Annotated in this window: 240 protein-coding genes and 6 tRNA genes (1 of these 246 running past the window's edge); 147 read left to right on the top strand and 99 right to left on the bottom strand. The window is 60.7% G+C overall.

Annotated elements, in window-relative coordinates; all coding sequences use genetic code 11:
- Positions 1-213: 213 nt before the first annotated feature.
- The 10 genes from glyA (at position 214) to GQF03_RS04115 (ending at position 8,732) form a co-directional block, all read left to right on the top strand.
- The gene (gene glyA / locus GQF03_RS04160) at positions 214-1,509 is read left to right on the top strand and encodes a serine hydroxymethyltransferase (protein WP_161337904.1); all 1,296 of its coding nucleotides are present in this window, start codon (positions 214-216) and stop codon (positions 1,507-1,509) included.
- 55 nt (positions 1,510-1,564) lie between these two features.
- Positions 1,565-2,026, top strand: coding sequence for a transcriptional regulator NrdR (nrdR, locus tag GQF03_RS04155; RefSeq protein ID WP_161337903.1), 462 nt, complete (start codon positions 1,565-1,567; stop codon positions 2,024-2,026).
- Between the two features lie 30 nt (positions 2,027-2,056).
- Positions 2,057-3,172 carry a bifunctional diaminohydroxyphosphoribosylaminopyrimidine deaminase/5-amino-6-(5-phosphoribosylamino)uracil reductase RibD gene (gene ribD, locus GQF03_RS04150; RefSeq protein ID WP_206376226.1) on the top strand — a complete coding sequence of 372 codons (1,116 nt, stop codon included), beginning with the start codon at positions 2,057-2,059 and terminating at the stop codon, positions 3,170-3,172.
- A 5-nt stretch (positions 3,173-3,177) separates the two neighbouring features.
- The gene (locus GQF03_RS04145; protein WP_161337902.1) at positions 3,178-3,774 is read left to right on the top strand and encodes a riboflavin synthase; all 597 of its coding nucleotides are present in this window, start codon (positions 3,178-3,180) and stop codon (positions 3,772-3,774) included.
- Entirely contained in the window at positions 3,771-4,883 is a 1,113-nt protein-coding gene (gene ribB, locus GQF03_RS04140) for a 3,4-dihydroxy-2-butanone-4-phosphate synthase (protein ID WP_161337901.1), read from the top strand. The genes GQF03_RS04145 and ribB overlap by 4 nt, the downstream gene beginning before the upstream one ends.
- A gap of 3 nt (positions 4,884-4,886) precedes the next feature.
- On the top strand, positions 4,887-5,351 hold the full coding sequence (locus GQF03_RS04135; protein ID WP_161337900.1) for a 6,7-dimethyl-8-ribityllumazine synthase: 465 nt from the start codon (positions 4,887-4,889) through the stop codon (positions 5,349-5,351).
- Entirely contained in the window at positions 5,348-5,827 is a 480-nt protein-coding gene (gene nusB, locus GQF03_RS04130) for a transcription antitermination factor NusB (protein WP_161337899.1), read from the top strand. The genes GQF03_RS04135 and nusB overlap by 4 nt, the downstream gene beginning before the upstream one ends.
- Before the next feature lies 1 nt (position 5,828).
- Positions 5,829-6,827 (top strand): thiamine-phosphate kinase, encoded by a 999-nt coding sequence (gene thiL / locus GQF03_RS04125; protein WP_161337898.1) that lies wholly within the window; start codon positions 5,829-5,831, stop codon positions 6,825-6,827.
- 107 nt (positions 6,828-6,934) lie between these two features.
- On the top strand, positions 6,935-7,495 hold the full coding sequence (locus GQF03_RS04120; RefSeq protein ID WP_161337897.1) for a DUF4865 family protein: 561 nt from the start codon (positions 6,935-6,937) through the stop codon (positions 7,493-7,495).
- 43 nt (positions 7,496-7,538) lie between these two features.
- Positions 7,539-8,732, top strand: coding sequence for an MFS transporter (locus GQF03_RS04115; protein ID WP_161337896.1), 1,194 nt, complete (start codon positions 7,539-7,541; stop codon positions 8,730-8,732).
- A 46-nt stretch (positions 8,733-8,778) separates the two neighbouring features.
- Here GQF03_RS04115 and ppa read toward each other — a convergent pair whose 3' ends face one another.
- A complete protein-coding gene (gene ppa, locus GQF03_RS04110) occupies positions 8,779-9,297 on the bottom strand; it encodes an inorganic diphosphatase (RefSeq protein ID WP_161337895.1) in 519 nt (172 codons plus the stop codon).
- Between the two features lie 298 nt (positions 9,298-9,595).
- On the opposite strand from ppa, the gene GQF03_RS04105 reads away from it, so the two are divergent.
- Positions 9,596-11,701, top strand: coding sequence for a sodium-translocating pyrophosphatase (locus GQF03_RS04105; RefSeq protein ID WP_161337894.1), 2,106 nt, complete (start codon positions 9,596-9,598; stop codon positions 11,699-11,701).
- A gap of 77 nt (positions 11,702-11,778) precedes the next feature.
- On the opposite strand, the gene GQF03_RS04100 is transcribed toward GQF03_RS04105, so the two are convergent.
- Positions 11,779-12,225: an outer membrane protein assembly factor BamE gene (locus GQF03_RS04100; protein WP_161337893.1), complete on the bottom strand. Its 447-nt coding sequence runs from the start codon at positions 12,223-12,225 to the stop codon at positions 11,779-11,781.
- Between the two features lie 163 nt (positions 12,226-12,388).
- Here GQF03_RS04100 and GQF03_RS04095 point away from each other — a divergent pair, with 163 nt between their 5' ends.
- The 9 genes from GQF03_RS04095 (at position 12,389) to GQF03_RS04055 (ending at position 18,638) form a co-directional block, all read left to right on the top strand.
- Complete coding sequence (locus tag GQF03_RS04095) at positions 12,389-12,946, top strand: ubiquinol-cytochrome C chaperone family protein (protein WP_206376227.1); 558 nt, start codon at positions 12,389-12,391, stop codon at positions 12,944-12,946.
- Between the two features lie 167 nt (positions 12,947-13,113).
- Positions 13,114-13,668: a YceD family protein gene (locus GQF03_RS04090; RefSeq protein WP_161337891.1), complete on the top strand. Its 555-nt coding sequence runs from the start codon at positions 13,114-13,116 to the stop codon at positions 13,666-13,668.
- Between the two features lie 82 nt (positions 13,669-13,750).
- On the top strand, positions 13,751-13,936 hold the full coding sequence (gene rpmF, locus GQF03_RS04085; RefSeq protein ID WP_161337890.1) for a 50S ribosomal protein L32: 186 nt from the start codon (positions 13,751-13,753) through the stop codon (positions 13,934-13,936).
- Between the two features lie 42 nt (positions 13,937-13,978).
- On the top strand, positions 13,979-15,127 hold the full coding sequence (gene plsX / locus GQF03_RS04080) for a phosphate acyltransferase PlsX (RefSeq protein ID WP_161337889.1): 1,149 nt from the start codon (positions 13,979-13,981) through the stop codon (positions 15,125-15,127).
- A gap of 12 nt (positions 15,128-15,139) precedes the next feature.
- Positions 15,140-16,111, top strand: a complete 972-nt coding sequence (locus GQF03_RS04075) for a beta-ketoacyl-ACP synthase III (RefSeq protein WP_161337888.1) — start codon at positions 15,140-15,142, stop codon at positions 16,109-16,111.
- 184 nt (positions 16,112-16,295) lie between these two features.
- Complete coding sequence (locus GQF03_RS04070; RefSeq protein WP_161337887.1) at positions 16,296-16,601, top strand: integration host factor subunit alpha; 306 nt, start codon at positions 16,296-16,298, stop codon at positions 16,599-16,601.
- A 22-nt stretch (positions 16,602-16,623) separates the two neighbouring features.
- The gene (locus tag GQF03_RS04065) at positions 16,624-17,043 is read left to right on the top strand and encodes a MerR family transcriptional regulator (RefSeq protein ID WP_161338110.1); all 420 of its coding nucleotides are present in this window, start codon (positions 16,624-16,626) and stop codon (positions 17,041-17,043) included.
- A gap of 133 nt (positions 17,044-17,176) precedes the next feature.
- Positions 17,177-17,253 (top strand) — tRNA-Pro (locus GQF03_RS04060).
- A gap of 212 nt (positions 17,254-17,465) precedes the next feature.
- Positions 17,466-18,638 carry a WD40 repeat domain-containing protein gene (locus tag GQF03_RS04055; RefSeq protein ID WP_161337886.1) on the top strand — a complete coding sequence of 391 codons (1,173 nt, stop codon included), beginning with the start codon at positions 17,466-17,468 and terminating at the stop codon, positions 18,636-18,638.
- A gap of 32 nt (positions 18,639-18,670) precedes the next feature.
- Here GQF03_RS04055 and GQF03_RS04050 read toward each other — a convergent pair whose 3' ends face one another.
- The gene (locus GQF03_RS04050) at positions 18,671-18,961 is read right to left on the bottom strand and encodes a hypothetical protein (RefSeq protein WP_161337885.1); all 291 of its coding nucleotides are present in this window, start codon (positions 18,959-18,961) and stop codon (positions 18,671-18,673) included.
- A gap of 155 nt (positions 18,962-19,116) precedes the next feature.
- Between GQF03_RS04050 and GQF03_RS04045 the strand changes: the two genes are divergently transcribed.
- Positions 19,117-20,196 carry a COX15/CtaA family protein gene (locus GQF03_RS04045; RefSeq protein WP_206376230.1) on the top strand — a complete coding sequence of 360 codons (1,080 nt, stop codon included), beginning with the start codon at positions 19,117-19,119 and terminating at the stop codon, positions 20,194-20,196.
- 24 nt (positions 20,197-20,220) lie between these two features.
- On the opposite strand, the gene GQF03_RS04040 is transcribed toward GQF03_RS04045, so the two are convergent.
- The 3 genes from GQF03_RS04040 to GQF03_RS04030 all read right to left on the bottom strand — a co-directional run bounded on the left by GQF03_RS04040 (position 20,221) and on the right by GQF03_RS04030 (position 21,871).
- Positions 20,221-20,622, bottom strand: coding sequence for a hypothetical protein (locus GQF03_RS04040; RefSeq protein ID WP_161337884.1), 402 nt, complete (start codon positions 20,620-20,622; stop codon positions 20,221-20,223).
- A 63-nt stretch (positions 20,623-20,685) separates the two neighbouring features.
- Positions 20,686-21,474, bottom strand: a complete 789-nt coding sequence (locus GQF03_RS04035) for a CsgG/HfaB family protein (protein WP_161337883.1) — start codon at positions 21,472-21,474, stop codon at positions 20,686-20,688.
- Positions 21,458-21,871, bottom strand: a complete 414-nt coding sequence (locus GQF03_RS04030; RefSeq protein ID WP_161337882.1) for a hypothetical protein — start codon at positions 21,869-21,871, stop codon at positions 21,458-21,460. The genes GQF03_RS04035 and GQF03_RS04030 overlap by 17 nt, the downstream gene beginning before the upstream one ends.
- Positions 21,872-21,959: 88 nt before the next feature.
- Here GQF03_RS04030 and GQF03_RS04025 point away from each other — a divergent pair, with 88 nt between their 5' ends.
- On the top strand, positions 21,960-22,343 hold the full coding sequence (locus GQF03_RS04025; RefSeq protein WP_174238720.1) for a VOC family protein: 384 nt from the start codon (positions 21,960-21,962) through the stop codon (positions 22,341-22,343).
- A gap of 6 nt (positions 22,344-22,349) precedes the next feature.
- Here the strand turns inward: GQF03_RS04025 and GQF03_RS04020 are convergent, their stop codons facing one another.
- Genes GQF03_RS04020 through GQF03_RS04010 form a run of 3 tightly spaced genes read right to left on the bottom strand, consistent with a single transcriptional unit; the run spans position 22,350 to position 24,933 of the window.
- Positions 22,350-23,627, bottom strand: a complete 1,278-nt coding sequence (locus GQF03_RS04020; protein WP_161337880.1) for an O-acetylhomoserine aminocarboxypropyltransferase — start codon at positions 23,625-23,627, stop codon at positions 22,350-22,352.
- On the bottom strand, positions 23,624-24,121 hold the full coding sequence (locus tag GQF03_RS04015; RefSeq protein WP_161337879.1) for a CoA-binding protein: 498 nt from the start codon (positions 24,119-24,121) through the stop codon (positions 23,624-23,626). Before GQF03_RS04015 ends, GQF03_RS04020 begins: the two co-directional genes overlap by 4 nt.
- 5 nt (positions 24,122-24,126) lie before the next feature.
- Positions 24,127-24,933 carry an enoyl-CoA hydratase gene (locus tag GQF03_RS04010; RefSeq protein ID WP_161337878.1) on the bottom strand — a complete coding sequence of 269 codons (807 nt, stop codon included), beginning with the start codon at positions 24,931-24,933 and terminating at the stop codon, positions 24,127-24,129.
- A gap of 119 nt (positions 24,934-25,052) precedes the next feature.
- On the opposite strand from GQF03_RS04010, the gene GQF03_RS04005 reads away from it, so the two are divergent.
- The 3 genes from GQF03_RS04005 (at position 25,053) to rpsI (ending at position 26,641) form a co-directional block, all read left to right on the top strand.
- Positions 25,053-25,463, top strand: coding sequence for a PaaI family thioesterase (locus tag GQF03_RS04005; RefSeq protein WP_161338108.1), 411 nt, complete (start codon positions 25,053-25,055; stop codon positions 25,461-25,463).
- Positions 25,464-25,640: 177 nt separating this feature from the next.
- On the top strand, positions 25,641-26,105 hold the full coding sequence (gene rplM, locus GQF03_RS04000) for a 50S ribosomal protein L13 (RefSeq protein WP_161337877.1): 465 nt from the start codon (positions 25,641-25,643) through the stop codon (positions 26,103-26,105).
- Between the two features lie 2 nt (positions 26,106-26,107).
- The gene (gene rpsI, locus GQF03_RS03995) at positions 26,108-26,641 is read left to right on the top strand and encodes a 30S ribosomal protein S9 (RefSeq protein ID WP_161337876.1); all 534 of its coding nucleotides are present in this window, start codon (positions 26,108-26,110) and stop codon (positions 26,639-26,641) included.
- An 87-nt stretch (positions 26,642-26,728) separates the two neighbouring features.
- On the opposite strand, the gene GQF03_RS03990 is transcribed toward rpsI, so the two are convergent.
- On the bottom strand, positions 26,729-27,283 hold the full coding sequence (locus tag GQF03_RS03990; RefSeq protein WP_194237075.1) for a hypothetical protein: 555 nt from the start codon (positions 27,281-27,283) through the stop codon (positions 26,729-26,731).
- Positions 27,284-27,750: 467 nt separating this feature from the next.
- Here GQF03_RS03990 and GQF03_RS03985 point away from each other — a divergent pair, with 467 nt between their 5' ends.
- Entirely contained in the window at positions 27,751-28,644 is an 894-nt protein-coding gene (locus tag GQF03_RS03985; protein ID WP_161337875.1) for a fatty acid desaturase, read from the top strand.
- Positions 28,645-28,787: 143 nt separating this feature from the next.
- Complete coding sequence (locus GQF03_RS03980; RefSeq protein WP_161337874.1) at positions 28,788-29,312, top strand: hypothetical protein; 525 nt, start codon at positions 28,788-28,790, stop codon at positions 29,310-29,312.
- A gap of 18 nt (positions 29,313-29,330) precedes the next feature.
- Here the strand turns inward: GQF03_RS03980 and GQF03_RS03975 are convergent, their stop codons facing one another.
- The gene (locus tag GQF03_RS03975) at positions 29,331-30,311 is read right to left on the bottom strand and encodes an MBL fold metallo-hydrolase (RefSeq protein ID WP_161337873.1); all 981 of its coding nucleotides are present in this window, start codon (positions 30,309-30,311) and stop codon (positions 29,331-29,333) included.
- 79 nt (positions 30,312-30,390) lie between these two features.
- Entirely contained in the window at positions 30,391-31,749 is a 1,359-nt protein-coding gene (locus tag GQF03_RS03970) for an MFS transporter (RefSeq protein WP_161337872.1), read from the bottom strand.
- Positions 31,750-31,910: 161 nt separating this feature from the next.
- Between GQF03_RS03970 and GQF03_RS03965 the strand changes: the two genes are divergently transcribed.
- Both GQF03_RS03965 and GQF03_RS03960 read left to right on the top strand, forming a co-directional pair.
- Complete coding sequence (locus tag GQF03_RS03965; RefSeq protein WP_161337871.1) at positions 31,911-32,687, top strand: DUF169 domain-containing protein; 777 nt, start codon at positions 31,911-31,913, stop codon at positions 32,685-32,687.
- Between the two features lie 192 nt (positions 32,688-32,879).
- On the top strand, positions 32,880-33,413 hold the full coding sequence (locus tag GQF03_RS03960; protein ID WP_161337870.1) for a PAS domain-containing protein: 534 nt from the start codon (positions 32,880-32,882) through the stop codon (positions 33,411-33,413).
- Here the strand turns inward: GQF03_RS03960 and GQF03_RS03955 are convergent.
- The 4 genes from GQF03_RS03955 to GQF03_RS03940 form a co-directional block, all read right to left on the bottom strand.
- On the bottom strand, positions 33,410-34,039 hold the full coding sequence (locus tag GQF03_RS03955) for a CatA-like O-acetyltransferase (RefSeq protein WP_161337869.1): 630 nt from the start codon (positions 34,037-34,039) through the stop codon (positions 33,410-33,412). The two genes, GQF03_RS03960 and GQF03_RS03955, sit on opposite strands and share 4 nt — an antisense overlap.
- 3 nt (positions 34,040-34,042) lie before the next feature.
- On the bottom strand, positions 34,043-34,579 hold the full coding sequence (locus GQF03_RS03950) for a SixA phosphatase family protein (protein WP_161337868.1): 537 nt from the start codon (positions 34,577-34,579) through the stop codon (positions 34,043-34,045).
- A gap of 87 nt (positions 34,580-34,666) precedes the next feature.
- Entirely contained in the window at positions 34,667-35,140 is a 474-nt protein-coding gene (locus GQF03_RS03945) for a GFA family protein (protein ID WP_161337867.1), read from the bottom strand.
- A 34-nt stretch (positions 35,141-35,174) separates the two neighbouring features.
- On the bottom strand, positions 35,175-35,594 hold the full coding sequence (locus tag GQF03_RS03940; RefSeq protein WP_161337866.1) for a GFA family protein: 420 nt from the start codon (positions 35,592-35,594) through the stop codon (positions 35,175-35,177).
- A 399-nt stretch (positions 35,595-35,993) separates the two neighbouring features.
- Here GQF03_RS03940 and GQF03_RS03935 point away from each other — a divergent pair, with 399 nt between their 5' ends.
- The 4 genes from GQF03_RS03935 (at position 35,994) to GQF03_RS03920 (ending at position 38,340) form a co-directional block, all read left to right on the top strand.
- Positions 35,994-36,203: a cold-shock protein gene (locus tag GQF03_RS03935; protein WP_161337865.1), complete on the top strand. Its 210-nt coding sequence runs from the start codon at positions 35,994-35,996 to the stop codon at positions 36,201-36,203.
- A gap of 154 nt (positions 36,204-36,357) precedes the next feature.
- Positions 36,358-36,690: a hypothetical protein gene (locus GQF03_RS03930; RefSeq protein ID WP_161337864.1), complete on the top strand. Its 333-nt coding sequence runs from the start codon at positions 36,358-36,360 to the stop codon at positions 36,688-36,690.
- Between the two features lie 39 nt (positions 36,691-36,729).
- Positions 36,730-37,791, top strand: a complete 1,062-nt coding sequence (argC, locus tag GQF03_RS03925; protein ID WP_161337863.1) for an N-acetyl-gamma-glutamyl-phosphate reductase — start codon at positions 36,730-36,732, stop codon at positions 37,789-37,791.
- Between the two features lie 24 nt (positions 37,792-37,815).
- On the top strand, positions 37,816-38,340 hold the full coding sequence (locus GQF03_RS03920; RefSeq protein ID WP_161337862.1) for a gamma carbonic anhydrase family protein: 525 nt from the start codon (positions 37,816-37,818) through the stop codon (positions 38,338-38,340).
- Positions 38,341-38,445: 105 nt separating this feature from the next.
- Here GQF03_RS03920 and GQF03_RS18825 read toward each other — a convergent pair whose 3' ends face one another.
- Positions 38,446-38,928, bottom strand: coding sequence for a hypothetical protein (locus GQF03_RS18825; RefSeq protein WP_240958715.1), 483 nt, complete (start codon positions 38,926-38,928; stop codon positions 38,446-38,448).
- A gap of 46 nt (positions 38,929-38,974) precedes the next feature.
- Between GQF03_RS18825 and GQF03_RS18820 the strand changes: the two genes are divergently transcribed.
- The gene (locus tag GQF03_RS18820) at positions 38,975-39,469 is read left to right on the top strand and encodes a cytochrome P460 family protein (protein ID WP_240958702.1); all 495 of its coding nucleotides are present in this window, start codon (positions 38,975-38,977) and stop codon (positions 39,467-39,469) included.
- 30 nt (positions 39,470-39,499) lie between these two features.
- On the opposite strand, the gene phaC is transcribed toward GQF03_RS18820, so the two are convergent.
- Positions 39,500-41,341, bottom strand: a complete 1,842-nt coding sequence (phaC, locus tag GQF03_RS03910) for a class I poly(R)-hydroxyalkanoic acid synthase (RefSeq protein WP_161337860.1) — start codon at positions 41,339-41,341, stop codon at positions 39,500-39,502.
- Between the two features lie 221 nt (positions 41,342-41,562).
- Here phaC and GQF03_RS03905 point away from each other — a divergent pair, with 221 nt between their 5' ends.
- The 8 genes from GQF03_RS03905 (at position 41,563) to GQF03_RS03870 (ending at position 48,794) form a co-directional block, all read left to right on the top strand.
- Positions 41,563-42,708 carry an OmpA family protein gene (locus GQF03_RS03905; RefSeq protein ID WP_161337859.1) on the top strand — a complete coding sequence of 382 codons (1,146 nt, stop codon included), beginning with the start codon at positions 41,563-41,565 and terminating at the stop codon, positions 42,706-42,708.
- A 101-nt stretch (positions 42,709-42,809) separates the two neighbouring features.
- Positions 42,810-44,018, top strand: coding sequence for an LL-diaminopimelate aminotransferase (locus GQF03_RS03900; RefSeq protein WP_161337858.1), 1,209 nt, complete (start codon positions 42,810-42,812; stop codon positions 44,016-44,018).
- Positions 44,019-44,020: 2 nt separating this feature from the next.
- The gene (locus GQF03_RS03895; RefSeq protein ID WP_161337857.1) at positions 44,021-45,313 is read left to right on the top strand and encodes a homoserine dehydrogenase; all 1,293 of its coding nucleotides are present in this window, start codon (positions 44,021-44,023) and stop codon (positions 45,311-45,313) included.
- A 39-nt stretch (positions 45,314-45,352) separates the two neighbouring features.
- A complete protein-coding gene (glpX, locus tag GQF03_RS03890) occupies positions 45,353-46,312 on the top strand; it encodes a class II fructose-bisphosphatase (RefSeq protein WP_174238715.1) in 960 nt (319 codons plus the stop codon).
- A 24-nt stretch (positions 46,313-46,336) separates the two neighbouring features.
- Positions 46,337-48,115, top strand: coding sequence for a single-stranded-DNA-specific exonuclease RecJ (gene recJ / locus GQF03_RS03885; protein ID WP_161337856.1), 1,779 nt, complete (start codon positions 46,337-46,339; stop codon positions 48,113-48,115).
- A 94-nt stretch (positions 48,116-48,209) separates the two neighbouring features.
- A tRNA-Glu gene (locus tag GQF03_RS03880) sits at positions 48,210-48,284 on the top strand.
- A gap of 28 nt (positions 48,285-48,312) precedes the next feature.
- Positions 48,313-48,387: transfer RNA gene (locus GQF03_RS03875), tRNA-Glu, on the top strand.
- A gap of 104 nt (positions 48,388-48,491) precedes the next feature.
- The gene (locus tag GQF03_RS03870; protein WP_161337855.1) at positions 48,492-48,794 is read left to right on the top strand and encodes a hypothetical protein; all 303 of its coding nucleotides are present in this window, start codon (positions 48,492-48,494) and stop codon (positions 48,792-48,794) included.
- Between the two features lie 15 nt (positions 48,795-48,809).
- Here the strand turns inward: GQF03_RS03870 and GQF03_RS03865 are convergent, their stop codons facing one another.
- On the bottom strand, positions 48,810-50,090 hold the full coding sequence (locus GQF03_RS03865) for a pentapeptide repeat-containing protein (RefSeq protein ID WP_161337854.1): 1,281 nt from the start codon (positions 50,088-50,090) through the stop codon (positions 48,810-48,812).
- 176 nt (positions 50,091-50,266) lie between these two features.
- On the opposite strand from GQF03_RS03865, the gene GQF03_RS03860 reads away from it, so the two are divergent.
- Positions 50,267-50,524 carry a hypothetical protein gene (locus GQF03_RS03860; protein WP_161337853.1) on the top strand — a complete coding sequence of 86 codons (258 nt, stop codon included), beginning with the start codon at positions 50,267-50,269 and terminating at the stop codon, positions 50,522-50,524.
- Between the two features lie 15 nt (positions 50,525-50,539).
- Here the strand turns inward: GQF03_RS03860 and GQF03_RS03855 are convergent, their stop codons facing one another.
- Entirely contained in the window at positions 50,540-50,878 is a 339-nt protein-coding gene (locus tag GQF03_RS03855; RefSeq protein WP_161337852.1) for a PilZ domain-containing protein, read from the bottom strand.
- A 200-nt stretch (positions 50,879-51,078) separates the two neighbouring features.
- On the opposite strand from GQF03_RS03855, the gene GQF03_RS03850 reads away from it, so the two are divergent.
- Together GQF03_RS03850 and GQF03_RS03845 are read left to right on the top strand one after the other, a co-directional pair.
- Positions 51,079-51,330, top strand: a complete 252-nt coding sequence (locus tag GQF03_RS03850; RefSeq protein WP_161337851.1) for a hypothetical protein — start codon at positions 51,079-51,081, stop codon at positions 51,328-51,330.
- A 159-nt stretch (positions 51,331-51,489) separates the two neighbouring features.
- Positions 51,490-52,089, top strand: a complete 600-nt coding sequence (locus GQF03_RS03845) for a hypothetical protein (protein WP_161337850.1) — start codon at positions 51,490-51,492, stop codon at positions 52,087-52,089.
- Positions 52,090-52,093: 4 nt separating this feature from the next.
- Here the strand turns inward: GQF03_RS03845 and GQF03_RS03840 are convergent, their stop codons facing one another.
- Positions 52,094-52,912, bottom strand: a complete 819-nt coding sequence (locus tag GQF03_RS03840) for a methyltransferase domain-containing protein (RefSeq protein ID WP_161337849.1) — start codon at positions 52,910-52,912, stop codon at positions 52,094-52,096.
- A gap of 124 nt (positions 52,913-53,036) precedes the next feature.
- Between GQF03_RS03840 and GQF03_RS03835 the strand changes: the two genes are divergently transcribed.
- Positions 53,037-53,747, top strand: a complete 711-nt coding sequence (locus tag GQF03_RS03835; RefSeq protein WP_161337848.1) for a winged helix-turn-helix transcriptional regulator — start codon at positions 53,037-53,039, stop codon at positions 53,745-53,747.
- 206 nt (positions 53,748-53,953) lie between these two features.
- Entirely contained in the window at positions 53,954-54,454 is a 501-nt protein-coding gene (locus GQF03_RS03830) for a hypothetical protein (RefSeq protein WP_161337847.1), read from the top strand.
- Positions 54,455-54,475: 21 nt separating this feature from the next.
- Here GQF03_RS03830 and GQF03_RS03825 read toward each other — a convergent pair whose 3' ends face one another.
- On the bottom strand, positions 54,476-54,886 hold the full coding sequence (locus GQF03_RS03825; RefSeq protein WP_161337846.1) for a PaaI family thioesterase: 411 nt from the start codon (positions 54,884-54,886) through the stop codon (positions 54,476-54,478).
- A gap of 85 nt (positions 54,887-54,971) precedes the next feature.
- On the opposite strand from GQF03_RS03825, the gene GQF03_RS03820 reads away from it, so the two are divergent.
- Positions 54,972-55,406: a MarR family winged helix-turn-helix transcriptional regulator gene (locus tag GQF03_RS03820; RefSeq protein WP_161337845.1), complete on the top strand. Its 435-nt coding sequence runs from the start codon at positions 54,972-54,974 to the stop codon at positions 55,404-55,406.
- Positions 55,407-55,516: 110 nt separating this feature from the next.
- A complete protein-coding gene (locus tag GQF03_RS03815; protein WP_161337844.1) occupies positions 55,517-56,248 on the top strand; it encodes a hypothetical protein in 732 nt (243 codons plus the stop codon).
- A 10-nt stretch (positions 56,249-56,258) separates the two neighbouring features.
- On the opposite strand, the gene GQF03_RS03810 is transcribed toward GQF03_RS03815, so the two are convergent.
- A tRNA-Gln gene (locus tag GQF03_RS03810) sits at positions 56,259-56,332 on the bottom strand.
- A gap of 196 nt (positions 56,333-56,528) precedes the next feature.
- On the opposite strand from GQF03_RS03810, the gene GQF03_RS03805 reads away from it, so the two are divergent.
- The 8 genes from GQF03_RS03805 to GQF03_RS03770 all read left to right on the top strand — a co-directional run bounded on the left by GQF03_RS03805 (position 56,529) and on the right by GQF03_RS03770 (position 66,298).
- Positions 56,529-57,638, top strand: coding sequence for a Ppx/GppA phosphatase family protein (locus tag GQF03_RS03805; RefSeq protein ID WP_161337843.1), 1,110 nt, complete (start codon positions 56,529-56,531; stop codon positions 57,636-57,638).
- On the top strand, positions 57,635-58,369 hold the full coding sequence (locus tag GQF03_RS03800; protein WP_161337842.1) for an RlmE family RNA methyltransferase: 735 nt from the start codon (positions 57,635-57,637) through the stop codon (positions 58,367-58,369). Before GQF03_RS03805 ends, GQF03_RS03800 begins: the two co-directional genes overlap by 4 nt.
- Positions 58,370-58,558: 189 nt before the next feature.
- A complete protein-coding gene (gene guaB / locus GQF03_RS03795) occupies positions 58,559-60,022 on the top strand; it encodes an IMP dehydrogenase (RefSeq protein ID WP_161337841.1) in 1,464 nt (487 codons plus the stop codon).
- Positions 60,019-61,329: an RsmB/NOP family class I SAM-dependent RNA methyltransferase gene (locus tag GQF03_RS03790; protein WP_161337840.1), complete on the top strand. Its 1,311-nt coding sequence runs from the start codon at positions 60,019-60,021 to the stop codon at positions 61,327-61,329. The genes guaB and GQF03_RS03790 overlap by 4 nt, the downstream gene beginning before the upstream one ends.
- A gap of 129 nt (positions 61,330-61,458) precedes the next feature.
- Positions 61,459-61,941 carry a tetratricopeptide repeat protein gene (locus tag GQF03_RS03785; RefSeq protein WP_206376233.1) on the top strand — a complete coding sequence of 161 codons (483 nt, stop codon included), beginning with the start codon at positions 61,459-61,461 and terminating at the stop codon, positions 61,939-61,941.
- A gap of 62 nt (positions 61,942-62,003) precedes the next feature.
- The gene (guaA, locus tag GQF03_RS03780; protein ID WP_161337839.1) at positions 62,004-63,551 is read left to right on the top strand and encodes a glutamine-hydrolyzing GMP synthase; all 1,548 of its coding nucleotides are present in this window, start codon (positions 62,004-62,006) and stop codon (positions 63,549-63,551) included.
- 99 nt (positions 63,552-63,650) lie between these two features.
- A complete protein-coding gene (locus tag GQF03_RS03775; RefSeq protein ID WP_161337838.1) occupies positions 63,651-65,807 on the top strand; it encodes a vWA domain-containing protein in 2,157 nt (718 codons plus the stop codon).
- Positions 65,804-66,298, top strand: coding sequence for a GNAT family N-acetyltransferase (locus GQF03_RS03770; protein WP_161337837.1), 495 nt, complete (start codon positions 65,804-65,806; stop codon positions 66,296-66,298). Before GQF03_RS03775 ends, GQF03_RS03770 begins: the two co-directional genes overlap by 4 nt.
- A 53-nt stretch (positions 66,299-66,351) precedes the next feature.
- Here GQF03_RS03770 and GQF03_RS03765 read toward each other — a convergent pair whose 3' ends face one another.
- On the bottom strand, positions 66,352-66,846 hold the full coding sequence (locus GQF03_RS03765; protein WP_161337836.1) for a winged helix-turn-helix transcriptional regulator: 495 nt from the start codon (positions 66,844-66,846) through the stop codon (positions 66,352-66,354).
- A 118-nt stretch (positions 66,847-66,964) separates the two neighbouring features.
- Between GQF03_RS03765 and GQF03_RS03760 the strand changes: the two genes are divergently transcribed.
- From GQF03_RS03760 to GQF03_RS03750, 4 genes are all read left to right on the top strand, one after another.
- Positions 66,965-67,621, top strand: a complete 657-nt coding sequence (locus tag GQF03_RS03760) for a glutathione S-transferase family protein (protein WP_161338105.1) — start codon at positions 66,965-66,967, stop codon at positions 67,619-67,621.
- A gap of 117 nt (positions 67,622-67,738) precedes the next feature.
- Positions 67,739-68,128 (top strand): MAPEG family protein, encoded by a 390-nt coding sequence (locus GQF03_RS03755; protein ID WP_161337835.1) that lies wholly within the window; start codon positions 67,739-67,741, stop codon positions 68,126-68,128.
- An 18-nt stretch (positions 68,129-68,146) separates the two neighbouring features.
- Positions 68,147-68,302 carry a DUF5993 family protein gene (locus GQF03_RS18650; RefSeq protein WP_162858409.1) on the top strand — a complete coding sequence of 52 codons (156 nt, stop codon included), beginning with the start codon at positions 68,147-68,149 and terminating at the stop codon, positions 68,300-68,302.
- Between the two features lie 13 nt (positions 68,303-68,315).
- Positions 68,316-68,903, top strand: a complete 588-nt coding sequence (locus GQF03_RS03750) for a disulfide bond formation protein B (protein ID WP_206376237.1) — start codon at positions 68,316-68,318, stop codon at positions 68,901-68,903.
- A gap of 9 nt (positions 68,904-68,912) precedes the next feature.
- On the opposite strand, the gene GQF03_RS03745 is transcribed toward GQF03_RS03750, so the two are convergent.
- From GQF03_RS03745 to GQF03_RS03730, 4 genes are all read right to left on the bottom strand, one after another.
- Positions 68,913-69,539 (bottom strand): glutathione S-transferase family protein, encoded by a 627-nt coding sequence (locus tag GQF03_RS03745; protein ID WP_161337834.1) that lies wholly within the window; start codon positions 69,537-69,539, stop codon positions 68,913-68,915.
- 106 nt (positions 69,540-69,645) lie between these two features.
- Entirely contained in the window at positions 69,646-69,837 is a 192-nt protein-coding gene (locus GQF03_RS03740; RefSeq protein WP_161337833.1) for a hypothetical protein, read from the bottom strand.
- Positions 69,838-69,962: 125 nt separating this feature from the next.
- Positions 69,963-71,696 (bottom strand): peptidoglycan-binding domain-containing protein, encoded by a 1,734-nt coding sequence (locus GQF03_RS03735; protein WP_161337832.1) that lies wholly within the window; start codon positions 71,694-71,696, stop codon positions 69,963-69,965.
- A 787-nt stretch (positions 71,697-72,483) separates the two neighbouring features.
- Positions 72,484-72,705 carry a hypothetical protein gene (locus GQF03_RS03730; RefSeq protein ID WP_161337831.1) on the bottom strand — a complete coding sequence of 74 codons (222 nt, stop codon included), beginning with the start codon at positions 72,703-72,705 and terminating at the stop codon, positions 72,484-72,486.
- A gap of 119 nt (positions 72,706-72,824) precedes the next feature.
- Here GQF03_RS03730 and GQF03_RS03725 point away from each other — a divergent pair, with 119 nt between their 5' ends.
- From GQF03_RS03725 to GQF03_RS03705, 5 genes are all read left to right on the top strand, one after another.
- Entirely contained in the window at positions 72,825-73,472 is a 648-nt protein-coding gene (locus GQF03_RS03725; protein WP_161337830.1) for a tetratricopeptide repeat protein, read from the top strand.
- 4 nt (positions 73,473-73,476) lie between these two features.
- On the top strand, positions 73,477-74,823 hold the full coding sequence (locus GQF03_RS03720) for an outer membrane protein assembly factor BamB family protein (RefSeq protein ID WP_161337829.1): 1,347 nt from the start codon (positions 73,477-73,479) through the stop codon (positions 74,821-74,823).
- A gap of 10 nt (positions 74,824-74,833) precedes the next feature.
- Positions 74,834-76,171, top strand: a complete 1,338-nt coding sequence (der, locus tag GQF03_RS03715) for a ribosome biogenesis GTPase Der (RefSeq protein WP_161337828.1) — start codon at positions 74,834-74,836, stop codon at positions 76,169-76,171.
- Between the two features lie 187 nt (positions 76,172-76,358).
- Complete coding sequence (locus GQF03_RS03710) at positions 76,359-77,330, top strand: DNA cytosine methyltransferase (RefSeq protein WP_161337827.1); 972 nt, start codon at positions 76,359-76,361, stop codon at positions 77,328-77,330.
- A 65-nt stretch (positions 77,331-77,395) separates the two neighbouring features.
- A complete protein-coding gene (locus GQF03_RS03705) occupies positions 77,396-78,283 on the top strand; it encodes a NaeI family type II restriction endonuclease (protein ID WP_161337826.1) in 888 nt (295 codons plus the stop codon).
- 184 nt (positions 78,284-78,467) lie between these two features.
- Here GQF03_RS03705 and GQF03_RS03700 read toward each other — a convergent pair whose 3' ends face one another.
- The 14 genes from GQF03_RS03700 to GQF03_RS03635 all read right to left on the bottom strand — a co-directional run bounded on the left by GQF03_RS03700 (position 78,468) and on the right by GQF03_RS03635 (position 91,002).
- A complete protein-coding gene (locus GQF03_RS03700; RefSeq protein WP_161337825.1) occupies positions 78,468-78,854 on the bottom strand; it encodes a hypothetical protein in 387 nt (128 codons plus the stop codon).
- Positions 78,855-78,990: 136 nt separating this feature from the next.
- Positions 78,991-79,689: an SDR family NAD(P)-dependent oxidoreductase gene (locus tag GQF03_RS03695; protein WP_161337824.1), complete on the bottom strand. Its 699-nt coding sequence runs from the start codon at positions 79,687-79,689 to the stop codon at positions 78,991-78,993.
- Positions 79,690-79,713: 24 nt separating this feature from the next.
- Positions 79,714-81,186, bottom strand: coding sequence for an amidophosphoribosyltransferase (gene purF / locus GQF03_RS03690; RefSeq protein ID WP_161337823.1), 1,473 nt, complete (start codon positions 81,184-81,186; stop codon positions 79,714-79,716).
- Positions 81,186-81,881 (bottom strand): CvpA family protein, encoded by a 696-nt coding sequence (locus tag GQF03_RS03685; RefSeq protein WP_161337822.1) that lies wholly within the window; start codon positions 81,879-81,881, stop codon positions 81,186-81,188. Before GQF03_RS03685 ends, purF begins: the two co-directional genes overlap by 1 nt.
- A gap of 8 nt (positions 81,882-81,889) precedes the next feature.
- Complete coding sequence (gene radA / locus GQF03_RS03680; protein ID WP_161337821.1) at positions 81,890-83,272, bottom strand: DNA repair protein RadA; 1,383 nt, start codon at positions 83,270-83,272, stop codon at positions 81,890-81,892.
- Between the two features lie 70 nt (positions 83,273-83,342).
- Positions 83,343-84,119, bottom strand: a complete 777-nt coding sequence (locus tag GQF03_RS03675; RefSeq protein WP_161337820.1) for an ABC transporter ATP-binding protein — start codon at positions 84,117-84,119, stop codon at positions 83,343-83,345.
- 5 nt (positions 84,120-84,124) lie between these two features.
- Positions 84,125-84,901, bottom strand: a complete 777-nt coding sequence (locus GQF03_RS03670) for an MlaE family ABC transporter permease (RefSeq protein ID WP_161337819.1) — start codon at positions 84,899-84,901, stop codon at positions 84,125-84,127.
- 4 nt (positions 84,902-84,905) lie between these two features.
- Positions 84,906-86,018, bottom strand: a complete 1,113-nt coding sequence (alr, locus tag GQF03_RS03665; protein ID WP_161337818.1) for an alanine racemase — start codon at positions 86,016-86,018, stop codon at positions 84,906-84,908.
- 14 nt (positions 86,019-86,032) lie between these two features.
- Positions 86,033-87,514: a replicative DNA helicase gene (locus GQF03_RS03660; protein WP_162858408.1), complete on the bottom strand. Its 1,482-nt coding sequence runs from the start codon at positions 87,512-87,514 to the stop codon at positions 86,033-86,035.
- 153 nt (positions 87,515-87,667) lie between these two features.
- On the bottom strand, positions 87,668-88,276 hold the full coding sequence (gene rplI / locus GQF03_RS03655; protein WP_161337817.1) for a 50S ribosomal protein L9: 609 nt from the start codon (positions 88,274-88,276) through the stop codon (positions 87,668-87,670).
- Positions 88,276-89,229 (bottom strand): DUF2232 domain-containing protein, encoded by a 954-nt coding sequence (locus GQF03_RS03650; protein ID WP_161337816.1) that lies wholly within the window; start codon positions 89,227-89,229, stop codon positions 88,276-88,278. Before GQF03_RS03650 ends, rplI begins: the two co-directional genes overlap by 1 nt.
- A gap of 40 nt (positions 89,230-89,269) precedes the next feature.
- On the bottom strand, positions 89,270-89,506 hold the full coding sequence (gene rpsR / locus GQF03_RS03645) for a 30S ribosomal protein S18 (RefSeq protein WP_161337815.1): 237 nt from the start codon (positions 89,504-89,506) through the stop codon (positions 89,270-89,272).
- Positions 89,506-89,931 (bottom strand): 30S ribosomal protein S6, encoded by a 426-nt coding sequence (gene rpsF, locus GQF03_RS03640; RefSeq protein WP_161337814.1) that lies wholly within the window; start codon positions 89,929-89,931, stop codon positions 89,506-89,508. The genes rpsR and rpsF overlap by 1 nt, the downstream gene beginning before the upstream one ends.
- A 189-nt stretch (positions 89,932-90,120) precedes the next feature.
- Positions 90,121-91,002 (bottom strand): LysR family transcriptional regulator, encoded by an 882-nt coding sequence (locus GQF03_RS03635; RefSeq protein ID WP_161337813.1) that lies wholly within the window; start codon positions 91,000-91,002, stop codon positions 90,121-90,123.
- Between the two features lie 109 nt (positions 91,003-91,111).
- Here GQF03_RS03635 and GQF03_RS03630 point away from each other — a divergent pair, with 109 nt between their 5' ends.
- The 10 genes from GQF03_RS03630 (at position 91,112) to gmk (ending at position 99,683) form a co-directional block, all read left to right on the top strand.
- Positions 91,112-91,600, top strand: coding sequence for a globin family protein (locus tag GQF03_RS03630; protein ID WP_161337812.1), 489 nt, complete (start codon positions 91,112-91,114; stop codon positions 91,598-91,600).
- A gap of 175 nt (positions 91,601-91,775) precedes the next feature.
- The gene (fabD, locus tag GQF03_RS03625; RefSeq protein WP_161337811.1) at positions 91,776-92,729 is read left to right on the top strand and encodes an ACP S-malonyltransferase; all 954 of its coding nucleotides are present in this window, start codon (positions 91,776-91,778) and stop codon (positions 92,727-92,729) included.
- A gap of 20 nt (positions 92,730-92,749) precedes the next feature.
- A complete protein-coding gene (gene fabG, locus GQF03_RS03620) occupies positions 92,750-93,487 on the top strand; it encodes a 3-oxoacyl-[acyl-carrier-protein] reductase (protein WP_161337810.1) in 738 nt (245 codons plus the stop codon).
- A gap of 187 nt (positions 93,488-93,674) precedes the next feature.
- Positions 93,675-93,905 carry an acyl carrier protein gene (locus GQF03_RS03615; RefSeq protein ID WP_161337809.1) on the top strand — a complete coding sequence of 77 codons (231 nt, stop codon included), beginning with the start codon at positions 93,675-93,677 and terminating at the stop codon, positions 93,903-93,905.
- A 57-nt stretch (positions 93,906-93,962) separates the two neighbouring features.
- The gene (fabF, locus tag GQF03_RS03610) at positions 93,963-95,219 is read left to right on the top strand and encodes a beta-ketoacyl-ACP synthase II (protein ID WP_161337808.1); all 1,257 of its coding nucleotides are present in this window, start codon (positions 93,963-93,965) and stop codon (positions 95,217-95,219) included.
- 22 nt (positions 95,220-95,241) lie between these two features.
- Positions 95,242-96,222, top strand: a complete 981-nt coding sequence (mltG, locus tag GQF03_RS03605) for an endolytic transglycosylase MltG (protein WP_161337807.1) — start codon at positions 95,242-95,244, stop codon at positions 96,220-96,222.
- Between the two features lie 58 nt (positions 96,223-96,280).
- Complete coding sequence (locus GQF03_RS03600; RefSeq protein ID WP_161337806.1) at positions 96,281-96,484, top strand: hypothetical protein; 204 nt, start codon at positions 96,281-96,283, stop codon at positions 96,482-96,484.
- An 89-nt stretch (positions 96,485-96,573) separates the two neighbouring features.
- Positions 96,574-98,052, top strand: coding sequence for a hypothetical protein (locus tag GQF03_RS03595; protein ID WP_161337805.1), 1,479 nt, complete (start codon positions 96,574-96,576; stop codon positions 98,050-98,052).
- A gap of 26 nt (positions 98,053-98,078) precedes the next feature.
- Positions 98,079-99,020 carry a YicC/YloC family endoribonuclease gene (locus GQF03_RS03590; RefSeq protein ID WP_206376238.1) on the top strand — a complete coding sequence of 314 codons (942 nt, stop codon included), beginning with the start codon at positions 98,079-98,081 and terminating at the stop codon, positions 99,018-99,020.
- 12 nt (positions 99,021-99,032) lie between these two features.
- Positions 99,033-99,683, top strand: coding sequence for a guanylate kinase (gene gmk, locus GQF03_RS03585; RefSeq protein WP_161337804.1), 651 nt, complete (start codon positions 99,033-99,035; stop codon positions 99,681-99,683).
- Positions 99,684-99,928: 245 nt separating this feature from the next.
- Here gmk and GQF03_RS03580 read toward each other — a convergent pair whose 3' ends face one another.
- The 7 genes from GQF03_RS03580 to lptF form a co-directional block, all read right to left on the bottom strand.
- Positions 99,929-100,576, bottom strand: coding sequence for a tetratricopeptide repeat protein (locus GQF03_RS03580; RefSeq protein ID WP_161337803.1), 648 nt, complete (start codon positions 100,574-100,576; stop codon positions 99,929-99,931).
- A gap of 296 nt (positions 100,577-100,872) precedes the next feature.
- Positions 100,873-101,700, bottom strand: coding sequence for a 16S rRNA (adenine(1518)-N(6)/adenine(1519)-N(6))-dimethyltransferase RsmA (gene rsmA / locus GQF03_RS03575; RefSeq protein WP_161337802.1), 828 nt, complete (start codon positions 101,698-101,700; stop codon positions 100,873-100,875).
- Between the two features lies 1 nt (position 101,701).
- Positions 101,702-102,670 carry a 4-hydroxythreonine-4-phosphate dehydrogenase PdxA gene (gene pdxA, locus GQF03_RS03570; RefSeq protein WP_161337801.1) on the bottom strand — a complete coding sequence of 323 codons (969 nt, stop codon included), beginning with the start codon at positions 102,668-102,670 and terminating at the stop codon, positions 101,702-101,704.
- Between the two features lie 21 nt (positions 102,671-102,691).
- The gene (locus GQF03_RS03565; RefSeq protein WP_161337800.1) at positions 102,692-103,945 is read right to left on the bottom strand and encodes a peptidylprolyl isomerase; all 1,254 of its coding nucleotides are present in this window, start codon (positions 103,943-103,945) and stop codon (positions 102,692-102,694) included.
- A gap of 91 nt (positions 103,946-104,036) precedes the next feature.
- Positions 104,037-106,205, bottom strand: coding sequence for an LPS-assembly protein LptD (locus GQF03_RS03560; protein WP_161337799.1), 2,169 nt, complete (start codon positions 106,203-106,205; stop codon positions 104,037-104,039).
- Positions 106,206-106,208: 3 nt separating this feature from the next.
- Positions 106,209-107,303, bottom strand: a complete 1,095-nt coding sequence (lptG, locus tag GQF03_RS03555) for an LPS export ABC transporter permease LptG (protein ID WP_161337798.1) — start codon at positions 107,301-107,303, stop codon at positions 106,209-106,211.
- Positions 107,303-108,433: an LPS export ABC transporter permease LptF gene (gene lptF, locus GQF03_RS03550; protein ID WP_277346468.1), complete on the bottom strand. Its 1,131-nt coding sequence runs from the start codon at positions 108,431-108,433 to the stop codon at positions 107,303-107,305. The genes lptG and lptF overlap by 1 nt, the downstream gene beginning before the upstream one ends.
- A gap of 129 nt (positions 108,434-108,562) precedes the next feature.
- Between lptF and GQF03_RS03545 the strand changes: the two genes are divergently transcribed.
- The 3 genes from GQF03_RS03545 to GQF03_RS03535 are packed head-to-tail and all read left to right on the top strand — an operon-like array spanning position 108,563 to position 111,150.
- On the top strand, positions 108,563-110,071 hold the full coding sequence (locus GQF03_RS03545) for a leucyl aminopeptidase (RefSeq protein WP_161337796.1): 1,509 nt from the start codon (positions 108,563-108,565) through the stop codon (positions 110,069-110,071).
- Between the two features lie 6 nt (positions 110,072-110,077).
- The gene (locus GQF03_RS03540) at positions 110,078-110,530 is read left to right on the top strand and encodes a DNA polymerase III subunit chi (protein ID WP_161337795.1); all 453 of its coding nucleotides are present in this window, start codon (positions 110,078-110,080) and stop codon (positions 110,528-110,530) included.
- Positions 110,531-110,541: 11 nt separating this feature from the next.
- A complete protein-coding gene (locus GQF03_RS03535) occupies positions 110,542-111,150 on the top strand; it encodes a hypothetical protein (protein ID WP_161337794.1) in 609 nt (202 codons plus the stop codon).
- 299 nt (positions 111,151-111,449) lie between these two features.
- On the opposite strand, the gene GQF03_RS03530 is transcribed toward GQF03_RS03535, so the two are convergent.
- On the bottom strand, positions 111,450-111,746 hold the full coding sequence (locus GQF03_RS03530; RefSeq protein WP_161337793.1) for a hypothetical protein: 297 nt from the start codon (positions 111,744-111,746) through the stop codon (positions 111,450-111,452).
- Between the two features lie 86 nt (positions 111,747-111,832).
- Here GQF03_RS03530 and GQF03_RS03525 point away from each other — a divergent pair, with 86 nt between their 5' ends.
- Both GQF03_RS03525 and GQF03_RS03520 read left to right on the top strand, forming a co-directional pair.
- Positions 111,833-112,156, top strand: a complete 324-nt coding sequence (locus GQF03_RS03525; protein WP_161338101.1) for a DNA polymerase III subunit chi — start codon at positions 111,833-111,835, stop codon at positions 112,154-112,156.
- A gap of 79 nt (positions 112,157-112,235) precedes the next feature.
- Positions 112,236-112,580: a hypothetical protein gene (locus GQF03_RS03520; RefSeq protein WP_161337792.1), complete on the top strand. Its 345-nt coding sequence runs from the start codon at positions 112,236-112,238 to the stop codon at positions 112,578-112,580.
- A gap of 125 nt (positions 112,581-112,705) precedes the next feature.
- Here the strand turns inward: GQF03_RS03520 and GQF03_RS03515 are convergent, their stop codons facing one another.
- The 4 genes from GQF03_RS03515 to GQF03_RS03500 form a co-directional block, all read right to left on the bottom strand.
- Complete coding sequence (locus tag GQF03_RS03515) at positions 112,706-113,518, bottom strand: hypothetical protein (RefSeq protein ID WP_161337791.1); 813 nt, start codon at positions 113,516-113,518, stop codon at positions 112,706-112,708.
- 212 nt (positions 113,519-113,730) lie between these two features.
- Positions 113,731-114,471 carry an OprD family porin gene (locus tag GQF03_RS03510; protein WP_161337790.1) on the bottom strand — a complete coding sequence of 247 codons (741 nt, stop codon included), beginning with the start codon at positions 114,469-114,471 and terminating at the stop codon, positions 113,731-113,733.
- Between the two features lie 112 nt (positions 114,472-114,583).
- Complete coding sequence (locus tag GQF03_RS03505) at positions 114,584-116,473, bottom strand: ABC-F family ATP-binding cassette domain-containing protein (protein ID WP_161337789.1); 1,890 nt, start codon at positions 116,471-116,473, stop codon at positions 114,584-114,586.
- A gap of 89 nt (positions 116,474-116,562) precedes the next feature.
- Positions 116,563-116,778 carry a DUF6552 family protein gene (locus GQF03_RS03500; protein WP_161337788.1) on the bottom strand — a complete coding sequence of 72 codons (216 nt, stop codon included), beginning with the start codon at positions 116,776-116,778 and terminating at the stop codon, positions 116,563-116,565.
- 157 nt (positions 116,779-116,935) lie between these two features.
- On the opposite strand from GQF03_RS03500, the gene GQF03_RS03495 reads away from it, so the two are divergent.
- The 3 genes from GQF03_RS03495 to GQF03_RS03485 are packed head-to-tail and all read left to right on the top strand — an operon-like array spanning position 116,936 to position 118,174.
- Positions 116,936-117,259, top strand: a complete 324-nt coding sequence (locus GQF03_RS03495; protein WP_161337787.1) for an ArsR/SmtB family transcription factor — start codon at positions 116,936-116,938, stop codon at positions 117,257-117,259.
- Positions 117,252-117,728 (top strand): SRPBCC family protein, encoded by a 477-nt coding sequence (locus GQF03_RS03490; protein ID WP_161337786.1) that lies wholly within the window; start codon positions 117,252-117,254, stop codon positions 117,726-117,728. The genes GQF03_RS03495 and GQF03_RS03490 overlap by 8 nt, the downstream gene beginning before the upstream one ends.
- Before the next feature lie 26 nt (positions 117,729-117,754).
- Positions 117,755-118,174 (top strand): GFA family protein, encoded by a 420-nt coding sequence (locus GQF03_RS03485; protein ID WP_161337785.1) that lies wholly within the window; start codon positions 117,755-117,757, stop codon positions 118,172-118,174.
- 6 nt (positions 118,175-118,180) lie between these two features.
- Here the strand turns inward: GQF03_RS03485 and GQF03_RS03480 are convergent, their stop codons facing one another.
- On the bottom strand, positions 118,181-118,825 hold the full coding sequence (locus GQF03_RS03480; protein ID WP_161337784.1) for a TetR/AcrR family transcriptional regulator: 645 nt from the start codon (positions 118,823-118,825) through the stop codon (positions 118,181-118,183).
- Between the two features lie 106 nt (positions 118,826-118,931).
- On the opposite strand from GQF03_RS03480, the gene GQF03_RS03475 reads away from it, so the two are divergent.
- Positions 118,932-119,774, top strand: a complete 843-nt coding sequence (locus tag GQF03_RS03475; RefSeq protein WP_161337783.1) for a TauD/TfdA dioxygenase family protein — start codon at positions 118,932-118,934, stop codon at positions 119,772-119,774.
- Between the two features lie 30 nt (positions 119,775-119,804).
- Here GQF03_RS03475 and GQF03_RS03470 read toward each other — a convergent pair whose 3' ends face one another.
- Positions 119,805-120,395 carry a YdeI/OmpD-associated family protein gene (locus tag GQF03_RS03470; RefSeq protein ID WP_161337782.1) on the bottom strand — a complete coding sequence of 197 codons (591 nt, stop codon included), beginning with the start codon at positions 120,393-120,395 and terminating at the stop codon, positions 119,805-119,807.
- A 208-nt stretch (positions 120,396-120,603) separates the two neighbouring features.
- Between GQF03_RS03470 and ndk the strand changes: the two genes are divergently transcribed.
- On the top strand, positions 120,604-121,026 hold the full coding sequence (gene ndk / locus GQF03_RS03465) for a nucleoside-diphosphate kinase (RefSeq protein ID WP_161337781.1): 423 nt from the start codon (positions 120,604-120,606) through the stop codon (positions 121,024-121,026).
- Positions 121,027-121,091: 65 nt separating this feature from the next.
- Here the strand turns inward: ndk and GQF03_RS03460 are convergent, their stop codons facing one another.
- The 5 genes from GQF03_RS03460 to GQF03_RS03440 form a co-directional block, all read right to left on the bottom strand.
- Positions 121,092-121,514 (bottom strand): bactofilin family protein, encoded by a 423-nt coding sequence (locus GQF03_RS03460; protein WP_161337780.1) that lies wholly within the window; start codon positions 121,512-121,514, stop codon positions 121,092-121,094.
- Positions 121,515-121,534: 20 nt separating this feature from the next.
- On the bottom strand, positions 121,535-122,974 hold the full coding sequence (locus GQF03_RS03455) for a peptidoglycan DD-metalloendopeptidase family protein (RefSeq protein ID WP_161337779.1): 1,440 nt from the start codon (positions 122,972-122,974) through the stop codon (positions 121,535-121,537).
- A gap of 97 nt (positions 122,975-123,071) precedes the next feature.
- Complete coding sequence (locus GQF03_RS03450; RefSeq protein ID WP_206376239.1) at positions 123,072-123,899, bottom strand: DUF455 family protein; 828 nt, start codon at positions 123,897-123,899, stop codon at positions 123,072-123,074.
- 1 nt (position 123,900) lies between these two features.
- Complete coding sequence (gene bcp, locus GQF03_RS03445; RefSeq protein WP_161337777.1) at positions 123,901-124,362, bottom strand: thioredoxin-dependent thiol peroxidase; 462 nt, start codon at positions 124,360-124,362, stop codon at positions 123,901-123,903.
- Positions 124,363-124,365: 3 nt separating this feature from the next.
- On the bottom strand, positions 124,366-127,359 hold the full coding sequence (locus tag GQF03_RS03440; protein WP_161337776.1) for a bifunctional [glutamine synthetase] adenylyltransferase/[glutamine synthetase]-adenylyl-L-tyrosine phosphorylase: 2,994 nt from the start codon (positions 127,357-127,359) through the stop codon (positions 124,366-124,368).
- Between the two features lie 91 nt (positions 127,360-127,450).
- Here GQF03_RS03440 and GQF03_RS03435 point away from each other — a divergent pair, with 91 nt between their 5' ends.
- On the top strand, positions 127,451-130,636 hold the full coding sequence (locus GQF03_RS03435; protein ID WP_161337775.1) for a YhdP family protein: 3,186 nt from the start codon (positions 127,451-127,453) through the stop codon (positions 130,634-130,636).
- A 9-nt stretch (positions 130,637-130,645) separates the two neighbouring features.
- On the opposite strand, the gene tyrS is transcribed toward GQF03_RS03435, so the two are convergent.
- Complete coding sequence (gene tyrS, locus GQF03_RS03430; protein WP_161337774.1) at positions 130,646-131,899, bottom strand: tyrosine--tRNA ligase; 1,254 nt, start codon at positions 131,897-131,899, stop codon at positions 130,646-130,648.
- Between the two features lie 86 nt (positions 131,900-131,985).
- Between tyrS and GQF03_RS03425 the strand changes: the two genes are divergently transcribed.
- Positions 131,986-133,104, top strand: a complete 1,119-nt coding sequence (locus tag GQF03_RS03425; protein WP_161337773.1) for an anhydro-N-acetylmuramic acid kinase — start codon at positions 131,986-131,988, stop codon at positions 133,102-133,104.
- A gap of 2 nt (positions 133,105-133,106) precedes the next feature.
- Here GQF03_RS03425 and GQF03_RS03420 read toward each other — a convergent pair whose 3' ends face one another.
- Entirely contained in the window at positions 133,107-133,760 is a 654-nt protein-coding gene (locus tag GQF03_RS03420) for an alpha/beta hydrolase (RefSeq protein WP_161337772.1), read from the bottom strand.
- Between the two features lie 216 nt (positions 133,761-133,976).
- On the opposite strand from GQF03_RS03420, the gene cysE reads away from it, so the two are divergent.
- The 4 genes from cysE (at position 133,977) to tenA (ending at position 136,959) form a co-directional block, all read left to right on the top strand.
- On the top strand, positions 133,977-134,738 hold the full coding sequence (cysE, locus tag GQF03_RS03415) for a serine O-acetyltransferase (RefSeq protein WP_161337771.1): 762 nt from the start codon (positions 133,977-133,979) through the stop codon (positions 134,736-134,738).
- A gap of 41 nt (positions 134,739-134,779) precedes the next feature.
- Positions 134,780-135,895 (top strand): cysteine desulfurase family protein, encoded by a 1,116-nt coding sequence (locus GQF03_RS03410; RefSeq protein ID WP_161337770.1) that lies wholly within the window; start codon positions 134,780-134,782, stop codon positions 135,893-135,895.
- 66 nt (positions 135,896-135,961) lie between these two features.
- A complete protein-coding gene (locus GQF03_RS03405; protein WP_161337769.1) occupies positions 135,962-136,291 on the top strand; it encodes a ferredoxin family 2Fe-2S iron-sulfur cluster binding protein in 330 nt (109 codons plus the stop codon).
- The gene (tenA, locus tag GQF03_RS03400; RefSeq protein WP_161337768.1) at positions 136,291-136,959 is read left to right on the top strand and encodes a thiaminase II; all 669 of its coding nucleotides are present in this window, start codon (positions 136,291-136,293) and stop codon (positions 136,957-136,959) included. The genes GQF03_RS03405 and tenA overlap by 1 nt, the downstream gene beginning before the upstream one ends.
- Positions 136,960-136,969: 10 nt before the next feature.
- Here tenA and GQF03_RS03395 read toward each other — a convergent pair whose 3' ends face one another.
- From GQF03_RS03395 to GQF03_RS03380, 4 genes are read right to left on the bottom strand one after another with little or no spacing between them, the layout of a single operon-like run.
- Complete coding sequence (locus tag GQF03_RS03395) at positions 136,970-137,779, bottom strand: phosphodiesterase (protein ID WP_161337767.1); 810 nt, start codon at positions 137,777-137,779, stop codon at positions 136,970-136,972.
- A 2-nt stretch (positions 137,780-137,781) separates the two neighbouring features.
- Complete coding sequence (locus GQF03_RS03390) at positions 137,782-139,095, bottom strand: FAD-dependent oxidoreductase (protein WP_161337766.1); 1,314 nt, start codon at positions 139,093-139,095, stop codon at positions 137,782-137,784.
- 17 nt (positions 139,096-139,112) lie between these two features.
- Positions 139,113-140,045 carry a phenylacetic acid degradation operon negative regulatory protein PaaX gene (gene paaX / locus GQF03_RS03385; protein ID WP_161337765.1) on the bottom strand — a complete coding sequence of 311 codons (933 nt, stop codon included), beginning with the start codon at positions 140,043-140,045 and terminating at the stop codon, positions 139,113-139,115.
- Complete coding sequence (locus tag GQF03_RS03380; protein ID WP_161337764.1) at positions 140,042-141,400, bottom strand: 8-oxoguanine deaminase; 1,359 nt, start codon at positions 141,398-141,400, stop codon at positions 140,042-140,044. Before GQF03_RS03380 ends, paaX begins: the two co-directional genes overlap by 4 nt.
- Positions 141,401-141,493: 93 nt before the next feature.
- Between GQF03_RS03380 and GQF03_RS03375 the strand changes: the two genes are divergently transcribed.
- Complete coding sequence (locus GQF03_RS03375) at positions 141,494-142,195, top strand: Crp/Fnr family transcriptional regulator (protein WP_161337763.1); 702 nt, start codon at positions 141,494-141,496, stop codon at positions 142,193-142,195.
- 7 nt (positions 142,196-142,202) lie between these two features.
- Here GQF03_RS03375 and modC read toward each other — a convergent pair whose 3' ends face one another.
- Genes modC through metC form a run of 4 tightly spaced genes read right to left on the bottom strand, consistent with a single transcriptional unit; the run spans position 142,203 to position 145,593 of the window.
- On the bottom strand, positions 142,203-143,273 hold the full coding sequence (modC, locus tag GQF03_RS03370; protein WP_161337762.1) for a molybdenum ABC transporter ATP-binding protein: 1,071 nt from the start codon (positions 143,271-143,273) through the stop codon (positions 142,203-142,205).
- Complete coding sequence (gene modB, locus GQF03_RS03365; RefSeq protein WP_161337761.1) at positions 143,273-143,965, bottom strand: molybdate ABC transporter permease subunit; 693 nt, start codon at positions 143,963-143,965, stop codon at positions 143,273-143,275. Before modB ends, modC begins: the two co-directional genes overlap by 1 nt.
- A complete protein-coding gene (gene hisI / locus GQF03_RS03360) occupies positions 143,962-144,363 on the bottom strand; it encodes a phosphoribosyl-AMP cyclohydrolase (protein WP_161337760.1) in 402 nt (133 codons plus the stop codon). Before hisI ends, modB begins: the two co-directional genes overlap by 4 nt.
- A gap of 54 nt (positions 144,364-144,417) precedes the next feature.
- A complete protein-coding gene (gene metC, locus GQF03_RS03355; RefSeq protein WP_161337759.1) occupies positions 144,418-145,593 on the bottom strand; it encodes a cystathionine beta-lyase in 1,176 nt (391 codons plus the stop codon).
- Between the two features lie 311 nt (positions 145,594-145,904).
- Between metC and GQF03_RS03350 the strand changes: the two genes are divergently transcribed.
- From GQF03_RS03350 to GQF03_RS03330, 5 genes are all read left to right on the top strand, one after another.
- The gene (locus GQF03_RS03350) at positions 145,905-146,921 is read left to right on the top strand and encodes a transporter substrate-binding domain-containing protein (RefSeq protein ID WP_161337758.1); all 1,017 of its coding nucleotides are present in this window, start codon (positions 145,905-145,907) and stop codon (positions 146,919-146,921) included.
- A gap of 116 nt (positions 146,922-147,037) precedes the next feature.
- Positions 147,038-148,228: an amino acid ABC transporter permease gene (locus GQF03_RS03345; RefSeq protein ID WP_161337757.1), complete on the top strand. Its 1,191-nt coding sequence runs from the start codon at positions 147,038-147,040 to the stop codon at positions 148,226-148,228.
- Position 148,229: 1 nt separating this feature from the next.
- Positions 148,230-149,333, top strand: coding sequence for an amino acid ABC transporter permease (locus GQF03_RS03340; RefSeq protein ID WP_161337756.1), 1,104 nt, complete (start codon positions 148,230-148,232; stop codon positions 149,331-149,333).
- A gap of 12 nt (positions 149,334-149,345) precedes the next feature.
- On the top strand, positions 149,346-150,116 hold the full coding sequence (locus GQF03_RS03335; protein WP_161337755.1) for an amino acid ABC transporter ATP-binding protein: 771 nt from the start codon (positions 149,346-149,348) through the stop codon (positions 150,114-150,116).
- A 425-nt stretch (positions 150,117-150,541) separates the two neighbouring features.
- Positions 150,542-151,066 carry a hypothetical protein gene (locus GQF03_RS03330; protein ID WP_161337754.1) on the top strand — a complete coding sequence of 175 codons (525 nt, stop codon included), beginning with the start codon at positions 150,542-150,544 and terminating at the stop codon, positions 151,064-151,066.
- A 65-nt stretch (positions 151,067-151,131) separates the two neighbouring features.
- Here the strand turns inward: GQF03_RS03330 and GQF03_RS03325 are convergent, their stop codons facing one another.
- The 5 genes from GQF03_RS03325 to GQF03_RS03305 all read right to left on the bottom strand — a co-directional run bounded on the left by GQF03_RS03325 (position 151,132) and on the right by GQF03_RS03305 (position 155,255).
- The gene (locus GQF03_RS03325) at positions 151,132-151,950 is read right to left on the bottom strand and encodes a hypothetical protein (RefSeq protein WP_161337753.1); all 819 of its coding nucleotides are present in this window, start codon (positions 151,948-151,950) and stop codon (positions 151,132-151,134) included.
- A gap of 107 nt (positions 151,951-152,057) precedes the next feature.
- Positions 152,058-152,612 carry a GNAT family N-acetyltransferase gene (locus tag GQF03_RS03320; RefSeq protein WP_161337752.1) on the bottom strand — a complete coding sequence of 185 codons (555 nt, stop codon included), beginning with the start codon at positions 152,610-152,612 and terminating at the stop codon, positions 152,058-152,060.
- A 2-nt stretch (positions 152,613-152,614) separates the two neighbouring features.
- The gene (gene sseA, locus GQF03_RS03315; protein WP_161337751.1) at positions 152,615-153,472 is read right to left on the bottom strand and encodes a 3-mercaptopyruvate sulfurtransferase; all 858 of its coding nucleotides are present in this window, start codon (positions 153,470-153,472) and stop codon (positions 152,615-152,617) included.
- Positions 153,473-153,511: 39 nt separating this feature from the next.
- A complete protein-coding gene (locus GQF03_RS03310) occupies positions 153,512-154,225 on the bottom strand; it encodes an alanyl-tRNA editing protein (protein WP_161337750.1) in 714 nt (237 codons plus the stop codon).
- A 19-nt stretch (positions 154,226-154,244) separates the two neighbouring features.
- Positions 154,245-155,255, bottom strand: coding sequence for a cysteine synthase A (locus tag GQF03_RS03305; protein WP_161337749.1), 1,011 nt, complete (start codon positions 155,253-155,255; stop codon positions 154,245-154,247).
- A 416-nt stretch (positions 155,256-155,671) separates the two neighbouring features.
- Between GQF03_RS03305 and GQF03_RS03300 the strand changes: the two genes are divergently transcribed.
- The 8 genes from GQF03_RS03300 (at position 155,672) to GQF03_RS03265 (ending at position 160,656) form a co-directional block, all read left to right on the top strand.
- Positions 155,672-156,181: a hypothetical protein gene (locus tag GQF03_RS03300; RefSeq protein ID WP_161337748.1), complete on the top strand. Its 510-nt coding sequence runs from the start codon at positions 155,672-155,674 to the stop codon at positions 156,179-156,181.
- Between the two features lie 289 nt (positions 156,182-156,470).
- Positions 156,471-156,878, top strand: coding sequence for a terminase small subunit-like protein (locus GQF03_RS03295; RefSeq protein WP_161337747.1), 408 nt, complete (start codon positions 156,471-156,473; stop codon positions 156,876-156,878).
- The gene (gene terL / locus GQF03_RS03290; protein ID WP_161337746.1) at positions 156,865-158,211 is read left to right on the top strand and encodes a phage terminase large subunit; all 1,347 of its coding nucleotides are present in this window, start codon (positions 156,865-156,867) and stop codon (positions 158,209-158,211) included. The genes GQF03_RS03295 and terL overlap by 14 nt, the downstream gene beginning before the upstream one ends.
- A gap of 46 nt (positions 158,212-158,257) precedes the next feature.
- A complete protein-coding gene (locus GQF03_RS03285; RefSeq protein ID WP_161337745.1) occupies positions 158,258-158,938 on the top strand; it encodes a hypothetical protein in 681 nt (226 codons plus the stop codon).
- Between the two features lie 25 nt (positions 158,939-158,963).
- Positions 158,964-159,104 carry a hypothetical protein gene (locus GQF03_RS03280; protein ID WP_161337744.1) on the top strand — a complete coding sequence of 47 codons (141 nt, stop codon included), beginning with the start codon at positions 158,964-158,966 and terminating at the stop codon, positions 159,102-159,104.
- A 199-nt stretch (positions 159,105-159,303) separates the two neighbouring features.
- A complete protein-coding gene (locus GQF03_RS03275) occupies positions 159,304-159,522 on the top strand; it encodes a hypothetical protein (RefSeq protein ID WP_161337743.1) in 219 nt (72 codons plus the stop codon).
- A gap of 108 nt (positions 159,523-159,630) precedes the next feature.
- Positions 159,631-160,296, top strand: coding sequence for a lipase family protein (locus GQF03_RS03270; RefSeq protein ID WP_161337742.1), 666 nt, complete (start codon positions 159,631-159,633; stop codon positions 160,294-160,296).
- Between the two features lie 18 nt (positions 160,297-160,314).
- Positions 160,315-160,656 (top strand): hypothetical protein, encoded by a 342-nt coding sequence (locus GQF03_RS03265; RefSeq protein WP_161337741.1) that lies wholly within the window; start codon positions 160,315-160,317, stop codon positions 160,654-160,656.
- A gap of 3 nt (positions 160,657-160,659) precedes the next feature.
- On the opposite strand, the gene GQF03_RS03260 is transcribed toward GQF03_RS03265, so the two are convergent.
- Together GQF03_RS03260 and GQF03_RS03255 are read right to left on the bottom strand one after the other, a co-directional pair.
- Positions 160,660-161,268: a LysE family translocator gene (locus GQF03_RS03260; protein WP_161337740.1), complete on the bottom strand. Its 609-nt coding sequence runs from the start codon at positions 161,266-161,268 to the stop codon at positions 160,660-160,662.
- A gap of 52 nt (positions 161,269-161,320) precedes the next feature.
- Positions 161,321-161,524, bottom strand: a complete 204-nt coding sequence (locus GQF03_RS03255) for a hypothetical protein (protein WP_161337739.1) — start codon at positions 161,522-161,524, stop codon at positions 161,321-161,323.
- 57 nt (positions 161,525-161,581) lie between these two features.
- Here GQF03_RS03255 and GQF03_RS03250 point away from each other — a divergent pair, with 57 nt between their 5' ends.
- The 4 genes from GQF03_RS03250 (at position 161,582) to GQF03_RS03235 (ending at position 164,314) form a co-directional block, all read left to right on the top strand.
- Positions 161,582-161,992 (top strand): hypothetical protein, encoded by a 411-nt coding sequence (locus GQF03_RS03250; RefSeq protein ID WP_161337738.1) that lies wholly within the window; start codon positions 161,582-161,584, stop codon positions 161,990-161,992.
- Between the two features lie 106 nt (positions 161,993-162,098).
- Entirely contained in the window at positions 162,099-162,842 is a 744-nt protein-coding gene (locus GQF03_RS03245) for a hypothetical protein (RefSeq protein WP_161337737.1), read from the top strand.
- Positions 162,843-162,905: 63 nt separating this feature from the next.
- Complete coding sequence (locus GQF03_RS03240; protein ID WP_161337736.1) at positions 162,906-163,373, top strand: GFA family protein; 468 nt, start codon at positions 162,906-162,908, stop codon at positions 163,371-163,373.
- A gap of 11 nt (positions 163,374-163,384) precedes the next feature.
- Positions 163,385-164,314, top strand: a complete 930-nt coding sequence (locus tag GQF03_RS03235) for a 2-dehydropantoate 2-reductase (protein ID WP_161337735.1) — start codon at positions 163,385-163,387, stop codon at positions 164,312-164,314.
- Here the strand turns inward: GQF03_RS03235 and GQF03_RS03230 are convergent.
- Positions 164,311-165,465, bottom strand: a complete 1,155-nt coding sequence (locus GQF03_RS03230; RefSeq protein WP_161337734.1) for a hypothetical protein — start codon at positions 165,463-165,465, stop codon at positions 164,311-164,313. The two genes, GQF03_RS03235 and GQF03_RS03230, sit on opposite strands and share 4 nt — an antisense overlap.
- A 61-nt stretch (positions 165,466-165,526) precedes the next feature.
- Here GQF03_RS03230 and GQF03_RS03225 point away from each other — a divergent pair, with 61 nt between their 5' ends.
- The 4 genes from GQF03_RS03225 to GQF03_RS03210 are packed head-to-tail and all read left to right on the top strand — an operon-like array spanning position 165,527 to position 166,708.
- Complete coding sequence (locus tag GQF03_RS03225) at positions 165,527-165,991, top strand: hypothetical protein (RefSeq protein ID WP_161337733.1); 465 nt, start codon at positions 165,527-165,529, stop codon at positions 165,989-165,991.
- Entirely contained in the window at positions 165,988-166,197 is a 210-nt protein-coding gene (locus tag GQF03_RS03220; RefSeq protein WP_161337732.1) for a hypothetical protein, read from the top strand. Before GQF03_RS03225 ends, GQF03_RS03220 begins: the two co-directional genes overlap by 4 nt.
- Positions 166,187-166,519 carry a hypothetical protein gene (locus GQF03_RS03215; RefSeq protein ID WP_161337731.1) on the top strand — a complete coding sequence of 111 codons (333 nt, stop codon included), beginning with the start codon at positions 166,187-166,189 and terminating at the stop codon, positions 166,517-166,519. Before GQF03_RS03220 ends, GQF03_RS03215 begins: the two co-directional genes overlap by 11 nt.
- A gap of 3 nt (positions 166,520-166,522) precedes the next feature.
- Entirely contained in the window at positions 166,523-166,708 is a 186-nt protein-coding gene (locus GQF03_RS03210) for a hypothetical protein (protein WP_161337730.1), read from the top strand.
- Between the two features lie 58 nt (positions 166,709-166,766).
- On the opposite strand, the gene GQF03_RS03205 is transcribed toward GQF03_RS03210, so the two are convergent.
- The 4 genes from GQF03_RS03205 to GQF03_RS03190 are packed head-to-tail and all read right to left on the bottom strand — an operon-like array spanning position 166,767 to position 170,978.
- Positions 166,767-167,057 carry a hypothetical protein gene (locus tag GQF03_RS03205; protein WP_161337729.1) on the bottom strand — a complete coding sequence of 97 codons (291 nt, stop codon included), beginning with the start codon at positions 167,055-167,057 and terminating at the stop codon, positions 166,767-166,769.
- A 60-nt stretch (positions 167,058-167,117) separates the two neighbouring features.
- Positions 167,118-168,611, bottom strand: a complete 1,494-nt coding sequence (tcuA, locus tag GQF03_RS03200) for an FAD-dependent tricarballylate dehydrogenase TcuA (protein ID WP_161337728.1) — start codon at positions 168,609-168,611, stop codon at positions 167,118-167,120.
- Entirely contained in the window at positions 168,611-169,498 is an 888-nt protein-coding gene (locus GQF03_RS03195) for an NAD(P)-dependent oxidoreductase (RefSeq protein ID WP_161337727.1), read from the bottom strand. The genes tcuA and GQF03_RS03195 overlap by 1 nt, the downstream gene beginning before the upstream one ends.
- Before the next feature lie 28 nt (positions 169,499-169,526).
- Positions 169,527-170,978 carry an aldehyde dehydrogenase gene (locus GQF03_RS03190; protein ID WP_161337726.1) on the bottom strand — a complete coding sequence of 484 codons (1,452 nt, stop codon included), beginning with the start codon at positions 170,976-170,978 and terminating at the stop codon, positions 169,527-169,529.
- A 107-nt stretch (positions 170,979-171,085) separates the two neighbouring features.
- Here GQF03_RS03190 and GQF03_RS03185 point away from each other — a divergent pair, with 107 nt between their 5' ends.
- Together GQF03_RS03185 and GQF03_RS03180 are read left to right on the top strand one after the other, a co-directional pair.
- The gene (locus tag GQF03_RS03185) at positions 171,086-171,991 is read left to right on the top strand and encodes a LysR family transcriptional regulator (RefSeq protein WP_170078514.1); all 906 of its coding nucleotides are present in this window, start codon (positions 171,086-171,088) and stop codon (positions 171,989-171,991) included.
- A 120-nt stretch (positions 171,992-172,111) separates the two neighbouring features.
- Positions 172,112-173,197 carry a class I SAM-dependent methyltransferase gene (locus GQF03_RS03180; protein ID WP_161337724.1) on the top strand — a complete coding sequence of 362 codons (1,086 nt, stop codon included), beginning with the start codon at positions 172,112-172,114 and terminating at the stop codon, positions 173,195-173,197.
- On the opposite strand, the gene GQF03_RS03175 is transcribed toward GQF03_RS03180, so the two are convergent.
- The 6 genes from GQF03_RS03175 to GQF03_RS03150 form a co-directional block, all read right to left on the bottom strand.
- On the bottom strand, positions 173,194-174,219 hold the full coding sequence (locus tag GQF03_RS03175; protein ID WP_161337723.1) for a GlxA family transcriptional regulator: 1,026 nt from the start codon (positions 174,217-174,219) through the stop codon (positions 173,194-173,196). The two genes, GQF03_RS03180 and GQF03_RS03175, sit on opposite strands and share 4 nt — an antisense overlap.
- 101 nt (positions 174,220-174,320) lie before the next feature.
- Positions 174,321-174,396: transfer RNA gene (locus tag GQF03_RS03170), tRNA-Asn, on the bottom strand.
- Between the two features lie 121 nt (positions 174,397-174,517).
- Positions 174,518-174,709 carry a YqaE/Pmp3 family membrane protein gene (locus GQF03_RS03165; RefSeq protein ID WP_161337722.1) on the bottom strand — a complete coding sequence of 64 codons (192 nt, stop codon included), beginning with the start codon at positions 174,707-174,709 and terminating at the stop codon, positions 174,518-174,520.
- Positions 174,710-174,747: 38 nt separating this feature from the next.
- Entirely contained in the window at positions 174,748-174,984 is a 237-nt protein-coding gene (locus GQF03_RS03160) for a YqaE/Pmp3 family membrane protein (protein WP_161337721.1), read from the bottom strand.
- Positions 174,985-175,097: 113 nt separating this feature from the next.
- Positions 175,098-175,171 (bottom strand) — tRNA-Cys (locus tag GQF03_RS03155).
- Between the two features lie 102 nt (positions 175,172-175,273).
- Positions 175,274-175,477 carry a DUF1177 domain-containing protein gene (locus GQF03_RS03150; RefSeq protein WP_161337720.1) on the bottom strand — a complete coding sequence of 68 codons (204 nt, stop codon included), beginning with the start codon at positions 175,475-175,477 and terminating at the stop codon, positions 175,274-175,276.
- Between the two features lie 20 nt (positions 175,478-175,497).
- On the opposite strand from GQF03_RS03150, the gene GQF03_RS03145 reads away from it, so the two are divergent.
- The 8 genes from GQF03_RS03145 (at position 175,498) to GQF03_RS03110 (ending at position 185,296) form a co-directional block, all read left to right on the top strand.
- The gene (locus GQF03_RS03145; RefSeq protein WP_161337719.1) at positions 175,498-176,925 is read left to right on the top strand and encodes a circularly permuted type 2 ATP-grasp protein; all 1,428 of its coding nucleotides are present in this window, start codon (positions 175,498-175,500) and stop codon (positions 176,923-176,925) included.
- A gap of 7 nt (positions 176,926-176,932) precedes the next feature.
- Positions 176,933-177,874, top strand: coding sequence for an alpha-E domain-containing protein (locus tag GQF03_RS03140; RefSeq protein WP_161337718.1), 942 nt, complete (start codon positions 176,933-176,935; stop codon positions 177,872-177,874).
- A gap of 4 nt (positions 177,875-177,878) precedes the next feature.
- Positions 177,879-178,682 carry a transglutaminase family protein gene (locus GQF03_RS03135; protein ID WP_161337717.1) on the top strand — a complete coding sequence of 268 codons (804 nt, stop codon included), beginning with the start codon at positions 177,879-177,881 and terminating at the stop codon, positions 178,680-178,682.
- Between the two features lie 29 nt (positions 178,683-178,711).
- Complete coding sequence (locus GQF03_RS03130) at positions 178,712-179,443, top strand: proteasome-type protease (RefSeq protein ID WP_161337716.1); 732 nt, start codon at positions 178,712-178,714, stop codon at positions 179,441-179,443.
- Positions 179,444-179,556: 113 nt separating this feature from the next.
- On the top strand, positions 179,557-180,213 hold the full coding sequence (locus tag GQF03_RS03125) for a protein-L-isoaspartate O-methyltransferase family protein (protein ID WP_161337715.1): 657 nt from the start codon (positions 179,557-179,559) through the stop codon (positions 180,211-180,213).
- Between the two features lie 203 nt (positions 180,214-180,416).
- Complete coding sequence (locus GQF03_RS03120) at positions 180,417-181,772, top strand: TolC family outer membrane protein (RefSeq protein ID WP_161337714.1); 1,356 nt, start codon at positions 180,417-180,419, stop codon at positions 181,770-181,772.
- A gap of 104 nt (positions 181,773-181,876) precedes the next feature.
- The gene (locus tag GQF03_RS03115) at positions 181,877-182,578 is read left to right on the top strand and encodes a DUF2497 domain-containing protein (protein ID WP_161337713.1); all 702 of its coding nucleotides are present in this window, start codon (positions 181,877-181,879) and stop codon (positions 182,576-182,578) included.
- A gap of 78 nt (positions 182,579-182,656) precedes the next feature.
- The gene (locus GQF03_RS03110) at positions 182,657-185,296 is read left to right on the top strand and encodes a valine--tRNA ligase (protein ID WP_161337712.1); all 2,640 of its coding nucleotides are present in this window, start codon (positions 182,657-182,659) and stop codon (positions 185,294-185,296) included.
- A gap of 29 nt (positions 185,297-185,325) precedes the next feature.
- Here the strand turns inward: GQF03_RS03110 and GQF03_RS03105 are convergent, their stop codons facing one another.
- Positions 185,326-186,069, bottom strand: a complete 744-nt coding sequence (locus GQF03_RS03105) for a phosphatase PAP2 family protein (protein ID WP_161337711.1) — start codon at positions 186,067-186,069, stop codon at positions 185,326-185,328.
- Between the two features lie 210 nt (positions 186,070-186,279).
- On the opposite strand from GQF03_RS03105, the gene GQF03_RS03100 reads away from it, so the two are divergent.
- Positions 186,280-187,734: an amidase gene (locus tag GQF03_RS03100; RefSeq protein WP_161337710.1), complete on the top strand. Its 1,455-nt coding sequence runs from the start codon at positions 186,280-186,282 to the stop codon at positions 187,732-187,734.
- 259 nt (positions 187,735-187,993) lie between these two features.
- The gene (locus GQF03_RS18725) at positions 187,994-188,419 is read left to right on the top strand and encodes a hypothetical protein (protein ID WP_194237074.1); all 426 of its coding nucleotides are present in this window, start codon (positions 187,994-187,996) and stop codon (positions 188,417-188,419) included.
- Between the two features lie 6 nt (positions 188,420-188,425).
- Here the strand turns inward: GQF03_RS18725 and GQF03_RS03090 are convergent, their stop codons facing one another.
- A complete protein-coding gene (locus tag GQF03_RS03090; protein ID WP_161337709.1) occupies positions 188,426-188,839 on the bottom strand; it encodes a PaaI family thioesterase in 414 nt (137 codons plus the stop codon).
- 190 nt (positions 188,840-189,029) lie between these two features.
- Between GQF03_RS03090 and GQF03_RS03085 the strand changes: the two genes are divergently transcribed.
- Positions 189,030-190,589, top strand: a complete 1,560-nt coding sequence (locus GQF03_RS03085) for a long-chain-fatty-acid--CoA ligase (protein WP_161337708.1) — start codon at positions 189,030-189,032, stop codon at positions 190,587-190,589.
- Between the two features lie 13 nt (positions 190,590-190,602).
- On the opposite strand, the gene GQF03_RS03080 is transcribed toward GQF03_RS03085, so the two are convergent.
- Complete coding sequence (locus GQF03_RS03080) at positions 190,603-192,267, bottom strand: OmpA family protein (RefSeq protein WP_161337707.1); 1,665 nt, start codon at positions 192,265-192,267, stop codon at positions 190,603-190,605.
- Between the two features lie 187 nt (positions 192,268-192,454).
- Between GQF03_RS03080 and ilvD the strand changes: the two genes are divergently transcribed.
- From ilvD to GQF03_RS03065, 3 genes are all read left to right on the top strand, one after another.
- Positions 192,455-194,308, top strand: a complete 1,854-nt coding sequence (gene ilvD / locus GQF03_RS03075) for a dihydroxy-acid dehydratase (RefSeq protein WP_161337706.1) — start codon at positions 192,455-192,457, stop codon at positions 194,306-194,308.
- Between the two features lie 179 nt (positions 194,309-194,487).
- Entirely contained in the window at positions 194,488-194,922 is a 435-nt protein-coding gene (locus tag GQF03_RS03070; protein WP_161337705.1) for a hypothetical protein, read from the top strand.
- A gap of 31 nt (positions 194,923-194,953) precedes the next feature.
- Positions 194,954-195,316: a hypothetical protein gene (locus tag GQF03_RS03065; RefSeq protein WP_161337704.1), complete on the top strand. Its 363-nt coding sequence runs from the start codon at positions 194,954-194,956 to the stop codon at positions 195,314-195,316.
- Positions 195,317-195,337: 21 nt separating this feature from the next.
- Here GQF03_RS03065 and GQF03_RS03060 read toward each other — a convergent pair whose 3' ends face one another.
- From GQF03_RS03060 to erpA, 3 genes are all read right to left on the bottom strand, one after another.
- The gene (locus GQF03_RS03060; protein WP_161337703.1) at positions 195,338-196,243 is read right to left on the bottom strand and encodes a hypothetical protein; all 906 of its coding nucleotides are present in this window, start codon (positions 196,241-196,243) and stop codon (positions 195,338-195,340) included.
- 60 nt (positions 196,244-196,303) lie between these two features.
- On the bottom strand, positions 196,304-197,077 hold the full coding sequence (xth, locus tag GQF03_RS03055; RefSeq protein ID WP_161337702.1) for an exodeoxyribonuclease III: 774 nt from the start codon (positions 197,075-197,077) through the stop codon (positions 196,304-196,306).
- A gap of 70 nt (positions 197,078-197,147) precedes the next feature.
- Positions 197,148-197,489 (bottom strand): iron-sulfur cluster insertion protein ErpA, encoded by a 342-nt coding sequence (erpA, locus tag GQF03_RS03050; RefSeq protein ID WP_240958694.1) that lies wholly within the window; start codon positions 197,487-197,489, stop codon positions 197,148-197,150.
- A 126-nt stretch (positions 197,490-197,615) separates the two neighbouring features.
- Between erpA and GQF03_RS03045 the strand changes: the two genes are divergently transcribed.
- From GQF03_RS03045 to scpB, 6 genes are read left to right on the top strand one after another with little or no spacing between them, the layout of a single operon-like run.
- Positions 197,616-198,641, top strand: a complete 1,026-nt coding sequence (locus GQF03_RS03045) for a DALR anticodon-binding domain-containing protein (protein ID WP_161337701.1) — start codon at positions 197,616-197,618, stop codon at positions 198,639-198,641.
- Positions 198,642-199,526, top strand: a complete 885-nt coding sequence (locus GQF03_RS19090) for an SPOR domain-containing protein (protein WP_161337700.1) — start codon at positions 198,642-198,644, stop codon at positions 199,524-199,526.
- Entirely contained in the window at positions 199,513-200,553 is a 1,041-nt protein-coding gene (gene nagZ, locus GQF03_RS03035) for a beta-N-acetylhexosaminidase (protein WP_162858407.1), read from the top strand. Before GQF03_RS19090 ends, nagZ begins: the two co-directional genes overlap by 14 nt.
- Entirely contained in the window at positions 200,553-201,239 is a 687-nt protein-coding gene (locus tag GQF03_RS03030; protein ID WP_161337699.1) for a site-2 protease family protein, read from the top strand. Before nagZ ends, GQF03_RS03030 begins: the two co-directional genes overlap by 1 nt.
- A 49-nt stretch (positions 201,240-201,288) precedes the next feature.
- Positions 201,289-202,083, top strand: a complete 795-nt coding sequence (locus GQF03_RS03025; protein WP_161337698.1) for a segregation and condensation protein A — start codon at positions 201,289-201,291, stop codon at positions 202,081-202,083.
- Complete coding sequence (scpB, locus tag GQF03_RS03020) at positions 202,080-202,682, top strand: SMC-Scp complex subunit ScpB (protein ID WP_161337697.1); 603 nt, start codon at positions 202,080-202,082, stop codon at positions 202,680-202,682. Before GQF03_RS03025 ends, scpB begins: the two co-directional genes overlap by 4 nt.
- On the opposite strand, the gene GQF03_RS03015 is transcribed toward scpB, so the two are convergent.
- On the bottom strand, positions 202,679-205,408 hold the full coding sequence (locus GQF03_RS03015; protein ID WP_161337696.1) for a PAS domain-containing hybrid sensor histidine kinase/response regulator: 2,730 nt from the start codon (positions 205,406-205,408) through the stop codon (positions 202,679-202,681). The genes scpB and GQF03_RS03015 overlap by 4 nt on opposite strands.
- A gap of 358 nt (positions 205,409-205,766) precedes the next feature.
- On the opposite strand from GQF03_RS03015, the gene GQF03_RS03010 reads away from it, so the two are divergent.
- The 9 genes from GQF03_RS03010 (at position 205,767) to GQF03_RS02970 (ending at position 214,444) form a co-directional block, all read left to right on the top strand.
- Positions 205,767-207,524 carry an ABC transporter permease gene (locus GQF03_RS03010; protein WP_161337695.1) on the top strand — a complete coding sequence of 586 codons (1,758 nt, stop codon included), beginning with the start codon at positions 205,767-205,769 and terminating at the stop codon, positions 207,522-207,524.
- On the top strand, positions 207,524-208,579 hold the full coding sequence (locus tag GQF03_RS03005) for an ABC transporter ATP-binding protein (RefSeq protein WP_161337694.1): 1,056 nt from the start codon (positions 207,524-207,526) through the stop codon (positions 208,577-208,579). Before GQF03_RS03010 ends, GQF03_RS03005 begins: the two co-directional genes overlap by 1 nt.
- Before the next feature lie 181 nt (positions 208,580-208,760).
- Complete coding sequence (tatA, locus tag GQF03_RS03000; protein ID WP_161337693.1) at positions 208,761-208,994, top strand: twin-arginine translocase TatA/TatE family subunit; 234 nt, start codon at positions 208,761-208,763, stop codon at positions 208,992-208,994.
- 53 nt (positions 208,995-209,047) lie between these two features.
- The gene (gene tatB, locus GQF03_RS02995; protein ID WP_161337692.1) at positions 209,048-209,515 is read left to right on the top strand and encodes a Sec-independent protein translocase protein TatB; all 468 of its coding nucleotides are present in this window, start codon (positions 209,048-209,050) and stop codon (positions 209,513-209,515) included.
- On the top strand, positions 209,512-210,384 hold the full coding sequence (gene tatC, locus GQF03_RS02990) for a twin-arginine translocase subunit TatC (RefSeq protein WP_338401299.1): 873 nt from the start codon (positions 209,512-209,514) through the stop codon (positions 210,382-210,384). Before tatB ends, tatC begins: the two co-directional genes overlap by 4 nt.
- Positions 210,385-210,519: 135 nt before the next feature.
- Positions 210,520-211,794 (top strand): serine--tRNA ligase, encoded by a 1,275-nt coding sequence (serS, locus tag GQF03_RS02985; protein ID WP_161337691.1) that lies wholly within the window; start codon positions 210,520-210,522, stop codon positions 211,792-211,794.
- A gap of 22 nt (positions 211,795-211,816) precedes the next feature.
- On the top strand, positions 211,817-212,575 hold the full coding sequence (gene surE / locus GQF03_RS02980) for a 5'/3'-nucleotidase SurE (RefSeq protein WP_161337690.1): 759 nt from the start codon (positions 211,817-211,819) through the stop codon (positions 212,573-212,575).
- Positions 212,572-213,213, top strand: coding sequence for a protein-L-isoaspartate(D-aspartate) O-methyltransferase (locus GQF03_RS02975; RefSeq protein ID WP_161337689.1), 642 nt, complete (start codon positions 212,572-212,574; stop codon positions 213,211-213,213). Before surE ends, GQF03_RS02975 begins: the two co-directional genes overlap by 4 nt.
- A gap of 79 nt (positions 213,214-213,292) precedes the next feature.
- Entirely contained in the window at positions 213,293-214,444 is a 1,152-nt protein-coding gene (locus GQF03_RS02970) for a LysM peptidoglycan-binding domain-containing M23 family metallopeptidase (protein ID WP_161337688.1), read from the top strand.
- A gap of 5 nt (positions 214,445-214,449) precedes the next feature.
- Here GQF03_RS02970 and GQF03_RS02965 read toward each other — a convergent pair whose 3' ends face one another.
- The 3 genes from GQF03_RS02965 to GQF03_RS02955 all read right to left on the bottom strand — a co-directional run bounded on the left by GQF03_RS02965 (position 214,450) and on the right by GQF03_RS02955 (position 216,503).
- Positions 214,450-214,863: a PaaI family thioesterase gene (locus GQF03_RS02965; protein ID WP_161337687.1), complete on the bottom strand. Its 414-nt coding sequence runs from the start codon at positions 214,861-214,863 to the stop codon at positions 214,450-214,452.
- Positions 214,864-214,957: 94 nt separating this feature from the next.
- Entirely contained in the window at positions 214,958-215,596 is a 639-nt protein-coding gene (tmpT, locus tag GQF03_RS02960) for a thiopurine S-methyltransferase (RefSeq protein WP_161337686.1), read from the bottom strand.
- Between the two features lie 40 nt (positions 215,597-215,636).
- The gene (locus GQF03_RS02955; protein ID WP_162858406.1) at positions 215,637-216,503 is read right to left on the bottom strand and encodes an ATP-binding protein; all 867 of its coding nucleotides are present in this window, start codon (positions 216,501-216,503) and stop codon (positions 215,637-215,639) included.
- Positions 216,504-216,750: 247 nt separating this feature from the next.
- Between GQF03_RS02955 and yajC the strand changes: the two genes are divergently transcribed.
- Positions 216,751-217,110 (top strand): preprotein translocase subunit YajC, encoded by a 360-nt coding sequence (yajC, locus tag GQF03_RS02950; protein WP_161337684.1) that lies wholly within the window; start codon positions 216,751-216,753, stop codon positions 217,108-217,110.
- 12 nt (positions 217,111-217,122) lie between these two features.
- Positions 217,123-218,279 carry the 5' portion of a protein translocase subunit SecD gene (secD, locus tag GQF03_RS18695; RefSeq protein ID WP_170078515.1) on the top strand. The gene runs 427 nt beyond the window's last position, so 1,157 of the gene's 1,584 nt are visible here — the first part of the coding sequence; it begins with the start codon at positions 217,123-217,125; its stop codon lies off the right edge, out of view.

Below are 218,279 nucleotides of genomic sequence, written 5' to 3'. Positions count from 1 at the left end.
ACTTGCGCCGTCCTGTGCTATCCATCCGGCGCGGTTTACACTTGCAGAGAAGATGCCGTATCCGGGAGGCGCTCACGGCCATGCCTTGGCCACGCGGGGTGATCGGATCGAAGGCGCCTGACGTGAGTTTCCGGATGACCCGGACGCGAGATATTATTGGGTGACACCGGTCTGATTTCCGCCGACGGGCCGGCCTGGAAAGGATTTCTACAGATGACGATACAAAGTGCCGAGCTTGTAAATTTCTTCAAAGCGGACCTGGAGCGGAACGATCCGGACGTCTTCCGCGCCATCGGGCTGGAGCTGGGCCGCCAGCGCGACCAGATCGAGCTGATCGCCTCCGAAAATATTGTCAGCCCGGCCGTCATGGCGGCGCAGGGCTCCGTCCTCACCAATAAATATGCCGAAGGCTACCCCGGGCGGCGCTATTATGGCGGTTGCGAGTTCGTGGATATCGTCGAGGAACTGGCAATAGAGCGCGCCAAGGAACTGTTCGGCTGCGGCTTTGCCAATGTCCAGCCCAACTCGGGCTCGCAGGCGAACCAGGGCGCCTTCATGGCGCTGATCAAGCCCGGCGACACAATTCTCGGCCTGTCGCTGGCGGCCGGTGGCCATCTCACCCATGGCGCGGCGCCGAACCAGTCGGGCAAATGGTTCCATGCGGTTCATTACGGCGTCGACCGGGACAGCCACCAGGTCGATTTCGACGAAGTGCGCAAACTGGCGAGGGAACATCAGCCCAAAATGATCATTGCCGGCGGCTCGGCCTATCCGCGGCATCTCGATTTTGCGAAATTCCGCGAGATTGCCGATGAGGTCGGCGCCTATCTGATGGTCGACATGGCGCATTTCGCCGGGCTGGTCGCGGCGGGCGTCCACCCGAGCCCGATCCCCCATGCCCATATCGTCACCACCACCACCCATAAGACGCTCCGCGGTCCGCGCGGCGGCATGATCCTGACCAATGACGAGGCGATCGCCAAGAAGGTGAACAGCGCGATCTTCCCCGGCATGCAGGGCGGCCCGCTGATGCATGTGATCGCGGCGAAGGCCGTGGCCTTTGGCGAGGCGCTCACCCCGGCCTTTAAATCCTACGCCGCGCAGGTCGTCGAGAATGCGAACGTGCTGGCCGATACGCTGGTCGGTCATGGCCTCGATATCGTCTCGGGCGGCACCGACACCCATCTGATGCTGGTCGATCTCCGGCCGAAGAAGCTGACCGGCGATATTGCCGAGCGGGCGCTGGAGAATGCGCATATCACCTGCAACAAGAACGGCATTCCGTTCGATCCGGAGAAGCCGATGGTGACCTCCGGCGTGCGTCTTGGCAGCCCGGCGGCGACAACCCGCGGCTTTGGCGCGGCGGAATTCACGAAAGTCGGCGATCTGATTGCCGAAGTGCTTGACGGACTGGCCGCAAACCCGGAGGATAACGGGGCTGTCGAGGCGAAGGTCCGCGGTGAGGTGAAGGCGCTGTGCGATGCCTTTCCCCTCTATCCGGACATTTGAGCAGGGAATGAGCGCCGGACAGCGGATTTGACAAGAGAAGTAAGGGGAATGCCGGATGCGCTGTCCATTTTGCAGTAGTGAAGAAACGCAGGTCAAGGATAGCCGCCCGACCGAGGACAATACGGCGATACGGCGGCGGCGGGCCTGCGCGACCTGCGGCGCCCGTTTCACCACCTTCGAGCGGGTGCAGCTGCGCGAGCTGACGGTGGTCAAGAAAGACGGGCAGCGGATGCCGTTCGAGCGCGAGAAGCTGGAACGCTCCATCAGCATCGCGACGCGCAAGCGCCCCGTCGATCCCGACCGCATCGACCGCATGATCAATGGCATTGTCCGCCAGCTTGAAAGCAGCGGCGATCAGGAAGTCCCCTCCGAGCGGATCGGCGAGCTGGTGATGGAGGGGCTGGCGGCGCTCGACAGCGTCTCCTACGTCCGCTTCGCCTCCGTCTACAAGGATTTCCGCGAGGCCAAGGATTTCGAGGAATTTATTGGCGAACTCAGCAGCGGCGTCTCCAACTGAACGCCGCGAACCGCCGGGAAAGCCAGAACCATGACGACCCCAGACACCCGCCGGGATGAATTCCATATGCGAAGCGCGCTGCGCCTTGCCGCGCGCGGTCTCGGCCGGGTCGCGCCCAATCCGGCTGTCGGCTGCGTGATCGTCGCGGGCGGCGAGGTGGTCGGGCGCGGCTGGACCCAGGATGGCGGCCGTCCGCATGCGGAGACCATGGCGCTTGCGATGGCGGGCAGCCGCGCGAAGGGCGCCATTGTCTATGTCACGCTGGAGCCCTGCGCCCATCACGGAAAAACACCGCCCTGCGCCGAGGCCCTGGTCAAGGCCGGCGTCGCCCGCGTTTTCATTGCCCTGCGCGATCCCGACGACCGGGTCGACGGCGGCGGCATCCGGATCTTGCAAAAGGCCGGGATCGAGGTGAGGGAAGGCCTGCTCGGCAACGAGGCGGCGGAGCTGAACGGCGGTTTTCTGATGACGCGGCTCAAGGGCCGCCCGCTCGTTACCCTCAAGATGGCGACCAGCCTCGATGGCCGGATTGCGACGGCGACAGGCGATTCCAGATGGATCACCGGCGCGGCGGCGCGGCGCTATAGCCATCTGCTGCGGGTGCAGAATGACGCGATCATGATCGGCGTCGGCACCGCCCTGACCGACGATCCGATGCTGACCTGCCGGATCAGCGGGCTGGAGCGGCATTCGCCCGTCCGCATTGTCGCGGATTCGCGCCTGCGCCTGCCGCTCACCTCGAAGCTGGTGAAGACGGCGCGCGAGGTGCCGCTCTGGGTCCTGACCATCCCCGGCAACGACCGCGACCGGCGCGAGGCGCTGGCCGATCTCGGCGCCGAGGTGATCGAGATGCCGGCGAACGAGTCCGGCCTTCCCGACATGCGGGCCGGGCTGGAGGCATTCGCCGACAGGGGAATAACGCGAATACTTGTCGAGGGAGGTTCCCATCTACTGGCAAGCTTGATAAAAGATGAACTGGCGGATCGGCTGATGTGGTTTCGCGCAGGATCGATTATCGGCGGCGATGGCGTTCCCGCGTTACAATCCATCGGTCTCGAGCGTCTTGCTGATGCGCCGGAGCTTCGCCTGATCGAGGAGCGCCGGCTGGGCGATGATTTGTTGGAAAGTTACTTTCTTCGGAACTGAATATTATGTTTACAGGCATTATCACCGATGTCGGACGGGTTCGCGGCATCGAGAAAACCGGCGACACCCGCTTCGAAATCGAAACCTCCTTCGATACGGACACCATTGATATCGGCGCCTCCATCGCCTGTTCGGGCCCCTGCCTGACGGTGGTCGAGAAGGGGGAGGGATGGTTCGCCGTCGATGCGTCGGACGAGACCCTCTCCTGCACCAATCTCGGTGACTGGCGGGAGGGGACGCAGGTCAATCTGGAACGGGCGCTGAAAATCGGCGACGAACTGGGCGGCCATGTGGTCACCGGCCATGTCGATGCGGTGGTCTCGCTGCTGGCGACGGAGACTGTCGGCGATTCCACCAAACTGATTTTCTCGCTGCCGGCGAAGTTCGCGGGATTCGTCGCGCCCAAGGGCTCCGTTTGCCTTGATGGCATCTCGCTCACCGTCAATGATGTCGGCGATGATCATTTCACCGTCAATATCATCCCGCATACCCAGCAACATACCACCTTCGGCCAGCTTACCGTCGGCCGCCGGGTTAATTTCGAAATCGATGTGCTGGCGCGGTATGTCGCCCGCATGACAGAGGTAAATAAAAAAAGATGACCTATAAAGAATACCTCTCCAGCGCGGAGGAAATTATCGAGGATGCCCGTAACGGCAAGATGTTCGTGCTCGTCGACGCGGAAGACCGGGAGAATGAGGGCGACCTTGTCATCCCGGCGCAGTTCGCCACCCCCGACGCGATCAATTTCATGGCGAAGCATGGCCGCGGCCTGATCTGCCTGTCGATGTCGGAGGAGCGGGTCAATCATCTCGGCCTGCCGCTGATGGCGCAGGATAACGCCTCCCGCCTCGCGACGAACTTCACCGTCTCGATCGAGGCGCGCGAAGGCGTGACGACCGGCATTTCCGCCGCCGACCGCGCCCATACCATCGCCGTCGCCATTGATCCGAGCAAGAATGCGCAGGATATCGTCTCGCCGGGCCATGTCTTTCCGCTGGTCGCGCGCGAGGGCGGTGTGCTCCGCCGCGCCGGCCATACCGAGGCCGCGGTCGATATAGCCCGCCTCGCCGGACTGATGCCCGCCGGGGTCATCTGCGAGATCATGAATGACGACGGGACCATGGCGCGGCTGCCCGATCTGGTGAAATTCGCGCAGTTCCACGGGCTGAAAGTCGGCACGATTGCCGACCTCATCGCCTATCGCCGCCGCCATGACAGCCTGATCACCCGCGAGATCGAGGCCGATATCTCCAGCAAATACGGCGGCGACTGGAAGATGATCGTCTTCTCCAACAAGCCCGAATATGCCGAGCATGTGGCGCTGATCAAGGGCGATGTTGCCGGCGACGAGCCGGTGATGGTGCGCATGCATGCGCTCAACCTGCTCGGCGATGTGCTGGGCGAGCTTGACGAGAATCCGGATATTCTCCATGACGCGATGGCGCAGATCGACGGGGCGGGCAAGGGCGTCGTTGTCCTCATCCGCGAACCGCGCCCGATGGCGCTGTCCGACCGGGTGCGCCGCAAGCTCGGCAAGCCGCTGAAAGAATCGCTGGAGCTGCGCGATTACGGCATCGGCGCGCAGATCCTTCTCGATCTCGGGATCCGGAACATGATCCTTCTTTCCAACAACAAACGCACCGTGGTGGGTCTTGAGGGCTATGGCCTGTCGATCGCCGAAACCCGGGCGATTAATGCGAAGGGCTGAGGTATGAGTGCCGATATACATGTGCTGATCGTCGAGGCGGATTTCTACCGCGACATTTCCGATGCGCTTCTTGAGGGCGCGAAGGACGTGCTCGACGCCGCCGGGGCAAGCTACGAGGTGGTGCAGGTGCCGGGCTGCCTCGAAATTCCCGCCGCCATCCGCTTTGCCATCAAGTCGATGGAATTCATGGGCGGACGGCGACGCTATGATGCCTATGTCGCGCTCGGCTGCGTGATCCGCGGCGAAACCTCCCATTATGATACGGTGTCGGAGGAAAGCGCGCGGGCGCTGATGGATATCTCGACCGATTACTGCATCGCCGTCGGCAACGGGATCATCACCTGCGAGAATGAGGAACAGGCCTGGGCGCGGGCCCGCAAGAGTGAGAAAAACAAGGGCGGCGCCGCCGCGGAGGCAGCGCTTAAAATGCTGAAACTGAAAGAAAAATTCGGAATGTTCCCACGATGAACGCGCGCAGCGAAAAGCGGGGCGACAAGCATAGCCGGCGGACCCTTGCCCGGCTCAACGCCGTACAGGCCCTCTATCAGCTCGAGCATGACAGCCGCCCGGCCGCCGAGGTGGTCGAGGAATTCCTGCTGCACCGTGTCGGCAAGGAGCTGGACGGCGACCAGTTCAAGGACAGCGACAAGCCGTTGTTCAAGGACATCGTCCTCAATGCCAGGGCGCGGCAGGAGGAAATCGACGCCCTGATTGCCGCGCGCCTGGAAAAGGACCGGACGACGGAGCGGCTGGAGGTGGTGCTGCTCTGTCTCCTGCGCGCCGCGACCTATGAATTTCTCGCCCGCGTCGATACACCCGCCAAGGTGCTGATCAAGGAATATATCGGCATCGCCCGCACCTTCTTCACCGGCAAGGAACCGGCGCTCGTCAACGGGGTGCTGGACAAGATCGCCAAAGAGCTGCGCGGCGGCGAATTCGACTGATATGACCGGCGAGGGGCCAGCAACCGGGACCGGCGAATTTGCCCTGATCGACAAGGTCTTCAAGCCGCTTGCCGCCGAGACGCCCGCCGCCCTCGGCCTCACCGATGATGCGGCGGTGCTGGCGCCCGCGCCGGGGCGGGAGCTGGTCCTCACCAAGGATGCCATGGTCGCGGGGGTGCATTTCCTTGAGACCGACGCGCCCGGCGATATCGCGCGCAAGCTCCTCCGGGTCAATCTCTCCGACCTTGCGGCCATGGGCGCCCGGCCCATCGGCTATCTGCTGGCGACCTTCTGGCCGGAAAAGCTGGCCCTTGACTGGATTATGGAATTTGCCGACGGCCTGCGGCTGGATCAGGCGGAATTCGGCATCGGGCTTCTCGGCGGCGATACGGTGCGCACGCCCGGGCCGCTGTCGCTGTCCCTGACCGCGATCGGCGATGTTCCGGCGGGCGGCGCGCTCCGGCGGAATGCGGCGCGCGAGGGCGATCTCATCGTCGTTTCCGGCCGCATCGGCGATGCCGCGCTCGGGCTGCTCTCGCTGACGGGGGAGCTCGCCGGTCTCCCTGATGCCGAGCGCGATTACCTTCGCGGCCGTTATCACCTGCCGGTGCCGCGCCTCGCGCTCGGGGCGGCGCTTGTGGGCAAGGTGCGGGCGGCCATCGATATCTCCGACGGGCTGATCGCCGACATCGGCCATATCGCCGAGGAATCAAAGCTTGGCGCACTTCTCGACTGGGAGAAGGTGCCGCTCTCCGCGGCGGCCCGTGCGGCACTTGCGAGAGACACCGCACTGATCGAGCCGATTCTCACCGGCGGTGATGACTACGAACTCGCCTTTACGTTGCCGCCCGGCGATGCAGGCCTGCTCGAAGCGCTGGCCGGGGCGGGCGGCGTCCCGCTCACCGTTATCGGCGAAATGACGGCGGGCGATGGCGTTCGGGTGCGGCGCCCGGATGGCACGGAGATCCCGCTTAAAGCGCGCGGCTGGCAGCATTTCTGAAGCATTTTCAGGAATTTGCATAATAGCTATGCATATGTGTGGGTTGTCTTTTAGTCATATTATTGACATATTTCACGAAATTTTCATGTATTTTACGGGAGAGATGCATGCTGGCGATGCAATACTCGGTTCGCTTGCCACAAGATTTTGACATGGCACAGATACATCAGCATGTGGCCGCGCGCAGCCCGCTGTTCGACGGCTGCCCCGGACTGAGCCACAAATTCTATCTGTACGATTCCGAAGAGCATGTGTATGCGCCTTTCTATATCTGGGAAAACGCTCAATATGCCCAGGATTTCCTTCTCAATAACCTGTTCAATGGCGTGATCGAGGCCTTCGGCCGTCCGCGCGTCCGCAGCTGGCAGGTCATCGCCTTCGATTACGGCCCGTCCCGCGAGGACCCGACCTTCATGAAGAGCGCCATCGACAAGGTCCCGGCCAGCCGCCCGGTCGGCGAGCTGATGCGCAAGGAGAAGGAACGGCACGCCAGCCTTCTCAAGACCCCGGGGCTCTATGCCCATATGGTCCTCCTCGATCCGGACCGCTGGGAAAAGGGGGAGTTCAGCTTCTGGCACCGCCGCGATCAGGCGCGCCCGGTAGAAGCCGATTGCGTCTATGGCTATGATATTCTAAAAAGTTACCATCCTTTAAAAGGCGCGGCCTAGTGCCCGCCGCCGGCTTGCAACCTTCAATAACAGGAAAAACAGGATGATGGACGGCCGGACGAAGCTCAGTATCCTGCTGCTGGCCGGTTGCCAGGCGCTGATGAACAGCACCACGGCGATCATGATTTCCGCCGCTGCGCTGGTCAGCCTGACGCTTCTCGGCTCCGATAAATCCCTGGCGACGCTGCCGGTGACGGCGGTGGTGACGGGAACGGCGCTGGCCACGATTCCGGCGTCTCTCTTCATGCGCAAGGTCGGCCGCAAGTTCGGCTTCCTGTTCGGCGTCTCGATCGGCATGATGGGGGCGGCGATTTGCAGCTACGCCATCTGGATCGGCAGTTTCTGGGGCTTCGCCGTCGGCGCGATGCTCGTCGGCATGTATACCGCGTTCGGCAACTACTACCGTTTCGCCGCCGTCGATGTGGCGGGGCAGGCGAACCGCGGCAAGGCGGTGTCCTATGTGCTGGCCGGGGGCGTGATCGCCGGCTTTCTGGGCCCGCAGATCGCCAGCCGTAGCGCCGAGCTGATTTTACCCTTTGTCTATCTCGGCTCCTACCTCGCCATTGTCGTGCTCTGCGCCATCGCGATGCTGCTGATCAGCTTCGTGAAGATCCCGAGAATCGTCGCCGCCGCCAATGAAGAGGGACAGCGCCCCCTGCTCGAGATCGTCAAGCAGCCGACCTTTATCATAGCCGCCCTGAGCGCGATGTTCGGTTATGGCGTGATGAGCCTGGTGATGACGGCGACGCCGCTTGCCATGGTTGGATGCGGCCACCAGCCCGGCGATTCCTTCAATGTCATCAGCTGGCATGTCGTCGCCATGTTCGGCCCGAGCTTCTTTACCGGATCGCTGGTCAACCGTTTCGGCGAGTTCCGCATCATTCTTATCGGCGCCCTGCTCGGCGTGGCCAGCATCACCGTCTCGCTGCTTGGGCTAGAGCTGGTGAATTTCTATGTCGCGCTCATCCTGCTCGGCGTCGCCTGGAACTTCATGTTCATCGGCGGAACGACGCTGGTCACCACGACCTACCGGCCGTCGGAGACCGCGAAAGTGCAGGGGCTCAACGAGTTTCTGGTCTTTGGCACGGTGGCGACCGCCTCGCTGATGAGCGGCCAGCTGCAGGAGCGGTTCGGCTGGGAAGTCGTCAATCTGGGCGCGCTGCCCTTCCTCGGCGTCGTCATTTTGCTGGCGCTCTGGAATATGGTCGCGGCGCGGCGGCGCGTCGCGGCGGGGTAGTGGGCGGGCCCGCAGGCCCGTCGCCCCGTTAAATCACTGCCCCTTCTTAGGAAACGATGGACTTGCGGATCATTGCCGCCGCTTCGTCCGCATCGCCCCAGCGCTTGATCCGCACCCATTTGTCTTCTTCCAGATCCTTGTAATGCTCGAAGAAGTGGGAGATCTGGTCGAGCAGGATGCCGCGCAGGTCGGTATAGTTGTTGATGTTCGAATAATAGGGGTGCAGCGCATCGACCGGCACGCTCAGGATTTTCTCGTCCTGCCCGGCCTCGTCCTCCATGATCAGCACGCCGACGGGGCGGGCGCGGATGATGGCGCCGGGAATGACCGGAATCGGCCCCGCGACCAGCACATCCACCGGATCGCCGTCATCGGCGAGGGTCTGGGGAATGAAGCCGTAGTTGCAGGGATAGAACATCGCCGTATGCAGGAAGCGGTCGACGAACATGGCGCCGCTCTCCTTGTCGACTTCATATTTCACTGGCACGCCGCCGAGCGGAATTTCAATGACGACATTGACGTCCCACGGAACGTCTTTGCCCGCCGGAATTTTGGAAAGGTCCATACTGATGGTCTCCTGAAATTAACTGGCGCTCCGATAGCATGTCCGGCAAAATTTAGCCACCGTCTAAACGAAAAAAATGCTGAAAAAGCATATGAATAATCGCTCAAGAAGGGGGCGCTAAATTAGGCGGGTCCAATATCTTGCGAAAGCTAAGGTTATCTGGCATTCTACGCCCCGACTGAAGCTTGAGGGAGCTTGAGTTCCGCGCATATGGGGGAAACTTCAAGCGATTTATAACAATAATGCGAGGCCGACTCCTTGATGGCCTTTTTGTAACTTTTATGGGGATGATAGAATAATGTCAGTAGAATTATGGATTCCGATTATCTGCGGGCTGCTAGCCTTGTGCTACGGCGCTTATGCCGCAAGATTGGTGATTGCACATGACGCCGGTACGGAAAAGATGCAGCAGATCGCTGCGGCCATTCAGGAGGGCGCGTCGGCCTATCTGAACCGCCAGTATTTGACCATCGGCCTTGTCGGCATCGTCATTTTTGTCATCCTGTTTTTCCTGATGGACCTGAACGTCGCGATCGGTTTCGCGATCGGCGCCATTCTCTCCGGCGCCGCCGGCTTCATCGGCATGAACGTGTCGGTCCGGGCGAACGTCCGCACCGCGGCGGCCGCGGCGATCAGCCTGAAAGACGGCCTCAGCGTCTCCTTCATGGCTGGCGCGATTACCGGTCTTCTGGTGGTCGGCCTCGCGCTTCTCGCGGTATCGGGATATTATGCCTATCTGCTGAGTGCCGGTGTCGACGGTCGCGGGCTGGTTGACAGCCTCGTCGCCCTCAGCCTCGGCGCCTCGCTCATCTCCATCTTCGCCCGTCTCGGCGGCGGTATCTTCACCAAGGGCGCCGACGTCGGCGCCGACCTCGTCGGCAAGGTCGAGGCCGGTATTCCCGAGGATGATCCCCGCAACCCGGCGGTGATCGCCGACAACGTGGGCGACAACGTCGGTGACTGTGCCGGCATGGCCGCCGACCTGTTCGAAACCTATGCCGTGACGGTCGTTGCGACGATGGTTCTGGGGTCGATCTATTTCGCCGGGGATACGGCACTGATGTCCTATCCGCTGATGATCGGCGGCGTCTGCATCCTCACCTCCATCATCGGTACCTTCTTCGTCAAGCTCGGTGCCAACAACAGCATCATGGGCGCGCTCTACAAGGGCTTCATCGTCACCACGATCCTCTCGGCGATCGCGCTCTGGCCGATCACTCAGCTCACCATCGGCATGGACACGGTCTATACCATCGGCGCCAAGGAATTCACGGGCATGAGCCTGTTCTTCTGCGGTCTTGTGGGTCTCGTCGTCACTGGCCTGCTGATCTGGATCACCGAATATTACACCTCGACCGAATACCGCCCGGTGCGCAGCATTGCGGCGGCCTCTGAAACCGGTCACGGCACCAACGTCATCCAGGGCCTTGCCGTCTCAATGGAGGCAACGGCGATCCCGGCGATCATCATTTGCGCCGGCATCATCGTTTCCTACAACCTTGCGGCCCTGTTCGGGATCGCCATCGCGGTGACCACCATGCTGGCGCTCGCCGGGATGATCGTCGCGCTCGACGCCTACGGTCCGGTCACCGATAACGCCGGCGGTATCGCCGAGATGGCCAATATGGACGAGGAAGTGCGCAAGACGACCGACGCGCTCGATGCGGTCGGCAACACCACCAAGGCCGTTACCAAGGGCTATGCCATCGGTTCCGCCGGTCTCGGTGCGCTGGTGCTGTTCGCCGCCTATACGGAGGATCTGTCCTTCTTCATCGCCAATGCGACGCCGGACCAGTTCAGCTTCTTCCAGGGCGTCGTGCTCGACTTCAGCCTGAAGAATCCCTATGTGGTGGTCGGCCTGATTCTCGGCGGATTGCTTCCTTATCTGTTCGGGGCCATGGGCATGATGGCCGTGGGCCGGGCCGCGGGCTCGGTGGTGCGCGAAGTGCGCCGCCAGTTCAAGGAAATCCCCGGCATCATGGAAGGCACCGGCAAGCCCGATTATGGCCGCGCCGTTGACATGCTGACCAAGGCGGCGATCAAGGAAATGATCATTCCGTCCCTGCTGCCGCTGCTGGCGCCGATCGTCATCTTCTATTTGATGATGTTCATCGCGGATAAATCCGCCGCCTTCGCCACCGTCGGCGCAATGCTGCTTGGCGTGATCATTACCGGCCTCTTCGTCGCTGTCTCGATGACGGCGGGCGGCGGCGCCTGGGATAACGCCAAGAAATATATCGAGGATGGCCATCATGGCGGCAAGGGCACCGATGCCCATGCGGCGGCGGTCACCGGCGATACGGTTGGCGATCCCTACAAGGACACGGCGGGTCCCGCCGTCAACCCGATGATCAAGATCACCAACATCATCGCGCTTCTCCTGCTGGCGGCGCTGGCCCACTAAGCCGGTTCGCCCGCACGGCAAAAGAAAACCCCCGGTTCGCCGGGGGTTTTTTTATGCGCGTCACGAAGGAGAGGTGATCACTGGCCCGCGGTGTTGAATCGCCCGAGGTTGCCGAAGAGCTGCTCGAACAGGCTGAGCTTGCGCCCACCCGTCGGCGTTTCCCGCTCGACCACCTCGATCTCCTCGCCGGCTTCCTTGTCGAGGTCGGAGATATTGGCGACGACATCATTGATATCGAACTTGACGATGACGATATTGCGCTCCCGGACCTCTTTCTCGAAGAAGGCCAGATGCTCGGTCTTGCTGCTGATATAGTACCAGGCGTCGCCCTCGGTCTGGAAGGTGGCGATGCTGGAGGGCGAGCCCATGATCTCCTGCACGGCGTCCTTGTTGGTGACGCCGGGCTCGATCTTGGCGAGCTGTTCGGGATCGAAATGATATCCCTGGTCCGACTTGATCGGCTCGCAGGCGGTGAGGGCGAGGCCGAGAACGGCGATGCAAAGTCCGCTTTTCAGATATTTCATGGTCCCTTGCCCCGGCGTGTCTTTCAGTTGACTATCCGCCGTACATTGCGTAATTCAGGCTAATAAATGGCTTGCCGCTTGGGAAATGTCAAATTTTCTGACGCGGACGACCGCCATATTCCGCGATCAACGGAATTCCTTTCGCCCAAGCAGGAGTGAACGCGTGGTTTTTGCTAAACTTTTCCGCCGCAATCCGCTGGACCGCCCGGCGGCGTCGCTCTATGCGGAAATTGTCGCCCGCGCGCGCACACCGGTCTTTTACGAGGCGGCGGCGGTGCCCGATACGGTCGATGGCCGGTTCGAGATGATCTCGCTGCATGCCTTCCTCGTCATGCGGCGGCTGAAAGCGGGCGGGGAGACGGCGCAGAAACTCTCGCAGGCCCTGTTCGACGAGATGTTCGCCGATATGGACCAGTCCCTGCGCGAGATCGGCGTCGGCGACCTCAGCGTCGGCAAGCATATCAAGAAGATGGCAAAGGCCTTCTATGGCCGTGTCGCGGCCTATGAGGCGGCGCTCGACGGGGCGGGGGAGACGCTGGAGGCGGCGCTGCGCCGCGATCACTACGGCACGGTGGAGGCGGTGCCGGACGCGGCCGTCGGGCTGCTCGCCGACTATGTCCGCGGTGCCGATCGTCAACTGGCCGCCGCGCCGCTTGCGGAGCTGATGCAGGGAAAGGTCCAGTTCGGCCCCGTTCCGACAGGTGAAAAACCGCAGGAATAGGCGCATTTTGCCCTTGCAAGGCCCGCCGGAAATTGCCATTTTCCGGATGTGACAAAAACATTGACCGCGCGCGGCGAAACCAGTATTTTCGCGCCTTCGAATCGCCAGCCGTTCGGGAAACGCCCGGAGCGGCCCCGGCGGCGCTGGTTTTGGAAGGATTTGTCGCGATGAAGGAGACCGGGGGTGGATTCGCTCGGTGGATGAATGTTGAGCGGATCGGGCGGGAGCCCCACAGCTTCGATATTCAGGCGACGGAAGAGGAATGCGCGGCGCTAGCGACATCGCTGGGTATTCTGGGCCTTGAACGGCTGCAGGCCAGCGGATCGCTTGTGCGCCAGAGTTCGAACGGCCAGATCGCCCTTTCGGGCCGGGTGACGGCGACGGCGGTTCAGGCCTGCGTGGTGACGCTGGAGCCGGTGCCGGAGACGATTGACGAGGAATTCACGGTGTTCTACACCTTCGATCCGAAAGACCTCGTCGTCGAGGATCTGGACAAGGTCGTTGGTATGGATGAACCGGATCTGCCCGAACTGATCGTAGGGGGGCGGATCAACCTGGCGGATATGATCGCCGAACAGATCGTGCTGGCGCTCGATCCCTATCCGCGGAGCGAGAATGCGCCGGAGGATCTGAGTGACGCCGAGGCCCTTGACCGGGCCAAGAAGGAGCAGGGGGTTTACCAGCCTTTTGCAAATTTGAAGGACTTGATGAGCAAGAAATGATATGAAGGGCATCCGCAATTTCATATCGACGGACCATATGATGTTGCCCTCGACGGGGGCTTTGGAGTGAAAGACTAGGACAATGGCAGTACCAAAAAGGAAAACCACCAAATCCAAGCGCAACATGCGCCGGGCCCATGATGCGCTCAGCGGTACGCAGGTTCAGGAATGCCCGAACTGCGGCGAGATGAAGCGCTCTCACCATGTTTGCGGTGAATGCGGCCATTATGGCGACCGCGAAATCCTGGAAACGAGCGACATCCTGTAATCGGCATTTTGCTGATTAGGATGGCCGCACCCGGACCTTATTATGCCTGAGAATATTGTCATTGCCCTGGACGCGATGGGGGGAGACCATGCTCCCGACATCGTGGTTAAGGGCATTGACATTATCCGTGTCCAGTTTCCCAAGGCCCGCTTCCTGCTGTTCGGCGATCAGGTCCGCCTCGAGCCGCTGCTGAAGGCCCATCCGGGCGTGCGCGGCGTGTGCGAGCTGCGCCATACCGACGAAGCGGTCAAATCCGAAGACAAGCCGAGCCAGGCGCTGCGCAAGGGTCGCAAGAGCAGCATGCGCCTTGCCATCGACGCCGTGCGCGACGGCGAGGCGGGGGCCGTTGTCTCCGCCGGCAATACCGGCGCGCTGATGGCGATGGCGAAGGTGTCGCTGCGCATGATGGCGGGAATCGACCGTCCGGCCATTGCATCGGTGCTGCCCTCCCCGCGCGGGGAGACGGTGATGCTGGATCTCGGCGCGAATATCGAATGCGATGCCGACAACCTCGTGCAGTTCGCTTTCATGGGCGCCGATTTCGCCCGCGCCGTCCTTGGCCGCGTGCCGCCGCGCGTCGCGCTGCTCAATGTCGGGATCGAGGAACTCAAAGGCAACGATACCATTCGCGAGGCCGGCGAACGCCTTAAATCCATCGAAAATGCGCCGTTCGACTATCACGGCTTTGTCGAGGGCGACGATATCACCCGCGGCGTCGTCGATGTGATCGTCACCGACGGCTTTACCGGGAATATCGCGCTGAAAACCGCCGAGGGGGTGGTCCGGCTGTTCACCGATTTCCTGCGCGCGGGCTTCAAGAGCTCGCTGATGTCGCGCATCGGCTACCTGTTCGCCCGCGGCGGGCTGAACATCCTGCGCGAGCGGCTGGATCCGCGCGTCTATAACGGCGGCGTGCTGCTCGGTCTCAACGGGCTCTGCGTGAAGAGCCACGGCGGCACCGACGAGACGGGATTCGCCAATGCCATCGGCGTCGCCATCGAGATGGTCTCCGACGATATGATCGATAAAATGCGCAGCAACTTCGAGACCTTTGATATGGCGGAGAAAATGAGTAATAATACCGCCGGGTCCGGCAATGGTGAAATGAAACAAGAAGCGGCGGCCGAACCGGCCTCAACCGCCGCCCCGAAACGGAATCAGCCTTCCGGCCCTCAAGATGATGCCGGATAGAACAGGAAGTTTATGCGTCGCTCAGTAATTACCGCCACCGGATCTTATCTTCCCGAACGTATTGTCACGAATGAGGAACTGTCCACCAGGGTGGATACCTCCGATGAATGGATCGTCGCCCGCTCCGGCATCAAGCAGCGGCATATCGCCGCGGAAGGGGAGCTGACCTCCGATCTTGCCACCCATGCGGCGCGCGCCGCCCTCGACATGGCGGGGCTGAAGCCTGACGATATCGACCTGATCGTGCTGGCCACCGCGACGCCGGACGAGACTTTTCCCGCCAGCGCAACGGTGGTGCAGAAGAACCTCGGCATGACGCGGGGCTTTGCCTTCGACATCCAGGCTGTCTGTACAGGCTTTCTCTTCGCGCTGGCGACCGCCGATAATTTCGTGAAGTCCGGCCAGGCGAATCGCGCGCTGGTCATCGGCGCCGAGACCTTCTCGCGCATCCTCGACTGGGAGGACCGGACGACCTGCGTCCTGTTCGCCGACGGCGCCGGCGCCATCATCCTCGAGGCGGCGGAGGGCGAGGGCACGTCCGATGACCGCGGCGTGCTGACCACCCATCTGCATTCGGACGGGGACAAGCACGACCTTCTCTATGTCGACGGCGGGCCGTCCTCGACCCAGACGACCGGCTTCCTCCGGATGGAGGGGCGGGAGGTGTTCCGCCATGCCGTCAACAATCTCGCCAGCGTCGTCCATGAGGCGATGGACGCAACGGGGCTGACGACCGACGATATCGACTGGCTGGTCCCCCATCAGGCCAACAAGCGGATCATCGACGGCACCGGCAAGAAACTTAAACTCGATCCTGAGAAAGTTATCCTAACTGTCGATAAACACGGGAATACTTCTGCCGCTTCGGTTCCGCTCGCCCTGGACGAGGCGGTCCGCGACGGGCGCATCAAGCGCGGCGACCTGCTGCTGCTGGAGGCCATGGGCGGCGGCTTTACCTGGGGTTCGGCGCTGGTCCGCTGGTAGGTTCTGCGAATCTCTTTGCCGGGCTGCTCTCCTACGTCGTCAATTCCCTGATCAATTTCAATCAGTTATCGCGCCTTTTTGCCAAAAAACCGGCTTTTAGCCCGGTAACGGCCCGGAATCGCACCTTTATGATTGACGCGGTCCGCCGCTTTGATAATCCTGTTAACACTAACGGGGTATCATCATGACAAAAAACACATTGACCAGAGCAAATTTGGCAGAGGCTGTCTATCAACAGGTCGGGCTTTCACGCAATGAATCCGCCGATCATGTTGAGGCCGTCCTGTCGGAGATCGCCGACCGACTTGTCGCCGGCGAGACAGTAAAGATTTCCTCTTTCGGCAGTCTTCAGGTGCGTCAGAAGTCGGGCCGTGTCGGCCGCAATCCGAAAACCGGGGAGGAAGTGCCGATCAACCCGCGCCGGGTTCTCGTGTTTCGTGCGTCCCATGTCCTGAAGGACAAGATCAACAAGGGCAACGGTGGCGCATAAGGTGGCGAGAGAGGCACAAAAACTGCAAAAATCGCCGGATGCCTTCCGTACCATCAGCGAAGTCTCGGCCGAACTCGACGTCCCGCAACATGTGCTGCGTTTCTGGGAGACGAAGTTCAAGGTCGTCAAACCCTTGAAGCGCGGCGGCGGGCGGCGCTATTACCGGCCCGCCGATGTCGAGCTGATCCGCGGCATTCGTGATCTCCTGTACAAGCATGGTTTCACCATTCGCGGTGCGCAAAAGCTCCTGAAGGAGCAGGGAGGGCGCATCGACAATGTGGACGCCATGGTTTCCGCCGCGAGAGCGGAGGGGAACCCGGCGCTGACCCAGGCGGCGGGGGATCCGGCCACGGCCGAGGGGAAGGCACTGCCGGGCGATGCGAAGGCGGAGCTGCGGGCGGTGCTCGCGGAGCTGCGGGAGCTCAAGGAGATGCTTGCCTGAGCGGCATGCGGCGGTGATTTGCGGCGCGCGAAAAAAATACGGGTCGACGCCATAACGGGCGTTGCCATCGCCGGCGGCTGTCAGTATAGTGCGCCAGCCTCGGGCGCGGCGCGCCCGGTCACCAGGGACCTGGCGGGCAGTAGCGCAGCCTGGTAGCGCACTTCACTGGGGGTGAAGGGGTCGTCGGTTCAAATCCGGCCTGCCCGACCAATCAAGCCTCGAAGCCATCCGGTTTCGGGGCTTTTTTAGTGGGGATTATAAAGAGATTTTATTTCTTCTGTTAAATCGTTAAGGTGGTGGCTCCGGTATGGATGTAGGGGGCCGTCATAATGATTTCCGGCAAGGTTTTTGTAAGTTTGATACTGGCAGTTCTTACCTGCGTCGCCTGCTCAGCGTCAGATTACAAATTCCGGGGCGCTTCAATGGATGAAACGACAGCAGACAGCAAACCAGTTACGAGGCTTTCCGTAAACAACCCTTCTTTTTCTCCAGATGGCCGGTATTTTGCGTTCGATTTTTATGAGTTTTCGTTCGCGGATCGACGTACTATTCGATCCGGCCTTTCAATCGGGCTTTACGACCTGAAAAGTCAGACCATCAAGATTCTTAAATCACCTTTAAAGCCAGAGGCAGGCTCCGGATGGCATTCGCCAAGCTTTGATCCGACCGGTAAAAAACTGGTGATGGTCACTGTTTGCATCACTGAAAATTGTCCTGATGATATATATGGAACGCAGATTGGTGTTTTTGAGCTTGATACCAACAAATTCACCTGGATTACCGACGCTCGAGAAAAAACTTATAACTGGGGCTTTGGATTTTCTCCGAGAGGTCTACGCCTAACAAGCTGGCCATACTATGGTCGGGCTGTTGTTCGCGGATATCCAATCTTTTCCGCAGATGGGAAACACATTTATCATGTCATGTCTGCAGGAGCGAAAGGCTCAAATGTATTCTGGATGCAGATCAATGCAGAATACTGGCTGAATAAACTCGATCTGGAAGATTCAACCGGTTCCCATATAGTTTCCGATAAATCGGTATTGTCGCATGAGCATGATGCTGTAATTTTTAAGGGTGATGGTCGATTATCGCGTGCCGGAAAAGCTAGATTGATATTCAGCGGTACGGTCGCATTGGGGCCGGGGCATGAGGAACTGGAGGCGCGCAAACCGTCTGCTTTTTTTTATAATATTGAAAGTGATGAACTTTCCGTCGCCTTTGATAAGGAGAATATGCCTTTCGACCCCCGGTTTCCGCCTGATCGTCAGTATCGGCTTCGCTCGATTTCTTCCTCCGGAGACGGCACCCGGATTGCCGCCTTAAGCGGCAAGAAAGACATCGTTTATCTCTGGGAAAAGGGCAAGTTTCGCACGCTGATGACCGCCGCAGACCTGGGCGTTGACAGGATAAGCCAAGTCTCAATTTCCTCCGATGGCAATCAACTCATAATTTTACCGCCACAGGAACCGATATCGCCCGAAGATTTCGCGGCTGACATTGAACATTTCTGGCTGCTGGATCTGAACTCCAATGCACTGACATCCCGCCCCCTCAAAAAACCGCTTCGCGATGCGATTGATGCACTCAAGTAGGGAGAAAAGTTTTAGATCTTCTTGCACTATCCTCACTGCGGCATGCCCTTCGAAAAATCCGGATATTCGTAGCCGTTGGGGAAGGGGGTTTTGGGCGGGCCGGCGACTTTCGTGGTGATGTTTTTCGAGCGGCAGCGGGGATTGCCGCAGACCATGCGCTTCGCAATCTCCTCGACGGGGAGGGTATAGACATCGTCGCGCGGCATCCGTTTCCGCAGCCGGGTGACCAGATGGTCGGTGACCAGCACGGCCGAGCGGGTGCAGTCGTTGCAGCAGACCTCGACCTGCTGCTTATAGATTACAAGTTGCCAAACGAATGCCATGTGCAATTATAAAAACACGTCCTTAAAGTTGTCAATCGGTAAAAATCTTCTATTTTAAGGGGATTTTTCGCCGCCGCCCTTCGCCCTGCGACCGAGTGCCGCAAGGGGTGCGGCTCCCCATTGATTTTGCGCAGCTTTCGGCTATGTTGCGGGCCATGACAACGGAACTGCATAGGCCGGCGGCGATGGCCGCCCCCGACGGGTGGCGGCTGGTGATCGGCTGGCTCACGCTGGTGGCCGTCCTCGTGTTCGCGATGATCGTGCTCGGCGGCGTCACGCGGCTCACCAATTCGGGCCTCTCCATGACCGACTGGAAGCCGGTGACGGGCTGGCTGCCGCCGCTCAGCCATGAGGCCTGGACGGCGGAGTTCGAGCGCTACAAGGCCTTTCCCGAATATCAGAAGATCAACAAGGGCATGAGCCTTGCCGAGTTTCAGGGCATCTATGCCTTTGAATATGCGCACCGGGTGCTCGGGCGGGTCATCGGTCTCGCCTTTTTCCTGCCCTTCGTGATGCTGCTGTTATTGAAGAAGATCCCGCGTAGCATGGCGCCACGGCTCGCGCTCCTCTTCCTGCTCGGCGCGGCGCAGGGGGGCATGGGCTGGTTCATGGTGAAAAGCGGCCTCGTCGATCATCCGGACGTCAGCCATTATCGCCTGACCGCGCATCTCGCGCTCGCCAGCCTGATTTTCGCGGTGCTGATCTGGACGATCCTCGACCTTGCGAAATCGCCGCCGCGCGCCGCCGCCACCGCCATGGTGCGGCGGACGGGCTATCTGCTCCTCGTCCTCGTTGCGCTGCAGATCCTGATCGGCGGCTTTGTGGCCGGGCTCAACGCGGGCTTCATCTATACGGACTGGCCGCTGATGGGCGGGAATTTCGTTCCGGCGGAGATGTGGGAGCTGGCGCCCTGGTACCATAATTTCCTCGAAAATCCGGCGGCGATCCAGTTCACCCACCGGATGCTTGGCTATGCCATCGCCCTCGTCGCACTCTGGCTCTATCTGGTGAGCCGGGGCGGCAACGCGGGCGCGCGGCTGGGCCTCGGTATTTCGGTGCTGGTGAGTGTCGTGTTCCTGCAGGTCTTCCTCGGCATCGCGACGCTGCTCTATGTGGTGCCGGTGGCCCTCGGCGCGGCGCATCAGGCGGGCGGCATGCTGGTGCTGGCCGCGGCGGTCTTCGTCACCCATGAGCTCCGGTCGGCGCGGGCATCAGAAAAACCGGCCAGCGGTTAAGCTGACCGGTCTCCAAACATTTGATTACCTGAGGAAATCACCCCAACCCCATCCGTTCGGAGAAGGAGAATCCTCCACGGCGCCGTCTGCGGGAACGCCGGTCTGGATGCCCCCGCTGAAATTCTCCGCATAATAGGTGTTCGCGCCGATGGCCGTATTGCTGACGCCGGTGTAGGAAAATTCACCGGAAGACGGAAGGCCGAAGATGACCGGGGCACGCACGTCGTCATTGATGACGGTGAGGGCTGCTACTCCACCAATATTACTGGATCCGTAAGTCGCCGAAGAATCGCCGCCATTGGTGATGGAACCGAACGCGCCGCCGATATGGACATGGTTCTGGCCGCTGATGTCGCTCCCGCCGAAGGCAAATGCCGGTCCCGCCAGCAGGGCGAGGGCCATGGTCGTGATAATAAGTTTCTTCATTGAATATTCCTTTCGCGATAATGAATAAATAAAAGACGCAATCCTGTTGATTAATACTATTTTCTAGCTTTTTTCCGACCGCTCCTCGACCCCCTCGACGGCATCGACGATCTGCTGGCAGTCGTTGCGAAGATCGGGGTTGAGCTGGGTCAGCATTTCGTAGAAGCCGAATTGCAGCATCGAGCGGAGCGAGAGCTGCAACGGTTCGCGGTTCTGGCCGCTGATGTCGAGATCGACGAGGGTGTCGCCGAAGAAACGCCCGATGCCGAAGCCCGCCTCGTCGGCGAAGATCTGCTTGGAGATATTGACCGCCGCCAGCACCTCGGACGTGCGGGCGTTGGTGAGATGCAGGTCGAGCCCGACGATGGCCCTGTTCTGGCGATAGCGCGGGCCGATCCCGGCGATGGTCAGCTCCGCCGCCGCGCCCGGGATGAAGTCGAGCGTATTGATCGAGCCGGTGATGTAGTAATCCATCCGCGTGAGTTCCTTGGCGTCCCGGATGCCGAGCTGGATTTCCGAGATGACGGGACGGGGATCGCGCCGGTTGACGACGCTTTCCGCCTTCGCCTTGATCAGCGTCGTCTGCATCATGTCGCCCGCGCCCTGGGTGACATATTTTCCGGTGCCCGCATATTCGCCGCTGAATTTGCCGGTGGCATCGGCGATCTCCCCGACCGCCCAGACCCCGCCGAGCTTGGCGCGGGTCGCGATGCATCTGATCAGCCGGTCATAGGGCGTCACCACCGTCTGCACGGGCGGCCCCTCGGGCAGGGTGATGTTTTCATGGCTCGTGGCGATGCAGCCGCCCAGCAGCATCGGCAGGATCAGGCAGCCTTTAATTATTGTATGCATTGTCTGTAGTTACCGTGCAAGACGTCTCGCCGCTGGTGCTCGTGTGTTCTCCCGATGTCTCGACGGAGGTAATGCTGCTCACCGCGCCGCAATTGGTCGTATTGACGAAGATATGGTCGAGTTGGTTGCCGTTGAAGATCGTCTGGGCGCCGATCGTGGTCGTCTGCGCGCCGATATTGGTGATGAAGGTATTATGCTGGTTGAAGCCGTCGTAATAGCCGTTTTCCTTCTTTTCAATCAGCTCGGCGATGATAGACTTCGTCAGAATGTCATAGGAGGTCTGAAAGCCCGCGCTGTTGTTCCGCCCCTCGGCCGCCGATACGGTGCCATCCTTGGCCGCGGCGAGCGAGGGCAAGGTAATGAGCAGGAGCGGCGCAACTATAGTTAAGTATTTCATGATTTTTCCTTAATAATGACACTTTTTTACTTAAGTAGTATAAAATAAAAATCATGCAACTGGTAATTTAAACAAAATAAAGAAAAAAATAATGATAAAGAACCTCGATCATCTTGTTTTGACCGTCGCCGATATTGAACGAACGAAGGCGTTCTATTGTGAAATATTGGGGATGATTTATGAGGAATTCGGCGAGGGTCGGCGGGCGCTCAGGTTCGGAAATGCGAAAATCAACCTGCATCTCGCCGGTCATGAGTTCGAGCCGAAGGCGCATCTGGCGAAACCCGGCACGGCGGATCTCTGCTTTATTATCGAGGGGGAGTTGGTCGAGATGCGCGCGCGGCTGGAGGCGGCCGGGGTTGCCATTCTCGAAGGGCCGGTCAAACGGACCGGGGCGAGGGGGCCGATCACGTCACTCTACGTGCGCGACCCCGATCTCAACCTGATAGAGCTATCGGTGTATGATAGCTGATGCCGATTAGCAGGCGGCGAGGGCCTGGTCCAGATCGGCGATGATATCCTCGACATTCTCGATGCCGACGGAGAGGCGGACGACGTCCGGCCCGGCGCCCGCCGCGATCTGCTGTTTCTCGCTCAACTGCCGGTGGGTGGTGGAGCTGGGATGGATGATCAGGCTCCGGGTATCGCCGATATTGGCGAGATGGGAGAACAGCTCCACCGATTCCACGACCTTCACGCCGGCGTCATAGCCGCCCTTGACGCCGAAGGTGAAGACCGCGCCGGCGCCGCCATTGAGATACTTCTGGCCGAGGTCGTAATATTCATCGTCCTTCAGTCCGGCGTAGCAAACCCAGCTCACCTTGTCATGGCCCTGCAGATATTCCGCGACTTTCAGCGCGTTGGCGCTGTGCCGTTCCATGCGCAGCGGCAGCGTCTCGATCCCGGTCAGGATCATGAAGGCATTGAAGGGGGAGAGGGCCGGGCCGAGATCGCGCAGGCCCAGCGCCCGGCAGGCAATGCCGAAGCCCAATTCGCCAAAGGTCTCATGGAATTTCAGCCCGTGATAGGACGGGTTCGGCTGGCTCATGGTCGGGTATTTGTCCGACGCGCTCCAGTCGAACTTGCCGGAGTCAACGATGATTCCGCCCATGGAATTGCCGTGACCGCCGAGGAATTTCGTCGCCGAATGCACCACGATATCGGCGCCCCATTCGATCGGGCGGCAGAGATAGGGCGAGGCCATGGTGTTGTCGACGATCAGCGGGATGCCCGCGTCATGAGCGATCTTGGCAATCGCCTCGATATCCGTGACGACGCCACCGGGATTGGCGAGACTCTCGATAAAGATCGCCTTGCATTTCGGCGTCAGGGCTTTCTTGAAGTTTTCCGGGTCTTTCGGGTCGACGAAGATGGCGTTCCAGTCAAATTTCTTGAACGACTGGCTGAACTGGGTGATCGAGCCGCCATAAAGACGGGTGGAGGCAAGAAATTCATCGCCCGGCTGCATCAATGTATGAAAGACAATCAGCTGCGCCGCATGACCGGAGGAGACCGCAAGACCGGTTGCCCCGCCTTCCAACGTCGCCACCCGTTCCTCCAGCACCGCATTTGTCGGGTTGGTCAGGCGGGAATAGATATTGCCAAAGGCCTGAAGGTTGAACAGTTCCGCCGCGTGATCCGCATCGTCAAACACAAAGCCGGAGGTCTGGTAGATCGGCGTGATGCGCGCCCCGGTGGTCGGATCCGGCGCAGCGCCGGCATGGATGGACAGGGTTTCGAATTTTGGAGTACTCATGTTGTTTTTTTCCCTACAAGTTTTGATTTTTTTGATGAAATGACGCCGGAGCGACCGCCCATGAAGGCGATTTCCCCGGACAGTCGCCCGAATTCGATTTTGGGACAGCGGTTCATGACAACCTTGAGGCCCGCCGCCTCGGCCTTTGCCGCCGCCGCGTCATGACGGACGCCGAGCTGCATCCACACGACCTTTGCCTTGATCGCGATGGCCTCATCGACGATGGGCGGGATGGCCTCGCTGGCGCGAAAGCAATCAACCATGTCGACCGGCTCCGGAATGTCCGAAAGGGACGCATAGGCTGTCTCGCCGAGCAGTTGCTGCCCGGCAAGGCCCGGATTGACGGGGATGCAGCGATATCCCTTGCGTTTGAGATATTTCATAACGTAGTAGCTCGGCCGGGCGGGGTTGCTGCTCGCGCCGACGACGGCGATGGTGGTCACCTCATTGAGGATGCCGCCGATATAGTCATCGGCGTAAGCGTCATGATTCATGCGCGTTATTTCCCCTGCCACTCGGGATCGCGCTTGGCCATAAAGGCGTCGATCCCCTCGCGCGCGTCATGGGTCTGCATATTTTCCGTCATCACGCGCGAGGTGAAGGCATAGGCGTCGGCCAGCGACATGGGAAGCTGCTGATAGAACGCGGTTTTGCCGATCCGGACGGTCAGCGGCGACTTGCCGGCGATCCGCGTCGCGAAATGCATGACCCGTTCGGTCAGTTCCTCGGCGGAGACGGCGGCGTTGATCAATCCGGTGCGCGCGGCCTGTGCGGCGTCGATAAACTCCCCCGAGAGCAGCATCTCCATCGCATGCTTGGGCGAGACATTGCGGCTGATGGCGACCATGGGGGTGGAGCAGAAGAGCCCGAAATTAACACCGGGCGTTGCGAATTTCGAACTCTCCGTGGCAAAGGCGAGATCGCAGGAGGCGACCAGCTGCGCGCCCGCTGCCGTGGCGACGCCGTCGACCTTGGCGATCACCGGCTGCGGCAGATGGACGACGCTCTGCATCAGGGTGCTGCATTGCTCGAACAGGGCGAGCATGGCGGCCTCGCGATCCTCGGCGGCGATTTCCTTGAGATTGTGGCCCGAACAGAAGACGGGGCCCTTGCCCTCGATAATCACCACATGGACCTCCTTCGAGGTCTTGATCTCGTCGAGGATTTTCTGCAGCCGCGCCATCATGTTCCGCGACAGGGAATTGCGCGTCGCCGGATCGTCGAGCGTGATGGTGGCGATCCTGTCGGCAATAGTGACGGTAACGATGTCTCTGTTCGTCTCTTCGGCTTTTTCTTGTGCGGACATGGCGGCGGCGTTTCCTCATTCCCGGTTATTTTTGCGCTAGCATAAAGCATTCTTGTGATCGGACAAAAGAGCTTATATCTTTTTTGTAAAGAGAAGAGGAGAAAGCGCCCGTGCCCGTGATGACCGCCGACGAACTGGAAGCCTTTAACCGGGAGCATTTCCCGCAGGTCGATCACCTCGGCCTGAAGGTCGAGCAGGTGGACGATAGCTCCATCACCATCAGCATGACAACGCGGGAGCGGCATCTGCGCCCGGGCGGCACGGTCTCGGGCCCGACGATGATGGAGCTGGCCGATGCGGCGATGTATCTTCTCCTGCTCGCGCAGATCGGGCCTGTCGCGCTCGCCGTCACCACCAGCCTCAATATCAATTTCCTGCGCAAGCCCGAGCCGGGCCGGATGCTGGCGAAGGGGCGTATCCTGAAGCTCGGCAAGACGCTGGCGGTCGGTGAGTTCAGCCTGTTCGCCAATGGCGGCGAGGAGCCGGTCGCGCATGTCACCGCGACCTATTCCATCCCGCCGAAACGCTAGGCGTTTGCCGCGGCGAAAAATTGCGGTATTATAATACCGCTATCGTAAAAGAGTGAAATAACAGCATTATTTCGGTTGACGGCGGAACAAACTGGGTTTATACCGCGCATCAAGACCGGGGAGCCCTTTGCTCCCTTTATTTTGTTATGGCACGCTCTACGCGAAGGCTTGAGTTAAATGAAAACCTATTCTGCAAAACCGTCCGAGGTGGAGAAGAAATGGCTGCTGATCGATGCCGAAGGGCTCGTTCTTGGCCGTCTTGCCTCGATTATCGCGACCCGCCTGCGCGGCAAGCATAAACCCATGTATACGCCCAACATCGATTGCGGCGACAATGTCATTGTCATCAACGCGGAAAAAGTCGTGCTGACCGGCAAGAAGCTGTCCGACAAGGTGTTCTACTGGCACACCGGCTATCCGGGCGGCATCAAGAGCCGGACGGCGGAAAAGACCCTGTCCAGCGCCCATCCCGAACGCCTCCTGATGAAGGCGGTTGAGCGGATGATCCCGCGCGGTCCCCTGGGCCGGGAGCAGTTCAGCAACCTGCGCGTCTATGCCGGCCCTGAGCATCCGCACGCCGCCCAGAACCCGGAAGTTCTGGATGTTGCATCGATGAATGCCAAGAATGTAAGGAGTGCCTGAGTATGGCCGATGAAGCAAACTCCCTCGAGGATCTGAAAGACCTGACCGACGGCACCGCGAAGGATGCCCCGGCAGGCGAGCCCGGCGCGGAAGTCATTCACGCCGCCGAAGTCATCGATGCGGCGCCGGTTGATCCGGTGATCGACAGCCTCGGCCGCTCCTACGCGACCGGCAAGCGGAAGAACGCCATTGCCCGCGTCTGGATCAAGCCCGGTTCCGGCAAGGTCACCGTCAACGGCCGCGACCAGGAAGTCTATTTTGCACGCCCCGTGCTCCGCATGATCCTGCTGCAGCCGTTCGAGATTACCGACCGCGTCGGCCAGTTCGACGTGATCTGCACGGTGAAGGGCGGGGGTCTCTCCGGCCAGGCCGGTGCGGTCCGCCACGGCATTTCGAAGGCGCTCACCGCCTATGAGCCCGCCTTGCGCGGCGCGCTGAAGGCCGAGGGCTTCCTCACCCGCGACAGCCGCGTTGTGGAACGGAAAAAATACGGCCGCGCGAAAGCCCGCCGCAGCTTCCAGTTCTCCAAGCGTTAATCGCGAGAGCTATATACGACACGGAAAAGGGCTCGCTTCGGCGGGCCCTTTTTTAGTTGTGTGTTGGGGGGATGGCATTAATCTGAATTATTTGGATCGGATGGCGTCGGAGCCATCCTCTTCCTCAGGAAGACTAAACTCCATATCTTTAGCGCCGATTTCATTAGCCCTTTCGAGCAAGGTATTATAAGCGGCAGCTGTCAATCCCGGAGTATTATTTTTGTAAAGGCGCCTAATAACAAAGTGTGGGTTGATTATTACTGCGTGCGATAAATCTCCTCTGGAACCTGCAGCTGTCTTGATGAATCCAAATTCCTCCAAACTTAACATTCTTTCGCGCCAAGTTCGGATCGCTCTCTGTCCAGTGAATCCCGACTGAAATGCTAAATCTTCTTGCTTGCTTAAACTGACATACATTTCGTCGAAGGCAGTGCACCAGAGTACGAAATATGTTCGCGACGCGGGTTTGTTTTTTGTCAAACCATCAATTATATTCATGACAATTGGAAGGGTTCTGGGAATGCTTGTAAAGCCATCATACAAGTTGCGATCCCAAAATTCATTTTCCGGTAAGTCAGGCCACAGCTTAGATCTTAACGCTAGTGTTTTTTTGCCAACCTTTCGGCGTCTAAGGCTCGCCATATTGAACTCCTTTTGTTAAAATAGGGTTGAGGTTTGGACGCTCAACCCTCCCGCCATCCGAAGGCCCACTAACCGATTTTGGATATTCGGCTGTGTCTCCAGTCTTCGGTGGCGGTATTGTTAAAATATTAAAAAAATCCTTTTAAATCAATGGATTAAAAATTTCATCGCAAAACCACGTTGTCCCGAGAGCGCGTATTTCGCAAGACAATATGGCATAAATATGCCAACTCGTCAATAGAAATGGCAAATACATATGTGTTAATTCTATATATATCATAACATTAAATGGAAATGGCTGTGCTCGCGGTGATCAGGTGATCGCCGTACTCACTGTGCTCACTAGTCCTCGGGGGAAAAAGGGGATAGGAAGTCAGTTTAGTAATACTAAGAAAACAAATAGAATCGCAACATTTCGCCCAAAATGCCGCATTTCAATGCGCTGCTTTCTGCCGTAAACTCGGCGCATGGACAGTCGTGACTTTATCAAATCCCTGACGAGGGCACAGCGTTCGAGCCTGACGCGCCGCTCGGATGCGAAGGGGCTTATGCATCTTGGCGGGCAGGCGGGGCTGATCCTGCTGATCGGGGCGCTGATCGCGATGCAGGGGCCGGGCTGGCCGCTTCTGATGCTGCCGCAGGGAATTCTCATAATCTTCCTGTTCCCCGCGCTGCACGAGAGCGTCCATCGCACGGCCTTTAAAAGCCTCTGGCTCAACAAGCTGGTGGCGGCGGTCTGCGGCGTCCTCCTCCTCTTGCCGGCGGAATGGTTCCGCTATTTCCATATCGAGCATCACCGCTTCACCCAGGACCCGACGCGCGACCCGGAGCTTGCCACGCGAAAGCCCGCAACGCTCACGCAGTATCTCTGGCAGGCCTCCGGCGTGCCGATCTGGATCTCCCACACAAAGACGCTCCTCAAGAATGCGGCGGGGCGGGCGGATGATCCCTTCCTGCCCGAACATGCCCGCGCCGCCATCGCGGGGGAGGCGCGGGGGATGCTCCTTATCTATGCGGCGCTTGCCGCGGGCTCGGTGCTGGTCGGCTCGGCGCTGCTGCTCTATGTCTGGGTGCTGCCCGCCGTGATCGGCCAGCCGTTCCTGCGGCTCTATCTGATGGCCGAGCATGACGGCTGCCCCGAGGTTCCGAATATCTTCGCCAATACCCGCACGACGCTGGCCAACCGGCTGGTGCGGCGGCTCGCCTGGAACATGCCCTTCCATGCGGAGCATCACGCCTATCCGGCGGTGCCGTTTCATTTGCTTGAGAATTTCCACATGCTGACCCGGCCGCATCTGCAGGTGACCGCGCCGGGCTATCTCGCCTTCCATCGGGATTATATCCGGCGGCTCCGCGGCTAGGCGCGGGCCCGCCGCCGACCCGCCGCCGACCCGCCGCCGGCGCCGCCTATTTCGCATCTTCCAAGAAACCAGTTGATTTTTGCGAATGAATATCATTATCATTAGCTATAGGATGTTTTAACGTTTGAAGTGAGTTTTAGAGAATGGCAAACCCCAACCCCGCCCCGAACAAGTTGAGCGACCTCAGTTTTCCCGAGCAGCTGACCCTCTGGAGCCTGCGTTTCTGGTCGGACGGGTTTCGCCAGAATTATTCGCCGTATGAAACACTGAGGGAGGCCTATGCGCGGGCCAACTGCCCGGCGGGTTTGTTGGCGCTGGATAATTTCCTGTCGCTCGTCGTTGCCGGCCACAGCCGCGTCGTCGATTTCCGCTGCCCCTGTTGCGGCGGCATATCGGAGGATGAATGGCGGCTGCTGCAATCGCTGGCGCTGGTGCAATCGGGGGGCGGGGCGCGGATCGCGGACCTGCTGTCCCATTTTCTCGAGCCCGCCACGGCGCGCATCGCCCGGACGGTCATCTATGACTGGGCCGGGGAACTCAAGGAAAGCGGGCTTGTCCTGCCGATGCGCGACGGCGTCCTCGCGGCGATCCCGGTGGCGCGGGCGGTGACCGGGACTGGGTCGGTGCTCCGGGTCTATGCAAACCGGGGCAACATGCGGCTGCATTGATGGCCGCGCCGTTGCGCCTCACGCAGCTTTGAGTGATCTTGTTTCGCCGATCCGGAGGAGGAGGGCGTTCTCCTCCCCATAGCCCTGGTCGATGGCGGCCCGGCGGAAGCGGTCCGGTGCCTCGAACGGATCCTCGGGCGTGAGCAGGACGGTACCCCAATGCATGCCGAGGGCCTGCTTCGCGCCGATCGCGCGGACGATTTGGATGGCTTCCTCGGGCGTTGCATGCACCATCTTCATGATCTCGCGCGGCTCATAGGCGCCGATGCCGACGAGGGCGAGGTCGAAGGGCGCCTGGCGCGCGCCGATCTCATGAAAGATCTCGCCATAGGCCGTATCGCCGGAAAACCAGATATTCTCCTTCGCCGTCCGAATGCCGAAGCTCGCCCAGAGGGTCTTTTTCTGGTCATGAATGCCGCGGCCGGAGGAATGCACGGCCGGCAGCGTCGTCACGGTCAGCCCGTCCGCCGTCCAGCTTTCCCACCAGTCCATCTCGATCACCCTGGCGAAGCCGCGCTTCTCGATAAAGGATTTGAGGCCGAGAGGGACGATCACCTGCGTATGGTCCTTGTGCGGATAGGCGGCGAGCGCCCGCGCATCGAGGTGGTCGTAATGGTTATGGCTGATGACCATGACGTCGGCGCGCGGCAGTTCGTCGGCCTTCAGCGCGGCGGGAACATAGCGCTTGGGCCCCATCCGGGCGGGCCCGGCATAGTCGGTGAGATAGGGATCCGTCAGGATCACCTTGCCGCCGGTGCGAATGATGAAGGCGGCATGGCCGAGCCAGGTCACGCTCGGGTTGCCGCCCGCGAGGATGCCGTCATCGACGGCGGCCCGGTCCAGCACATGGCCCTCGGGGATCTCGGGCTGCCGCTGCTTCTTGCCGAGCTGCCGGTAGATAAAGCGGATGAGGCGGCGCTTGCGGATGCGCAGGTTCGGGCTTCCCTCCGGATTGCGAAAGCCGCCCTTCGGATTGTGATGATAGGGTCGCGCCGTCATATTCTCTTCCCTTTTCGCTCAGACCTGATCATTACATCGCATTTTTCGCCCGAATTTCAATAGTCGCGGCCGGGCGGCGCTAGGCCGCTTCCCGCCGCAGCCGCAGGAAACCGATGGCCACGACCAGCGTCATCAGCCCGCCCGACAGCCAGTACAGGCCGTCAAACCGGCCAACGCCGGCGAGGATCGTCCCGCAGAGCGCCATGCTGACGGTGCCGCCCAAAAGCTGCGCCGTCATTGTCAGGCCGCCGCTCTGGCCGAGCTTCTCCGCCGGGACCGTATTGACGATGGCGCGGCGGGTGGAGACAAAATGAAAGGGCAGGGCGCAGCCCCAGGCCACCAGCGCCGGGATCAAAATCCAGTAGGTATCGAAATTCACGAAAATCGCGAGCCAGATCATGCCCGCCGCATTCAGCGACAGACCGATAAGGGAGACGATCCGCGCATCATATCTGTCGGAAAATTCACCGACGACGAGCGACGCGAAGAGGGAGGGCAGCACCGCCGGGATCAAGGCGACCCCCGCCATGAAGGGCGAGAAATGAAGGGTCTTTTGCAGGAACAGCGCCCCGAAGACGATCAGCGCGATCTTGCCGAACTCGCCCATGAAAACAATGCTGTTCATCACCGAGATTGTCGGCATGGAAAACAGCTCCAGATCGAAGAGCGGGTTTTGAATTTTAAGCTCCAGAACGACAAAAAGGCTGAGCGACACGAGGCCGATGACAATTCCGGCAATGATAAAGGGATTGCTCCAGCCGTAATCGGGCACTTCCATGATCGCGACGACAAGGGCGGCAAGCCCGATGATGAGCGCCACAAGCCCCGTCAGATCGAAGCGGCCCTGTGTCTTGCCGGCGCTCCGGTCGGGTACCTGCCAGGCGATAAAGACGGTCAGGGCAACGGCGATTACGACGGGGATGTTGATCCAGAAAATCCAGCGCCAACTCAAGACATCTGTCAGGAAGCCGCCGACCAGCGGTCCCATCGAAATGAAACAGCCACCGATGGCCGTCTGGATGCCAAAGGCGCGGCCGCGTTCCTCGGGGGCGAAGACAGTCGTGATCATAGCAACGGTGAAGGGAAAGATCACGGCGGCGCCCAGCCCTTGCGCGGCGCGGGCAGCAATCAGCGCGGCGCCGCTGTCGGCGATGCCGCAGGCAATGGTGGACAGGCCGAAAATGCCGAGCGCGCCCAGAAACAGGCTGCGATAGCCAAACAGGTCGCCCATCTTGCCCGCCGCCGCGGCGAGCGCCGTGAAAACAAGGAAATAGGCGTTGACGATCCAGTGCGAATTGACCTGGGACATGCCCAGTTCGCGCTGGATTGTCGGCAAGGCAACCCCGACCACCGTCTCGTCGAGCACAATGAGCGCGAGCGCGCCCCCCATGGCCGCCAGCACCCACCATTTCCGATTTGCGTTATTGATCTGGATCATTCCGCACCTTACCGGTATTGTAATAACAATAGCGCCGGACGGTTGCCAAAAAAGAATAACAGCGGCCGGGCATTCAGTGATTTCATTTCCGCATAAGACGGGCAAGATGACAGGAAGTCGCTTTCCTGTCACGCTTGATAAAAAAGAACGGGAGAAGAATATTGACGAAACTCGAAGATTTCTACGACTGGGACGCCATTCTCGACGGCCTCAACAAATATCTCCGCCTCCGGGCGACGCCGATCGGCATGAAGCTGTTCGAAACGAAGGAGGAAATGGAGGCGGTCGAGAAAATCCGCCGGCCACAGAACATTCACACCGCCGATCAGATCGTCGCCCAGGCCTGCCGCCTCGGCTGGACGGTTGGCGTGACGGCCGATGATTTTGTCGGCGCGCAATGCGGCGCGGTTCTCGGTATCCGGCCCCAGGACGCGGAATGGCAGAAGGGGGAGCGCTATGCTGGGGTCTGGTATGAAACCCCGGAAGATGCGCGCAATCATCAGGCGGCCATGACCGTCGTCCCCTCGGGCCAGTTCACGGCGATGGCGGTCTCGCCGCTCGCCTCGAAACGGCTGAACCCGCCGGATATCTGCCTGATCTACGCAACCCCGGCGCAGATGATCATCTTTATCAACGGCCTGCAATGGGCGGGATACAAGAAGCTCGATTTCTCTGTCGTCGGCGAATCCTCCTGCGCGGATAGCTGGGGACGGGCGCTTTCCACCGGGGAGCCGAGCCTGTCGCTGCCCTGTTTTGCCGAGCGGCGCTACGGCGGCGTGCTGGAGGATGAACTGCTCATGGCCATTCCGCCCGCCTATCTGCCCAAAGTGGTGGAGGGGCTGGCGGCGCTGTCGAAAAACGGCCTGCGCTATCCCATTGCGCAATATGGCATCCAGAACGATGTCCGCGCCGGTATGGGCGTCAGCTATAGCAAGTAAGCGGCGGCCCGGCTCCGCGGCGGGGTGATCCGCCCCGTTGCGAGAGGCGTGGCGGCCCGAGGGCGGAAATATCCGTTTGGCAGATCCGGGTTAAATGGGTATATTCCCCGCCGCTAAAAAAAGTAAAAATTTGCGATTTCTGTCGGGCGGGCGTTGGGCCGGCAGTTGCCATCGGTCGCGGGGAGGGAAAATATGAAGCTGAAGAAATTCGACGAAATCGACTGGACAACGCCCGATGCGGAGCAGTTCGCGCTCTATTGGCGCGGCCTTGAGCCCGACGCCGACGTCCCGCACCGCAGAAGTTTCGATCCGATGCGGATTTCGGCGCTGCTTCCCTTTATCGCGATATATGAGGTTCTCTCCCGCGATGAGATCATCTACCGCCTGGCGGGCACGGCCATCGTCGAGCGGTTGGGCAAGGAAGTGACGGGCAAGAATTTCCTCGATTTCTGGGAGGGGGAGCCGCGGGAGCGGGCCGCCTCGTCCATGTATGAATGCGTGTCGCGGCCCTGCGGCATCTTCAGCGAGCTGAGCGGCACCGCCGAGAGCGGCGGAACCGAGAGCAGCGTCGCCGTCGGTTTTCCGCTGCTCGATGACAGCGGCGATTGCAACCGGCTTGTCTTCTATTCGACCGGATTTCAGCTCACCCGCACGCGCGTCCCCCGCGAAGACCAGATCCGGACCCTGTCGGCGGCGAGAGGCACCTTTATCGACCTCTCCCGCTAGAATTCCGCCAGGTTTTTCTCCAGCAACTCATAAAATTTTGCGGCGTGATAGCCGTCCATCAGCGCGTGATGCACCTGCAGATTGACGGAGATGCGGGCGCGCGCCCCGTCCTCGACGATCTTGCCCCAGGCAATGCGCGGAATGCAGTCATCCTTGCCGGCGAGGGGATGGGTGATGGCGGTGAAATCGATCCAGGGCATGCAGCTCAGATATATCCACTGATCCTCCCCGGCGATCTCGTCATCGAGGGCGGTCTGCCGTTTCGCCGCCGCCACCGTCTCGCGGCAGTGGGCGTCGAAGGACGGCCAGTCATCGACGAAGGAGGTCTGGCAGAAGGCGAAGCCGTCGCCGCCGATCGGCACGGTGAAGGAGGCATGGACGACGTCATGCTCGATCACCGTCTCGCCGCGAAAGCGGGTGCGGAATTCGGGGATCGCGTTCACCGTCTTCATGAGGCAGAACAGCGTGACATTGAAAATGGAGAGCCCGTCGGCCCGCGTCCGTTTCCGAGCCGCCGTGATATCGACCGGCGCGGTCAGGCTGAAATGCGGGAATTCCTGGCCGCGGAAGAGGAGATACTGCTCCCGCCGTGGCCAGGAATCAAAAGTGATGACCTTGCCGTCCATCCGCTATTCCTCCTCCTCCTCGCCGCCGGGAAGCATTTTCGGTGTTACGTAATGGACCAGCTCGCCGCGCCCGTCAAGCTGGCGCCAGGTCGGAATATCGAAGCGGATATGGGTGAGGGCGGCGGTCGGGTATTTCGTCTCGATCTGCCGGTAGCCGTTGTCCGGTTCGGGCCGCGCGAGGGCGAGCGCCATCTGCTGCATCGTCGGGTTATGGCCGATGATCATGACATGCGCCTCGTCGATGGCGGACCCCTTGAGATAGGAGACGAGCCCGCTGCCTTCGCCCGCCGAGTAAATGGACTTTTCGATCTGAACCTCGGTCCCGTCGGGAAGGAAGGGTTCGATCTGCGCCAGCGTCTCGCGTGTCCGCTTCGCCGGCGAGCAGAGGATCAGGTCCGGGAAAATTGCATTCCTGGAAATATATGTTCCGATTTTGAGCGCCGCCCGACGACCCCGGCCGGTGAGCGGCCGGTCAATATCGCTACGCGTCCGGTCGGACCAGCTTGATTTCGCGTGCCGCAGCAATGTCAATTTGCGCATGACTGTCTCATTCCCGTTATCTTACTGAATGTGCGGTGTATCAGTCCCGCATGGAGGTAATATGACAGAAATCTGGCCCGTCTGCGGCTAACTTTCAAGACCCAGCCTTCGATGCCAGTCGGCGATGGATTCTTCGGGATAGTCGTCGAAGACCTTGTCCTGCGGCCCAGCCTCCAGCGGGACCCATGCCTTTTTCGATCCGACCATCAGGAAGGTGCGCTCCGGCGCCGCGGGAAGCTCCGTATCGATCGCCGAGGCGAAGGGATGGATCAGCTCCGGCCAGCGCGGATCATGGACCCAGAGCGCGCTGCCGCAGTGTTTGCAGAAATGCCGTCGGGCGGGGCTTACCTCGTCCCCCTCCAGTTTGGCCTGATAGACGGAGATATTTTCCTCCCCCTCGATTTTCAGGCTCGCCGCGTCGCCGCCGAGATTGATGGCGAACCCACCGCCGCCCTGCGTCTTGCGGCAGATCGAGCAGAAGCAATAGTTGAACGGGTAGGGATGGGCCGAGGCGAGCGAAAACCGTACCGCGCCGCAATGGCAGGAGCCGTCAAGTTTCATCTGTCTTTCCTTTGCTGTGTCCGGGGCTGTGCGGCTATCCGCTTTTCAGGTCTTCCGGATAGGTGTCGTACTGCGGAATACCGTCCGCAATGTCGTAATAATCCTTCTTGTCGGCAACGAAGATATGATGGCTGGTTTTAAGCCCGGTGTCCCCATCGAGGCTGCCGGCGAGAATGCTCTGATGGCTGCCGTCCTTCATCCGCCAGAAAAGACTGCTGCCGCATTCGCTGCAAAAACCACGCTCCGCATAACCGGAGGAGCTGTACCATTTAAGCCCTTCATCCTTGGTGAGGTGGAAATGTTCCTTGGGCGTGGCGGTGGCGGCAAAATAATGGCCGCTTGTCTTCTGGCACTGGCCACAATGGCAGGAGATGATATCGCGCAGCGGCCCGTCGATTTCATAGCGGACCGCGCCGCAGAGGCAACCGCCGGTTTTCACTTGCTCCCTTTGCATATTCCTTCTCCTTCGTGCTGCCGGTCAGGTCGCAAGAATAGCCCGACTCGGCGGGGGCGTCAGCAACAAAAGGGGGGTGGATCCGCGCCTTGAATACAGGGCTGTTTCCGGCGGACTTCCGGGGGTTAACAGGCTGTTAGCCCTAAGAAATGCTTAAAAAATAAGCGCGGATACTAACATTTATGCAACGGAGGCGGCGAGGCGTCACAAAAAATTGATTTTGCTGAAATGTTTCTTGCAAAAACCCTAATTATCAATTACGCGAGTCAACGGGAGGCGAAAATTCAAGGCTGCATGCCGGCCGGCAATGACGCTTCCGAGGTCAACCGGCTGTTACAAATGGGCACGACGACATCGCTGGTTACCTGTTATATAGAATGTGTGTCCAGGAGACTTAAAATGGCAAAAGGTACTGTAAAGTGGTTTAACCCGACCAAAGGATACGGTTTCATCGCTCCAGATGAAGGCGGGTCAGACGCTTTCGTGCATATTACGGCTGTTGAACGGGCCGGATTGACGACCCTTCAGGAAAACGCAAAAGTTCAGTATGAACTTGTTGAAGGTCGCAACGGCAAATCATCGGCGGAAAATCTCGAGCTGCTGGACTGAGACGAAGGTTCCGATACGAGAAAGAAAAGGCGGCTCACCAGCCGCCTTTTTTTATGGCCCGCCGGGGGCAGAGCGACGAGAACGCTTTGCGCATCCGGCAAAATCGTGTAAGAAACGCCGCTGAAACGGGCTGCGGCACAACAGGAAAACCAAGATGACCTACCCGATCCGGAACGCGGACGATATCGATATTGACGCGCTCGGCATCCCTCTCGATGCCGACGGGGCGTTCTCCATCCAGGTGAAGGATTATGTCCATCGCCTGACGGGGGAGGAGTTGGTGCAGGAAATGCGCGACCAGCTCGATGTGCGCAGTTCCGTGCGCGGCGCGCTGCTTCGAAAGGCGAACAAGGATATTCTGGCGGGCCTTAAAAAAGGGCGACTCCGATTGAGCGAGGAGGCCCGCGAGGCCTTCGATCTGAATATGCTGATCTGGTTTGCGGACAAGGCCCTCAAGGGCGAACACCAGAGCTACCTGACGACATAACGCTTTTAGGAGTCTGGCGAAGTACGCCGGAATAAGGACATGACGACAACAACAGAAAAAATCAAGGCCGGGATCCTCGGCGCGAGTGGCTATACGGGGGCGGAGGCCATGCGGCTGCTGCTCCGGCATCCGAATGTCGAGATGACGCTGCTGACCGCCGATCGCAAGGCCGGCCAGCCGGTGGAGGAGGTCTATCCCCATCTCGGCGGCTATGGCCTGCCCGACATGATCTCGGTGGAGGATGCGGACTGGAACACGGTCGATGTCGTCTTCTGCGGCCTGCCCCACGGCACCACGCAGGAGATTATCGCGACCCTTCCCGCGAAGGTGAAAGTGGTCGATCTTTCCGCCGATTTCCGGCTGGACGATCCGGAAACCTACGCCGAATGGTACGGCCATGAGCACCGGGCGCTCGAATTGCAGAAGGACGCCGTTTACGGCCTGACGGAGCTGTATCGGGAGAAGATCAAATCCGCGCGGCTGGTCGCCTGTCCGGGCTGCTATCCGACGGCGGTGCTGCTCTCGCTCGTGCCCCTGGTGGCGGCGGGGCTGATCGATGCGGATGACCTGGTGATCGATGCGAAATCGGGCATCACCGGCGCCGGCCGGGGTCTCAAGCAGAACACGCTTTTCAGCGAGGCGGGGGAAGGCCTCAGCCCCTACAGCATTGCCAAGCACCGGCATGCCCCGGAGATCGAGCAGGAAGTGGCGAAAGCCATCGGCCGGGCCGCCGCCGATCTGCGGGTCAATTTCGTGCCGCATCTGATTCCGATGAGTCGGGGGGAACTGATCACCTCCCATGTCCGGCTCGCCAAGGGGAAGACGGCGGCGGACTTGCGCGCGGAAATCGCGAAACTGTATGAGGGCGAGCCTTTTGTGCGGCTGCTGAAAGAAGGCGCGGTGCCGCAGACCCAGATGGTGCGCGGCTCCAACAATTGCGTGATCAATGTGTTCGAGGATCGTATCCCCGGGCGGGCCATCGTCATTTCGGCGATCGACAACCTGGTGAAGGGATCGAGCGGGCAGGCGGTTCAGAACATGAACCTGATGTTCGGCCTTGAGGAAACGCTCGGTCTCGAACAGGCGCCGCTCTTCCCGTAACAACAACAAGAAAAGACGGAAACCATGGTCAAGAATATCATCCCCTTCAAGGGCACCGCGCCGCAGATCGCCAAGGACGCCTTCATCGCGCCCTCGGCGGATATCATCGGCGATGTGGTGATCGGCGAGGGCTCCAGCATCTGGTTCAACTGCGTGGTTCGCGGCGACGTCAATACGATCCGCATCGGCCGCGGCACGAATATCCAGGACGGCACGGTGATCCATGTCTCCGGCGGTACGCATCCCACGAACATCGGCGATGACGTGCTGGTCGGGCATAACTGCCTGATCCATGGCTGCACGCTGGAGGACGGGAGTTTCGTCGGCATGGGCGCGACGGTGATGGATGGCGCGGTCGTCGAGACCGGCGGCATGGTCGCCGCCGGCGCGCTGGTCACCCCTGGCAAGCGCGTGCCGAGCGGCGAGCTCTGGGGCGGGTCTCCCGCCAAATGCATCCGGCGCTTGAGCGAGGCCGAGGCCGCGTCGCTCAACGAGGGGGCGAAACATTACGCCACCCTCGCCCAGACCTACCGCAAGGAACTGGGGTAGGGGCCTTCCCGACGGAAAGGTCACGACAGGTCAAATTCTCTCACCCGAACGTGAAGACTGTTGAGATTAATTAGGCGTCCCGCCGTTGTAGAGTGTCCCCGGTTTTTAAAAACAGTGGGAGACAATTCTGATGACGGCACCTCGACATAAATTACTGTCCACAACAGTCCTTCCGGCATTGATGGGCGTGGGGGGCTTGCTGCTGGTGGGGGCGGTGGCCGTTCCGCTCTCGGCGATGACGGTCAAGCCCGCGGCGGCGGCCTGCAACCCTTGCGCGGCGAAGAAGCCCGCCAATGCCTGTAACCCCTGCGCGGCCAAGAAGCCCTGCAACCCGTGCAACCCGTGCGCCGCCAAGAAAAATCCCTGCAATCCCTGCAATCCCTGCGCGGCGGCAAAGTCGAGCGCATCGGACTGCGTCGTGCCGTCCGTGCAGAAAGCCGCGGCCTGCAACCCTTGTGCGGCGAAGAAGCCGGCCAACGCCTGCAACCCCTGTAATCCCTGCGCCGCGAAGAAAGCCTGCAACCCGTGCAACCCTTGCGCCGCAAAGAAAAATCCTTGCGCGGCCAGTAACCCCTGCAATCCCTGCAACCCGTGCAATCCCTGCGGTGCTGCTGCCGCGATCTCTGATGTCGAGTTGGAACCGGCTGAGGCCACCGCCGCCTATGAGTGCCTGAATGCGGATATGAAGACGGCCTATGCCGGCTCCGGTGTGCCCGAGGCGGCGCAGTATCTCGACTGGAAAGCCTTCTCAACCGCGCCCTATGCCTCCGCCACCCATGGCGGGCGGCATGTGATGAACTACGCCAATGATGTGGCCAAGGACGCCTATGGCAAATATGAGGAGGTCGGCAAGATGCCGGTCGGATCGATCCTTGCAAAAGACAGTTTCGTTGTCGAGACCAGCGGCGCGGCCTCCGTCGGTCCGCTTTTCCTGATGGAGAAAATGGGCTCCGGCTTCAACGAGGCGAGCGGCGACTGGAAATATACCATGATCCTGCCAAACGGCACGGTCGCCGGGGTGACCAACGGCAAGGGCTCAGAGAATATGGTCTTCTGTTATGAATGCCATATGGCGATGGAGGACACCGACAGCCTGTTCTTCCTGCCCGAGGATCTCCGCGTCAAATAACCGCCTGCGGGCGGCGCGCGGCGGGGGCGGCTATTTCTTGCCGCCCTTGTCGTCGTCCGCGTTATAGGGCTTGGCCCTGATCTTCACATAGCTGCCGGGGGCATCCTCGATCGGTTTGAGCTTGCCCTTCGCCGGATCGCGCGCCGGCACCTTGGGCCCGGACTTCTTGGAGAGCCACTTGTCCCAATAGGGCCACCAGGAGCCCGGATGCTCTTTCGCGTCGGCGAACCAGTCGTCGGCCGTCTTGTATTTCTTCTTCTTCGTATTGGTCCAGTGCTGGTACTTCTTTGCATCCGGATGGTTGATCACCCCGGCGATATGGCCCGAGCCCGCCAGCATGAATTCCGCCGGCCCGCCAAACAGGTTCATGTTCTTGTACACCGAATTGAACGGCGCGATATGGTCTTCCTTGCTGGCCTGGATGAAGACCGGCGTCTTGACCTTTGTTAGGTCGATGGGCTGTCCGCCGAGATTGAGGGCGCCGGGCTTGCTCAGCAGGTTCTTCTGATACATGTTGCGCAGGTAGAAGCTGTGCATCTTGTGCGGCATGTTGGTCGCGTCGGAATTCCAGTAGAGAAGATCGAACGGGAAGGGCGACTTGCCGAGCATGTAGTTATTGATGACGAAGGACCAGATCAGGTCGTTGGATCGCAGCAGGTTGAAGGTATTCGCCATCTCCTTGCCCTCAAGATAGCCCTTCTTCATCTTGCTCTCGACCATCTGGATATGATCCTCGTCGGTGAAGACGAGGAGATCGCCCGCCTCCTCGAAATCGAGCTGGGCGGCGAAGAAGGTGGTCGCCTTGATCCGGTCTTCCTCCCCGATCGCGGCGAGATAGGCAAGGGTGGCCGCCATCAATGTGCCGCCGATGCAATAGCCGATGGTGGTGACTTCCTTCTCGCCGATCGAGGTTTCGATCGCATCGAGCGCGGCAAGAATACCCTCCGCCATGTAGCTCTCGAAGGTTTTCTCCACATGCCGCTCGTCCGGGTTGACCCAGGAAATGATGAACACCGTATAGCCCTTGTCGACGCACCATTTGATGAAGCTGTTCTCGGACTTGAGATCGAGGATATAGAATTTATTGATCCAGGGCGGCGTGATCAGCAGCGGGCGCTTGTACACCTCCTTCGTGGTCGGGGTATACTGGATGAGCTGCATCAGGTCGTTCTCGAAAATCACCTTGCCCGGCGTCACCGCGATATTGCGGCCGACCTCAAAGGCGCTCTCGTCGGTCATCTTCGGGATGAGCTGCCCTTTCGTGCGCTTGAGATCATCGAGCATGTTCTCGAGCCCGTGCACCAGGTTCTCGCCCTTGCTCTCCACCGTCTTTTTCAGCACATCCGGATTGGACCAGAAAAAGTTCGTCGGCGACATCGCGTCGGTATAGAGCTTGGTGTAGAATTCCGCCTTCTTCTTGGTCTGTTTGTCGAGGCCGTCCACCTCCGCCACCGTGTCCTGGATCCAGTTGGCGGTCATCAGGTAGGATTGCTTGATATAGTCGAAAATCTGGTTCTGGCTCCATTCCTCCGACTTGAAGCGCTTGTCGCCCGATTCCGGCGTGACCAGCGGTTTCGCCTCCTCGCCGGTGGCGCGCAAGGCCGCGTTCTGCCAGAGGTCCATGTAGTTTTTCCAAAGCGCCGCCTGCGCCTCGATGATCTTGCCGGGGTCGGCCATCATCTTGTTCATCAGCTCCATGAAGGTCTTGCCGACGGTCGCGGGATCGGGATCGATATGGGTGGGCTGCTGGCTGTTCAGGAATTCGGTCACTAGCTCCTGGCTCTGCGCGGCGATCTTGGCGAAGTTTTCGGCAAATTCCTTCGAGGCTTCGAGCGCTTCCTGGCTGGTTTCGAGCGGTTCCTTGGCAGACATTGAATTCCCTTTTTGTTGAATCAATCTATGCGATTATGGCAGAAAATTTCCGCGATATTGTTTTTTTTAGTGCGTTGTCCGGAGATTTCCAGAAAACGTTGCGAAATTCCCTCCCATATGTTTTATGATAGCTTCGTTTTTTAACAGATTATATCAAAAACTTGCCAATCTCAATGTGCCCGCCGGGCCGGGGGCAACAAGGGGGCGGAGCGGACGTTTCGATGAAAAGGATATCAATCGCTTTGGAAAACCGCGGTTCAATCGTCATGCGGGTGGCCCTGGGTGCGACCCTCGCGCTGTTCCTGCTGGCCGGCGCCGGCTGCTCCACGGATAACACCGAAGAGCAGGAGGCGGCGGAATATCCGAACCTGAACAAGGTGCCGGAGAAGCCGGAGACGGTGGCAGCCCTCGCCGAAGCCGACAAGATCGGGGAGGGGTTGCGCGCCGATCGCGAGAATGCCCGCTATACCGACGAATCCTTGCGCGCCGACACCTCTTTGCAACCGCCGCTCGCACGGCCGGAGCCCAAGGTGGAGACGGTGACGACCGAGGTGAGCGAGAAAATTACTGAAACCGCCGGAACGACGACGGTGACGGAAACCGTGAAGGAGACGGTGGAAGAGGTGAAACCGGCTGCGCCGGTGGTCGCCAAGGTTGAGCAGGAGCCGGTGCAGAAAGCGCCGCTCGCTCCGCCTGCGGTGGCGCCCGAGCCCAAGACGGAGACCCCGCCGCCCGCGCCGATCCGTGAGCAGGTCATCAGCGGCGAGAGCGCCGCCAAGCCGGCGGTGGAGAGCGTCTTTGAACAGCAGCTCGCCGCCCAGAACGCCACCCGCCTGCCTGAGGGCGTCGCGGCCGACGGCTCCGGCACCGCCACGGCGACCGCAACCGCATCGTCATCCGCAACCGCGCCTGCCACGGCCGCGCCTGCCGCGTCCGGCAGCGAACAGATCACCTTGAGACCGCCCGCCAACGATGGCGGACGGACGATCCCGAACTATGCCGCCTCCGACGGGACGACGCCGATCGAGACGATCTATTTCGCCCAAGGATCCCACCGCATCAACGGCGAGGACCGGGTCAAGCTCGACCGCATCGCCCGCACCCAGATGGCGGCGGGCGGGACGCTGAAAATCGTCGGTCATGCCTCCAGCCGGACCCGCGAGATGGCGGAGGAAAAGCATATGATCGTCAATCTCAATGTCTCGCAGCAGCGGGCGGCGGCGATCGCGGAATATTTCATCCGGGCGGGGGTCGCGCCGACCGATCTTGTGATCGAATCCGTGAGCGATACCGAACCGCGGATCAGCGAGCCGATGCCAAGTGCGGAAGCAATGAACCGGCGAGCGGAAATCTTTCTTCTAAATTAACGAAAAGTCGTTTAAATACCCGCATTAGATATGAACCGGGACCCGGGGGCGGTGCCAAACCGCACTCCGGCCCGAATTGGAATTTGAACAGGACGAGACCGATGGATCCGGATTTCCACCGCATAAAACGCTTGCCGCCTTATGTCTTCGAAGAAGTGAATCGAATGAAAGCCAAGGCGCGAGCGGCGGGCGAGGATATCATCGATCTCGGCATGGGCAATCCCGACAGCCCGACGCCGCAGCATATCGTCGACAAGCTGGTGGAGACCGTGCGCGACGGCCGCACCCATCGCTATTCGACCAGCCGCGGTATCCCGGGCCTGCGCCGCGCCAACGCCGCCTATTACAAGCGCCGCTTCGGTGTCGAGATCGACCCGGAGACGGAAACCATCGCGACCCTCGGCTCGAAGGAAGGGCTGGCCAATCTCGCCATGGCGATCACCACGCCGGGCGATGTGATCCTGTCGCCGAACCCGAGCTACCCGATCCACCCCTATGGTTTTATCATCGCGGGCGCGGTTGTCCGGCATTTCGAGGTTGGGCCGGGGATTGATTTCTTCGCGGCGCTGGAGCGGGCGGTGCGCCACTGCATTCCGTCGCCGACCTGCCTGATCCTCAATTTCCCGTCGAACCCGACGGCGATGACGGTCGATCTCGACTTCTATAAAGAGGTGGTGAAATTCGCCAAGGATCACGGGATGTATATCCTCTCCGATCTTGCCTATGCGGAGATTTACTTCGGCGATGTGCCGCCGCCCTCGATCCTGCAGGTGGACGGCGCGCGCGATATCGCGGTCGAGTTTACCTCGCTCTCGAAGACCTATTCCATGCCCGGCTGGCGCATGGGCTTCGCGACGGGCAACAAGCGGCTCATCGGCGCGCTCGCGCGGATCAAGTCCTATCTCGATTATGGCGCCTTCACGCCGATCCAGGTGGCGGCGACGGCGGCGCTGAACGGCCCGCAGGATTGCGTCGAGGAATTCCGCCAGCTTTACAAGCAGCGCCGCGATGTGCTGATCTCCGGCTTTGCCGCCGCCGGCTGGGAGGTGCCCTCGCCGGAGGCCACCATGTTCGCCTGGGCGCCGATCCCCGAACCCTTCAAGCATCTGGGCAGCCTTGAGTTTTCGAAGCTGCTCCTCAAGGAGGCGAAGGTCGCCGTCGCGCCGGGCCTGGGCTTTGGCGAGCATGGTGATGATTTCGTGCGCGTCGCTATGGTCGAGAACGAGCAGCGGATCCGCCAGGCGAGCCGCAACATCAAGAAATTCATGTCCAATGCCGATGCGCATCTCGGACGGAAAGAGGCGTCGTGACAGTGAGTACCAATGTAAAAATCGGGATCGCCGGGCTTGGCACCGTCGGCGCGGGCGTCCTCAAGATCATCAAGGCCCATGGCGACCTGCTGGAGGCACGCTCGGGCGCGCATCTGACCGTGACGGCGGTTTCCGGGCGCGACAGGACCAAGGACCGGGGCGTCTCCCTGGACGGGCTCACATGGTATGACGACGCGGTCGCGCTCGCCGATGATCCGGAGGTGGATATCGTGCTGGAGCTGATCGGCGGCAGCGACGGCGTCGCGAAAGACCTCTGCGTTCGCTCCCTCAGCAATGGCAAGCCGGTTGTGACGGCGAACAAGGCCCTGCTGGCCGAGCATGGAAACGAGCTGGCGGCGCTGGCCGAGCAGCATGATGCGCAGCTCGCCTATGAGGCGGCGGTTGCGGGCGGCATCCCGATCATCAAGGCGCTGCGCGAAGGGCTGGCGGGCAATTCCATCTCCCGCGTTTACGGCATCCTCAACGGCACCTGCAATTATATCCTCACCGAGATGGAGGAGACGGGCGGCGAATTCGACGCGATCCTGAAGGACGCGCAGGATCTCGGCTATGCCGAGGCCGATCCCAGCTTCGATATCGACGGCGTCGATGCGGCGCATAAGCTCGCCATCCTCGCGAGTGTCGCCTTCGGCACCCCCGTCGATTTCCCGAATGTCTATATCGAGGGGATCCGCAACGTGGCCGCCGCCGATATCGCCGCCGCAAGCGAGCTTGGCTACCGTATCCGCCTGCTGGGTGTCGCCCGGCGCACCGATGCGGGGATCGAGCAGCGGGTGCATCCCTGCATGGTCCGGCGCGATACCACCATCGCCAATGTCAGCGGCGTCTTCAATGCGGTCGTCGTCGATGGCGACTTTGTTGATGAAACCTCCTACGTCGGGCGCGGCGCGGGCGAGGGGCCGACGGCCTCCGCCGTGGTTGCCGATATCGTCGATATCGCGCTCGGCCGCCATACCCCCACCTTCGGCATCCCGGTCGACAAGATGACGGATATCCCGAAAGTTCCGGTCGCCGATCATATCGGTGCTTACTACGTCTGCCTGACGGTCTATGACCAGCCGGGCGTGATCGCCGATGTCTCGGCGGTGTTCCGCGACGAGAATATTTCCATCGAGAGCCTGCTGCAGCGCGGCCGCTCGAAACAGGAGGCGGTTTCCGTCATTCTCGTCACCCATGAAGTGCAGGAGGCGGCCCTGGTCCGCGCCCTTGGAAAAATCGAAAAATTCACCCATAGTGTGGCGAAACCGCGTATGATCCGCATCGTGTCGCTGTGAGTTGAGCGTAACTGTTATTAAAGCTTTGGAAGAGAAAAAATGACTAAAACCTCGCATCTGGACAGAAATCTCACCCTGGAAATCGTCCGCGTCACCGAGGCCGCCGCGCGTGCCGCCTGTAACCTGGTGGGCCTTGGCGATGAGAAGGCCGCCGATCAGGCCGCCGTCGATGCCATGCGCACGGCGCTGAATCTATTGAATATCGACGGCACCATCGTCATCGGCGAGGGGGAGCGGGACGAAGCCCCGATGCTCTATATCGGCGAGAAGGTCGGCACCGGCAAGGGCCCGAAGATCGACATCGCGCTCGATCCGCTGGAAGGCACGACCCTGACCGCGAAGGGCGGGCCGAACGCGCTGGCCGTCATCGCCTTTGCCGAGGAGGGGAACTTCCTCAATGCGCCTGATACCTATATGGAAAAGATCGCCGTCGGCGGCGGCTATCCCGAAGGCATCATCGATATCGACAAACCGGCCGGAGAAAACCTCCGGGCGATCGCCAAGGCGAAGGGCGTCCCGGTCAGCCAGACCATGGCCTGCGTTCTCGACCGGCCGCGCCATGCCGACATCATCGCCGATATCCGCAAGACCGGCGCCCGCATCCAGCTGATTTCCGATGGCGATGTCGCCGGCGTGATGGCGACGGCCAATCCCGATACGGGCATCGACATGTATGTCGGCACGGGCGGCGCACCGGAAGGCGTTCTCGCCGCCGCCGCGCTTCGCTGTATCGGCGGGCAGATGCAGGGCCGTCTTGTTTTCCGCAATGATGACGAGAAGGCCCGCGCCGCGAAATGGGGCATCACCGATCTGAACCGCGTCTACAAGCTGGAGGAACTGGCGGCGGGCGAGGTGATTTTCGCCGCGACCGGCGTCACCGACGGCTCGATGCTGCGCGGCGTCCGCCAGAAGGGCGACCGGGTCTATACGGAAACCATCGTGATGCGGTCCTATTCCGGCACCGTGCGCTATATCCGGGGCGATCACAAAGCCAAGTAACCGGAGTTAGGGTCTGGACCCAGTATGGACGCGCCTCCCTTTCTCAATGTCGAGAGCTCGCTGACGGGAAAACGCTGGCGGCTGCGCTCTGACAATGAGCGGCTGGGCCTCGCCATCGCGCAGCGCCTCGATGTGCCCGAGATTGTCGGGCGTGTCCTCGCGGGCCGGGGCGTGCCGATCGAGGAGGCGGAACGCTATCTCAGCCCGCAGCTGCGCCATCTTCTCCCCGATCCCTCCCGCTTCAAGGACATGGACGCCGCGGCGGCGCGCATCGCGGCGGCGGTTCAGGCGGGCGAGAGGATCGCCGTCTTCGGCGATTATGATGTCGACGGCGCCACCTCGTCGGGGCTTCTGAAGCGCTTCTTCACCGCGATCGGCGTGCCCATCGAGATCTATATTCCCGACCGGATGAAGGAAGGCTATGGCCCCAACAGCGGCGCCATGGAAACCTTGAAAGGGCGCGGCGCGCAGCTGGTGATCACCGTCGATTGCGGCATCGTCTCTTTCGACGCGCTCGCCCATGCGAAGGAAATCGGGCTCGAGGTCATCGTCGTCGATCATCATCAGGCGGAGACGCGACTGCCCGACGCGCTCGCCGTCGTCAATCCCAAGCGCCATGACGAAAGCCAGGAATTCACCTATCTCGCCGCCGTCGGCGTCACCTTCCTGCTGGTCGTCGCCGTCAACCGCGCGCTTCGCCAAGCGGGCTGGTATACCGACACCCGGCCCGAGCCGGACCCGCGTCACTGGCTCGATCTGGTGGCGCTCGGCACGGTCTGCGACGTGGTGCCGCTGATCGGGCTCAACCGCGCCTTTGTCGCGCAAGGGCTGAAGGTCATGGCGCGGCGCGGCAATGCGGGGCTGGCCGCGCTCGCCGATGTCGCCGGGCTGGACGAGGCGCCGGGCACCTATCACGCCGGATTTCTGCTCGGCCCCCGCGTCAATGCGGGCGGGCGCGTGGGGCGGCCGGAATATGGCCCCGAGCTGCTCTCGGTTGATGATCCGGAAAAATGCCGCGAGCTTGCGGGCTATCTCGATCGCTACAACAAGGAGCGCAAGGAGATCGAGGCCGAGGTGCAGACGGAAGCCCTTTTGAGGGTCGAGCAAAGCGGCCTGAAAGACGATTCCGTCATCGTCGTCGCCGGGGAGGGGTGGCATCCGGGCGTTATCGGCATCGTCGCGAGCCGCCTCAAAGACACCTACCAGCGCCCGGCGGTGGTCATCGCGCTGGAGAATGGCACCGGCAAGGGCTCCGGCCGTTCGGTGCCCGGCGTCGATATGGGCGCGGCCATCGGCGCGGCGCGGCATCGGGAGCTGATCGTCGCCGGCGGCGGCCATATGATGGCGGCGGGCCTCACCATCGCGGCGGAGAAGATCGATGAATTCCGCGCCTTCCTCAACGCGCGGCTGGCGAAGGATGTTTCCGAGGCGGCACGGACCGCCAGCCTCGGCCTCGACGGTGCGCTGTCGATCGACGGCGCGACGGTCGAGCTGATTTCCATGATGGAACAGGCGGGACCCTTCGGTGCGGGCAACCCGGAGCCGAGATTCGCGCTCCCGAGTGTGCGGCTGGTACAGGCCAGCATCGTCGGCGAAAACCATGTGCGCTGCATCCTGATCGGGACGGCGGGGCGGGGGCGTCTGACGGGCATCTGTTTCCGGGCGCTGGAAACGCCGCTCGGCGAGGCGCTTCTTGGCCATAACGGCGCGGCCTTTCACATCGCCGGGCATCTTCGGAAGAACAGTTGGCAGGGGAAAGTCTCGGCCCAACTCCTCATCGACGACGCCTATCGCCTTGTATGACGCGGGCGCGTGTCGAATTTTCCGGATTTTCCAATTTTTTACTTGATATATAAGGATAGAATCGCTAAATCCTGCCTCCAGCAACAGGATATGTGTCCCCTTCGTCTATCGGTTAGGACGCCAGATTTTCATTCTGGAAAGAGGAGTTCGATTCTCCTAGGGGATACCATCCTGTCGCCGGTGACACTTCTCGATGCGTCCCCTTCGTCTATCGGTTAGGACGCCAGATTCTCATTCTGGAAAGAGGAGTTCGATTCTCCTAGGGGATGCCATCGCCGGCATGAGTGTCGCTGCCCTGTCCCTTCCATTTTTCCCCTTTTTCCCCTAAATATAACAGGGACGACCGCCAGTGTTTTGACCCGACGGGAGATGAGTGATGAATTTACGCCTTTGTTTCGAACATAAAGCCGGGGTGAATATCGATGAGGCCACGGTGTTTCGCCATTACGCCGAGAATTACCTGAACGGGTTCGATGTGAAATGGGGCGGCTCGGTCAGTGTGCCGCATCACGATACGAAAACCCGGCCGATGGAACCGCTCTGGCAGTATCTGATCTGGGATGCGAGCCCGGCCTGCCGCGACTATCTGGTCGAATATCTCGACCGCAACCCGATGGCCGGATATTACGTGCATATCTACGAATTCGGCAACGGCGCCAACGACAAGAAGATCCACTAAACGGCGGGATAATGGTTAGGCGCTGACCTTCTGGCCCTGGTCGAACTTGGTGTCTTCCATATCGGCGCCGTCGAAGATGGCCCCGCTCAGCTTGGCGCCCTTGAAGTTGGCGTCGATCAGGTTGGCGTCGGTCATGTCCGCGCCCTCGAGATTGGCGCCGACGAAACTCGCCGCCGAGAGGTTGGCGGGCCATTTCTTGCCCAGGGCCTCACCGTTCGGCCCCTTGAGATCGACGGCGGTGAGAATGGCGCCCTTCAGATGCGCGTTCTTGAGGTTGGAGCGGGAGAGATTGACCCCCTCCATCATCGCGCCGGTGAGATCCACATCCTCCATGATGCATTGGGACATGTCGCTCATCACGGTCTGGGCGCCGCGCAGGATGGTGCCCTTGAGATTGGCGCCCTTCATGGTCGCGCCGCTCATGGCGCAGTTTGAAAGATCCATGCCCGACAGGTCCATGCCGGATAGATCGGCGCGCTCCCCCTTGAGGCCGTTGGTCTCGACCCAGAGGAAATGCTTCTTGAGGATGGCCTGGAGGTTGGGCGGGAGTGGGGTTGATTCCGCCTCCTTGATCAGATGCTTCGCGACCGCCTTCGACTTCGAGAAATCGACATTCTCAAGCTTCGCGCCGTCGAGCTTCACATTATCGAAATTGCAGCCCTCGACCCGCGCGCCGGAAAGGTTGACGTTGGACAGATCGGCGCCCGCGAGGTCGGCATTGGTGAGGTCGCAGTCGGCCATGTCGGAGCCCATGAAGCCCGCGCCATGCAGCTCGGCGCCCGAAAGATTCGCCCCGCGCAGATGCGAATAGGCGAAATTGGCATTGCCGAGCGCCGCGCCCGCCAGGTTGGCGCCGTTGAGATTGGCTTTTTCCGCGACCACATTCTCCATCTCCGCATCCGACAGGTCGCCGGCGGGAAAGGTGACCGTCTCGCCGCCCGAGAGAATAAGCGAGCCGCCGCGGAAATCCGCTTCCTGCAGGTTGGCGCCGTTCAGCTTCGCGCCCTTGAGCTCGGCCCCGCGCAAGTCCGCGCGGATGAGCAGGGCGTCGCGCAGGTCGGCCTTGGTGAGGTCGGCGGCATAGAGATCGGCGGCGATCAGGTTGGCGCCCCGGAATATGGTCCGTGAGAGCTTGCACCCCGAAAGGCTGGATTTCTGGAGTTTCGCCCCGGCGAAATTGGCGCCGGTAAAGTCCGCATGCTTGAAATTCGCCCGCGCCCCCTTCTTCGAGTTGGCGAGCCATTTTGCATGTTCAGCAAGCATCTCCATAATTTCCTGCGGTGTCATCGATGTCATGCGTTTCTCTCTACTAGCGCGGACTGTCCCAAGGTTTCGTAAGACTAGATTAACGTTTTTCTCACATACTTCGCGAATACATTAACCACCTGCAGTCTCTTTTTATAATCAGACAAGGTTAATAGATTGTTGCGATCCAGTTTTATTTGACCACACAACACCGAGGACGAGAAGAAATGTTGCAAGTGACCCAGGAACAGGTCGATGCTCTTGAAATTTGGGTGAAAGACCGCCGCGAAGCCTATATGCGCAAGGGATTTCATCTGGCGGCGAACGCCGGCGCCGCGCCGCTGGTCGATTTTTCCGTGGATGGCGGGTTGAAGCCCGAAGACAATGCGAAATCCATCATGGAATTGAAAAAGGAATATGAACTGGCGGAAATGTTCCATAAAGACGCCAAGCAGGTGCTGCACGCCGGACGCCAGGGCGGCTAGATCGCCCGCCCGATTTTAGCTCACCACATGAAACTGTTCACGGCGCTTGCGGGCCACAAGGCCCGCGATCTGCCGGATGAGCTGCTGTTCCTTTTCCTCTGAAAATTCGAACTTCACGGCGACGCCATCGGCCATCTGGCGGACAATGCGCGCCGGAATCAGGCCGATATTCTCGATCTCGACGGTGATCTCCGTGGAATCGGGCAGGCGCATCTCCATCTGCAATCCCGCGCCGCCGGCGGAGATATTGAGGATTCGCGCACGGGCCGCGCCGCCGCCATGGCAGATGCGGGTGTCCTTCTCCATCACGACGCGGCGATGGACGCGGCGGTTTTCGGGGCCAAACGGGGTCATCTTGTCTCCGGATGCGGCGATCTGCGGGGGCGCAACCGCCGGACTAAATACGATCCCTGCATTGTCCCTGATAATGGTTAACAATAGGTTGCGGCCTTTGCCCTTAAATGGCCATAAAGGGCGGCTAGACGGACCCTCGTTAACCTTTCGTTTACGCTCTCGCGCTATTTTGCTAAGGCTATTCAAGGAAAGGGTCTCACATGCGGCAACAGGAACTGGCCTCCCTCGTCGAGGGGTTGAAAACCGAGTTTTCGAAAGCGCCCCGGCTGAACCGGCGGTCGATTTCGGACCGGGCAACGGGCGCCAATCTTGCCGCGCTGGACCTGCTGCTTGACAGTGCCAAAGCGGTGGAAGAGGCGCCGGGCAAGACGGAGCAGGCGAGAACCCTCAAGGCGCTGTCCAATGAATTCACGGAAATCTCGGATGTCATCCGGACCCTCGGTCCACGGTAACTCGACGCGCGCGCCGGCGAGGGCCATCGCGGGCGCCATGAACCTATCCCTGTCCGCGAAAATCGGGGTTGGCATTCCTGACGGATATGTTACATCTGGACGCGGGTTTCAGGATAACCGGCAGCCGTCGCGTTCCAACAGTAGATGATCACCGATAAAATGCCGCAGTCTTTTGATATCAAGGAAAAATTCAGGGAAATCCTGGCGCAGGCGATCGTCATCGTCCGCGACAGTTCCTGGCGGCAGCGGCTGATCGTCGCCGCGCCGGTGCTGGCGGCGCTGATCTTCGCCGGGCTGACCGTGCTGCTCGACATCTTCCTCCGGGAGGAGGGGAGCGAGGGCTGGATCCTCAACCTTCTCGGCACGACCGGGCTCTTCCTCTTCTTCTTTGCGCCGTTTGCCTATGTGTCGGTCAAGCTCTACCGGCTGATCCGGCCGCGCCTGCGCGAGCGGCGGTTCATGGATGCGCTCCGCCTCGGTCTCTATCTGCCGCATGCCTTCGCCATCCTGATCATCGTGATCTCGCAGCTTGAGGGATCGGAGAATATCACCAGCCTCGGTGCGGCCCTCATCACCTGGGCGATGCTGAGCCTGCTGCTCTCGCCCTTCAGCGTGCTGCTCGCCCTGCTTGGCTGGTCCTATCTTCCCAAGGAAGTGCCGGAGCCGCTCCTGCAGATCACCTCCCGCCTCAACAGCCGCGGCCAGAACCTGCTCTCCGGTCCGACGCCTGAAGAAGACCGCGATCCGCTGACGACCTGATCTGTCACTCTCCCTTCACCGCCGTTACGATATGCGCGGGCGCGCAGAATTCGACGCGGCCCGCATCGTCCGTGAATCGGGCGAGGGTGCCTTTCGCCGCCGCAAGCAGCGCCTGAAATTGCGCCTCGTCGATGGCCTCGGATAGCGTCCAGCCCTTGATATCCGTATAAACCCAGTCTTCGATCGAGGGGAAGCGGGCAAGGCCGGGACGGGTGCGGATCGCCGCGTCTGTTACCCCCGCCGCCGCAAAAATCCCGAGAAGCGCCGCCGGATCGCCGAGATTGTAGGGCGCCTCCAGCGCCGCCGCTATCCCGCGACCGAACAGTTCCGCCAGCAGCCCCGCCATCGCATCATAGCCGGGCGTGTGGGGGAGCGTGTCCCAGACCGCCACCGCCATCCGCCCGCCGGGGCGCAGCACCCGCCACATCTCAGAAACCGCCTTTTCTCTGTCCTCGAAGAACATCAGGCCGAACTGGCAGGTGAGGGCATCGAAGCTTCCGTCCTCGAAGGGGATATCCTCGGCAAGTCCCTCCCGCCAGTCGATCTCCGGCGCGAGAGATCCCGCGACAACCAGCATCCCGGCGTTGCGATCGAGCCCGGTGACCGATCCGTCCGGCCCGACGCGGCTCAATCCCTCGCGCGCAACGACGCCGGTGCCGCAGGCGACATCGAGAAGATCGTCGCCCGCCTTGACATCCGCCGCCGCGCAGAGTGGCGCCGCCCAGTCCCGGAACAGCGCGGGGACAAAGAATTGCTCGTAAATCCCGGCGGCGCTTCCCGTTAGCTGTCCGCGCTCCGCCGTTTCACTCATTGCCGTCGTCATGTCATGCCTCCTTTCCTCACATGTGGGGGGCAAGGCTAGGCGGTGGCCGGGTCGGCGAATAGTCCAGAAAATGTAGTTTTGCTTGCGCGACCGGAATGGTAGTCTTTGAAACTAGGAGGCGGCAATGAAGACATATGGCCAGTTCTGCCCGGTGGCGAAGGCGTCGGAACTTTTCTGTGAACGCTGGACGCCGCTCATTATCCGCGACCTTGCGCAAGGGGCAAGCCGCTTCTCCGAGCTACAGAAGGGCGTACCGCTGATGTCGCCGACGCTGCTGTCCTCGCGCCTCAAGCAACTGGAGGCCGAGGACATTGTCGAGCGGCGTACGAGCGGGGGCGGAAAGACGCGGACCTATCATCTGACGGCCGCCGGTCGGGAATTCATCCCGATGGTCGAGGCGCTCGGCATCTGGGGGCAGCGCTGGTCGCGCCGCCAGCTGGTGGAGGGAGAGGTCGATCTCGGCCTGCTTGTCTGGGCGCTCGAGCGTGGGGTCAACCCGGCGGCCTTCGGTGAACGGCGTTCCGTGGTGCAGCTTGACCTTACGGACCAGCCCGACAACAAACGGCTCTGGTGGTTCGTCAACCGGGAAGGGGCCTGCGAGCTCTGCGTCGAGGATCCGGGTTTCGAGGTTGATCTCTATCTCGCCTGCAGCCTGCCGGACATGATCTATATTATCCGCGGCGATCTCCCACTCACCGAGGCGCTGGATGCTGGCCGCCTCGACGCCCACGGCCCCCGCCGCATCACGACCAAACTCGCGAAATGGCTGAACCTCGGCCCGCTCACGAAGGTGAAATCGGCGCGGGGGGAAGGGCCCGCCGCTGCTAGGCGCTGACTTTCCCCCACGCCGAGCGAGTCCGACGACAGCGACGCCATCCGGACATAATCCCCCGCCCGCCAATCCCGCCACAGCCTTCCCCGCTGCGCCATCACAATTGGGTGAGCGCGGTGCCTGCCTATTGAGACGATTTCCCGTCGCCTGTATGTAGGAGTCTGCGACCGGATCGCGGCGTTGGCGATATCAGGGAATGGGGGGACATCATGAAGGTACAGTCGATTTTGGCCTTGGCGGGGGGCGGCCTCGCGACGTTGTTCTGGAGCGCGGCGGCGCGCGCGGAGGAATATACCAGCGGCTACGGCCCGCTCAACGTTTTCGATCAGGCGGGCTTCATGTCCACGCCGCTCTGGGTCAAGATCTGGCTCGCCTTCCTGATACTGACCTTCCTGACCGGGCTGTTCGTCTTTGCCTGGCGCAAGCCCATCGCGCGCTGGGCGGGCGGCGGCTTTGTCGTCTCCGCCCTGGCCGGGGAGCCGATTTTTGCCGCCCTCGGGCTGCCGATGCTGTCGGGTTCGATCTCGATCATGCATGTGCTCTGCTGGACGCCGGCGCTGGTGCTGCTGCTGGTGAAACGGCCCTTTCTCAACCCGGAGGAGGGGCGGTGGTATCGCCTCTGGTCGGCGGTCATGACCGGCGTGATCCTGTTTTCCTTTATCTTCGATATCCCCGAAGGGCTGATCTATATCCGCCATTTCAGCAGCTAGCCGCCACCGCCTTAAAAGCCGCTAGGCGCTGACTTTCCAGATCGTGCCCTGCGCCGTCGCGCAGAGCTTTTCCACGCCGTCCCGGATCGCATAGACGTCGCAGTCGCAGACGGCCTGCGACTTGCCGCTCGCCTTGACGCGGGCGCGGGCGATGAGTTTCTCGCCGATCGCCGGGCGGACATAGTTGATCTTGAATTCGAGCGTCACCGAATCGCCGAGCACCGTGCCCCCCGCATAGGTCAGCGCATTGTCGGCGAGATAGCTGACCACGCCGCCATGGGCGAAGCCATGCTGCTGCAGATGGTCATCGCGAAGCGTCAGTGACAGCTCCGCCTGCCCCGCCTCGAGCCGGTCGAGGGCCGAGCCGATCAGGACGCTGAAGGGCTGCTCGGCAAGGACGCGGCGGCCCCGATCCAGGGAGATTTCGGTCATGGGTTCTTTCCTGTTATGGATTATTACTTTGCTAGTGAAGTATATTTCCATGGCGCATCCCGCGCAACTGGATTATGAGTAGGCCATGTCAAGATCCCGCCAGACACGCCTCTATCACCGGCTGCAGGTCGCGGCCCATGCGCTGAAGAAATCGGCGGACCGCTCGACCATGTCCTCCGTCGGCGTCACCACGGCGCAGGCGGCGGTTCTCTATATTGTCGAGCATGAGGATGACATGACCCAGCGCGATGTCGCCGAGCTGCTGGGCCTGAATGACTCGGCGATGACGGCGATGGTGACGCGGCTGATCCGGCTCAAGCTTATCGACCGGAACCGGAGCTGGAAGGACGGGCGGGCCTGGCTCCTGTCGCTGACGCCGGAGGGGCGGGACGCCCTCGCGCAGCTGCAGGCCCCGCTGGACGAGTTCAACGCCACCATCGACGAGCTGCTGAGCGACGCCGAGATCGACGCGCTCGTCGCCACCCTCGAAAAACTCACCACCCGCTTCAACAGCGAGTGAGGGAGCTCTATTCCTTGACGACTGTTGATTGACGGGCGGTATCAGGTCAACATATCGTGGGTTTTGCCTGAAAGTTAATAGATTGGAATACTGTTTTGACGAGCCCAAAAATGGTCACCATTCACGCTTCTTCTGCGGATGAGTTGTGCTCGCAATTGGAGCAGATTGATATTTCTGTTCCATCGCGAGGTGGTGCTCGTAATAATGAACGTGTTGAAACATGGACTGTTTGTCGCCTCATGGCATCGTTAGCAGATACAGTCTTTATTGATCAACCAATAGCGTTGACCTCTCACAATGAGCAAGAAGGTGGAAGACCAGATTTTTTGGCTATTTCAGATGGAACAATAATCGGAATCGAAGTCACGGAATGTATTGATGAGCAGTTTGCGAGATATATGAAGTTAGCCAATGACGAATTTCCGAATGCAATTTTAGACCCTTCACATTTCGGCTGGACCTCACGTACACGCAAATGGACAGAGAATGAGTTGAGGGAATTGCTGTGTCAGGAAAAATTAACTGGACCTGGTTGGGTAGGCGATCAGCCAGAGCGGGAATGGACAGAATACATTAATTATCGAATTGATAATAAACTTCAGATACTGGCCAAATGCGGTTTTAAGAAATTTGATAGTAACTGGCTGGCAATATACGACAACTTACCTTATGGCGATTTGGATGTAGAGTTGGCGGTCAGCTATCTCCGCCCGAAAATTGAGCATATTTGGTCAGTGGATCCAGCATTCGACGCCATTTTCGTCGAAAGCAGAAATCAGATCGTCAGGATAACGGCCGACGGATCGGAAATTATTCCACTTAATAATCTCTGGAAAAATTAGCGAAGGCGGATGGCTGGGGAACCTGGACTCGAACCAGGATTGACGGAGTCAGAGTCCGCTGTCCTACCATTAGACGATTCCCCACCATGTCGGCGGTGCGCCCGCGGCTCGCGGGGCTGGCGGACCTACTACCAAGTCGCGCGCGCCTTGTCAACGTTCGATAAAGTGACATTTCGCCAAAATATATATGAACCTTTTGCGGAAAGCTGATAGCATAGGGCAAATGGGCCGGGATTATTCAATCCGGGGCCGTATATTATTTACCTGGAGGTAGTCCTGGGTGGCAACATCACAACCCCGTAAAACGGGAAAGGGTGATCGCAGAAGATATCGACGCAAGTTTCAGCATGGCGGGCCGGGCAATCCCGAAACATTCGGCGCCCTGGACCTGGGCACCAACAATTGCCGGCTGCTGATTGCGAAACAGCAGGGGAAGAGTTTCCGCGTCATCGACAGCTTCTCGCGGATCGTCCGGCTTGGCGAAGGCGTCAGCCTGACCGGCAAATTGTCCGGCGACGCCATGGAAAGAACGATCGACGCGCTTGGCGTCTGTGCGGACAAGATGCGCCGCGCCGGCGTCACCCATATGCGCTGCGTCGCGACGGAGGTCTGCCGCAAGGCCGACAACAGCGACGAATTCCTCGACCGCGTGCGCGAGGGTTGCGGCATCGAGCTGGACATCATCACCACGGCGGAGGAGGCGGCACTGGCGGCCGAGGGCTGCGCCCCGCTCATCGATTACCGGCATCAGAATGCGCTCGTCTTCGATATCGGCGGCGGCAGCACGGAGCTTGTCTGGCTTGGTCTTGAGGGCCGCCGGCAGAGCGAGGTGCTGGGCTGGACCTCGATCCCCGTCGGCGTGGTCACCCTGACCGAACGCCACGGCGGGATGGAGGTGAGCCAGTCCGCCTATGCCGACATGATCGCCGATGTCCGCCATCATGTCGATGCGTTCGAGGCGGAGCACGGCATCGCCGGGCGGATCCGCGAGGGACGGGTGCAGATGCTCGGCACCTCGGGCACGGTGACGACGCTCGCGGGCGTGCATTTCGGGCTCGAACGCTACAGCCGCCGCCGCATCGACGGCGCCTGGCTGAACGCGGGCGCCATGCTCGATATCTGCCGCCGCCTCGCCGGCAGCGATTACAAGACGCGCGTCTTGGAGCCCTGCATCGGCGAGGAACGGGCCGATCTCGTCGTCTCCGGCTGCGCCATCGTCGAGGCGATGCACAGCCGCTGGCCGGTGAAAAAGCTCCGCGTCGCCGACCGGGGCCTGCGCGAGGGGATGCTGCTCGGCATGATCGAGCGGGTGCGCCGCGAACGTCAGCTGGCGGCGGAGGAACGCCAGCGCGCGCGGCAGGCCACGGCCGAGCCGAAGGTGGCGCCATGAGCGGCGGCGCGAAAAAGCCCGGAAAGGGCGCGACAAAAAACACCGGCATGACCGGCCGGCTGCTCCATACCAAGGTGAAGACGGCGCGGGGGCGCAAGACCTCCTCGACCAACTGGCTGCAACGCCAGCTCAATGATCCTTACGTGGTGGAGGCGAGAACACGGGGCCTGCGCAGCCGCGCGGCGTTCAAGCTGATGCAGCTCAACGAGCGCTACAACCTGCTGAAATCCGGCGATTCGGTCGTCGATCTCGGCGCCGCGCCGGGCGGCTGGACGCAGGTCGCGGTGGACCGCGTCGGCGCGGAAAAGGGCAAGGGCAAGGTGCTCGCCGTCGATATCCTCGAGATGGAGCCGGTCCCCGGCGCCGAGGTGATGCAGCTCGACTTCACGGAGGCGGGCGCCGATGACCGGGTCAAGGCCGCGCTCGGCGGGCCGGTCGATGCGGTGATCTCCGACATGGCCGCGCCGACCACCGGCCATCGCCAGACCGATCATTTGCGCATCGTCATGATGTGCGAACTGGCGCTGGAATTCGCCATCGATGTGCTGGCGCCCGGCGGCGTCTTCATCGCCAAGGTGCTGAAAGGCGGGACGGAGAATGACCTGCTTGAGCAGATGAAGCAGAATTTCACCCATGTCCGCCACGCCAAACCCGAGGCCAGCCGCGCCGATTCCCGCGAAGCCTATGTCATCGCCACCGGTTTCCGCGGGAAAAAGACGGACGGGGAGTAGCGAAACCGCCGAAATTTCGCGCTCCCAAAAAAAACGTCGATCGAGCAAAATTCGCTCTATGAATTTTAAAATCTCGCTGTATGATTGCGCGGCAATTCCATAGACCAATCCGCCGGCCGATCGGAATATCTGCCGGGTCGGGAAGGGGTCGCCACCAGATATTGTGAGCTCAACGCTCCTGGAGTTGCCATGACTATCCGCGAAGCCTTTACCTTTGATGACGTGCTGCTACAACCGGCAGCCTCCGAAATCCTGCCGACGCAGGTCGATACCACCACCCGCCTGACGAAGGAAATCACGCTCGGCATTCCGCTGATCTCCAGCGCCATGGACACGGTGACCGAGGCGCCGATGGCGATCGCCATGGCCCAGGCCGGCGGCATCGGCGTCATCCACAAGAACCTCTCCGTTACCGAGCAGGCCGACGAGGTCCGCCGGGTGAAAAAGTTCGAAGCGGGCATGGTCGTCAACCCGCTGACCATCGCCCCGGACGAGCCGCTTTCGGAAGCGCTCTTCCTCATGCAGAACCACAAGATTTCCGGCATCCCGGTGACCGAGCGGGGCAGCGGCAAGCTGGTCGGCATCCTCACCAACCGCGACGTGCGCTTCGCCACCGACACGCGCCAGCCGGTCAGCGAACTGATGACGAAGGAAAATCTGGTCACCGTGCGCGAACTGGCGACCCAGGACGAGGCCAAGCGCCTGCTGCACAAGCATCGCATCGAGAAGCTGCTGGTGGTCGATGACGCCTATCGCTGCATCGGCCTGATCACGGTCAAGGATATCGAACGCTCGACCCTGTTCCCCAACGCCTCCAAGGATGAGCAGGGGCGGCTGCGCGTCGCCGCCGCCGTCGGCATCGGCGATGACGGCTTCGCCCGGGCCGAGGCGCTGCTCGCGGCCGAGGTCGATGTGCTGATCGTCGATACCGCCCATGGCCATTCCAGCCGGGTGCTGGAGGCGGTGAACCGCATCAAGAAACTCAGCAACCGCACGCAGGTGATCGGCGGCAATGTCTCCACCGCGGAGGGGACGAAGGCCCTCATCGATGCGGGCGTCGACGCGGTGAAAATCGGCATCGGGCCCGGCTCCATCTGTACGACGCGCATCGTCGCCGGTGTCGGCACGCCGCAGCTCACCGCGATCATGGACGCGGCGGAGGCGGCGCTCGGTTCCGGCATTCCGGTGATCGCCGATGGCGGCATCAAGACATCGGGCGACCTCGCCAAGGCGTTGGCGGGCGGGGCAAGCTCCGCCATGATCGGCTCGCTGCTGGCGGGCACCGACGAAAGCCCGGGCGAAGTCTTCCTCTATCAGGGTCGCTCCTTCAAATCCTATCGCGGCATGGGATCCTTGGGCGCGATGGCGCGCGGTTCCGCCGATCGCTATTTCCAGCAGGAAGTCTCCGATAACCTGAAACTCGTGCCCGAAGGGATCGAGGGGCGCGTGCCCCATCGCGGCCCGGCCAACGGCGTCATCCATCAGCTCGTCGGCGGCCTCAAGGCGGCGATGGGCTATACCGGATCGAAGGATATTCTCACCTTGCAGAAGAACGCGAAATTCGTGCGCATCACCAATGCGGGCCTGCGCGAGAGCCATGTGCATGACGTCTCCATCACCCGCGAGGCGCCGAATTACCGGCAGAACGGATGACCCCTGCCGCCCGGCTCGCCGCCGCCGCCGAACTTTTGACGGCCATCGGCGCCGCCGCCACCCCCGCCGAGCAGCATATCGGCAGCTATTTCCGCGCCCGCCGCTATGCCGGATCGAAGGACCGCCGCTGGGTCACCGAATTCACCTATCGGGCGCTTCGCCGTCAGGGGGAACTCGACTGGATCGCGCATGAGATCGGACTTGAGCCATCACCCAGAATGCGTTGTTTTATAAGCCTTCTCCTGTTCGACGATCTCCCGCTTGCGGAGGTCCGCTCGGGCTGGATCGGCGGGCCGCATGGCCTTGAGGAACCAACGGCGGAGGAGGTGGCGGCGCTTGAAAAAGCCGCGACGCTCGACCTTGCGCAGATGCCGGCGGCGGCGGCGGGGAACTTCCCCGACTGGCTCGCCGATACACTCACCGCGCAATATGGCGAGAGCGCCGCGGATATCATGGCCGCCTATGGGAGCCGCGCGCCGGTGACGCTGCGGGTGAATGGCCTGAAGGCAACGCGGGAGGATATCCTCGCGACCCTCAAAGAGGAGGGGATCGACGCCGAGGCGACGACGCTCTCTCCCGACGGCATCATCCTCAACGACCGCCTCAATCTCAGTCGCCATCCGCTGCTCGATGCGGGCCGGATCGAGCTGCAGGACGAGGCCGCACAGATCGCCGCCCGCCTCGCCTGTGCCGCGCCCGGCATGATCGTCGTCGATTTCTGCGCAGGCGGCGGCGGCAAGTCCCTCGCCATGGCGGCGGGCATGGCGCATCAGGGCAAGATCCATGCCTTCGATACCAACGCCCGGCGGATGCGCGATATCCAGTCGCGCGCAACACGGGCGGGGGTCACGCTGATCGAGCCGGTGGCGATTGCGGGCGATGATACGGATATCGAGCTTTTCACGCCGCTTGTCGGCGGCGTTGATCGCGTCTTCGTCGATGCGCCCTGTTCCGGCTCCGGCACCTGGCGGCGGCAGCCCGACCAGAAATGGAAACTGACGGCGGACCGCCTTGCGGAGCTGATCGCGCTGCAGGCGGATATCCTCTCGCGCGCCGCGCCGCTGGTCGCGCCGGGCGGGCGGCTGATCTACGCCACCTGCTCGATCCTTGCGGGCGAGAACGAGGCGCAGATCGAGGCCTTTTTATCGTCACATCCGGAGTTTATGCTGTGTCCCGTCAGCGAAATCTGGGACGCGGCCGGTTTAACGGGCAGTTACGAGAAGACCTTCCTCGCCCTGACCCCGGCGGACATCGGGACCGACGGTTTCTTCACCGCCGTTCTTGAAAAGGGCCCGCGGCGCGCATAGCTCTGGGTGAGAAAAATAATTCACCATCATGTGAACGGAATTTCCGTCCTGATCCGTTATAATGGTGATCCGAAGTCGCGGATGACCCGTAGGTCCTTGAAAGACGTCAAAAATGGGAGATTGGGGACAATGACAATACGCAAATTTATCCTGGCAATGATGACCGTCTTCGCGGCGCAGCTGCTGGCGGCTCAGATCGTGTTCGCGGCGGGAAGCGGCGACAGCTCAAGCACGACGGAGGCGCCGAAAAATCCTGAATTCGCCGCCGGCAAGGCCGCCATCGACGCGGAGCAGTGGGACGCCGCCATCGCCGCCTTCACCAAGGTGACGGCAAGCGAGCCCGACAATGCCGATGCCTATAATTATCTCGGCTATGCCAATCGCCAGCTGAAAAACTACGATGCCGCCTTCGCGAACTACAACCGGGCGCTGGAAATCAACCCCGATCATCGCGGCGCCAACGAATATATCGGCGAGGCCTATTTGCAGACCGGCAACCTGAAAATGGCGGAGGAACATCTGCTCAAACTCGACGCGCTCTGCTTCTTCGGCTGCCCCGAATATACCATGCTGAAACGCGCGGTTGAGGACTATAAGGCGAAGCAGAGCTAAAACTGCAAAAACACGGCATAAACGGGCTGGACAGGCTTCCCCAAACTGTCTAAACCCCGTTTATGAAAAACAGTATTCTGATCATTGACTTTGGCAGTCAGGTCACCCAGCTGATCGCGCGGCGCGTCCGGGAGGCTGGGGTTTACAGTGAAATCATTCCCTTCAATTCAGCGGCCGACCGGCTGAAAGACTTCGACCCGGCGGGGATTATCCTCTCGGGCGGTCCGGCCTCGGTCATCGGTGATGCGACGCCCCGCGCGCCGGATGCCGTGTTCAAGATGGGCGTGCCCATCCTCGGCATCTGTTACGGACAGCAGACCATGGTCGATCAGCTCGGCGGCAAGGTGGAGGCGCCGGACCATCGCGAATTTGGCCGTGCCGACATCGACGTGGTCGCCGATTGCGACCTGTTTAATGGCGTCTGGGAAGCCGGAACCAAGGATCAGGTCTGGATGAGCCATGGCGATCATGTGGTCGCGATCCCGGACGGCTTTTCCGTTGTCGCCACGTCAAGCGGTGCGCCCTTTGCCGGCATTGCCAATGATCAGAAGAAATTCTACGGCGTGCAGTTCCATCCCGAAGTGGTGCATACGCCGCGCGGCGCCGCGCTGCTCTCCAATTTCGTGCATCGTATATGTGGCCTTGCGGGCGACTGGACCATGGCCGCGTTCAAGGATCAGGCGATCGACGCGATCCGCCGTCAGGTGGGGGATGGCAAGGTCATCTGCGGCCTTTCGGGCGGGGTCGACAGCTCTGTCGTCGCCGTCCTCATCCATGAGGCGATCGGCGATCAGCTCACCTGCGTCTATGTCGATACCGGCCTGATGCGGGCGGGCGAATCGGAGCAGGTGGTGAGCCTCTTCCGCGATAAATACAATATCCCGCTGATCCATCGCGATGCGTCCGACCTGTTCCTCGGCGAGCTTGAGGGCGTCGATGATCCCGAAGTGAAGCGCAAGACCATCGGCCGCATCTTCATCGATGTGTTCGACGAAGAAGCCAGCAAGGTCGGCGGCGCGGAATTCCTCGCGCAGGGCACGCTCTATCCGGATGTGATCGAGAGTGTCTCTTTCTCGGGCGGGCCTTCGGTGACCATCAAATCGCATCATAATGTCGGCGGCCTGCCCGAACGCATGAATATGAAGCTGGTGGAACCCTTACGCGAACTCTTCAAGGACGAGGTCCGTGATTTGGGGCGGGAGCTTGGCATGGCGGCGGAACTCGTTGACCGGCACCCCTTCCCGGGGCCGGGGCTCGCCATCCGTATTCCGGGCACGATCACTCGCGAGCGGCTGGAAATCCTGCGCAAGGCTGATACCATCTATCTTGATGAGATCCGCAAAGCCGGGCTTTATAACGAGATATGGCAGGCCTTCGCCGTGCTGCTGCCCGTCCGCACTGTCGGCGTGATGGGAGATAACCGCACCTATGACTATGTCTGCGCCCTTCGCGCCGTGACCTCGACCGACGGTATGACCGCGGATTACTATCCCTTCAGCCATGACTTTTTGGGGCGCGTCTCGACCCGCATCATCAACGAGGTCAAGGGCATCAACCGCGTCGTCTACGACACCACCTCCAAACCCCCCGGAACCATCGAGTGGGAGTAGGCGGGGCGCGGATTTTATAGCGCATTTGATTTCTGCCCGAAAAATGGCACACTTGCCGTCGGCGGCCGGGGGAGGCGCCGCCGCGGACAGGGGGAAATCATGAGTTACAGGACGTTATCAAGGGCCGTTTTTATTCTTATCTTCAGCCTCGCGCTCGCCGCGACGGCGCAGGCGCAGGAGGTTACGATCACCGCGCCCACCGAGGCGGGCATCAACCAGGCGATCGAGATCACCGTTTCGGGCCCGCCCGCCAAGGGCGACATCCTCCGCTTCGCCGATGAAAGCGGCAAGCTGCTGAAGGGCGCCTATGTCTATGTCGGCAACCTCAAGAATAATAAAGGCAAACTCGCCGCCCCGCTGGCGCCCGGGAATTATTTGGTCGCCTATGTTTCCGGCGGCAAGATTGTGGCGAGCAGCCCGCTCACCGTCACCGCCGTGACCGCAAGCCTCACCCTTCCCGAAAGCGCGAAGATCAACGAGACGATCGAGGTGGCGTTCGAGGGGCCGGTTAACTCCGGCGACTATGTCCAGATGATCACCGATGCGGGCAAGCCGATCCGCGGCCTCTATGCCTATGTCGGCAACGCCAAGAACGGCGTTGTGAAACTGCGTCTCCCGGCGGAGGGGGGCGAGTATGGCGTCGGCTATTTCACCGGCAAGATGATGATCGGCAGCAGCCCGATTTCCGTGCAGGGCGTGACCGCGACGGTGACCGCGCCCGAGAGCGTCGGCGCGAACGAGACGTTCGAGCTGTCCTTCGACGGCCCGCTCAATAACGGCGATTACCTCCAATTCGTCGATGCCAGCGGCAAGCCGATGAGCGGGCTCTATCGTTATGCCGGGCAGGCGAAGGATAACGTGACAAAGATGACCGCACCGGTGGAGCCGGGCAGCTATCGCATCGCCTATTTCACCGCGAAGAAGGATATCGGCTCGACCGCGATTACCGTGACCGGCACCAACGCGACGCTCGCCATGGCGGAGACGGTACCCGCGGGCGCGCATTTCCCCGTCGAGTGGCAGGGGCCGAACAATAGCGGCGATCTGGTCCGGGTGTTGCGCCCCGATGGCTCGAACGCGGGAAGCTACGCCTATCTTGGCCATAACCCGGAGACCGTGACGCTCCGTGCGCCGGAGGAACTGGGCGCGTATCGCGTCGCCTATCTCTCCGGCGGGCAGATCCTGGGGGAGGTATCCTTCACCGTCACCGACGTGAGCGCGAAACTGGATGCCCCCGCCGAGGTGGAGGGGAACCAGCGCTTCAACGTCACCTGGCAGGGGCCGGGAAACCATGGCGATCTCCTGCAACTGGTCGATCCCGCGAAACCCGGCAATATCGCCTATCGCTATGTGGACAGGGAAAAGGGCAATGTCATCGCCGTTCATGCGCCGAACCTGCCGGGGGACTATGAGCTGCGCTACCGGACCCATGGCGGGAAAGTGCTCACCGCCGTGCCCGTCACCATCACCCCGGCAAAGCAGGAACCGGGCTCGCTTCAGGTGATCGCCGCGAAGAAGCCGCGCCTCGGCCCTGAGGATGCGATCGAGGTCGTCCTCGATGCCTCGGGCAGCATGCTGCAGCGGCAGGACGGCGACCGGCGGATCGATATCGCCAAGCGCACCCTCAACGCGCTGGTCTCCGATACCATCCCGGACGGCACACCCTTTGCGCTCCGGGTGTTCGGCCATAAGGAGGCGGATACATGCCGCACCGATCTGGAAATCCCGCTCGCGCCTTTGAGCCGCGCCGCGGCGACGGCCCGCGTGGACGGGGTGACGGCGATGAACCTTGCGAAAACGCCCATCGCCGACAGCCTCGCCCAGACGAGCAGCGATCTTCGCGCCGTTACCGGGGAGCGGATCATCGTGCTGATCACCGACGGGGAGGAAACCTGCGAGGGCAATCCCGCCGATGTGATCGCGGAAATGCGCGCGGGCGGCGATGACGTGCGGGTCAATATCGTCGGCTATGCCATCGATGACGCGGCCCTGCAGGAAAGCTTCGCGCTCTGGGCGGAACTTGGCGGCGGGGAATATTTCAACGCCAGTGACGAGGCTGCGCTGGCGGCGGCCCTCACCAAGGCCATCAACCCCTCCTTCACCGTGATGGATGAGGCCGGAACGGTGATCGGGGAGGGGATCGCGGGCGGCGGCGCCCTCAGCCTTGCCGCCGGCACCTACCGCGTTACCGCCGGTGCCTTCGCGCAGCAGGTCACCATCGACCCTGCCAAACTCAGCACGGTCACGATCGAATGACGACAGCCGAGGAAACTCTTTATGTCGGGGAGCCGGGGGCGGCGCATCGGGACAGCCTGATCGACCTCCTCCTGGAGCTGAACCGCTTTTATAACCCGCAAAGTACCGTCAAAAGAGCGGAGATAGAGGCGCATCTTGAGCATCACTTGCTCGCCCCGGACAGCCACCAGACGCTGATCATTGCGGCGGACGGAGCGAGGGCGCTCGGCCTCACGTCGGTCTATCTCATTCACTCCCTCGTCGAACCCCGCCCGGACGCAAACCGGCAGTGCTTCATGAAGGAGCTCTATGTCCGCGCCGATGCGCGCGGCAACGGGATCGGCGCACGGCTCATGCAATGGGTGATCGATTACGCGCGGGCGCAAGGGTGCTGCCGCCTCGACTGGAATGTCGCCGCCGACAACAAGGATGGCCGCCGCTTTTATGAGCGACTCGGCGGCTATCAGGTGGACGGCCGCCTCTGCTTCCGCCTCGACCGGGCGGCCTTCTAGCCCATCGCGCGGATCAGAGCGTCTTTCAAGCTTGTCTGGTCCGGCGCCCGGGTTCATTCTTTTTTGGTGCGGATTTCCCTCTCATAGGCGTCCGCTAATTCGCGGAAGACGGATCGCCGGGGCGCGGGCGCGCCGAGATGGATGCTGCGCAGTTCCGCCATGAAGGCGTCCCATATTTCCGGCCCGCCTTCCTCCAGCAGTTGCGCGCGGATCGCCAGCTCCCGCGAGACCGGCAGATGCCGCCGGCCCCAGGCGCCCATCTGCGCCAGCAGCGGGACCAGCTGGATCGCCGGTTCCGTCAGGTTGTAGATTGTCCGCTGCTTGTGCGAGGGGTCGGAATGGCTCTCGACCAGTCCGGACGCCGCCAGCTTCTTCAGCCGGTCGGCGAGGATGTTCGAGGCGATCCCCTCTTCCGAATGGGTCAGCAGGTCGCGGTAATGCCGCCGGTTGCCGAACATGATGTCGCGAATGACGATCAGGCTCCAGCGGTCACCAAGGGTTTCCAGCGTCAGGTTGATCGGGCAGCCCGATCGGATGGAGAGGGTCATGAAAGCTCCTTAAAACTGCTTGCATTATACATACGGTTTCGGTAGATTTCAACCACTTGCAATTTGCATTCAGTTTATGGGCCTGCCGGAATTGCCCGGGATGAAAGGATTGTTTCACATGACACTTGCGCTCTATATGCATCCGCTCTCCTCCTATTCCCAGAAGGCGGTGACCGCCTTTTACGAGAAAGGCGTGGATTTCGAGCTGAAAATGCTGGACAACAGCGAGCCCGTGGCGGGGGAGTTCGCCGCGCTCTGGCCGATCCGGCGGTTTCCGATCCTCACCGATGACGACCGGATGGTGTTCGAGGCGACGGGCGTTATCGAGTATCTGGAGGCAATCCGTCCCGGCGGGACGCCGCTGATTCCGTCCGATCCCGTTGCCGCGGCGGAGGTGAGGATGTGGGACCGGTTTTTCGATAACTACATCAATACGCCGCAGCAACGGGTTATCATGGCGACCCTGGGCCGCGAGCCCGAAAGCGGGCCGGGCAACGTCCATGCGACGTCCCAGCTCGATACCGCCTATGCCGTTCTGGATCAGCGGATGGCGGAGCGGGAGTGGGTGTCGGGGGACACTTTCAGCATGGCCGATTGCGCGGCGGCGCCGGCGCTGCTCTATACGGACTGGACCCACCCGATCCCGGGGGAGTACCGCCATCTCTGGGCCTATCGTGACCGTTTGCTGGCCCGGCCGAGCTATGCCCGCGCGCTGGACGAGGCGCGCCCCTATCGCAACCTGTTCCCGCTTCCCATCCCGGAGGGGCGGGACTGACGCGGCGCTTGCGGGCGGGATGGGGCCGCGGCGGAAAGTTGCCGATTTTTGCGGCGAATTATGCTATGGACGATGAAGAACGCCCGACTGGCTCACGCTCTAACGGAGAAACCCCGCATGCATGTCACAATCACCCCTCTTGCCGCCGCCCTGCTGGGGCTGATCTTTTTCTTCCTCAGCCTGCGCACCTCGATGGAGCGGCGGCGGGCCAAGGTCTCGCTCGGCGATGGCGGCGATGCTGGGCTGCAACGGGCGATCCGGGCCCATGGCAATTTCATCGAATATGTGCCGATCTCGCTGCTGCTGATGGCGTTTCTGGAGATGCGCGCCGTCAGCATCTATGTGGTGGGCGTGCTCGGCGTCATGCTGGTGGCGGGCCGCTGCTTTCATGCCATCGGCATCAGCCGCGACAGCGCGAGTTTTCGCCTGCGCCAGATTGGCTCGCTCTTATCGCTGCTCGTGCTGCTGATCGGCAGCCTCTGGCTGCTCTATACCTATCTGATCTGATCCGTGGGGAGGTGAAGGATGATTGCACTTCTGTTTCTGCTGCTCACGTTGGCGATGCTCGCCGCCTGGCGGGATAAATGGGCGGTGTCCTATAGCCTCTTTGCCGTGACCATGGGGCTCAGCGTCTATTGGCTGAAGTTCCATGCGACCACGCCGCTCGCCGTTCAGCTGTAGGGAGGGAGGTGCGATGATGATCGATGCCCGCGCGTCCCGCAATCTCAATGCCCTCGGCCTCTTTGCCATTTGCGGCGTGCTGATCGCTGCCTATGCCATGCAGTTTACCCTGGACGAGCTGCCCTGTCCGCTCTGTCTGTTGCAGCGGGTCGGCCTCGTCGCCGTAGGGTATGGCCTCTGCCTCAATCTGGTGCGGGGGCCGAAGCCGCATCATTATGGCATCATGCTGATCGCGGCGGTGTATGGCGGCAGCGTCTCGATCCGCCAGATCCTGCTGCATATCGTGCCGGGCACCGGGCATTACGGCTCCCCGGTCTGGGGGCTGCATTATTATACCTGGGCGGGGGTCTGCTTCTTCCTGATCATTCTCGGCACTGCCGTGATGCTCCTGTTCGAAGGGCAGTTCAGCAAGGCGCCCGTGCCGGCGACGACGCCCGCCAAAAAATTCGGCGGCAGCCGCCTCGCCATCGCCGCCTTCGCGTTGATGGTGCTGCTGGCGGCGGGCAACGCGGTCACGACCCTCATCGAATGCGGCCCCACCGTCTGCGCCGACCCGCCCAAAAGCTACAAGCTGATCGATGATGTGAAGAAAGCGGGTTAAGCTCTTTTCTCACGCCGCCTTTTCGTCCGGCCAGGGGTTTTTCCACGCGGGGATTTGCTCCAGGCCGTCGAGCCAGCGGGTGATGTTCGCGAAGTCTTCAAACGGCATCTCCGCCTCCCGCCAGTAGCGGGCCATGGAGGCGAGGGCGAAATCGGCGATGGTGAGGCGGTTCGCGGCGACGAAATCGCGCCCCGCAAGATGCGCGTCGAGCACTTTCGCGTATTTCACGCAGTTCTTCCCGGATTTCGCCAGCAGCTCCCGGTCCGGCGGGCCCATGTTGAAGGTCTTCTTCACGATATGCTCGATATAATAGGGGCCGACGGCGCCGACCCAGTGCCCCTCGTTCCAGGTGAGCCAGCGCAGAACCTCGACCTGCTCGGTGAGGTTTTCCGTCGGCCATAGATCGGAGCCTGCCTTGATGCAAAGATGCGCCATGATCGCCGCCGATTCAAAGAGCGTCACATCGCCATCGACCAAGGTCGGGGCCTTCTTGTTGGGATTGAGGGCCTTGTATTCCGGCGTATGCAGGCCGCCCGCGACAGGATCGATGCGGATCAGCTCCGCCTCGATCCCGAGATGCTTGACAAGGGCAAGAACGCGCATCGGCGCCTGCGCCGGTATCCAGTAAATCTTCATGTCTCATCCTTCTGACAGTTTCCCGAAACATGCCCGTGTGGGAGGGAGGCTGTCAACAGCGGAAAAGACGAGGGGGAACGGGGCGCCGCGAGACGCCGTCCGGTATTTAGTGCTGGATCGGGGGGTCGGTGCGGCGGCGCTTGTATTTGCTGCCGCGCTCGATCTCGTCGTTGATTTCCTCGGCGATATCGTTCCAGCCATATTGCCGCGCCGCATGGAGGGCGCGCTGCAAGCCGCAGGTATCGATTAGGTTCTGCGCAATAGCCCGCTTGCGCTTGTCGAGGGACTGACTGGCCATCAAAACTAACTCCCGTATGGCGGCGATAAACGCTGCATATCGGGTCAGATTAAGGCCAAATCGTGAACTTTAGGTAAAGACACGGCGGGCAGGGCGCGCGCCGCCCCGCTCGCGCCTGAAGGCCGCTACTTCCGGCACGCATGTAATCCCACCGTCCTGGCGCTCGTAGCGACGCCGGAGTCAAAACCTCTTGAGGATGTGACCCAGTATTCCGCCGCCTTGTCGCTGACGCAGGTACAATATTCAGCCTTCGTTTTTCCTTTTACATAATCAGGCATTTTGTATTTTTGGCAGTAGTTGTAGTTCTCTACGCGGACGCTGTCGGCTATCTTGCAGGTCGTTGCTTTGTGTAAATATGTTTCGGCAGATACGACGGCTTCCTGACGCATTGTAGCGTTCCAGCTGGGCTTGTTCTGGATTATTTCAAGCTCCTGCTTTTGCTCTTCTATTTTTTTACGCATATTTTTTTCTAACTCCGCCTTCCTCTCTGCGGAAAGTTTCGGATTAGCATTGTTCTTCTGGATGGCGTTTTCGAAACCCGAATTGAGCTGTGTCAGGCGTTTTACGCGCTTCGCGATAGTGCTGTCCACATATTGATCGATTTCATTTCCAAGGCAGCTACAGGAATAATATTTCTTTGCGTATTCGTTTCTGATGCATCGAGCGAACGCAATTTTTCCTTCGGGTGATAATTCCGCCATGATCGCCTTATTCTGATCCTCTTCCACTTTTTTTGCTGCGGCAATTACTACTTGTTCGGCGGCAATCTTGTCGGCTTCGGCTTGTTTTGCTGTGGCGATCTTTTCGGCTTCGATTTTCTTTTCGGCCGCGATTTTATCAACTTCTTCTTGCTGGGCTTTATTCGCGGCTGCCTGCTTTTCAGGCGTAGGCATATGAACTTTGTAGGTTTTATCGCCGAAACGGTTGGCGGCGGGATCTGACGTTACGATTTGAAACTCGAAAATTCCGGCGGTATTAATCAAATCGATAAAATCCTTGTATGTTTGCACACTTACTTTGGGAGAAGGCTCACCCCAGCAATCAGTATATTTGTAGCAACGGCCAATATAATTATAACTCCCATTCTGCGTTGTAATATGGGCTTCGAATGGAATTTCCTTGTTGGTTATGTTCGAGCTAAAATAGGTAAATTTATGCCGGTACTTATTCTCTCCAAAATATATCTCGGCTACGGTTGCTTCGGCGTTTTCCGGGGCACTGATCATAATCCACCCCGCTTCACCGTTGGGGTCATCATTCACTATTACAGCCTCAAGAATATCCGGAATTGCGGCAGGGGCCGGTTCTGACTTCTTCGGTTCCGCTTTCGTTTGCGCTGCTTTAGGCTCTTCCGCCTTCTTCTCCGCCGTCTTTTCCTCCTCCGGCGTTGTTGCGGGGGCTACGGCTGTGGCGGCAGTAGTGGTTGCCGCTTGCGGCGTTGGCGTTGCTTTCAGTGTGGCCAGCAACTCCGCGGAGGCATTGCCGCTCGCCGCCAGATTCTGCGATTGCTCAAAGGCGATGATCTGCTTCTTGGTGTTCGGACCATAGGCGCCATCGACAGCGATTGAATAGCCGAGACGCTTGAGCTCCTTCTGCGTCTCCCGGACCAGCGTCTTGTCATTATTGCCGCTGACGGCCGGTTGCGCCGGGGCGGCGGGCGCCGCCACCGCCTTCGGTTCCGGCGCGGCGGGCTTGGCCGGGGCCGCCGTCGTCGCCGGTTTCTTCACCTGGCCTTCGCCGTCGGAGGTGGAGGGGGCGGTCGGTTCCGCATTTTCGAGCGCCTCGCCCGCCTTGTCGGTCAGATCCTTGGCCGTCTCCTTGAGTTTATCCAGCCAGTCCGCGCTTGCGGTCCCGGGCATGAAAAAGGGCAGGCAACAGAGGATGAGGGTCGTCAGGAGGCGTCTTGGCACGGCTGTGTCTTCCTTTTTCCCGGCGATGAGGGGGCGCTGTATCGGTTCTGGATTACGTAACGTCTTATATAAGAGAAGATTTTAGTAACCTCTGGCGGTCTGTAAAGTCTTTTTGAAAATGCGGCCCGCGGCGCGGCGGTTTTGCGTATTAGGGTTATTGCATATTCGATTGCCCTGTGCTATAATTCACGGGCTAGAAGGAATTGGATTTGACTGCCACTTCGCCCCTTGTCTTAGGGGGAATTTCAAAGGAGGTTCAGGACAGCTTGGATACCAAATTCCCTTCATATAGCGGTATCGATGGCGCCGGATTGGAGGCAATTCCGAACAAGGCGCCGCCGGAATTGGGACAAATTTTACGGGACGCTATATCGTGAATGGCGCCTTGCGGATAATCAGGAAGTCCTGTGCCGGGTAAAAAATCGGTATCGCCGAAATCGGCGCGGCGCCGGTTCCGATCCCCCAACGGATCGGGAAAACGGTTGCCCCCTCGATTGATTGGACGCCCAGGTGGAACCCCTCGGACGAAATTTGCCGCGACCTCTTCCTGTTATCGGAATGACCTCACTCGCGCCAGTCGTCCGCCGCGTGCCGCCGACGGGACCCTTTCCTTGCCGCGATGACGGGCCTTATGGCCAGAGCCCCGTCGCGACGGTGAGGCGGAACCGGCGTTCGTGATCCCGTGACCATACCGGAGACGGCGGAGGGAGCCCCTCGCCAATGCCGGGTCGCCGCCTCAACCGCTGCCGAAGGTGCGGTAGAGGAGGGCGATAACAAGCGCAATGGCGAGCCAGATGGCGAGGTTGCGCAACGATGCCGCCATGCCTGCACGCCGGGTGAAGTAAATGAAGCCCGGCACCACCAGTATCGCCATCATGATCAAGGCGACGAGTTGCAAAATCTGCATTTCGGTCATGGAGGTCCATTTCTCCCTGTTGTTCGCGGGCGCGGCGGGCATGAAATCGCCGCATTTCTCCCAAAATATCAAAATTTGGGCAAAGCGCGAGACAACATTTGCTTAAATTTGCCCGGCGGTTTATTTTGCACCCAAATTTACGGGTGGAACTGGAGTTATTTGTGGCCGATATTTTTAACGAAGTGGATGAGGATGTCCGCAAGGAAAAATCGCTGGCGCTTTGGAAGGCCTATGGCAAATATGTCATCGGCGCGGCCGTGCTGATTGTCGCGGGCACCGCGGGCTGGGTCGGCTGGCAGAATTACACGGTCAGCCAGTCGCGCGCCCAGGGGGCCGAATTCGAGGCGGCGGCGGTGCTGGCCCGGGAAGACAAATTCGGCGAAAGCGCGGCGGCCTTTGCGGGCCTCGCCGAAAGCGGCAATGCCGGATACCGGGCGCTGGCGGCTCTGCGCGAGGCGGCGGCGCTCATCGATGCGGGGGAGGGCGACAAGGCGCTCCTCGTCTATGACCGCATGGCGGCCGACAGTTCCATCGATGCCGAATTCGCCTCCCTCGCTGATCTGATGGCGGGCTATTACCTGATGGACAACGGCACCACCGATCAGGTCCGGAGCCGTATCGCCAATCTCACCGAGCCCGGCAAACTCTGGAGTGCGTCGGCCAACGAGCTTTTGGCGCTCACCTATATCAAGGACGGCGACAAGGCCCGCGCGAAAGAGGTGCTCAGCCTCATCCAGAATGACGCCGCCGCGCCCGACATCATCAAGGGCCGCGTGCGCCAGCTTCTCACCGCGCTCGAGGGTAGCTGATCGGATGCGTAAGCCCGCCGTGGTGATGATGTCCGCGTTCCCGCTCCGGCCCCTGCTGGCGGGCGCGCTTGTGCTTGGCCTCGCTGGCTGTTCCTGGTTCGGCGACAAGGAGGATCCGCCGCTTCCGGGCGACCGTATTTCCATTCTCTCGCTCGAACAGACGTTGGAGGCCGACGCCGGTCTCGCCGATCTTGAAGTGCGCCTGCCGGCGCCGTATGAGAATGCCAACTGGCCGCAGGCCGGCGGCATCCCGTCCCACGCGCTCTATCATCTCGCGCTGCCCGAGGAATTGAAGGAAGTCTGGCGCGTCGATATCGGCGACGGATCGGATGATGAGAACCGCATGTTCTCCTCCCCCGTTATCGCCAATGGCCGGGTCTATACGCTGGACAGCAGCACCACCGTGCGCGCCTATGCGGCGGAGGATGGCAAGCAGCTCTGGGAGAAGGACCTGACGCCCGAGGATGAGGACGAGGGCAGCATCGGCGGCGGGCTCAGCTTTGAATATGGCCGCGTCTTCGTCACCACCTCCTATGGCGATGTGGTCGCGCTCGATGGCGAGAGCGGCGAGGAAATCTGGAAGACCGGCCTTGGTGTCCCCCTCCGGGCCGCGCCGACAATCGCCGAGGGGCAGGTCTTCGCCATCACCTTCGACAGCCGTATCTTCGCCCTCGATGCCGCCGACGGCAGCACCAACTGGGATTTCGAGGGCGGCGTGGAAACCACCGGCCTTCTCGGCGCCGCCAGCCCCGCCTTCGCGAGCGGCACGGTCGTCGTTCCCTTCGCCAGCGGCGAGGTCTATGCCCTGCGCGCCGCCAACGGCCAGCAGGCTTGGAGCGAGCAGCTGGTCCGCCGCCGCTTCTACAGCTCGCTCACCTCGCTCACCGACATCAACGCCTTCCCGGTCATCGACCGCGGCATCGTCTATGCCGCCAGCTATTCGGGCCGCATGGTCGCCGTCGACCTGCGCTCGGGCAACCGGGTGTGGGACCAGGAAATCTCGACCCTGCAGACCCCCTGGATCGCCGGCGACTTCCTCTTCGTCGTCTCGACCGATGGCGATCTTGTCTGCATGTCGCGGCGCAACGGCCTGATCCGCTGGGTCCGCCCGCTCGGCAAGTACGAGAATCCGGAGGACAAGCGCGACCTGATCATCTGGACCGGCCCGATCTTGGCGAGCGACCGGCTGATCCTCGTGTCCAACTACGGCGTTGCGGTGTCCGTCTCGCCCTATGACGGCAAGGTCCTCGGCCAGATCGAGCTTTCCGACAATGCCTCGATCCCGCCGGTGGTGGCCGGAAACACCCTGTATATCCTGACCGACAACGCCGAACTGGTGGCGTTGCGATAAAGTAAAATAGATGTCCTTTACCGTTGCGATCATTGGCCGTCCGAACGTCGGCAAGTCGACCTTGTTCAACCGTCTGGTGGGCAAGAAGCTGGCGCTTGTCGACGATACGCCGGGGGTCACCCGCGACCGCCGGGAGGGGGAGGCGAGCATCGGCAACCTCAAGTTCAAGGTCATCGACACGGCCGGGCTGGAGGAGAAATTCGACGACAGCCTGGAGGCGCGGATGCGCCGGCAGACGGAAATCGCGCTGGAGGAGGCGGATGTCGCCCTCATGCTGATCGATGCGCGCATCGGGATTACGCCGCTCGATAAGCATTTCGCGGGCTGGCTTCGCAAGTCGAAAACGCCGGTCATCCTGGTTGCCAATAAATGCGAGGGCAAGGCGGGCATGCCCGGCCTGATGGAGAGTTTCTCCCTTGGCCTTGGCGAGCCGATCGCCCTCTCCGCCGAGCATGGGGAGGGCATGGCGGAGCTCTTCGATGTGCTGCTTCCCTTCGAGAAACAGGAGGCGGACGAAGACGCGGAGGAGGAGGAAAAGCCCCTGCAACTCGCCATCGTCGGCCGCCCGAACGCGGGCAAATCGACGCTGGTCAATTACCTGATCGGGGAGGACCGGATGCTGACCGGGCCGGAGGCCGGGGTCACGCGCGATTCCATCGCCGTCGAATGGACCTATGAGGGCCGCGCGGTGAAGCTCGTCGATACGGCGGGGCTGCGCAAAAAGGCGCGGGTGCAGCAGAAGCTGGAAAAACTCTCGGTCGCCGACAGCCTCCGCGTCATCCGCATGGCGGAGGTCGTCGTCCTTCTCATCGACGGGGAGGAAAGCTTTGAAAAACAGGACCTTACCATCGCCGCCCATGTGATCGAGGAGGGCCGCGCGCTTGTCATCGCCGTGAATAAATGGGACACGGTGAAGGACCGGCAGGGGGCGCTCAAGCTCATCCGCGACCGGCTCTCCATCTCGCTGCCGCAGGTGCGCGGGGTTCCCGTGATCACCATCTCGGCGCTTTCGGGGCGCGGGGTGGATCGGCTGATGCCGGCGGTGATGGAGGTTTATGATCTCTGGAATACCCGCATCTCGACGGCGCGGCTCAACCGCTGGCTGGAGGTCATGCTGGAGCAGCATCCGCCGCCCATGGCCAAGGGCCGCCGCCTCAAAATCCGCTATATGACGCAGGTAAAGGCCCGCCCGCCGACCTTCTCGCTGTTCATGTCGTCGCGCGGTGAACTGCCGGAAAGCTACCTCCGCTATCTCGTCAACGGCCTCCGCACCGACTTCAACCTCCCCGCCGTCCCGATCCGGATTTTCCCGCGGACGGGCAAAAATCCGTATGTGGATAAGGGGTGAGGGGTAGGTTGCATCCCCGGCGTTGTTGGTGTCCGTTTCCGCTTGTAAAAACAATTGAAATTATTTCATGTAGATGTTATTGGAACAAAAAGAGAACAATTTTTGCGGGCGGCCTATTAGTGAATTACATGTTTCATCACCCGCCACTCAAATGTAAAGTTCTAATGGCATCAAAAGGGGAATGGCAATGAATAGCGCGTTATCATCTATTGAGGTTTGTGCAGGCGCAGGCGGTCAGGCGCTTGGTCTTGAGCAAGCAGGTTTCAATCATGAAGCACTTGTCGAAAATGATACGCATTGTCGCAACACATTGCGGCTGAACCGACCGGATTGGAACGTGTTGGAAGGCGATCAATCAGATCTCACTACTTTTGACGCGAAACCTTACGCTGGAATTGACCTTGTCGCAGGCGGTCTTCCCTGTCCGCCTTTTTCAGTTGCCGGTAAACAGCTTGGGAAAAATGACGAACGTAACCTGTTTCCGGAGGCAATCCGAATCATTGACGAAACGCGGCCGAAGGCGGTGATGATCGAAAATGTGCGCGGGTTCCTTGATGCTGTCTTTTCTGATTACCGGCAGCATCTGAAAAACGAGCTTCATAAACTTGGCTACGAAACTGATTGGCATCTTTTCAATGCTTCAGACTTTGGAGTGCCGCAGCTTCGGCCCCGTGTAGCAATTGTTGCTATCCGGAAAGAGTATGCGGACCGGTTTAATTGGCCTGTTACATTACCGGGTAATCCGTCTACGGTAGGAGAGGCCCTTTCTGAACTTATGGGAGAATTTGGCTGGAAAGGTTTAGAAAAATGGGTTGAGACTGCAAATGAAATAGCGCCCACCATTGTTGGTGGTTCCAAAAAACATGGCGGGCCGGATTTGGGACCAACGCGAGCAAAGCGGGCGTGGGCAACGCTCGGGGTCGATGGCATGGGGATCGCCAATGAAGCGCCTGATCGGGATTTTGTTGGCATGCCCCGACTGACGGTACCTATGGTGGCCTTGCTCCAGGGGTTTCCAAAAGAATGGGTGTTTTCAGGAAAAAAAACTGCGGCGTACCGGCAGGTCGGTAATGCCTTTCCGCCACCGGTAGCAAAAGCCGTTGCGCAGAAACTTGCCGAGGCAATTTCCGTTTCACAAATTTACCTTTTGCGAGCCTAGTCTTTTCACACCACACTATTCGTGGCAATGTCCCATAGGATTGAATCGTATGGGTTGTCAGCACTGTGAAAAAAAATGTTCCAGCAAGCGCTGTTGCCTTAGGGCATAAGGATTATGATCTTTTAAAAGAATTAGTTGATGAAATTGTATCTCGCGGCGGCGGCAGGGATGCTTTACGTGCTTCCTTTACTAGCATGCTGCGTGAATGCGTTGACGATGTCCTGCAAACCGCGAAAACTGGAAGACGGGCTTATTCTCAGCTTGAGAAAACTGAGAAAACTTATATTGGTACTCGTGTCGAAATTATGCTGCGTGCTTTGCTGGATCTCGAGAAAGGCAAGCTTGATACAGTGATCAAGGGCCGGGATGTTGATATCAAAAACACAATGGGCAGCAATTGGATGATACCTACAGAGGCAATAGATCATCCTTGTATGCTAGTTGCTGCCGATGAAGAATCATCGCTTTGCTATTTTGGCATTTTCATTGCGCGAGAGGAATATTTAACCAGAAGTTCAAATAGAGATGCCAAGAAAAGTATTTCGCAAGATGGCTTTTCAAATATTTACTGGATATTTAGGGAGGAGGAATATCCTCCAAACTTCTGGCGAACCGTATCTGAAGAAGCTGTTGCCGCGATTTTCAATGGGAAAAATGGAAATGAGCGCGTAAAAACATTGTTTCGATATATACAAGAGCGAGTAATTACTCGAGATATCATCGAGGCAGTGGCGCAGCAAAGTGATTTTATGCGTAGGTTACGCAGCGATAAAAAAAGAGGTACGAGACAGCGGCTCGCAGAGGAAGGTATAATTCTCTTGAATGGTCACTTTGATAGCGGCCTAATCTCGTTGCTTAATTTGCCATATTGCGGCAAAAGCGAGTTTATTTCGTTTAAACCCAAAAGCATTGAGGAATGGGAATTGATTAACAAATTTAAGCCTGAGAAATAAACTTGTTGATCTACACTATCTTAACGCTCCCCCCTCAAACACCACGCCATTTTCCTCACTCAGCACGGCGTCGAGGAACATCTGCGCTTTTGTCTCGGGGAGGGGGTGGTCTTCGGGGTTTTCGGCGGGGTAGGCGAGGCTGCGGAGGCGGGTGCGCGTCGGGCCGGGCGCATCCGCCCGCCGGTCAGGGATGGACGCGATGGAAATAGACTGTGTGGCCGAATATCGTCTCGGTCGACAGGACGCCGTTCGTATCGAGCATATAGGCGCCGCCCTTGCCCTCCTGAAACGGTCCGTCGCCGCATTTATATTTGACATTCTCCCGTATGAGCCGGTCGCCTTCTTCCCGCCCGGTCGCCGTCACGATGCCGGGGCCGCCACCCGGGCAATGGTTGAGCGCGTCGGTCGTCACGACAATCCGGTAGCTGCCGTCTTCCAGCTTGACCACCGACAGGGTGCCGATGGCGCCATCGAGGTGATCGACATTCTGGTAAAGCCCCGTCCATTTATCGGCCAGCGCCGTGCCGGTCATCATCAGTAATGTGAAGGCCGCAATCGCCATCATGCGCATGGTGTCTCTCCTGTTCCGTCCAATGCCTGCCGCCACCGGCGCGCCATGCCGAGGGGGTGTCCGGCCGCACGATTGCCCGGAAATCGGGATCGGTCAAGGGTAGTGTTCTCTTTTTGAGGGCGAAAACCCGGCGAATCTACCCCCCAAACACCACGCCATTTTCCTCACTCAGCACCGCGTCGAGGAACATTTGCGCTTTTGTCTCGGGCAGCGGGTGGTCCTCCGGGTTTTCGGCGGGGTAGGCGAGGCTGCGGAGGCGGGTGCGCGTCGGGCCGGGATCGATGAGGTTGACGCGGAGGTTGGTTTTCGCGACCTCGTTGGCGTAGGTTTTCGCGATCACCTCGAGCGCCGCCTTGCTGGCGGCATAGGCGCTCCAGAACTGCTTGTTCTCATGGGCGACATGGGAGGTCACAAAAAGCGCGCGGCCGGCCTCGCTCTGGCGGAGCAGCGGATCGAGGGCGCGGATCAGCCGCTGGTTCGCATGGACATTGAGGCGGAACACATTCTCCCACAGATCCGGCACATATTGCTGCGTCGGCATCAGCTTGCCGACCATGCCCGCGTTGCCGACAAAAATATCGAGCTTCTTCCAGCGCTCATAAAGCGGCATGGCGAGGCCGTCGATGGCGGCGGTGTCCAGGAGATCGAGCGGGACGAGGGTCGCGCTGCCGCCCGCGTTCTGGATTTCGTCATCGACCTCCTCCAGCCCGCCGACAGAGCGGGCGACGAGGATGACATGCGCGCCTTCGCTTGCGAATTTCTTCGCGACGGCCGCGCCGATGCCGCTTGAGGCGCCGGTGATCAGCGCCACTTTATCTTTCAGTTTCAGGGACATAAAAGCCTTCGTTTTATCTGTTTGTCAGAAGCGCTCGGCGAGCAGGGTGAGTTCCTTCGCGGCGCCGTTCTCGTTATCGACCAGCTCGATCGGGTAGTCGCCGGTGAAGCAGGCGTCGCAATATTGCGGCTGTTTCGCGTTGCGCCCGTCCTCGCCCATGGCCCGGTAAAGCCCGTCGAGGGAGATGAAGTTGAGGCTGTCGGCGCCGATGAAGGCGCACATCTCATCGAGGTCATATTGCGCGGCGAGCAGCTTGTTGCGGCTCGGCGTATCGACGCCGTAGAAGCAGCTATGGGTCGTCGGCGGGCTGGCGATGCGCATATGCACCTCCGTCGCGCCGGCCTCCCGCACCATCTGCACGATCTTGGTGGAGGTGGTGCCGCGGACGATACTGTCATCGACGAGGATGACGCGCTTGCCGCTGATCAGCGCGCGGTTGGCGTTATGTTTCAGCTTGACGCCGAGATGGCGGATCTGGTCCGTCGGCTCGATGAAGGTGCGGCCCACATAATGGTTGCGGATGATGCCGAGATCGAAGGGAATGCCCGATTGCTCCGCATAGCCGAGGGCGGCAGGGGTCCCGCTGTCGGGCACCGGGATGACGAGATCGGCCGGGACCGGATTTTCGAGCGCCAGCTGGCTGCCGATGGATTTGCGCACATCATAGACCGAGCGGCCCTCGACCACGCTGTCGGGGCGGGAAAAATAGATATGCTCGAAAATGCAGAAACGCTTGGGCGGGGCGGAGAAGGGGAAATGGCTGGAAAGGCCCTTCTCGTCGATGACCACGACCTCCCCGGGGGCGACATCGCGGACGAATTCGGCACCGATGATATCAAGCGCGCAACTTTCCGAGGTGAAGATATAGGCATTCTCAAGCCGACCCAGCACCAGCGGCCGCACGCCGTAGGGATCGCGCATGCCGATCAGCTTCTTGCCGGTCATGGCGACCAGGGAATAGGCACCGGTGATCTTCGACATGGCATCGATCAGGCAGTCGACGATGCGGGTCTTCTTGCTGTTGGCGACGAGATGGATGATAACTTCCGTATCCATGGTCGACTGGAAGATGCTGCCCTCCAGCACCAGGCGGCGGTGCAGGGTCGAGGCGTTGGTGAGGTTGCCGTTATGGGCGACGGCGAAGCCGCCGTTGGCGAGATCGGCGAAAATGGGCTGGACATTGCGAAGGACGGTGCCGCCGGTGGTGGCGTAGCGGTTATGGGCGATGGCGGCGCTGCCCTTGAGGCTCTTGATCACTTCCTCGGTCGAGAAATTGTCGCCGACCTTGCCCATGGCCTTGTGGGAATGAAAATGCCGGCCGTCGTGGCTGACGATGCCGGCGGCCTCCTGTCCGCGGTGCTGCAGCGCATGCAGGCCGAGGGCGGCGAGGGCGGCCGCTTCCGGATGGCCGTAGATGCCGAAGACCCCGCATTCCTCATGCAGCTTGTCGTCATCAAAGGGGTTGCACGAAACGCGGGGGGCGGAAGGCTCTGTCATTAGGGTTTTTCCTGTGTGGTGCTCTTCGTCAGGTTTTCCATCTGCTGTCGGGCCTGGTCGTCATAGCCCTTGTCGAGGAGGGATTTCGCATCCTCCATCGTGTTCTTGAGGCCGTCCTTCACGTCCTCGGGCAGGTCGTCATATTTCTCTTTCAGGCGATCCATGGTGTCCTTGTCGCTTTCCTTCGAAATATTCAGATTCTCCTGCATGTCGGGCGGCAGCAGCCGCGCCACGAATTCTCCGCTCTTGGCAATAATCGGCAGCGTCTTTGCCTGCAAAATCCACTCCGGGCGGTCCTTTTCGGGGATGAACTGGACGAAAATCAGCCAGAGGATCCCGAGCAGGATGACGCCGCGCGCAATGCCGAAAAAGATCCCGAGCGAGCGGTCCAGCGCACCGAGGCTGGAGGCCTTGACCTTTTCCGATATCGCATGGCTGATATAGGACAAAATGACGAGGGAGAGAATAAAAATCACCGCGCCGGTCAAAATATCCGCGATCAGCAGGTTCAGGATAAACTCCCGGGCGAACGGCTGCAACAGCGGAAAGAGGTAAAGGCTGAGGAAAACCGCGCCGATCCAGCCCGCCACCGACAGCGTTTCCTTCACGAACCCGCGGATGAATCCGAAAATCGCCGAAATCAAAAGGATAACCAGAACAACGGCATCCGCGCCCTGGATAGGCATATTCTCCATGGATACTCCTATACTGCCCGGGAGACCTGCTTCGTCTCGCTGAAGAGACTGACGATTTCCCGTAAATGTTCAACCTCGATAATCTTCATCTTGCTGTCTTTGATCTTGCTGCCCGCCGGGATGACGGCGGTGGTGAAGCCGAGCTTCGCCGCCTCCTTCAATCGGGCGTCCGCCTGGCCGACAGGGCGAATCTCTCCCGACAGGCCGATCTCGCCGAAAAACAGGCTGCCCGGCGGCACCGGCACATCCGAGATCGACGAGACAAGCGCCGCCGCGACGGCCAGATCCGCTGCCGGTTCCTGCACTCGCAATCCGCCCGCCACATTGAGATAGACCTCGCTCCCCGAAAAGGAAAGGCCGCAGCGGGTATCGAGCACGGCGAGCAGCATGGCGAGGCGGGCGCTGTCCCAGCCGACGACGGCGCGGCGCGGTGTGGCCTGCGGCGTGGCGGCGACCAGCCCCTGAATCTCCACCAGCAGCGGGCGGGTGCCCTCCATCCCGGCAAAGACCGAGGCGCCGCTGATCGTCTTGCCGGGGCTACTGATGAACAGGGAGGAGGGGTTCGCCACCTCCCGCAGGCCCGCGTCCGACATCTCGAAGACGCCGATCTCGTCGGTCGCGCCGAAGCGGTTCTTGACGGCGCGCAGGATGCGGAACTGATGGCCGCGATCGCCCTCGAAATAGAGCACCGTATCAACCATATGCTCGAGCACGCGGGGACCGGCGATCTGTCCATCCTTGGTGACATGGCCCACCAGGATGACGCTGGTGCCGGTCTTGCGCGCAAGGCGGATCAGCTCCTGCGCGCTGGCGCGCACCTGCGCGACCGTGCCCGGCGCACTCGGCAGGTTGTCGGCGAACACGGTCTGGATCGAATCGATGACCAGCAGCTTCGGCGCGGGGGTGGCCTTTTCGACGCTGGTGATGATGTCGCGGATCGAATTGGCGGAGGCGAGCTGCACCGGCGCATCCGCAAGGCCGAGACGCTGGGCGCGCATGGAAATCTGCTGCGTCGCCTCCTCCCCGGAGATGTAGATACAGGGGGAGGCGGCGAGCGCCATTTTCGCCACCGCCTGGAGCAACAGCGTCGATTTGCCGATGCCCGGATCGCCGCCGATCAGCACAGAGGAGCCGGGCACGAAGCCGCCGCCGAGCACCCGGTCGAGCTCGCCGATATGGCTCAGCGTGCGCGTATATTCGGAAATATCCGCATTGAGCGCGGTGAAGGTGAGGGCGCGGCCCTTGCCGAGGGTCATCCCGCTCGGGACGGCGACATCGGCGGTGCTTTGCACAAGCGTGTTCCATTCCCCGCAGGAATCGCAGCGGCCCTGCCATTTCCGGTAGGTTTCGCCGCAGTGCTGGCAGGTGAACTGTTCGCTGGATCGCGCCATTCAGCTTTCCGTTTAATCCGTTCCGGCCAGGGCCGTGAAAATTTCAAAAAAGGGCGGAGCGCCCCACAAATCAGGGTTTCAGAATATCCACTTTGATCGGTCCATCCACATCCCCATGGACAAATTGCTCCACATAGGGGTCGCCGCAGGTATTAATATCCGTGGCCGGGCCCGCCCAGACCACATTCCCCTTATAAAGGAGCGCGATGCGGTCTGCAATTTTTTGCGCGCTTTCCATGTCGTGGGAAATGGTGAGCGTGGTCGCGCCGAGGTCTTGCGTACAATCGCGGATCAGGGTGTCGATGACGTCGCCCATGATCGGATCGAGGCCCGTCGTCGGCTCATCGAAGAAGATGATCTCCGGCTCGGCGGCGATGGCGCGGGCGAGGCCGACGCGCTTTTGCATGCCGATGGAAAGCTCCGCCGGGCGCTTGTCCGCCAGATCGGCGCCGAGACCGACGAGGGAGAGCTTCTGGATGGCGATTTCCTTCGCGGGCCCGCGCTTCATGCCATGCGCCTGGATCAGGCCGAAGGCGACATTCTCCCAGACCGTCAGGCTGTCGAACAGCGCCGCATACTGGAACAGCATGCCGGTCTTGCGGAGCACCTGTTCGCGCCGGTGGCCGCTGGCGTTGGTGATATCCTCCCCGTCGATGAGGATCTGCCCGCTTTCGGGCTTCAACAGGCCAAGGATGCATTTCAGCATCACCGACTTGCCGGTGCCCGAGCCGCCGATGACGACCAGCGATTCCCCCTTGGCGACCGAGATATTGAGATTATCGAGAATGACCTTCTTGCCGAAGGACTTGCAGATGTTGCGAAGCTCGATTTTCGGTGTCTCGGCCATGACCCTTAGTCGATCAACAGGACGGTGAGGAAATAGTCGCTGATCAGGATCAGCACGAAGGAGGAGACCACCGCGTTCGTCGTTGCCCGGCCGACGCCCTGCGCCCCGCCGGTCGAGTTGAAGCCGTGGTAGCAGCCCATCAGCGAGACGATGAAGCCGAACACGCCCGCCTTGATCAGGCCCGAGACCACGTCGCGGATTTCCAAAAATTCGAAGGTGTTTTTCAGATAATTGCCGGGATTGAAGCCGAGCTTCTCCGTCGAGACGAGAAACCCGCCCGAGACGCCGATGATATCGCCGATCAGGACCAGCATCGGCAGGGTGACCATTCCGGCGATCAGGCGCGGCGCGACCAGGTACTTGAACGGGTTGGTGGAGAGCGTGACGAGGGCGTCGATCTGCTCGGTCACCCGCATGGTGCCGATTTCCGCGGCGATGGCGGCGCCGACGCGGCCGGCGATCATCAGCCCAGAGAGCACCGGCGCCAGTTCACGGGTGAGGCCGATGACGACGATGGTGGCGACCGCGCTCTCGGCGTTGAAACGGGACGATCCGACATAGATCTGCAGCGCCAGCACCATGCCGGTAAAGAGCGCCGTCATGCCGACCACGGGCAGCGAGTAATAGCCGATATCCATGAACTGCTTGCCAAGCAGGCGAAGATAGAAGGGCGGGACGATGCAGTGGCGCAGGCTCTGCCCGGTGAAGATGGTGATGCGGCCGACCGCCGACATGAACACCAGGAAAACCCGACCGATGGTGGCTAGAAAATTCTTTTCCATGACGTCAGCCCGTGCCTTCCAGATACTCACGGTAGTAGCGGCTGCCGAGCGAGGTCAGAATCTCGTAGGGAATGGTGTCCGCATGGGCGGCCAGCTCATCGAGCGGCACCGCCCCGCCGATCAGGTCGACAAAGCCGCCGACCTGGCAGTCACCTTCGGGAACCGTGCTGACATCGATGGTGATTATATCCATGGAAACGCGCCCTACTACTGGAACCTTGATATCCTTGATCGCACATTCAGCCTTGTTACCCAGGGCGCGAAAATAGCCATCTGCGTAGCCAACCGACACGCTGGCAATCCGGCTCGGCTCGCCGGTCCGGAATGTCGCACCATAGCCAACGGGGGATTCACTGTCAACGTCCTGAACCTGCAGGATTCGGCCCCTGAGGCGGACCACCTCCTGCATCGGATTGGGCGCGCCCGCATGGGGATTTCCGCCATAGAGCGCGATGCCGGGCCGGACCATGTCGAAGTGATACTCGGGCCCCAGGAAAATCCCGGCGGAATTGGCGAAGGAGACGGGCGTGTTTTTCAGCTTTTCCGGCAGCAAGGCGCGGAAATGACGGAGCCGCTCCAGCTGCTGGCGGTTCATCGGGTTGTCCGCGTCATCGGCGCAGGAAAGGTGGCTCATCACGAATTCCACCTCGATATTCTCAAGCAGCGCCGGATCGGCGGCGAGGCGGCGGATGTCCGTCTCCAGCAGGCCGAGGCGGGTCATGCCGGTATCGAGATGAAGCAGCGCCGGGAGCGGGCCCCGCCGCGTCGCGAAGTCCGCCCATAGGCGGAGGTCGTTGAGGGAATTCAGCACCGGATCGAGGCGGTATTCAAGATAGGCCGGCTCGGTTTCCGGCAGCAATCCCGCGAGGATATGGATTTTCGCGTCCGGCAGGAGCTTGCGCAGCGTGATCCCCTCGGCGGGCAGGGCGACGAAGAACCGCCGGCAGCCCGCCTCAAAGAGCGCCGGGCCGACCCGCTCGATCCCGAGGCCATAGGCATTCGCCTTGACGGCGGCGGCGCATTCGGCCGGTGCCGCGGTGCGCGCAAGCAGTCGGTAATTGGCCTTGAGGGCCGCAAGGTCGATGGTCAGATGCGCGCCGGCAAGTTTACTCTCCATACCCGCCGACCCTCCTAGTGATGATCGGGGAGATATTCGTCGGATACGAAATTGCCAAAGCGGGTGAATTCCGGCTTGAAATGCAGCTTGATGATGCCGATCGGGCCATGGCGCTGCTTGCCGACGATGACTTCCGCCAGGTTATGCAGGCGGGCCATGCGTTCCTGCCAGTCGGCATGCTCGGGCGTGCCCTCGTTGGGCTCCTTGCGTTCCTCGTAATAGGCTTCGCGATAGACGAACATGACCACGTCGGCATCCTGCTCGATCGAGCCGGATTCGCGCAGGTCCGAGAGCTGCGGGCGCTTGTCATCGCGGTTCTCGACCTGTCTCGACAACTGCGAGAGGGCGATGACGGGGATGTCGAGTTCCTTGGCGATGGCCTTGAGGCCCTGTGTCACCTCGGAGATTTCCTGCACCCGGTTGTCCTGCCGCCGGCCCGAGCCCTTCATGAGCTGGAGATAGTCGACGACGATGAGGCCGAGGCCGTGGGTGCGCTTGAGCCGCCGGGCGCGGGTCCGGAGCGCGGCGATCGAGAGCGCCGGCGTATCGTCGATATAGAGCGGCAGTTCGGAGAGAAGCGCACTCTGCGGCACCAGCTTGGTGGCGAATTCATCGTCCGTCAGGTCGCCGCGCCGGAGCTTTTCCGAGCTGATCTCGGTGGCTTCGGCAAGGATACGGCCGACCAGCTGTTCCGCCGACATTTCCAGCGAGAAGAAGCCGACCACCGCGCCTTCCTTGCCGCCGGTCGCGTGATAGGCCTTGGCGGCGTTATAGGCGATATTGGTGGCGAGCGAGGTTTTCCCCATCGACGGGCGTCCGGCGAGAATGAGCAGGTCCGACTTGTGCAGGCCGCCAAGCTTGCCGTCCATGTCCTTCAGCCCAGTCGTCACGCCGACCAGGTTGCCGTCGCGCTGGAACGCCTCCTCGATGGATTTGAGCGTCTCGTCGACAGCCAGGCGGATCGGCATCAGCGCCCCTTCATGGGCACCGTTCTCGGCCAGCGCGAAGAGCTTCTGCTCCGCCGTCTCGATCTGCGAGGTGGCGGTCTCGTCGACCTCCGCGTCATAGGCGGTATTGACGATTTCCTCGCCCAGCATGATCAGCTCGCGCCGCATCGCAAGGTCATAGATCAGCCGGCCGTAGTTTTCCGCATTGATGATGGTCGTCGCCGAGGCGGCAAGCCGCGCAAGATACTGCGATCCGCCGATATCGGCGAGGGCGCTGTCATGATCGAAATAGGATTTCAGCGTCACCGGATCGGCAATCTCGCCGCGCTCGATCAGGATGCTCGCCGCATCATAGATGCGCCGGTGCACCTCCTCGGCGAAATGCTCGGCCCGGAGAAAGCCCGATACCTTCGCCGCCGCGTCGTTATTGACGAGAATCGCCCCGAGAAGATCCTGCTCCGCCTCGATATTATGCGGCGCGGAGCGATAGCCGGGCCCGGCTTCCCCCTCGTCCTTTACGCGGCCTTCACTAAGCGACACAGTTTCCATAAATTTATACTAGCACAATTCGGTTGATAGGGTAGGGCTATACAGGAAAAAACCAGTCCACAGGCTGTGAGTCATGGGGATAAAAAAACGGCGCCGTTCGCGGGCGCCGTTTTCTCTCGTTCCGGGGCGGGGGTGGCCGCCCGATCCGTTTAATTATTTCTCGTCTTCGGTTTCGCCCTCGACGACTTCTTTCAGTTCCTCGACATCGACCTCGGCGGTGGATTCGAAGACATTGATCACCGCTTCGTCGCGGGCATCGAGCTTGGCTTCGGCGACTTCCTCGACAGATTCGCCGCGGGCCTGGATATCCGCTTCCTCGTTCGAGCGGGCGATATTGACAACCACGCCAACCGTCACTTCCGGATGCAGCCGCACCTTGATGTCATGCAGGCCAAGGGTTTTCAGCACCTTGTCGAGCACGATCTGCTTGCGGTTGACGGTGAAGCCGGCCGCGGTGATCGCCTTGGCGATGTCCTGCGTGCTGACCGAGCCGTAAAGCTGCTGTGAATCGGAGGCGGCGCGGATGATGACCACGGCCTCGCCATCGAGCTTCTCGCCGACTTTTTCCGCTTCCTCGCGGCGCTTGAGGTTTTCCGCCTCGAGCTGGGCTCGCTGGGTTTCGAAAATCGAGAGATTTTCCTTGCTCGCCCGGAGCGCCTTTTTCTGCGGCAACAGGTAATTGCGGGCATAGCCGTTCTTCACCTTGACGACGTCGCCCATCTGTCCGAGTTTTTCAACTCTTTCCAACAATACTACTTCCATCAGTCTTCCTCCTGGCGGGGGGATACGGCAAAGCGGCGCCTGAACCCGACCCAAGTTTCCAACAGTCCCAAGATCGCGATGATCAGGACCATCCATACCATCATAACCGTCGCCACATAAATTGCGCCCAGAATAAAGGGGCGGGCGCTCCATCTATGCGACACCACATGGACAACCGCCATTCCCTGTATGAAGAACAGCGTCACCAGCGTGATCTCAATCGCCCCCAGCAGCGGGAAGGCGGCATCCAGCACAACGCTGAGAACCGTCGCCGCGATGAAGGCGAGGGCCAGCCAAACCGGCAGCCCCATCTTCGTCAGTTCCGGTGTCGGCCGGATATTCTTCTTGAAGCGGACCAGCAGCCCTTGCGCCAGGCAGCCGCTCAACAGAATAAACAACCCCCACATCGGGCCCAGATATTGCGGCATCAACAGCACAAATTCCGCGCCACTTATCTGCGGGGCGACACCCTGCATCTCCTCAACCTGCGTCAGCATCTGGTCGAACCCGTCGATCAGCCCCTGGCGCAGCGCATCGTCAAAACTCAACAGCCCCATGGCCATCAGGGTCAGGGCGATGCAGATCCCGGCCCACCACATCAACAGATAGTCGGCCGGATACCAGTATCTTATGCCGTCACTCTCCCGCCAGAGCAGCGCCTGCCGCACCAGCAGGATCACCGGAAGCCCGGCAATCATCGCATAGGCGACGGCGAAGGGCATCCCGATCGCCAGGCCTGCGACAACCGTGCTGGTCAAGACCGAGATGGCGGCGCTTCTGACGCCAAAGCCGAGCCCGGACACGAACAGCGGAACGAGTGACAGGATCCAGAAAATCAAGGTCTGGATCGCCATTCCGAAACTGGTGCCACCCGCATTTCCGATGATGGAGAGGGTGACAAGCGCGGTATTCAGGATACCAAGCGCAACGGCGATGACAATTTCCTTGACCATCAGGATCGGCCAGAGGCGGCACGCGCCGCCTCCGGTCTTGTTACTTTACAAGGAACGGCAGCAGCGCCAGATGCCTTGCGCGTTTGATGGCCGTCGCCAGCTCGCGCTGTTTCTTGGAGGAAACGGCGGTGATGCGGCTCGGCATGATTTTCCCGCGCTCGGACACATAGCGCTGCAGCAGCTTGACATCCTTGTAGTCAATCTTCGGCGCGCCTTCCCCGGAAAAGGGGCAGGTCTTGCGGCGGCGGAAAAACGGGCGGCGTTGTGCGTCAGCCATTATTCTTCCCCTTCACTGTCTGTATCAACGGACTCATCGTCGGAGGATGTGTCCACGGTTTCTGCTTCGTCCTCATCGCGGTCGCGCCGGCCCGGACGGGCGCTGCGGGTCTGCAGCATGACGCTATCGCCTTCTTCCAGTTCGTCGACCTTGATGGTCATATGGCGCAGCACGTCTTCATTGAGACGCAGGTTGCGTTCCATTTCCTTCACGGCGTCAACCGGGGCGTCGAGATTGAGGAGAACATAATGGCCCTTGCGGTTCTTCTTGATCTTGTAGGCAAGATTGCGAAGGCCCCAGTTTTCGACCTTGGCGACATTGCCGCCACCATCGGTGATAAAGCTGGACATATTTTCGGTCAGCGTTTCCACCTGCTGGGTGGAGATGTCCTGACGCGCAATAATAACTGTCTCGTATAGAGGCATATATAAAGCTCCTTATGGCTCTTGAATGTCTGGAGTTACACCCTGTAACCGCCCAGACTTAGCCGACCTCCGCCGGCAAGGAGTATTGAGGCGGCGGACTATACAGATTTTACCACGATATGCAAGTATGCTTGACAGGAAATTTTGCGCCTATTAACCGATCGGCGCGGGAAAGGCCTCACCTCTGCCCTAAGACGCCTCCGCCAGAGAGTTCTGCGGGTCTTTCGCGATGATATCGGCCAGCGCCTCGACATTGGGGGATGTCGCGTCCTTTCGCCAGATCAGGAAGGTTTTAAGCCGGTTCATTCCCTCCGGCAAGGGGTGGCGGACCAGGCGTTTTGCCTCCGGGAAGGTGCAAAGGACGCTTTCCGGCAGCAGCGCCGCGCCCATGCCGGCGATAACGCAGCCGAGCATCGCATGATAGGAGGTCAGCTCCACTATCCGTTCGGGCATGTCGCCCCGGCTGGCGTACCAGGCCTCCAGCAGGCGGCGATGCGGGCAGCCGTTTTCGAATACCAGCATGGTTTTCGGCACGCCGTCATCGAGATTGATGTCGGGAAAATCCGCGCCTGTCACGATAATCGTTTTCTCGACAAAGGCGGGAAGACTCTCGAACCGCGCCTCTGCCACCGGTTCGGCCACCAGCGCCGCGTCCAATTCCCCGTTGAGGAGCGACGTGGAAAGTTCCGTCGGCGTGCCGGTCCTGAGTTCAAGCTGCACCTTCGGATACCGCGCGCCATATTCCGACAGGAGCGCCGGCAGCCGCACCGCCGCCGTGCTTTCCATCGAGCCAAGGCGGAAGACGCCGCGCGGGTGCGGATCGCGGATGGCGCTTTGTGCCTCCTCGGCGAGGGCGAGCAGCCTGTCCGCATAGCCGAGCAGGATTTTTCCCGCCGGGGCAAGATGCAGGCGCTTTCCCTCCCGGATGAACAGGGGGACCTGCAGGTCTTCCTCAAGCTGACGGATGCGCGTCGTTACATTCGATTGCACCCGGTTGAGATGCTCCGCCGCGCGGGTGATGCCGCCCTCGCGGACGACAGCGCGGAAGATGGTGAGGTCGGATAAATCCATTTATATCTCATTTTATGATGAAAAATATCATTATTATTCATTTTTAATAATTTTCGTCAAGATTTATATCCTTGTCATCCCGTCGCAACGAACCGGACTGGAGACATGGATGACACCGCAGCAGATTGAACTTATTCAGGCAAGTTGGGTTAAAGTGGGGCCGATTGCCGACACGGCGGCGGGCCTGTTTTGCGACCGCCTGTTCGAAATGGATCCGGATATGCGGACCCTGTTCCGCCGCATCCCGACGGAGGAACAGGGGCAAAAACTTGTGCAGGGGCTGGACAATATTGTGAAGGGCCTCACGCAGTTTGAGGCATTTCAGGGCGAGTTGAAGGCGCTCGGCCGCCGCCACGCCGCCTTTGGGATGCTGGAGAGGCAGTACGATACCGTCGGCGCGGCGCTGGTCTGGTCGCTGGAGCGCGGCCTTGGCGATATCTGGACGGACCGGCTCCGCGATGCCTGGATTGCCGCCTTTACGACCATTTCCAGGGTCATGCGGGACGGGGCGTCCGAAGGCTCTGCGCCGAAGGAAGCGTCCCACTGGCCCGGCAATGTGCCGGGATGGCGCCCGAGTTATAACAAATTCTGGCTGTAATCCGCCTTTCGGCCGTTTCAGGCCGCCCGCCGCCGGTGAGGTTGACCTTCCATTTCCTCGACCGGCGGCGGATTTCCGGTGTCCGCTGCATCGCGGGTCAGCTATCTCTCGACAAGGGCCGATGATTTCCTTTATTAGTCTCTGGACCCAGAAACAAAATCGGACCCGAAAAACCATGACACGTGCATTTGTATTTCCCGGCCAGGGCAGCCAGGCCGTCGGTATGGGGCAGGAACTGGCGCAAACCTACGCCGCCGCCCGCGAAGTCTTTGAAGAGGTGGATGAGGCGCTGTCGCAGAACCTCACGAAACTGATGTTCGAGGGGCCGATCGAGGAACTGACCCTGACCGAGAATGCGCAACCCGCCCTGATGGCGGTCAGCATGGCCGTGGTCCGCGTTCTTGAAAAAGACGGCAATATGGAACTGGCGAATACCGTCAAATATGTCGGCGGTCATTCGCTCGGCGAATATTCCGCGCTTACCGCCGCGGGCGCGCTGGAGATTGCGGACGCGGCCCGGCTTTTGAAGGCGCGCGGGCAGGCGATGCAGCAGGCGGTGCCGGTCGGTGTCGGCGCGATGGCGGCGCTGCTCGGCCTCGATATCGGCCCGGTCGAGGAGGTTGTGGCCGAGGCCGCGGCGAAATCCACCAACGGCGAGATCGTTGCCGCCGCCAATGACAATGCGGACGGGCAGGTGGTTCTCTCCGGCCATAAGGGCGCGGTCGAGGCGGCCATCGAGATCGCCAAGGAAAAGGGCGTGAAGAAGGCCATGCTGCTCCCGGTGAGCGCGCCGTTCCATTGCCCGCTGATGCAGCCCGCCGCCGATGCCATGGCGGAGCGACTGAAAGATGTGGTGATCGCGCCGCCGAAAGTCCCGCTTATCGCCAATGTGACGGCGAGCGAGGTGAGCGATCCCGATACCATCCGCCGCCTGCTGATCGAGCAGGTCACGGGCCGGGTGCGCTGGCGCGAGAGCGTCCTTTATATGGGCGAGAACGGCGTATCCAGCCTGGTCGAGCTTGGCGCAGGGAAAATCCTGACCGGCATGGTCCGGCGGATCAATCGCGAAATGACCGGCTCCGCCGTCGGCACGCCCGCCGATATCGACGCCTTTCTGGCCAGCCTCTAACTGATACGGGAGTAGACGAGATGTTCGACCTTACGGGAAAATGCGCGCTGGTGACCGGCGCCTCCGGTGGCCTTGGCGCGGCGATCGCGCGGGATCTGCATAAACGGGGCGCGACCGTCGCCCTCTCCGGCACGCGCGAGGATGCGCTCAATGTGGTCGCCGGGGAGCTCAAGGACCGGGCCCATGTGACGCCCTGCAACCTCGCCGACGGCGCGGCGGTGGATAACCTGATCAAGCAGGCCGAAGAGGCGATGGGGCAGGTCGATATCCTCGTCAATAACGCCGGGCTGACCCGCGACGGCCTCGCCATGCGCATGAAGGACGAGGACTGGGACCTGGTCATGGATGTCAATCTCAAGGCGGCGTTCAAGCTTTCGCGCAACGCCCTACGCGGCATGATGAAGCGGCGCTTCGGGCGGATCATCGGCATCACCTCCATCGTCGGGGTGACCGGAAATCCGGGGCAGATGAACTATGCCGCCTCGAAGGCGGGGATGATCGGCATGTCGAAATCGCTGGCGCAGGAGGTGGCGACGCGCGGCATCACGGTCAATTGCATCGCGCCCGGCTTCATCGGCACCGCCATGACCGACGCGCTGCCGGACGCGCAGAAAGACGCGCTGCTCGCCGCCGTGCCGATGGGCACGCTGGGACGGCCGGAGGACATTTCCGCCGCCGTCATTTATCTCTCCTCCGCCGAGGCAGGCTATATCACCGGCCAGACTCTGCATGTAAATGGCGGGATGGCGATGATTTAACGGGGAGCGCCCCGGACGCCCGTCACAAAAAAGTCAAGGCGGGCGAGGTTTCCTTTGCAAGATGAGTAAAGTATGTTAGGAAGCCGCACGAAATTCACCGCCGATGGTGCTTGAATTTTTGGCATCTTGGCGGTAAGGAATGAGCACCTATATATTTTGAACTGTCGGATTATCTAAGGATACAGCTATGAGTGATATCGCAGGGCGTGTAAAAAAAATCGTCGTTGAACATCTCGGTGTAGATGAAAGCAAAGTGACGGACGAAGCGAGCTTCATTGACGATCTGGGGGCGGACAGCCTGGACACCGTTGAGCTTGTCATGGCGTTCGAGGAAGAATTCGGCATCGAAATTCCCGACGACGCCGCAGAAAAAATTCTGACAGTTAAAGACGCGATCACGCATATCGAAGCGGCCTGATCCGCCGGGACCAATGGTCCCGGACCTCTTTTTCTGAAACAAATCATTGGGTGACGCATGCGACGAGTGGTGGTAACCGGGCTGGGGCTTGTGACCCCGCTGGCGAACGGAGTTGAGCCGACCTGGAAGAAGCTGATTAACGGCGAATCCGGGGCAGCGATGCTTACCAAGATCGACACGACCGATCTGCCCGTCCGCTATGGCTGCGAAGTCCCCATTGATCCGGACAGCCCGGATTCCTTCATCGCCAACGACTATCTGGAGCCGAAAGAGCAGCGGAAAGTCGACAGTTTCATCCTCTTCGGCATTGCCGCGGCGGATGAGGCGATCAAGGACAGCGGCTGGCAACCGGCGACGGAGGAGGAATTCTGCCGCACCGGTGTCACCATCGGCTCCGGCATCGGCGGCCTGCCCTCGATCGAGGCGAACGCCATCACCCTGCATGAGCGCGGCCCCCGGCGGATCGGCCCGTTCTTCATCCCCGGCGCGCTGATCAATCTCGTCTCCGGCCAGGTGTCCATCCGTCACGGCTACAAGGGACCGAACCACGCGGTCGTCACCGCCTGTTCCACCGGCGCCCATGCCATCGGCGATGCGGCGCGGATGATCGCCGACGACGATGCCGACGTGATGGTCGCGGGCGGCGCCGAAGGCGCGATCTGCCGCCTCGGCATTTCCGGCTTTGCCTCCGCCAAGGCGCTCTCCAATTCCTATCATGATGCGCCGGAAACGGCCTCCCGCCCCTATGACAAGGGCCGCGACGGCTTTGTCATGGGCGAGGGCGCGGGCGTTGTCGTGCTCGAGGAATATGAGCATGCCAAGAAGCGCGGCGCGAAAATCTACGCCGAGGTGCTGGGCTACGGCCTCTCGGGCGATGCCTATCATATCACCGCGCCGTCAAGCGACGGTGACGGCGGCTTCCGCGCCATGCAGATGGCGCTGAAGAAATCCGGCCTCAGCGTCGACGATATCGACTATGTCAACGCCCACGGCACCTCGACCATGGCCGACTTTATCGAGGCGCACGCGGTCGAAAGACTTCTCGGCGCTCATGCCAAGAATGTCGCCATGTCCTCCACCAAGTCGGCAATCGGCCATCTGCTCGGCGCCGCCGGCGGGGTCGAGGCGATCTTCTCCATCCTGGCGATGCGCGACGGTATCGTGCCGCCGACGATCAACCTGCATGAGCCCGAACAGAGCACGGCGCTCAACCTCGTGCCGGTCAAGGCGCAGGAGAAGAAAGTCGATGCCATTCTCTCGAATTCCTTCGGCTTCGGCGGCACCAACGCCTGCCTCGTGATGAAGCGCATCTGACCGCAAGGGCGGGGCGGGCGCAATGACAAAACGCATTCTCTATGCCCTTCTTGTCCTTGTCCTCGTCGGCGCAATTGCCGTGGCGGGCACGCTCGGCTACGGCTGGCATCTTTTCAAGTCCCCCGGACCGCTCAAGGCCGAGACCGTCTATGTCGTGAAAAAAGGGACGGGGCTGCGCGCGCTTGCGGATGATCTCAAGAAAAACGATATCATCAACAATGACCTGGCCTTTATTCTTGGTGTAAAGCTTGAGGAAAACGCGAGCCGCCTCCAGGCCGGGGAATATCGCGTGCCCGCCGCCATTTCGGGGATCGAGCTGATGCGGCTGTTCGTCTCGGGCAAGGTGATCGAGCGGCTTCTCACCATCCCTGAAGGGCTGCAGAGCCGGGAGATCCGCGCCCTCGTCGAGGCGGCGCCGGGCCTTGAGGGGGAGATCACGCGCGACATGCCCGAAGGCGCCTTCCTGCCCGAAAGCTACCAGTACCGCCTCGGCGATACCCGCGACGCGCTGGTGGACCGCATGGCGCAGGCGATGCAGGGGGCGATTGCCGCCGTCACCGCGACGACGCCGCTGCCCGAGGTGATAAAGAATTCCGAGGAATTGATTACCCTTGCCTCCATCGTCGAGAAGGAAACCGCGCTGCCCGAGGAGCGGCCGCTGGTCGCCGGGGTGTTCCTCAACCGCCTGCGCAAGGGGATGAAGCTGCAATCGGACCCGACGGTCGTCTATGGCATTACCGGGGGCCAGCGCGATCTCGGCCGGCCGCTCAGCAAGAAGGACCTGGCGACGCCGACCGATTACAACACCTACCAGATGACCGGCCTGCCCAAGGGGCCGATCGCCAATCCGGGGCTTGAGAGCCTGCGCGCCGTGCTGCAGCCCGAGGAGACGACCTTCCTCTATTTCGTCGCTGACGGCACCGGCGGCCATGCCTTTTCCGTCACCCTCGATGAGCATAACGACAATGTCCGCAAATGGCGAAAACTTAACCAGAATAAATAATTTTTTGCTAATTTGATTTTGTTCAAGAATATGGATTGGGTATGGAGGTTGGACAGAAATGATTAGCAGATTACTAGCCGTTCTTGTTTTGGTTGGTGCGATTGCAGGTTGCAAAACAACTGACGAAAACATGGCACATATTTGTGAGTATATTAAAAGTCGATATGAAAATACCGGAGGGAAGGACAACCCAAACCATCAAACCGAAAAAGCAAAACAACAAAGGGAAATGTGTCGGCAATTTATTTCTTGGGAAGAATAGTAATCAGTCAGGTAAAATAATCTGACTTGACACAAATCGCGCCGGCAGACGTCTTTCCTCAAACAAAGGCAAAGGAGCGGCGCGGGCGCATGGTCAGCACGGACACCATTCAGATGCTGCTGAGGCAGCGACAGGAACTGCGCGAGTCGCTGCTGGAACTGCGCAAGGAGATCGAGACGCTGGATGCCACCTCGCTCAATCTCGTGAATAAAAATTTCAAGAACCAGCCCGCCGGGAAGACTCCCGCGCCCGCCGGAGCGCCCGCGCCCGCGCAACCGGCCGCCGCGACTCCGCCCGAGGCCGCCGCCGCCGCGACGCCAACGCCGACACCGACGCCAACGCCGACACCGACACCGACGCCAACACCGACCCAGGCCGTGGACGAGGCACCGGCGCCATCGCCGGAGCCGAAACCGGCACCGATGCCGGAACCCAGGGCGACGGCGGCTACCCCTGAACCCCCATCCGCGCCGGAGGTGGACGCAACGCCAGTGGCGGCAGGGGAGGCGTCGCCGCCCGCGCCGAAATCACCCGTGGAGGCCGCGCCTCTCCGCAAGGAGCCGGTCCTTGCGCCGCCGCCGGAACCGAAACCCGCGCCGGAACCGGCCACGCCCCCCGCAGTCACGGGCCACGAGGACGCGGCGAAAGATGATGCACAACAGGCGAAACCAAAAGAGGCGGCGGTACCAGCCGCGCCCCGGATCGATGCGGTGGCCCATCACGACGCGGCTCCGCAGGAGGCTGCGCCCACAAGCAACGCATCATCTCATCCCGATACCGCTCGTCCCGAGGCGGCTCATCCCGGTACGGCCGCGCATGGCGCGCCGGCGGATCATGACGAACTGGAGGCGCTGATCGGCAAGGCGGAGGCCTTGTCGGGCTATCTTCTCGATCACCCCACCGATGTGTCGCCCGCCGATCTTGGTGCCTTCAATGCGGCGATTACGGTGAGCGCGGCGGCGACGACCCGCGCCGAAAAGACCGCCTGCTATCACACCCTGCAGGCTGCCTATCGCAAGGTCGCCGGGGCGAGTTTCGCGAGCAGCGGGGTCAACGGCACGACGCTGGAGGATAGCGCCGCCGGATCGCCACTGCTCTGGACGATTCCCTTTTCCCTCAGCCTCCTTATCATCGTCGTCTTTCCGCTGCTGCTGCTCGCGCGGCATCTGGCGGGCCAGATGTTCACCACCGATTTTGCCGCTGACCTCACCTTCGCCGTCGGCCTTGTCGCCGCCTTCCTCTGGGGGACGGTAGGGGCGCTGACGCTGCTCGCGCTCCATATCGCGATCGAGATGCGCCGCCGCCGCTTCGATGGCGGCATCCGCCTCGCGCCGGGGCTTCGTGGCGCCCTCGGCGGGCTTACGGGCGCGCTCTGTTTCCTGCTCCTCGAACCCTGGCTGCCGATGAGCGGTGCAATGGTGGACTTCGCCCTTGACGCGGCGGCCTTCGCGGGCGGGCTCCTCTCGGCGCTGCTGTTTGCCGCGATCCAGCGCGTTGTCAGCGACGCCGTCGGCCTGATCGAGCCGAAATCGCCCCGGCCCGCCGTCTCCAGACCCGCGAAAAAATAACCGCCCGCGCTTGTCGCCCCGGACGGTTGAGGATATACAGGGGCGATCATTTCCGGACCCGGGGGCAAGAGGCGACTTTGACGATAAACAGCATGACGGGATTTGCCCGCGCGAGCGGCGCCTTGGATGGCCTCGCCTGGCTCTGGGAGATCAAGAGCGTCAATGGCCGCGGGCTCGAGGTGCGCTGCCGCCTGCCGGCGGGCTTCGATTTCCTCGAGGACAAGCTGCGCAAGGCCGCCAAGGCCAAGTTCGAGCGCGGCAATATCAACCTGCATCTACAGTTCGAGAACCGCGCCGCCGAGACCGCCTACAAGGTCAACCGGCGGTTCCTCGACGAGCTTTTCGCGCTTGCCCATGACTATGTGCAGAACGGACAGGCGCGCCAGCCGCGCATCGACGGCATGCTGGCCTTGCGCGGCGTTATCGAGCCGAAGGACGATGCCGTCGCCGAGACCGATGCCGAGGCGCTCGGCGCGGCGCTCCTCGCCTCGGCCGGGGAGCTGATGGACGGCCTTGCCGCCATGCGCGCGGAGGAGGGGGCACAGCTCCGTCCGGTGCTGCTCGCCCAGCTCGACGAGATCAAGACACTGGTGGCGCGGGCGACGGACCTCGCGGCCGGCTGGCCGGAGCGGGCGCGCGAGAAGATCCGGGCGCAGATGGCGCTGATCCTGGACGCCGGCACTCTCGACGAGGCGCGGCTCGAGCAGGAACTGGCGCTGCTCACCACCAAGGCGGATATTTCGGAGGAGCTGGACCGGCTCACCAGCCATGTCGCAGCGACGCGCGAAATCCTCGTGGGGACGGGCAAGGGCGCGGTCGGGCGGCGGCTCGACTTCATCTGCCAGGAATTCAACCGCGAGGCCAACACCCTCTGTTCGAAGGCGAACGACAAGGAACTGACCCAGATCGGGCTGGACCTCAAGGTGCTGGTCGACAAGATGCGCGAACAGGTTCAGAACATTGAGTAGGAGTTGTTGAGGATGTCATCTGAAGTCGGGACGGAGGCGCTGACGCGGCGCGGGCTGATGCTGGTGCTCTCTTCGCCGTCGGGGGCGGGGAAAACGACGATTTCGCGGGCGCTGCTGAAGGAGGAGGACAATCTCGTCATGTCCGTCTCGGCGACCACCCGGCCGCGCCGCCCCGGCGAGGAGGACGGCAAGGATTATTTCTTTGTCGAGCCGGTCGATTTCAACCTGATGATCAACCGCGACGAACTGCTGGAGCATGCGAAAGTCTTCAACCATTATTACGGCACGCCGCGCGCGCCCGTTGAAACGGCGCTCTCCGAAGGGCGGGACATCCTGTTCGATATCGACTGGCAGGGCACGCAGCAACTCGCCCAGAAGGCCGGCGATGACCTGGTCAGCATCTTCATCCTGCCGCCCTCCACCGCGGCGCTCGAAAAACGGCTCAAAACCCGGGCGCAGGACAGCGCCGAGGTAATCGCCCAGCGGATGTCCAAGGCGTCGGAGGAAATCAGCCACTGGCGCGAATATGACTATGTGGTCGTTAACGAGGATGTCGATCACTGCCTGGCCGAAGTCAAGGCGATCCTGAAGGCGGAACGGCTCCGCACCCGCCGCCGCGCCGGGCTGATCGATTTCGTCAACCGACTTCGTGAGGGATATTAGACGGCAGCAAACACCCACTCGGGGCGGCAAAAGGAATTTAGAAGTCACCATCAATTCGGGCTTGGCTTTGCGTTCTTAAGGTCCAATGCACCATACTCATAAAGTGTTCTCTTAGCTCGTGTCCGGAAATGCAAAGGGCAGTGAGCGCAGGGCCGTGTAGTGCTAGAAGCGGACACTGAACCTTACACACAATTGAGCTGCTTTTCGTACAATCGTCATCTATTTGTCGCCAATTGTGGAATAACCTATTTCTCATCCAGATATTTGCATGCCTTCTTATCGCCAAGATCACAGCCCTTTTGAAGAGAGGCTTGTCCCCGTTTTTTATCCACCGGAACGGCTGACCCCCTTTTTTCATCCCCCGGAACCGTAGAGCCTTTTATCAACATCATTCCCAATCCGCTGCAGACTTCAGCGTAACCGCCGTCGCAAGCTTTTTGAAAATATGAAATTGATTTGGAAATATCTTTATCCACGCCAGCTCCTTCGACATAAAACGTCCCCATATATGCACATCCCTCCATTTCTCCTAACTCACATGATTTATCAAACAATCCAATTATGACACTATCTTCTGGCGTTTTATTTTTACTATCGCCAAACGTTATAGTTGCCACGTACCAGCCACCAAGCTTCAGGCAACTCTTTCCATGGCCTCTATCGCAGGCTTTGTTCAAAAGGCTAATGGCCATTTCCTTGTTATGACTGACACCAAGCCCGAGAAGATATCTTTCCGCAAGGAAATAGCAGCTTTGTAAGTCCTCTTTTTTACAAGCCGCCTCTTGATCGGAAACCGATGATGATGATGTAATTTCGCTCGCGGCAGCTACCGTGCACATCATTGCTGTTAGAAAATAAAATAGAAAAATGCTGTAATCACGTAAAGCTTGCATCAAAAACCTCAGAAAATAGCGAGTTGATTAATTTAGTTTAGATTTAAAATAGTAATATTCCAGCATAAATTGAAAACACATCCATAACGTCAACTAGGTGATTGAGATGGTACCTAGGGATGGTAGCGATCCTTCAACACGCGGCTAGTGCCTTGGTATGCTTGATGATTGCGGTAAATGAGGCCGCAGAAATACAGAGTCTGCTTAGGGTCATAAACAGACATTGGCCCGGCGTTTCGCCTCTTTCTGATTTCGTCAACCGCCTGCGCGAAGGTTATTAACCGGTTAAATATCGTTTATTCGTAACCCCGGGCGAGGGCGCAGAATTCCTTGACCGAGAGTTCCTCGGCCCGGCGGGTCGGGGTGATCCCGGCTTTTTCCAGCATGTCTTCCGGCGGTTTGCCAAGCGGTTTGAGGCTTGCCCGCAGCATCTTGCGGCGCTGGCCGAAGGCGGCGGCGACGACCTTTTCCAGCACCGCCGGATCGGCGGGATAGAGAGGGGTTTCGCGCGGGCGCAATGTCACCACCGTGCTCGTCACCTTCGGCGGCGGGGTGAAGGCGCGCGGCGAGATATCAAACTCCCGCCGGGTGTCGCAGAGCCACTGGCAGAGGACGCTGAGCCGGCCATAGGCCTTGGTGCGGGGCTGCGCGGTGATGCGGTCGGCCACTTCCTTCTGGAACATCAATGTCAGGCTCGAAAACCGCTCCCGCCCGGCCAGCCATTTGATCAGCAGCGGCGTCGCCACGTTATAGGGGAGGTTGGCGATGATCTTCGCGCGTCCCTCGAACAGCGCGGTCTCGTCGATCGCGAGCGCATCGTCATTGACGATCTCGAGCCGCCCCGGATAAGCCTCCGCGATATCGGCAAGCGCGGGCAGGCAGCGGCGGTCCTTCTCGATGGCGATCAGCTTTCTGGCGCCCGCCGCCAGAATGGCGCGGGTCAGGCCGCCGGGACCGGGGCCGATCTCGATCACCGTCTCGCCCTCGAGCTGTCCGGCGCACCGGGCGATGCGTCCCGTCAGGTTCAGGTCGAGCAGGAAGTTCTGACCCAGGGATTTTTCCGCATTGAGGCCGTATTTCGCGATCACCTCACGCAGCGGCGGCAGATCGGCGGGATCCGCCATCCTAGGCCCCGGCCATCAGCGCCGCGAGTTTCAGCGCCGCGATCAGGCTGGCCGGGTTGGCGATGCCGCGCCCTGCGATATCCTCCGCCGTGCCATGGTCGGGGGAGGTGCGGATGATGGGGAGGCCGAGCGTCACATTGACGCCGCCGTCGAAATCCAGCGTCTTGATCGGGATCAGCGCCTGGTCGTGATACATGCAGATGGCGGCGTCGTATTTCGCCCGCGCGGCATCGTGAAAGAGGCTGTCGGCAGAATAGGGGCCGGTGATCTCCATGCCGGTCGCGCGCAGCTGTTCGATCACCGGGCGGATGATGGTTTCCTCCTCCGTGCCGATGCTGCCATCCTCCCCCGCATGGGGATTGAGCCCGGCGACGGCGAGGCGCGGATGATCCAGGCCGAAGCGGGTGATGAGGTCCGCATGGGTCGTCTCAATCACATGGGTGAGCAGCCCGGCGGTGAGCCGGGCCGGGACCTCGCGGATCGGGATATGCACGGTCGCGGGCACCACCCGCAGCTTCGGGCAGGCGAGCATCATCACCGACTTGCCCGGCCGTCCGGTCAGCGCCGCCAGATATTCCGTATGACCCGGATGGTCGAACCCAGCCTCATAGAGCCGCTTCTTGTGGATGGGATTGGTGACGAGGGCCGCCGCCCGACCCTCCTCGCAAAGCTCGGTTCCGAGGCGGATCGCCGCGATCGTTTCCTCGGCTTCGCTGAGGCCCGGATCAAGGGGGAGAAGCGGCAGGGCCTTCGTGAATCTCTCCCGCGCGTCCGCGGGCTCGCTGATCTCGGCAAGCGGGATATCGGGGAAGAGGGCGGCCATCTGCGCCGTTACCCCCGCGCGCCCGCCGATCAGGAAGAAGGGGGCAAGCTGCTCCTCTCTTCTCACGCGCCAGGCCTTGGCGGCGATCTCGATGCCGATGCCATTGGGGTCGCCCTGGGTGAGCGCAAGCAGGGGAGAGCCGGTCATTCGCCGCGCGCCCCGGGCCGCCTAGCGGGTTTCGATGGTGGCCGCATTATGGATATCCTGCAGATAGCCGCGCGAGCGGTTTTCGGCCCGGCGAAGCATGATTTCGCGGCGGATCTCGTCGGGGTCGTTGGTCCGCGCCTGGGGATCGTTGCGCCCGCAGACGACGAAGATCCGGTAGACATCGCCGTCCTGATAGGGCGCGCTGACGTCGTTCACCTTCATGTCCTTGAGGATCGTCTTGATATGGTCGGGCATGTCGCCGAGGCGGACGCGGCCGATCTGCCCGCTGTCGCGGCTGTTGAGCTCGGTCAGCAGGGTCGGCAGGTTGCGGCAGCCGTCGACGACGTTGCTGATGGTGGTGGCGAGTTTTTTCTGGTCGTCGGCATCGGCGCTGCTGCCGGCGGCCGGCGGCGGCACGACGATCTGGGTGAGGTCGAGGGCGATGTCGTCGGGATTGTCATCGAGGATCGCGCGTTCCTGCTGGATCATGACGATGTAATAGCCGGAGGGCGTGCGGATCGGGTCGGAGACCTGACCGGGCTGCAGATTGTCAAGGACGGCGGCGATTTCCGGCTCGACCTCTTCGTCCAGCACCCAGCCGATCGATCCGCCCGAGGCTGCGGTCGCGCCCTGGCTCACCTGCGCGGCGGCGCGCTGGAACGAGGCGCCGGCGCGGATCTGCGAGACCAGGTTGGCGACGCCCTCGCGCAGCTGTTGCTCGTTAGTGCCGGTATCGATGGGGAGGAAAATCTCGCTCAGCAGATATTCCGTCTTGCCCTTGTTGGCCTCCAGCCGCTCCTGCACCGCCGCGACTTCGTCATCGGAGACGGTAATGCGCGGCAGGATACGCTGCTCGATCAGCAGGTTCCAGGTGATGTTCGCCCGCACCTGCGCCAGCATCGTCTCGATGTCTATTCCATTTCGCTCGAGCAGCGTGTTGATCTCGCCGGGCCGCATGCCGTTTTGCTGTTCGAGATATTTAACGGCTTCCAGCACTTCTTCATCGCTGACGGTAACATTGTAGCGCTGGGCTTCCTGCAATTTCAGCCGGTCGTCGATCAGCCGCGAGACCGTCGGATTGACCAGCTGGCGGCGCGTCTCTTCGGTATCGGGGAATCCCGACAGCACGATGGTCAGCTTGATCCGCTGGGTGAGGTCATAGCCGGAGATGATCTCGTCATTGACGACGGCGACAATCTTCTGCACATCCTGCGCCAGCGCCGTCAGAGAGACACATATCAGGGCCATGGCGGCAAGCAGCGCGTTTTTAATCATTCGATGGATCGGCATCGGTACAAATCTTTAACTCGTTTCACAAAGAATACAGCCGCATGATAAACCGGGGGAAGAATACCCCGCCCTGATGCTAATTGAAAGGCAGCAGTCTGATTTTGACGCTGAATCGCGTTTCCGGCTCAACGTCGCGGTCGCGGGTGAAGGATTTACGGGCTTCCAGCGCGAAGCCGAAGCATTCATCCAGATATTCGACGCCGAGCCGGCCCTCGATTGAACGGCCGCCGTCGTCCAGATTGCGCCGATAGCTGCCGTAGGCGCTCCAGAATTCGGCCAGCTTGACCTTGCCCGCCACATAGATTTCCTCGCGCTTGGACTGCGTCAGGCCGTTGATGTCGTCGCGCAAATAGACATAGCCCAGATCGAACCAGTTTTCCGTGGTGCCGAGCTTCATGGTCACTTCGTTACGGGCGAGGAACAGGGCGTCATGGTCGAGGCGCACCCGGTTGATGAACTGCAGGTAGTCGGCGGGGCGGATTTCAAGCCGCGCGACATAGTCGGAGAACTGGTCCTCGAGCCCGGTCCCGGCCTGGAATCCGGTGTCCTCGCTGAAATGGTAGGTCTGGCCGAAGAGCAGCGTCGTATAGCCGCCCGAGGCTCCGTAAACCCCGACATTGATGCCATAGTTGAGGCGGCCGCCTTCCTCCACCTCGTCAAGGCCCGCATAGCGGTTGGAGCCGAACAGGTTGGTGTCGTCAAATTCGAAGCTGAGGCTGTCCTCGTTCGGCGTGTCATCATCGCCGAGGACGTCGGACCAGACCGCCTCCGCGATCGGTTCGACCACCTGGCGGATCGATCCGGACTGCCGGACGAAGGGATAGCGCCATTTCAGCGCGGCGGAGGGCACGATGCGGCCGTAGAAATTATCATGCGTGGTCGCGCTCGACGGATCGGCGGGATCGGCGAGGATGTCGCGGGCATAGTACAGGTCGCCGCGGAGGGAGCTTTCGAAGGTGATCACCTGCCCGTTCGAGGTGGTGTAGGGAATGTGATAGCCGCCCTGCAGCGACAGGCGGTTGGTGTCCTGCCCGTCGGTGCGGAAGACCGCCAGGGTGTCGGCGTCGGCGCTGAACCGTCCACCGAAGGAATTCGGCTCGCCGACATAGGAATAGTTCCACCAGGCCGGCACGATCGGCGTCTCGCCCGACACATCGGCCTCGGTCAGGCCCTGGAAGCTATAGGCGCTGAGGAGCGAGTAATTGCGGCCGCGCTGGCCCGCCAGATAGACGGTGGACGTGAGCGTGTCGGCGCTGCTGATGTCATACTTCTTCAGATAGGTATCATGGGTGGTGCGGAAGATATCGTAGCCCCAGGTCCAGGCATCATCGATATGGAACTCCCCGTCGCCGCGGATATGCCCCTGAAATTCCTTGCCGCCGGTATCGACGTTATTGCGGTCGACCTTGTCCACATAGGTGAGCGAGCCGTCAAACTGGAAGTCGCCGCTTTCCACAGCCTGGCGGTATTCCGCCGCCATCTGCACGCCCTCTTTGGTGGTGATGGTCGGCGTGATGGTCATGTCCTTGTCTTCGGAAATGACATAGTAATAGGGGATTTTCACGCCATAGCCGATGGTCGAGGAGCTGAACACCGTCGGCGCGAGAAAGCCGCTCTCGCGGTCGACCGTCGGATCGGGATGCGAGAAGTAGGGCGTATAGAGAACCGGCACGCCAAAGAATTCGAGGAAGGCGTTCTGATAAGTGATCGTCTTGTCGACCCGGTCATGGATGACCTTCTCGGCCTTGGCCTGCCAGATCGGCGCGCGCGACGGATCCTCGCGGCAGGGCTCGCAGCTTGTAAAGACCGCCTTGGTCATGACCGTGCGATCCTCGGTCTCGCGCACGGCATCATGGGCGGCGAGGCGGGAATTGTCGGTAAACAGGATCTTGAGGTCGCGGATGGCGCCGGTCTTGAGTTCGTTTTCCAGCTCCATCTGGTCGGCGAACAATACGTCGCCCGACGGTTCCAGCAACGCGATATTCCCCTCCGCCCGCACCGTATCGGCGGAAATGTCATAGATGATGCGGTCGGCCTTGAGGATGCGGTCGCCCTGCACGATCTCGACATTGCCGCTCGCCTCGACCCGCTGCTCGGCATTGTTATAGGTGACTTCGTCGGCGCTCAGCAACGCCTCCTTCGACAGGTCGAGCTCGCCCGATTTCTGCTCCGCCGCATGCCCCATGCTCGCCGAGGCGAGCAGCAGCATAACAACCCCAATTCCCGGTCCGATCAATGTCCGCATCGCCTAGCCGTCCTCCAGATGGAACATCATGGCGAGCCCGAACAGGGTAATGGCGACCGCCGGAATCCAGGCGGCGAAAATGATCGGCAAGTTGCCCGCCAGCCCGAGCGCATAGATGATATCGGTCATGAAATAGAAGACGAAGCCGGTGGCGATGCCGCCCAGAACAAGCAGGACCGTCCGGCCCTGGCGCATCGAGCGGAGCGAAAAGGTCGCGGCGACCAGCACCATCGCCAGCATCAGGATCGGCCCTGCCATCAGGCTGTACCAGTAGAGCCGGTGGCGATCGCCGGAGAAGCCGGCCTGTTCCAGCGTCGTGATGAAGCCCGGCAGGTCCCAGAAGGAGAGCGTCGCCGGGGAGGCGAAGCTTTCCTGGATCTGCAGCACCGTCAGCGTCGTCGGCAGCTCCATATTGGCGCGGCGCTCGGCCGGCCGGTTGGGGCCGGTGATGACGACGTCGTCAAGTTCCCAATAGCCCGGATGCAGCCGCGCCTGCGCCGCGTCGATGCGGCCGGTGAAGATATCGCCCCGGTCATATTGGAAGATGATGACGTCGGTCAGGTCGATGCCGCGATTGACGGCGCCGCGCGCATGAATGACGGACAGTCCGTCCTTATCCACCTGGCGGAGCCAGAGATCGTTGGTGGAGAGGGTGAGCAGGTTGGTCTGCGTCTCGAAATATTTCGCTTCCATCCGGTCGTTCTGCGCCTGCATCGCCGCGGCGATCGGATTGATCACCGTCAGCACCACCAGCCCGAAGACGAAGGCGATCAGGAGGGCGGGGGCGAGGAACTGCCAGACCGACACGCCGGTCGCGCGGATGACCGTGAGCTCGCTCGATTTCGAGAGGCGGAAGAAGGTCAGCATGCCGCCGAACAGCGCGATGAAGGGCAACAGCTTGAGCGCCAGGTTGGGGATGCGCAGGAGCACCATCTCGATCAGGATCGCGAGGGTGATATCGTCGCGGTCGCCGGCGCGGCGCAGCGCCTCGATAAAATCGGCCAGGAACACGATGGTCATCAACACGCCGAAAATCACCAGCGTATTCTTGACGAACTGTTTGCCCAGATAGGCCGAAAGCGTCCCCGGAAGCTGCATCAGGTCCCCCCTTCGCCCGCGGCGCCGGGCGCCATCCGGCTTTCAAGGAAACGGAAGCGCCCGCCCGAGGCGATATAGCCGCCCAGCGCCCCGGCCACGACGGGCAGCAGATACAGCACGGGGATCAGCAGGGCCGATTTCTCCGCCGCCTGGAACAGCGCCATGGCGGCAATCAGCGTGAGGACGCCCGCGGCGGCGGCAACGGTCATGCGTTTCGCCCGGCCGCGACGGGTGAATTCCCCGCCCATCACCCCGGCAAGGGCGATCAGCGCGAGCGCCACCGCATAGAGCGGCAGCACAAGCCGCTGGTGCAGCTCGGCCTTGAGCTTGTGCAATTCGCGCTGCGTCCGCTCGCTCTCCTCCGGATTGATCAGTTCCCACAGATAGCGGTTCTCCGGCGACAGCCAGCGGGCGCCGCTCTGTTTCTCGAACTGGCTGATGTCGAGGGTATACTGGTCGAAATAGAGCAGGCTCAGTTTCGCATCATCAAGGGAGACTTCCTGCAGGTTTCCCGCATTCATGATGAAGCGCGGCCCCTCGGCGGTTTTCACGAAGGCGCCGCGCTCCGCCATATAGGTCACCGGCTTCTCCGGCACCCGCTCGTCATGGACGAGGATGCCAAGCATCTCGCCGGTCTGGTTCTTCTCGCGGATATAGACCGTGACGCCGTCGGTGAGGGCATTGAACACGCCTTCGCGGAGGACCACGGCGGCGAGGCTGTCCTGCCAGGCGACGCGCAGTTCCGTCACCGTCCGGTTGCCATAGGGCACGAGGATGAAGCCGAGGAAATACATCACCAGCGAAATGATCAGCGCGAAATAGATCACCGGTTTCGCCAGCGCCGACTTGCTGAGCCCCGCCGCCCACATGACGATCAGCTCGCTGTCCGAATAGAGCTTGTTGAAGGCGAACAGCGTGCCGAAGAAGAGGCCGAGAAGCAGCGTATAGCGGAGGATATCGGGAAGCAGCAGGAGCGAGAGATAGAGAAAGGTCGAGACCGGCAGACCGTTAATCAGCTTTTCAACGAACTTGAGGGACTGCGATAGCCAGATCACCCCCGTCAGCGAAAAGGTTATGAAGAGCATGGGAACAGCCAATTGCTTCATAATATAACGGTTAATATTTTTCATGAGGGGAGTATAGCCATAGTTTTGCTTGTTGCCAGTCAGGAAAGGACGCGCTATGAAAAATATTAACGATAATCAGTTGATGTCCCTATGTCTCCCCGATTAAGGTTTCAAAAACAACAGGAAATTTCCATGAAGTTCGCATTTTCCGAAATCTCGCTTCCCAAACGCGGCTCGCTCGCCGTGGCCGTCTATGCCGACAAAGCCCTCTCGCCGACCGCGGCAGAGGTGGACAAGAAGACGAAGGGCGCCGTTTCCCGCGCGCTGGAGACCAGCCGCTTCAAGGGCAAGAAGGGTGACTTTCTGGAGATCATGGCGCCGGCGGGGCTGGAAGTCTCGCGCGTGCTGCTGTTCGGCCTCGGCGAGACGGAGAAGCTGACCCAGACCGATATGGAAACCCTGGGCGGGGCGCTGGTCAAGCGCCTCAACGCCTCGGGCGCCCGCAGCGTTACCGTCATCCTCGATGAGCTGAACGCCACCGCGATCAAGACGAATGAGGCCGCGGCCGCCGTCGCCGCCGGGGCGATGATGGGCTCCTACCGCTTCACCAAATACAAGACCAAGGAGGAGGAGGACAAGGCGCCGAGCCTGACCCGCATGACCGTCTCCTGCAAGGGGTCGGCGACCGCGCGCAAGGCCTTCGCCGACATGGAGGCGCTGGTCGAAGGCGTCTTCCTCACCCGCGACCTGGTGAGCGAGCCGGCCAATACCCTCTATCCGGAAAGCTTCGCCGCCCGCTGCCTGGAACTCACCGAACTCGGCGTCGAGGTCGAGGTGCTGGACGAAGCCAAGATGCAGCGGCTCGGCATGGGCGCGCTGCTGGGCGTCGGGCAGGGCTCCCGCCGCGACAGCCGCCTTGTGGTCATGCAGTGGAACGGCGCGACCGGCAAGAAGGCGGGGCGCAAGCCGCTCGCCTTCGTCGGCAAGGGCGTCTGCTTCGATACCGGCGGCATCTCGCTGAAACCCGGCCCCGGCATGGAGGAAATGAAATGGGACATGGGCGGCGCCGGCACGGTGACCGGCCTGATGAAGGCGCTGGCCGGGCGCAAGGCGAAGGTGAACGCCGTCGGCGTCATCGGCCTTGTCGAGAATATGCCCGACGGCAATGCGCAGCGGCCCGGCGATATCGTCACCGCCATGTCCGGGACGACGATCGAGATCCTGAACACCGACGCCGAAGGCCGCCTCGTCCTCGCCGATGCGCTCTGGTACACGCAGGACCGCTTCAAGCCCGAGTTCATGATCGATCTCGCGACGCTCACCGGCGCCATCATCATCACGCTCGGCCATGAAAATGCCGGGCTGTTTTCGAACAATGACGAGCTGTCGGAGCGTCTGTTCGCCGCCGGCAAGGCGGTGGGAGAGGGCGTCTGGCGCCTGCCGATGTCCGATGCCTATGCCAAGCAGATCGACAGCCCCATCGCCGATTTGCAGAATATCGGCTCGGGCGGGCGCGGCGCGGGCTCCATCGTCGCCGCCGAGTTCCTGGCGAAATTCGTGAATGACGTGCCCTGGGCGCATCTCGACATTGCCGGCATGGCCTGGTCCAAGGCCGACAAGCCGACGGTGCCGAAGGGCGGCACGGGCTATGGCGTCCGCCTGCTCGACAAGTTCGTGCGGGATTATTACGAGGGCAAGTAGCGCCCCGTGAACGAGGTCAGCTTCTACCATCTGCAATCGGAACCGCTCGCGCGGGCCTTGCCGCGCTTGCTTGAAAAGGTGACGGAGCGGGGCTTTCGCGTGTTGGTGCGGGGCCAGACGGAAGAACAGCTGGAACAGCTCGACGACGCCCTCTGGAGCTATCGCGCCGACAGCTTTCTGCCCCATGCGGTGGCGGGGGAGGGGGTCGATCCGGCGGCGCAGCCGGTCCTGCTGACGCGGGAGACGGAGGGGAACGCGAACGGCGCCGCGGTGCTGGTGCTGATCGAGCATGCCCCCGCCGCCGACCTCGCGGCGTTCGACCGCTGCCTCTATCTCTTCGACGGCGAGGACGAGGCCTCCCTCACCGCCGCGCGCACCCGCTGGCGCGAGTTGAAGGACAGCGACATCCCGGTCAGCTACTACCAGCAGACGGAGGCGGGCTGGAAGAAAATGGCGTGAGGAGAATTTAGATGTTTAAACACCTGTCAAAATGGCTGTTGATCTTTGTTGTTCTTGGCGGTCTCACGGGCTGTGCCTGCCTGATCAAGCTTTCCATTTACGGGGGGCAGGATACGATGACTGCTTCCCCATCGAGCTCGGAGGAATTCGTCGCGATGGGGGAACTTAAGGAAAATATCGAGTTGACCGGATTTCTCGGAAAGACGGAGTATTTATATTTTCCGGTTGAGCCACCACAAGTGAATCAAAATATCGAATGGGCAATCCGAGACAGCCTTAAAAATTTCGGGTATTTGGGATCGGCCGTGTCACGGTATAAACTTAGTGTTCGTGTGGAGGAGCTTGATTATACCCCGAGCCTAAATCAGCCGGAAGGCGTTGATTTATGTGTGTATTGGGGCGGACGAATTGGCCTTTCAACCGGGTATACGAAGCTTCATTATACTTTGAAGGATTCTGTAACCGGCGATATCCTTTTCGACGACACCATTAATAATCGATATTTTTTCGACAAAGATACGGCCGCCACGGTCGCAATGGGGTGGGCTGCAGTTTCATTTTCGATTAAAGAAAATATCCTGGAACTGATAGAGAATCTGAAAGTAATTGAAAATCAATAGTTTGGCTATGAAATGTGACCTGCAAGAAAATGCTATGTTCAGGACAAGATTCAAGGAGCAGGACATCCCCGTCAGCTACTATCAGCAGACGGAAGCTGGCTGGAAGAAAATGGCGTGAGGGCCTTTATGTGCGGGGCGCGCCCCGTCGCCTATTTCAAGCTTACCCCGTCCCTCGGGATTGACGGGGAGATTTAGGGAAATTCGGTCGAGGATACAGGCGAACGGTTTTGACTAGCGGTTTTCGAGCCTGCCAATAAGCACCGTGTCTGGCCGCCTATGGCCCGACCCTGGTCGCCTGATCAATCGTCCGTCGGTACCGATTGGGGCAACACGCGTGTCCCACCGGCGAGAAACTTTGCCATCAGCGTCTGCGCATCGGGCTTCTGGTAGGTCACAAACGGTTCCTTGATGTCCGGAGCATGGCACATGCCGATCGCTTTCCAATAGTCGGCGACCGTGCATTCCTGCAGCCAGCCGTCAAAGCACAAGGTCGTTCCCTGCGGGTAATATCCGCCCTGATACAGGCATGCGGCGGATGCCGGACCCGCCGCCAACCCCGAAAGCACAATTGCGACAGCCGCTACCTTTTGCATCATCCGTATCTCCCGTAAAACCAGGCACGTCCAATCCGACATTGCCCATATGCTCTTCCAATAATATTCAAACATAGGTCAACTCAGGCATTGTTGGAAGCATTTTCGCTCTGCGGCCGTCCGACAGCTTCCTGCCCCATGCGCTGGCGGGGGAGGGCGTCGATCCGGCGGCGCAGCCGGTCCTGCTGACCCGGGAGACGGAGGGGAATGCGAACGGCGCCGCGGTGCTGGTGCTGATCGAGGATGCCCCCGCCGCCGACCTCGCGGCGTTCGACCGCTGCCTCTATCTCTTCGACGGCGAGGACGAGGCCTCCCTCACCGCCGCCCGCGCGCGCTGGCGCGAGTTGAAGGACAGCGACATCCCGGTCAGCTACTACCAGCAGACGGAGGCGGGCTGGAAGAAAATGGCGTGAGGGGACGGTATTAGTTGCCCTGCTTTAGAGAAAATCTATAAGATAAATAGATAAACTATATTCAAGCAGGAGGTGCGTCTTGGACGACTTCTACGATAGTCAAAGGGCGAAAGCAGGTAAGTACGCGACATTCCTATGGCTTGGCATTGGCGTGTATCATTTTGCCACTTCCGATGTGGCATCGTTTCTAACATGGCAGGCGGCTGTTTATTTTATTGGTGGAATGTTTGCCGCCGCATTGATATTTGGCGGTGTATTTTATTTTCTTCAACGGGGAATCGCGAAAGTTCTGTCAAAAATCGTCAATAGGCCTTCACCTATTGTCGCTATAATAATTACATCAATTGGCATAATGTTAATGGCTATCGAAGCCGTAGTGATTTTTTTCGTTTCTGGCTGGGTTGTTTTCAATCTGTTGTTTTAGCGACTAAACGGTTGTTTCGAACTTATCTGCTCGCTGGGGATTGAGGGGCAGATTTAGGAATAGGGAAGGGCACACGTCCCGTCAGCTATTAGCTTTAGACGAAAACAGAGAGGAAGACAGATGGATTATGATTCCGCGTCGCTTCCATTCTCTTCTGTGTTTATTGTGATATCGATACTCTGAAAAATCGGTATTAAATTATTTTGCAATTCGTTTACAAAGATCTGACACGCAAAAAATAGACCTTCAAGTTCTTTTGGTGTTAGATCAAGCGGCGTGCCTGCATCAATTTTCTTAACTTGATCAAAAGGTTGGAGTTTGATTGTTCCACCGGCTTGAACTGGAATTGGCTCGTCAGAGTCTGACTTTATGGGAATCTTCTCGCCATCGTTGCTATCCACCCAAATCTCTATGGCACGCCACTGCATTACGAGAGCTTTGTCTTCGTTGCAATCGCGAGGACGAATGTAGCCACGTCCATGTGTTAAACTATTTCTTGCGTAGTTAATGGCCACAAAATCGACAGATTTTGGAATCTCAACATTGAACTCTTTACGAATAAGTTCAAGCTTACCCCCAATACCTTTGTTATCGAAATCTCTGAGTAACTTATTAAAGTCAATTTCGTGGCCTTTAGAACGATGAGTTCTTATTAATGTAATCAACACAGCACGAAAATAATGCTCAAATCCCTCAACTAATTCCCGTAATGCATTGCCCGTAATCCAAGTTTTAAATCCAGCCTTAAGCATGTTTAAATCTTCGTTTGAAGCATTCTCAGGAAAAATTCGGGGTTTCACAATACCCGGCAAAACAACTTGTTTTTGGTCTGGGTTTTCCGCCGCATTTATGCCAAACCCCATAAATGCGTATGCGCGCCTAATTGCAGTGGATCCAATACTGCTAATATCATTCAAGTTGATAGTAACTTTATCCATAGAGATTGTTCCTGATAACAATTAGTGTTTCAGCTAATATATATCAGGAATTGTATGATAGAATTTAATTTCCCCTAAACACGGGTACTGAGTAACTACGCCGCGCCTTGTGCCTCGAGTTCTTCTGTGAGCGCGAGCCATTTTTCTTCCGCGTCGGTGAGTTCCGCTTTCAGGCGGCCGATGGCGTCGGCCGATGATCCAGTATTGATGAGTTAGATCGTTTTATAGGAACCGGATTTGTTCGGCTTGGGTGGGGAAACCTGCCGGTATTGCTCTGCCGCAACTTTCTGCACTGCGGCATCCAGAAAACGTGCGAGGCGTGGCTCTACGTCTTCCCATGCTTCTGCGGCATTCATCTGTGCTGTAATAAACCCAAAATTATTTAGTGTGCTACGTTCCGCTGCAATGGAAATTGTGAATATGTGGGGGCGATCAAATCTTAAATCGTGAACTTTAATGTCAATAAATGCAATGCCGCTCCATCCCCGAATGATGCCATAGGGTCCTCCGACATAACCTGAAATCACAGGCTGTTCGCTTTTTGCCTCTAAAATAACTTGCTGCCACTCGTCTGCATCTCCGGACACTGGATCTTTGTAACCGCTCCTTCTAAGAACAGAAAGGGTGGAGTCGTTGAAGAAACCACCTAATCGCCTCACGTGAATCTGCATTGAAACTGAGCCTGCAACCGATGACGTGGAGGGCGGAACGACTTGAAAGGCGTTTGGATAGATCCGATTGATCTCGTTGATCAGAACAGGCCCGAAATCGCCTTCGCGTTTGGCCGCATCATGATCAATGACCGAAATTAAAATCGGCTTGTCAGGGGCTCGTTGAAAGCTGCTGTTCAGGGAAACTTCCGGACTGGTGTGAATCTCTGTGTTCGTGAGGCTGGCGCATCCGGTTACCAGAACCGCCAGAAGAAGAACGCAACAACTACGTATCGTTTGCATCAATACTCTCATTTAGTCGGCCAAAATAATCTTCCATTGTTTTATAGAAAATATATTCAAGCATCAATTGAGTTTTGGGATTACCGACGCAATCAAGCGAATTGGTGCGCCCTCACGCCGCGCCTTGCGCTTCAAGCTCCTCCGTGAGCGCGAGCCATTTTTCTTCCGCTTCGGTGAGTTCCGCCTTTAGGCGGCCGATCTGGCCGGTGAGTTTGGCCTGATAGTCCGTGCCCTTGTCGTAGGTGACGGGGTCGGCGAGTTCGGTTTCGAGCGCGGCCTGCCGGGTGGCGAGGGCCTGCATCAGCTGCTCGAGCTTTTTCACCTCCTGCCGCTTGGGACCGAGGGCGGCGCGGGCGGCGGCGCGGGCCTTGCGGGCCTCCTTGCCGGAGAGCTTCGGCGCGCCTGTCTCGGCGCCCGGTTTGCGGCCATTGCCGCCGCGCCCGGCGTCCAGAATCTCTTTCTTGTAATCCTCGATATCGCCGTCATAGGCATGCACGCCGCCATCCTTGACCAGCCAGAGCCGGTCGGCGACGAGGCTGACGAGATGCGGATCATGGCTGATCAGCAGCACCGCGCCCTCATATTCGTTAAGGCCCTGGATCAGCGCCTCCCGACTGTCGACATCGAGATGGTTGGTCGGCTCGTCAAGGATCAGCAGATGCGGCTTTTCCTCCGCGATCAGGCAGAAGTTGAGCCGCGCCTTCTCGCCGCCCGAAAGCTGCTTGACGGGTGTGTCGGTCTTCTGGCGGGTGAAGCCGAACTGGCCGAGGCGGGCGCGGACCTTGGATTCCTGCGCATTTTCCATCTTGGCGGCGAGATGCTGATAGGCGGTCTCGTTCTCGCGCATCTCGTCGAGCTGATGCTGCGCGAAGAAGCCGATTTTCAGCTTGGTCGATTTGCGCAGGCTGCCGCTTTCGGGCTGCAATCGGTTGGCCAGCAGTTTCGCGAAGGTCGACTTGCCGTTGCCGTTGGAGCCGAGCAGCGCGATCCGGTCATCCATGTCGATGCGGAGGTCGAGGCTGCGCAACACCGGCTTGCCCGGGGTATAGCCGACCGTGCAATGCTCCATCGTGATGATGGGGGAGGAGAGCGGCTCCGGCGCGTGGAAGGTGAGGCTCGCCGTATGTTCCTCGACGATGCCGACGACCGGCTTCATCTTTTCCAGCATCTTCACGCGGCTCTGGGCCTGACGGGCCTTGGATGCCTTGGCGCGGAAGCGATCGACGAAGGATTGTAAGTGCTTCCGCTGTGCTTCCTGCTTGCGGGCCATGCCGGCGAGAAGCTCCATCTGCTCGCGCCGGGTCTTCTCGAAGAAATCGTAGTTGCCGGTATATTTCACCAGTTTCATCTGGTCGAGATGGGCGATCTCCGTCACCACGTTATTCAGCAGGTCCTTGTCATGGCTGATGATGACGAGGGTGCGCTGATACCCGCGGAGGAAACTTTCCAGCCACAGCGTCGCCTCGAGATCGAGATAGTTGCTCGGCTCGTCGAGGAGCAGCAGGTCCGGCTCGGCAAAGAGGGTGCCCGCGAGCGCGACACGCGTCCGCCAGCCACCGGAGAAGGAGGAGCAGGGGCGCTGCTGCGCTTCATGGTCGAAGCCGAGGCCGGAGAGAATCTTCGCGGCCCGCGCCTCCGCCGTATGGGCGTCGATATCGGCAAGGCGGGTATGGATTTCGGCAATGCGCATGCCGTCGGTGGCGGTCTCCGCCTCCTTCAGCAGCGCCGCGCGCTCGACATCGGCGGCAAGCACCGTCTCGATCAGGCTTTCCGGCCCGCCCGGCGCCTCCTGCGGGAGGACGCCCATGCGCGCGCCATTTCGAAGCTCGATCGTGCCGCCATCCGCATGCAGCTCCCCGGTGATCAATTTCAGAAGCGTCGATTTCCCGGTGCCGTTGCGTCCGATCAGGCCAAACTTGTGCCCGACCGGAATATGCAGCGAAGCATTTTCCAGCAGCGTCCGTCCGGCGATGCGGTATGTCAGATCCTTAATTTGAAGCATGGGGCACTCTCTAACAGAAAGCGACGCTCCTAGAAAGACGGAAAATCAGCTTCAGGTCACAAAAAATCGGGTTTTTGCAACGAGAAGGGTCATGAATTCAGATAACCCGAGAAAAGCGCGATGAATGCCCCGACATGGACAATCATGATCGCGCGGTCCTTCCACATCACGCCGACAAGAAACCACAGGACAATGCCAATGATAAAGGCGAACACATTCCACGGGACGATATTCAATCCGGTCAGGCCGTAGCCGACAAGCTGAATGACGGTGGCAATCCATTTGACGATATCAACATTTTGCAATTTCAGTGACCTGCCGGAAATCCGTTGAAGGGGCGTGCTTCATAGCAGAAGGCGGTTTCCGGCGATAGCCCGAAAATACCAGGCCGCGCAACGGCAGACTCAATTCTGTTGACATGCAGGTAAATACCTACATATTATCCAGCCCAAGGAGTAGCGTATGGACGATGACAAGACATTCAAGGCGCTCGGCGATCCGACACGCAGGAAACTGCTGGATCTGCTCTGCGAGAAGAACGGGCAGACGCTTGGGGAGTTGTGCGGGCATCTGGATATGCGGCGCCAGTCGGTGACGCAGCATCTTGGCCTGCTGGAAGACGCGAACCTGGTCTCGGTCGTTCGGCGGGGGCGGGAGAGGCTGCATTTCCTCAACCCGGTGCCGCTTCAGATGGTTTACGAGCGATGGATACGGAAATTTGAACAGCAACGGCTTGCCCTGCTTCATGAACTGAAAACGGAACTGGAAGGAGAGACTGATGACTAAGGAAAAGACGACTTTTGTATATGTGACCTTTATCCGCGCGACGCCGGAAAAGATATTCGAGGCGATTACCCGGCCCGAGATTGCCGCCCGCTACTGGGGCCATGAGAATGTCTCCGACTGGAAGGTCGGCTCGAAATGGGAGCATGTCCGCGACAATGACGAGCGCAAGGTCAATATTGCGGGCAACGTGCTTGAGGTCGATGCGCCCAACCGCCTCGTGATCAGCTGGTCGGACCCGTCCGAATATGATCTCCCGGAGAAACACAGCCGGGTGACCTTCGATCTGGTGCCGTATGAGGATATGGTGAAGCTGACCGTCACCCATGACGAGCTGGAAACCGGCAGCGGCATGGCGATCGGCGTCACGCGGGGTTGGCCGCTGGTGCTCTCCAGCCTCAAATCCTATCTGGAGACGGACGAGCCCATGGATGTCTTCGCCCAGCCCTGCGCGACCGAAAGCGCGGCGTAAACCCTTCACTCTGAAAGGACTATATCATGACAGGAAAACATTATTCCGGCGGTTGCGCCTGCGGGGCGGTGCGCTACGAAACCGACAGTGCCCCGGTCTTCGAAAATCATTGCCAGTGCCGCGACTGTCAACGGCGAAGCGGGACGGGGCACAGCTCCTTCCTGACCTTCGCGGACAGAAAGGCGGTGCATCTCACCGGGAAGGTAACAGAATGGCGGGTGATGGGGGACAGCGGGAAGGAGAAAACCCACTGTTTCTGCGCCACGTGCGGATCGCCGGTCTATCTCCTGCTGGACGTGCTGCCAGAGGGGATCGCCATTCACGCGGCGAGTCTCGATGATCCGGGCCAGTTCAATCCGGCCGTGGTGACTTACGCGTCCGCGGGATTTGGCTGGGACCGGATGGACCCGGCATTGGCGGCCTTCGACACCGTGCTGCCCCGGTAAAGCGGCTTACCCTGCGCGGATCATCGCCTGCACGGATTTCTGGCAGGCGGTGATCAGCGCATCCAGCGGCAGATGCTCGGGTTCCGCAAGGATCTGCAGGGCGACGCCGCGCAACAGGCCGATGATCAGGCTTGCGAGGATCGCCGGATCGAGGGAGGAGGGGAGGTCCCCTCTTTCCATCCCGAGGGTGAGATAGCCCATGATCTCGCCGCGAAAGACCTGGTTCACATGGGCGATTTCCTCCGCCATGCCGGGCAGCGAGCCAAGCCCTTCCCCCATCAGAACATACAGCGCGCGGATGCGCGTGCCGCGCTGCGCCACATCGGTGAGATAGGTCGCGACAAAGCGCGATAGCTGCGCCGGGGCGGGGCGGGGATCGCGCGCCTTCGCCCGGAGGCTGAGGCTCTCGTCCGCCTCGAACCGGTTGAGGATATGGGCGAGAACGGCGCGCAAGACCCGCTCCTTGCTGCCGAAGCGGTTGCTGACCAGCGTGCCGGTGCAGCCCGCGCGGCGGCCAATCTCGATCAGGGTCGTCCGCTGATAGCCTTTTTCGGCGAAGAGTTCCGTCGCCGCCTCGATCATGCGCTGGCTGGAATCCCGGCGCCGTTCCGGATTTTTGCGGGGGCGGGGGGCGGCGGTGGCAGGGCTCATGTCAAATTCCATGTAATATCAACAGGATATCACCATAACAAAATAGTTGTTGGTGAACAACAAAATTAATGATATGTCTTCGGAAAACAAGAATGGGGGAGGTGCAATGATCACAGTGACGAAAATGGACGCGCCCTGCGGCGCCCGGATCGAGGGGGTCGATCTGTCGGCGCCGCTCGCCAAAGACGACCTCGCCGCCATCCGCAAGGCCTGGATGGATCATCATGTGCTCGCCTTCCCGGACCAGAAGCTGGACAATGACGATCTCGTCCGCGTCGCCGAGTATTTCGGCCCGATCGGCGACGATCCCTTTCTGAAGCCCATCGATGGGCATGAGCGCATCGCCGCCATCCATCGCCTCGCCGACGAGACGGGGCGGATTTTTGCCGATAACTGGCATTCGGACTGGAGCTTCATGACCGTGCCGCCGTCCGGCACCATGCTCTATGGCAAGATCATCCCGGAGGAGGGGGGCGACACCCTCTTTTCCAACCAGCATCTCGCGTGGGAAGAAATGCCGCCCGAAATGAAGGAACGTTTTGAAAATCTGACGGCGGTTCATTCGGCGGGCGGCGCCTATTCGCGCGAGGGCGCCTATGCGGAGAAGAATTTCAAGGGCGCGATGCGCTTCAATATCTCGGACGAGGCAAACAAGCGGGAGACCCATCCGGTCATCCGCCCGCATCCGGAAACCGGCAAGAAAGGCATTTTCGGCGGCAGCTATCTGGTCGATCTTGACGGCATGGAAGAGGCCCGCGCGAAGGAATTGCTGAAGGAACTGGTGCGCTGGCAGGGGCGGGAGGAATTCGTCTATCGCCATAAATGGGAGCCGGACATGCTGGTGCTGTGGGACAACCGCTCGGTCCTGCATAAGGCGACCGGCGGCTATGAGGGGAAGGAGCGTCTGCTCCACCGTCTCACCATTGCCGACGACCCGGCCTATTACTGAAAGGCCCGCCCCGTGCGGGAGAGGCGCGGCCTAACGGTCCTGCAGGCCCTTTCCGGCGAGGATTTTCGGGGTATATTTCTCAATCCGGGCGAGGCGGGTCCTGGCCTGTTTCGCGCCGGAGAAATGAAGGTTGTAGCCGCGCTGCCGCCCGGGGGTCAGCTTCTCAAACGCGGCCTTGAAGGCCGGATCGGACGCGAGCTTTTCCTGTAGTTCCGCGGCAAGGACGAGATTGTCCTTCTCCTTGAAGTCAATCTGCGCCCCTGCTTTTTCGAGGGCGATCGCCTCCTCGATATAGTTTTTCAGGGTCGGGGCGGCCGCGTCGATTTCTGCGGTGCTGATGAACCTGGCCCAGCGCATGGCCTGGGAATTCTCCCCCGGCTTTTCAAGGATGCCGTTCGGGTCCTTCATGAGCGCGCCCTTAAAAAAACCAATGGCGCAGGCGTCCTTCAGCCCATAGATCATGGCGACGTTCTTCCCCTCCTGCATATAGCAGAGCTTGCCCCATTTGACGCCCTCATCCAGCGAGGCGCCGAGCAGCAGATCCCGGAGCGCGCGCCGTTCTTCAAGCCAGTTTTCGGCGTCGTTCAACAGGGGATCGACTTTGGGATTATGGGTACTCATGGACGCCCCTCAATTCACTCTCTGTGGCATTTATTCCGATCCACCGGACAGTGTTCTGGCGGGCGGCGGCTTCTTCCCTTGAATGTATCGCCGCCCTCCGTCGCCTGCAATACCCTATTCTGCCATCAAACGCCTTGCCTGCACCGGCCCGGGACGCTATAAGGCGCGGAATTATTCTCTTTGTCCCGACATTAAGGTGAGTGACCCAATGGCTCTTGAACGTACTTTCTCCATCATCAAACCCGATGCGACCCGCCGCAACCTGACCGGCAAGATCAACGCCAAGCTGGAAGCAGCCGGCCTTCGCATCGTCGCGCAGAAGCGCATCCGCATGACCCGCGAAAATGCCGAAACCTTTTACGGCGTCCATAAGGAGCGGCCGTTCTTCAACGATCTGTGCGACTTCATGACCTCCGGTCCCGTCGTCGTGCAGGTGCTGGAAGGGGAGAACGCCATCATGAAGAACCGCGAAGTCATGGGCGCGACCAACCCGGCCGACGCGGCCGAGGGCACGATCCGCAAGGAATTCGCCGAGAATATCGAGGCCAACTCGGTCCATGGCTCCGACAGCCAGGCCAACGCCGCGATCGAGATTGCCTATTTCTTCTCCGGCTCCGAAATCGTCGGCTGACGAAAGATACTCTCCCAAAGAAAAGGCCCGCAATCGCGGGCCTTTTTTGTGTCTTGTCGCGCGGGTTATTTCTCGGCGCTGGCCGCCTCGGATTTATCGAGGAAGGTGACGGTGTCCGGCAGGTCGCGCGGATTGTCGCTATGCTTCAAATGACCGTCGATCTTGGCGCCGGGCTCGATGCTGAGCGAGGCATGGATAATGTCGCCCTTCACCGTGGCGGTCGAGGTGACGGTGATCTCCTCCCCCTTGAGGCTGCCATGGACGGCGCCGCGGATGATCAGGGTGCCCGCATTGATATCGCCGGTGATCATGGCGTTCTGGCCGATGGTCAGGGTTTTCGCCTGCACGTCGCCCGTCACCTGGCCGTCGATCTGGATTTCCCCCTCCGAGAAGAGGTTGCCCTCGATACTCAGATTATCGGCGATGATGGAGGGCATGGTGTTGGTCCGGCTGGCTTTCGGCTCGGACTTGCTGTTACCGGAAAACATGGAATACCTCGCTTCTCAATTTACTCGATGGCGGCCTTCTCAAGTTTCGGCGTCGCTTTGAACGCGTATCTTCCGGCCTTGATAAAATTCGCCGGATCGAGATTTTCACCTTCATAGATGACTTCATAGTGAACATGGCGACCGGTGCTTCGACCGGTGGAGCCCATCACGCCGATTTCGTCACGAAATTCGACCTTGTCGCCCTTCTTGACGAGCGCTTTCTTCATATGGCCGTAGCGCGTCTTGAAGCCGCGGCCGTGATCGATGGTGACCATGGTGCCATAGGCGCCGTTCTTGCCGGCAAAGGTGACGACGCCGGGGGCGGTCGCCAGAATGGCCGAGTTGCGCGGACCGGCGATATCGACGCCCGCATGGAAGGCGGAGCGCTTGGTGAGCGGATCGCGCCGCTTGCCGAAGCTCGACGTCACATAGCCGACATCGACGGGGCGGGCGAGCGGCAGCTGCTGGAGCAGGGTCTGCAGGGATTCCCAGCGGGCGAGGCTCGCCTCCATCTTCTTGGCCTGGACATGGAGTTCCTGCTCGGTCTCGAGCATCTTGCCGGCGGTCTTGGCGGCGACGAACGGGCCGCCCTGGCCGATTTCCTCGTCGCTCTCGCCCAGCAGCTTGTCGGGATCGAGGCCGGTGAGGACGATAATCTCGCGCAGCGCCGCGACGCTCTCATTGGTGCGGTCGTGGATGCGGGCGATCAGGTCCTTGTTCTCGGTCGACATGCGGGTCATGCGGTTGCGCAGTTCCGTCACTTCCGAATTCAGCAACCGCTCCCGGTCGAGGCGGTTCGAAAATTCGCGCTTGAGGCTGGCGAACTGGGCGCGGGTGCTCTCCAGCTCGCGGTAGATCTCGTCCTTGGTCGAGGCGTAGAGATCGACGAGGCTGCGCATGGTCGCCAGCCTGCGCTCGGTGTTCGCGCGGTTGGTGTCGGCCTCATCGCGCGAGCGGGCGGTATGGAACATCGCCTTGTTCAGCTGCATGATTTCCAGCTCAAGCTGTTCGCGGCGGGCGTTGGAGCTGTGCAGGCTCTCGCCGAGGGCGCGGATGCGATCCTCCAGCGACTGTTTCTTGGAGCTGCCGCTCTCGGCGGCGAAGGCGAGGGCCTGCTCGACGACCTGGCGGTCGGAGAGCACATCCTCGAGGCGGGCATATTGCTGGTCGAGCTCGGCCTGCGTCGCCCGGATCTTCGACTGCGCCAGTTCGAAGTCGGCGGAAACGGTGTCATAGCTCGATTGCAGGGCGAGAAGCTTCGCCTGCTGCAGGGTATTTTCGTGATATTGAAGCGCGCCCGTCACCATCAGATAGGCGAACATGCCGCCGAAACCGACGGCGGCGGTCAGCCCGAGGGCCTGCGCGGCAACGGAAAGCCGCAGATATTTAAGCTGGCCACGGGTGCTGATGATGACCTGACGATCCGTAAGAAGTTTATTTAGTACGGCCTTCAGCCTCATTTGGTCATCCTGATCCAGTTTCGCTTCATCATCGATTAGGGAAAGCCTGAATAATAAAACTGATTTTTTCATTAATCGCAACAGGACTCACAGGCCCCTAAAATTTGCGCTTTTTTGTCGATTTTGCCGCCGGGGCGCCGGACAAGGGGAGGTAGTAATCATTGGGCAGTCCGGCAACTTCCCGCGCATCGTCATTAAACGGGGGTTTTAAAAGGCCTTGGAAGTGTTTTCTCACAAGCCGCTGCCAGTTCTCGCGGGGGGAAAGATCGTTTTTTGTGCAAAAATAATGGAACCATCGGCTGCCAATGGCGACGTGCCCGATTTCGTCGCTTAAGATAGTTTTAAGCACGTTGACGCTCTTTTCATCGCCCATCCGGCCGAATCGGGTGATCATCGCGGGCGTGACGTCGAGGCCGCGCGCCTCCAGCACCATCGGCACCACCGCGAGGCGGGCGGCCAGGTCGTGACGGGTGGCCAGCGCCGCCTCCCAGAGGCCGTCATGGGCGGGAAAATCGCCATAGGAAAACCCGAGATCCGCGAGCCGCTGGCTAAGCAGGGTGAAATGCGTCGCCTCCTCCTCGCCGACGCGGACCCAGTCGTCATAAAATTCGCGGGGGAGTTCGTGATCGGTGAAGCGCGCCACCATGTCCCAGGCGAGGTCGATGGCGTTGAGCTCGATATGCTGGACGGCGTGCAGCAGGGTCGCGCGCGCCTCATCGGACTGGCCGCGGCGGCGGGGCATCTCGGCGGGCGGGAGGAGGAGAGGGCGCGCCGGTCTTGCCGGACGGTCGGGCGGGGATGCGCGGCCGATTTCCATCGCACCGCCGGAGTCGCGCCAGAGTTTGGCCGCCTCCCGGCTTCGTGCCGCCTTGCCGGCCGCCTCCCCGTCGCTGAGGACGGAGAGGGCGAGATCGCTTAAATTCACCTCAGAGCGCGCCCGCCGCCTCGAGCACGGCGTCGGCATGGCCCTTGACCCGGACTTTCCGCCAGACATTGCGGATGACGCCCGCGCCGTCGATGAGGAAGGTCGAGCGCTCGATCCCCATATATTTGCGGCCATAGTTCATTTTCTCGACCCAGACGCCGAAGGCCTCGCAAGTCGCGCCATCCTCATCGGCGGCGAGCAGGACGCGGAGGTCATGCTTGTCGCGGAAATTGGCGTGTTTTTTCAGCGAGTCGCGGGAGACCCCGATCACCGTGACGCCGAGCTTGTCGAACTCACCGATCTTCGCCGAGAAATCGATCGCCTCGGTCGTGCAGCCGGGGGTGTTGTCCTTCGGGTAAAAATAGAGCACGAACTTCCGGCCCTTCAGCGCCGCCAGGCTCACATCCTCGCCACTGTCTGTCGGCAAATTAAACTCCGGGGCTTTCTCTCCAACGTCGGGCATGGGTCACTCCTTTTCTGGATCGCCGGCGAGATAGTCGTTCAGGAGCCGGTCGACATCGTTCTGTGCGGTTTTGAGCTTTTTAGCGAGTGCGTCGAAATTTGCAACCTCCGCGGCCTCGGCGAGGGCGTTTTTCAGGGCCAGCGGGATGGTCTCGTCGATCTTGCGCCCGCCAAGGCAAAGCTGCTTCAACCCGCTGATATTGAGGTAGAACTTCAGGATATCGGTGAGCCTGTCCGCGGTTTTTTCGGGCAAAATCCCCGCCGCCTTCATTTTCTGCAGGCTCTCCATCGAGTTGGGATGGAGGATGTCCGGATGATCCGGCCCGTGGAGCAGGCGGAGATACTGGCAGAGGAATTCAAGGTCCATCAGCCCGCCGACGGCATGCTTGATGGCGAGCGGATTGTCGGAGCCGAACTCCTTGAGGACGCGGGCGCGCATGCTTGCGGTATCGGCGCGGATTTTCGCCGCGTCGCGTTTCGTCATGCCGATCTGGCGGAGCGCCGCTTCGACCTTCGCGCAGAGGTCGGGATCGCCGGCGACGACGCGGGCGCGGGTGAGCGCGAGATGCTCCCACGTCCAGGCCTCCTCGCGGTAGTATTTGATGATGCTCGCCAGCGGCAGCGCGATCGGCCCGGACTTGCCATGCGGGCGCAGGCGCATGTCGATCTCGTAGAGCTGGCCCTCCCCGGTATGGACGCTGAGCGAGTTGATGAAGCGCTGGCTGAGCCGGGTGTAGTAGAGCCCCGCCGGGATCGGCTTCCTGCCGTCGGTGGTCATGTCGTCCTCCGGCGTCTCGAAGACGAAGATCAGGTCGGCGTCGGAGGCGGGCGTCATCTGGCGGCTGCCGAGCTTGCCCATGGCGATGACCGCGAACTGGCCGCCGGGAATGACGCCGTGGGTCTGCGCAAGCTCATCGCGGACGCGGGGGAAGAGGCTGTCGAGGACGACCTCGGCGATATCCGAGAAGGCGGGCCCGGCGGCCACCGTCGCGCCGAGGCCGGTGCCGTGGTCGACATTGTCGAGGATCTGCACGCCGAGGCGGAACTTGCGGTCATTGGCCCAGCGCCGGGTATAGTCGAGGATATCCTGGAAATCCCGCGCGGTGGAGAGGATCAGCTCCAGATCGGCGGTGAGATAGTCCTTTGGCGGCAGCGCCGCCATGAATTCCGTATCGAGCACGCCGTCGAGCAGCATCGGGTTCTGGGAGAGTTTTTCCGCCAGCTCCGGCGCCATGCCCATGATCTTGGCGAGCAGGGACAGCAGGCTCGGATGCGCCTTGAACAGGGTGAACAGCTGCACCCCGGCGGGCAGTTTCTGCAAGAAGACATCGAAGCGGGTGAAGGCGGCGTCCGGATGGCTGGTCTCGCCGAGCGCCTCCAGGATCTGCGGCATCAGCCCGGTCAGGATCTGCTGGGCGCGCACCGTGCGGGTGCAGCGATAGCGCCCGTGATGCCATTCGCGGACCTTCTGCGAGACCGCCTTGGTATCCTCAAAGCCGAGCTCCGCGAGGGAGTCCAGCGTCTCCGGGTCATCCTCCGCACCGGTGAAAACGAGGCGGCCGGCCTTGCGGTCCGGCGTTTCCTCGAACCGGAAGAGGGCGTCGTAATGGCCCTGCACGGTCTCCAGCGTGGTCCGCAATTCCTTGCGGAAGGCAGCCGCGTCGTCATAGCCGAAAAAGACGCCGAGGCGGCGAAACTCCTCCGGATCGTCGGGGAGAAGCTGGGTCTGCTCGTCGCGGGTCATCTGCAGGCGGTGCTCAAGCTCGCGCAGGAACACATAGGCCTCCTGAAGTTCCTGCCGCACGTCATGGGCGATCTTGCCCGCCGCCGCGAGCTGGGAGAGGGTGCCGAGCGTCGTCGGCTCGCGCAGCAGCGGATTGCGCCCGCCCTCGATCAGCTGCTGGGTCTGGCAGAAAAACTCGATCTCGCGGATACCGCCGCGGCCGATCTTGATGTTATGACCCTCCAGCGAGATTTTCGAAAATCCCTTGTGGGTATGGATCTGCGACTTGATCGCCTGGATATCCTCGATCGCCGCGAAATCCATGGACTTGCGCCAGATGAAGGGGATCAGGAAGCGGGTGAAGTCGCGCCCCGCCGCCATGTCGCCGGCGATCGGGCGGGCCTTGATCATCGCCGCGCGCTCCCAGTTCTGGCCCTGGCTCTCGTAATAGACATGGGCGGCACCGACGGAGAGCGCGATGGGCGTCGCGCCGGGATCAGGGCGGAGCCGCAGATCGGTGCGGAAGACATAGCCGTCGCGGGTGCGTTCCTGCATCATGGTGACGAGATTGCGGGCGATGCGGACGAAGCAGTCCTGGATCGAGCGCCGCCCGGTATAGGTGATCTTCTCCGCCTCGAACAGGACGATCAGGTCGATATCGCTCGAATAATTGAGCTCCCGCGCGCCGAGTTTGCCCATGCCGATGATGATAAGGCCGCTGTCCTTCGTCGGATCTTCCGGGTGGGGCAGGGTGAGCTCCCCCTTGTCGGCGGCGACCTTAAGCAGATGGCGGCAGCAGATTTCCACCGCCGCCCCCGCGAAATCGGAGAGCGCGCCGGTAATCTCCATCAGCGGCCAGAGCCTGCCCATATCGCAGAGCGCCGTGAGAAGCGCGATCCGCCGTTTGGCGACGCGGAGCGCCGTCATCACCTGCTCCCGGTAGGCCTCCGGCCCGGTCTCTTCGGCGAGCGCGGCATAGATCCAGCGAAGCGCGGCGTCGGCCCCATCCTCCATCAGGCGGCGGAGGAGATGCGGCTCCGCATTCAGGCAGGCGGAGAGATAAGGGCTGTTGCCGAAAACGCCGGCGAGGATTTGCGCGCCCGTTTCGCTTGTGGCGAGCTTTTCCGCGAAGGCGGCGAGATCCGGGTCGGCTGCGGTCGCCTCCCGCCAGCCGTCAAGCCCGATGGCCAGAAGGTCGGGATCGCCGGGCGAGGGGAAGTCGGCGCCCGCCTCGGCCAGCGATTTATTTTTTTTCCTGTGCGCGATATCCTGCATTCCTAATCCGGGTTGCATAGGTTACGATAATAGCGACAATTATCGGGACAGGCATTTTTAATACAAGCGTTATTCAAAGCGAAATTTTCAATTGGTTAGAACAACTTCAAGATTACTGTACCGCACCCTGATGGGGATCGTCGTCCTTGTGTTTATCGCCGCGCTGGCCCTGGCCGCCGGACTGTCGCGCGGGCCCCTGTCGCTCTCCTTTATCGAGCCCTATGTCGTGCAGATCCTGGAGGCGCAATATCCGGAGGTGAAATTCGGGTTCAGCCGCCTGGGACTGGAATGGAATGGTCGCGACAAGAATCTGGTGGTGGCGGTCGATAATCTGGAAATTTCCGACGCGCGGCGGAAAGTCGCCTCGATCCCCGATGTCACGGTGGTGTTCAGCGGCGCGGCGCTGCTGCGCGGCCGGATCGCCCCGGCGGAGCTGGAATTTACCGGGCTGAAAATTCGCCTGACCCGGAACGCGGCGGGCGAAATCACCTTCGGCTATGACAATAGCCTGATGGAGGAAGACGGGACCAGCGGCCAGTTCGCGGAAAGAACCCCGGACGAAGCCGAGGAGGCCGCCGTGCGGGAGGGATATCTCAATATCCTGAAGGAACTGAGCGCGGAACCGGACCCGTCGAGCCTGACCGGCTATCTGACGCGGCTGGAGGTTTATGATTCGGCCGTCTTTATCGAAGATGAGATCCTGGGGCGTTTCTGGCGGGTGGCCGGCGCCGATGTGTTTGTCTGGCGCGAGGACCGGGGCCTGCGCGGGCAGGCGAGCGGGACGCTGAAGATCGGCAACGAAAATGTCACCCTGGTCGCCCTCGGCGACTATGACCGGGAGCTCAAGCGCACGCAGATCGACGGCCAGTTCAATGACCTGCCGCTGCCGCTGGTCGGCGCGCAGGCGGCGGAGCTGGAAATCCTGAAGGGCATCGATCTCACCCTCACCGGTCATATAAATCTCGATCTCGACGAGGCCTTCAGTTTCGATACGCTCGGCTTCGATGTGAAGGCCGGCGAAGGCCGCATCGATCTGCCCGACCTCTACAAGCAGCCGCTCCCTGTCACAAGCCTGTCCGTCGCCGGTCAGGTGTCCGGGGATTTCACCAGGGTTACGCTGGAGACGGTGACGGCGGAAACCCTCGGCGCGACCATCAAGATGGCCGGGGCGATCGACATCGCGGAGGCGGGCATGGGTCTCTCGCTCAACGGAGATCTCGCCAATCTGACGGTGAATGACCTCGCGCGGTTCTGGCCCTATTCCATGGCCAGCAACGGCTATGACTGGGTGACCAAGAATATCCGGGACGGCATGGTCCCGCGTGGAACCTTCACCATTGACCTACCGCCCGGCGCGCTGGATGGCGGGGACATCCCGAAGGAGGCCGTGGTCCTGAAATTCGACCTCGACGGCACCTCGGCCGATTATTATGCGCCGCTGCCCAAGGTGACGGATATCAGCGGCAGCGCGGTCCTCACCGAAACCGGGATTACGATCAGCGGCCTCACCGGCAAGCTCGGCAGCCTCGACGTCACCTCCGACAAGGTGATCATCAGCGATTTCGACAAATATGACCAGCTCGCCGATATCGCGATCCGGGTGACGGGCAGCAGCAAGGAGATTTTCACCTTCCTCGATCTCGAGCCGCTCGGCCTCGCCTCGCCCTACGGCATCGTCCCTTCGGCGATGGCGGGAACGGGAACGGTCGATGCCTCCTTCAAATTTCCGCTGCGCTTTGACCTGACGCTGGAGAAGGTCGACTACGCCGCCAAGGGCGATTTCACCGGCGCCGCGATCCCGGATGTCGCCAAGGACGTCAACCTCACGGACGGCAAGCTCAAGGTCGCGGTCGATCCGAAGGGCATCGATGTGACGGGAACGGCGGCGCTTAACGGCGTGCCGGCGAAGATCAATGCAAAAAGCTGGTTCACCGGCGCGAAGGAGGGATACCGCCGCTATGTCCTCACCGCGACGCCAAGCGATGCGGATCGCAAGGCGCTGCATCTTGAAACGCCCTATCTTGTCGGGCCGCTCACCGCGGATGTGACGCTCGAGACCGTACCCGACGGCAGCGCCAGCGGCGATATCCGCGTCGATCTCACCAAAACCATTATCGCCGGGGAGACGCTGCACTGGACGAAACCGGCCGGGGAAGCGGGCAGCTTCACCGCCGATTTCCGCTCGACCGCCAAGGATGTCACGACAATCTCGAATATCGTGGTGAAGGCGGGCGACCTGTCGGCGACGGGCACGGCGGTGATGGCGAATGAAATCGTCACCAGCCTGGTGATGCCGGACCTCAGGTTTGGCGAAAATGATCTCGCGATCGACTTCACCCAGGCCACCGAAGGGCAGATGAAGCTCCGGGTGACGGGCGCGCAGTTCGACCTCAAGCCGTTCGTCGTCGCCACCTATGACCTGAACGCCGTCGATATCGACGGGCCGGAGACGAGCAGCCGGACGATCGAGATCGATGTCGATCTGGACCGGGTGCTGCTCGACCAGAACCTCACCCTGGAGAAGGTGACGGCGAAAATGAATGTCGAGGGCAACCTGATCCGCGATGGCATGTCAAAGGGCCAGTTCGCCGGCGAGAAAAGCTTCGATTTCGAAATCCACCCCTCCGCCAAGGGGCGGCAGGTGACCTTTATCTCCGATGACGCGGGCGCGCTGTTCCGCGGGCTCGACCTTTACGACGATTTGCGCGACGGCAAACTCAAGCTCGTCGCCGAGATCGACGACAGCCAGCCCTCGCGCCCGGCGAAGGGGACGATCGATATCAAGGATGTGCGGGTGGTGAATGCGCCGACCCTCGGCAAGATCCTGACCCTGGGCTCGCTCGGCGGCATCGTCGATCTGCTGCGCGGCGACGGCATCGTCTTCGCCACGGTGGAGGGGCCCTTCACCTATGAAAACGGCCTCTTCACGACGCGGGATTTCCGCGCCATCGGCTCCATCGGCATCACGCTCAACGGCACCGTCGACCAGCCCGCCGACAAGATCGACATGTATGGCACGGTGATCCCGTCCTATACGCTCAATTCCGTTCTCGGCAATATTCCGATCATCGGCACCCTGCTGGTCGGCAAGAAGGGGGAGGGGGTGTTCGGCTTCTCCTACAAGGTGACGGGCGGCCTCGAAGATCCACAGACGAGCGTCAACGCCGTCTCGGCGCTGGCGCCCGGCATCCTGCGCCGTATGTTCTTCGAGCCCTGGGACCAGGAGGATATCCAGCCGCCCTCGACCAACAAGCCCGACGCCCGGCAGAGCCCGTAGCCGCCCTCGTCAGACCGGCAGGACCAGGTAATGGCGCTTCTTGCCCGCGGAGAGCTTGATCCGGCCCTCGCCATCGAGATCGGCAAGGCTGAGCACCGCCTTTTCGTCGTCGATTTTCTCGTCATTCAGCCTCGCGCCGCCGCCCTTGATGAGCTTGCGCGCCTCCGAGGTTGACTGGGCGAGGCCCGTCCGCTGGAACAGCGTCGCGGCGGGAATGCCGTCGGCAAGCTCGCTTTTCGGAATCTCCAGCGTTGGCAGGCCTTCCGATGTCTGCCCCATCTCGAAGGTCTGGCGCGCGGTTTCGGCGGCGGCCGCGGCGGCCGCCTTGCCATGGGCCATCTCGGTGCAGGCATCGGCGAGGATTTTCTTCGCCTCGTTGAGCTCCGCCCCCTCGAGCTTTTCAAGCCGTGCCACTTCATCGAGCGGGATTTGGGTGAAGAGACGGAGGAAGCGGCCGACATCGGCATCCTCGGTATTGCGCCAGAACTGCCAGTAGTCATAGGCCGAGAGCATGTCTTCATTGAGCCAGACGGCGCCGCCCGCGGTCTTGCCCATCTTCGCGCCCGAGGAGGTGGTGAGCAGCGGCGAGGTCAGGCCATAGAGCGAAAAGCCGTTCGTCCGGCGGCCAAGCTCGACCCCGTTGACGATATTGCCCCACTGGTCCGAGCCGCCAATCTGCAGCGAGCAGTTATACTGCTTCATCAGCTCGACGAAATCATAGGCCTGCAGGATCATGTAGTTGAACTCGAGGAAGGTCATCGATTCCTCGCGCTCCAGCCGCAGCTTCACGCTGTCGAAGGTGAGCATGCGGTTGATCGAGAAATGCGGCCCGTATTCGCGCAGGAAAGGGATATACTCCAGCTTGTCGAGCCAGTCCGCGTTATTGACCATGATCGCGTCCGTCGGGCCATCGCCGAAGGTGAGGAATTTCTCAAACACCTTCTTGATGCCGTCCATATTCTCCCGGATGGTGTCGTCCGTGATCAGCGGGCGGCTTTCATCGCGGCCCGTGGGATCGCCGACCTTCGTCGTCCCGCCGCCCATCAGCACGATCGGCTTGTGCCCCGCCTGCTGCAACCGGCGCAGGATCATGATCTGCATCAGGCTGCCCGCATGCAGGCTCTTCGCCGTGCAGTCGAAACCGATATAGGCGGTGACGATCTCGTCAGCAAAAGCTTTATCCAGCGCGTCCAAATCTGTACATTGGTGCAGGTAGCCGCGTTCGGTGAAGACTTTCAGGAAATCTGAGCGTATCTCGGTCATGGGACGAATTTCTGTTACTTGAGAGTTAAAGAGCGCCATCGTTTAGCACAGGTGGCCGGGGTTTTTAAAGGGCGGGATGATATTTGATGCAGAATAAACGGACGGATGTGGAAAATCGGCCGCTACGCGCCCTCGGGTTGATGAGCGGAACCTCGCTCGACGGTGTCGATGCGGCGATTATCGAGACGGATGGCGAGACGGTGGTCAAGCATGGTCCCGTCCGCTCCGCGCCCTATGATCCGGACTTTCGTCAGCGCCTTCGCGACTGCCTTGGACGGCAGGGCGCGCCGGCCGGGCTGATCGCCGATTTCACGACGCTGCAGGCGGACTTCGTGCGCCAGCTCCTCGCCGCAAACGGCCTCACGCCCGGCGATATCGACCTGATCGGGTTTCATGGCCAGACAATCTTTCACGATCCCGCCAACCGCGTCACCGTGCAGATCGGCGATGGCGAACTGATGGCAGAACTGACGGGCATCGATACGGTTGCCGAATTCCGCCATGCGGATGTCGCCGCGGGCGGGGAGGGGGCGCCCTTTGCGCCGCTCTATCACCGGGCGCTGGCGAAAGATCTTGAGGGGCCGCTCGCGGTGCTCAATCTCGGCGGGGTGGGCAATGTCACCTATATCGACGGGGAGGATGTGCTCGCCTTCGACACCGGACCGGCGAATGCCCTGATGGATGACTGGATCCTCCGCCATACCGGCGCGCCCTTTGACGAGGGGGGAAAGATCGCCGCCGCGGGAACGCCGGACGAGGCGGTGCTCGCCAAGCTGCTCGATCATCCATATTTCGATCTCAAACCGCCGAAAAGCCTCGATCGCGACCAGTTCGACGTCGCCGGGGCGATCTCCTGGCTCGGTCTTGAGAATGGCGCGGCGACCTTGCTCCGCTTCACGAGCGGGAGTATCGGCCGGGCGCTTTCCCATCTGCCGGGAACGCCGGCGCGCTGGCTGCTGACCGGCGGCGGGCGCAAGAACCCCGTGCTGGTCAGGGAGATCGCCAATGTCGTCGGGGCGCCGGTCGAGCCTGTCGAGGCGGTCGGCTGGCGCGGCGATGACCTGGAGGCGGAGGCTTTCGCCTTCCTCGCGGTCCGGAGTGTGCGGGGCCTTCCCTTGAGCCTGCCGACGACGACGGGCGTACCCGAGCCGATGACCGGCGGACGCCTCTATCCCGCCCCGTCAGGAACGCGGGTGTCGGCGTAGCCTTACTCTTCGTCGCTGCCGTTCAGCCGCATGTCGAGATAATCATCGACGGAGACCATCAGGCGATCGAGGCTGTTCTCGAAGAAATGGTCGGCCTCGGGGATTTCATCATAATCGATAGTGATGCCCTTCTGCGCCTTCAGCTTTTCGACCAGCTTCTTGATATCTTTTCGCGGAACCAGCACGTCGCGGTCGCCATGGATGATGATGCCGGACGACGGGCAGGGGGCGAGGAAGGAGAAATCATACATATTCGCAGGCGGGGCGACGGAAATAAACCCGGCAATCTCCGGCCGCCGCATCAAGAGCTGCATGGCGATCCAGGCGCCGAAGGAGAAACCGCCGATCCAGACGGCGGGGGCGTTCGGGTTGTGGGTCTGCATCCAGTCGAGGGCGGCGGCGGCATCGGACAGCTCCCCGACGCCATGGTCATAGTCGCCCTGGCTGCGGCCGACGCCGCGGAAATTGAAGCGGAGGACCGAGAAGCCGCGCTTCTTGAAGGTGGTGAAGAGGTTGTAGACAACCTTGTTATTCATGGCCCCGCCATATTGCGGATGCGGGTGGAGGATCAGCGCGAGCGAGGCATTCGGATCGCTGGAATGATGATAGCGCCCTTCAAGGCGTCCTTCGGGTCCATTAAAAATAACGTCTGGCATTGAATTTCTGGTTCCTAATTCTGCGTGATCTGGCGGCTGCAAGTCTCACTTTTTCCGCTCGTGCCCGCCGTCCGGATTATGTTGCGCGCCGTCACAGGAAGCTCAGTCGATCCTTGACGGTTACGGTGATATACATATATCTCTAACTAATGGGCGCTTGGGTAACCTGTTGTGATTCCCGCTGCAAGAGCGGCACAATACAGAAGGTAAGGGCAAATGTTCAAGCATATTAGCGAAGAAATTACCTGCGTAATGGAACGGGACCCCGCGGCGCGGACGCGACTTGAGGTCGCGCTGCTCTATCAGGGCTTTCACGCCATCGTCCTGCATCGCGTCGCCCATTGGCTGTGGGAGCGGAACTGGCGCCTGCTCGCGCGCCTCCTCTCGCAGTTCAGCCGCTTCGTGACCGGCATCGAAATCCATCCCGGCGCCGTCATCGGCCGCAAGTTCTTCATCGACCATGGCATGGGCGTGGTCATCGGGGAAACCGCGGAAATCGGCGATAATGTGACGCTGTATCACGATGTGACCCTCGGCGGGGTCGCGCCGTCGATCGATTCCGATTCCCAGCGTGGCGTCAAGCGCCACCCGACCCTGCAGGATGGCGTCATCATCGCCTCCGGCGCGCAGATCATCGGCCCGATCACCGTCGGCAAATGCGCCCGCGTCGGCGCGAACTCTGTCGTGCTCAAGGATGTGCCGGACCATACCACGGTCGTCGGCGTGCCCGCGCGTGCCGTCAATGCGTCGAAAAAGGACCGCCTGGACGAGAGATTCGCCGCTTATGGTGTCGGCAACCACGATCTTCCCGACCCGGTGTTTAAGGTGATGGACGGCCTTCTCGACAAGGTGCAGTCGCTGTCCATGCGCGTCGAGGAGCTTGAGAACGAGCGCCGCGAGCAGGACCTTCCCATCGCGCTGAAGCCGAAGAAGAAACCGGCGACGCGCACGTCCAGCAAAGCAAAAACGGAATCCTGACCCTCTAACCAGATACCGCCCCGGCGCGTCCGATTGTCCTTATGAGCGATACCGTCTACCTCGATTATAACGCGACTGCGCCGGTCCGGCCCGAGGTGATGGAGGTCATGCTGGCGGTCCTGCGCGAGGGTGGCAATCCGTCCTCCGTCCATCAGGCGGGCCGCCGCGCGCGCAATCGCGTCGAGGAGGCGCGGGGCTGCCTCGCATCCCTGCTCGGTTGCAAGGCGCCGGAAATCATCTTCACCTCCGGCGGGACGGAAGCCAACAACTTCGCGCTTCGCAGTCACGCCGACCGGCCGCTTTTCATCTCGGGCGGGGAGCATGATTCGGTCCTCGCCGCCGCGGGGGAGGCGACGCGCATTCCCCTCGATCCCGACGGTCTTGTCGATCTGGCGGCGCTGGATGCGCTGCTCGCGGCCGCTGGCGCCCCGGCGCTCGTCTCCGTCATGCTCGCGAATAACGAGACCGGGGTGATCCAGCCCATCGCCGAGATTGCCGCGCGGGTCCATGAGCAGGGCGGCCTGCTGCATACGGACGCCATTCAGGCGGTCGGGAAAATTCCCGTTGATTTCCGCGCGCTTGGCGCCGACATGATGTCGGTTTCCGCCCATAAGTTCGGCGGGCCGCAGGGGATCGGCGCGCTTGTCCTGCGTGAAGGACTCGCGCTTCCGCCGCTGCTGAAGGGTGGCGGGCAGGAGCTCGGCCGCCGCGCCGGGACCGAGAATGTCGCCGCCATCGCCGGCATGGGGCAGGCGGCACTGCTGGCCAAAGACGAGCTCGATCGCTTCGCCGCCCTCGCCGGGCTTCGCGATTCTCTCGAGGCACGGCTGCTTGAACTTTCCCCCGAAAGCCACATTTATGGCCGGAGGGCCGCGCGGCTCGCCAATACCACGTCGGTCTCGATGCCGGGGGTTGCCGCGGAACTGCAGGTGATGAGCCTCGATCTTGACGGCATCGCGGTGAGCGCAGGGTCGGCCTGCTCATCGGGCAAGGTGAAGCCGAGCCATGTGCTGAAAGCCATGGGCGCCAGCGATGAGGACGCCGGCTCCGCCATCCGCATCAGCCTCGGCTGGGGCACCCGCGCGGCGGAGATCGACCGGCTTGTCGAGAGCTGGGGCAGGTTGTACAAGCGGAAATCGCCCAAATTTGAGTCTTGACCCTAGACAGTCGGCGGCCGTCAGGATAGGTAAAAACAAGAAAGTTGTTCAGGAGTTTACGCCCGCATGCCGAAAATGACCTTTATCAAGCCCGACGGCACCCGACAGGAAGTTGATGCGCCGCTTGGCATGACAATCCTGGAAATCGCCCATCGTAACGATATCGACCTTGAGGGCGCCTGCGAGGGGAGCCTTGCCTGCTCGACCTGCCATATCATCGTCTCGGAGGAGGATTTCGAGCGCCTGCCCGACCCGACCGAGGATGAGGAGGACATGCTCGATCTCGCCTATGGCCTGACGCGCACCTCGCGCCTTGGCTGCCAGATCGAGATCACCGAGGAGCTGGACGATCTCGTCGTGACCCTGCCCGGCGGATCCAACAACATGATGCTGTGATGGCCGCGGGGCTTTTCGAACGTCTGAAGGCCGATAACCGGCCGGTCTGGGACGCCTATACCCGTCATGAATTTGTCGCGGGCCTGCAAACGGGGGACCTTCCCGAGGCTGCCTTTCAATATTATCTCAAGCAGGACTATCTCTTCCTGATCCAGTTCGCGCGGGCCTATGCGCTCGCCATCTACAAGGCCGACAATCTCGCCGAAATGCGCTCGGCGCTGGCCGGGGTGAAGGCCATTCTCGAGATGGAGATGGAGCTGCATGTGGGCTATTGCGCCGACTGGGGCATTGCCGCGTCGGAGCTGGAAAGCCTTGAGGAAGCGCCGGAAAATATCGCCTATACCCGTTTCGTGCTGGAGCGTGGCATGGCGGGCGACCTGCTCGACCTCATGGTCGCGCTTAGCCCCTGCGCCATCGGCTACGGGGAGATCGGGGCGCGGCTCGCCAAATCGCGCGAGACGAAGATCGAGGGCAATCCCTATATCACCTGGATCGAGATGTATGCGGGCGATGACTATCAGCAGCTGGTTGCCGACATGGCGGCGGAGATCGACGCGCTGGCGGTCAAACGATTTACCGAGGCCCGCTTTCCCGACCTCTCCAAAACCTTCGCCACCGCGACAAAGCTGGAAGCGGATTTCTGGCAGATGGGCCTCACCGCGCTCTAGGCGCGGCTTCCTACGAGACGACGCCGTCCTTGAGGGTCCAGGCGATCTTGTAGTCCTTCACATAGTCGCTGTGGGTGACGAGGCCGTCCGTCTCGGTCCAGTAATGCAGGAGATATTCCGGCGGCTCGAACGCCGTGCCGAGCTCGTTCTTCTCGCCGAGCAGCAGGCGGACCTGATGCGAGGTGGAGGGGCAGCACTGGGCGAGCGCGCCGCCGACCAGCTTCTGGATGGCGCGGTGCAGATGGCCGCAGAGGATCCGCTCGATATGATCATGGCGGTCAATCACCTCGGCGAAGGCCGCCCGGTCGAGGAGGCCCATCTCGTCCATGCTGACCAGCCCGGTCCTGAACGGCGGGTGATGCATGAAGATGACGACCGGCCGCGTCGTCTCCACCGCCAGTTCGCGGTCCAGCCAGGCGAGCTGCTCCTCGCCGAGGAACCCTTGCGGCTTGCCATGCAGGTTGGTGTCGAGACAGATGAATTTCAGCGGCCAGCCATCGACGGCATAGCAAAGATCCCCGCTTTTCGGCAGATAGTCATGATCGGGAAATTGCGCGCGCAGGAGGGCGCAGTCATCATGATTGCCGGGCAGCAGATAGACCGGCATCTTGAATTCGGGCAGGATCTCTTTCAGGACGTCATATTCCTTGCGCTTCGCGGAATTCACGAGATCGCCCGTCAGGAACACCAGATCGGGCCGGTTGACGCTGCTGTTCACATGCCGCGCCGCCTCGACCAGCTTCTCGGCGGGACGATAGAGTTTGGCAAATTCGTCATCGGCGGTCGCAATATGGCAATCGCTGAGCTGCGCAATCAGCATGGCTATCCTTGTTCCTTTACGACAGAGAGCATATCACGGGTGCGGACAAATTTCCTCCGCGGAGATTTTTCGCCGGCGCGGGCGACTTCCGCGGCATCGATCTTCTTCCAGTCCTCGAAGGAGACGGCGTGGATATCCTTCTCCCGGCACCAGGCATCGAGGCCCGCCGGACCCGCCTTCGCCGGATCGCCGCCGCCCGCGAAATCCTCCATCATCCGCTCGACGACATTCTGGCTGTCGATGCGGTTGGTGCCGATGGTGCCCGAGGGTCCGCGCTTGGCCCAGCCGACCACATAGAGCCCCTCGGCGACGCGCCCCTCGTCATTGCGGACGATGCCCTTCTCGACGGGCAGCCCCTCGAGGATGCCCATCTCGTATCCGATGCAGGAGACGAGAAGCTGGCAGGCGATCTCGTAGGTCTCGCCGGTGCCGACGGCCTTGCCATCGACGATCTTGTTACGCTCGAAGCGGACGCCGGTGATGGCGTCGCCTCCGAGAATCTCGACGGGGCTTGCCAGGAAATCGAGATAGATCGCGCGGTCCTTCACGCCGGGCGTGATATGCTCGAAACTCCGGAGCAGGTCGAGATTGGTGTTGACGACGCGCTCCTCCTTCTTGTCCTCGGAGGTGAATTCGTCGGGCAGGAGGGTCTTGTCGGTATAGGGTTTGGCGGAAATAAGTTCGGCGAATTCGCTGAGCTCCTTGGAGGAAAACTGCGCATTCTCCGGCGCCCGCCGCCCGACCACATGCACGGACTTGAGGGGGCTCTTGAAAATCTCCGCCGCGGCATGGTCGGCGAGGTCGGAGGCGGCCATTTCATCCGCCGTCCGCATCAGGATGCGCGCCACGTCGAGGGCGACATTGCCGTTGCCGATCACCGCCGCCGTCTCGATATCGAGGTTGGGCACGGCGTCGGCAAATTCCGGATGGCCGTTATACCAGTAGACGAAGGTCTGCGCGCCGAAGACGCCGTCCTTGTCCTCCCCGGGGATGCCGAGGCTACGGTCCTTCGGCGTGCCGGTGGCGATGACGACGATATCGTAAATCTCGCGCAACTTGGCGAGCGGGATATCGCTGCCCAGGCCGATATTGCCGACGAAGCGGACATTGTCATTCTCCATCACCTTGTCATAGGCGCGGGTGACGTTTTTCGTCGTCTGGTGATCCGGCGCCACCCCGGCGCGGACCAGGCCGTAAGGCGTCGCCAGCTTGTCGATGATATCTATCTGACTTTCGGGGCTTTTCTTGACGATGGCGCCCGCCGTATACATTCCCGCCGGCCCGGAGCCGACAATACAGATCTTCAACCCTGCCATTTTTTTAACTCTTTTTGTTACCGTTTCAGGCCGCCGAAGCGGGCGTTAAATTCCTCCGAAGCGGGAGGCAGCTTCCCGTTTGCATTCTCAAGTACGCGCATCAGATGCTGTTCGGCGCCCTCCCAGACCTGGCCGTAGATGTCCCGGAACAGGCTCCGCGCCTCGTTGCCGTTCCATCCCTCCGGCAGCAGTTCCGCCGGCAGCATCGGGTCCCTGAGCAGGACCCTGCGGTAATCATGCACCAAGAGACTGCGAATAATAAAACATTTTTTTTCATCCCAGGCGCCACCGCCGCCGCCGGCGGCCGCGAACTTGCCGAAATGCCGGATGAAACGGGCGTAGTCGGCCTCCAGATGCTTGAGGTTCCAGCCCTTGGCGACAAGAATATTCGGGCTGTCGAACGGGGTATCGCCGGGCCCCTCGGCGCTCAGCAGGGTCACCTTGCCCGTGAGGTCGAGATCGGTGAGCAGCGTCTCGACACTCGCCGCCGTCGCCGTCGGATGGGCATGGATGCCCGCGCCGAGATCGCCGAAGCCGAGCCAGCCGAGCTCCGTCTCCAGCTTGCGCCGGTCGGCATCCGCAAGGTCGCGGCGGGCGACGAACAGGAAGAGCCATTTTCCATTCCACGGAATGTCCCCGGCGGCATAGATGCGCGTCGTCGCCTCGGCGAAGCGGTGCTGTCCGGTCCGGGTCAGGCTGTAGAAGCTTTTGCGGCCGATCTGTTTGGAGGACAGCAGTCCTTCCTTCTGCAGGCGGAAGACTGCGGTGCGGACCACCCGCTCGTTGAGGCCGAGCGGCTCGACCAGCGTGATCAGACTGCCGAGCCAGACGGTGCCGCCATGCGGCGAGACGCAATCGCCCCAGACGGTGACGAGCAGCGATTTCGCCTTGAGGTCGAGCTTTTTGAACAGCGCGGCGAGGGACGGATCGGCTTTCGTCGGCCTGGTCATGCGGCCCCCGCCTGCAATTTATCGCCGAGCGACTGGTGATGCGCCATCAGGGCGGCAAGGTCGAGGCCGGGAATTTCGCCGCCCGTTACCCGCCATTGCCCGGCCACCATCACATGATCGGCGCGGCTCGCCCCGCAGAGGAGCAGGGCGGCCAGCGGATCGCCGGCGCCGGAGAAGCGCGGCTCGTCAAGGCGGAAAAGGGCGAGATCGGCCTGCATCCCGACCTCGAGCCGTCCGATATCGTCGCGGCCGAGGCAGCGGGCGGAGCCTTCCGTCGCCCAGCGGTAGGCGGCCTGGTGCGTGACCTCGCCCGCCGGATAGCGCAGCCGTTGCAGGAGCAGCGCCTGCCGCACTTCCTGGATCATGTTCGAGCCATCGTTGGAGGCGGAGCCGTCGACGCCGAGGCCGACCGGCGATCCGGCCCGCTCCAGCTCCAGCGTGCGGGCGATGCCCGACGAGAGAATCATGTTCGACGACGGGCAATGAGTGATGCCGACCCCGGCGCGCCCGAGCCGCGCAATTTCCGCATCGTTGAAATGGATGCCATGGGCGAGCCAGACGTCATCCGCCAGCCAGCCGACCTTCTCGAGATAATCGACGGGGCGCAGGCCGAACATCTTCTCGCAAAAGGCCGTCTCGTCATGGGTTTCGGCGAGATGGGTATGCAGCCGCACGTCGTGGACGCGGGCGAGGCGGGCGGACTCTGCCATCAAATCCGTGCTGACCGAGAAGGGGGAGCAGGGGGCGAGCGCGATCTGCGTCATCGCGCCCGGTTTTGCATCGTGATAGCGGGTGATCAGCCGCTTACTGTCGGCCAGGATGACGTCCTCCTCCTGCACCGTCGATTGCGGCGGCAGGCCACCCTGATCCTCGCCCAGGCTCATGGAACCGCGGGTGAGATGCACCCGGACGCCGAGGGACGCCGCCTCCGCCACCTGGATGTCGATGGCATCGAGCAGCTTTTCCGGGAACAGGTAATGATGATCGGCGGCAGTGGTGCAGCCCGAGAGGAGAAGTTCCGCGAGCGCGAGGCGGGAGGCGGCGGCCATCATCTCCTCATCCAGCCGCGCCCAGACCGGATAGAGCGCCTGCAGCCAGGGAAACAGCGGCTTGTTGAGCGCGGCGGGGCAGGCGCGGGTCAGGGTCTGGTAGAAATGATGATGGGTATTGATCAGGCCGGGAAGCAGCACATGGCGCGAGGCATCGAAGATCACCGGTTTCTCGCCCTCGGCGAACGTCGGCCGGCCGCCCTTGGGCACCAGCTCCGCGATCCGCTGCCCGCGGATGACGACCCCGCCGGCCGCGGCGGCGTTGAGTGAGGCCAGCGGCTCCCTGATCCAGATTGTCTCCGCCAAATTCCACCCTTAGCTTACTGTTTTGATTTTCAATTTTATCCTTTATAGTCTGCATCGGTCTTGGGGGACAAGGGGGACTGGGGTCCGGGGGATATGCAAAATCTCGACAATATCGAATTGCTGAAGGGGCTGTCGGCGCAGGAGCGGGCGGCCATCGCGGCGAAATGCGTCTGGCGGACATTCGGCGCGCATGAACAGATTCTCGAACGCTCCACCGACAGCCGCGATATGTATTTCGTGGTGAACGGCAGCGTCAATATCGTCAATTACGGCGTCTCGGGCCGCGAGGTGACCTACGCCACCGTCGGGGAGGGGCAGTATTTCGGCGAACTGTCGGCGATCGACGGGCATGCGCGTTCGGCCAATGTGGTGGCGAATACGCGCTGCCTGCTGGCCAGCCTCAGCCCAGAGCTGTTCCAGGAGCTGCTGCTGCAGAACCCGCCGATCATGATGTCGGTGCTGCAACGGCTGGTGCGGATCATCCGAATCAACGACGATCGCATCCTCGATCTCTCGACCCTCGGTGCGGTGCAGCGGGTCTGCCAGGAACTTCTGCGCATGGCCGAACCGGATCCGGTGACGGCGGGCAGCTGGCTGATTTATCCGATGCCGACCCAGAGCGTGATCGCGAGCCGTGTCTCGACAATGCGCGAGACCGTCGCCCGGGTGCTGGGGCAGCTGTCCCACGAAGGCATGGTGCTGAAAAAGGGAAAGACGCTCTATCTCAAGGACAAGGCGGCGATCGAGGATTATATCAAGACGCTCGCCATGACATCGGGGCAGAGCGGGCGCTAGAGCGGGGTCAGGATCGGCTGATCGTCACGGCTTTCACCAGCGCCCAGACCGGCGTTCCCTTCCTCAGACCCATTTCCTCGAAGGATTTGCGGGTGATGCGCGCGGCCAGCGGAAAGCCGACGTCGAGCAGCAGTTCCTCCATCCCCGGCGCGCCGGCGCAATTGTCGGCAACTTCCCCCTTGAAGCGGTTGAGGATGGAGAGGCCGGCCGGTTTCTTGAGCGAGATGGCGACGTCGCTGGCCCGGATGCGCAGGCGCATCGGCGTGCCGACCTCCTTCTCATCGCCGATAAGATAGAGCCGCCCGCCGCCCGGCGTATCGAGGATCAGCATATGATGGCTGCGGTCGTAATCGGCGACCGTCGCCTCGACCAGTGTTCCGGCTTCGGGGCCGCCCGCATAGGGCATCAGATAGAGACGGCTGAAGATATCCGCCGTCTGGCCCGTCGCCTTCATCTCCCCCTTGTCGAGCAGCAGCAGCGTATCGGCGAGGCGGGTGATCTCCCCGATCGAATGGGAGATATAGAGCGTCGTGATATTGAACTCGGATTTCAGCTCCTCGATCAGCGGCAGGATTTCGCTTTTGCGCCCCTCGTCGAGGCTGGACAGCGGCTCATCCATGATCAGCATGCCCGGATTGCTGAGGACAGCGCGGCCAATGGCGACGCGCTGGCGCTCCCCACCCGAGAGCGAGGCCGGCTTGCGGCCCAGCAGATCGCCGATCCCGAGGATGTCGACGACGCGCTGGAACGGGATCCTGCCCGCCTTGCGCGGCCGTCCCTTCCCATAGTCGAGGTTGCCGCGCACGGTATAATGCGGGAACAGGCGATGTTCCTGGAAGACGAAGCCGATATTGCGCCGCTGCACGGGGATGTTGATTTTCTTCTCGCTGTCGAACAACAGGCGCTCGCCGATGCGGACATGCCCCTCGTCCGGGGGGAGGAGCCCGGCAATCATCTGCGCGATCAGGGTCTTTCCCGCGCCGGAGGGGCCGAACAGCGCGGTCAGCCCGCTTTCGGCGGTGAAGGCGACGTCGAGGGTGAAGTCCCCCAGCTGTTTCCTGAGCCGGATATCGAGCATCAGCGCCCTCCCAGCCGCGCCTGGGAGCGGCGGGCCAGCCATTCAGAGAGCGCGATGGCGGCGAAGGCGAGAAGAACCGAGACGATGACGAGGCGCCAGAGCGCGCTTTCCGCATCCGGCGTCTGCAGCAGCGTGAAGATGGCGAGCGGCAGCGTCTGCGTCTCGCCCGGGATATTGGCGACGAAGGTGATGGTCGCGCCGAACTCGCCGAGCGCCTTGGCGAATCCCAGGGTAATCCCGGCGAGGATGCCCGGCGCAATCAGCGGCAGCGTGATGGTGAGGAAGACCATGAGCGGCGAGCGGCCGAGGGTCAGGGCCGCCACCTCGAGATTCTTATCGACCGCCTCGATCGCCTGGCGGAGGGCGCGGACGATGAAGGGAAAGGCCATGACCGCGGTGGCCGCGACGACGCCCTTCCAGTTGAAGATCAGCGAGATGCCGAACTGCTCATGCAGCCAGCCGCCGATGACGCCGCGGTTGCCGAGGGTGACGAGCAGGAAATAGCCGACGACGACGGGCGGCAGGAAAATCGGCAGATGGACAAGGACGGTCACCAGCGTCTTGCCGTAGAAGTCGCGGCGGGCGAGGAGCCAGGCGACCAGCAGCGCCGGGATGAAGGACACGGCGACGCACCAGATCGCGACTTTCAGCGACAGCAGGATAACCTCGATCTCTGCCGGTGAGATGGTCATGGGCCCGGTGTCTTCTGCCCGTACATCGCTTCGGGGGAGATCTCGACGTCGCTGATGATCTCCGCCTTGCCGTCCCGGATGCTGGTGAAGAAGCAGTTATGGCGGCCGGTATGGCAGGCGACGCCGGTCTGCTCGACAAGCAGGAGCAATGTGTCGCCGTCGCAATCGATGCGGAAATCGACGAGCTGCTGCACATGGCCGGAGGTTTCCCCCTTGCGCCAGAGCGACTGGCGCGAGCGCGACCAGTAGCAGACCTGTCCCGTTTCCAGCGTCTCGAGAACGGCGTCGGCATTCATCCAGGCCATCATCAGCACCTCGCCGGTGTCATGCTGCTGGGCGATCGCGGGAACGAGGCCGTGCGAATCGAAACTGATCTTGTCGAGAATGTCGCTGGTCATCCGAAACTTTTACCTCAAACAATCGACTCTGTCCGCCGATTCGATAAATTTTATCTATTTTGCCGCATTCAGGCGGTTGAACCCGGCCTCGAGATCAGCAATCAGGTCCTCAACCGCCTCAAGGCCGATATGCAGCCGGAGAAGCGGGTTGGTGTTGTCCCATGTCGTCGCCGTCCGATAGCTGGTCGGGTCGGCGAGAATGATCAGGCTCTCATATCCTCCCCAGGAGTAGCCCATGCCGAACAGCTCAAGGTCGTCGAGGAAGGCGGCGATCGCGTCTTTCGACACCTCCTTAAGTCGCATAGAGAACAATCCGGACGATCCGGTGAAGTCGCGTTTCCAGATCGCATGTCCCGGATCGTCGGGCAGCGCCGGATGCAGCACCGAATGAACCTCCGGCCGGCCCTTCAGCCATTCGGCCACGGCAATCGCGTTGACCATATGCTGTTTCAGCCGCACCGACAGGGTGCGCATGCCGCGCTGGGCGAGATAGACGTCATCCGGTCCCGCCGTCTGCCCCATCATGTTGGCACCCTTCTGCAGGACGGGCCAGCAGTCCTTCGTCGTGGTGACGATCCCGAGCATCACATCGGAATGGCCGACGATATATTTGGTGCCCGCCTGGATCGAGATATCGACGCCATGATCGAAGGGTTTGAAGAAGAGGGGGGAGGCCCAGGTATTGTCCATCATCACCCGCGCATCCCTTGCATGCGCTACGTCCGCGATGGCCGGGATATCCTGCATCTCGAAGGTTTGCGACCCCGGCGCCTCGACATAGACAAGGCGGGTCTCGGGGCGGATCAGATCGGCGATCCCGGCCCCGATCAGCGGGTCGTAATAGGTCACCTCGATGCCGAAACGGGACAGCACATTGTCGCAGAAAATCCGGCTCGGTCCATAGACGCTGTCGGTCATGAGAAGATGGTCGCCGGACTTCAGGAAGGCCAGCATCGCATGGGAGACGGCGGCAAGGCCGGAGGGGAAAACCTGGGCGCGGTATCCACCCTCAAGCTCGGCCACCGCATCCTCCAGCGACCAGGTGGTGGGGGTGCCGATGCGGCCATAGGAAACGACCCGTTCACCGGCCGCGCGCGCGGCATGGGTTTTCTGCAATTCCGCCAATGACGGATAGAGAACGGTCGAGGCATGATAGACCGGCGCGTTGACGATCCCGAAATTGTCCTCCGGATGCCGTCCCGCGACGACGATTTTTGTTTCTTCTTTCATGTTAATAATACCCGCCAAGCAGTTACTTTTTTCTCCTTTGTGAATATAGGAAGCGGGGCGAACTTAAAAGGGCAAATTTCAGCCGCCGGAACCCGCAAAAAAGCGAATTTTTCGCAATTGCAGCAAATTTTTACATTGACGCATGAAACAAAAATACTATCGTCAAAGACTTAGAAGATCATGATAACTTAAATTGTGATTTTCGAATGTAATTCACGCAAATGCTCAGAAAAAGGATTAAAACCTTAGAAGAAGTATGTGATTTACCGGATTAAAATTGACTAGTTATCAATGGACAGGAAGGTCATTTCATGAAAAAAGCGAGTTTTATTGCTGTCGCAACAGCAGCAACTTTTATGGCGACAGCGGCGACCGCAGCGACCCTGGATGATGTAAAAGCCAAGGGCTTCATCCAATGTGGTGTTACGACAGGTCTGGCGGGTTTTGCCGCTCCGAACAACGATGGTCAGTGGGAAGGCTTTGACGTGGACTTCTGTCGCGCCATGGCTGCCGCCATCTTCGCCGATCCGGGCAAAGTGAAATACACGCCGACCACCGCGAAGGAGCGTTTCACCGCGCTGCAGTCCGGTGAAATCGACGTGCTGGCCCGGAACACAACCTGGACCTTCAGCCGCGACGTCAACCTCGGTTTCGAGTTCGTTGGCGTCAACTACTATGACGGTCAGGGCTTCATGGTCAAAAAGGCTCTCGGCGTGAAATCCGCGCTTGAACTTGACGGCGCGCGTGTCTGCGTGCAGTCCGGTACGACGACGGAACTCAACCTCGCCGACTATTTCACCGCCAACGGCATGAAATATGACTCGGTCGTTTTCGACACCGCTGACGAGGTTCGCGAAGCCTATCTGAAGGATACCTGCGACGTCTATACGACGGACCAGTCCGGTCTGTATGCACAGCGGTCGGTGATTGCCGATCCGGAAGCGCATATCGTTCTGCCGGAAGTGATCTCGAAAGAGCCGCTCGGCCCGCTCGTCCGTCATGGCGACAACCAGTGGGGTGACATTGCCCGCTGGACGCTGAACGCGATGATCGAAGGCGAAGAGCTGAACATCTCTTCGGCCAATGTTGACGATCTGAAGGCAAACACCAAGAACCCGAGCATCCAGCGTATCCTGGGTGTCAACGGCGATCTCGGCCAGCAGCTCGGTCTCTCCAACGACTGGGCCTACAACATCATCAAGATGGTGGGTAACTACGGCGAAAGCTTCGCCCGCAACCTTGGTGAAGGCACGGCATTGAACATTGCCCGGGGCCTGAACGCCCAGTGGAACAAGGGGGGTATCCTCTACTCACCGCCACTGCGTTAAGGTCAGGTTCGCTGATGAACTGAGGAAAGAGCACATGATCCCCTGATCCGGGAGCCATGTGCTCTTTTCCTTTCAGCGAACGAGAGTTGTAGCAACGCCTGGGGAGGTAACAGTGTATGACCACAGATGTACAAGGTTCGGCGTCCAGCGATAGCATGTTGAGAGACCCGCGGGTCCGGGCAATCTTTTACCAGATTCTCGTCATCGTTCTCATCGTTCTTTTTGTCGCTTACGTCGGGCACAACACCGCGATCAATCTGGAAAAGCGTGGCATCGCGTCCGGATTTAACTTTCTAAGTCAGCCGTCAGGGTTCGGTATCGGCATCGTCCTGCTGATGGATTACAGCAGCCAGACATCCACCCATCTCGATGTTCTGATCATCGGTATCATCAATACCCTTGCCGTGTCGCTGTCCGGCATATTCCTGGCCACCATCATCGGCTTCATTTTCGGCGTGCTGCGGCTGTCGAAAAACTGGGTCGTCAACAAGATCGCCGCCGTCTATATCGAGGTGATCCGCAATATCCCGCTGCTGGTGCAGCTGATGTTCTGGTATTTCGCCGTGCTTTCGGTGCTGCCGCTCGTCGGGGACAGCATCCGCTTTGGCGAAAGCTTCTTTATCAATAACCGCGGGGTCAATTTCCCGGCGATCATCCCATCGAACGGCTTCTGGGTCATTCCGGTGACGCTGTTGGTCGCGATCGTCCTGTCGATCATCATCGGGAAATGGGCGCGTCGGCGCCAGGACCTGACCGGTCAGCCGTTTCCGGTTTTCCTGACCAGTCTTGCCCTGATCATCATTTTGCCGGTGATCGCCACGCTCGTCATGGGGTCGCCCTTCACGATGAGCTATCCGGAATTCGGCCGGTTCAGCATCACGGGCGGCTGGTCGCTGGAACCTGAGTTCCTGGCGCTGCTGCTGGGCCTCTCGATCTATACCGGCGCCTTCATCGCGGAGATTGTCCGTTCGGGCATCAATTCGGTCAGTCACGGCCAGACGGAGGCCGCGCATTCGCTCGGCGTTCGCCCGGGCATGACGATGCGGTTGGTGATCCTGCCGCAGGCGCTCCGGGTGATCGTTCCGCCGCTGACCAGCCAATATCTGAACCTCACGAAAAACTCCTCCCTCGCGACCGCCATCGGCTATGCGGATATTACGGCCATCTTCGCCGGAACCTCGCTCAACCAGACCGGTCAGGCGATCGAGGTGATTTTCATTACGATGTTGTTCTACCTCGTCATAAGCCTCCTGATTTCGATGTTTATGAACTGGTACAACAAACGCATTGCATTGGTGGAGAGATAAGATGGCAATAGTCAAAACAGAACGCCATGAGGATCTGCCGCCCCCTGTAAGCCAGACCGGCGTGATCGGCTGGATGCGGGAGAATCTGTTCTCAAGTCCGCTCAACGCGCTTTTGACGGTGGTCTCGATCTATGTGATCTACTGGGCGCTGAGCGGGATCATCTCCTATGCCTTCATCAACGCCAATTTCGTCGGCGAAACCCGGGAGGATTGCACCGGATCGGGCGCCTGCTGGGTCTTTATCAAGGCCCGCTTCGGCCAGATCATGTACGGCTTCTACCCGGTGGAGGAACGCTGGCGGGTCGATGTCGGCTATGTGCTGGCGGCGATCGGGCTGTTCTTTGTCCTGTCGGACGTGGTCAAGAACAAGAAATGGCCGGCGCTTTACCTGTTCGTCTTCGTGCCGGTGGCCTGCTTCTTCCTGTTCTCGGGCGGATATTTCGGCCTGGAAGTTGTCGAAACCTCGCAGTGGGGCGGGTTGTTCCTGACCCTGGTGCTGGCCTCGGTGTCGATTTTCGTCTCCCTGCCGCTGGGCATTGTCCTGGCGCTCGGGCGGCGATCCTCCATGCCGATCGTGCGCATGCTCTGCGTCGGCTTTATCGAGTTCGTGCGCGGGGTGCCGTTGATCACGGTGCTGTTCATGGCCTCGGTCATGCTGCCGCTGTTCCTGCCCGAAGGCATGAACTTCGACAAGCTCATCCGGGCGCTCGTCGGCATGTCGCTCTTCTCCGCGGCCTATATGGCCGAGGTGGTGCGCGGCGGCCTGCAGGCAATCCCGAAAGGCCAGATGGAGGCGGCGAAAAGCCTCGGTCTCGGATACTGGCAGGCCATGGGGCTGATCATACTGCCGCAGGCGCTCAAGATTTCCATTCCGTCCATCGTCAACACCTTCATCGGCCTGTTCAAGGACACGACGCTGGTGCTGATCATCGGACTGCTGGACCTCTTGAGCATCGTCAAGGCCGGAACCACCGATAAGGAATGGGTCGGGATGGCGACCGAAGGCTATGTCTTCGTTGCCGCCGTCTTCTGGGTCTTCTGCTTCGGTATGTCACGTTACAGCATCTGGTTGGAGAACAAGCTCCATACCGGTCACAAAAGATAGGAGGCAGAGAAAATGAGTGAAGCTGCCAAGACTCAGTCACAAAACGACGTTGCGATCCAGATCATCGGGATGCACAAATGGTATGGCGAGTTCCATGTCCTCAAAGACATCAACCTGACGGTTGACCGGGGCGAGCGGATCGTTGTCTGCGGGCCCTCGGGCTCGGGCAAATCGACGATGATCCGCTGCATCAACCGGCTGGAGGAACATCAGCAGGGCCAGATCATTGTCGACGGGATCGAACTGACCAACGATGTGAAGAAGATCGACGAAATCCGCCGCGAGGTGGGGATGGTCTTCCAGCATTTCAACCTGTTCCCGCATCTGACGGTTCTGGAGAATTGCACGCTGGCGCCGATCTGGGTGCGCAAGACCCCGAAGGCGGAGGCCGAGGCCACGGCGATGAAGTTCCTGGAACGGGTGAAAATCCCGGAGCAGGCGCTGAAATATCCGGGCCAGCTCTCCGGCGGACAGCAGCAGCGCGTGGCGATTGCCCGCTCGCTCTGCATGAACCCGCGCATCATGCTGTTCGATGAGCCGACATCGGCGCTGGACCCGGAAATGATCTCCGAGGTGCTGGACACCATGATCAGCCTCGCCGAGGAGGGCATGACCATGATCTGCGTGACCCATGAAATGGGCTTCGCGAAGACCGTCGCCGACAGGGTGATCTTCATGGATGCCGGCGAGATTATCGAGCAGGCGCCGCCGACCGAGTTCTTCGAGAACCCGCAAAGCGAACGCACCCAGCTGTTCCTCAGCCAGATCCTGCATAACGCATAGGCGCTACTGCACGTGCCAGAAAAAACCCGGCGGGGGAGTACGCCGGGTTTTTTTGCGTATTGATATACCGATTATTCTATTTAATATAGTATTCAATTTAGCTTTTGTCTCTGTTAATGTTTCATAAACAATGCGTTGATATGATGTTGACAAATGTAAACATTGAATTATATTCGGTGTTGTCGCGTGACTAGACCAAGACATCCAGACAAGCATATTGAAAATGCTGTTAGTTATGCTGAATTGAATGGCTGGACTGTCAAATTATCCAAAGGGCATGCCTGGGGCAGGCTATATTGTTATTTTCATGACAGAGAGGGGTGCATACTTTCTGTGTGGTCGACGCCGAGAAATGCGCAAAATCATGCAAAGAATATTATGAGAGCCGTGGATCGTTGTCCGCATAGTGAGAAGGAGAATTGATTATGAAAACATTTGAATTCTCTATCATTGCCTCCGGTCGGAGTATCGAAGATGATGACTTCGTGAACGCTGTTTTCGAAGCCGGCTGTGACGATGCCACTTTATCGTTTCAGAAAGGCGTGATTATTGCCGAATTTGAAAGGGAAGCGGAGTCCTTCGCAAAAGCCATTGCTTCAGCTTGTTCCCAGCTTCATCAGACCGGGCTGAAAATCGAGCGGATTGAACCTGACTATCTGGTAAGCCTGTCGGAGATCGCGGAACGCTCGGATTTAAGTAAGCAAGCCATTTCATACTACATCAAGGGCGAGAGGCTGGAAGGTTTTCCTCTTCCGGCGGCCAAGGTTACATCGAAGCACCCTCTCTGGGACTGGTATCAAGTGGCAGATTGGTTGTGGCGCAATAACAATCTCCCCAGAGAAGCAGTGATCCAAGCCAAGGTCGTGAAGGAAGCAAATATGAACATTGATTTGCTGGACATGCCCGGCAGCATGTTTTCATCGAGATTGGAGCAATGTGAGCTTAATTAGACCCTTCAGAAAAAGGAAAAAACCCGGCGGGGGAGTACGCCGGGTTTTTTTGCGTCCGCTGATAATCAGCTTCCGGCTTTAAGGGCGTTCCAGTATTTGGTGTTGAGCTTGCCGATCATCCGGTCGTGCCAGCTGCCGAGGCAGCCGCGGAAACTGAGGCTGCCGGCGATAGTGCGGTCAAAGCATTCCCGGACCACGGCGTTGGCATTGTCCTTGGCGCCGCTTGCAAAGCCGGAGGTTTCCATGATGCCCTGATAGGCGGCGCGGACGGCGAGCCGGTCCTCATCGCTTGCCCGGCCACGGACCGGCAGGCGGTTGATGGCCTGGCTGATCAGTTCCGCCGCATCGCGCTTGTTGCTGTCGCGATCGACCATCTCCGTCGCCAGGTCGCGCAGCGGCCCGGTCGCCAGCAGGATATCCTCCTCCGTCTGCGGCTTCACGTCGCCGCGGATGGGAAGCGGCACGAGGGAGAGATTCGCCGGCACTGAAATCGTGATGTCGAGCGGGCCGTATTTCGCGATCCGGCTTTCGCGGAAGGCGAGGCGGACCGCGTTATGGCCGCGCGCCGCGGTGATGGCGAGCGGCAGATGGTCGAGCGGAATTTCCTGCCCGGCCGCCGTCCGGCCCGTCAGCTCGAAGAATTTATCGCCATGGACATAATATCCCTCACCGACATTGGGGGAGGCGCGATGCTCCTGCAAACAGATGGTGGTGAGCTCCACCGTGCATTCCCCGGCCTCGCACAGCACCGGCAGTTTGAGGTCCGTCTGGGCGACCGCAAGGATTTGCGGCGCGGCGACGGCGGGCAGGGCGGCAAGGGAAATCCCGGCCGCCGCCAGGACGGGGAAAAGGGAAGCGCGTAGTCGATCGGTCAACGGTGTCATCGGAAGCCCTCCGCAGGGTGACAGCGGACATATATATCAGTATAAAGTGATATGAGGCCGGGGTCAATGAAGGCGATGCGCACCCTTTTCGCGAGGACCGGCGGCGATCAGTCCTCGATCGGGTCGATCTCGAGCTCGCGGCGGCGGATCGGCACGAAGCCGGCGCGCTGATACATCGGCAGGGCTTTCGGATGATCCAGCGTGCAGGTATTGACGGTAACCCGCGCCGGATCCTTCAGCCAGGCCTCCTCCAGCGCCCATTTCAGGAACCAGGGGCCAAGCCGCATGCCGATAAATTCCGGGACAATGCCGAAATAGGCGATATCGACGACCTCGGGCAGGTTCTCGCTGTTAAGCTCGACATATCCCGCCGGAACCCCGCGGATATAGAGAACATAGACTTCTGTCGTCTCCGCCGTGAGAATCGCTTTCAGCTCGTCGTCGGAAATCCGCTTGCGGTCGATCCAGCCCCAGTCCCGCCCGACAGCGTCATAGAGATAGCGGTAGAAGGAGACCGTCGGCTTTTCCGCGCGGATGATGGCATGGGGCAGGGCGGGCGGCGGCAGGGGCGCGGCGCGGTGCCGCTCCGTCATCTCGAGAAAGGTGATGATCACGGGCCATCTCCCCGAGGGGGTCGGCACCGGCGGGCGTTTGAGGGCCATGGCTACTTCCCGGTTTCAACTGGCAGACTTTCGTCGAACCCCCACTCCGTCCAGGAGCCGTCATAGACGGCAACGCGATGATGACCCAGCAGATGCAGGCCGAAGGCAAGGACACAGGCGGTGATGCCCGACCCGCAAGATGTAATCACAGGTTTCTTAAAATCAACTCCTGCGCTATCATAAGCTGCACGCAGTGCGTTGGGATTTTTGAAGGTGCCGTCCTCCGGATTGAGCAGTTCCGTGTAGGGCAGGTTTATCGATCCGGGGATATGTCCGCCGCGCAACCCTTCGCGCGGTTCGGGGTCCGTGCCGGCAAACCGGCCGGCAGAACGGGCGTCCAGCACCTGCTCGCGGGAGGCCGCGATATTGCGCGCCACCTGGTCCTTTTCGCGCAGCAGGAAGCTGTTGATACGGGAGGTGAAATGCCGCTCAGCGGGTTTGACCGGCAGATCATCGACCGGGCGCCCCTCCGCCTTCCATTTGGGCAGGCCACCGTCGAGGATGGCGACATCCTGATGGCCGAACAGGCGCAGGAGCCACCAGGCGCGGGCGGCGCTGACATTGCCGATGGTATCATAGACGACGATCCGGTTGCCGTCGCCAAGGCCGAGCTTGCGCATGCGGGAGGAAAATTTCTCCGGGCTCGGCACCATATGCGGCAGCGGGTTGTCGGTATCGGCAATCTCGTCGATATCGAAGAAAACGGCGTTCGGGATATGCTCGGCGTCATATTCGGCGCGCGGATTGCGCCCCGTCGCCGGCATATGCCAGGACGCATCGACGATGCGGACATCGGGGGCGGCGGCATGCTCCGCCAGCCATTCGGTAGAGACAAGCGAGGTTGGGTTTACATAAGCCATATTTCTCTTTTCACCTTATTCAGCCGTCCCGGCCGAGAGTCAGTCAACAAATTCCAGCGACACCCGACGGTTCTGCCGGCCCTTCTTCTCGATCTTCCGGACCCGGACATTGCCGATCTCCGAGGTATTGCGCACATGCGTCCCGCCGCAGGGTTGCAGATCGACGCCCGCCACCCGGATCAGGCGGATGCGGCCCGCGCCGCGCGGCGGCTGCACGGACATGGTTTTCACAAGGTCCGGCTTGGCGTCCAGTTCCTCTTCCGAGATCCAGTCGCTCGTCACCTCATGGTTTTCGCCGATGATCCGGTTGAGCTCCGTCGTGATCTCTTCCTTGTCGAGCGTCGCCTCGGGCAGGTCGAAATCGAGCCGCCCCTTGCCGTCGGAGACCTGCCCGCCGGTCACCGGGTAGGGCAGCACCGCCGAGAGCAGATGCAGGCAGCTATGCATGCGCATATACCGATGCCGGGTGGGCCAGTCAATTTCCGCGGTCACCTCCGCGCCAACCGGCGGCAAGTCGCTGCCCTCGGCCGGGATATGGACGATCTCGTCCGGTGTCTCCCCCTTGACCGCCGTCGCGATCTCGATCTCCGTGCCGCCCGCCAGGATCAGGCGGCCGCGATCGCCCAGCTGGCCGCCGCCGGTCGGGTAGAAGACAGTCCGGTCGAGAAGGATGCCGCCGCGCTCAGTGACGCCGGTCACCTTCGCAGCCGTTCGGGTAAGATAGGCGTCGTCGCGAAACAGGGGCAGGGTCATGACAGGCTCCGGGTTTTTTTTAGCTTTTGCCGGAGAGCCAGGGGGCAACCGGCAGGTTCTTTCCTTTGAGCATATCAATGTCCATCAGCTTACTAAAGTATTTTTGCGCGGTATCGCACAGAACAGTGACAATCGTATGACCCGGGCCCATCTCCTTCGCCATGCGAATCGCCCCGGCGACATTGATGCCGGTCGAGAGGCCGAGCTGCAGCCCCTCATGGATATTGAGGTCATAGAGCACGTCGAGCGCCTCGACATCGTCGATCTGGAAGGGATGGTCGATGGTGAGCCCTTCGAGATTGGCGGTGATGCGGCCCTGGCCGATTCCTTCGGTGATCGAGCTGCCCTCGGATTTGAGCTCGCCGTTTTTGTAATAGTTATAGAGCGCCGCGCCCATGGGATCGGCAAGACCGATCTTGATCGCCGGATTCTTCGCCCGGAGCGCCGTCGCGACCCCCGCAAGGGTGCCGCCGCTGCCGACCGCGCATATGAAGCCGTCGACCTTGCCATCGGTCTGGTCCCAGATTTCCGGCCCCGTGGTGTCGATATGGCCCTGGCGGTTGGCGACATTGTCGAACTGGTTGGCCCAGATGGCGCCGCCCGGATGGGTTTTTGCCAGTTCCTCCGCCAGGCGGCCGGAATATTTGATGTAGTTGTCCGGATCCTTGTAGGGTTTCGCCGGGACGAGACGGAGATCCGCTCCGCAATAGCGCAGCAGCGCCTTCTTCTCGTCGGTCTGGGTTTCCGGCATGACGATGACGGTCTTGTAGCCCTTGGCGTTGGCCACCAGCGCGAGGCCGATGCCGGTATTGCCGGCCGTCCCCTCGACGATCAGCCCACCCGGTTTCAGAAGGCCCTTCGCCTCGGCGTCCTTGACAATGGCCAGCGCCGCGCGGTCCTTCACGGAGCCACCGGGATTGAGGAATTCGGCCTTGCCGTAAATGTCACAACCGGTCGCCTTCGAGGCGGCGGTCAGGCGGATAAGCGGCGTATTGCCGATGCTGTCGATAAAGTCTTTGCGGATTTCCATGGCGGGGTATGTGGTTCTTTCTAATTACCATCGTATTAGTGTTAATCTGGCAATTTACCCTTGGTGCGTCAAGCGTCGAGGCGGAAATAAATCCGGCGACCGGCCGCGACGGGGATTTTTCGCGCTCCGGATGGCGCCGGACCAATATATTGACGGGAATTGATGAATGGGCTATACTATAAATAGTATTTATATGTATTCAAAAAACCGTTTATAGATTTACTGCTATTTGATTTTGTATTCTGATTTTTTCTCCAGCAGAATTGTTCCTCCGCTTCCCGTCTCCCGCGCCTCAGATTCTGCGCGCGTGGACATCTTTCCGACTATAGCAAAGGCACCACAGGATCGGCAGAACGCCCCCCGTGGCTGGACATTTATCGTTTTGTACAACCAGCTATTCATGATTGAGAGGGAATATGACAGTAAAGATATCCGGCGTTCGCCAAAGGGGAGGAGTTTCCGGTCCGCCAACGGGGGGAGAACGCCCCGCGCTGACAGTGACGATGAACTCGGCCGTGACGGCGCGGCCCCGGCGCCCGGTCGCCAACCCGGCGATCGACCGGCGGCGCATGAGGCGGTCCTCCGGGCATCGGGTTTTTTCCGTGCTTTCCGACGAGCAAATGCGCTTTTGCGAGCTGATCGCGCTCGGCTTTCACTTGCGCACCTCCGGCCTTGGCATGCGAACGCAGTCCTTTACCTGGCAGCCGCCGGCCACCGGCAACCCGCAGGACCGGGAGATGGAAATCATGCAGCGGTTCACCCGCTGGGCGGTGAGAGTGCGGCAGGAAGGGCTGCCGCTCTCCGCCATTCTTGACATCGTCGTCTTCGGGAAAAGCTGCCGGACGGTGGACCGTGAACGCCAGAAGCGGAACGGCTTCGCCAAGGATAGTCTGTTGAAGAGCCTTGATTTTTATCGGCAGGCGTGAAAAAAAACACTTCATACGAGAAAGTGATTGAAATACGGGGAACAATAATCTAAAATAAATCCCATAGTCGGAAAGTCGGCCCATGGAAATTAAAAATTTCTGTGGGCCTTTTTCATTTCCGCCTAAAACTGCGAAAAAACCAAAGTTTATGCATCTAAATACGTCAGTATTATTGACGATATTCCCCATTTTCTTGTGCAATCGATCTTCCTGATGCCGGATTCTCCGGTTGAATAAAACACTTATAAATTGAATTTAGAATATTCTTCGGAAAATTGAAGGTATTTTCATGGCCACCATCGACTCCCTGAAATCCACGCTCTACAACAAGATCTGGCGGCGCAGTACGGCAATTCCCTTATTGGAGGAAATCCGTCGCGCCGGCCGCATTGTCGATATCGTCGCGCTTCTCGGGTCCGTCTTTCAACGCAAGGAGGAGGAGACGGTGCGCCGCTTCATCGCCGATGTCTTCGCCGGTGAAATTCTCGAAATTGCCGATAACGCCAATGACAATGCGTCCGATGCCGCCGCCCAGAAGGAAGATCTCGCCCGCGCCAAGCTCCGCATCGATACGCGCAAATGGCTGATGACGCATTTCGCGCCGGCGCAGTATGGCGACGGATCGGCGGCCAATGACAAGGGCAAGCAAAACCTGTTCACGCCGCGTCTGTATATCCCGCGCAATGGCCGAGATTAAACCGCAGCCGGGGCCGCAGGAGATGTTCCTCTCCACGCCCGCCGATATCGCCATCTACGGCGGCGCGGCGGGCGGGGGCAAGAGCTTCGCCCTGCTGCTGGAACCGCTCCGTCATATGACGATGCCGGGGTTCCGGGCGGTGATCTTCCGCCGCACCTCGAAACAGGTGAAGAACGAGGGCGGGCTCTGGGATGCCGCCTGCGGCCTCTATGGCGCGATCGGCGGCAAGTCCCGGGAGACGGACCTTTCCTGGAGCTTTCCCGGCGGCGCGTCGATCAGCTTCGGCCATCTTGAGCATGAGAAGAACAAATATGACTGGCAGGGCACGGAACTCGCTTTTCTCGGCTTTGACGAGCTCACCCATTTCACCGAGAGCCAGTTTTTTTACCTCTTGAGCCGTAACCGCTCCGTTGGTGGGGCGGCGCCGTATGTGCGGGCGACCTGCAATCCGGACGCCGATAGTTGGGTTGCCGATTTCATCCGCTGGTGGATCGACCCGGAGACGGGCTATCCGGTCCCCGGGCGGTCGGGCAGGCTGCGCTGGTTCGTTCGCGACGACGACAGCCTCGTCTGGGGCGACGACAAACGCGCGCTGGAGGCGGCGCATCGGGGGAAAACCGCGAAATCGGTGACCTTCATCGCCGCGCGAATCGAGGACAACGCGATCCTGATGGAGAAGGACCCGGGCTATCGCGCCAATCTCGCGGCGCTGCCGACGGTGGACCGCGAACGGTTGCTCTCGGGTAACTGGAAAATCCGCCCGGCGGCGGGCGATTATTTCCGCCGGAGCTGGTTTCCGGTTATCGCCGCCGCCCCAGCCGAGGCGCGGCGGGTGCGCGGATGGGACCTTGCGGGCAGCCATTCGGAGCCGGGCGCGCGGCCCGACTGGACCGCCGGGGTGCGGCTTGCCCGCGATGCGAACGGCCTTTTCTATGTCGAGCATGTCGAGCGCCTGCAGGGCACGCCGAACGATGTCGAGCGGGCCATCCGCAACCTCGCGCAAAGCGACGGGCGGGAGACGACCGTCGCCCTGCCGCAGGATCCCGGACAGGCGGGCAAGGCGCAGGTGCAGGCGCTGATCCGGCTGCTGGCGGGTTTCCGGGTAAAAAGCCAGCCGGTGACCGGCAGCAAGACCGTCCGCGCCATGCCGTTTTCGGCGCAGGCCGAGGCGGGCAATGTCCGGCTGGTCGCGGGCCCCTGGAACGCCGACTTCCTCGGCGAGCTCGAGAATTTCCCCGCCGGCCGCCATGACGATCAGGTCGATGCCGTCTGCGAGGCCTTTAACACGCTTACAGAGTTCAGTCAGAAATCACAACGGGATATGTACTCATGAACGATCCGTCCAAATCCTCCCATCTCTACGACGGCATGGCCGCGAGATGGGCTCTGCCGAATTCCGGGAGGCCTGGCATCATGTCATCGGCGGCACGCCGTCGGGTGCCTTCAACTTCATCGTGCCCGCGATCAAGCGGCCCTTCATGGTGACCAACGCGAGCGGCCAGACGGCGACGGTCAAGACCGCGTCGGGCGCGGCGGGGCAGGCGCTGGATGGCGATACCCGGCTTTTCTACTGCGACGGAACCGACGTGCTGGCGCTCACCGACAGCACCTCGGCCGGAGGCGGGGGCGGCAGCCATTCCGGCGCACTGGTGACCAAAAGCGCGAACCAGAGCATTTCCAACAACACGAACACGGCGCTCAGCTGGAACAGCGAAGGCTACGATACCGACAGCTTTCACGATAATTCCACCAACAACAGCCGCCTGACCGTGCCGAGCGGGGTCTCGAAGGTGATCCTGAGCGGTCAGGTGCGCTGGGACAGCAATACCTCCGGCACCCGCGAAATCCTTGTCGAGAAGAACGGATCGGGGACCTATGACGGCCGCCCGTTCCAGCATATCGGCGCGCAATCGGGGCGGACCATGCAGAGCTTCGTCTCGCCCGTGCTGGCCGTCTCGCCCGGCGATTATTTCGAGCTGGTCGCCTGGCAGGACAGCGGGGCCAGCCGCGACATCGAAAGTCATGCCTCCACCTGGTTCAGCATCCAGGTGGTCGAATAGAGGAATTCCAACGAAGGGGAGCGATATGAAATCCATCATCCTGCCAGCGGCCGTCGGGGCCGCTTTTTTATTGCCCGCGACCGGGGAACCGGCGGCGGTCTGCCTGCCGCGCGGCGAGCTTGCGGTCCATCTCGCCGAGGAATACGGCGAAACGCTGATCGCCTAGGGCCTCGATAACCGGGGTGCCCTTGTCGAGATATATGCAACCCGGGATCGCGACCGCTGGACGCTTGCCGAAACCGATGCGACCGGTCGCAGCTGCCTGCGGGCGGCGGGGGAATACTGGAACGCGCTGACGGTCCGCGAACCCCGCGCGGCGCGCCAGCCGGCCGCCGTTCTGCAGTCCGATGAACAAGGAGGCGAGCATGAATAATCTGGAACAGGAAATCGGCGCGATGCGGGTCAGGATCGAAAACCTGCATCTCGACATGGTGGAGCTGCGCGATGACGTCAAGAGCCTGACCCTGCAGGTCAGCATGGGGCGCGGCGCGCTCAAGGTCATCGGCATCACAGGGACCGTCATTGCGGCGTTAACCACCTTTGCCGCCTGGATCGTACAGAATTTCCGGCCCTTCAATCTGTAGAGCATAAAGGAGCATGAATTTGGGCGAGTTTGTCAGTCCCGACGGCCGGTTCCGGCGGCCGGACCTCATTGCCGGATATGCCGGTCATAACCGGACTGCGGGCGGCAGATGAATGCACTGGAGGCCGCCATATGCGCGAAAATCGCCTATGAGCCCTACGGCGCGGCGAGGGCGGCCCGGTTCGGCTACAGCTACAGGGCCGTGCGCGGGCGCGACCATTTCGCCTGGATCGGACGCAAGGAGGGGATCACCGTCGTCGCCTTTCGCGGCACGGCCCTGTTCGGACGGGAGCTGCGCAGCTATCGCAGCAACCTGTCCACCGACCTCATCCCCTGGACCGGCGCAGGGCTGGTGCATGAAGGCTATTACCAGGGGCTGTGGCAGGTTCTAGCGGGCGTCCGGCGGGAACTTCGTACGGCGGGCGGCGAGATCGTCTTTACCGGCCATTCCATGGGCGCGGCGCTGGCGACGCTGGCGGCGGTGCTGCTGGAGGCGGAGCGGGTTCATGCCTTTGCCTCGCCGCGCCGCGGCAACCGGGAGTTCGCGGAAGGCTATTCGCGCGACATCCGCGTCACCCGCTATGTCAATCGCTGCGACGTGCTCGCGCGGTTGCCGATTTCCGGAGACGTGCAGGGGAGCGAACCGCCGCGACGCGAGCGCTATTGCCATATCGGCCGGACGGTCCGCCTGCCGGCCATCGGCCATTCGATCAGCGCCTATATCGAGGGCATCCAGATGCGGCGGCGCGGCGAGTATCAGTTTCAACCAGTCTAACCAAGGGAGCAGAAGGAAATGAACGCAAGCAACAGGAAAGACATCGCCGGTCCGGCGGATTTCGATGCGGAGAGCTTCATCGAGGAAAGCGCCGAGGCGGCCTATCTGGCCTATCCCGGCGAGGAGGAGGAGGCGAATGACAATTTCCCCGCCCATGAAATCCTGCAGGGATGTATCTGGCGCGATGTCGAATCTTCCCAGCAGAAGGTCGGCATCTTCGAGGAGGAGACCTTCGGTGAGCGGAGCGCCGATCTCGATCGCCGGGGGGAGCTCAATTTCGCGGAAGACCGGCGCGGCGCCCGCGGGTTCCTCGATGAGGAGACAAGCGGCTTCCTGCCGGACTATCCGGATCTCGCCTAGCGGCTATTTCCGGCCCGTGAGGGCGAGGCCGATCCCGGCGGCGATCAGGAAGCCGCCGGTGATCCGGTTGCGGATCCTCTGATAGCGCAGCATCAGCGGGCGGAGCGCCCCGGCGAACACCGCCCAGAGCGCATCGCCCAGCGTCAGGACCGTGAGGAAGACAAGGGCGACGAGGGCGAGCTGCGCCAGATAGCTGCCGTCCGGCGCGACGAACTGCGGCAGCAGCGCGGCGTTGAAAATCAGCGTCTTCGGGTTCAGCACCGCGACCACCAGGCCGCGCGTGAACAGCCTGAGAACGGGCGCGCGGACCGCCCCGATCGCCGACAGGTCGTCGGGCGGCGAAATCCAGCTGCGATAGCCGAGCCAGAGGAGATAGGCAACGCCCGCCCATTTCAGCCAGGTGAGGATATCGGCGGCAATCTCCAGCAGGGTGCCGATGCCGAGGACGACGAGGATCAGCTGCAGCCCGACACCGACCGTCGTGCCGGCCACCGTGCACAGGCCGTAGCGCGTGCCGTAGCGCAGCGAATTGGCGAGGGTGAGGGCAACATTCGGCCCCGGAATGGCGACAAGGCCAAGGGTGACGATGCTGAGGGCGACAAGCGGTTCCATGGGATCAAATTATCACATCCGCCGCCGTGCTCAACCGCTTTTCATCCGCCTGTCACAGGATGCGGATAGGGTATCCGTTCCCGCGCTGCCGACCCACGCCGGGACCGGTTTGGAAGGTGGCCGCAACAATGCGGGAGTTTTTTGGATTTTTGTTGGAATTTGTTAACCATAATGGAGAAAATTCTGGATTTACGACAAATAAATGGTAAAATTTTCCCATAATCGCCAAAAAATTCAAAATTTGTTGTATATCCAACAGTTGTCTTTCCAGCGTATCAATTTCGAGCCAAATTATTTCGGACGGAGACGGCCCATGTCTTTAAAATATCTCAATGTCAAACTGGGTATTTTCGCGTTGGGTCTTGTCGTGCTTATTGCCTTAGCCGCAGTTTTCGGCGCCGGGGAACAGGCGCGGGCGGCAACCCCGACGGCGGATTGCGTTGGCCCCTTGTCGAAACAGGAAAAGGCCAGCTGCGAAGAGGCGGCGCAGGCCACGGGATCCGGTTTCGGAACGATGGTCGCCTGGTTCTTCCCGGCAACCGAGAATCACCTCCTCAAATCCGAGGCGATTCTTGCAAAGAACACGGAGAATGGCGCCGGATCGGCGGAACAGGAGTCATCCGGCATTCTGCCGCGCGATGCGCTGTTGTTGTTCGGTGTGGCTCTTCTTGGGATTATCTATCTCGGGCGGCGGCGGCGGAAAATACGGATCGACCGGAAATAATCATCCCCCAGCCAGGGAGCAAGGGCGGCGCGCCGGTTATTGGCGGCCGCTCTTTCATTTGGGCCGCCCGCGTTTACCTTTTGGTTAGCATCCCGGGGCTATTGTGATGGTCATGGAGATATCGCAAACAGTAAAGCCGACGGCCTGCCTTCTGGAGGCCTTCCGCTTCGTCATCCGGCACCGCTGGCCCTGCCTGATCCGGGCGGTCCCGGTCGTGGCGATGACGGCGCTGATCGCCTGGCTGGAGACGAACATCCTGGCGGCGGCGGACTATTTCCGCCTGGTCGTCAATGAACTGCTCTATGCGATATTCGCCGTCTACTGGCACCGCTATACATTGCTGGGTTTCGAGCGGGAGAATTCCGACTTCGGCCTGCAGTTCGGCCTGCGCGAGATCAAGTTCGCCGGCGCCATGATCGGCTATGTCATCATCACCTATCTGCTGGCCCGGGTTTATGTGGCGAGCGGCGGCGATGCGTCGAGCGCCTCGATCGTCCTGTTCATGGGCCTGTTGTTGCTCTGCTTCATGCCGCTGATGTTCATCTTTCCCGCCATCGCGCTGGATCAGCCGATGCGGATCGGGCATTTCGCGCGCTCGATCATCGATATGTTCCTGCCGCTCATCGGGACCTTGATGCTGTCCCTGATTGCGGTGATCGGGCTCTATATCCTGATCTATATGCCGATGCTGCTGCTGATCCTGATGAACCGGCCGGACATGGCGGGGATCGTCTTCTATGCGCTGTCGAGTTTCCTGATCATGCCGTTCATCATGGCGGTGTTTATCTCGTTCCTCTCCATTCTCTACCGCGAGAGTATCGGCATCGCGCCGGTAAAGGCCGGTTCCTGACTTTGCGGCTTGCCCGGACCGGCTAATTTCCCTAACCTGTTCGCGACGCAGAGGAAAATGACCATGAGCGAGACGATCGAGGGGGGCTGCGCCTGTGGCGAGATACGCTACAAGCTGCAAATCCCGCCATTATTCGTGCATTGCTGCCATTGCCGCGAATGCCAGACCCATTCGGGCAGCGGTTTCGTCATCAATGCGCTGATCGAGACGGACCGGATCGAACAGTCCGGCGGCGAGCTTGTCGCCATTTCGGTGCCCACCAGAAGCGGCGGGCCGCATGATATCTATCATTGCGGCAAATGCCAGACCGCGCTCTGGAGTGATTACGGCCGCCGTCCGGGCTTGCGCTTCCTGCGCGTCGGCACGCTGGATGATCCCATGAAGCTGCCGCCGGATGTGCATATCTTCACCCGCTCCAAGCTGCCCTGGGTGACCTTGCCCGAGGATGTTCCGGCCTTCCGCGTCTATTATGATATGAAGGACGTCTGGCCGGCGGAGCGGTTCTCCCGGCTTGTCACCGCAACAAAATAGGAAAAATAACAGTGAAAATCGGAATTGTCGGCGCCGGCGCCATTGGCGGTTATTTCGCGGTCCAGCTGGTCGAGGCGGGCTATGAGGTTGTCGTTCTGGCGCGGGGGAAAAACCGCGAGGTGCTGTCCAAGAAGGGGCTGACCCTGACTTCGGAAAAGGGCGTTGAAACCGTCAAATTCGCCGCCGTCTCCGACAGCGCGGCGGAACTCGGGGTCTGCGACGTGGTGCTGTTCACCGTCAAGAGCCAGTCCACGGAGCAGGCGTCGGAGGATATGCGCCCCATGGTCGGCCCGAAGACGGAGATTATCAGCCTGCAGAACGGCCTTTACGGGATCGAGACGCTCGCCGGAAAATATGAGGAAGGGCAGCTCTCTCCCGGCATCACCTATATCCCGGCGGTGGTGGACGCGCCGGGGCAGGTCCTGCGGACAGGCAGCCTGACGCGGACGGTTTTCGGCCCCCTCCATCCGCGCGATACGGCGCTTCATGATGAACTGGCCGCGGCGCTGCAAAAACAGGGCACCGATGCCTTCGCGCGACGGGAGCCGATGAAGGAAATCTGGTCGAAATATGTGGTTCTTGCGCCCTTTCACCTGATCGGCTGCCTGACCCGGCTGCCCGTTGGCGGCTGGATCGGCACGGCGGAAATGCAGGACCTGTTCTTCCGGGCGATGAAGGAAGTCTGCGCCCTTGGCCGGGCGAAGGGCGCCGATGTGCCCGATACCATCGCCGAGAAGCAGGTGCATTTCGTCAAGACCACCGCCAACCCGGCGACCAAGGCGTCGATGCTGGAGGATCTGGAGCGGGGCAAGCCGCTGGAGCTGGAAGGCATTGTCGGTTGGATCTGTCGGGAGAGTAAAAAACACGGTCTTGAAAGCCCGATCCATGACATCGCCTATGCGCTGCTGCTCGCGCATCGGGACGGGCGCCCCGCCGCCTAGCCCACGGGCACCGCGAAAATCGTGATAAAGAGAAGAAGCGCGGCGAGCGAGACCAGCGCCGCCTTTCCCCTGGCCGTCTTTGTGACCTCCAGCGCGACGAGGCATTGCAGGAAATAATAAAAAGCGAAGGCGCGCGAGGCGAGGGCCAGAATCTCGAAGGTATCGGCCGTCCAGGTGAGCAGGATCGCAAGGCCGCAGATCAGCACATAGGTGATCTTGACCGGCAGCCGGTGCCGGGTGATCTCGAGGATATTGCCCGACGCGCTGATCGCATCCGCCGTCGCCGCACTGAACTGGCTGAACAGGGCAGCGAGCACCAGCGGCGCGGCGAGCCAGACCGCGACCTCTTTCGCCAGCTCGATCAGGGCGTTGCCCGCGACGTCGCCGCTGAAAAAATGCATCAGCGGCAGCGAGACCGCGACGAACAGGAGATAGACGGCGGTCGAGATAAGCTGCGCATTGCGGCTCGCCCGGATGCGGGTGTCGGCATCGAACTCATCGCCGAGATAGCGCGTCGTCTCGAACCCCTGCACGACGATGAGCGTGCCGGCCAGCACCGTGACAATTTCCCAGGCCGAATGATCGGGCAGCGGCGGCAGGATCACGCCCGCCGCCGATAGCACGCCTGCGTCATACCAGGCGAAGCTGCCGATCATCAGGAAGATGATGGCGAGGGTGGTGATCAGCGACCAGCGCTCCAGCCCCTCCAGTGTCTTGAGACCGCGGACGAGTTCGATAAGCAGGATAAAGGCGATGATGGCGGTGGTCAGCATGCGCTCGTTGAATTCCGTGTCGGCATCGAAGAAGCCGAGGGCGTAGGACGCCAGAATGCGCAAATAGAGCGTCACCGAAATGATGTAGGCCGGGACCAGCGCGAGATCCGATACCCGTTCGAACAATTTTAAAAGCGGCGGCGCCTGCGGCTGCGCCAGCGCCGGTTCCGCATGGGCAATATTGTGGCGGATGACGGCGCCGACCGCATAGGCGACCGCGCAGATTGCCGCCATCGCAAACAGCGAAAACGGCCCCGCCGTATCCGAGAGCAAGGAGACGATCACCAGAAACCCGCTCCCGAAGATGGAGGCGAGGGGCGTCGTCGTGCCATGGACGAGGCGGCGGAATGCGCTTTTGCGGGATGTAGCTCGGTTCATCGGGCGCCCTTCGGAATGACCCAGGTGATCTTCAGTTTACGATCCTCAAGGAGCAAGGCAATTGATTATTCAGGACCTGCGGGAGCTTATCGTGCGCCCGACATTGGACGCGCTTGGCATGGGCGGTGTGACAGCGGAAAATCTTGTTCTGGGCACCGGGCTTGTCGAGACGGGTTTCAGGCATCTCCGGCAGATACGCGGCCCGGCGATCGGATTCTACCAATGCGAGCCCGCGACCTACCGCGACATTCTCCGCTATCTTGAGCGCCGCCCGGACCTGTCCGCGCGCATCGCGCCCCTGATCGCGGGGGAGGGGATGCCTGATGTCTCGCAACTTGTCTGGAACCTTAAATTCGCGACGGCGATCTGCCGCCTCCATTACTGGCGCAAGCCCGGCGCGATCCCGGACAACATCGCCGGACAGGCGGCCTATTGGAAAACGCATTACAACACCGCGCTCGGGCGCGGCACGGTGGAAAAATACATATCATGCGCCCGCCCCCTAACAGAAGGAAATTACCGATGAAAAACTATCTGAAAGGCAAGAAAACCTATGTGACGGCGTTTCTTGCGATCATCACGGCGGTGGGCAGCTATGTTCTGGACGAGATCGCGCTCAAGGACATGATCGAGGCGATCTTCGCCGCGCTCACCGCCATGACCATCCGCGCCGCCATCACCAAATCCGCGCCGGAGGATGACCCGATGCAGGGGATCCAGAATGAGAAATAAATCCTTTATTTTCAGCGCAGTGGCGGCGACGGCTCTGCTGCTCTCGGCCTGCGCGTCTTCGGTGGCCCAGCTCTCGCCGCGCGATCAATTGCTGATCACCTGCGATGGCCTCGCCACCACCATGGGGATCGTCAGGAACTTCATCCTCGACGGTACGATTCATCACCCGGGAACGCTTGCGCGTCTTCGCGAGGCTTCGGTGATTGTCGAGGAGAGCTGCGGCGAGAAGGTTGAGTTCGCGCGGGCGCTCGAGCGGCTTACCGCGCAGTCCGTCCTCCTGCTGGAGGCGCGGATCGAGGCCGCCGCCGGAACAGGGAGCTAGACCATGGAAATCACCTCCGCCACCATCGTCGCCCTGATCGAGGGCGGCGCCTTCCTCGTGAATACCGCGCTCCGGGCGCAGCGGGGCGAAATCTCCGAGGCCGAGGCCGCCGCCATCCTCGCCCATGTCGGAGAGGAAGCCGGCGAGCTTCGCCGCGTCATCGACGCCGCGCTTGAGAAGCAGTCCTGACCCAGCAAAAAGGGAGGCTTAACCGGCCTCCCTTTTTATCCCGCCAAAATTTCCCGCCTTAAAATACCTTTTCCGGCTGGTCCGGCCAGAGAAGGGTTTTGCAGCCCTTGCGCTCGGCCAGTTCCTTGACCGACATATTCCGCTCGATCAGCTCGTTGGCCTGGCCCGCCGTCGCCTTCCGGTCCGCAAGCTCGGTCGCCTTGTCCGTATTCGCCGTATATTCGATCTCCAGATCCTGACAGCTTGCCGTCTTGTCGCTTTGATTGAGGTTCGAATAATCGATCGGCGGCTCCGTGATCGTGCAGGCGGCGAGCAGGGCGAGCCCCGAAAGCGCGAAAATTCCTTTCATAACCGTCCCCTTTCTCCCCGTGATCCCGCCACTGAAGCACAGGCGCGCGCCGCCGTCAATTCACGTTTTCCGGGTGACAAACTCCGCCGCGGACCTACCGGCGATCTTGCCGAAGACGGCGCCGTTCATGAGGCCCGTGCCGCCGGGATAATTGTTGTAGAAAATGCCGCCGACCATCTCGCCCGCCGCATAAAGGCCGGGGATGGGGCGGTAGTCCGTGCTCTGCACCTGCGCGTTTGTGTCGATCCTAAGCCCGCCGAAGGTGAAGGTGATGCCGCAGGTGATGGCATAGGCCTCGAACGGGGCCTCATCGAGGCGGTTGGCCCAGTTGCTCTTGGGCACGGGCAGGCCGGTCGTCGCGCGTCCGTCCTTGATGTTTGGATTGAAGGGGACGTTGGTCTCGACGGCGGCGTTATAGGCCTTGACCGTCTCGATAAAGCCTTGCGGATCAACACCTTCCAGCTTCTCCGCAAGTTCCTCGATGCTGTTCGCCGTAACCTTGGTGACCTGCCGGATGCGGTATTCATCGCGCAACAGATGCAGGGTTTTCGCATCGAAAATCTGCCAGGCAAAATGGCCGGGCTGCGCCAGCACCTCGCGGCCGTATTTCGCATATGTATAGTTGCGGAAATCCGCCCCCTCATCAACGAAACGCTCCCCCTTTGCGTTCACAATAATGCCGAAGGGGTAGGAATGCTTCTGGAAGCCATCGCCGACGGCGAGGTCGCCAAACTCGGGCGCGTTCCGCTCCCAGCCGACAGCGTGGCAGCCCGACCAGTTGCCCGCCGGGCTCGCGCCGATCTCCATCGCCATGCGGATGCCGTCGCCGGTGTTATAGGGGGTGCCGCGCACCTTTGCGAGATCCCAGTTGGGCCCGAGATAGCGGGTGCGCATTTCGGTATTGGCCTGAAAGCCCCCGGCGGCGAGGATGACGGATTTCGCGGCCACTTCCTCGATCTTTCCTTTGCGCCGGATTTTCACGCCGGTGACAGCCACGCCGTCGGTGACCAGCTCCAGCGCCCGGGCCTCATACCAGACCTCAACGCCGCGCTTGGTGGCCGAGCCGATGAGGGCATCCACTAGGCCGGGACCGCCGCCCCAGGCCTCCACCGTCAGGCCGCCCCAGAACTTGAATTTTCCGTCCACCTTGAAGGCCTGCCGCCCGTAGATGGGCACGAAGCGCACGCCCTTTTCGCGCATCCAGCGGATGGTGGAAAAGCTTTGCCGGACAAGCACTTCGCAGAGGTCCGGGTCGGTCCGGTGCTGGGTCACGCGGAACATATCGTCGAAGAACTGGTCTTCGGTGTAGGTGCCGAAATCGGTGGTGGCGATCTCGTTCTCGGTGAGGTCCGGCATCACGGCGAGCAGGTCGTCGAGCCCGTTATAGGCGAAGCGGATGGCGCCCGCGGTAAAGCGCGAATTGCCGCCGCTCACTTCCTCCGGCGCGCATTCGAGGACGAGGACCTTCGCGCCGTTTTCCTCCGCGCTCAGGGCCGCGCAAAGGGCGGCGTTTCCCGCGCCCACCACCACAATATCATACTGGCTTTCCGCCATTATCCTTCCCCTTCGATCAGTTTCAGCAGCACCGGAAAATATTCCGCGCCATATCCCGCCGCGCTGGTTTTCTCGAGCATCTTTTTCGCAAGCTCTCCGGCGGGGGAGGTAACGCCCGCGTCCGCCGCGAGCTCGAGCGCGTAAGCAATATCCTTTGTCGCATAGTCCGTGCCGAAGGCGCCCACGGGGAAATTGCGCGGCAGCATCGCCTTTTTCACATGGTTGCGGAGCGCGAAGCTGTCCGCCGAGCCCTTGGAGAGCGTCTCGACCAGCAACTCGCGGTCGACGCCTGCGCGCTCCCCGATGGTGAGCGCCTCAGCCAGCGCGACGACGGACTGGATCAGCAGCATGTTGTTCAGGAGCTTCACCACCTGGCCCGTGCCGACGCCGCCGCAATGGGTGATATCGGTCGCGGCGGCGGCAAGATAGGGGCGGATTGTCTCGAACGTCTCCTCATCGCTGCCGACCATGATGCTCAGGGTGCCGTCAATGGCCGCCTGGCGCGTGCGGGCGACGGGGGCATCGGCGAAAATCATGCCCTTCTCATCAAGCGCGGCGGCGGCCTTGCGGGCGATGGCGACGGGGCAGGTGCTCATATCGACAATGATCTGGCCCTTGCGGCCGTTTTCCAGCAGGCCGTCTTTTCCGAGAATGATACTCTCCACCTCCGGTCCGCCAGGGAGCGAGAGGAAGATGATTCGTGCGGATTTTGCGACCTCGGCCACGGATTTAGCGCGGCTGGCGCCGTCCGCCTCCAGCCGGGTGAGCGGCCCGTCCGCGAGATCGAATACCGTCATGGACCCGAGGTCGGCGTTGGTCATGTTGCGGCAGATCGGCTCGCCCATGACCCCGAGGCCGATAAATCCGAGTTGTGTCTTCTCCGTCATGCTGTTTCCTTAAAATGGGCGGCGGGCGCTAACCGCCGAGGCCGCCAAGATAGATGCTTTTCGTCTGCTGATAGGCGCGGAGGCCCTGAATGCCTTTTTCCCGCCCGAGCCCGCTTTGCTTGTAGCCGCCGAAGGGCGCGGCGATGCTGAGCTGCTTGTAGGTGTTGATCCAGACCGTGCCCGCCTTGATCGCCCCGGCGACGCGCCAGGCCTTGGTGAGGTCCCGGCTCCAGATCCCGCAGGCGAGGCCGAAGACCGTATCGTTGGCCAGTGCGATCAGGTCTTCTTCCGAGGTGAAGGGCAGCACGACGAGGACGCTCCCGAAGATTTCCTCCTGACAGACGGGGGAGGCGTGATCAAGGCCATCAATGATCGTCGGTAGGTAATAGGCGCCGGCGTCATAGTCCGCGCCGTCGGGCCGCGTGCCGCCAAGGACGATGCGCCCGCCGTCTTTGCGGGCAATCTCCACATAGCCCTCGATCCGGGCCCGCTGCGCGGTCGAGGCCATGGGACCGATATGGCTGCTCTCGTCCAGCGGCGGCCCGACCTTCAGCGTTTTTGACGCCGCGACAAGGCGCTCCATAAAGTCGTCATAGATGCTTTTTTCCACGAAAAGCCGTGATCCGGCGACGCAGGACTGCCCGCCGGAGCCGAAGATTGCCGAAGAAACATCCGACGCCGCCTTCTCAAGATCGGCATCGGCGAAGACGATGGTCGGCGACTTGCCGCCAAGCTCCAGTATGGTCGGGATAAAGCGGCCCGCCACCGCCTCGGCAATGGCCCGGCCCGCATTGGTGCCGCCGGTGAAGGAGACCATGGCAAGGTCGGGATGGTTGATGATCGCCTCGCCGACCGTATGATCGCCGGGAAGAACGCTGAGCAACCCTTCGGGCAGGCCCGCATCGATAAAGGCGCGGGCAAGCTCGATCGAGACGAGGGTGGTCAACTCCGACGGTTTCAGGATGACCGCGTTCCCGGCCGCCAGCGCCGGGGCGAGCTTCTGCGCCGCCATGGTCAGCGGGGAATTCCAGGGCGTGATCGCCGCGACGATTCCCACCGGCTCATGGGTGGTGACGGAGAGATAGGGCCCGCGCGGGGGCGGGGCCTCGGCCTCCACGGTCTCAGAGACCGAGGCGAAATAGCGGACGATCCCGGCGGCGGCGTCCACTTGCCCGAGCGATTCTTTGAGCGTCTTGCCATTTTCCGATGTCTGCAGGGAGGCGAGTGTCTCTTTGCGTTCCCGCATCAGCTCGGCGGCGCGGAAGAGGACGCTTGCCCGTTCATGCGGCGGACGGGTGAACCAGTCGTTCTTGGAAAGCGCCGCGCGCGCGCGGGCAAAGGCGGCATCGACCTGATCGGCGGAGGCCATGCGCATTTCGGTGATGAGGGAACCATCGGCCGGATTGACAACCGAGAGAATACCTCCCATGCCCTCAATTTCCTCCCCGGCAAGCAGCATTGTTTTTCTTATTGTTTTCATGGTTCCCTCACGTCGCTTGCAAAATTAGACTAGCCTGCCCTGATTAATATGATAAATAATATTTTACGCGTTATTGATATCAAATATCTATAAATAGGGGCAGGCGCATGGACCGACATTTCAGGGCGTTCGTCGCGGTGGCGCGGCATCTACACTTCACCCGCGCGGCGGAGGAAATCCATATAACCCAGCCCTCGCTGTCGCTCTTGATCCGCCAGCTCGAGGAACAGCTTGGCGTCAAGCTGATCACCCGCAGCACCCGGCAGGTGGCGCTCACCGACATGGGCAAGGCGTTCCTGCCGCTCGCCGAGAATGCGGTGAACGATCTCGACGCGGCGGTGCGCCATATGAAGGACCTGTCGGACCTCCGCGCCGGCAAGGTGACGGTCGCCGCCTTTCCCTCCGTCGCCGCCAACCAGCTGCCGCCGATCCTGGTGGAATTTCACCGCCGCTACCCGAACGTGAAGGTGCAGGTGGTTGACAGCATCTGGGGGACGGTGGTCGATCGGGTGCGCGCCGGCATCGCCGATTTCGGCGTCGGGTCCGAGCCGCCGGAGATGGAAAACCTCGCCTTCCAGAAAATATATAACGACGAGATCATGCTGCTCGCGGCGAAGGATCACCCTCTCGCGGGCAAGAAGACGCTCGGCTGGAAGGAGATCGACGGCGAGGAGATCGTCCTGCTGTCCACCGACACCGGCGTCCGCCAGAGCATCGATGCGGCGCTCGCGGGCACTGGCATCACGCTCCGGGCGATCATGGAGCCAGCGCTCGTCCAGACGGCGGCGGCGCTGGTCGCGGCGGGGGCGGGGCTTGGCGTGATTCTCTCCTCCTACCTCCGGGCGGTGCGCATGGACGGCCTTGTCGCGATCCCGCTCACCCGTCCGCGCATCCCGCGCCCCGTCGGCATCATCACCCGGCGCAACCGCGAGATGACCCCGGCCGCCGAGGTGATGCTGAAAATGGTGGTGGGCGGCCTGAAGGACAAAATCGTGACGCCCGTCACGGCCTGAGCGCGACCCCTGGCCGGAATGACCCCTTTGTGACCGGTATGGCTCTCCCGCCGCGCGCGTTCTTTTATTAGCTATCCGCTCAGGACGGATCACCCGTCCGATCAATGGATGGAGAATGAAATGACATTAGCAGAACAGCAATGGCCTGACTTCGATGGGAAGGAGGCCGAGGAATTTGGCGAAAAACTGGGCGACATCATCAATTCGGGCGCCATCGCCTTCATGATTTCGGTTGGCCACAAGACCGGCCTTTTCGACAGCATGGCGGATGCCGGGCCGCTCACCTCGGCGCAGATCGCGGCGCGGGCGGGCCTGAAGGAGCGCTATGTCCGCGAATGGCTGGCGGTCATGGTGACCGGCGGGATCGTGCTCTATGAGCCGGGGGCGCGGCTTTACAAGCTGCCGGCGGCGCATGCGGCCTCGCTCACCCGCGGCGGCGCGCTTGGCAACTTCGCGGTCTATGCCCAGTTCATTCCGATGACCGGCGCGATCGAGGATAAGCTGATCGATTGTTTCAAAACCGGTCAGGGCATGAAATATGAGGATTATCCCTGTTTCCACCAGGTCATGTCGGAAGACAGCGACCAGACCGTGGTCGCCAATATCTTCGATCTTGTCCTGCCGCTTGAGCCAGGCCTGAAAGACCGGCTGGATGCGGGGATCGATGTCCTCGACGCCGGATGCGGGCGCGGGCATGCGCTGACCGCCCTTGCTGAACGTTTCCCCAAAAACCGCTTCGTCGGCTATGACCTCTGCGTCGATGCGATCGAGGCGGCCTGCGATTACGCCGCCGATGCGGGTGTTGAGAACATCAGGTTCGAGGCGCGGGACCTCACGGATTTCGACGACGTCGCCCGCTTTGATCTGATCACCACCTTCGATGCGGTGCATGACCAGAAGCATCCGGCGGATTATCTGAAGCGGCTTCGGCGGGCGTTGCGGCCGGGCGGCGTGCATCTGATGCAGGATATCGGCGGTTCGGCACATCTTGAGAATAACCTCGAATTTCCCATGGCCGCCTTCCTCTATACGGCGTCTTGTGCCCATTGCATGGCGGTATCGCTGGGGCAGGGGGGCGACGGCCTCGGCACCATGTGGGGCTGGGAAACGGCGGAGAGGATGCTGAAGGAGGCCGGCTATCGCCGTGTCGAGCGCCATATGTTCGAGGAGGATCCGATGAATGTCTGGTTCGTCTCGAAAGCCTAGAACCGGATGTGGCTCTGGTAGCGCTGGCGGTAGCGGCCCGGCGTCACGCCCGTGCGCTTCTTGAACAGGCGGCGGAAAAAGGCCGGGTCCTCGTAGCCCAGCGAACGGGCGATCTCCTCGATCGGGGTATCGTCCGTTTCCAGCGTTTGCTTCGCCTCCTCGATACGGAGCGCCTGCACATAGTCCATGGGCGAGAAGCCGGTGGCCGCCTGAAAGCGCCGCTTGAAGGTGCGCTCGCCAAGGCCGGAGCGGGCGGTCATCCTGGCGACCGGATTGGCCTCATGATAGTTCATGGCGATCCAGCGCTGGCAATCGGCAATGACTGCGTCCTCGTGCTGGCGTGGCGGCGGCACGGCGGTGAAGGGAAGCTGGCCGTCATTATGATCGCCGATCAGGAAGACCTTGGCGGTCCGTACGGCCTCCGCCTGGCCGCAATAGCGGGCGATCAGATACAGCGTCAGGTCCTGCCAGGAAGACGAGCCGCCGCTGGTGATGATCCGGTGGCCCGGTCCGGCCGGAACCAGGATGCGCTCCGGTTTCAGGTCGATTTCCGGCCGCATCGCCCGGATCATCTCCGCGGCCGCCCAGTGGGTCGTCGCCTCGCAATGATCGAGAAGGCCGGTACCCGCAAGGAAGGCGGTTCCTGTACAGACCGAACAGACCGTCGCGCCCTGGTCATACTGCGCCCGCACCCAGTCGGTCATCGCCGGCCAGGAATAATCGGCACCGCGCTCGGGCACCAGCGCGAGATCGGCAACGATGACGATGTCGGTCCGGTTGACCTCATGCAGGGCGGCATGGGGCGCGATGGGGGTGCCGATGGCGCTGGCGAAATCCCGGCCGTCTTCCGAGACGATCTTGACCTCCATCAGCGGCGCCGGCTCGCCGTCGCCCGTCACCTCCGCCCAGCTCACCCCGACCGAGGAGAGCACCTCATACAGGCCATAGAGCGCCGCCGGCGTGCTCTCGGGCAGCGCCAGCAAACTCACCTTGACGGGATCAGTGGGGACAGCGTTTTTCATGCCGCCATTCTGATATCCCAACCCCGCCCTGTCCAGCCCCCGGTGGTGGACGCGGACAGAAGAAAAAAAGCCTCCGGAAGGGTTTCCGAAGGCTTTTGAATTGGCTCCCCGAACAGGACTCGAACCTGTGACAGGCTGATTAACAGTCAGCTGCTCTACCAACTGAGCTATCGGGGATCAGGGCCCGAATTATACCGGGATGGCGGCTTATAGCAATTGCGCCTTGGCCTGCCAAGTCCTGATTTCCGGTTTCGGCAAAAAAATCGCGTCAATCCGGCGCGGCGGCGCGGCGCGCGCGCTATTCCTCGCCGTGGGCCGCGGCGATCTTCTTGTCCGTGTTATACTGGCTGAGCGCATAGACGGCCCAGATCGCGGCCGGGATCCAGCCGATCAGCGTGAGTTGCAGGATCAGGCAGATAATCCCCTGGAACGGCTTGCCGATGGTGAAGAACACCAGAAACGGCAGGATAAGCGCGATAATCAGTCTCATGTAACACAACTCCCGAAATTTGACGACTGGCGGGCAGCTTACCCAACCTTGCCGGACTTGGCAATTGCCCGATGGCGGGGATACCTGCCGGGCTTGGCGGACTTTGGCTTGCGGCGGCCGGGGCGGGAGCGGTGCAGGGCCACGAGCGCCCAGATCGCGGCGGGCAGCCAGCCGAGCACGGTCAGTTGCAGGATCAGGCAGATGACCCCCTCGACCGTACGGCCGAGCATGAAAAACAGCAGCCAGGGCAGTAGAATTCCGATTGCGATATACATCGATGTCTCCTCAACTCACAGGGCGGACGGACGGCGGCCTCAGCGGGACGCCGGGTCGATGACGCGCGGGCGCCGGGGTCTGTGAGAAAATCGATGATTTTTCGGGGGAAATTTGGAGGCCTGGACCGGAATCGAACCGGTGTACACGGATTTGCAATCCGCTGCGTCACCACTCCGCCACCAGGCCTCGATATCGTGGTGTGACGCCGAAAGCCTTGGCGTTGTAAGGCTTTCGGCAGGGAGTGTCAAGCGCAACAATGGCGCGGAGAAACGGCCCGGCGGCGGGGCGTCAGGCGTCGACTTTCCCGCCTGACTGGAAATGCTCCATGGGCCCGTAAAGCGCCGCGATTTCGGCGAATTCCCCGCGATCATAGAAATCGCACGCACCCGCCGTGGCCGGGAAGGCGCGTTGCGGGGGCGGGGAAAGGGGCAGGTGACGGGTTTCGGGTGTCCGGAGGGCTTTTGCGTGAATTTTCCTGTTGCGCCGCAGCACAATTCATCTACTCTGGTTGCATGCAGAAATCGCAGACTATTTTTGATGAAATGAACGGGGAGGCGGGCTCGGTCCGGTATCCCTACCAGGATTATCAAAAATGGCTCGAGACGGAGGACCCGGCGAGACTGCGCCGCAAATCCGCCGCGTCCGAGGCGTTTTTCCGCCGCACCGGGATCACCTTTAATGTCTACGGACGCGAGGAGGCGGCGGAGCGGCTGATTCCCTTCGATATCATTCCGCGGGTAATTTCGGCGCGCGAATGGTCGCGGCTTGAACGCGGCATCGAGCAGCGCGTGCGGGCAATCAACGCGTTTCTTCATGATATCTACCACCGCCAGGAGATCATCCGCGCCGGACGCATCCCCAAGGAACTGATCGCCAACAACGACGCCTTCCTGCCGCAGATGATCGGCGTGTCGCCGCCGGGCAATGTCTATACCCATATCGTCGGGACCGACCTCGTGCGCACCGGCGAGGATCAGTTCTACGTGCTGGAGGATAACGCGCGCACGCCCTCGGGCGTCTCCTATATGCTGGAGAATCGCGAGACGATGCTGCATATGTTTCCCGAGCTGTTCGCGCAGGTCCGGGTGCGGCGGGTCAGCGATTATCCGAAGAATCTCCGCCGCTCGCTCGGTGATTGCGCGCCCCCGGTCTGCGACGGCAAGCCGGTCATCGCGGTGCTGACGCCGGGCATCCATAATTCCGCCTATTTCGAGCATTCGTTCCTTGCCGACCAGATGGGGGCGGAACTGGTGGAGGGGCATGACCTGCGGGTCGTCGACGGGCGGATCGCCATGCGGACGACGCGCGGCTACGATCCCATCGATGTATTGTATCGCCGCGTCGACGATGATTTCCTCGACCCGCTGACCTTCAATCCGCAGTCGCAGCTGGGCGTTGCCGGGATTATGGACGTCTACCGCGCGGGCGGCATCACGATTGCGAATGCGCCGGGAACGGGCATTGCCGATGACAAGGCGATCTATTCCTATATCCCGGAGATCGTGGAATTCTATACCGGCGAGAAGGCGATGCTCCAGAATGTGCCGACCTGGCGCTGCGCGGAGCCGGACGCCCTTGCCTATGTGCTGGAAAATCTTCACGAACTGGTGGTCAAGGAGGTGCATGGCTCCGGCGGCTACGGGATGCTTGTCGGGCCCGCCGCGAGCAAGCGGGAGATTTCTGCCTTCCGCACCAAGCTGAAGGCCAAGCCCGGAAACTATATCGCGCAGCCGACTTTGGCGCTCTCGACCGTGCCGATCCTGACCAAGAAGGGACTGGCGCCGCGCCATGTCGATCTCAGGCCCTTCGTGCTGGTCTCGCCAAGGAATGTCGAGATCACGCCGGGCGGGCTCACGCGGGTGGCGCTGAAGGCGGGCTCGCTCGTCGTCAATTCGAGCCAGGGCGGCGGCACCAAGGACACCTGGGTGCTGGAGGAGTGACGGGACAATGCTAGGCAAGACCGCAGGGGGGCTATTCTGGATGTTTCGCTATCTTGAGCGAAGCGAGAATACCGCCCGCCTGCTCGATGCCGGCTTTCGCATCGCGCTGACCCGCTCGACCGCCGCGGAAAACGAATGGGCTTCCGTCGTCGCCACCGCCGGGGTCACGCAGGCCTATACCGAGAAATATGACCAGTATGTCGCCCGCAACGTGATCGATTTCCTGCTGCGCGACAAATCCAATTCGTCGAGCGTTATGTCGGTAATCGAAGGCGCGCGCAACAATGCCCGCCTGGTGCGCACGGCCCTGACCCGCGAGGTCTGGGAGGCGACCAACGAATGTTACATCACCCTGAAGGATCTGCTTTCCCATCCGATATCGGAGAGGGACCTTCCGGAGACGCTGAATACCATCCGCCAGCAGAGCGCCCTCGTGCGCGGGGCGCTGCACGGGACGATGCTGCGCAATGATATTTTCGATTTTGCCCGCCTCGGCACCTTTCTCGAGCGCGCCGACAACACCGCGCGTATCCTCGATGTGAAATATTACGTGCTGTTGCCCTCCGCGTCCTTTGTCGGGTCGTCGCTAGATAACGTGCAGTGGGAATCGATCCTGCGCTCCGTGTCCGCGCAGCGCGCCTATCGCTGGCTGAACCCCGGGGATATCAACCCGATGGGCATTGCCGAATTCCTGATCCTGGACCGCCGGCTTCCGCGCTCGCTGGTGTTCTGCTATGCGAAAATTGTTGATAACCTCGGTTATCTCGAGGAAGATTACGGTCTCAGGCTTGACTGCCATGACATGGCCATCCCGATTTTGAACCGGCTCAAGGAAAGCACGATCAATTCCATCTTCGATGAGGGATTGCACGAGTTCATTACGGCCTTTATTCGGGACAACATGGCGCTCGGCAGTCAGGTGCAACAGGATTACCGGTTCATCGGATGACGTCATGCTCTTGAAAATCTCGCATCTGACCAAGTATCACTATGAGGAGCCTGTGCGCTATGCGCTGCAGCAGCTCCGCCTGATGCCGAAATCCGGCGTCGGCCAGAATGTGGTTTACTGGGATGTCACCGTCGAGGGCGGGGTGCAGGAGCTCGAGTTTGAGGATCAGTTCAACAACCGCGTGGTGCTGGTCAGCACGAACCCCGGCGAGACCGAAGTCTCCATCCGCTGCGACGGGGAGGTTGATACGACCGATCTGCACGGCATTATCGGGCCGAACAGCGGGTTCGCGCCGCTCTGGTTTTTCCAGCGCTCGACGCCGCTCACCGCCGCCGGCAGCCGGGTCCAGAAACTCATCAAGCAGCTGGGAAGCGACTACGACACCGACGTGACGATGATGCATGCGCTCTCCCGCCTGATCGGAGAGGTGGTGCCCTACCAGACCGGGGAGACCCATTCGGAAACAACGGCGGAGGAGGCACTGGTCGCCGCCAGCGGTGTTTGCCAGGATCATGCGCATATTTTCATCTCCACCGTGCGCGCGCTCGGCTTTCCCGCGCGCTATGTCAGCGGCTATCTGATGATGGATGACCGGGTCCATCAGGAAGCGACCCATGCCTGGGCGGAGGCGTTTATTCCCGATATCGGCTGGGTCGGTTTCGATGTCTCCAACGGGATTTCGCCCGATGACCGCTACATTCGCGTGGCGACGGGTCTTGATTACAAGGATGCCGCGCCTGTGTCCGGCCTTCGGATGGGCAGCGGCGGCGAATTCATGGATGTTTCATTGCAGGTTCAACAACAATAATTTCAAGGGCAGGGACTGACGTAAAGGAAATGACTTATTGTGTCGGCTTGAGGCTCAACAGGGGCCTCGTTTTTATGTCGGACACGCGTACCAACGCCGGCGTCGACAATATTTCGGTTTTCAAGAAAATGCATAGCTGGGTCATTCCGGGGGAGCGGGTCATCACCATGATGACGGCGGGCAACCTGGCGACGACGCAGGCGATTATCAGCACGCTCGATGAACGCTCGAAGGCGCCGGCGGACCGCAAGCCGTCCATCCTCGAGGCGCCGTCGATGTTTCAGGTCGCGCGGCTCGTCGGCGAGACGGTGCGCGAGGAAATCCACACCAACAGCTTCGAGGGGCAGGAGGCGGATTCCTCCTTCAACGCGACCCTGATCGTCGGTGGCCAGATCAAGGGGAGCGATCCGCGCCTTTTCATGATTTACCCCGAGGGGAATTTCATCGAGGCCTCGGCGGAGACGCCGTTCTTCCAGATCGGCGAGACGAAATACGGCCGGCCCATTCTCGTCCGTGTCTATGATCCGGACATGAGCTTCGAGGATGCGGTGAAGCTGATGCTGGTGTCCTTTGATTCGACCATAAAAGCCAATCTGTCGGTCGGGCTGCCGCTCGATCTCCAAGTTTATGAGAATGACAGCTTCCAGGTTGCCCGCGAACAGCGCATCGCCCTTGATGATCCCTATTACAACCAGATTTCCACCGGTTGGGGGGAGGCGCTGAAGGAAGCCTTCAAATCCTTGCCCGATTTTACCTTTTAGGCCGCGAGGCGCGATTGCGGACGGTGCGTCGTCCGCTGACCTTATGTCTTGCGCTGGGGGGAGGTTATTCAGTATAACCACGGGAGTTTGCATTAGGGGGTGATCGGAAAATCATGATCTCTGAAAAATTCGCCGAGGCGCGCCGTCACATGGTGCTGAGCCAGCTGCGACCGAACCGGATTACGAATGACCGGGTGGCGGACGCCATGAATACGGTGCCGCGCGAGGAATTCGTGCCCAAGGAGCTGCGCGGTGTTGCCTATCTGGACGAGGATCTGGAAGTGGCGCCGGGACGGTTCGTCGTCGAGCCGCGGGTTTTTGCGCGCCTGCTGCAGGAGGCGGATATCGGCTCCACCGATGTCGTTCTCGATATCGGCTGCGGGACCGGTTATTCCTCCGCCGTGCTCGGCTTTCTCGCGCAGGCCGTCGTCGCCATCGAGAGCGATCCGGCGCTGGTCGAGACCGCAAGCGAGATCCTGAGCCGTCTGGAATGCGATAACGTCGCTGTCGTCGAGGGGGCGCTGGCCGAGGGGAATGCCAAGCAGGGACCCTATAACGTTATCCATATCAACGGATCGATCTCGACGGTGCCGCAAAGCCTGCTCGATCAGCTGGCCGAGGGGGGGCGCCTGATCTGCGTGCTGGGGTCCAACCCGGGGGTCGCGACCGTCTACCGCCGGCAGGGCGGCGATTTCTTTCCGCGCGCCGCCTTTGACGCGTCGGTGCCGCCGTTGGCCGATCTGATGGTTGCCGCGCCGTTCGAATTCTGATCGGAAAGGCCGCAACCGTCACAAATTTGCCACGTCTGGCTGAAATAACGACCGGACGTGGCGCGATAAACGCGGATTTGGTTTCAATATCGGTCGTCAATTATATGATTTTTTTAAAATTGTTGATTGATTCCGGTATCGGGATTAAATTCGACTATGGTTAATTTCTGAGCGGCCTAATTTGGGTTCGAGAGGCGAGTTTAATGAAAAAAGTAGTTTTGACCGTTGCATCCGTCTTAGCCGTGACGATGCCGATGTCTCTGGCAAGCGCCGAGACGTTGCAGGATGCGCTGGCTTCAACTTATGAAAATAACCCGACCCTGCAGGCGCGGCGGGCCAATGTCCGGAGCGTCGATGAAAATGTTCCGCAGGCTCTGTCCGGGTGGCGTCCCGAGGTTTATGCGACCGGCGAGGTAGCCGCGCAGCATAACGACACCAATGTGACGACCGCGGGCAAGGACACCAATCCCCGCGAAGCGGCGTTGATTGTCTCGCAGCCGATCTATTCCGGCGGCCAGACTGTCGCCTCGACCAAATCCGCCGAAGCGACCGTTCAGGCGGCCCGCGCCGGATTGCTTTCCGCGGAACAGACAATTTTCCAGTCCGCCGTCGAAGCCTATATGAATGTGCTGCGCGATGAGGCGCTGGTTGAGCTTAACCAGAACAACACGGTGGTTTTGCGCCGCCAGCTGGAGGCCGCGAATGACCGCTTCCAGGTCGGGGAAATCACCCGTACCGACGTTGCCCAGGCGCAGGCCCGTCTTGCCGATTCAATTTCCCGGCTGATCCAGTCCGAAGGTAATCTCCGCTCGACCCGGGCGAATTTCGAACGGATCGTCGGCCGTGCCCCGGAGGCGCTAGAGGACCCTTTGGTGCCCGCCGACTTCCCGGAGTCGGAAGAGGCGGCACTGGCGATCGCCCTTGATAACCACCCGGATATCGAAGCTGCGAAATATAACGAGGAAAGCTCCCGCTATGATATTCGCGCCACCTCCGGCCAGCTGCTGCCCTCGGTTGAAGTGAACGGCAGCCTGTCGACCGGCAAGGAACTTTCCGGCGCGAACACCAGCAATGACACAGCGCGCATCGGCGCGGTGCTGACCGTGCCGCTCTATCAGTCCGGCTCGGTCTACAGCCAGGTCCGTCAGGCCCGTCAGGTCAACAGCCAGCGGATGCAGGAAATCGAGGAAACGGTTCGCGCGGTTCGGGAATCAGTGATCCAGGCATGGGAGCTTCTGGAAACCTCCCGCTCGCGCATCGGTGCGAATGAAGAGGCGGTCCGCGCCAACACCATCGCGCTGGAAGGCGTTGAGCAGGAAGCCCAGGTTGGCTCGCGCACGACGCTAGATGTCTTGAACGCGGAGCAGGAACTCCTGCAGAGCAAGGTAGACCTTGTGACCGCCCGGCGTGATCAGTATGTGGCGATCTATTCGGTTCTGGCCGCGATCGGCAAGCTGAACGCCCGTGACCTCAACCTCGATGTCGAATATTACGATCCAGCGACCAACTATGAGAGGGTCCGCAACAAATGGTTCGGTACGGATGGCGGATTGGATTAAGAAATAATTAAATCAAACCGGCCATAGTCGATCGGAAGAGTGATTTTGCAATGTATCACGCGCCTTTCGTGATCTAGGCCCCCGGTTTCAATGGTGAATTGACGATGAGCGATCCAACGACAGAACAAGAGCCGACGATGGAAGAGATACTCGCCTCCATCCGTCGTATTATCTCTGAAGACGGAGAAGAGGAAGGCGAAGGCCAGGAAGCGGACGCTGTCGAAGCCGCCGGAGACGCCGAAGAGGAAACCGAGGCAATGTCCGAGGACGAGGCTCCGGAAATAGAAGCGGAAGCTGACGCCGAGCCGGAGCCCGAACCGGAGCCGGAGCCTGAACCCGAACCCGAGCCGGAAGAGGATGTTCTGGAATTGACCGATGAGGTCGATGAGGAGGAGGCGCTCACCCTCGACGAGGAAGTGGAGGAGGAAGCGGTTGAACTCGCCGTTGAGGCCGAAGAGGAGCCTGAGGCGGAAGCGGATCCAGAGATGGAACCCGAACCGGACGTAGAAGAAGAACCGGTAACGGAACCGGAAACGGCGGAAGAAGTGGCCGCCCGCACATCGAGCAGCCTGCTGGCTGACCCCACTATTGCCGCAACGACAACGGCCTTCGCTAGCCTGGCCGGCGCTGTTGCTTCATCACGAGGATTGCAGATGGGTAAGAATGCGACTTTGGAAGAAATGGTCAAGGATATGCTCCGGCCGATCCTGAAAGACTGGCTCGATCAGAACCTCCCCCAGATCGTGCAGCGCATCGTCGAGCGCGAAGTGAGCAAGCTCGCTGACCGGGCGGACGACGACGATTAAAGTCTTTCCTCCCGGGTAGTGAGCCGACTATATTACTCCCGAAATTTTGCCGACGAATAAATAAAGGAAGGTTCAGCGATGCTGGACAAATCTTATCGACCCGACGAGGTCGAGGGAAAGCTCTATTCGAAATGGATGGAGCAGGGGGCGTTCGCCTGTGGACGCGCCAAATCCGACGATACCTACACGATTGTCATCCCGCCGCCGAATGTGACGGGCAGCCTGCATATGGGCCATGCGCTCAATAACACCTTGCAGGATGTGCTGATCCGGTTTGAGCGGATGCGGGGAAAAGACGTGCTCTGGCAGCCGGGCATGGACCATGCGGGCATCGCGACCCAGATGGTGGTCGAGCGCCAGCTGGGCGAGCAGGGAAAAACCCGCCACGATTTCGGCCGCGAGAAATTCATCGACAAGGTCTGGGAATGGAAAGACCAGTCCGGCGGACAGATTTTCCAGCAGCTGCAACGCCTTGGCGCGACCTGTGACTGGGACCGCGAACGCTTCACCATGGATGAAGGCCTCTCCAAGGCCGTCCGCAAGGTGTTCGTCCAGCTCTATAAAGAGGGGCTGATCTACCGCGACAAGCGGCTGGTCAACTGGGATCCGAAATTCCACACCGCCATTTCCGATCTCGAGGTCGAGCAGAAGGAAGTCAACGGCCATATGTGGCACTTCCGCTATCCGGTCGAGGGGGAGGAGGGGCGCTCCATCACCGTCGCGACGACGCGGCCTGAAACCATGCTGGGTGATACGGGCATTGCCGTTCATCCCGAAGATGAGCGCTATACCGATCTGGTTGGCAAGTTTGCGATCCTGCCCATCGTCGGGCGGCGCATTCCGATTGTTGCCGATGACTATGCGGACCCGGAGCAGGGCTCCGGCGCGGTGAAAATCACCCCCGCCCATGATTTCAATGACTTTGAGGTTGGCAAACGCGCCGGTCTTGAGGTGATCAATATCATGGATGAGAACGCGCATCTGAATGACGCGGTGCCGGAAGAATATCAGGGCATGGAGCGGTTTGAGGCGCGGAAAAAAGTCGTCGCCGAGATGGAAAGCCTCGGCCTGCTCGAGAAAATTGACGATCATCCGCATACGGTCCCCTATGGCGACCGCTCCGGCGTTGTGATCGAGCCGTTGCTCACCGATCAGTGGTTCGCCGATGCGGCGACCTTGGCCCAGCCCGCCATCCGCGCGGTGGAGAACGGCAAGACGAAATTCGTGCCCGAGAAATGGACCAACACCTATTACGACTGGATGCGCAATATCCAACCGTGGTGCATCTCGCGCCAGCTCTGGTGGGGGCATCGCATTCCCGCCTGGTTCGGTCCCGACGGCATGATCTTCGTTGAGGAAACGGAGGAAGAGGCCCTTGCCGCCGCCGAGGCGCATTATGGCCGCAAGGAAGAGCTCGCTCAGGACAATGACGTTCTCGATACCTGGTTTTCCTCCGCGCTCTGGCCCTTCTCGACCTTGGGCTGGCCCGACAAGACGCCGGAGCTTGCCCGCTATTACCCGACCGATACGCTCGTCACCGGATTTGATATCATCTTCTTCTGGGTCGCCCGGATGATGATGATGGGCCTGCATTTCATGGAAGAAGTGCCGTTTCACACGGTCTATATCCATGCGCTGGTCCGTGATGAGCAGGGCGCGAAGATGTCGAAATCCAAGGGCAATGTGGTCGATCCGCTGGACCTGATGGATAAATATGGCGCCGATGCGCTGCGCTTCTTCCTCTCCACCAGTGCGGCGCAAGGCCGCGATGTCCGCCTTTCTGAACAGCGGGTCGAGGGCTATCGTAACTTCGCGACCAAGCTCTGGAATGCGGCACGTTTCTGCGAGATGAACGACTGTGCCGTTCCAGAAGGCTTCGATCCCTTCGCGGTCAAGGAAACCATCAACCAGTGGATTGTCGGCGAGACGGTGAAATGCGAAAGCGCAGTGCGCGCGGCGATCGAGGGATATCGCTTCAACGATGCGTCGAACGCCATCTACGCCTTCACCTGGAATGTCTTCTGCGACTGGTATCTGGAATTCGCGAAACTGCCGTTCCAGGGCAATGACAAGGCGGAAACGCAGGCAACGGCGGCCTGGGTGCTGGACCAGATCCTGAAAATCCTGCATCCCTTCATGCCCTTCGTGACCGAGGAGCTCTGGGGCAGCGTCGCCGCCACGCGGAAATCGGACCTGATCGTTGCCGACTGGCCCGTCTATCCGGCGGACGCGGATTTTGCAGCCGCCACGGCGGAGATGGACTGGGTGCAGGAGCTGATCACCAGCATTCGCGGTGTGCGCAGCGAGATGAACGTTCCGGCCGGCGCGAAAATCCCGCTCATCTTCAATGACGGCAGCGCGGAGGATAAGGCCCGGCTTGAGAAGCACTGGGATATCATCGCCCGAATGGCCCGGCTCGAATCTTACGCGACGGATGCGGAGGTGCCGAAGGGCGCGCTCCAGTTCGTCCATAAGGGCGCGACGGTTATCCTGCCGCTCGCGGGCGCCATGGATCTCGATGCGGAGAAGGCCCGCCTTCAGAAAGAGATTGGCAAGCTGTCTGGCTATATGACGGGGCTCAACAAGAAACTCGGGAACGAGAAGTTCGTCGCCAACGCGCCTGCCGATGTGGTCGCGGGGGAAAAGGCGAAGCTCGCCGATGCCGAAACCCAGCTCGCCAAGCTGAAGGATGCGGCGGCCCGCCTCGCGGAGCTTTAGGAGATGGACGGGCGCGTTTGCGCGTCCGGCTATTTCCGAATGAGCGCGGGGACCTTGCCCCATCCCCAGCTCAAGGCGCGTTCCACCCAGGCGACATAGGGGCTGACGACAAGCCAGGGCAGCAGGATCAGGCAGGCCGCGCCGCCGCCGACGATAACGTCGGTGAACCAGTGGCCGCCACCGGCCATCCGGGGCAGGCAGACAATAAAAATCAACAGGACGCTGAAGGCCATGGCGTAGATCCGCCCGCGGAACAGCAGGATCACCCCGCCCGCAAACAGCGCGCTGGTCATTGCGTGATCTCCGGGAAAGGAATGGTCGGTCGTGGTCTTGACCGTATAGCCCGTGATGAAATCATTCACATTGTAATAGTCGGTGAGCAGGTAACCGGGGCTCGGGTGAAAAAATCCGCCGAGCACCTTCTTCGAGAAGCCGACGGCAATCGCGATCAGCAGGCCGATCGCGATGATCTTCGCCGTCGCCGCAATGCGGTTCGGCCTCTCCGTCGACATCACCAGATAGACGCAAAACCCCATCATGACGACGAAGGTCGTGCGATCGAAGGTCTTGCTGTTCGTCCAGCCCCAGAAATGAGTAAGTGCGGAGTCCGGGCCTATGGTGCCGTTAAGGGCGCGAAAGACGCGGGTATCGATGGCCTGCCAGACGGTGTCGTAAAGGCCGGTCAGGTTCGTGACCAGCAAAACCAGCGCCAGAATATTGCAAATAATTAGAAGCGTAATCGACCCGCGAAGCCGTAATGACGTATCGGACATACTCTACTTGTGATCCCCCGTTTCCAGTCGTTTGCATCGCAGCCGACATAATCTCGTCCCCCAGGATCATATAGCGGATTTCCTGCTGCAATCTCAAGCGCCAAAAATTTTGATTGAGCGGGGGGTTTAAAACGCTTTAGACTTCATGGGCGAAAACCGTAAATGAGAAACCGGGCGCAAACCGGTTCCAGTCCAGGGAGGGACCCCGACATGACAGCCATACATTTTGCCTCCGCCGTTGAGCAGGCGGCGCGCATCGCCTCCGGTGAAATCGGCGCGGAGGAATTGCTCGATCATTATCTGGCGCGCATCGGTAAATATAACGGCGATCTTAACGCCGTGATCTGGATGGACGAAAAGGGCGCGCGGGCCCGGGCGCGCGCCGCCGATGCCGCGCGCATCCGGGGCGATGTGCTGGGCCCGCTGCATGGCGTGCCGATGACGATCAAGGAATCCTATAACTTTGTCGGCAGTCCCTCGACCTGGGGAAATCCGGCCTGGAAGGACCATTACCCGGAAAAAAACGCGTTGAGTGTGCAGCGGCTGCTGGATGCGGGCGCGAATATCTTCGGCAAGACCAACGTGCCCTTCATGCTCGCCGACTGGCAGAGTTTCAACGATATCTATGGCACCACCAACAACCCCTGGGACCTCGGCCTGACGCCGGGCGGCTCCTCAGGCGGCTCGGCGGCGGCGCTGGCGGCGGGTCTTTCGGGCATCGAGACGGGCTCCGACATCGGCGCCTCGATCCGCAATCCGGCCCATTACTGCGGCGTCTGCGGCCACAAGCCGACCTATAACATTATTCCGGGCCATGGCCAGAAGCCGCCGGGGATCGTCGCGGACAGCGATATTGCCGTGCTCGGCCCGCTTGCGCGGTCCGCCTTCGATCTCGAAGTCGCGCTCGATGTCATGGCCGGGGCGGGAAGCCCGCAGAATGCCGCCTGGACGCTCCGGCTGAAACCGGCGCGGCACCGGCATTTGAAGGATTTCCGCATCGCCGTGATGACCAGTGCCGAAGGCTTCGATGTGGATAACGACTATCAGGCGGCGCTGAACAAGATTGCCGACAGGCTGGAAGCGGAAGGCGCACGGGTGAGCCGTACGGCGCGGCCCGATATCCCCATCGCGGCAGCTTATGAGACCTATATCCTGCTGCTGCGGGCGGCAACGTCGGGCGCGCTTTCCGACGAGCAACTCGCGCGCTTTCGCAAGATCGTCGCCGAGGCCGATCCGAATGATAAGAGCTACCTCACCCTGATGGCGCGCGCCGGGACCCTGCCGCACAAGGAATGGCTGCGCATCAATAACGAGCGAAAACTCATGGCCCTGAAATGGCAGGAATTTTTCGGGGAATGGGACATCCTCATCTGTCCCGCCGCCGCCGGACCGGCGTTCCCGCAGAACCAGAAGGGGGAGCGGCAGGACCGGATGATCGATATCAACGGCAATTTGCAGCCGAGCACCGATCAGATGTTCTGGGCGGGCTATCCGAATATGGTCGATCTGCCCTCCACCGTGGTGCCGGCGGGGATCACGCCCGGCGGCCTTCCCGTCGGACTGCAGGCGGTCGCGGCCTATGGGGAGGACAAGACCTCGCTCAAGCTCTGCCAGCTGATCGAGGAGGCGTTTGGCGGCTTCACCCCGCCGCCCGGGTACGACTGACGGTCACGGCGGATAATCCTCAAAGACTCCAAGAAAAAGTCATATTTTCGGCGGCCTTTCATAAGAGACTGATATCAAACGAAATTTTGATTCCGCCGCGCGTGGTCTCTAAAACTTTCGTCAAATTGCAGGCGGTTCGCAAGATTTTGTAAAGAAATTCTTGCTACCTCTTATCGAAGGAGATACGCGCCGTAACACTTGGGCTCGAGCGGCCAAGGATGAGCCCGGGAGCGGCGGATTTTCTGCTTTGGAGGCAATCATGGCCTACGCTATTCCGATGATCGAGCCGCAAACCCGTAAACGGGCAATTGCCTATACGGGCATTTCCTGGACCTGCCTGTTTTTCGGGCCGTTCCCCGCCCTCTACAGGGGGCATGTCCTTGGATTTATCGGCATGTCGCTGGTGAATATCGCGACCTTGGGATTCTCCGTCCCGGTTTTCATCTTCGTCTACAACGCCTGGCACTATCATTCGCTGCTGGCGCAGGGGTTCCGCCCGGCGCGGCATAGTTTCGGCGCGGAGACGGAGAAGGTCGTGCGCATGGCGGCGACGGGCCGCGATTTCTACGACGATGTCTACGACCGGGACGACGCGCCGAGGCAGCAGCGCATCCGCCTTGCGAGCCCCGAACCCTCCGACCGCCTGATCGACGATCACCGGCAGGGGTCCCTGTTCCGGAAATAGCGCCGGCTACAGCAGCATCACGCTCGTCGTGACATGGGCGACGGGTTTCGCCGCATTGCCCATATGCAGACTGACTTCCCCATAAACCAGCCGCTTGCCGGTCTTGATAACCCGCGCCTCGGCGAACATTTCCTCGCCCTCAGCCGGGCGCAGGAAGGTTGTCGCCATGTTGACCGAGGTCATGGTAACGAACCCGCCCGCATTGGCGGCGACCGCGAAGACCATGGCGGTATCGGCGAGCGCCATGATCGCCTGACCGCAGATCATGCCGCCAAGCCGGTTCAGATCGGACGAGGCGGGGATACGGAGCGTCGCGTTGTCCTCGCCGATTTCGACGATGCTGATATTCATCGCCTTGATCCAGGGGGCGAAGCTGTTGGTATAGAAGTCTTCTGCTTCCTTTACGGTGATATGTGACATAAAGCCCTGTTGTTATTGAAATTTACGCCTGCCTCACAATGGCGCAAGTTGGCGGGGGAGACAATATCCAATCTTTTTCGCGCGGGCCGCCCTGTCCGGCGCAATTAATTCGGTTGATTAGAAGGCATGGTCTTTACCTTCGGCGCGATTTCTCTAATACTTCATAAAAAAAGCAGACAGGGAGCAGGGAATGTTTATTTCACAATTATTGACGCGGGCGGTCCAGACCAAGGGGGACTGCCTCGCGACCATCTGTGCGGGTCGCGAGCGGACCTACAAGGAATTTGCGCTGCGGGTGCAGAAATTCGCGGGCGCGCTCCGCGGTTACGGCATTACCGGTGGGGAGCGGGTGGCGATCCTCGCGCTCAACTCCGATCGCTATCTCGAATTCTATTATGCGACGCCCTGGGCGGGCGGGGTGTTCGTGCCGGTGAATACGCGTCTCGCGGTGCCGGAATTCGCCTACTGGCTGAACGACTCGGGATCCGAAATCCTGCTCGTCGACGATGCCTTTGCCGGGGCGGTGCCGGAACTTCGAAAGCGCGTCTCCTCGCTGCGGGAGGTGATCTATATCGGCGATGGCGACACGCCCGCCGGCATGCTGAATTATGAGGAACTGGTGGCGGCGCATGAACCGGTGCCGGATGCGGGCCGAGGCTATGACGATCTTGCCGGGCTGTTCTACACCGGCGGCACGACCGGCGTCTCCAAGGGCGTGATGCTGAGCCATACGAATTTTGTCGTCAATACGCTGAACGCCATGCCCTGCTTCAATTTCAAGGAGGATGCGCGCTGGCTGCATGTGGCACCGATGTTCCATATCGCCGACGGCGCCGCCGTCTTCGGCACCACCATGGGTCTCGGCGTGCATGTCTTCATTCCGGGCTTTACGCCGAAGGGCACCATGGAGGCGGTGGAAAAATACCGGATCACCAATACGCTGCTGGTGCCGACCATGGTCAATATGGTGGTTAATGATCCCGAGATCGCCAATTATGACATGTCGAGCCTGAAGGACATCATCTATGGCGCCTCGCCCATGCCGGAGGCGGTGATCATGAAGGCGCTCGAGGTCCTGCCGGAGGCCGGCTTCACCCATGCCTACGGCCAGACCGAATGCGCGCCGCTGGTCACCTTCACCGGGCCGGAATTCCATGTGCTGGAGGGGCCGAACGCGGGCCGCTTCAAATCGGCGGGCCGGCCGATCTATGCGGGCGACGTCCGGATTTTCGATGAAAATGACGAGGAAGTGCCGCCCGGCACCGTCGGTCAGGTCTGCGTGCGCGGCGCCAATGTCATGCTCGGCTACTGGAACAAGCCCGAACAGACGGCGGAGGCGTTGAAAGGCGGCTGGATGCATTCAGGCGATGGCGGCTATATGGATGAGCAGGGCTTCGTCTATATCGTCGACCGGGTGAAGGACATGATCATCTCCGGCGGCGAGAATGTCTATTCCGCAGAGGTCGAGAACGCGGTCTATCAGCATCCGGCGGTCGCCGAATGCGCCGTCATCGGTATCCCGCACGAAACCTGGGGCGAGCAGGTGCATGCGGTCGTCCGCCTGCATGAGGGCAAGGGCGCAACGGAGACCGAGATCATCGAATTCAGCCATAGCCTGATTGCCGGGTTCAAATGCCCGCGCAGCATCGATTTCGTGACCGATCCGCTACCGCTCTCGGGTGCTGGCAAGATCCTGAAGACGGAGCTACGCAAGCCCTACTGGTCGGGCAAGGAAAAGCAGGTGAGCTAGGCGCGCCGGGCGCCTAGTCCGGTTTCGTGCAGTCGCGGATCTCGACCCGCCGTTGCGGCAGGCTACTGCTGTTGTCCTCACCCCGGCCTATCATATAGAGCGCGGTTTTCTCCAGACCGGCCTCCAGCATCAGGTTGGTGACCGCCGCCGCCCGCTGTCGGGACAGGCGGTAGTTGTCGAAACTCGATCCACTCGGGTCCGAATGGCCGGAGATGACGATAAACCGGCTGCCGCCGCCGGCATAGCGCGTGGCAAGCTGCCGGATGAGATCTTGCGTATCCGCCCCCGTCACCCGGGTCGAGCCGGTCTTGAAGGTCACCACCATATGCGGCGAGAGATCCCAGCAATAATCCGGGATCGTCGCGACGATGCGCTTGGTGTGGTCAAGCTCGACCTCGTTCAGCGCATAGGAGACCCGGCCGAGCCCTTCTTCGAGATTGTCGAGCGCGGCCTCGGATTTCGCGGCGCTCCGTTCCAGGGCTTCCAGTTTCAGCTTGAGGTTCGCGGTATCCGTTTCCTCGCGCTGTTGCATCGATTTGCCGAGCGTGGCGATGGTTTCGTTATTCTCGCGCGCGAGTTTCTCGATGCTGTCGATTTTTCCTTCAATGGCGGCGAAGCGGCTGTCTTCCTCATCGTTCCCCTGATCGAAGAGCGGTCCGAGATTTTGCACGGGCACGGCGAAGGGCAGGCGGGTGCTGCCGTTGAAGAAGAGCTCAAACCGGGCGGTGGAGCCGAGGTAGAGAACCGGCGCCGCCGCCTCTCCCTGCTTCAGATTGACGACAGGAAAGCGGAAGAAACTGGTCAGGCTGCGGCGGAATTTTGAGGATACATCGACATCATCGGGAAGATCGGCAAGGTCGCTCTGGCAGAGGTTCGACATATTGAGCGCGGGGTAGAGCGTCGCCGACGGATCGGCTGCGGCCGGCAGGATTTTCCTGTCGGCGACCATGATGATGCATTCGCGCATCTTGCGCGCGTCATATCCGGCATAGAGGATTGATCCCGTCGAGGCGACGACCAGCACCAGGATGGTGACGAAAAAGCGGTGGTTGTTGAAGGTGCAGACGGCGAGAAAACGGCGGTAGATATCGCGGGCGATGTCGGCGGGATCCGGCCCCGACCCTTCGCCGAGCGCGCGCCGGTGACGATGCAGGGAGAGCGCCAGATGTTCCCGGCCAATCAGGATCTGCGACGGATTTTTGCGGTTCCGCTTCGGCAGCAGGACCACGAACATATGCAGCACGTTGAGGATGAATATCCCGAGGCTGAGCCCCATGATCTTCATCCGCCGCACCGGCTTCAGATGCTTGTGGGAGGTAACCATCACGACCTTGACGATCAGCCAGAGGCCGAAAATGACGGCGAGGATGGCGGTGTAGAAAATCCAGGCCTTCAGAACAACAATGGTCAGCACGCCGCCGTTTCGGAGCATGCTGATGAAAAAGTCGCTGAGGCCAGCATATTTCAGGTAATGCAGATCGAAAATTCCGTAGTGGAGCGTCTCGAAGAACAGGCCGAACAGGAAGAAATAACAAAGCAGCAGCGTCGTCAGGAAGGGGACCAGCAGCGCAAGGTTATAGGTCCGGTTTACCCGTAAATGAACCTCGCAGAAAATTTCGTCGTCCAGGGCCTTGTTTCGACAGCGCTCGCCCGCGCGCGTTATTCCTTCACATTGCATTGTTATGGCGCCTCATGCTGATCAATATTCAAATAACCTTATAAATGGTAAAATCTAACCTAAAAACAAGTATAAGTAGAATTATGTGAAAAAAAATTCAGCGGCAGTCGGGTTTTCCGGGCTTGCGCTTGTCCTTGGCGACGGATCGTATTAACTAGAAGCCATAGTTTTAATGAAAGAGAGCGAAATGCCCCAGTATCGATCAAGAACCACCACGCAGGGACGTAACATGGCGGGCGCCCGGGCGCTCTGGCGCGCCACCGGTATGAAAGATGGCGATTTCGAAAAGCCGATCATCGCCATTTCCAACAGCTTCACGCAGTTTGTGCCCGGTCATGTGCATCTGAAAGACTTGGGCCAGATGGTCGCGCGGGAGATCGAGAAATGCGGCGGCGTGGCGAAAGAATTCAATACCATCGCCGTCGATGACGGCATCGCCATGGGCCATGACGGCATGCTCTACAGCCTGCCCTCGCGCGAAGTGATTGCCGATGCGGTGGAATATATGGTCAACGGCCATTGCGCCGATGCGCTGGTCTGCATTTCCAATTGCGACAAGATCACGCCCGGCATGCTGATGGCGGCGATGCGGCTCAATATCCCGACGGTGTTTGTCTCCGGCGGCCCGATGGAGGCCGGCAAGGGCATGGCCGACGGCAAGGAGATCGGCCTCGACCTGATCGATGCGATGATCCAGGCGGGCGATCCGAACGTCACCGACGAACAGGTGGCGGAGGTCGAACGCTCCGCCTGTCCGACCTGCGGCTCCTGCTCGGGCATGTTCACCGCCAATTCCATGAACTGTTTGACCGAGGCGCTGGGCCTCGCGCTGCCCGGAAACGGAAGCATGCTGGCGACCCATGCGGACCGCAAGCAGCTCTTCCTCGATGCGGCGCGCACCATCGTCGATATCACCCGCCGCCATTACGAGATGGACGAGCCGGGCCTGCTCCCGCGGGAGATCGCGTCGTTCAAGGCGTTCGAGAATGCCATGTCGCTCGATATCGCCATGGGCGGCTCGACGAACACGGTGCTGCATCTCCTTGCCGCCGCGCAGGAAGGGGAGGTTGACTTCACCATGAAGGATATCGACCGCCTGAGCCGCCGAGTGCCGAACCTCTGCAAGGTCGCGCCCTCGACGCAAAACTATCACATGGAAGACGTGCACCGCGCCGGCGGCATCATGGGCCTGCTGGGCGAGCTGTCCCGCGCCGACCTTCTGCATACCAATGTGCCGACCGTTCATTCCCCCACCATGGCCGAAGCGATCGAGCTGTGGGACGTCGTGAAAACCCGCAGCAACACGGTGCAGGAATTTTACCGCGCCGGCCCCGGCGGGGTCCGCACGACGGAGGCGTTCAGCCAGTCGAAGCGCTACCCCAGCCTGGATACGGACCGCGAGAAGGGCTGTATCCGTTCGAAAGACCATGCCTATTCGAAGGACGGCGGCCTTGCCGTTCTCTACGGGAATATTGCGCTGGATGGTTGTATCGTGAAGACGGCGGGCGTGGATGAGAGCATCCTCAAATTCTCCGGTCCTGCGCGCCTGTTCGAGAGTCAGGACGCCGCGGTCGAGGCCATTCTCGGGGACAAGATTGTCGCCGGTGACGTGGTGGTGATTGTCTATGAGGGACCGAAGGGCGGCCCGGGCATGCAGGAAATGCTGTACCCGACCTCCTATCTTAAATCGAAGGGTCTCGGCAAGCAATGCGCGCTCCTGACCGACGGGCGCTTTTCCGGCGGCACCTCCGGCCTGTCCATCGGCCATGCCTCCCCGGAGGCGGCGGAAGGCGGGGCGATCGGCCTCATCGAGGAGGGGGATATCATCGATATCGATATCCCGAACCGGACCATCAATTTGCGCATCTCCGAGGAGGAACTGGCCGACCGCCGGATCCGGATGGACGCGAAAGGGGACGCCGGCTGGGCGCCGACGAAGCCGCGCGCCCGCAAGGTCTCGCAGGCGCTTCGCGCCTATGCCGCTCTCACCACCAGCGCCGCAAGAGGCGCCGTCCGCGATGTGGGTCAGCTGAAACGCTAAGCGCGCCCTCCCGCCTTCAAAAAGCCCGCCGGAACCCCCGGCGGGCTTTTTTATGGTTAACGCGCCATTCTCGCGCCGGTTACCCGATAATTTCCTTGACCCGGGGCGACACCCCACCTTTAATGGTTGAAATACATATCAATATTTACGCGAATTTATTTCGAAATTGAGGGGGACTCATGTTTCGCCGTTGTTTTCTTTTCCTTTGCGGTGTCTTGTTGATCGTTGGCTGCACAACGACGGACACGATTGGACCAATTACCCATCGGAAGTTCGATAAGAGCTTCGAGGCGATTCAGATTAATTGGGCAGGTACATTTGGTGGGTCGAAAACCGATATTTACATTCAACGGTCGGAAAAGGATGGCTACCTTCAAATATGCGGCTTTTACATAAAAAGCGACGGTATGGAAGAGGATTTGACGGCCGAATGGCTGAAATATGCCAAAATCACCATTGATGGCGACGAAATTGTCTCGACAAAATTCCTTCTTCCGCAAGAACGCCTACTCAATGCGGACTCTGCTTGTGTCAAGACGACTACAAAATATCAAGCCAGCTTGGCCGCAGGAAAAATCTCTCTTTCGGGGCGCAATGTCCGTCTCAGCTACTAATACGTATCGTAGAAAATTTTAAGGATACTTAATGCGCATCTTCCTTGTCACGCTTTCAGCTTTTTTTCTCCTCGCCGCCTGTCAGGGTTCGCCGGAGAAAGGTGAGAGCGCCGCGACGGAGCAATCGAATGCTGATCCCGAAAAGCTTTTATATAACCTTGGATCGTTTGTAAGCTATAGCGAGGTTTGTACGGAGTTTCGCGGAAGTGGCGCAGACAATAAAATTATTCTGGCTTTCACGCAGAAGTTCGCTGGGGATCCGGAGTTTGACCGTGGCTATGCCCGTTTTTCAAATTACACCGGCTGGGATATTGTCTCCGGGTTGACGGAATGTGACCGGGTGAGAGAGGCGCTTGAAGAATACTACGACGCGATGAAGGCGACGATAGGTTAGGCCGTTGAAAGTTGCCGCCCCTCACAAACTTTTCAGGTACTGATGCGCTTCGGTGAGCGATAGGCCGTGGAGGTCGCGTGCGAGGCTGGTGGCATCGATCCTGTCGCCGCGGCGGACCATCTCGCGAAGGCGCGCGTCCTGCTCCTCCGGTGAAAGGTCGCGGATCGGCGCTTCGTCGGGCTCCTGCCGCCCGCCGGTGATGTAAAGGCCGGTCAGAACCTCGCGCGCCTTGCCGATCTTGGGTTGAAGGCGGGTCATGCGCGTCGTCCAGTCGACGCGGATCACGCCGGTCTCCGCCATCAACTGAAGCGCCGCGCCCTTTGCCCGCGCCGTGATCCCCTTGATCAGGGTCGGGCCGGTGCGGGCGCGTTCCGCCTCCAGCGCCGCGCCGATCTCGCCAAGATCGCCGCCGTAGAGCAGGATTTCGAGGCTCTCCTCCTTTTGCAGCGTTCCATCTTCAGGAATTTCCTTATCGCCGATCATCCGCGTCTTTGCGGTGACAAAGCGAAGCTCGCGGATTTCCCGCCTGGGGATGAAGGCGACGATGGGATCGGCGGGATTGAGCCGGTAATCGCTGTAATTCCGGAGCTTGAGATAGAGCCCCTCCGGCGCCGCGCGGAGCGTCCAGTTGCTGTCCCGCATGGCGGCCAGGGCGGAGAAAAGAAAGATGAGTCCAACCAGGGTGCAGATCAAAACGGTGGCGCTGCAGATGAACCAGACAAAGCTTGAAAAGACCATTGTGAAAAGGCTGTCGCCTATGCTGAACAGGCCATTCATCCCCAGAAACGACGGGAAAATTACCGACCATCCAAGCAGGAACATCGCGACGATAAAATGCCCCTTCCAGGACATCTTCGCGGTAAAGAGCGACGGGCTTTGCCGCGCTTCGTCTTCCGTGATCAGCTCAATATTTCCATACCGGCCCATTGGCATGCCTCATCGCGAGTGATGGATGCAGGCAGCATAGCCGGAAATTGTTAAGATTTTTTACCCCAGATCCGAGAGTTCCACCCAGATCGGCGTATGGTCGGAGGGGCGTTCCTGACCGCGCGGGCCCTTGTCGATACCGACTTGTTCCATCCGGTCCGTGGCCTGCGGGGAGAGGAGGAGATGATCGATGCGGATGCCGTGATCCTTGGCCCAAGCCCCCCGCTGGTAATCCCAATAGGTATAATTCACCTCGCTCGTGAAGGCGCGATAGGCGTCCGCATAGCCGAGATTGAGGAGCTGGCGGAAGCGGTGGCGGCTCTCGGGGCGGGTGAGGGCGTCGCCTTCCCAGGCCTTGGGATCGTAGCAATCCTCATCCTGAGGGATCACGTTGTAATCGCCCGCGAGCACCGTCGGCTCCTCCAGCGTGAGAAGATATTTCGCGCGGGTGATCAGCCGGTCCATCCAGGCGAGCTTGTAGGGGAATTTTTCCGTGTCGGTCGGGTTGCCGTTCGGCAGATAGATAGAGGCGATGCGGACATTGTTCACCGTCGCCTCGATATAGCGGGCCTGCTCGTCGGTATCGTCACCGGGCAGGCCGCGCATCACATCCTCGATCGGGGATTTGGAGAGGATCGCCACGCCGTTATAGGTTTTCTGGCCATGGGTCTCGACATTATAGCCGAGCTCCTCCACCTCCAGGCGGGGGAAGTTTTCATCAATGACCTTCAGTTCCTGAAGGCAGAGCACATCGGGGGCGTAGTCTTTCAGATAATCGACAAGCCGCGGCAGGCGCGCCTTCACCGAATTGATGTTCCAGCTGGCTATCTTCATCCCGACCCCTCGTCACACACAAAAGCCCGGTGAAAACCGGGCCTTTTTTCTAGCATCTTTGACCGACGGGTCAAATGGCAAATGAGGACCCGCAGGAGCAGGAGGCCGTGGCGTTCGGGTTCTTGATCTGGAAGGAGGCGCCGATCATGTCATCGACGAAATCGATTTCCGACCCCGCGAGATACATCAGCGAGAGCTGGTCCACCAACAATGTCGCGCCCTTGTTGGTCACGACCACATCGTCGGGATTTTGCGTATCCTCCAGATCGAAGCTGTACTGAAAGCCGGAACAGCCGCCGCCATTGACCGCGACGCGCAGCATCTTCTTGTCGGAATTCATCTCCTCGACAATCGCGTTGATCCGGTCGGCCGCCGATTCCGACAGCTTCACCGGTGGTTCCATTTTATCCATGACAGACATCTACTTCATACCCATATGCCGAATGCGCGCCGCCTTCGTTATAGAGACTATACATCAAATGATGTATTAATCCTAAGCATGTTTGTCAATTGACCGTCCGGAAATGTAAACCATCCCATGTCCATCAGCTATCTAACCGAGGCCCGGAACGCGCTGTTTTCAGCGCTGGAGGCGCTTGAGGGTCTCTCGCCCGGGGCGAAGGCGGCGGTGCGCCGGGATGTCCGCCTGCGTCCGCCGAAGGCGCGGCATTTGGGTGATCTTTCAACAAACGCCGCCATTTTATTGAAATCAATGGAAAATATTGATTTTGACCGGGCGACAAAAAACCTCGTTTCGGGGTTTGAGACGCTCCCCGGGATCAAAGAAGTCCGGCTCGAGCAGAACGGCTATATCAATATCCGGTATTCGGCGGATTTCTGGGGCCGCCAGGTCTCGCTGATCCTTATGGAGGGCGTCCGTTACGGGCTCGAGGATTTAGCGGTGGATTGTGCTGAAATTCCCGCCCCGGCGGCGGTCATCGACCTCTACAGCTACCGCGATCAGGCCAATCTCGAGGCACTGGAACGGCTGGCGGCGCTCACGGGCGGCAGGGTAGAGCCGATATCCTCCGCACCGCGCGAGGCGGCCGGATTTCCGCTCGCGGCGGCCATCGGCAAATGCACCGAGGAGAAGACGCGCTTCGCCCTCTTGGCCAACCCGCCCGGCTTTATCGATGCGTTCAGCCCTATTTTGGCCATAGACAGGAGCTACGGTAACCCCGTATTCGCCATTCCCTATGCGCGAATGATGTTGCAACGGCTCGGGGTGGGGGGAAATCAGGCAAAAGCCGGAGCGAATAACGGGGTGGACATGTCGGTCCTGAAACTGCCGGTCGAGATGGAATTGGCGCGGGCGCTCTGCGGATGGCCGCCGGCGGTGGCGGCTTGCCTGCGCAAAGGAGACAGTTTTTATCTCGCCTCTTTCCTCGAGACGCTTTCCTTGCTATTTTTCCGGCTCTTTGAAGGGGTGCATCCCGTTTCGTCGGCCTATCTGACGGAAACGGCGGAAGGGCCGGCGCGCTTTGCCCTGTTGGGCGCCCTGGATAAAATACTGGATGGCGGGACGACTGTTCTCGGCGTCGAAAGAGTAAAGGAGTATGGTTAAGTGACTGGCGATGACGATTACCTCGAAATTGATTATTACGAGAGCGAAGACGAGCCCCGCAGCAACCGCCGGAAATGGATCGGCGGCACACTGGCCATCATCATCATTGCCGGTTTCGGCATCGGTATCTGGTACGCCTATGACCAGGGCGTGAAAAAGGGCGTGCAGCTCGCGCCGCCGATCATCAGCGCCGATACCTCCCCGGTCAAGGAAGAGCCGGTAGAGCCCGGCGGCATGGATATTCCAAATCAGGACAAGCAGGTGTTCAGCGTGCTGAAATCGGGCGAGACGCCGGAGAAGGTGGAGAAACTGATGCCGCCGCCGGAAGATGCGACGCCGGAGGAAAAAACCGCGGAGAGCGCGATGAGCGACGCTGAGAAGGCGGCTGACGAAAGCAAGCTCGACGCCCTGGTTGAGAAGGCGACGAAGGACGAACCGGTCGCCGAGGACAAGAGCGAAGCGGCGACGGAGACGGCGCCGGTGGCGGACGAAAAACCGGCCGCCGAGGAAAAGACCGTGGAGAAGACCGTAGAGAAGGCCGAGGAAAAGATCGAAGAGACGGTTGAAGAAAAGAAGGTCGAGGTTGCCGCCGCGCCGGTCCCCAAGAAGGTCGAGGCGCCGGCGCCGTCCGGCGGGCCGGTCTTCCGCGTTCAGGTCGGCTCCTTCCGCTCGCAGGATGCGGCGGAAAAGCAGTATTCAACTTTGTCCTCCAAGTTCAAATCCCTGCTGTCCGGTCTCACCTACCGGGTCGAGGATGTGGTCGTGAAGGATAAGGGAACCTATTTTCGCCTGCAGCTTGGCAGCTATGGCGACCGCGATAGCGCGAAGCAGCTGTGCAATGACCTGAAAGCGCAAAAACAGGATTGTCTCGTTGTCAGCGGCTGAATTATCTGACTGCCGGTCCGTGATCTTCGGCTGCGAAGGTTTGACGCTTTCGCGCGCGGAAAAGAAATTTTTCAAGGCGGAACAGCCCTTCGGATTTATCCTCTTCGCCCGCAATGTCGAGGATCCGAAACAGCTGAGGAAACTGGTGAAAGCCTTGCGCGCGGCGGTCGGTCGGCCCGACGCGCCCGTGCTCATCGATCAGGAGGGCGGCCGGGTGCAGCGCCTGCGCGCGCCGCACTGGTTCGAGGCGAAACCCTTCGGATTTTTTGGCGGGATGTATGAAAGCGATCCCGACCGCGCGATTGAGGCATTGCGCCTTACCACGCGGCTGATTGCGGCGGACCTGCAGGCGGCGGGGATCACCGTTAACTGCACGCCCTGCCTGGACCTCCGGTTGCCGGAGACGGTCGAGGCCATCGGCGATCGCGCCTTCGCGGCGGATCCGCAGGTCGTCGCGCGTCTCGGCGCGGTGGTCGCCGAGGAGATGCTGACGGCCGGGATCATTCCGGTGATCAAGCATATGCCGGGTCATGGCCGCGCCACGGTCGACAGCCATCACGAGCTCCCTCATGTGACGGCCGCGCGACCTGATCTTGAACAGACGGATTTCGCGCCCTTCACGGCGCTCTCGCTGCTGCCCTGGGGGATGACGAGCCATATCCTGTTTGACGAGATTGACCCGGATCATCCGGCAACCCTGTCAGAGACGGTGATCACCACAATCATCCGCGAAGGGATCGGCTTCGACGGGCTGCTGCTCACGGACGATCTCAATATGAAGGCGCTGTCGGGCAGCCTTGCGGAGCGGGCCGGGGCGGCGCTCGCGGCGGGTGTCGATATTGTGCTGCACTGCTCGGGTGTGCTCGAGGAAATGAAGGACGTGGCCGCTGCCTGCCCGCCGCTCACCGAAAAGGCGCGCGCGCGGATCGAACTTGGCAACCGCGTCTTCGATCAGGCGCCCGCGACGATCGACGTGACGGCCGACCGGGCTCGGCTCGATGAACTGCTTGCCGGGGTAACCGCCTGATGGACTTTGCAAATATTCTCTACCAGATTTCTGTCTGGATCGTCCCCGCGCTTGCGGCGATCACCCTGCATGAGGCCGCCCATGGCTATGTCGCCTGGAAACTCGGTGATGATACCGCGCTCCGGCAGGGGCGCGTGAGTTTCAATCCGTTCAAGCATATCGATCCCATGGGGACCATCCTTATCCCGGGCTTCCTGCTTCTCGTGAAGGCGCCGTTCCTGTTCGGATATGCAAAGCCGGTGCCGGTCAATTTCGCCCGCCTCGGTAATCCGCGCCGTGACATGGTCTGGGTGGCGCTGGCCGGGCCGGGCATGAATTTCCTGCTCGCCTTTCTCTTCGCCCTCGGGTTTCACCTGCTCGCCTTTCTGCCCGGATCGACGCTGCACTGGTTCGCGGACAATTTTAAAAACGGTATTATTCTCAATGTGGTGCTGGGCGTTTTTAACCTCCTGCCGCTGCCGCCGCTTGATGGCGGACGGGTCGCCGTCGGTATTCTGCCCGACCGCCTCGCTATTCCGCTCGCGCGGCTGGAACGCTATGGTTTCCTGATCCTGATCGGCGTCATATTCCTTGTCCCGATGATCAGCCGCCAGCTCGGCGCGGAAATCGATCCGATCAGCTGGCTGCTGACCGGGCCCATCGGATATATGGTCAATCTGATTGCCAAGCTGGCCGGCGTGGTCTAAGTTTTTTAGATGCAATTGGGCGTAAAATCGACAGAACGGAGGAGGGGGCATGGATAACGGATCCTTCGATGAGGCCGGGCGGAAAAACCCCGATGTCATACCGCTGCCGACCCATGCGCTGCTGGTCGATCTCGACGGCTATGAAGGGCCGCTGGATGTGCTGCTGGTCCTCGCACGTGACCAGAAGGTCGACCTGCTGAAAATCTCCATCCTGCAGCTTGCCGAGCAGTATCTCGCCTTTATCGAACAGGCCCGCTCGCTCCGTCTCGAGGTGGCGGCGGATTATCTGGTGATGGCGGCCTGGCTCGCCTATCTCAAGTCGCGGCTGCTGCTACCGGCGGAGGAAGACGACGGGCCGAGCGGGGAGGAACTGGCCGACCGGCTCGCCTTTCTCCTGAAAAAACTCGAAGCGATGCGCGAGGCGGCGGAAAAGCTGATGAACGGTAGCATCGTCGGGCGCGACCGGCTGCAGCGCGGCCGGCCCGAGGCGATCCGGATTACCCGCCATTCCAAATATGATTGTACGCTCCGGGAGTTGTTGCAGGCCTACGCCGCGCAGGAGGAACGCAAGGGCATCGTCAATCCGCTCCGCCTGATGCGCGATGCGGTTTTCTCGGTGGAGGCGGCGCTCGACCGGCTGGAGAAGATGCTGGGCTCGCTGCCGGACTGGACTGACCTGATGTCCTATCTTCCCGATAACCTGACCGATCCCTTCAGCCGCCGTTCGGCGCAGGCCTCGACATTGCTCGCGAGCCTGCAGATGGCGAAGGAGGGACGGCTCGAGCTCCGTCAGGGGGCGACCTTCGGTCCCATTGAAGTGAAAAAGAGGAAAAACGGGGAATGACTGTTGATCCCGAACATGTCCGAATGGCGGAGGCGTTGTTGTTCGCCTCGAAGGAACCACTGGATGAGGCGGCGCTGGCCGAACGGCTGCCGGAGGGCGCCGATATTCCGGCGATCCTTTCGACGATTGAGGAGCATTACCGGCACAAGGGGGTGAATCTCACCCGCCTTGCCGGGAAATGGACATTCCTGACGGCGCCGGACCTTTCCTGGCTGCTGGAGGAGGAGCGCGAGACCACCCGCCGGCTCAGCCGCGCGGCGCTTGAGACCCTCGCGATCGTCGCCTATCATCAGCCGGTGACCCGCGCCGAGATCGAGGAAATCCGCGGTGTCGGGCTCAGTCGCGGCACCATGGACGTTCTGTTCGAGGCGGGCTGGATCCGCCCGCGCGGACGGCGGCGGACGCCGGGGCGTCCCGTCACCTATGGCATTACCGAGGATTTCCTGATCCATTTCGGCCTTGACGATATCAAGGACCTGCCGGGCTTTGATGAAATGAAGGCGGCGGGGCTCCTCAGCACGGAGCCGTCGGGTATCTTCAATGACCTCGCCCGCGCGGAAGAGGACGCGCTGGAAGACGAGGAAGAAGAGGAATTCTAGGCGATTTTTCGCTGCTTGGCCGGAACGAACTGGGTCCACCAGGTGACGGTCTCTTCCGCCGTCGCCTCGAATGTCGGCAGGAATTCCTCGATCCGGTCAAGATCATCGATGTTCTCTTCGATATAGGCGGCCTCTTTCGCCAGCCGTAGCGCCCCCATCGAGCCGCACATCCCCCGTATCGTATGCGCGTGGGACTGAACGTCATCGCCATTTTGCGACGTAAGGCCCTTTCGCATCAGGACAATGTTACCCGAGAGCGACCGCGCGGCATCCTCAACCAGCCCCGCCATCGCGCCGGCATCGAGCAGCTTGCCGAGCTCAGCCATTTTCCGGGCATCGCCAATATCGCCCCTGGGCGCGGCAACGGCCGGCGCGGCCTCAGCGGGGGACCCGGCGGCCTCGTCGCTGGCCTCCGCCATCACCGTATCGATCGTCCGAAGCAGGCTTTCCAGCTGGATCGGCTTGGTCTCTACCGCGTTCATGCCGGCTTCGAGATAGCGGGGCATATATTCCTTCATCGCATCGGCGGTGAGCGCAACGATGGGAATCTGGCTCTTCTCATGGCCGCTTTCGCGGATATGTTTCGTGGCTTCCGGTCCCTCCATGACGGGCATGCGGACATCCATCAGCACCATGTCGAAATCGCCCTCGGCGACCGCATCGACGGCCATCTGCCCGTTGCCGACGATATCCACCTTATGGCCCGCATGTTCCAGCAGGGTGGAGACCAGGGTCTGATTGACCGGGTTATCCTCGGCCAGCAGGATATGCAGCGGCCGGCTTTCAATTTCCGTATCGGCCTCCGTATCGACCGTCTCCTCGCCGAGATCGACGGGCCGCAAGGGGACCGTGAACCAGAAACGGCTGCCTTTTCCAAGGTCGCTGTCGACGCCTATGTCGCCGCCCATCAGCTCAATCAGCTGTTTACAGATCGAGAGACCCAGTCCGGAACCGCCATATTTCCGCGCGGTCGATGGGTCGGCCTGCTCGAACCGCATGAAGAGCCGTGATTTCTGTTCCTCGGAAATACCGATGCCGTTGTCCGTCACCTCAAAGCGCAAAAGGTCGTCGCCCTGCGGCGTCCGGTCCGGTTCAATATTGAGGGCGATAACGCCATCATCGGTAAATTTGATCGCATTCGAGATCAGGTTGATGATCACCTGCTGAAGCCGGAAGGCGTCGATATTGATCGCGGTGGGCAGAGTGGCGGGCGGTGCAAATTCTATCTCCAACCCTTTGCTTTCGGCTTTCTCGCGCAGCAAATCGACGGTTTCCTCAACCAGCTCCGGCAGGCGGATGTCAACATTGCTGAGCTCGAACTTACCGGAATCGAGCTTTGACTGGTCCAGTATGTCATTCAGGATCGTCAGCAGGAGCTCGCTTGAATTCTTGATGGTCCGCGCTCTTTTCTCCTGCTCGGGCGTCAGGTTATCCAGGAGCAGCAGATCCGTCATGCCGATAATTCCGGTCATGGGGGTTCTGATCTCGTGGCTCATGATCGCCAGGAACTCGGCCTTGCTCCTCTCGCCGATTTCCGCCTTGGTGCGAAGCGTATTCTGCTCTTCCGCCAGGGTGACGAGTTCTTCCGCCTGTTTTTCTACCTGCTGGCGGGAATATTCCACTTCGGCCAGCCGGCTCGACAGCTCTTCCTTATGCTGCTTGAGCTCGTTCTCGACTTCGTGGTAGCGCGTAATATCCTGGGTCAGCCCGTAGATGCGAACGACCTTGCCGTTCTCCACTTCGCACTGCGCGTGGGAGCGGACCCATTTGCGGTTGCCCTTGACGGTGAGCAGCGGCAATTCGATATCCCAGCCTTCGCCGCTTTCGATTGCGTGGTTGTAGGTATCCCGTATGGTGTCGCGGGCCTCGGGCGCATAAAGCTCGACCGCCCTGGCGACACTGGGGTCGAAATCATTCGAAAGCTCGTGGATCTTGTAGGTCGTCTTGCTCCAGCGGTGCGCGTTTGTCCGCAGATCGATTTCCCAGCCACCGATGGTCGCCAGCGCCCCCACCTGGTCGAGGAGATCTCGCTGGCGCTGAATTTCCTTCTCGCCCTGCTTGCGGCGCGTGATGTCCTGAACGGCGCCGTAGATGGCGACAACCTTACCGTCCACCATTTCGCATTTCCCGCGCGAGCGTACCCATTTGCGGTTGCCCTTCGCGGTGATCACCGGAAGTTCGATGTCCCAGCCGCTGCCGTCGGCGACGCCCTGCCGGAATTCCGCCAGAACCTGGTCCCGCACCTCCGGCGCGAAAAAGCTCGTGGCGGCTTTGACATTCGGCACGAAGTCGTCTGGCACTTCATAGATCTTGTAGATCATCGGGTTCCAGGAGAGCTTGGAGGTAACGCTATCGAATTTCCAGCCGCCGACATTGGCGAGGGAACTGATTTCGGCCAGCAGGTTATGTTGATGCTGAAGCTCGTCCTTGATGGATTGCTTGTTCAGAAGTTCCTTTTGCAGCTTCTCCGCCTTCGTATTAACCCGCCGTCTTAACGACTGGGCCCAGATGAACAGAGCGAAAATGACCAGCAGGAAGCCGCCGGCGATCAGTTCGACTATATATTCGCGGGTCAGGGAGTCCGATTGCGGGTCGGCAAGGGTGGTCTGCGCCGCCACGTCGCCGATGAAAGCGTCGCTTGCCGGGGCCGATATCGCGGGGAGGGGCGCCCCCGCAAGAATAACGAATATACACCACGCGAAACCGAGTAAAACTCTTGCGTCCATAAAAAATAAGCTCCCGAAAAGCCCCGCTGTTAAGGGTCGGAAAAATAAAAACCGGGCTTTGATAAATAAATATAGCAAATTGGTTAAAAAAGTGCGCAAGAGCTTACGCGTTATTTTATAAGACCTTTTCGTATTTCCCTTAAAAAATGCGCTGGATTGCCGGTTCTTGCGGCATCTTGATTAGTAATCATTTTCATCTACGGAAATTGATTATTTTTCCGGACCGGGACTAGAGAAACGGAACATCCATACAGGTATCAATCCCCCGACAATCGGCGGCGCGGCGTTTTGCCGCCGTTATCGGCCTTTGCATTGTCATTGCGAATGATTATTATTTACCGATTGCGTTCCGCGGATTATGAAGGCCGTCTGGCGCTATCAGGAAAGAGGGACATCTTTGGCCGTTCTGGAATTTGAAAATCAACAACCGCTCGCGCGGCGGGGATACCGGCGCAAGACCGCATCGCCGGCAACCGCGCTTGTGCTGCTGATCGCGCTGATCCTCTCGATTCCGGTTCTCGTCGTGCTCGGTTACGTCTTTGCGCCGACGGGAGACATCTGGTCGCATCTCGCGAGCACGGTGCTGCCGACCTATCTCTACAATACGCTGGTGCTGGCGATTGGCGTATCGGCGCTGGTCCTGGTGATCGGCGTCGGCACCGCCTGGCTGGTGACCATGTGCGAGTTTCCGGGACGCCGGATTTTTTCCTGGGCGCTGTTCCTGCCGCTGGCCATGCCCGCCTATATCATTGCCTATACCTATACCGGCATGCTCGATTTTGCCGGGCCCTTGCAAACGGCGCTGCGCGAGATTTTCGGCTGGAGCCGCGCCGATTACTGGTTTCCGTCGATCCGCAGCCTTGGCGGGGCGGTGATGATGCTCGGTCTCGTGCTCTATCCTTACGTCTATCTGGTAAGCCGCACGGCCTTTCTCGAGCAATCGATCTGCGCGCTGGAAGTCGGGCGGACATTGGGGCGCGGCCCCTGGCGCGGCTTTCTCTCCATCGCGCTGCCGCTCGCCCGTCCCGCCATCGTCACGGGGCTCGCGCTGGCGCTGATGGAAACCCTGAGTGATTTCGGCACCGTCGAGTATTTCGCCGTCGATACCTTCACCACCGGCATCTACCGCACCTGGTTCGGCCTCAATGAGCCGGCCGCGGCGGCGCAGCTGGCGGCGGTGCTGATGATCTTTGTTTTCTCCCTCATCCTGCTCGAGCGGGTCAACCGCGGCAAGCGCCGCTTCCACCATACCACAGGGCGCTACCAGAATATTACCCGCTACCGTCTCGGCCGGAACCGGCAAATCCTTGCCATGCTGGCCTGCGGGCTGCCGATCTTCCTTGGCTTTCTCTTGCCGACCGCCTGGCTCGTGAAGGACAGTTTTCTGCATTCCAGCAGCGCCTTCAACGCGCATTTCCCGAGCCTGGTGATGAACAGCGTGATGGTCGCCCTGATCGCCGCCGGGCTGTCGCTCGTGGTTGCGCTGTTCCTCATCTATGGCATGCGGCGGGATGCCCGCGCGCCGTCGCGGATGGAGCAGGGGGCGCTCCGGGTGGCGTCCATGGGCTATGCGGTGCCGGGGCCGGTCCTCGCAGTCGGTATCATGCTGCCCTTCGGTTTTATCGACAACACGGTCGATCACTGGATGCGCGCAACCTTCAATATCTCGACCGGCCTTATCCTGAGCGGCACGATGGTTGCCCTCCTGTTCGCCTATATCGTCCGGTTCCTGGCGATTTCCCTGAACACGGTGGAGGCCGGGGTCGATACGGTGACGCCCAATATGGACCGCGCGGCCCGGACCCTCGGCGTCACCGGCTTTCGCAAGCTCGTCCGCGTGCATATCCCGATCATTTCCGGCAGCCTGATGACGGCGGTATTGCTCGTTTTCGTCGATGTCATGAAAGAGCTGCCGGCAACCCTGGTGCTGCGGCCGTTTGGCTTTGACACGCTGGCCATCCGCGCCTATGAAATGGCGAGCGACGAGCGGCTCGCCGATGCCGCCGGACCCTCCCTTGCCATCGTCCTTGTCGGCATCCTGCCGGTGATCGTGTTGAGCAGGGCCATTGCCAGATCCCGTCCCGGGCAGAACATAGCTGCGAGAAACGATTATTGATGAGCAACCTGGTTTTTCGAAATGTCCGCCACCAGTATGACGGCGTGAATTCTGTCGATATCGCGCATCTCGAGGTGGGCGCGGGCAAGCTGGTCTGCCTGCTGGGGCCGTCCGGCTGTGGTAAATCGACGACCTTGCGGCTTGCCGCCGGGCTTGAAAGCCCCATCGAAGGCGAGGTCAGCATCGAGGGCGAGGTGATGGCCAATGACGAGATTTTCGTCGGACCGGAGGATCGCCGGGTGGGGCTGATGTTTCAGGACTATGCCCTTTTCCCGCATCTGACGGTGGAGGATAATGTCGCCTTCGGTCTGTCGCACCTGGCCCTTGCAGAACGGCGCGCGCGCGCCGGAACAATGCTTGAGACCGTCGGAATGGCGGCGGCGGCCCGGAAATATCCGCATATGCTCTCGGGCGGGGAGCAGCAGCGCGTGGCGCTGGCGCGGGCGCTCGCCCCGTCGCCGAGGATCATCCTGATGGACGAGCCCTTCTCCGGCCTTGACGTGGTGCTGCGCAACCGGGTGCGCGACGAGACCTTGAAGCTTCTCAAGGAAATGGGAACGACCGTGCTGATGGTCACCCATGACCCGGAGGAGGCGATGCGGATGGCGGATGAGATTGTCGTCATGCGCGAGGGAGAGATCATGCAGCAGGGCAGCGCCGGCGAGCTTTATAACCGCCCGGCCGACGGGTTCATCGCCGCATTTCTTGGTGAGGTGAACCGCGTGCCGGCGCGCCGGAATGGCGATTTTTACGAGACCGATCTCGGCCCGATACCGATTTCAGCCGCAATCGGGGAGGGGGCGGTCGATGAAATTCTCGTCCGGCCCGAGGCAATCCGTTTTCTTCCCGTCGTCGATCCCAAGGCGCCGACGGGCGAGGTGGTGCTGTCGCGCAATCTGGGAGCCTTCAGCCTCATCGATATCCGCTTCGAAAGCGGTTTTCAGGCGACGGCGCGCGTTGCCTCCTTTTACCAGCCGAAGGTCGGCGATCGCTGCTCGGTATCGCTTAATTTGAGTGGCGTTTTTATTTTTCCCCGGCCGGGAAATAGCGAATAGGGCGATAAACCCATATCAAAGGCGATTTAAATGTCGTATAAACGCCCATAGACCTTTATATGTGAAACGAAGGACGGCCCGCAGGGTTTTGTTAGAAATAACTGATAAACCATCTTTTTTTGACTTTTGCGGGCGTTATATGATTTGAGATATTCTCGATACGAGAACAGGAGCTGAGAACATGAGTATTGGTCCGTGGCAAATTATTCTGATCCTTGTCATTGTGCTCATCATTTTTGGCGCGGGCAAACTGCCCCGCGTTGCCGGTGATCTGGCGAAGGGCATCAAGAACTTCAAAAAAGGCATGAATGACGAAGATGAGCCGAAGGCTGCCGACAGCGGCAAGACCGAAGCGCTGGAATCGGCGAATAACAGCGAAAAGGCTGACAGCAAGGACAAGGCGGCGCAGGGCTGACCCCGTCGCGCCGCTTTTTGTGAAACCCTTCAAACCGGATAATGTGAATAGCCATGTTTGATATTGGCTGGACGGAAATGGTCTTCGTACTGGTGATCGCGGTGCTGGTCATCGGGCCGAAAGACTTGCCCAAGGCAATCTCGACCGTCGGCAAATATGTCCGCAAGGCGCGGTCGATGGCGCGGGAATTCCAGTCCGGCATCAATGATCTCGCCCGCGAGACGGAGCTTGACGAGATCAAGAAGGATATCCAGAAGGGCACGGACTTCAACATCAAGAAACAGGTGGAAGACGCCGTCGATCCGACCGGCTCGATGCAGGGCATGTTCAACGACGTGAAGCCCGAGATCCGCGATCCGCGCGACAGTGCCAATAATTATTCCGCGCCGCCCGCCAAGAGCGGCGAGACAGGAAAGGCGCCTCCAAAAGCCGACGCTCCGGCCGACAAACCGGCCCCGCCCGCCGCGGCACAATCCGCTCCCGCCCCCTCTGAGACCAAGCCGGAAACCAAAGCGTCGTGAACGAGAGCGATATTGACGACAACAAGGCTCCCTTGATGGAGCACCTGATCGAGTTCCGCAACCGCCTCGTCTATTCGGTTGTGGCGCTGCTCGTCGCCTTCATTTTATGCTATATCATCTCGGAGGATCTGTTCGCCTTTCTCGTCCGGCCGCTGGTGCAGGCGATGGGGGATGATATCGCCGGGCGGCGGATGATTTTCACGGGCCTGCATGAGGCCTTCTTCACCTATATCAAGATCGCCTTTTTCGCGGGCATTTTCCTGTCCTTTCCGATTATTGCCTCGCAAATCTGGATATTCGTCGCACCCGGGCTCTACAAGAACGAGAAAAAGGCCTTTCTGCCGTTTCTGGTGGTGACGCCGATCCTGTTTTTTCTGGGCGGCGCGCTCGCCTACGAAATCGTCATGCCGCTCGCGTGGAAATTCCTGCTGAGTTTCGAGAGTAACGGCCATGTCAGCCTCTATGCGAAGGCATTTACGGCGCTGGTCGAGCAATTCCCGAACATGGTGAATTACCTGCCGGCCCCGTCGGAGCCGATGGCGCTGCCGATCCAGTCCGAGACGCGGGTCAGCGAGTATCTCAGCCTGTCCATGAAGCTGATTTTCGCCTTTGGTCTCTGTTTCCAGCTGCCGGTGCTCCTGACGCTGCTCGGCCGGGTGGGGATCGTCTCCTCCGCCGGGCTGAAGGCCAAGTTCAAATATGCGGTCGTCTTCGCCTTCATTGCCGCGGCCATCCTGACGCCGCCGGACCCCTTGAGCCAGATCACCCTCGCCATCCCGATCATTGTGCTTTACGGGATTTCCATCCTCAGCGTGCGGATGGTCGAGAGAAAGCGCGCGGAGAAGGAAGCGCTGGAAGATTCCGAATAAGATCGGGCCGCCTTTCTGTGGGACAGCCACAACAAATTTGATATAAAAATCGCGCAGGGCGCAAAGCCCTCTGGACGGCGGGCGGCCGCGCCCTTATACACAGGACATCCATCCAGAAACCGAAATGATGTTCATATGCTCGACTTGAAATGGATCAGGGAAAACCCCGAAGCTTTTGACGCGGCCATGCAGCGGCGCGGCCTGCCGCCGCAGTCCGAAGATTTACTCAAAGTTGATGCCTATCGGCGGAGCGTCCAGACGGAAATGCAAGAACTGCAGGCGCGGCGCAATGCAGCAGCAAAAGAAATCGGAAAGGTTAAAGCGTCAGGCGGAGATGCCGATGCGTTGATCCGTGAGGTGGCGGACCTCAAAGATGAGGCGCAGAGAAATACTGAGCTTGAGCGTGAACTGCAGGAGACGCTAGACGCTAAGCTCAGCGTACTTCCCAATATCCTCGCCGATGACGTGCCAGAGGGCGAGAGTGAAGAGCAGAATGTCGAACTCCGCCGCATCGGCGATATCCCGACATTTGATTTCAAGCCGAAGGAGCATTACGAGCTTGGAGAGGCGCTGGGCCTGATGGATTTCGAGACGGCGGCGAAGCTGTCCGGATCGCGTTTTGTCGTCACCAGCGGCCAGATCGCCCGGCTGGAACGCGCGCTTGCAGCTTTTATGGTCGATGTGCATACGCTGGAGAAGGGCTATCTTGAGGTATCGCCGCCGGTGATGGTGCGCGGGAGCAGTCTTTTCGGCACCGGCCAGCTGCCCAAGTTTGAAGAGGATTTGTACAAGACGGGCGAGGATCAGTACATGATCCCGACGGCGGAAGTGCCGCTGACCAATCTTGTGCGCGAGAGCATCCTTGGCGAGGATGAGCTGCCAAAGCGGCTCACCGCCCATACGCTCTGCTTCCGCTCCGAGGCGGGCTCTGCGGGCAAGGACACGGCGGGCATGCTGCGCCAGCATCAGTTCGCGAAGGTCGAGATGGTCTCCATCACCACGCCGGAGAAATCCGCGGAGGAACATGAGCGGATGACCGCCTGCGCGGAAGATATCTTGAAGCGCCTCGGCCTTGCCTACCGCGTCGTCGTGCTCTGTAGCGGCGATACCGGCTTTGGCGCGCGCAAAACCTATGATATCGAAGTCTGGCTGCCGGGTCAGAATACCTACCGGGAAATTTCCAGCTGTTCGAACTGCGGGGATTTCCAGGCTCGGCGGATGAAGGCCCGCTATCGTCCGGAAGGCGAGAAGGGCACAAGCTTCGTGCATACGCTGAACGGATCCGGCCTCGCCGTCGGGCGGACGCTGATTGCGGTGATGGAAAATTACCAGCAGGCGGACGGATCCATCAAAATTCCCGAGGCACTGGTGCCATACATGGGCGGAATGACCGAAATCCGCGCCAAATAACAAGAAGAAAAGGAAGAGTAAGTTGCGAATTCTGCTGACTAACGATGACGGGTTCAATGCGCCCGGGATGGAAACCCTTCGCCGCATTGCCGCCGCGCTTTCCGATGATATCTATGTCGTCGCCCCTGAAAAGGAACAGAGCGGCGCGTCGCGCTCTCTCACCCTGCACGACCCCCTCCGCATCAATAAATATGCCGAGAAGGAATATTCGGTCGAGGGCACGCCGACGGACTGCGTCATGATGGCGATGAACTATCTGTTCAAGGACGAGCGGCCGGATTTGATCCTGTCGGGCGTCAATCGCGGCGGCAATCTCGGTGAGGATGTGCTCTATTCGGGCACCGTCGCGGCGGCGAGCGAGGGATGCCTGCTGGGGGTCCGCGCCATCGCGATCAGCCAATGCGTCGCGCCGGACGGTGCGACATTTCACTGGGACACGGCGGAGGCGCTGGCGCCTGATATCATTCGCAAGCTGCTCGATTTCGAATGGGGACCGGATGTCCTGGTGAACCTGAATTTCCCGGCGGTTCCGAAAGTGCAGGTCAAGGGCATCGATGTGACGGTGCAGGGTAAGCGCGATCTGTCCAACCTCTCTATCGATGACCGCGTCGATGCGCGCGGGCGGCAGTATTTCTGGCTGGGCTATCGCCCCTCCTTCGGCGATCCGCCCAAGGGCACGGATCTGTGGTCGGTGGCAAATGGCCGGGTCTCGGTGACGCCGCTCAAGCTGAACCTGACGAAAGTGGCGCTTGCCGAGAAAATCAAGAAGGCCTTTGCGTGACTGACAACCCGGCCCAGAAAATCCGCCTGATCATGGAGCTGCGCCGGCAGGGGATCAGCAACACGGAGGTCCTTTCGGCGATCGAGCGGGTGCCGCGTGACGCCTTTATCCCGCCAACCTTCCGCGATCGCGCCTATGAGAATATCGCGCTGCCCATCGCCAGCGGCCAGACGATCAGCCAGCCTTACGTGGTCGCCTATATGACCCAGCTTCTGAAGCTCGACAAGCGCCGCAAGGTGCTCGAGATCGGGACCGGGTCGGGCTACCAGACGGCGATCCTGGCGCGGCTCTGCCGCCGCGTCTACTCGATCGAGCGGTTCCGCAACCTGCTGGATCAGGCGGAGGAGATTTTCCGGGAATTGAAGATCCCCAATATCACGACGAAACTGGGCGATGGCTACAAGGGCTGGCCGGAGCAGGCGCCCTTCGACCGGATCATCGTCACGGCCGCGGCGGAGGAGGTGCCTGAAACGCTTCTCGATCAGCTCGGCAATGACGGGATCATGGTGCTGCCGGTGGGCCGGGATTCCACCAACCAGCATATTTTGCGCTTAACCAGGGATGCCGACGGCAAGGTCACGGAAGAGTCTCTATTACCCGTTCGATTCGTACCAATGGTTCAAGGGGTTGCTGAATAATCTTAACTTAACACTATATATGGTGTTTGGTTAATTTTGTTGTGATTCGCGGCCATTTATGCTTAATATTGAACGCATTATGGCGAGGTATGTATCTATTTTCAGTCGCGTTGCCTGCGTTTGCCTGCTGATGCCCCTGTTGGCAGGCTGCCTGTATGACGACTATCTTCCGCGCATCCGGACGGCGAAGGTCATTCATGCGCCGAAGCCGGAGCCGGTATCCGCCCGGGTGGTCATGCCCGCTGATTTCTCGCCCTATTACCAGGAACTCTCCTATCATTTCGTGACCGTGCAGGCGGGGGACACGCTCTCGCGCGTCGCCGCGCGCAGCAATGTGCCGGTGCAGGCCGTCATCGAGATGAACGGCATGCGCGATCCGTATCTGATCTATCCGGGCCAGCAGCTCAAGGTGCCGGCCTTCAACAGCCATTCCGTCCGGCCGGGCGAGACGCTCTATGCGATCTCCCGCGTTTATGACCTGGAAATGTCGGAAATCGCGCATTTCAACTTTCTCGATGCGCCCTATACCCTGATGCCCGGGATGAAACTGCAGATCCCGATCAAATTGCAAGGCGAGGTGCGGGTGGCCTCCACCGACATGACCCAATGGCCGGCACCGACGCCGACATCGGCGAACGGGTCGCCGCAGCCGGTTAAAACGGTGATCATCAATTCCCTGCCCGAGGTTGTTACGGTGCCGCAGGCGAAGCCGGCGCCCGCCGTGGTCACCAATTCCCCCGCGCCGGCGGCTGTTCCGGCGCCGGAGGAAGAGGCGGCGGGCTATCAGGTGGCGAAGCTTGACATCCCGCCGGTACCGACGCGAAAATTTACCACCAAGGCGCCCCCGGCGCGCAGCGGGAAATCCTTCGCCTGGCCGGTCAAGGGACAGATCATTTCCGGCTTCGGCAAGAAGAAAACCGGCTTTCACAATGACGGCGTGAACATCGCCGTGAAGGCGGGAACGCCGATCCGCGCCGCGGAAAACGGGGTTGTTTCCTATGTCGGCAACGAGATGCGCTCCTTCGGGAACCTTATTCTGGTTTCCCATGCGGACGGCTATGTCACCGCCTACGGCCATACGGAGCGGGCGCTGGTCGCCAAGGGAGACGCGGTGAAGAAGGGCGAGGTGATCGCCTATGCCGGGTCGACCGGCAGCGTCACCGAAAGCCAGCTCCATTTTGAAATTCGCAAGAAAGGCAAGGCCGTCAACCCGGTCGCCATGCTCGACTAGGCGGGTCAGCCGCGCGGGCGCAGCACCGTTTGCGTCTGGGTGACCTTGCCGATGAGTTTCCCCGCGTCATTTCTGACTTCTGTCTCAATAACGATGGTCGAGCCGCCGACATGCAGCGGCTTCGCCGTGGCGGTCACCTTGCCCTCCTTGACGGCGCCCAGGAAATTCGTCTTCGATTCAATCGTCGAGGTACCGCTCGCGCCCTCCGGCAGATTGGCGAAGGCCGCCGCGCCGCCCGCTGAATCGGCAAGCGCCATGATCGCGCCGCCATGCAGCATGCCCGCGCTCGTACAGATGGCGAGTGACCAGTCGAGGGTCAGGATAACCTCCTCAGGCGTCATTTTCTCGGCCTTCATGCCGAGGGTCGCGCAAAGGGGCATTCTGTCATGAAGATAGGCAGTAAGATCGTTGTTCGTCATCGGATGTCTTCGTCTTTGTTTGTTTGAACTCCCTAGAGTTTGCGTCAAAGCCGTAGCGAAGACAATTACCTCTGAGGTAAAGTCCGCGCTTCCGCTATCGCTGGCGCAGTCGCCAGGCGACTTCGCGTGCGGCGACCCGGCCTTTCAGGCCGCCGGCGACGTCCAGTTCCTCCAGCCGCTCGATATCATAATCCGCGGCATAGTATTTCCGGACCATCCCGTCATCGATGGCGAAGGGTGGGCCCGGCATTTCCGCCTGGTCATAGTCGAAGGTGAGAAGAAACTGCGGCGCGGTTGCGGTAATTTCCCGGACATGGGCGACATAGTCTTGCCGCATCCCCTCCGGCAGGGCGACAAGCGCGGCCCGGTCATAGACCGCATCGACCGGCCCCAGTGTCTTGCTGTCGAGCGCAAATATATCGCCGACAAAGATATCGATATCGCGCGCCCGATAGCGCGTGAGCGGGCCGAGTTCGGAGATTTCCGGCGGCACGCCGAGATCCTCGAACAGCTGCTGGATGGCCGTTTCACTGAGCTCGGCGCCGACAACCCGGTATCCCTTGGCGAGGAGCCAGCCGATGTCCAGCGTCTTGCCGCATAACGGCACAAAGACGCGCTGGCCCGGGGCGAGCGACAGATCCCTGAAATGCTTCTCGAGCAGGGCATTGGGCTTGTTCTGGTGGAAGCCGATTTCATTCTTTTCCCACCGTTCGTGCCAGAAATTATGTTCCATAAGGCCTCCTTCGGCAATCTGCGGCCCCAGAATTTCAGTCTTACCTGTCCTGGTCGATGACCGTTCCGGTGCGCCCGGCGATATCCTGAACATATTGCCAGGCGACGCGGCCGGACCGCGAGCCGCGCGTGCGTGTCCATTCGATCGCCTCGGCAACGAATTGCTCTTCCTCGATGGGGATCTTGTAATGCTTGAGATATCTGCGAATCATTTCGAGATATTCGTCCTGCGAGCAGCTGTGAAAGCCGAGCCAGAGCCCGAAACGGTCGGAGAGGGAGACTTTTTCTTCGATCGCCTCGGACGGCATGATGGCGGTCGCGCGTTCGTTCTCGATCATGTCCCGCCGCATCATATGGCGGCGGTTGGAGGTGGCGTAGAAGATTACGTTCGCCGGCCGCCCCTCAAGCCCGCCGTCAAGGACGGTCTTCAGCGACTTGTAGGTGGAATCGTCGCTGTCGAAGGAAAGATCGTCGCAGAAAATGACGCAGCGGCGTTTCGTTTTCTGCAGTTGCTGCATCAGGATTGGAAGGGACGGGATATCCTCGCGGTGGATCTCGATCAGCACCAGCGGCGGCTTGATCTCCCGGTTGACCTGGGCGTGGCTGGCCTTGACGAGCGAGCTTTTGCCCATGCCCCGTGCGCCCCAGAGAAGCGCGTTGTTGGCGGGCAGGCCCTTGGCGAAGCGCAGGGTGTTGTCATAGAGAATGTCGCGCACCCGGTCGATTCCGTGCAGGATCGACATATCCACATGATTTACCTTGGGGATCAGGCGAAGCCGGTTGCTCTCCGCCTCCCAGACGAACGCATCGCCGCTGTCGATATCGGCGTCGGCCTTTTCCGCCGGTGCAAGCCTGTCAAGACTGTCGGCAATGCGCGTCAACTGCGCGAGGATTTCATTGTTACTCATAGTCACCAATTGAAATTGCGGGGCGGTCACCCCAATTTACGGGTCAGGCACCATAAATGCCACCATATGGCAGAATGTTCAAGCGGCCGATTGCCAAGTCATGTCGAAGGTCCCGCAAATATCGGACTTTTCGGATTGCGGCTTGCATTGCGGGTCAAGAACAAGATAAAAGTCGTTCAGTATTTTCACGGGGGCGGGCCGGTTTGCCGCCTCTTCGTCATGAATTGCACCAAAGGACCTGTACAAAATGGACCAAGGACTCGCTCAACTTCTGCCGCTGGTATTGATCGGCGTCGTTTTTTACTTTCTCCTGATCCGCCCGCAACAGAAACGGGCGAAGGACCACAAGGCCATGATCGAGGCTGTGCGCCGAGGCGACAATGTCGTAACGGCAGGCGGCATCATCGGCAAGGTGACGAAAGTGCGCGATGACAATGTGGTGCAGATCGAAGTTGCGCCCGAAGTTCGCATCGACGTCGTGAAATCGACCCTGTCCGACGTCAAGAGCAAGGCCGATCCTGCTCCGGCGGCGAAAGACGCCGGCGACAAGACGGAAGGCGACAAGCCTGCGGGTGGCAATCCGGTCAGCAAGCTTTTCAAAAAGTAACGGCTTTTTCTCATGAACCGCTTCCCCATGTGGAAGATTATCGTTGTGCTGCTGGTCTGCGCCTTCGGGATAATCTACACACTTCCCAATTTCGTCAGTAAATCCAGTTTGAGCGGTTTACCGGACTGGCTGCCGACGAAGCAGGTCAACCTCGGGCTCGATTTGCAGGGCGGCTCCCATCTGCTGTTGCAGGTGGATGCCGGTGCCGTGAAGACGAAGATGATGGACAGCCTCGTTGACGGCGTGCGGGACAGCCTGCGGCAGCAGGGCGACAATGTCGGGTACCGCGATCTCGGCCATGACGGCGAAATCGTTTCCTTCACGTTGCGGGATGCGGCGGACGAGGAAAAGGCGCGCGAGCGGCTTTCGGACCTGTCCAACATCATGCCGAACGGGCAGCGCGATGTCGTGATCGAAGTCGGGGACGGGGGGCGCGTGACGCTGACCCCGAGCGAGGCGGCGATTATCCAGCGTCTCAGCTCCGCCGTTGACCAGTCGATCGAGATTGTCCGCCGCCGCGTCGACGAAACCGGCGTGAACGAGCCGACGATCCAGCGGCAGGGCCGGGACCGCATCCTGGTGCAGTTGCCGGGCGTCGACGATCCGGACCGGATCAAGCGATTGCTTGGCGAAACGGCGCAGCTGACCTTTCACATGGTCGACCTGACCGCCGATGTCGGCGCTGCCGGACGGGTGCCGCCCGGATCGAAGCGCCTGCAGTCGCTTAATGAGGGCAGCAGAACCTATATCATTGAAAACCGGGTGATGGTGTCGGGGGAGAATCTTGAAGACGCCCAGGCGACCTTCCAGAATGGTCAGCCGGTGGTCTCCATCCGCTTTGACGGGCTGGGCGCGAAACAGTTCGGCCGGGCGACATCGGAAAATGTCGGCAAACCCTTCGCCATCGTCCTCGATAACAAGGTCGTCAGCGCGCCGCGCATCAACGAGCCCATTCTTGGCGGCGCGGCGGTGATCAGCGGCGGCTTTGACGTTGCCGGGGCGCAGGACCTCGCGCTCCTGCTCCGGGCGGGCGCGCTGCCGGCGCCGCTTGATATCCTTGAGGAACGCTCCGTCGGGCCTGACCTTGGCGCCGACAGCATCGCCGCCGGTGAAGTGGCCGGCGTCATCGGTGTGATCGCCGTCGCCGTCTTCATGGTCTTGAGCTATGG

The sequence above is a fragment of the Sneathiella chungangensis genome, from assembly GCF_009882935.1.
Classification (GTDB): domain Bacteria; phylum Pseudomonadota; class Alphaproteobacteria; order Sneathiellales; family Sneathiellaceae; genus Sneathiella; species Sneathiella chungangensis.
This window is presented reverse-complemented; position numbering and strand designations above follow the sequence as displayed.

Excerpts from the sequence above, each read along its gene's own strand:
- glyA (WP_161337904.1), top strand. The coding sequence starts at position 214 with ATGACGATACAAAGTGCCGAGCTTGTAAATTTCTTCAAAGCGGACCTG.
- nrdR (WP_161337903.1), top strand. The coding sequence starts at position 1,565 with ATGCGCTGTCCATTTTGCAGTAGTGAAGAAACGCAGGTCAAGGATAGC.
- ribD (WP_206376226.1), top strand. The coding sequence starts at position 2,057 with ATGACGACCCCAGACACCCGCCGGGATGAATTCCATATGCGAAGCGCG.
- GQF03_RS04145 (WP_161337902.1), top strand. The coding sequence starts at position 3,178 with ATGTTTACAGGCATTATCACCGATGTCGGACGGGTTCGCGGCATCGAG.
- ribB (WP_161337901.1), top strand. The coding sequence starts at position 3,771 with ATGACCTATAAAGAATACCTCTCCAGCGCGGAGGAAATTATCGAGGAT.
- GQF03_RS04135 (WP_161337900.1), top strand. The coding sequence starts at position 4,887 with ATGAGTGCCGATATACATGTGCTGATCGTCGAGGCGGATTTCTACCGC.
- nusB (WP_161337899.1), top strand. The coding sequence starts at position 5,348 with ATGAACGCGCGCAGCGAAAAGCGGGGCGACAAGCATAGCCGGCGGACC.
- thiL (WP_161337898.1), top strand. The coding sequence starts at position 5,829 with ATGACCGGCGAGGGGCCAGCAACCGGGACCGGCGAATTTGCCCTGATC.
- GQF03_RS04120 (WP_161337897.1), top strand. The coding sequence starts at position 6,935 with ATGCTGGCGATGCAATACTCGGTTCGCTTGCCACAAGATTTTGACATG.
- GQF03_RS04115 (WP_161337896.1), top strand. The coding sequence starts at position 7,539 with ATGATGGACGGCCGGACGAAGCTCAGTATCCTGCTGCTGGCCGGTTGC.
- ppa (WP_161337895.1), bottom strand. The coding sequence starts at position 9,297 with ATGGACCTTTCCAAAATTCCGGCGGGCAAAGACGTTCCGTGGGACGTC.
- GQF03_RS04105 (WP_161337894.1), top strand. The coding sequence starts at position 9,596 with ATGTCAGTAGAATTATGGATTCCGATTATCTGCGGGCTGCTAGCCTTG.
- GQF03_RS04100 (WP_161337893.1), bottom strand. The coding sequence starts at position 12,225 with ATGAAATATCTGAAAAGCGGACTTTGCATCGCCGTTCTCGGCCTCGCC.
- GQF03_RS04090 (WP_161337891.1), top strand. The coding sequence starts at position 13,114 with ATGAAGGAGACCGGGGGTGGATTCGCTCGGTGGATGAATGTTGAGCGG.
- rpmF (WP_161337890.1), top strand. The coding sequence starts at position 13,751 with ATGGCAGTACCAAAAAGGAAAACCACCAAATCCAAGCGCAACATGCGC.
- plsX (WP_161337889.1), top strand. The coding sequence starts at position 13,979 with ATGCCTGAGAATATTGTCATTGCCCTGGACGCGATGGGGGGAGACCAT.
- GQF03_RS04075 (WP_161337888.1), top strand. The coding sequence starts at position 15,140 with ATGCGTCGCTCAGTAATTACCGCCACCGGATCTTATCTTCCCGAACGT.
- GQF03_RS04070 (WP_161337887.1), top strand. The coding sequence starts at position 16,296 with ATGACAAAAAACACATTGACCAGAGCAAATTTGGCAGAGGCTGTCTAT.
- GQF03_RS04055 (WP_161337886.1), top strand. The coding sequence starts at position 17,466 with ATGGATGAAACGACAGCAGACAGCAAACCAGTTACGAGGCTTTCCGTA.
- GQF03_RS04050 (WP_161337885.1), bottom strand. The coding sequence starts at position 18,961 with ATGGCATTCGTTTGGCAACTTGTAATCTATAAGCAGCAGGTCGAGGTC.
- GQF03_RS04045 (WP_206376230.1), top strand. The coding sequence starts at position 19,117 with ATGACAACGGAACTGCATAGGCCGGCGGCGATGGCCGCCCCCGACGGG.
- GQF03_RS04040 (WP_161337884.1), bottom strand. The coding sequence starts at position 20,622 with ATGAAGAAACTTATTATCACGACCATGGCCCTCGCCCTGCTGGCGGGA.
- GQF03_RS04035 (WP_161337883.1), bottom strand. The coding sequence starts at position 21,474 with ATGCATACAATAATTAAAGGCTGCCTGATCCTGCCGATGCTGCTGGGC.
- GQF03_RS04030 (WP_161337882.1), bottom strand. The coding sequence starts at position 21,871 with ATGAAATACTTAACTATAGTTGCGCCGCTCCTGCTCATTACCTTGCCC.
- GQF03_RS04020 (WP_161337880.1), bottom strand. The coding sequence starts at position 23,627 with ATGAGTACTCCAAAATTCGAAACCCTGTCCATCCATGCCGGCGCTGCG.
- GQF03_RS04015 (WP_161337879.1), bottom strand. The coding sequence starts at position 24,121 with ATGAATCATGACGCTTACGCCGATGACTATATCGGCGGCATCCTCAAT.
- GQF03_RS04010 (WP_161337878.1), bottom strand. The coding sequence starts at position 24,933 with ATGTCCGCACAAGAAAAAGCCGAAGAGACGAACAGAGACATCGTTACC.
- GQF03_RS04005 (WP_161338108.1), top strand. The coding sequence starts at position 25,053 with ATGACCGCCGACGAACTGGAAGCCTTTAACCGGGAGCATTTCCCGCAG.
- rplM (WP_161337877.1), top strand. The coding sequence starts at position 25,641 with ATGAAAACCTATTCTGCAAAACCGTCCGAGGTGGAGAAGAAATGGCTG.
- rpsI (WP_161337876.1), top strand. The coding sequence starts at position 26,108 with ATGGCCGATGAAGCAAACTCCCTCGAGGATCTGAAAGACCTGACCGAC.
- GQF03_RS03990 (WP_194237075.1), bottom strand. The coding sequence starts at position 27,283 with ATGGCGAGCCTTAGACGCCGAAAGGTTGGCAAAAAAACACTAGCGTTA.
- GQF03_RS03985 (WP_161337875.1), top strand. The coding sequence starts at position 27,751 with ATGGACAGTCGTGACTTTATCAAATCCCTGACGAGGGCACAGCGTTCG.
- GQF03_RS03980 (WP_161337874.1), top strand. The coding sequence starts at position 28,788 with ATGGCAAACCCCAACCCCGCCCCGAACAAGTTGAGCGACCTCAGTTTT.
- GQF03_RS03975 (WP_161337873.1), bottom strand. The coding sequence starts at position 30,311 with ATGACGGCGCGACCCTATCATCACAATCCGAAGGGCGGCTTTCGCAAT.
- GQF03_RS03970 (WP_161337872.1), bottom strand. The coding sequence starts at position 31,749 with ATGATCCAGATCAATAACGCAAATCGGAAATGGTGGGTGCTGGCGGCC.
- GQF03_RS03960 (WP_161337870.1), top strand. The coding sequence starts at position 32,880 with ATGAAGCTGAAGAAATTCGACGAAATCGACTGGACAACGCCCGATGCG.
- GQF03_RS03955 (WP_161337869.1), bottom strand. The coding sequence starts at position 34,039 with ATGGACGGCAAGGTCATCACTTTTGATTCCTGGCCACGGCGGGAGCAG.
- GQF03_RS03950 (WP_161337868.1), bottom strand. The coding sequence starts at position 34,579 with ATGCGCAAATTGACATTGCTGCGGCACGCGAAATCAAGCTGGTCCGAC.
- GQF03_RS03945 (WP_161337867.1), bottom strand. The coding sequence starts at position 35,140 with ATGAAACTTGACGGCTCCTGCCATTGCGGCGCGGTACGGTTTTCGCTC.
- GQF03_RS03940 (WP_161337866.1), bottom strand. The coding sequence starts at position 35,594 with ATGCAAAGGGAGCAAGTGAAAACCGGCGGTTGCCTCTGCGGCGCGGTC.
- GQF03_RS03935 (WP_161337865.1), top strand. The coding sequence starts at position 35,994 with ATGGCAAAAGGTACTGTAAAGTGGTTTAACCCGACCAAAGGATACGGT.
- GQF03_RS03930 (WP_161337864.1), top strand. The coding sequence starts at position 36,358 with ATGACCTACCCGATCCGGAACGCGGACGATATCGATATTGACGCGCTC.
- argC (WP_161337863.1), top strand. The coding sequence starts at position 36,730 with ATGACGACAACAACAGAAAAAATCAAGGCCGGGATCCTCGGCGCGAGT.
- GQF03_RS03920 (WP_161337862.1), top strand. The coding sequence starts at position 37,816 with ATGGTCAAGAATATCATCCCCTTCAAGGGCACCGCGCCGCAGATCGCC.
- phaC (WP_161337860.1), bottom strand. The coding sequence starts at position 41,341 with ATGTCTGCCAAGGAACCGCTCGAAACCAGCCAGGAAGCGCTCGAAGCC.
- GQF03_RS03905 (WP_161337859.1), top strand. The coding sequence starts at position 41,563 with ATGAAAAGGATATCAATCGCTTTGGAAAACCGCGGTTCAATCGTCATG.
- GQF03_RS03900 (WP_161337858.1), top strand. The coding sequence starts at position 42,810 with ATGGATCCGGATTTCCACCGCATAAAACGCTTGCCGCCTTATGTCTTC.
- glpX (WP_174238715.1), top strand. The coding sequence starts at position 45,353 with ATGACTAAAACCTCGCATCTGGACAGAAATCTCACCCTGGAAATCGTC.
- recJ (WP_161337856.1), top strand. The coding sequence starts at position 46,337 with ATGGACGCGCCTCCCTTTCTCAATGTCGAGAGCTCGCTGACGGGAAAA.
- GQF03_RS03870 (WP_161337855.1), top strand. The coding sequence starts at position 48,492 with ATGAATTTACGCCTTTGTTTCGAACATAAAGCCGGGGTGAATATCGAT.
- GQF03_RS03865 (WP_161337854.1), bottom strand. The coding sequence starts at position 50,090 with ATGACATCGATGACACCGCAGGAAATTATGGAGATGCTTGCTGAACAT.
- GQF03_RS03860 (WP_161337853.1), top strand. The coding sequence starts at position 50,267 with ATGTTGCAAGTGACCCAGGAACAGGTCGATGCTCTTGAAATTTGGGTG.
- GQF03_RS03855 (WP_161337852.1), bottom strand. The coding sequence starts at position 50,878 with ATGACCCCGTTTGGCCCCGAAAACCGCCGCGTCCATCGCCGCGTCGTG.
- GQF03_RS03850 (WP_161337851.1), top strand. The coding sequence starts at position 51,079 with ATGCGGCAACAGGAACTGGCCTCCCTCGTCGAGGGGTTGAAAACCGAG.
- GQF03_RS03845 (WP_161337850.1), top strand. The coding sequence starts at position 51,490 with ATGCCGCAGTCTTTTGATATCAAGGAAAAATTCAGGGAAATCCTGGCG.
- GQF03_RS03840 (WP_161337849.1), bottom strand. The coding sequence starts at position 52,912 with ATGACGACGGCAATGAGTGAAACGGCGGAGCGCGGACAGCTAACGGGA.
- GQF03_RS03835 (WP_161337848.1), top strand. The coding sequence starts at position 53,037 with ATGAAGACATATGGCCAGTTCTGCCCGGTGGCGAAGGCGTCGGAACTT.
- GQF03_RS03830 (WP_161337847.1), top strand. The coding sequence starts at position 53,954 with ATGAAGGTACAGTCGATTTTGGCCTTGGCGGGGGGCGGCCTCGCGACG.
- GQF03_RS03825 (WP_161337846.1), bottom strand. The coding sequence starts at position 54,886 with ATGACCGAAATCTCCCTGGATCGGGGCCGCCGCGTCCTTGCCGAGCAG.
- GQF03_RS03820 (WP_161337845.1), top strand. The coding sequence starts at position 54,972 with ATGTCAAGATCCCGCCAGACACGCCTCTATCACCGGCTGCAGGTCGCG.
- GQF03_RS03815 (WP_161337844.1), top strand. The coding sequence starts at position 55,517 with ATGGTCACCATTCACGCTTCTTCTGCGGATGAGTTGTGCTCGCAATTG.
- GQF03_RS03800 (WP_161337842.1), top strand. The coding sequence starts at position 57,635 with ATGAGCGGCGGCGCGAAAAAGCCCGGAAAGGGCGCGACAAAAAACACC.
- guaB (WP_161337841.1), top strand. The coding sequence starts at position 58,559 with ATGACTATCCGCGAAGCCTTTACCTTTGATGACGTGCTGCTACAACCG.
- GQF03_RS03790 (WP_161337840.1), top strand. The coding sequence starts at position 60,019 with ATGACCCCTGCCGCCCGGCTCGCCGCCGCCGCCGAACTTTTGACGGCC.
- GQF03_RS03785 (WP_206376233.1), top strand. The coding sequence starts at position 61,459 with ATGACAATACGCAAATTTATCCTGGCAATGATGACCGTCTTCGCGGCG.
- guaA (WP_161337839.1), top strand. The coding sequence starts at position 62,004 with ATGAAAAACAGTATTCTGATCATTGACTTTGGCAGTCAGGTCACCCAG.
- GQF03_RS03775 (WP_161337838.1), top strand. The coding sequence starts at position 63,651 with ATGAGTTACAGGACGTTATCAAGGGCCGTTTTTATTCTTATCTTCAGC.
- GQF03_RS03770 (WP_161337837.1), top strand. The coding sequence starts at position 65,804 with ATGACGACAGCCGAGGAAACTCTTTATGTCGGGGAGCCGGGGGCGGCG.
- GQF03_RS03765 (WP_161337836.1), bottom strand. The coding sequence starts at position 66,846 with ATGACCCTCTCCATCCGATCGGGCTGCCCGATCAACCTGACGCTGGAA.
- GQF03_RS03760 (WP_161338105.1), top strand. The coding sequence starts at position 66,965 with ATGACACTTGCGCTCTATATGCATCCGCTCTCCTCCTATTCCCAGAAG.
- GQF03_RS03755 (WP_161337835.1), top strand. The coding sequence starts at position 67,739 with ATGCATGTCACAATCACCCCTCTTGCCGCCGCCCTGCTGGGGCTGATC.
- GQF03_RS18650 (WP_162858409.1), top strand. The coding sequence starts at position 68,147 with ATGATTGCACTTCTGTTTCTGCTGCTCACGTTGGCGATGCTCGCCGCC.
- GQF03_RS03750 (WP_206376237.1), top strand. The coding sequence starts at position 68,316 with ATGATGATCGATGCCCGCGCGTCCCGCAATCTCAATGCCCTCGGCCTC.
- GQF03_RS03745 (WP_161337834.1), bottom strand. The coding sequence starts at position 69,539 with ATGAAGATTTACTGGATACCGGCGCAGGCGCCGATGCGCGTTCTTGCC.
- GQF03_RS03740 (WP_161337833.1), bottom strand. The coding sequence starts at position 69,837 with ATGGCCAGTCAGTCCCTCGACAAGCGCAAGCGGGCTATTGCGCAGAAC.
- GQF03_RS03735 (WP_161337832.1), bottom strand. The coding sequence starts at position 71,696 with ATGCCCGGGACCGCAAGCGCGGACTGGCTGGATAAACTCAAGGAGACG.
- GQF03_RS03730 (WP_161337831.1), bottom strand. The coding sequence starts at position 72,705 with ATGCCCGCCGCGCCCGCGAACAACAGGGAGAAATGGACCTCCATGACC.
- GQF03_RS03720 (WP_161337829.1), top strand. The coding sequence starts at position 73,477 with ATGCGTAAGCCCGCCGTGGTGATGATGTCCGCGTTCCCGCTCCGGCCC.
- der (WP_161337828.1), top strand. The coding sequence starts at position 74,834 with ATGTCCTTTACCGTTGCGATCATTGGCCGTCCGAACGTCGGCAAGTCG.
- GQF03_RS03710 (WP_161337827.1), top strand. The coding sequence starts at position 76,359 with ATGAATAGCGCGTTATCATCTATTGAGGTTTGTGCAGGCGCAGGCGGT.
- GQF03_RS03700 (WP_161337825.1), bottom strand. The coding sequence starts at position 78,854 with ATGCGCATGATGGCGATTGCGGCCTTCACATTACTGATGATGACCGGC.
- GQF03_RS03695 (WP_161337824.1), bottom strand. The coding sequence starts at position 79,689 with ATGTCCCTGAAACTGAAAGATAAAGTGGCGCTGATCACCGGCGCCTCA.
- purF (WP_161337823.1), bottom strand. The coding sequence starts at position 81,186 with ATGACAGAGCCTTCCGCCCCCCGCGTTTCGTGCAACCCCTTTGATGAC.
- GQF03_RS03685 (WP_161337822.1), bottom strand. The coding sequence starts at position 81,881 with ATGGAGAATATGCCTATCCAGGGCGCGGATGCCGTTGTTCTGGTTATC.
- radA (WP_161337821.1), bottom strand. The coding sequence starts at position 83,272 with ATGGCGCGATCCAGCGAACAGTTCACCTGCCAGCACTGCGGCGAAACC.
- GQF03_RS03675 (WP_161337820.1), bottom strand. The coding sequence starts at position 84,119 with ATGGCCGAGACACCGAAAATCGAGCTTCGCAACATCTGCAAGTCCTTC.
- GQF03_RS03670 (WP_161337819.1), bottom strand. The coding sequence starts at position 84,901 with ATGGAAAAGAATTTTCTAGCCACCATCGGTCGGGTTTTCCTGGTGTTC.
- alr (WP_161337818.1), bottom strand. The coding sequence starts at position 86,018 with ATGGAGAGTAAACTTGCCGGCGCGCATCTGACCATCGACCTTGCGGCC.
- GQF03_RS03660 (WP_162858408.1), bottom strand. The coding sequence starts at position 87,514 with ATGGAAACTGTGTCGCTTAGTGAAGGCCGCGTAAAGGACGAGGGGGAA.
- rplI (WP_161337817.1), bottom strand. The coding sequence starts at position 88,276 with ATGGAAGTAGTATTGTTGGAAAGAGTTGAAAAACTCGGACAGATGGGC.
- GQF03_RS03650 (WP_161337816.1), bottom strand. The coding sequence starts at position 89,229 with ATGGTCAAGGAAATTGTCATCGCCGTTGCGCTTGGTATCCTGAATACC.
- rpsR (WP_161337815.1), bottom strand. The coding sequence starts at position 89,506 with ATGGCTGACGCACAACGCCGCCCGTTTTTCCGCCGCCGCAAGACCTGC.
- rpsF (WP_161337814.1), bottom strand. The coding sequence starts at position 89,931 with ATGCCTCTATACGAGACAGTTATTATTGCGCGTCAGGACATCTCCACC.
- GQF03_RS03635 (WP_161337813.1), bottom strand. The coding sequence starts at position 91,002 with ATGGATTTATCCGACCTCACCATCTTCCGCGCTGTCGTCCGCGAGGGC.
- GQF03_RS03630 (WP_161337812.1), top strand. The coding sequence starts at position 91,112 with ATGACACCGCAGCAGATTGAACTTATTCAGGCAAGTTGGGTTAAAGTG.
- fabD (WP_161337811.1), top strand. The coding sequence starts at position 91,776 with ATGACACGTGCATTTGTATTTCCCGGCCAGGGCAGCCAGGCCGTCGGT.
- fabG (WP_161337810.1), top strand. The coding sequence starts at position 92,750 with ATGTTCGACCTTACGGGAAAATGCGCGCTGGTGACCGGCGCCTCCGGT.
- GQF03_RS03615 (WP_161337809.1), top strand. The coding sequence starts at position 93,675 with ATGAGTGATATCGCAGGGCGTGTAAAAAAAATCGTCGTTGAACATCTC.
- fabF (WP_161337808.1), top strand. The coding sequence starts at position 93,963 with ATGCGACGAGTGGTGGTAACCGGGCTGGGGCTTGTGACCCCGCTGGCG.
- mltG (WP_161337807.1), top strand. The coding sequence starts at position 95,242 with ATGACAAAACGCATTCTCTATGCCCTTCTTGTCCTTGTCCTCGTCGGC.
- GQF03_RS03600 (WP_161337806.1), top strand. The coding sequence starts at position 96,281 with ATGATTAGCAGATTACTAGCCGTTCTTGTTTTGGTTGGTGCGATTGCA.
- GQF03_RS03595 (WP_161337805.1), top strand. The coding sequence starts at position 96,574 with ATGGTCAGCACGGACACCATTCAGATGCTGCTGAGGCAGCGACAGGAA.
- gmk (WP_161337804.1), top strand. The coding sequence starts at position 99,033 with ATGTCATCTGAAGTCGGGACGGAGGCGCTGACGCGGCGCGGGCTGATG.
- GQF03_RS03580 (WP_161337803.1), bottom strand. The coding sequence starts at position 100,576 with ATGCAAGCTTTACGTGATTACAGCATTTTTCTATTTTATTTTCTAACA.
- rsmA (WP_161337802.1), bottom strand. The coding sequence starts at position 101,700 with ATGGCGGATCCCGCCGATCTGCCGCCGCTGCGTGAGGTGATCGCGAAA.
- pdxA (WP_161337801.1), bottom strand. The coding sequence starts at position 102,670 with ATGACCGGCTCTCCCCTGCTTGCGCTCACCCAGGGCGACCCCAATGGC.
- GQF03_RS03565 (WP_161337800.1), bottom strand. The coding sequence starts at position 103,945 with ATGATTAAAAACGCGCTGCTTGCCGCCATGGCCCTGATATGTGTCTCT.
- GQF03_RS03560 (WP_161337799.1), bottom strand. The coding sequence starts at position 106,205 with ATGCGGACATTGATCGGACCGGGAATTGGGGTTGTTATGCTGCTGCTC.
- lptG (WP_161337798.1), bottom strand. The coding sequence starts at position 107,303 with ATGCAGCTTCCGGGGACGCTTTCGGCCTATCTGGGCAAACAGTTCGTC.
- lptF (WP_277346468.1), bottom strand. The coding sequence starts at position 108,433 with ATGAAAAATATTAACCGTTATATTATGAAGCAATTGGCTGTTCCCATG.
- GQF03_RS03545 (WP_161337796.1), top strand. The coding sequence starts at position 108,563 with ATGAAGTTCGCATTTTCCGAAATCTCGCTTCCCAAACGCGGCTCGCTC.
- GQF03_RS03535 (WP_161337794.1), top strand. The coding sequence starts at position 110,542 with ATGTTTAAACACCTGTCAAAATGGCTGTTGATCTTTGTTGTTCTTGGC.
- GQF03_RS03530 (WP_161337793.1), bottom strand. The coding sequence starts at position 111,746 with ATGATGCAAAAGGTAGCGGCTGTCGCAATTGTGCTTTCGGGGTTGGCG.
- GQF03_RS03515 (WP_161337791.1), bottom strand. The coding sequence starts at position 113,518 with ATGGATAAAGTTACTATCAACTTGAATGATATTAGCAGTATTGGATCC.
- GQF03_RS03510 (WP_161337790.1), bottom strand. The coding sequence starts at position 114,471 with ATGCAAACGATACGTAGTTGTTGCGTTCTTCTTCTGGCGGTTCTGGTA.
- GQF03_RS03505 (WP_161337789.1), bottom strand. The coding sequence starts at position 116,473 with ATGCTTCAAATTAAGGATCTGACATACCGCATCGCCGGACGGACGCTG.
- GQF03_RS03495 (WP_161337787.1), top strand. The coding sequence starts at position 116,936 with ATGGACGATGACAAGACATTCAAGGCGCTCGGCGATCCGACACGCAGG.
- GQF03_RS03490 (WP_161337786.1), top strand. The coding sequence starts at position 117,252 with ATGACTAAGGAAAAGACGACTTTTGTATATGTGACCTTTATCCGCGCG.
- GQF03_RS03485 (WP_161337785.1), top strand. The coding sequence starts at position 117,755 with ATGACAGGAAAACATTATTCCGGCGGTTGCGCCTGCGGGGCGGTGCGC.
- GQF03_RS03480 (WP_161337784.1), bottom strand. The coding sequence starts at position 118,825 with ATGAGCCCTGCCACCGCCGCCCCCCGCCCCCGCAAAAATCCGGAACGG.
- GQF03_RS03475 (WP_161337783.1), top strand. The coding sequence starts at position 118,932 with ATGATCACAGTGACGAAAATGGACGCGCCCTGCGGCGCCCGGATCGAG.
- GQF03_RS03470 (WP_161337782.1), bottom strand. The coding sequence starts at position 120,395 with ATGAGTACCCATAATCCCAAAGTCGATCCCCTGTTGAACGACGCCGAA.
- ndk (WP_161337781.1), top strand. The coding sequence starts at position 120,604 with ATGGCTCTTGAACGTACTTTCTCCATCATCAAACCCGATGCGACCCGC.
- GQF03_RS03460 (WP_161337780.1), bottom strand. The coding sequence starts at position 121,514 with ATGTTTTCCGGTAACAGCAAGTCCGAGCCGAAAGCCAGCCGGACCAAC.
- GQF03_RS03455 (WP_161337779.1), bottom strand. The coding sequence starts at position 122,974 with ATGAGGCTGAAGGCCGTACTAAATAAACTTCTTACGGATCGTCAGGTC.
- bcp (WP_161337777.1), bottom strand. The coding sequence starts at position 124,362 with ATGCCCGACGTTGGAGAGAAAGCCCCGGAGTTTAATTTGCCGACAGAC.
- GQF03_RS03440 (WP_161337776.1), bottom strand. The coding sequence starts at position 127,359 with ATGCAGGATATCGCGCACAGGAAAAAAAATAAATCGCTGGCCGAGGCG.
- tyrS (WP_161337774.1), bottom strand. The coding sequence starts at position 131,899 with ATGACCGAGATACGCTCAGATTTCCTGAAAGTCTTCACCGAACGCGGC.
- GQF03_RS03425 (WP_161337773.1), top strand. The coding sequence starts at position 131,986 with ATGCAGAATAAACGGACGGATGTGGAAAATCGGCCGCTACGCGCCCTC.
- GQF03_RS03420 (WP_161337772.1), bottom strand. The coding sequence starts at position 133,760 with ATGCCAGACGTTATTTTTAATGGACCCGAAGGACGCCTTGAAGGGCGC.
- cysE (WP_161337771.1), top strand. The coding sequence starts at position 133,977 with ATGTTCAAGCATATTAGCGAAGAAATTACCTGCGTAATGGAACGGGAC.
- GQF03_RS03410 (WP_161337770.1), top strand. The coding sequence starts at position 134,780 with ATGAGCGATACCGTCTACCTCGATTATAACGCGACTGCGCCGGTCCGG.
- GQF03_RS03405 (WP_161337769.1), top strand. The coding sequence starts at position 135,962 with ATGCCGAAAATGACCTTTATCAAGCCCGACGGCACCCGACAGGAAGTT.
- tenA (WP_161337768.1), top strand. The coding sequence starts at position 136,291 with ATGGCCGCGGGGCTTTTCGAACGTCTGAAGGCCGATAACCGGCCGGTC.
- GQF03_RS03395 (WP_161337767.1), bottom strand. The coding sequence starts at position 137,779 with ATGCTGATTGCGCAGCTCAGCGATTGCCATATTGCGACCGCCGATGAC.
- GQF03_RS03390 (WP_161337766.1), bottom strand. The coding sequence starts at position 139,095 with ATGGCAGGGTTGAAGATCTGTATTGTCGGCTCCGGGCCGGCGGGAATG.
- paaX (WP_161337765.1), bottom strand. The coding sequence starts at position 140,045 with ATGACCAGGCCGACGAAAGCCGATCCGTCCCTCGCCGCGCTGTTCAAA.
- GQF03_RS03375 (WP_161337763.1), top strand. The coding sequence starts at position 141,494 with ATGCAAAATCTCGACAATATCGAATTGCTGAAGGGGCTGTCGGCGCAG.
- modC (WP_161337762.1), bottom strand. The coding sequence starts at position 143,273 with ATGCTCGATATCCGGCTCAGGAAACAGCTGGGGGACTTCACCCTCGAC.
- modB (WP_161337761.1), bottom strand. The coding sequence starts at position 143,965 with ATGACCATCTCACCGGCAGAGATCGAGGTTATCCTGCTGTCGCTGAAA.
- hisI (WP_161337760.1), bottom strand. The coding sequence starts at position 144,363 with ATGACCAGCGACATTCTCGACAAGATCAGTTTCGATTCGCACGGCCTC.
- metC (WP_161337759.1), bottom strand. The coding sequence starts at position 145,593 with ATGAAAGAAGAAACAAAAATCGTCGTCGCGGGACGGCATCCGGAGGAC.
- GQF03_RS03350 (WP_161337758.1), top strand. The coding sequence starts at position 145,905 with ATGAAAAAAGCGAGTTTTATTGCTGTCGCAACAGCAGCAACTTTTATG.
- GQF03_RS03345 (WP_161337757.1), top strand. The coding sequence starts at position 147,038 with ATGACCACAGATGTACAAGGTTCGGCGTCCAGCGATAGCATGTTGAGA.
- GQF03_RS03340 (WP_161337756.1), top strand. The coding sequence starts at position 148,230 with ATGGCAATAGTCAAAACAGAACGCCATGAGGATCTGCCGCCCCCTGTA.
- GQF03_RS03335 (WP_161337755.1), top strand. The coding sequence starts at position 149,346 with ATGAGTGAAGCTGCCAAGACTCAGTCACAAAACGACGTTGCGATCCAG.
- GQF03_RS03330 (WP_161337754.1), top strand. The coding sequence starts at position 150,542 with ATGAAAACATTTGAATTCTCTATCATTGCCTCCGGTCGGAGTATCGAA.
- GQF03_RS03325 (WP_161337753.1), bottom strand. The coding sequence starts at position 151,950 with ATGACACCGTTGACCGATCGACTACGCGCTTCCCTTTTCCCCGTCCTG.
- GQF03_RS03320 (WP_161337752.1), bottom strand. The coding sequence starts at position 152,612 with ATGGCCCTCAAACGCCCGCCGGTGCCGACCCCCTCGGGGAGATGGCCC.
- sseA (WP_161337751.1), bottom strand. The coding sequence starts at position 153,472 with ATGGCTTATGTAAACCCAACCTCGCTTGTCTCTACCGAATGGCTGGCG.
- GQF03_RS03310 (WP_161337750.1), bottom strand. The coding sequence starts at position 154,225 with ATGACCCTGCCCCTGTTTCGCGACGACGCCTATCTTACCCGAACGGCT.
- GQF03_RS03305 (WP_161337749.1), bottom strand. The coding sequence starts at position 155,255 with ATGGAAATCCGCAAAGACTTTATCGACAGCATCGGCAATACGCCGCTT.
- GQF03_RS03300 (WP_161337748.1), top strand. The coding sequence starts at position 155,672 with ATGACAGTAAAGATATCCGGCGTTCGCCAAAGGGGAGGAGTTTCCGGT.
- GQF03_RS03295 (WP_161337747.1), top strand. The coding sequence starts at position 156,471 with ATGGCCACCATCGACTCCCTGAAATCCACGCTCTACAACAAGATCTGG.
- terL (WP_161337746.1), top strand. The coding sequence starts at position 156,865 with ATGGCCGAGATTAAACCGCAGCCGGGGCCGCAGGAGATGTTCCTCTCC.
- GQF03_RS03285 (WP_161337745.1), top strand. The coding sequence starts at position 158,258 with ATGGGCTCTGCCGAATTCCGGGAGGCCTGGCATCATGTCATCGGCGGC.
- GQF03_RS03280 (WP_161337744.1), top strand. The coding sequence starts at position 158,964 with ATGAAATCCATCATCCTGCCAGCGGCCGTCGGGGCCGCTTTTTTATTG.
- GQF03_RS03275 (WP_161337743.1), top strand. The coding sequence starts at position 159,304 with ATGAATAATCTGGAACAGGAAATCGGCGCGATGCGGGTCAGGATCGAA.
- GQF03_RS03270 (WP_161337742.1), top strand. The coding sequence starts at position 159,631 with ATGAATGCACTGGAGGCCGCCATATGCGCGAAAATCGCCTATGAGCCC.
- GQF03_RS03265 (WP_161337741.1), top strand. The coding sequence starts at position 160,315 with ATGAACGCAAGCAACAGGAAAGACATCGCCGGTCCGGCGGATTTCGAT.
- GQF03_RS03260 (WP_161337740.1), bottom strand. The coding sequence starts at position 161,268 with ATGGAACCGCTTGTCGCCCTCAGCATCGTCACCCTTGGCCTTGTCGCC.
- GQF03_RS03250 (WP_161337738.1), top strand. The coding sequence starts at position 161,582 with ATGTCTTTAAAATATCTCAATGTCAAACTGGGTATTTTCGCGTTGGGT.
- GQF03_RS03245 (WP_161337737.1), top strand. The coding sequence starts at position 162,099 with ATGGTCATGGAGATATCGCAAACAGTAAAGCCGACGGCCTGCCTTCTG.
- GQF03_RS03240 (WP_161337736.1), top strand. The coding sequence starts at position 162,906 with ATGAGCGAGACGATCGAGGGGGGCTGCGCCTGTGGCGAGATACGCTAC.
- GQF03_RS03230 (WP_161337734.1), bottom strand. The coding sequence starts at position 165,465 with ATGAACCGAGCTACATCCCGCAAAAGCGCATTCCGCCGCCTCGTCCAT.
- GQF03_RS03220 (WP_161337732.1), top strand. The coding sequence starts at position 165,988 with ATGAAAAACTATCTGAAAGGCAAGAAAACCTATGTGACGGCGTTTCTT.
- GQF03_RS03215 (WP_161337731.1), top strand. The coding sequence starts at position 166,187 with ATGAGAAATAAATCCTTTATTTTCAGCGCAGTGGCGGCGACGGCTCTG.
- GQF03_RS03210 (WP_161337730.1), top strand. The coding sequence starts at position 166,523 with ATGGAAATCACCTCCGCCACCATCGTCGCCCTGATCGAGGGCGGCGCC.
- GQF03_RS03205 (WP_161337729.1), bottom strand. The coding sequence starts at position 167,057 with ATGAAAGGAATTTTCGCGCTTTCGGGGCTCGCCCTGCTCGCCGCCTGC.
- tcuA (WP_161337728.1), bottom strand. The coding sequence starts at position 168,611 with ATGGCGGAAAGCCAGTATGATATTGTGGTGGTGGGCGCGGGAAACGCC.
- GQF03_RS03195 (WP_161337727.1), bottom strand. The coding sequence starts at position 169,498 with ATGACGGAGAAGACACAACTCGGATTTATCGGCCTCGGGGTCATGGGC.
- GQF03_RS03190 (WP_161337726.1), bottom strand. The coding sequence starts at position 170,978 with ATGAAAACAATAAGAAAAACAATGCTGCTTGCCGGGGAGGAAATTGAG.
- GQF03_RS03185 (WP_170078514.1), top strand. The coding sequence starts at position 171,086 with ATGGACCGACATTTCAGGGCGTTCGTCGCGGTGGCGCGGCATCTACAC.
- GQF03_RS03180 (WP_161337724.1), top strand. The coding sequence starts at position 172,112 with ATGACATTAGCAGAACAGCAATGGCCTGACTTCGATGGGAAGGAGGCC.
- GQF03_RS03175 (WP_161337723.1), bottom strand. The coding sequence starts at position 174,219 with ATGAAAAACGCTGTCCCCACTGATCCCGTCAAGGTGAGTTTGCTGGCG.
- GQF03_RS03165 (WP_161337722.1), bottom strand. The coding sequence starts at position 174,709 with ATGAGACTGATTATCGCGCTTATCCTGCCGTTTCTGGTGTTCTTCACC.
- GQF03_RS03160 (WP_161337721.1), bottom strand. The coding sequence starts at position 174,984 with ATGTATATCGCAATCGGAATTCTACTGCCCTGGCTGCTGTTTTTCATG.
- GQF03_RS03145 (WP_161337719.1), top strand. The coding sequence starts at position 175,498 with ATGCAGAAATCGCAGACTATTTTTGATGAAATGAACGGGGAGGCGGGC.
- GQF03_RS03140 (WP_161337718.1), top strand. The coding sequence starts at position 176,933 with ATGCTAGGCAAGACCGCAGGGGGGCTATTCTGGATGTTTCGCTATCTT.
- GQF03_RS03135 (WP_161337717.1), top strand. The coding sequence starts at position 177,879 with ATGCTCTTGAAAATCTCGCATCTGACCAAGTATCACTATGAGGAGCCT.
- GQF03_RS03130 (WP_161337716.1), top strand. The coding sequence starts at position 178,712 with ATGACTTATTGTGTCGGCTTGAGGCTCAACAGGGGCCTCGTTTTTATG.
- GQF03_RS03125 (WP_161337715.1), top strand. The coding sequence starts at position 179,557 with ATGATCTCTGAAAAATTCGCCGAGGCGCGCCGTCACATGGTGCTGAGC.
- GQF03_RS03120 (WP_161337714.1), top strand. The coding sequence starts at position 180,417 with ATGAAAAAAGTAGTTTTGACCGTTGCATCCGTCTTAGCCGTGACGATG.
- GQF03_RS03115 (WP_161337713.1), top strand. The coding sequence starts at position 181,877 with ATGAGCGATCCAACGACAGAACAAGAGCCGACGATGGAAGAGATACTC.
- GQF03_RS03110 (WP_161337712.1), top strand. The coding sequence starts at position 182,657 with ATGCTGGACAAATCTTATCGACCCGACGAGGTCGAGGGAAAGCTCTAT.
- GQF03_RS03105 (WP_161337711.1), bottom strand. The coding sequence starts at position 186,069 with ATGTCCGATACGTCATTACGGCTTCGCGGGTCGATTACGCTTCTAATT.
- GQF03_RS03100 (WP_161337710.1), top strand. The coding sequence starts at position 186,280 with ATGACAGCCATACATTTTGCCTCCGCCGTTGAGCAGGCGGCGCGCATC.
- GQF03_RS18725 (WP_194237074.1), top strand. The coding sequence starts at position 187,994 with ATGGCCTACGCTATTCCGATGATCGAGCCGCAAACCCGTAAACGGGCA.
- GQF03_RS03090 (WP_161337709.1), bottom strand. The coding sequence starts at position 188,839 with ATGTCACATATCACCGTAAAGGAAGCAGAAGACTTCTATACCAACAGC.
- GQF03_RS03085 (WP_161337708.1), top strand. The coding sequence starts at position 189,030 with ATGTTTATTTCACAATTATTGACGCGGGCGGTCCAGACCAAGGGGGAC.
- GQF03_RS03080 (WP_161337707.1), bottom strand. The coding sequence starts at position 192,267 with ATGCAATGTGAAGGAATAACGCGCGCGGGCGAGCGCTGTCGAAACAAG.
- ilvD (WP_161337706.1), top strand. The coding sequence starts at position 192,455 with ATGCCCCAGTATCGATCAAGAACCACCACGCAGGGACGTAACATGGCG.
- GQF03_RS03070 (WP_161337705.1), top strand. The coding sequence starts at position 194,488 with ATGTTTCGCCGTTGTTTTCTTTTCCTTTGCGGTGTCTTGTTGATCGTT.
- GQF03_RS03065 (WP_161337704.1), top strand. The coding sequence starts at position 194,954 with ATGCGCATCTTCCTTGTCACGCTTTCAGCTTTTTTTCTCCTCGCCGCC.
- GQF03_RS03060 (WP_161337703.1), bottom strand. The coding sequence starts at position 196,243 with ATGGGCCGGTATGGAAATATTGAGCTGATCACGGAAGACGAAGCGCGG.
- xth (WP_161337702.1), bottom strand. The coding sequence starts at position 197,077 with ATGAAGATAGCCAGCTGGAACATCAATTCGGTGAAGGCGCGCCTGCCG.
- erpA (WP_240958694.1), bottom strand. The coding sequence starts at position 197,489 with ATGGATAAAATGGAACCACCGGTGAAGCTGTCGGAATCGGCGGCCGAC.
- GQF03_RS03045 (WP_161337701.1), top strand. The coding sequence starts at position 197,616 with ATGTCCATCAGCTATCTAACCGAGGCCCGGAACGCGCTGTTTTCAGCG.
- GQF03_RS03030 (WP_161337699.1), top strand. The coding sequence starts at position 200,553 with ATGGACTTTGCAAATATTCTCTACCAGATTTCTGTCTGGATCGTCCCC.
- GQF03_RS03025 (WP_161337698.1), top strand. The coding sequence starts at position 201,289 with ATGGATAACGGATCCTTCGATGAGGCCGGGCGGAAAAACCCCGATGTC.
- scpB (WP_161337697.1), top strand. The coding sequence starts at position 202,080 with ATGACTGTTGATCCCGAACATGTCCGAATGGCGGAGGCGTTGTTGTTC.
- GQF03_RS03015 (WP_161337696.1), bottom strand. The coding sequence starts at position 205,408 with ATGGACGCAAGAGTTTTACTCGGTTTCGCGTGGTGTATATTCGTTATT.
- GQF03_RS03010 (WP_161337695.1), top strand. The coding sequence starts at position 205,767 with ATGAAGGCCGTCTGGCGCTATCAGGAAAGAGGGACATCTTTGGCCGTT.
- GQF03_RS03005 (WP_161337694.1), top strand. The coding sequence starts at position 207,524 with ATGAGCAACCTGGTTTTTCGAAATGTCCGCCACCAGTATGACGGCGTG.
- tatA (WP_161337693.1), top strand. The coding sequence starts at position 208,761 with ATGAGTATTGGTCCGTGGCAAATTATTCTGATCCTTGTCATTGTGCTC.
- tatB (WP_161337692.1), top strand. The coding sequence starts at position 209,048 with ATGTTTGATATTGGCTGGACGGAAATGGTCTTCGTACTGGTGATCGCG.
- serS (WP_161337691.1), top strand. The coding sequence starts at position 210,520 with ATGCTCGACTTGAAATGGATCAGGGAAAACCCCGAAGCTTTTGACGCG.
- GQF03_RS02970 (WP_161337688.1), top strand. The coding sequence starts at position 213,293 with ATGGCGAGGTATGTATCTATTTTCAGTCGCGTTGCCTGCGTTTGCCTG.
- GQF03_RS02965 (WP_161337687.1), bottom strand. The coding sequence starts at position 214,863 with ATGACGAACAACGATCTTACTGCCTATCTTCATGACAGAATGCCCCTT.
- tmpT (WP_161337686.1), bottom strand. The coding sequence starts at position 215,596 with ATGGAACATAATTTCTGGCACGAACGGTGGGAAAAGAATGAAATCGGC.
- GQF03_RS02955 (WP_162858406.1), bottom strand. The coding sequence starts at position 216,503 with ATGAGTAACAATGAAATCCTCGCGCAGTTGACGCGCATTGCCGACAGT.
- yajC (WP_161337684.1), top strand. The coding sequence starts at position 216,751 with ATGGACCAAGGACTCGCTCAACTTCTGCCGCTGGTATTGATCGGCGTC.